This window comes from Pseudomonas sp. PvP028 (assembly GCF_017832255.1).
GTDB classification, from domain to species: Bacteria; Pseudomonadota; Gammaproteobacteria; order Pseudomonadales; family Pseudomonadaceae; genus Aquipseudomonas; species Aquipseudomonas syringae.
This window is the reverse complement of record NZ_JAFIBL010000001.1, coordinates 1,527,501-1,758,186: the sequence shown is the minus strand read 5'-3', so window position 1 is coordinate 1,758,186 and position 230,686 is coordinate 1,527,501. Positions and strand designations below refer to the sequence as shown.

The 230,686-nt window shown below is 58.2% G+C and carries 189 protein-coding genes, 2 tRNA genes, 3 rRNA genes and 2 pseudogenes (2 of these 196 only partly in view); 121 read left to right on the top strand and 75 right to left on the bottom strand.

Translation table 11 applies throughout. The features are described from left to right. The 6 genes in view from JOE34_RS07845 to JOE34_RS07820 are tightly spaced (at most 53 nt apart) and all read left to right on the top strand, a layout consistent with a single transcriptional unit that may run on beyond the window. Positions 1–979 carry the 3' portion of a glycosyltransferase gene (locus JOE34_RS07845; RefSeq protein WP_209996841.1) on the top strand. Its footprint begins 83 nt before the window's first position, so the window shows 979 of its 1,062 coding nt (coding positions 84–1,062); its start codon lies off the left edge, out of view; its stop codon occupies positions 977–979. Between the two features lie 53 nt (positions 980–1,032). Beyond that, the gene (locus tag JOE34_RS07840) at positions 1,033–2,025 is read left to right on the top strand and encodes a hypothetical protein (protein WP_122578909.1); all 993 of its coding nucleotides are present in this window, start codon (positions 1,033–1,035) and stop codon (positions 2,023–2,025) included. Beyond that, positions 2,022–2,765, top strand: coding sequence for a hypothetical protein (locus JOE34_RS07835; RefSeq protein WP_209995453.1), 744 nt, complete (start codon positions 2,022–2,024; stop codon positions 2,763–2,765). The genes JOE34_RS07840 and JOE34_RS07835 overlap by 4 nt, the downstream gene beginning before the upstream one ends. Continuing rightward, positions 2,762–3,856 (top strand): hypothetical protein, encoded by a 1,095-nt coding sequence (locus tag JOE34_RS07830; protein ID WP_209995451.1) that lies wholly within the window; start codon positions 2,762–2,764, stop codon positions 3,854–3,856. Before JOE34_RS07835 ends, JOE34_RS07830 begins: the two co-directional genes overlap by 4 nt. A gap of 34 nt (positions 3,857–3,890) precedes the next feature. Continuing rightward, the gene (locus tag JOE34_RS07825) at positions 3,891–4,508 is read left to right on the top strand and encodes a phosphatase PAP2 family protein (RefSeq protein WP_209995449.1); all 618 of its coding nucleotides are present in this window, start codon (positions 3,891–3,893) and stop codon (positions 4,506–4,508) included. Continuing rightward, positions 4,495–5,457: a fatty acid desaturase family protein gene (locus tag JOE34_RS07820; protein ID WP_209995447.1), complete on the top strand. Its 963-nt coding sequence runs from the start codon at positions 4,495–4,497 to the stop codon at positions 5,455–5,457. Before JOE34_RS07825 ends, JOE34_RS07820 begins: the two co-directional genes overlap by 14 nt. 74 nt (positions 5,458–5,531) lie before the next feature. Here the strand turns inward: JOE34_RS07820 and JOE34_RS07815 are convergent, their stop codons facing one another. Both JOE34_RS07815 and JOE34_RS07810 read right to left on the bottom strand, forming a co-directional pair. Continuing rightward, positions 5,532–6,857, bottom strand: a complete 1,326-nt coding sequence (locus JOE34_RS07815; RefSeq protein WP_209995439.1) for an OprD family porin — start codon at positions 6,855–6,857, stop codon at positions 5,532–5,534. 471 nt (positions 6,858–7,328) lie between these two features. Then, positions 7,329–7,550 carry a hypothetical protein gene (locus JOE34_RS07810; RefSeq protein WP_003343801.1) on the bottom strand — a complete coding sequence of 74 codons (222 nt, stop codon included), beginning with the start codon at positions 7,548–7,550 and terminating at the stop codon, positions 7,329–7,331. A 218-nt stretch (positions 7,551–7,768) separates the two neighbouring features. Between JOE34_RS07810 and JOE34_RS07805 the strand changes: the two genes are divergently transcribed. Further along, entirely contained in the window at positions 7,769–8,098 is a 330-nt protein-coding gene (locus JOE34_RS07805; protein WP_003343803.1) for a DUF2790 domain-containing protein, read from the top strand. 278 nt (positions 8,099–8,376) lie between these two features. Then, the gene (locus tag JOE34_RS07800; protein WP_003396859.1) at positions 8,377–9,636 is read left to right on the top strand and encodes a sodium:proton antiporter; all 1,260 of its coding nucleotides are present in this window, start codon (positions 8,377–8,379) and stop codon (positions 9,634–9,636) included. On the opposite strand, the gene JOE34_RS07795 is transcribed toward JOE34_RS07800, so the two are convergent. Further along, positions 9,637–10,536, bottom strand: a complete 900-nt coding sequence (locus JOE34_RS07795) for an AraC family transcriptional regulator (protein WP_209995437.1) — start codon at positions 10,534–10,536, stop codon at positions 9,637–9,639. Between the two features lie 282 nt (positions 10,537–10,818). On the opposite strand from JOE34_RS07795, the gene JOE34_RS07790 reads away from it, so the two are divergent. The 3 genes from JOE34_RS07790 (at position 10,819) to JOE34_RS07780 (ending at position 13,903) form a co-directional block, all read left to right on the top strand. Continuing rightward, positions 10,819–12,135, top strand: a complete 1,317-nt coding sequence (locus JOE34_RS07790; RefSeq protein ID WP_209995436.1) for a sugar ABC transporter substrate-binding protein — start codon at positions 10,819–10,821, stop codon at positions 12,133–12,135. A 39-nt stretch (positions 12,136–12,174) separates the two neighbouring features. Further along, complete coding sequence (locus JOE34_RS07785; RefSeq protein ID WP_209995434.1) at positions 12,175–12,948, top strand: L-iditol 2-dehydrogenase; 774 nt, start codon at positions 12,175–12,177, stop codon at positions 12,946–12,948. 130 nt (positions 12,949–13,078) lie between these two features. Then, positions 13,079–13,903: a DeoR/GlpR family DNA-binding transcription regulator gene (locus JOE34_RS07780; RefSeq protein ID WP_209995432.1), complete on the top strand. Its 825-nt coding sequence runs from the start codon at positions 13,079–13,081 to the stop codon at positions 13,901–13,903. Positions 13,904–14,001: 98 nt separating this feature from the next. On the opposite strand, the gene typA is transcribed toward JOE34_RS07780, so the two are convergent. Then, positions 14,002–15,822 carry a translational GTPase TypA gene (gene typA / locus JOE34_RS07775; RefSeq protein WP_003316380.1) on the bottom strand — a complete coding sequence of 607 codons (1,821 nt, stop codon included), beginning with the start codon at positions 15,820–15,822 and terminating at the stop codon, positions 14,002–14,004. 142 nt (positions 15,823–15,964) lie between these two features. Beyond that, positions 15,965–17,419 carry a tRNA uracil 4-sulfurtransferase ThiI gene (gene thiI / locus JOE34_RS07770; protein ID WP_003426934.1) on the bottom strand — a complete coding sequence of 485 codons (1,455 nt, stop codon included), beginning with the start codon at positions 17,417–17,419 and terminating at the stop codon, positions 15,965–15,967. Positions 17,420–17,755: 336 nt separating this feature from the next. On the opposite strand from thiI, the gene glnA reads away from it, so the two are divergent. From glnA to JOE34_RS07735, 7 genes are all read left to right on the top strand, one after another. Continuing rightward, positions 17,756–19,162: a glutamate--ammonia ligase gene (gene glnA / locus JOE34_RS07765; protein WP_003343817.1), complete on the top strand. Its 1,407-nt coding sequence runs from the start codon at positions 17,756–17,758 to the stop codon at positions 19,160–19,162. A 164-nt stretch (positions 19,163–19,326) separates the two neighbouring features. Next, positions 19,327–19,884 carry a chorismate mutase gene (locus JOE34_RS07760; protein WP_003343819.1) on the top strand — a complete coding sequence of 186 codons (558 nt, stop codon included), beginning with the start codon at positions 19,327–19,329 and terminating at the stop codon, positions 19,882–19,884. A 77-nt stretch (positions 19,885–19,961) separates the two neighbouring features. Continuing rightward, positions 19,962–20,498, top strand: a complete 537-nt coding sequence (locus JOE34_RS07755) for a DUF4124 domain-containing protein (RefSeq protein ID WP_209995430.1) — start codon at positions 19,962–19,964, stop codon at positions 20,496–20,498. Next, positions 20,495–21,127 (top strand): DUF4124 domain-containing protein, encoded by a 633-nt coding sequence (locus JOE34_RS07750; RefSeq protein ID WP_080289330.1) that lies wholly within the window; start codon positions 20,495–20,497, stop codon positions 21,125–21,127. Before JOE34_RS07755 ends, JOE34_RS07750 begins: the two co-directional genes overlap by 4 nt. Positions 21,128–21,409: 282 nt before the next feature. Next, positions 21,410–22,495 carry a nitrogen regulation protein NR(II) gene (glnL, locus tag JOE34_RS07745; RefSeq protein ID WP_002555720.1) on the top strand — a complete coding sequence of 362 codons (1,086 nt, stop codon included), beginning with the start codon at positions 21,410–21,412 and terminating at the stop codon, positions 22,493–22,495. Continuing rightward, the gene (gene ntrC / locus JOE34_RS07740) at positions 22,492–23,928 is read left to right on the top strand and encodes a nitrogen regulation protein NR(I) (protein ID WP_003413458.1); all 1,437 of its coding nucleotides are present in this window, start codon (positions 22,492–22,494) and stop codon (positions 23,926–23,928) included. Before glnL ends, ntrC begins: the two co-directional genes overlap by 4 nt. A 105-nt stretch (positions 23,929–24,033) precedes the next feature. Continuing rightward, positions 24,034–25,827 carry an amidase gene (locus JOE34_RS07735; protein ID WP_209995428.1) on the top strand — a complete coding sequence of 598 codons (1,794 nt, stop codon included), beginning with the start codon at positions 24,034–24,036 and terminating at the stop codon, positions 25,825–25,827. 144 nt (positions 25,828–25,971) lie between these two features. Here JOE34_RS07735 and mgrA read toward each other — a convergent pair whose 3' ends face one another. The 4 genes from mgrA to JOE34_RS07715 form a co-directional block, all read right to left on the bottom strand. Further along, positions 25,972–27,009, bottom strand: a complete 1,038-nt coding sequence (gene mgrA / locus JOE34_RS07730; protein WP_209995426.1) for an L-glyceraldehyde 3-phosphate reductase — start codon at positions 27,007–27,009, stop codon at positions 25,972–25,974. Between the two features lie 81 nt (positions 27,010–27,090). Beyond that, positions 27,091–28,026: a sulfonate ABC transporter substrate-binding protein gene (locus JOE34_RS07725; RefSeq protein ID WP_010406116.1), complete on the bottom strand. Its 936-nt coding sequence runs from the start codon at positions 28,024–28,026 to the stop codon at positions 27,091–27,093. A 100-nt stretch (positions 28,027–28,126) separates the two neighbouring features. Continuing rightward, positions 28,127–29,452, bottom strand: a complete 1,326-nt coding sequence (locus JOE34_RS07720; RefSeq protein WP_209995424.1) for an LLM class flavin-dependent oxidoreductase — start codon at positions 29,450–29,452, stop codon at positions 28,127–28,129. 34 nt (positions 29,453–29,486) lie between these two features. Next, the gene (locus JOE34_RS07715) at positions 29,487–31,802 is read right to left on the bottom strand and encodes a TonB-dependent receptor (RefSeq protein ID WP_209995422.1); all 2,316 of its coding nucleotides are present in this window, start codon (positions 31,800–31,802) and stop codon (positions 29,487–29,489) included. 171 nt (positions 31,803–31,973) lie between these two features. Between JOE34_RS07715 and JOE34_RS07710 the strand changes: the two genes are divergently transcribed. Next, positions 31,974–33,020 carry a LacI family DNA-binding transcriptional regulator gene (locus JOE34_RS07710; protein WP_003383910.1) on the top strand — a complete coding sequence of 349 codons (1,047 nt, stop codon included), beginning with the start codon at positions 31,974–31,976 and terminating at the stop codon, positions 33,018–33,020. A 205-nt stretch (positions 33,021–33,225) separates the two neighbouring features. Here JOE34_RS07710 and betT read toward each other — a convergent pair whose 3' ends face one another. Further along, positions 33,226–35,181, bottom strand: coding sequence for a choline BCCT transporter BetT (gene betT / locus JOE34_RS07705; protein WP_205902143.1), 1,956 nt, complete (start codon positions 35,179–35,181; stop codon positions 33,226–33,228). A 650-nt stretch (positions 35,182–35,831) separates the two neighbouring features. Here betT and hutU point away from each other — a divergent pair. From hutU to hutG, 9 genes are all read left to right on the top strand, one after another. Then, entirely contained in the window at positions 35,832–37,529 is a 1,698-nt protein-coding gene (gene hutU, locus JOE34_RS07700) for a urocanate hydratase (protein WP_025167978.1), read from the top strand. Between the two features lie 113 nt (positions 37,530–37,642). Further along, positions 37,643–38,611, top strand: a complete 969-nt coding sequence (locus JOE34_RS07695) for an ABC transporter substrate-binding protein (protein ID WP_003413481.1) — start codon at positions 37,643–37,645, stop codon at positions 38,609–38,611. A 73-nt stretch (positions 38,612–38,684) separates the two neighbouring features. Further along, positions 38,685–39,536: a proline/glycine betaine ABC transporter permease gene (locus tag JOE34_RS07690; RefSeq protein WP_003343849.1), complete on the top strand. Its 852-nt coding sequence runs from the start codon at positions 38,685–38,687 to the stop codon at positions 39,534–39,536. Beyond that, positions 39,533–40,363, top strand: a complete 831-nt coding sequence (locus JOE34_RS07685) for a glycine betaine/L-proline ABC transporter ATP-binding protein (RefSeq protein WP_003396818.1) — start codon at positions 39,533–39,535, stop codon at positions 40,361–40,363. The genes JOE34_RS07690 and JOE34_RS07685 overlap by 4 nt, the downstream gene beginning before the upstream one ends. Before the next feature lie 12 nt (positions 40,364–40,375). After that, positions 40,376–41,917 (top strand): histidine ammonia-lyase, encoded by a 1,542-nt coding sequence (gene hutH / locus JOE34_RS07680; RefSeq protein WP_010406079.1) that lies wholly within the window; start codon positions 40,376–40,378, stop codon positions 41,915–41,917. A gap of 54 nt (positions 41,918–41,971) precedes the next feature. Further along, on the top strand, positions 41,972–43,519 hold the full coding sequence (gene hutH / locus JOE34_RS07675) for a histidine ammonia-lyase (protein WP_032659307.1): 1,548 nt from the start codon (positions 41,972–41,974) through the stop codon (positions 43,517–43,519). Between the two features lie 102 nt (positions 43,520–43,621). Further along, positions 43,622–44,998 carry an amino acid permease gene (locus tag JOE34_RS07670; RefSeq protein WP_010406071.1) on the top strand — a complete coding sequence of 459 codons (1,377 nt, stop codon included), beginning with the start codon at positions 43,622–43,624 and terminating at the stop codon, positions 44,996–44,998. A 15-nt stretch (positions 44,999–45,013) separates the two neighbouring features. Continuing rightward, positions 45,014–46,219 (top strand): imidazolonepropionase, encoded by a 1,206-nt coding sequence (gene hutI / locus JOE34_RS07665; protein ID WP_032659305.1) that lies wholly within the window; start codon positions 45,014–45,016, stop codon positions 46,217–46,219. 11 nt (positions 46,220–46,230) lie between these two features. Continuing rightward, positions 46,231–47,031 (top strand): N-formylglutamate deformylase, encoded by an 801-nt coding sequence (gene hutG / locus JOE34_RS07660; RefSeq protein ID WP_010406064.1) that lies wholly within the window; start codon positions 46,231–46,233, stop codon positions 47,029–47,031. 116 nt (positions 47,032–47,147) lie between these two features. Here the strand turns inward: hutG and JOE34_RS07655 are convergent, their stop codons facing one another. Then, entirely contained in the window at positions 47,148–49,406 is a 2,259-nt protein-coding gene (locus JOE34_RS07655; protein ID WP_209995419.1) for a heavy metal translocating P-type ATPase, read from the bottom strand. An 86-nt stretch (positions 49,407–49,492) separates the two neighbouring features. On the opposite strand from JOE34_RS07655, the gene cadR reads away from it, so the two are divergent. Then, on the top strand, positions 49,493–49,939 hold the full coding sequence (gene cadR, locus JOE34_RS07650; RefSeq protein ID WP_004415503.1) for a Cd(II)/Pb(II)-responsive transcriptional regulator: 447 nt from the start codon (positions 49,493–49,495) through the stop codon (positions 49,937–49,939). A gap of 21 nt (positions 49,940–49,960) precedes the next feature. Here cadR and JOE34_RS07645 read toward each other — a convergent pair whose 3' ends face one another. The 6 genes from JOE34_RS07645 to JOE34_RS07620 form a co-directional block, all read right to left on the bottom strand. Next, on the bottom strand, positions 49,961–50,857 hold the full coding sequence (locus JOE34_RS07645; protein WP_010406052.1) for a hypothetical protein: 897 nt from the start codon (positions 50,855–50,857) through the stop codon (positions 49,961–49,963). Between the two features lie 3 nt (positions 50,858–50,860). After that, positions 50,861–51,058 (bottom strand): hypothetical protein, encoded by a 198-nt coding sequence (locus JOE34_RS07640; protein WP_003343866.1) that lies wholly within the window; start codon positions 51,056–51,058, stop codon positions 50,861–50,863. Between the two features lie 76 nt (positions 51,059–51,134). Further along, entirely contained in the window at positions 51,135–52,106 is a 972-nt protein-coding gene (locus JOE34_RS07635; protein ID WP_002555742.1) for a thymidylate synthase, read from the bottom strand. 52 nt (positions 52,107–52,158) lie between these two features. Continuing rightward, positions 52,159–52,971, bottom strand: a complete 813-nt coding sequence (gene lgt / locus JOE34_RS07630) for a prolipoprotein diacylglyceryl transferase (RefSeq protein WP_003343867.1) — start codon at positions 52,969–52,971, stop codon at positions 52,159–52,161. Between the two features lie 594 nt (positions 52,972–53,565). Then, a complete protein-coding gene (gene ptsP / locus JOE34_RS07625; RefSeq protein ID WP_003427436.1) occupies positions 53,566–55,845 on the bottom strand; it encodes a phosphoenolpyruvate--protein phosphotransferase in 2,280 nt (759 codons plus the stop codon). Positions 55,846–55,866: 21 nt separating this feature from the next. After that, a complete protein-coding gene (locus tag JOE34_RS07620) occupies positions 55,867–56,346 on the bottom strand; it encodes an RNA pyrophosphohydrolase (protein ID WP_002555745.1) in 480 nt (159 codons plus the stop codon). A gap of 142 nt (positions 56,347–56,488) precedes the next feature. On the opposite strand from JOE34_RS07620, the gene JOE34_RS07615 reads away from it, so the two are divergent. Next, positions 56,489–57,145 (top strand): HAD family hydrolase, encoded by a 657-nt coding sequence (locus tag JOE34_RS07615; protein ID WP_058445901.1) that lies wholly within the window; start codon positions 56,489–56,491, stop codon positions 57,143–57,145. A gap of 13 nt (positions 57,146–57,158) precedes the next feature. Here the strand turns inward: JOE34_RS07615 and JOE34_RS07610 are convergent, their stop codons facing one another. Next, positions 57,159–57,587 (bottom strand): DUF2269 family protein, encoded by a 429-nt coding sequence (locus tag JOE34_RS07610; protein ID WP_016569245.1) that lies wholly within the window; start codon positions 57,585–57,587, stop codon positions 57,159–57,161. Between the two features lie 163 nt (positions 57,588–57,750). Continuing rightward, positions 57,751–59,265: a threonine ammonia-lyase, biosynthetic gene (gene ilvA, locus JOE34_RS07605; RefSeq protein ID WP_209995417.1), complete on the bottom strand. Its 1,515-nt coding sequence runs from the start codon at positions 59,263–59,265 to the stop codon at positions 57,751–57,753. A gap of 160 nt (positions 59,266–59,425) precedes the next feature. On the opposite strand from ilvA, the gene rpiA reads away from it, so the two are divergent. Further along, positions 59,426–60,097, top strand: coding sequence for a ribose-5-phosphate isomerase RpiA (gene rpiA, locus JOE34_RS07600; RefSeq protein ID WP_003396784.1), 672 nt, complete (start codon positions 59,426–59,428; stop codon positions 60,095–60,097). 45 nt (positions 60,098–60,142) lie between these two features. Here the strand turns inward: rpiA and JOE34_RS07595 are convergent, their stop codons facing one another. The 4 genes from JOE34_RS07595 to JOE34_RS07580 form a co-directional block, all read right to left on the bottom strand. Continuing rightward, positions 60,143–61,048, bottom strand: a complete 906-nt coding sequence (locus JOE34_RS07595; RefSeq protein ID WP_024661944.1) for an SdiA-regulated domain-containing protein — start codon at positions 61,046–61,048, stop codon at positions 60,143–60,145. A 126-nt stretch (positions 61,049–61,174) separates the two neighbouring features. Next, complete coding sequence (locus JOE34_RS07590; protein ID WP_010406618.1) at positions 61,175–62,119, bottom strand: SdiA-regulated domain-containing protein; 945 nt, start codon at positions 62,117–62,119, stop codon at positions 61,175–61,177. 181 nt (positions 62,120–62,300) lie between these two features. Continuing rightward, positions 62,301–62,966: a fumarylacetoacetate hydrolase family protein gene (locus tag JOE34_RS07585; protein WP_003316478.1), complete on the bottom strand. Its 666-nt coding sequence runs from the start codon at positions 62,964–62,966 to the stop codon at positions 62,301–62,303. A gap of 66 nt (positions 62,967–63,032) precedes the next feature. Further along, on the bottom strand, positions 63,033–64,427 hold the full coding sequence (locus tag JOE34_RS07580; RefSeq protein WP_010406612.1) for an FAD-binding oxidoreductase: 1,395 nt from the start codon (positions 64,425–64,427) through the stop codon (positions 63,033–63,035). A gap of 160 nt (positions 64,428–64,587) precedes the next feature. Here JOE34_RS07580 and serA point away from each other — a divergent pair, with 160 nt between their 5' ends. Then, a complete protein-coding gene (gene serA, locus JOE34_RS07575; RefSeq protein WP_002555754.1) occupies positions 64,588–65,817 on the top strand; it encodes a phosphoglycerate dehydrogenase in 1,230 nt (409 codons plus the stop codon). A 281-nt stretch (positions 65,818–66,098) separates the two neighbouring features. On the opposite strand, the gene JOE34_RS07570 is transcribed toward serA, so the two are convergent. Both JOE34_RS07570 and JOE34_RS07565 read right to left on the bottom strand, forming a co-directional pair. Then, positions 66,099–66,536 (bottom strand): DUF4399 domain-containing protein, encoded by a 438-nt coding sequence (locus JOE34_RS07570; RefSeq protein WP_003420188.1) that lies wholly within the window; start codon positions 66,534–66,536, stop codon positions 66,099–66,101. Between the two features lie 138 nt (positions 66,537–66,674). After that, positions 66,675–67,310, bottom strand: coding sequence for a 2OG-Fe(II) oxygenase (locus JOE34_RS07565; RefSeq protein ID WP_003316482.1), 636 nt, complete (start codon positions 67,308–67,310; stop codon positions 66,675–66,677). 141 nt (positions 67,311–67,451) lie between these two features. On the opposite strand from JOE34_RS07565, the gene JOE34_RS07560 reads away from it, so the two are divergent. Both JOE34_RS07560 and JOE34_RS07555 read left to right on the top strand, forming a co-directional pair. Continuing rightward, entirely contained in the window at positions 67,452–68,210 is a 759-nt protein-coding gene (locus JOE34_RS07560) for a DUF2059 domain-containing protein (RefSeq protein WP_003372151.1), read from the top strand. Positions 68,211–68,261: 51 nt separating this feature from the next. Next, entirely contained in the window at positions 68,262–68,453 is a 192-nt protein-coding gene (locus JOE34_RS07555; RefSeq protein ID WP_010406594.1) for a hypothetical protein, read from the top strand. On the opposite strand, the gene JOE34_RS07550 is transcribed toward JOE34_RS07555, so the two are convergent. Next, positions 68,450–69,391: an alpha/beta hydrolase gene (locus tag JOE34_RS07550; RefSeq protein ID WP_161421830.1), complete on the bottom strand. Its 942-nt coding sequence runs from the start codon at positions 69,389–69,391 to the stop codon at positions 68,450–68,452. The genes JOE34_RS07555 and JOE34_RS07550 overlap by 4 nt on opposite strands. Positions 69,392–69,661: 270 nt before the next feature. Between JOE34_RS07550 and JOE34_RS07545 the strand changes: the two genes are divergently transcribed. Next, a complete protein-coding gene (locus JOE34_RS07545) occupies positions 69,662–72,049 on the top strand; it encodes a penicillin acylase family protein (protein WP_010406588.1) in 2,388 nt (795 codons plus the stop codon). A gap of 916 nt (positions 72,050–72,965) precedes the next feature. On the opposite strand, the gene JOE34_RS07540 is transcribed toward JOE34_RS07545, so the two are convergent. The 7 genes from JOE34_RS07540 to JOE34_RS07510 form a co-directional block, all read right to left on the bottom strand. Then, positions 72,966–73,847 carry an ABC transporter permease subunit gene (locus JOE34_RS07540; protein ID WP_003318275.1) on the bottom strand — a complete coding sequence of 294 codons (882 nt, stop codon included), beginning with the start codon at positions 73,845–73,847 and terminating at the stop codon, positions 72,966–72,968. Further along, the gene (locus tag JOE34_RS07535; protein WP_003372160.1) at positions 73,844–74,764 is read right to left on the bottom strand and encodes an ABC transporter permease subunit; all 921 of its coding nucleotides are present in this window, start codon (positions 74,762–74,764) and stop codon (positions 73,844–73,846) included. The genes JOE34_RS07540 and JOE34_RS07535 overlap by 4 nt, the downstream gene beginning before the upstream one ends. Beyond that, positions 74,761–75,903, bottom strand: coding sequence for a polyamine ABC transporter ATP-binding protein (potA, locus tag JOE34_RS07530; protein ID WP_003394418.1), 1,143 nt, complete (start codon positions 75,901–75,903; stop codon positions 74,761–74,763). Before potA ends, JOE34_RS07535 begins: the two co-directional genes overlap by 4 nt. A 55-nt stretch (positions 75,904–75,958) precedes the next feature. Next, positions 75,959–77,053, bottom strand: coding sequence for a polyamine ABC transporter substrate-binding protein (locus JOE34_RS07525; RefSeq protein ID WP_003349091.1), 1,095 nt, complete (start codon positions 77,051–77,053; stop codon positions 75,959–75,961). 171 nt (positions 77,054–77,224) lie between these two features. Next, positions 77,225–78,322, bottom strand: coding sequence for a polyamine ABC transporter substrate-binding protein (locus JOE34_RS07520; RefSeq protein ID WP_010406577.1), 1,098 nt, complete (start codon positions 78,320–78,322; stop codon positions 77,225–77,227). Between the two features lie 142 nt (positions 78,323–78,464). Then, entirely contained in the window at positions 78,465–79,829 is a 1,365-nt protein-coding gene (locus JOE34_RS07515) for an aspartate aminotransferase family protein (RefSeq protein WP_209995415.1), read from the bottom strand. A 68-nt stretch (positions 79,830–79,897) separates the two neighbouring features. Then, positions 79,898–81,256 (bottom strand): glutamine synthetase family protein, encoded by a 1,359-nt coding sequence (locus JOE34_RS07510; RefSeq protein ID WP_004415470.1) that lies wholly within the window; start codon positions 81,254–81,256, stop codon positions 79,898–79,900. Between the two features lie 594 nt (positions 81,257–81,850). Between JOE34_RS07510 and JOE34_RS07505 the strand changes: the two genes are divergently transcribed. Beyond that, positions 81,851–83,227 (top strand): glutamine synthetase family protein, encoded by a 1,377-nt coding sequence (locus JOE34_RS07505; RefSeq protein ID WP_003413528.1) that lies wholly within the window; start codon positions 81,851–81,853, stop codon positions 83,225–83,227. Positions 83,228–83,410: 183 nt separating this feature from the next. Continuing rightward, a complete protein-coding gene (locus JOE34_RS07500) occupies positions 83,411–84,043 on the top strand; it encodes a TetR/AcrR family transcriptional regulator (protein ID WP_010406564.1) in 633 nt (210 codons plus the stop codon). Positions 84,044–84,723: 680 nt separating this feature from the next. Here the strand turns inward: JOE34_RS07500 and JOE34_RS07495 are convergent. The 7 genes from JOE34_RS07495 to JOE34_RS07465 form a co-directional block, all read right to left on the bottom strand. Further along, a complete protein-coding gene (locus tag JOE34_RS07495; RefSeq protein ID WP_002555770.1) occupies positions 84,724–84,939 on the bottom strand; it encodes a TOBE domain-containing protein in 216 nt (71 codons plus the stop codon). A 26-nt stretch (positions 84,940–84,965) separates the two neighbouring features. Next, entirely contained in the window at positions 84,966–85,778 is an 813-nt protein-coding gene (ssuB, locus tag JOE34_RS07490; RefSeq protein ID WP_003427335.1) for an aliphatic sulfonates ABC transporter ATP-binding protein, read from the bottom strand. Continuing rightward, entirely contained in the window at positions 85,775–86,572 is a 798-nt protein-coding gene (gene ssuC, locus JOE34_RS07485; protein ID WP_003342192.1) for an aliphatic sulfonate ABC transporter permease SsuC, read from the bottom strand. The genes ssuB and ssuC overlap by 4 nt, the downstream gene beginning before the upstream one ends. 28 nt (positions 86,573–86,600) lie before the next feature. After that, complete coding sequence (locus JOE34_RS07480; RefSeq protein WP_003342194.1) at positions 86,601–87,566, bottom strand: sulfonate ABC transporter substrate-binding protein; 966 nt, start codon at positions 87,564–87,566, stop codon at positions 86,601–86,603. A 354-nt stretch (positions 87,567–87,920) separates the two neighbouring features. Further along, positions 87,921–88,559, bottom strand: a complete 639-nt coding sequence (locus JOE34_RS07475; protein WP_003318285.1) for a peroxiredoxin — start codon at positions 88,557–88,559, stop codon at positions 87,921–87,923. A gap of 169 nt (positions 88,560–88,728) precedes the next feature. Next, positions 88,729–90,087 carry an OprD family porin gene (locus JOE34_RS07470; protein WP_209995413.1) on the bottom strand — a complete coding sequence of 453 codons (1,359 nt, stop codon included), beginning with the start codon at positions 90,085–90,087 and terminating at the stop codon, positions 88,729–88,731. Positions 90,088–91,109: 1,022 nt separating this feature from the next. Next, a complete protein-coding gene (locus tag JOE34_RS07465; protein ID WP_003427333.1) occupies positions 91,110–91,550 on the bottom strand; it encodes a hypothetical protein in 441 nt (146 codons plus the stop codon). Between JOE34_RS07465 and trmL the strand changes: the two genes are divergently transcribed. Beyond that, the gene (gene trmL, locus JOE34_RS07460) at positions 91,549–92,004 is read left to right on the top strand and encodes a tRNA (uridine(34)/cytosine(34)/5-carboxymethylaminomethyluridine(34)-2'-O)-methyltransferase TrmL (RefSeq protein ID WP_002551469.1); all 456 of its coding nucleotides are present in this window, start codon (positions 91,549–91,551) and stop codon (positions 92,002–92,004) included. The two genes, JOE34_RS07465 and trmL, sit on opposite strands and share 2 nt — an antisense overlap. A gap of 61 nt (positions 92,005–92,065) precedes the next feature. On the opposite strand, the gene secB is transcribed toward trmL, so the two are convergent. The 3 genes from secB to JOE34_RS07445 are packed head-to-tail and all read right to left on the bottom strand — an operon-like array spanning position 92,066 to position 93,262. Continuing rightward, a complete protein-coding gene (gene secB, locus JOE34_RS07455; protein WP_003372189.1) occupies positions 92,066–92,554 on the bottom strand; it encodes a protein-export chaperone SecB in 489 nt (162 codons plus the stop codon). A gap of 40 nt (positions 92,555–92,594) precedes the next feature. Then, entirely contained in the window at positions 92,595–92,846 is a 252-nt protein-coding gene (grxC, locus tag JOE34_RS07450) for a glutaredoxin 3 (protein ID WP_002551467.1), read from the bottom strand. Positions 92,847–92,848: 2 nt separating this feature from the next. Continuing rightward, complete coding sequence (locus JOE34_RS07445; protein WP_003318290.1) at positions 92,849–93,262, bottom strand: rhodanese-like domain-containing protein; 414 nt, start codon at positions 93,260–93,262, stop codon at positions 92,849–92,851. Positions 93,263–93,418: 156 nt separating this feature from the next. On the opposite strand from JOE34_RS07445, the gene gpmI reads away from it, so the two are divergent. From gpmI to JOE34_RS07420, 5 genes are all read left to right on the top strand, one after another. Further along, positions 93,419–94,951 carry a 2,3-bisphosphoglycerate-independent phosphoglycerate mutase gene (gene gpmI / locus JOE34_RS07440; RefSeq protein ID WP_003427331.1) on the top strand — a complete coding sequence of 511 codons (1,533 nt, stop codon included), beginning with the start codon at positions 93,419–93,421 and terminating at the stop codon, positions 94,949–94,951. Positions 94,952–95,104: 153 nt separating this feature from the next. Then, positions 95,105–96,430 carry a murein hydrolase activator EnvC gene (locus JOE34_RS07435; RefSeq protein ID WP_003427330.1) on the top strand — a complete coding sequence of 442 codons (1,326 nt, stop codon included), beginning with the start codon at positions 95,105–95,107 and terminating at the stop codon, positions 96,428–96,430. Between the two features lie 33 nt (positions 96,431–96,463). Then, positions 96,464–97,801 (top strand): S41 family peptidase, encoded by a 1,338-nt coding sequence (locus JOE34_RS07430; protein ID WP_003427326.1) that lies wholly within the window; start codon positions 96,464–96,466, stop codon positions 97,799–97,801. A 3-nt stretch (positions 97,802–97,804) separates the two neighbouring features. Continuing rightward, positions 97,805–98,587 (top strand): divergent polysaccharide deacetylase family protein, encoded by a 783-nt coding sequence (locus tag JOE34_RS07425; RefSeq protein ID WP_024683576.1) that lies wholly within the window; start codon positions 97,805–97,807, stop codon positions 98,585–98,587. A gap of 157 nt (positions 98,588–98,744) precedes the next feature. Beyond that, complete coding sequence (locus JOE34_RS07420) at positions 98,745–100,247, top strand: serine protease (protein WP_010406520.1); 1,503 nt, start codon at positions 98,745–98,747, stop codon at positions 100,245–100,247. Between the two features lie 4 nt (positions 100,248–100,251). On the opposite strand, the gene JOE34_RS07415 is transcribed toward JOE34_RS07420, so the two are convergent. From JOE34_RS07415 to JOE34_RS07380, 8 genes are all read right to left on the bottom strand, one after another. Beyond that, the gene (locus JOE34_RS07415) at positions 100,252–101,007 is read right to left on the bottom strand and encodes an ABC transporter substrate-binding protein (protein ID WP_003394380.1); all 756 of its coding nucleotides are present in this window, start codon (positions 101,005–101,007) and stop codon (positions 100,252–100,254) included. A 185-nt stretch (positions 101,008–101,192) separates the two neighbouring features. Continuing rightward, complete coding sequence (gene hisF, locus JOE34_RS07410; protein ID WP_010406513.1) at positions 101,193–101,963, bottom strand: imidazole glycerol phosphate synthase subunit HisF; 771 nt, start codon at positions 101,961–101,963, stop codon at positions 101,193–101,195. 19 nt (positions 101,964–101,982) lie between these two features. Next, positions 101,983–102,720 carry a 1-(5-phosphoribosyl)-5-[(5-phosphoribosylamino)methylideneamino]imidazole-4-carboxamide isomerase gene (hisA, locus tag JOE34_RS07405; protein WP_003372206.1) on the bottom strand — a complete coding sequence of 246 codons (738 nt, stop codon included), beginning with the start codon at positions 102,718–102,720 and terminating at the stop codon, positions 101,983–101,985. A gap of 106 nt (positions 102,721–102,826) precedes the next feature. Further along, positions 102,827–103,087, bottom strand: a complete 261-nt coding sequence (locus tag JOE34_RS07400; RefSeq protein ID WP_003318303.1) for a DUF2164 domain-containing protein — start codon at positions 103,085–103,087, stop codon at positions 102,827–102,829. Positions 103,088–103,091: 4 nt separating this feature from the next. Continuing rightward, the gene (gene hisH, locus JOE34_RS07395; protein WP_003318304.1) at positions 103,092–103,730 is read right to left on the bottom strand and encodes an imidazole glycerol phosphate synthase subunit HisH; all 639 of its coding nucleotides are present in this window, start codon (positions 103,728–103,730) and stop codon (positions 103,092–103,094) included. After that, positions 103,730–104,323 (bottom strand): imidazoleglycerol-phosphate dehydratase HisB, encoded by a 594-nt coding sequence (gene hisB / locus JOE34_RS07390; protein ID WP_002551454.1) that lies wholly within the window; start codon positions 104,321–104,323, stop codon positions 103,730–103,732. The genes hisH and hisB overlap by 1 nt, the downstream gene beginning before the upstream one ends. Positions 104,324–104,416: 93 nt before the next feature. Continuing rightward, positions 104,417–105,616: an amino acid aminotransferase gene (locus JOE34_RS07385; protein WP_209995411.1), complete on the bottom strand. Its 1,200-nt coding sequence runs from the start codon at positions 105,614–105,616 to the stop codon at positions 104,417–104,419. A 215-nt stretch (positions 105,617–105,831) separates the two neighbouring features. Next, positions 105,832–107,493, bottom strand: coding sequence for an OFA family MFS transporter (locus JOE34_RS07380; protein WP_209995410.1), 1,662 nt, complete (start codon positions 107,491–107,493; stop codon positions 105,832–105,834). Between the two features lie 496 nt (positions 107,494–107,989). On the opposite strand from JOE34_RS07380, the gene JOE34_RS07375 reads away from it, so the two are divergent. From JOE34_RS07375 to JOE34_RS07350, 6 genes are all read left to right on the top strand, one after another. Continuing rightward, positions 107,990–110,215: an AsmA family protein gene (locus JOE34_RS07375; protein WP_209995408.1), complete on the top strand. Its 2,226-nt coding sequence runs from the start codon at positions 107,990–107,992 to the stop codon at positions 110,213–110,215. A 93-nt stretch (positions 110,216–110,308) separates the two neighbouring features. After that, a complete protein-coding gene (mutY, locus tag JOE34_RS07370; protein WP_209995406.1) occupies positions 110,309–111,376 on the top strand; it encodes an A/G-specific adenine glycosylase in 1,068 nt (355 codons plus the stop codon). Further along, positions 111,373–111,645 (top strand): oxidative damage protection protein, encoded by a 273-nt coding sequence (locus JOE34_RS07365; RefSeq protein WP_002555777.1) that lies wholly within the window; start codon positions 111,373–111,375, stop codon positions 111,643–111,645. Before mutY ends, JOE34_RS07365 begins: the two co-directional genes overlap by 4 nt. 101 nt (positions 111,646–111,746) lie before the next feature. Continuing rightward, positions 111,747–111,822: transfer RNA gene (locus JOE34_RS07360), tRNA-Phe, on the top strand. Between the two features lie 459 nt (positions 111,823–112,281). Beyond that, positions 112,282–113,403 (top strand): hypothetical protein, encoded by a 1,122-nt coding sequence (locus JOE34_RS07355; RefSeq protein ID WP_058444513.1) that lies wholly within the window; start codon positions 112,282–112,284, stop codon positions 113,401–113,403. Next, positions 113,403–113,771: a hypothetical protein gene (locus JOE34_RS07350; protein WP_177205373.1), complete on the top strand. Its 369-nt coding sequence runs from the start codon at positions 113,403–113,405 to the stop codon at positions 113,769–113,771. The genes JOE34_RS07355 and JOE34_RS07350 overlap by 1 nt, the downstream gene beginning before the upstream one ends. 115 nt (positions 113,772–113,886) lie before the next feature. Here JOE34_RS07350 and JOE34_RS07345 read toward each other — a convergent pair whose 3' ends face one another. Further along, on the bottom strand, positions 113,887–114,105 hold the full coding sequence (locus JOE34_RS07345) for a type II toxin-antitoxin system ParD family antitoxin (protein ID WP_226488952.1): 219 nt from the start codon (positions 114,103–114,105) through the stop codon (positions 113,887–113,889). 218 nt (positions 114,106–114,323) lie between these two features. Between JOE34_RS07345 and JOE34_RS07340 the strand changes: the two genes are divergently transcribed. The 3 genes from JOE34_RS07340 (at position 114,324) to JOE34_RS07330 (ending at position 116,890) form a co-directional block, all read left to right on the top strand. Further along, entirely contained in the window at positions 114,324–114,602 is a 279-nt protein-coding gene (locus tag JOE34_RS07340; protein ID WP_003318312.1) for a lipoprotein, read from the top strand. 312 nt (positions 114,603–114,914) lie between these two features. Next, the gene (locus tag JOE34_RS26045) at positions 114,915–116,261 is read left to right on the top strand and encodes a PAS domain-containing methyl-accepting chemotaxis protein (RefSeq protein ID WP_122255537.1); all 1,347 of its coding nucleotides are present in this window, start codon (positions 114,915–114,917) and stop codon (positions 116,259–116,261) included. Positions 116,262–116,404: 143 nt separating this feature from the next. Beyond that, positions 116,405–116,890, top strand: a complete 486-nt coding sequence (locus JOE34_RS07330; RefSeq protein WP_003342242.1) for a hypothetical protein — start codon at positions 116,405–116,407, stop codon at positions 116,888–116,890. 57 nt (positions 116,891–116,947) lie between these two features. Here the strand turns inward: JOE34_RS07330 and gabP are convergent, their stop codons facing one another. Next, entirely contained in the window at positions 116,948–118,339 is a 1,392-nt protein-coding gene (gene gabP / locus JOE34_RS07325) for a GABA permease (RefSeq protein WP_010406435.1), read from the bottom strand. A gap of 525 nt (positions 118,340–118,864) precedes the next feature. On the opposite strand from gabP, the gene JOE34_RS07320 reads away from it, so the two are divergent. From JOE34_RS07320 to JOE34_RS07300, 5 genes are all read left to right on the top strand, one after another. After that, positions 118,865–119,638, top strand: a complete 774-nt coding sequence (locus JOE34_RS07320; RefSeq protein WP_003318317.1) for an ABC transporter ATP-binding protein — start codon at positions 118,865–118,867, stop codon at positions 119,636–119,638. A gap of 13 nt (positions 119,639–119,651) precedes the next feature. Further along, entirely contained in the window at positions 119,652–120,416 is a 765-nt protein-coding gene (locus tag JOE34_RS07315; RefSeq protein WP_003318318.1) for an ABC transporter substrate-binding protein, read from the top strand. 65 nt (positions 120,417–120,481) lie between these two features. After that, positions 120,482–121,177: an ABC transporter permease gene (locus JOE34_RS07310; RefSeq protein ID WP_003318319.1), complete on the top strand. Its 696-nt coding sequence runs from the start codon at positions 120,482–120,484 to the stop codon at positions 121,175–121,177. Continuing rightward, complete coding sequence (locus tag JOE34_RS07305) at positions 121,174–121,863, top strand: ABC transporter permease (RefSeq protein ID WP_003318320.1); 690 nt, start codon at positions 121,174–121,176, stop codon at positions 121,861–121,863. Before JOE34_RS07310 ends, JOE34_RS07305 begins: the two co-directional genes overlap by 4 nt. Before the next feature lies 1 nt (position 121,864). After that, a complete protein-coding gene (locus tag JOE34_RS07300; protein ID WP_209995404.1) occupies positions 121,865–123,136 on the top strand; it encodes a methyltransferase in 1,272 nt (423 codons plus the stop codon). Between the two features lie 295 nt (positions 123,137–123,431). Here the strand turns inward: JOE34_RS07300 and JOE34_RS07295 are convergent, their stop codons facing one another. Next, positions 123,432–123,758 (bottom strand): hypothetical protein, encoded by a 327-nt coding sequence (locus JOE34_RS07295; RefSeq protein ID WP_122220346.1) that lies wholly within the window; start codon positions 123,756–123,758, stop codon positions 123,432–123,434. A 436-nt stretch (positions 123,759–124,194) separates the two neighbouring features. Next, positions 124,195–125,220 carry a J domain-containing protein gene (locus JOE34_RS07290; protein WP_198700559.1) on the bottom strand — a complete coding sequence of 342 codons (1,026 nt, stop codon included), beginning with the start codon at positions 125,218–125,220 and terminating at the stop codon, positions 124,195–124,197. Positions 125,221–125,978: 758 nt separating this feature from the next. Here JOE34_RS07290 and JOE34_RS07285 point away from each other — a divergent pair. The 4 genes and pseudogenes from JOE34_RS07285 to JOE34_RS25800 form a co-directional block, all read left to right on the top strand. Beyond that, positions 125,979–126,054: transfer RNA gene (locus JOE34_RS07285), tRNA-Thr, on the top strand. A gap of 1,448 nt (positions 126,055–127,502) precedes the next feature. Then, positions 127,503–128,183, top strand: a complete 681-nt coding sequence (locus tag JOE34_RS07280) for a serine protease (protein ID WP_209995402.1) — start codon at positions 127,503–127,505, stop codon at positions 128,181–128,183. Beyond that, a complete protein-coding gene (locus tag JOE34_RS07275) occupies positions 128,176–128,619 on the top strand; it encodes a hypothetical protein (RefSeq protein WP_209995400.1) in 444 nt (147 codons plus the stop codon). The genes JOE34_RS07280 and JOE34_RS07275 overlap by 8 nt, the downstream gene beginning before the upstream one ends. 243 nt (positions 128,620–128,862) lie before the next feature. Further along, positions 128,863–129,064 (top strand): annotated as a pseudogene (locus tag JOE34_RS25800) (serine recombinase); the annotation flags it as partial. Between the two features lie 2 nt (positions 129,065–129,066). Here JOE34_RS25800 and JOE34_RS07270 read toward each other — a convergent pair. Next, positions 129,067–130,407: a hypothetical protein gene (locus JOE34_RS07270; RefSeq protein ID WP_245226992.1), complete on the bottom strand. Its 1,341-nt coding sequence runs from the start codon at positions 130,405–130,407 to the stop codon at positions 129,067–129,069. 234 nt (positions 130,408–130,641) lie between these two features. Between JOE34_RS07270 and JOE34_RS07265 the strand changes: the two genes are divergently transcribed. Continuing rightward, on the top strand, positions 130,642–131,313 hold the full coding sequence (locus JOE34_RS07265; protein ID WP_209995398.1) for a 2OG-Fe(II) oxygenase: 672 nt from the start codon (positions 130,642–130,644) through the stop codon (positions 131,311–131,313). 154 nt (positions 131,314–131,467) lie between these two features. Here JOE34_RS07265 and JOE34_RS07260 read toward each other — a convergent pair. Both JOE34_RS07260 and JOE34_RS25795 read right to left on the bottom strand, forming a co-directional pair. Next, positions 131,468–132,415 (bottom strand): annotated as a pseudogene (locus JOE34_RS07260) (hypothetical protein). Positions 132,416–132,603: 188 nt separating this feature from the next. Then, positions 132,604–132,996: a hypothetical protein gene (locus JOE34_RS25795; RefSeq protein WP_229636537.1), complete on the bottom strand. Its 393-nt coding sequence runs from the start codon at positions 132,994–132,996 to the stop codon at positions 132,604–132,606. A 320-nt stretch (positions 132,997–133,316) separates the two neighbouring features. On the opposite strand from JOE34_RS25795, the gene JOE34_RS07250 reads away from it, so the two are divergent. Both JOE34_RS07250 and JOE34_RS07245 read left to right on the top strand, forming a co-directional pair. Continuing rightward, a complete protein-coding gene (locus JOE34_RS07250; RefSeq protein WP_003342475.1) occupies positions 133,317–134,402 on the top strand; it encodes a type I restriction endonuclease in 1,086 nt (361 codons plus the stop codon). A 156-nt stretch (positions 134,403–134,558) separates the two neighbouring features. Next, positions 134,559–135,296, top strand: a complete 738-nt coding sequence (locus JOE34_RS07245; protein ID WP_209995390.1) for a hypothetical protein — start codon at positions 134,559–134,561, stop codon at positions 135,294–135,296. Between the two features lie 11 nt (positions 135,297–135,307). On the opposite strand, the gene JOE34_RS07240 is transcribed toward JOE34_RS07245, so the two are convergent. Continuing rightward, positions 135,308–135,781: a GNAT family N-acetyltransferase gene (locus tag JOE34_RS07240; protein WP_209995389.1), complete on the bottom strand. Its 474-nt coding sequence runs from the start codon at positions 135,779–135,781 to the stop codon at positions 135,308–135,310. Between the two features lie 82 nt (positions 135,782–135,863). Continuing rightward, positions 135,864–136,433, bottom strand: coding sequence for a GNAT family N-acetyltransferase (locus JOE34_RS07235; protein WP_209995387.1), 570 nt, complete (start codon positions 136,431–136,433; stop codon positions 135,864–135,866). Positions 136,434–136,593: 160 nt separating this feature from the next. Here JOE34_RS07235 and JOE34_RS07230 point away from each other — a divergent pair, with 160 nt between their 5' ends. Continuing rightward, entirely contained in the window at positions 136,594–137,088 is a 495-nt protein-coding gene (locus JOE34_RS07230) for a hypothetical protein (RefSeq protein ID WP_024959091.1), read from the top strand. Positions 137,089–137,125: 37 nt separating this feature from the next. Here JOE34_RS07230 and JOE34_RS07225 read toward each other — a convergent pair whose 3' ends face one another. From JOE34_RS07225 to JOE34_RS07205, 4 genes are all read right to left on the bottom strand, one after another. Further along, entirely contained in the window at positions 137,126–138,400 is a 1,275-nt protein-coding gene (locus JOE34_RS07225; RefSeq protein ID WP_024664281.1) for an OprD family porin, read from the bottom strand. Positions 138,401–139,046: 646 nt separating this feature from the next. After that, on the bottom strand, positions 139,047–140,153 hold the full coding sequence (aguA, locus tag JOE34_RS07215) for an agmatine deiminase (RefSeq protein WP_003394293.1): 1,107 nt from the start codon (positions 140,151–140,153) through the stop codon (positions 139,047–139,049). Positions 140,154–140,158: 5 nt separating this feature from the next. Continuing rightward, the gene (aguB, locus tag JOE34_RS07210) at positions 140,159–141,037 is read right to left on the bottom strand and encodes an N-carbamoylputrescine amidase (protein ID WP_003318264.1); all 879 of its coding nucleotides are present in this window, start codon (positions 141,035–141,037) and stop codon (positions 140,159–140,161) included. 440 nt (positions 141,038–141,477) lie between these two features. Continuing rightward, positions 141,478–144,390: an aminotransferase gene (locus JOE34_RS07205; RefSeq protein WP_122220384.1), complete on the bottom strand. Its 2,913-nt coding sequence runs from the start codon at positions 144,388–144,390 to the stop codon at positions 141,478–141,480. Between the two features lie 241 nt (positions 144,391–144,631). On the opposite strand from JOE34_RS07205, the gene rfbB reads away from it, so the two are divergent. From rfbB to JOE34_RS07180, 5 genes are all read left to right on the top strand, one after another. Beyond that, positions 144,632–145,714, top strand: coding sequence for a dTDP-glucose 4,6-dehydratase (rfbB, locus tag JOE34_RS07200; protein ID WP_003394287.1), 1,083 nt, complete (start codon positions 144,632–144,634; stop codon positions 145,712–145,714). 80 nt (positions 145,715–145,794) lie between these two features. Then, positions 145,795–146,340 carry a dTDP-4-dehydrorhamnose 3,5-epimerase gene (gene rfbC, locus JOE34_RS07195; protein ID WP_003318259.1) on the top strand — a complete coding sequence of 182 codons (546 nt, stop codon included), beginning with the start codon at positions 145,795–145,797 and terminating at the stop codon, positions 146,338–146,340. Between the two features lie 170 nt (positions 146,341–146,510). After that, the gene (locus JOE34_RS07190) at positions 146,511–148,319 is read left to right on the top strand and encodes an ATP-binding protein (RefSeq protein WP_032619693.1); all 1,809 of its coding nucleotides are present in this window, start codon (positions 146,511–146,513) and stop codon (positions 148,317–148,319) included. Next, positions 148,316–149,701 carry a sigma-54 dependent transcriptional regulator gene (locus tag JOE34_RS07185; RefSeq protein ID WP_017278323.1) on the top strand — a complete coding sequence of 462 codons (1,386 nt, stop codon included), beginning with the start codon at positions 148,316–148,318 and terminating at the stop codon, positions 149,699–149,701. The genes JOE34_RS07190 and JOE34_RS07185 overlap by 4 nt, the downstream gene beginning before the upstream one ends. Next, the gene (locus tag JOE34_RS07180; protein WP_024664476.1) at positions 149,688–150,161 is read left to right on the top strand and encodes a YiiD C-terminal domain-containing protein; all 474 of its coding nucleotides are present in this window, start codon (positions 149,688–149,690) and stop codon (positions 150,159–150,161) included. Before JOE34_RS07185 ends, JOE34_RS07180 begins: the two co-directional genes overlap by 14 nt. 1,029 nt (positions 150,162–151,190) lie before the next feature. Here the strand turns inward: JOE34_RS07180 and cysQ are convergent. Together cysQ and nudE are read right to left on the bottom strand one after the other, a co-directional pair. Beyond that, positions 151,191–152,033 carry a 3'(2'),5'-bisphosphate nucleotidase CysQ gene (gene cysQ / locus JOE34_RS07175; protein WP_003318255.1) on the bottom strand — a complete coding sequence of 281 codons (843 nt, stop codon included), beginning with the start codon at positions 152,031–152,033 and terminating at the stop codon, positions 151,191–151,193. Beyond that, positions 152,030–152,596: an ADP compounds hydrolase NudE gene (gene nudE / locus JOE34_RS07170; RefSeq protein ID WP_209995385.1), complete on the bottom strand. Its 567-nt coding sequence runs from the start codon at positions 152,594–152,596 to the stop codon at positions 152,030–152,032. The genes cysQ and nudE overlap by 4 nt, the downstream gene beginning before the upstream one ends. Positions 152,597–152,693: 97 nt before the next feature. Here nudE and yrfG point away from each other — a divergent pair, with 97 nt between their 5' ends. Next, positions 152,694–153,356 (top strand): GMP/IMP nucleotidase, encoded by a 663-nt coding sequence (gene yrfG / locus JOE34_RS07165; RefSeq protein WP_003384128.1) that lies wholly within the window; start codon positions 152,694–152,696, stop codon positions 153,354–153,356. Positions 153,357–153,400: 44 nt separating this feature from the next. Here yrfG and lysM read toward each other — a convergent pair whose 3' ends face one another. Beyond that, a complete protein-coding gene (gene lysM / locus JOE34_RS07160; RefSeq protein ID WP_096115724.1) occupies positions 153,401–153,844 on the bottom strand; it encodes a peptidoglycan-binding protein LysM in 444 nt (147 codons plus the stop codon). 150 nt (positions 153,845–153,994) lie between these two features. On the opposite strand from lysM, the gene JOE34_RS07155 reads away from it, so the two are divergent. The 4 genes from JOE34_RS07155 (at position 153,995) to JOE34_RS07140 (ending at position 158,799) form a co-directional block, all read left to right on the top strand. Beyond that, positions 153,995–154,876, top strand: coding sequence for a LysR family transcriptional regulator (locus JOE34_RS07155; protein WP_003394270.1), 882 nt, complete (start codon positions 153,995–153,997; stop codon positions 154,874–154,876). A 103-nt stretch (positions 154,877–154,979) separates the two neighbouring features. Continuing rightward, complete coding sequence (gene fdhD / locus JOE34_RS07150; RefSeq protein ID WP_003343608.1) at positions 154,980–155,816, top strand: formate dehydrogenase accessory sulfurtransferase FdhD; 837 nt, start codon at positions 154,980–154,982, stop codon at positions 155,814–155,816. Continuing rightward, positions 155,813–158,149 (top strand): FdhF/YdeP family oxidoreductase, encoded by a 2,337-nt coding sequence (locus tag JOE34_RS07145; protein WP_003413652.1) that lies wholly within the window; start codon positions 155,813–155,815, stop codon positions 158,147–158,149. Before fdhD ends, JOE34_RS07145 begins: the two co-directional genes overlap by 4 nt. Positions 158,150–158,358: 209 nt before the next feature. After that, positions 158,359–158,799 carry a glycine zipper domain-containing protein gene (locus tag JOE34_RS07140; RefSeq protein WP_003318246.1) on the top strand — a complete coding sequence of 147 codons (441 nt, stop codon included), beginning with the start codon at positions 158,359–158,361 and terminating at the stop codon, positions 158,797–158,799. Positions 158,800–158,931: 132 nt separating this feature from the next. Here JOE34_RS07140 and JOE34_RS07135 read toward each other — a convergent pair whose 3' ends face one another. Further along, positions 158,932–160,866, bottom strand: coding sequence for a RecQ family ATP-dependent DNA helicase (locus JOE34_RS07135; RefSeq protein WP_209995383.1), 1,935 nt, complete (start codon positions 160,864–160,866; stop codon positions 158,932–158,934). 146 nt (positions 160,867–161,012) lie between these two features. Between JOE34_RS07135 and JOE34_RS07130 the strand changes: the two genes are divergently transcribed. Beyond that, on the top strand, positions 161,013–161,834 hold the full coding sequence (locus JOE34_RS07130; protein ID WP_209995374.1) for a hypothetical protein: 822 nt from the start codon (positions 161,013–161,015) through the stop codon (positions 161,832–161,834). A gap of 629 nt (positions 161,835–162,463) precedes the next feature. Here JOE34_RS07130 and JOE34_RS07125 read toward each other — a convergent pair. Further along, entirely contained in the window at positions 162,464–164,635 is a 2,172-nt protein-coding gene (locus JOE34_RS07125; protein ID WP_209995371.1) for a M48 family metallopeptidase, read from the bottom strand. A 698-nt stretch (positions 164,636–165,333) separates the two neighbouring features. Between JOE34_RS07125 and JOE34_RS07120 the strand changes: the two genes are divergently transcribed. The 36 genes from JOE34_RS07120 (at position 165,334) to JOE34_RS06945 (ending at position 210,111) form a co-directional block, all read left to right on the top strand. Next, positions 165,334–166,083, top strand: coding sequence for a hypothetical protein (locus JOE34_RS07120; RefSeq protein ID WP_002551426.1), 750 nt, complete (start codon positions 165,334–165,336; stop codon positions 166,081–166,083). A gap of 69 nt (positions 166,084–166,152) precedes the next feature. Beyond that, on the top strand, positions 166,153–166,686 hold the full coding sequence (gene tssB, locus JOE34_RS07115; protein WP_046265629.1) for a type VI secretion system contractile sheath small subunit: 534 nt from the start codon (positions 166,153–166,155) through the stop codon (positions 166,684–166,686). 14 nt (positions 166,687–166,700) lie between these two features. Next, complete coding sequence (tssC, locus tag JOE34_RS07110; protein ID WP_010406272.1) at positions 166,701–168,203, top strand: type VI secretion system contractile sheath large subunit; 1,503 nt, start codon at positions 166,701–166,703, stop codon at positions 168,201–168,203. 31 nt (positions 168,204–168,234) lie between these two features. After that, complete coding sequence (gene tssE / locus JOE34_RS07105) at positions 168,235–168,717, top strand: type VI secretion system baseplate subunit TssE (protein WP_010406269.1); 483 nt, start codon at positions 168,235–168,237, stop codon at positions 168,715–168,717. Continuing rightward, positions 168,717–170,549: a type VI secretion system baseplate subunit TssF gene (tssF, locus tag JOE34_RS07100; protein WP_024684250.1), complete on the top strand. Its 1,833-nt coding sequence runs from the start codon at positions 168,717–168,719 to the stop codon at positions 170,547–170,549. Before tssE ends, tssF begins: the two co-directional genes overlap by 1 nt. After that, positions 170,513–171,583: a type VI secretion system baseplate subunit TssG gene (gene tssG / locus JOE34_RS07095; protein WP_010406263.1), complete on the top strand. Its 1,071-nt coding sequence runs from the start codon at positions 170,513–170,515 to the stop codon at positions 171,581–171,583. The genes tssF and tssG overlap by 37 nt, the downstream gene beginning before the upstream one ends. Beyond that, entirely contained in the window at positions 171,580–174,183 is a 2,604-nt protein-coding gene (tssH, locus tag JOE34_RS07090) for a type VI secretion system ATPase TssH (protein ID WP_010406261.1), read from the top strand. Before tssG ends, tssH begins: the two co-directional genes overlap by 4 nt. Before the next feature lie 79 nt (positions 174,184–174,262). Beyond that, positions 174,263–174,973: a type VI secretion system lipoprotein TssJ gene (gene tssJ / locus JOE34_RS07085; protein WP_003372332.1), complete on the top strand. Its 711-nt coding sequence runs from the start codon at positions 174,263–174,265 to the stop codon at positions 174,971–174,973. Then, positions 174,970–176,313: a type VI secretion system baseplate subunit TssK gene (gene tssK / locus JOE34_RS07080; RefSeq protein WP_003372334.1), complete on the top strand. Its 1,344-nt coding sequence runs from the start codon at positions 174,970–174,972 to the stop codon at positions 176,311–176,313. The genes tssJ and tssK overlap by 4 nt, the downstream gene beginning before the upstream one ends. Next, positions 176,310–177,023, top strand: a complete 714-nt coding sequence (icmH, locus tag JOE34_RS07075) for a type IVB secretion system protein IcmH/DotU (protein WP_010406254.1) — start codon at positions 176,310–176,312, stop codon at positions 177,021–177,023. Before tssK ends, icmH begins: the two co-directional genes overlap by 4 nt. 27 nt (positions 177,024–177,050) lie before the next feature. Then, on the top strand, positions 177,051–180,944 hold the full coding sequence (locus JOE34_RS07070; RefSeq protein WP_209995369.1) for a type VI secretion protein IcmF/TssM N-terminal domain-containing protein: 3,894 nt from the start codon (positions 177,051–177,053) through the stop codon (positions 180,942–180,944). A gap of 34 nt (positions 180,945–180,978) precedes the next feature. Continuing rightward, positions 180,979–181,899 carry a type VI secretion system-associated protein TagF gene (gene tagF, locus JOE34_RS07065; protein WP_024684252.1) on the top strand — a complete coding sequence of 307 codons (921 nt, stop codon included), beginning with the start codon at positions 180,979–180,981 and terminating at the stop codon, positions 181,897–181,899. After that, entirely contained in the window at positions 181,899–184,394 is a 2,496-nt protein-coding gene (gene tssM / locus JOE34_RS07060; protein ID WP_010406246.1) for a type VI secretion system membrane subunit TssM, read from the top strand. The genes tagF and tssM overlap by 1 nt, the downstream gene beginning before the upstream one ends. Positions 184,395–184,540: 146 nt before the next feature. Beyond that, the gene (locus JOE34_RS07055; protein WP_005730234.1) at positions 184,541–185,059 is read left to right on the top strand and encodes a type VI secretion system tube protein Hcp; all 519 of its coding nucleotides are present in this window, start codon (positions 184,541–184,543) and stop codon (positions 185,057–185,059) included. Between the two features lie 104 nt (positions 185,060–185,163). Further along, positions 185,164–186,252 carry a type VI secretion system protein TssA gene (tssA, locus tag JOE34_RS07050; protein ID WP_209995367.1) on the top strand — a complete coding sequence of 363 codons (1,089 nt, stop codon included), beginning with the start codon at positions 185,164–185,166 and terminating at the stop codon, positions 186,250–186,252. Positions 186,253–186,285: 33 nt separating this feature from the next. Next, positions 186,286–186,540 carry a PAAR domain-containing protein gene (locus tag JOE34_RS07045; protein WP_005730232.1) on the top strand — a complete coding sequence of 85 codons (255 nt, stop codon included), beginning with the start codon at positions 186,286–186,288 and terminating at the stop codon, positions 186,538–186,540. 10 nt (positions 186,541–186,550) lie between these two features. Further along, a complete protein-coding gene (locus JOE34_RS07040; protein WP_010406228.1) occupies positions 186,551–187,708 on the top strand; it encodes a hypothetical protein in 1,158 nt (385 codons plus the stop codon). Beyond that, complete coding sequence (locus JOE34_RS07035) at positions 187,705–188,697, top strand: hypothetical protein (protein ID WP_010406226.1); 993 nt, start codon at positions 187,705–187,707, stop codon at positions 188,695–188,697. The genes JOE34_RS07040 and JOE34_RS07035 overlap by 4 nt, the downstream gene beginning before the upstream one ends. After that, entirely contained in the window at positions 188,681–189,547 is an 867-nt protein-coding gene (locus JOE34_RS07030) for a hypothetical protein (RefSeq protein ID WP_010406223.1), read from the top strand. Before JOE34_RS07035 ends, JOE34_RS07030 begins: the two co-directional genes overlap by 17 nt. A gap of 47 nt (positions 189,548–189,594) precedes the next feature. Next, positions 189,595–192,486, top strand: a complete 2,892-nt coding sequence (locus tag JOE34_RS07025; RefSeq protein ID WP_209995365.1) for a type VI secretion system Vgr family protein — start codon at positions 189,595–189,597, stop codon at positions 192,484–192,486. Between the two features lie 3 nt (positions 192,487–192,489). Beyond that, the gene (locus tag JOE34_RS07020) at positions 192,490–194,457 is read left to right on the top strand and encodes a phospholipase D-like domain-containing protein (RefSeq protein ID WP_046266995.1); all 1,968 of its coding nucleotides are present in this window, start codon (positions 192,490–192,492) and stop codon (positions 194,455–194,457) included. Between the two features lie 72 nt (positions 194,458–194,529). Next, entirely contained in the window at positions 194,530–195,495 is a 966-nt protein-coding gene (locus JOE34_RS07015; RefSeq protein WP_163023621.1) for a DUF6396 domain-containing protein, read from the top strand. 113 nt (positions 195,496–195,608) lie between these two features. Next, on the top strand, positions 195,609–195,953 hold the full coding sequence (locus tag JOE34_RS07010) for a hypothetical protein (RefSeq protein WP_154292395.1): 345 nt from the start codon (positions 195,609–195,611) through the stop codon (positions 195,951–195,953). 188 nt (positions 195,954–196,141) lie between these two features. Continuing rightward, positions 196,142–198,898 carry a type VI secretion system Vgr family protein gene (locus JOE34_RS07005; RefSeq protein ID WP_209995363.1) on the top strand — a complete coding sequence of 919 codons (2,757 nt, stop codon included), beginning with the start codon at positions 196,142–196,144 and terminating at the stop codon, positions 198,896–198,898. Then, complete coding sequence (locus JOE34_RS07000; protein WP_010409401.1) at positions 198,895–199,884, top strand: hypothetical protein; 990 nt, start codon at positions 198,895–198,897, stop codon at positions 199,882–199,884. Before JOE34_RS07005 ends, JOE34_RS07000 begins: the two co-directional genes overlap by 4 nt. Positions 199,885–199,936: 52 nt before the next feature. After that, on the top strand, positions 199,937–200,743 hold the full coding sequence (locus JOE34_RS06995) for a hypothetical protein (protein WP_010409403.1): 807 nt from the start codon (positions 199,937–199,939) through the stop codon (positions 200,741–200,743). Between the two features lie 292 nt (positions 200,744–201,035). Further along, complete coding sequence (locus tag JOE34_RS06990) at positions 201,036–201,464, top strand: DUF2628 domain-containing protein (RefSeq protein WP_004404851.1); 429 nt, start codon at positions 201,036–201,038, stop codon at positions 201,462–201,464. Between the two features lie 140 nt (positions 201,465–201,604). Continuing rightward, a complete protein-coding gene (locus tag JOE34_RS06985; protein WP_209995358.1) occupies positions 201,605–202,612 on the top strand; it encodes a 3-oxoacyl-[acyl-carrier-protein] synthase III C-terminal domain-containing protein in 1,008 nt (335 codons plus the stop codon). Further along, entirely contained in the window at positions 202,609–203,625 is a 1,017-nt protein-coding gene (locus JOE34_RS06980) for an NAD(P)-dependent oxidoreductase (protein ID WP_046267010.1), read from the top strand. The genes JOE34_RS06985 and JOE34_RS06980 overlap by 4 nt, the downstream gene beginning before the upstream one ends. Continuing rightward, the gene (locus tag JOE34_RS06975) at positions 203,618–204,424 is read left to right on the top strand and encodes an MBL fold metallo-hydrolase (RefSeq protein ID WP_024649819.1); all 807 of its coding nucleotides are present in this window, start codon (positions 203,618–203,620) and stop codon (positions 204,422–204,424) included. The genes JOE34_RS06980 and JOE34_RS06975 overlap by 8 nt, the downstream gene beginning before the upstream one ends. Next, the gene (locus tag JOE34_RS06970) at positions 204,421–205,704 is read left to right on the top strand and encodes a F390 synthetase-related protein (RefSeq protein WP_046267009.1); all 1,284 of its coding nucleotides are present in this window, start codon (positions 204,421–204,423) and stop codon (positions 205,702–205,704) included. The genes JOE34_RS06975 and JOE34_RS06970 overlap by 4 nt, the downstream gene beginning before the upstream one ends. Beyond that, the gene (locus tag JOE34_RS06965) at positions 205,701–206,321 is read left to right on the top strand and encodes a phosphatase PAP2 family protein (RefSeq protein WP_046267008.1); all 621 of its coding nucleotides are present in this window, start codon (positions 205,701–205,703) and stop codon (positions 206,319–206,321) included. Before JOE34_RS06970 ends, JOE34_RS06965 begins: the two co-directional genes overlap by 4 nt. Continuing rightward, a complete protein-coding gene (locus JOE34_RS06960; RefSeq protein ID WP_046267007.1) occupies positions 206,318–207,451 on the top strand; it encodes a sterol desaturase family protein in 1,134 nt (377 codons plus the stop codon). Before JOE34_RS06965 ends, JOE34_RS06960 begins: the two co-directional genes overlap by 4 nt. Continuing rightward, complete coding sequence (locus tag JOE34_RS06955; RefSeq protein WP_004404866.1) at positions 207,444–208,538, top strand: acyl-CoA desaturase; 1,095 nt, start codon at positions 207,444–207,446, stop codon at positions 208,536–208,538. The genes JOE34_RS06960 and JOE34_RS06955 overlap by 8 nt, the downstream gene beginning before the upstream one ends. A 215-nt stretch (positions 208,539–208,753) precedes the next feature. Next, the gene (locus JOE34_RS06950) at positions 208,754–209,305 is read left to right on the top strand and encodes a hypothetical protein (protein WP_209995356.1); all 552 of its coding nucleotides are present in this window, start codon (positions 208,754–208,756) and stop codon (positions 209,303–209,305) included. 377 nt (positions 209,306–209,682) lie between these two features. After that, positions 209,683–210,111: a DUF2628 domain-containing protein gene (locus tag JOE34_RS06945; RefSeq protein WP_003424322.1), complete on the top strand. Its 429-nt coding sequence runs from the start codon at positions 209,683–209,685 to the stop codon at positions 210,109–210,111. Between the two features lie 77 nt (positions 210,112–210,188). On the opposite strand, the gene JOE34_RS06940 is transcribed toward JOE34_RS06945, so the two are convergent. Together JOE34_RS06940 and JOE34_RS06935 are read right to left on the bottom strand one after the other, a co-directional pair. Beyond that, entirely contained in the window at positions 210,189–212,636 is a 2,448-nt protein-coding gene (locus JOE34_RS06940; protein ID WP_209995354.1) for a PEP-utilizing enzyme, read from the bottom strand. Then, complete coding sequence (locus JOE34_RS06935) at positions 212,629–213,111, bottom strand: cell division protein (protein WP_134943284.1); 483 nt, start codon at positions 213,109–213,111, stop codon at positions 212,629–212,631. Before JOE34_RS06935 ends, JOE34_RS06940 begins: the two co-directional genes overlap by 8 nt. 244 nt (positions 213,112–213,355) lie before the next feature. Between JOE34_RS06935 and JOE34_RS06930 the strand changes: the two genes are divergently transcribed. Continuing rightward, on the top strand, positions 213,356–214,156 hold the full coding sequence (locus tag JOE34_RS06930) for a mechanosensitive ion channel family protein (protein WP_024664272.1): 801 nt from the start codon (positions 213,356–213,358) through the stop codon (positions 214,154–214,156). Positions 214,157–214,277: 121 nt separating this feature from the next. After that, a complete protein-coding gene (locus tag JOE34_RS06925; protein WP_209995352.1) occupies positions 214,278–216,296 on the top strand; it encodes an FIST N-terminal domain-containing protein in 2,019 nt (672 codons plus the stop codon). A 61-nt stretch (positions 216,297–216,357) separates the two neighbouring features. On the opposite strand, the gene JOE34_RS06920 is transcribed toward JOE34_RS06925, so the two are convergent. Continuing rightward, a complete protein-coding gene (locus JOE34_RS06920; RefSeq protein WP_209995350.1) occupies positions 216,358–217,839 on the bottom strand; it encodes a YdgA family protein in 1,482 nt (493 codons plus the stop codon). A 275-nt stretch (positions 217,840–218,114) separates the two neighbouring features. Here JOE34_RS06920 and JOE34_RS06915 point away from each other — a divergent pair, with 275 nt between their 5' ends. The 7 genes from JOE34_RS06915 (at position 218,115) to JOE34_RS06885 (ending at position 227,423) form a co-directional block, all read left to right on the top strand. After that, positions 218,115–218,804 carry an HAD-IA family hydrolase gene (locus JOE34_RS06915; RefSeq protein WP_016569314.1) on the top strand — a complete coding sequence of 230 codons (690 nt, stop codon included), beginning with the start codon at positions 218,115–218,117 and terminating at the stop codon, positions 218,802–218,804. Between the two features lie 20 nt (positions 218,805–218,824). Further along, positions 218,825–219,832, top strand: a complete 1,008-nt coding sequence (locus JOE34_RS06910) for an aldo/keto reductase (protein ID WP_003318993.1) — start codon at positions 218,825–218,827, stop codon at positions 219,830–219,832. A 318-nt stretch (positions 219,833–220,150) separates the two neighbouring features. Continuing rightward, positions 220,151–220,888, top strand: a complete 738-nt coding sequence (locus JOE34_RS06905) for a GntR family transcriptional regulator (RefSeq protein WP_063314583.1) — start codon at positions 220,151–220,153, stop codon at positions 220,886–220,888. A gap of 813 nt (positions 220,889–221,701) precedes the next feature. Further along, on the top strand, positions 221,702–222,478 hold the full coding sequence (locus tag JOE34_RS06900) for a DUF3050 domain-containing protein (protein WP_024682562.1): 777 nt from the start codon (positions 221,702–221,704) through the stop codon (positions 222,476–222,478). A gap of 42 nt (positions 222,479–222,520) precedes the next feature. Next, a complete protein-coding gene (locus tag JOE34_RS06895; RefSeq protein ID WP_057445186.1) occupies positions 222,521–223,468 on the top strand; it encodes a diiron oxygenase in 948 nt (315 codons plus the stop codon). Further along, the gene (locus tag JOE34_RS06890) at positions 223,465–226,911 is read left to right on the top strand and encodes a non-ribosomal peptide synthetase (RefSeq protein WP_209995348.1); all 3,447 of its coding nucleotides are present in this window, start codon (positions 223,465–223,467) and stop codon (positions 226,909–226,911) included. The genes JOE34_RS06895 and JOE34_RS06890 overlap by 4 nt, the downstream gene beginning before the upstream one ends. 32 nt (positions 226,912–226,943) lie before the next feature. Then, the gene (locus JOE34_RS06885) at positions 226,944–227,423 is read left to right on the top strand and encodes an SRPBCC family protein (RefSeq protein ID WP_024662954.1); all 480 of its coding nucleotides are present in this window, start codon (positions 226,944–226,946) and stop codon (positions 227,421–227,423) included. Positions 227,424–227,540: 117 nt separating this feature from the next. On the opposite strand, the gene rrf (JOE34_RS06880) is transcribed toward JOE34_RS06885, so the two are convergent. From rrf (JOE34_RS06880) to JOE34_RS06870, 3 genes are all read right to left on the bottom strand, one after another. Beyond that, a 5S ribosomal RNA gene (gene rrf / locus JOE34_RS06880) occupies positions 227,541–227,656 on the bottom strand. A gap of 107 nt (positions 227,657–227,763) precedes the next feature. Then, positions 227,764–227,879 (bottom strand): 5S ribosomal RNA (gene rrf / locus JOE34_RS06875). Between the two features lie 158 nt (positions 227,880–228,037). Further along, positions 228,038–230,686, bottom strand: a 23S ribosomal RNA gene (locus tag JOE34_RS06870) (it continues 244 nt past the right edge of the window).

The following is a 230,686-nucleotide window of genomic DNA, read 5'->3' as shown; positions in this document are numbered from 1 at the left end:
TAATCTGCGTGGTGGCAGTGATGCCGTGCAGGCATTGAGCAGCCTCAAGCGGCTGGTTGCCCGGTATGCGCAGCAGAGTGTTTCGCCCCTCTCGCTGGCGCAGTGGGTCATCACCCATGACGGCCTTGATCTGCAGGCGCGTCAGGCGTTGTGTGAGCTGGCAGGGCGCACGCTGGACTTTGTCGAGATCGAAGCGCTCACCGGCTACTACGATGCGAAGAATGCAGGCTTTGATTGTGTCGATCAAACGCGCTGCCAGTACGTGGTATTTGCCGACGCCGATTGCCTGCCTTGCGCCGACTGGCTGGAACAGTTGCTTGTACCCTTTGATCAGGCCGATGCGCCGGTTGCTGTCGCTGGACGTACCAGCTATGCGCCAAGTATCGCTGGCAGTGCACTGACTGCCATTGATTTCATGTATTTCCCAAGCCCGTTGCGCAGCGGTACCACGCGCAATTTCTATGCAAACAATGTGGCCTTCCGCTGTGATGCTTTCGAGCGGCACCGCTACGAGCCCCTTGACGGCGTTTACCGGGCGCATTGTCAGGTCATGGGGCTGCGCATGCAGGCTGAGGGCGTGGCGGTGGTCTACGCACCGCATGCGCACACCGAACATCGCTTGCCCGACAGCCGGGGAGAAGTCTTGAAACTGCGCTGGTTGCGAGGCGGTGACAGCGTCGACCTCACTCCGTATCTGGTGCGTGCCTATATGCCGGACTGGCTGCAGTGGCTCGGGCGCAGCGGTCCCATCGGCCCCTTGTGTGTGATGGTCGGTCGCCTTGGCTACAGCCTGCGCGCGCTTAATCACCAGCATCTGCCACCACTGCATGGATTACGACGCCTGACTGCAATGGCTTTTGTAGTGGGTCTGTCGCTGCTGGACACCGCTGGTGCCGTCATACGCGGTTGCGGCCTATCGTTCGGTCGTGCCAGCGCACGCCATAGCGAAGCGCTCTCTTATCACCGCAATCTGGATTGACCCGCGTTATACCCCATCGTCGCACGCAGGAAGCGTGCTCACAGGAAGTCAGTATGAAATCTTTATCGATCACCTCACTTGGCTGCTACATGGTTTGCCTGGCATTGCTGGGGCTGAGTATTCAGGCGCAGGCTGCGCCTTCCGATTTCAAAGGCCGCGGAGTATTTCACTTCGCTTCGGCCAGCGGTTGCGCCACAACCGTCAGCAACGCGGACAACAACTGTAACCGCATCGCCCTGGACGTGACTGATGCCCATGCCAGCGTAGACCCTCAAACCCACACCATTGTATTCAATGCCGACGCCAGCCATGACAGCAAGACCGTGATAGGCGACGTGCTGCTGCACGGCAGTGGTCTGGCCGATGATGGCCAGCGTGTACCGCTGAGCCTGCATGTATTGCTGCGCCGCTCAGGCAAAGTGTGGTCCCCTGATACCTACGTGCATGCTCCGGTGCGTGGCAGGTTTCGTGAGATAAAACTCGACCCTTACCAGATCAGCGTCCGCGAGGAGACCGGCGAGCGAGTGCTGTTCACCGCCGAGCAGGCACGCAATGTTCTGGCACAACCGTCACTTGCCGCAAGAGTGGCCAGCTATTTCATCGAGGTTCACCCAAGCGATGTGAAAAATCCAGATGCCAACGACATCACCATTGCCTTGGGCGTCGGCAAAGTATCGAAGTCTTTGCTGCGCGCCAGCTTCACCTCGGATCAACCGGGCACCATCGAGCTTGGTTCTCTGTTGGAAACCGGCACCTGGAATGTCAAATTGCAGGCCTTGAGCGGGCAGATTCCGGTATGGGTGGTTCAGCGCCAATTGTTTGTGTTTGGCCTGGAAGACAGCCCGCTTCTTGCCGACGTGCGCAAACGTGGCTTCAAAAAGCTCGACACCCTGGAAATGGGCGCGGTAAATGGCAAGGGTTATCTGCGTTACAACGGTGCTGAAGAAAGCTTCCCGACCGCTGCGGCCTCAGGCTCGGCCTTTTTGCGCGACAGCTTCATCGGCCTGATTCTGGCCTGGCACCGTAGCCCGCAGCCTGTGCAATGAGCGTGATCGAACACAGCACCAGCGAACCCGACTTCAGTTGCCTGGCCGCGCCCGAGGTGCGAGGCCTCGGTGCATTGCAAGCGCACATGGTGGACCGGATCAAACGTGCGGCACTCAAACGCCTGCACCGCAGCCTACGCGGCGAACGCATGCTGCTGCGCATGTACCTGGCCGGTGAGGACGCTACAGAGCGCGCATTGCTGGACGAGTTGATGCCGCAGTCGCCGCCTTGGCTCGAACGGCAGGTCGAACAGCACCTGGCCGATGAGCGTCGTCACGTGGTGCTGTTCACTGACGCCTTGCACGCGATGGGCGATGACGGATCAAAGCGTCTGCCACCGGACTGGCTCAGCAGACACAAAATTCGTCGCTGGCAACATCTGGCCCGGCGGCATTCAGCGAGTTTCGAGCAGGGCCTGCTGGTGCCCGCCTATGCTACCGGGCTCTGCGCAGAGCAGATGGCCCAGCGCGTGCTGGGCCGTCACTGCGCAGTCATCGGCACGGCACACAGTTTCTACCCGTTGCTGTCGAAAGTGCTGGCCGACGAGAAAGCCCACGTGCGCCTTTGCGAGAACACCTTGCGGCGTATCGTGGCACCTCATGAATGGGTGCATCTGGCGCGGTTATTGAAGGATATTCGCACTGTAGAATCCGGCTTTGGCGTGACCAGCGCTGTGGCGATGTATGTGGCTGGCTGGGTGTTTGGCGGGCTGCGCAAAGCGGGCGGCAGCGCCCAATGAGCACACGCATTCTTTATCTTGCGACTGCCGATGCACGCGGCCACCTGATGCGCGCGCAATTGCTGGTGCACGCCCTGCGCAAGACTGGAGCCGAGGTTGATGTGATGACTACCTCGGAGCAAGGGCAGCGGTTTCTGCAGAGTTTCGGAGTTGAGGCCGAGATTCTCTCGCTGCACTATGCCGTGCAGTTCGATAGCGAACAAAACATGCTACGCAAGGCCACCAACCGCAATGTCGCGCACTACCTGTTTCGCCCAAGTCGCATGCTGCGTGATATCGGCCAGCTGCAACGTCGCCTGCGCGATGTCGATCTGGTGATCAACGATTCCTTTCACCCCGCGCTGCTGTACATGGGCATGCTGCCCGGCTGGCGGCGCAAGGTGGTGCATGTGTATGGGGCAAGCCTGAAGGTCGCGCTGATCAATAATTTCGCGGGCATGTGGCCACGTCCGTTTGCGCGCCTGTTTGGCTGGATTGTTGACCGCCAGATAAACGCAGCTCGCGCCTGCATAGAGCATGATTTTGCCTACGCCGTTGACGACGCAGACGCCCCAAAGGTGTTTCGCTTGCCAACCCCGGTAGCCCTGGTTGCCGTAACGCCAGACCGGATCGGCGATGGCGCAGCGGTTTACCTCAACCCTCATTTCACCGAGCCCGCCCTGGCCGACGCCTTGAGCGCGGGCCTGTCCGCTGCAGGGCTGAGCAAGCACCTTATCGGCGAGGGTTATGCCGGACACGATGGCTGGCTTGCCATTGACCCGGACTGGGCCAGCCGCGCTGCGCAGGCACAACTTATCGTGTCGGCACCGGGCATGGCCGCGCTGTCGATCGCGCTGGTTTATCAACGGCCGATCATCCTGGTCGTCAGCGATCAGCCCGAACAAGCCACCAATGCCGCACGCGCTGCGCAGTTGCAGCTGTTGCACCGCGTGGTGACCTGGCGGGGCGATGCCGCTGAATTTCAGCATCAGGTGGCCGATGCGGCCAGGCAACTGTGTGCGGTCTCCACACCCGACCCTTCCGGCGCGGCAGGTCAGGCGCGCGCCCAGGCGCGAATCAACGCCTGGAACAGCCGTTTGCTCAACTTATGAGTTCAATGCTTATGCCATCGCCCAGAGAACAGCCATGAGCCAGCCCGCGCAGCGTCGCCAACCCGACTACCGTCAGGCGCTGATCGCGTTGCTGGGGCTACTGCTCGGCCTGGGCGTTTTCATCTGTCTGGAACGCGCCGTCACCCCTCGCTACAACTGGGTCACACCGCTGGATGAGTTGATCCCGTTCACCGCACATTCATGGTGGGTGTACGTGCTATTTTTCCCGTTCGTGCTGTTAGCAGCCGGGTACGCCAGCGTCGAGCGCTTCAAGGCGTTCAGAACGGCAACCGGGATCGCGTTTGGCGTGGCCTTGCTATGCTTTTGGCTGTTCCCCGAGTTCATACCCCGGCCTGATACCGGGTTGATCGACAATGCGTTTCTACAACAACGCTTGAGCCGGCTTTGGCAGCTGGACCTGGCGTCCAACGGCTGCCCCAGCCTGCACGTGGCCGTCACCTGCCTGGCTTGCCGAGCGCTTTGGGGTCAACCTTACAGAGCGTTGATCGGCATTACCGGGCTGCTGATCTGCTTGTCGACCCTGACGTTGAAGCAGCACACGCTGATAGATGTCGCAGGTGGTGTGATGCTCGCTCTGGCCTGTGCCCTGGCCACTCGACCACAAGGAAACAACGCCCGTGCCCAAGCCTGAATCACGCGCAGGCGATAACCTCGCGCTGAAAGCGTTTACACCTGCCGCCGAGTTGTATGTGCTCAAACCCTGGATCAGCCTGCTGGCGCTATTGGCCGACTGGGGCCTGATCGCGCTAGCGTTCACTTGCGCCGCGCTCTGGCCACACCCCGCAACCTATCTGTTTGCAGCCCTGCTCATCGCACGCAGCCAGTTGGCGCTGGCGGTGATCATGCATGAGAGCGCCCACGGCGTATTGTTGCCCCGGCAGAAACCTAATGATGTGATCGGCCAACTGGCTGCAGCAGGCCCGCTGTTTATCTCGATGCAGACCTACCGCGCCGGACACCTGAAGCATCACCTGCATCCCATGCAGCACGATGACCCGGTAGTCGCGGTGTTCGGTCTGGGGGATTACCCACAACCAAGAGGCAAGCTGGCCACTCGATTACTGGCTGATCTGTGTGGAGTGGGATATTTCATCAGCGCATTCAGATTTGCCCGTGGGGACTATCGCGCAATCATGCCCAAGGTCGATAAATCAGCTCGGCAGGCGGCTTGGGAAGTCTTTTCGATGCTGATCAGCAACGGGCTTTTGTTTGGTGTGCTCGCCTGGTCGGGGCATCCGCTGCTGTATCCGGGATTATGGTTGCTGCCTGCCGTCACCTTGCTGCCGCTGATGGGACGGATTCGAGCGATCATGGAGCACGCAGGCCTGCCGGCCTGTGATGACCAGAGCCAGAACGCGCGCAGTATAGTGCGCCCGAACTGGCAGACGTTTGTATTTGGCCCGCATGCCATTCATTACCACATAGAGCATCATCTCTACGTGCGCATGCCTTTCTATCATTTGCGTCAGGCGCATCAGCAATTGACGATGCGACGGTTACTGCCGGGCGAGAACCTATACGGCGGCTACGGTGGAGTGCTGCGCGACGTCAGCTTCCCCGCGTCCCGAAAGCGTTTGTAAGCGGATACCGTTGCCTGAATAAAAAGCGCCCCGAAGGACGCTCTGACGGATGCTGTCGGGAATGTGATGTGCGGTCAAAGCACACTCAACGGATACTCCACAATTACCCTCACCTCATCCAGATCCGACTCGAACGCCGTAGCCCGGGTCGTTGCCTGGCGCACGCGCAGTGACAGGTCTTTGAGCGATCCGGTCTGCACGATGTATTTCGCTTCGATATCGCGCTCCCAGCGTTTTTGATCGGTCAGCGGGTTGCCTTGTGCGTCGCGGCGCATGTAGGTGCTGTTGGCGTTGGAGTAGTCGGCGTCGGTGCCTTTGCCGTAGCGGGTCATGAACGACAGGCCGGGTACGCCGAAGGTGGACATGTCGAGGTTGTAGGTGACCATCCACGAGCGCTCCTTGGGTGAGTTGAAGTCGCTGTACTGGATGGAGTTGGCCAGGTAGATGGAGTCGGACTGCCTGAGGTAGTCGAAATCATCATCACCTTCGTTGCGCTGGTGCGAAAGCGACAGGGTGTGCGCGCCGTATTGCAGGGCGAGTTTTGCACTCCAGATGTCGTTGTCGAATTCGCCGAGCAGCTTTTTGCCTTCGTCGGTGGCGTTGTAATAGTTCAGGCTGCCGGTCAGTGCGAGATCATCGGAAAGTGGCAGTACGTATACCGCCGAGGCGTATTTCTGATCCCAGACATCTTTGAGTCGGCTGGTGTACAGGCCAAGGCTCAGCGCGTCGGTGGCCTGGTAGTCGCCGCCGAAGTAGGCGACCCATGGTGCGTCGACCGCGCCGCCGTAGAAGGTGGCGAAACCGTCGCGCAGGTTGCTGGAGACGGGCTGGCTCATGGAGTGCAGGCGACCGCCTTGCAGGGTCAGGCCGCTGATGCTGTTGTTGACGGCGGTAACGCCGCGGAAGCTCTCCGGCAGCAGGCGGGAGTCGCCGAAGGCAACCACCGGCGTGGACGGGAACACATCGCCGACGTTCACGACGGTGTCGAAAGCCCTGGCCTTCAGCGAGCCGCCAACTTTGCTGTACTCGTCCCGGGCGTTGCCTTGCTCATCGACCGGCAGTACATCGAACGCGCTGCGCCCACCGTTTCTGCCATCCCCCGTGTCGAGCTTGATGCCGATCATGGCAAATGCATCGACCCCGACACCGAATGAGCCTTGAGTGAAACCTGACTGGAATCGGCCGATGATGCCCTGCGCCCATGCTTCTGAATAGCCATTGCCGGTCGGACTGGACTCGCCATTGCGGTGGTCGCGGTTCATGTAGAAGTTGCGGTTGAGTACCGTCAGCGTGCTGCCTTCGATGAAGCCTTCTTTCTGTTCTTCGGCGAGTGCTGTAATCGACGTTACACCTGCCAGTGTCGAGCACAGGGCAAGGGACAATGTTCTGAGTTGGGTCATATGTGCTCCGATGGATCGGCAGATTGTTTAAACGTGTCGACCTGGCTCTTTTTATAGGTGCGAGAGCTGCCAGCGGGGCACCATCTTGAAGTGGCGAAAATAACGTCGAGGTGACGGCGGGATTACAAATATGAAAGGAAGTGAAGTACCGCCTGCGTTAGTTCGATACGGTGGAACAGGCATTGACCGGATACGTCTGTTTTTATTCTCGCCGAAGGCCGTAGGAGCAGACCGGGCGACGTTTCGCTGGTCAGCGAAGATGGTGCATTTGCAGCGAGCATGCCGGCCTCTTCGCGAACAAGTTCGCTCCTACGCCCTTTGGGCAGATGCATGAAAAACGCTTATCGCCGACGTTTTTGCCGGGAATAAAAAAAGCGCCCCGAAGGACGCTTAAAGATTCGCCCCGACCAAAGGAGCAGGGAGCTGCTACAAAGGGCGAATGGGGGGGCAGCGGGTCGGGCAGCAAAGGCATCAGCCTTCGGACTTGGTCGACCGTTCAGCCTCGGCTTTCTCGTCAGCATTGACGTACCGCTCGGCTTTGCTGCTGTTCTGTTCCTTGAAACGCATCTCTTGCGCCAGGCGCATCTTGTCGGCAGCGGGGCTTGCGTACTCGTTACCATCGTCGGCAAAGGCTGCAGTGGCGGACAAGGCAGCTACGGCGAAGACCATCGATTTGACCAGTTTCATCATCATTACCTTTCTCGGTTGAATGTCGGACCTGCGCAGCGCTCGGCGCTCGTCAGGGATGAAACAAGCTTACGGAGGGGGAGCTAACAGGAAGGTGAGCGAACAATGACAATACTGTTAGGAAGCTGACATCTCCGAGATGACCGATTTGTAATGTTTCAGCAACCTTCCGGTTAGTGCGCATTGGTTAGGGTTAAGCCACATTCAAACGGAGACAAAAGAAAATGCGCACAGCCAAATCGTTGTTACTTGCTCTGGTTATCCTTTCGCCCATCAGTGCTTTCGCCTACACCTCTGATGAGGTCAAAGCCACTACGGTGATCAAGGAACACCAGGCCAGCGTGCAGAAGTATGCCGCCCTCCATAACAAGCCGATGCCGGAGATCAAGGAGTACACCTACGGCATGAAGCTGGACGTTGCCAAGCTGGTCCGCAAGTCCCCGGATCTGCAAACCTGTAGCGTGATGCCAAAACTGATGACCTACGAAGACTCCAAGGGCAAGCTGAACACGGTTCAGTACCAGGTCCTCAGCGGGTGCAGAAACAGCCAATGATTCTGAACCTGCCAGGAAGGCCACTCAGCGTTACATCCCCCGTCAGCCCGGACAGTCATTCGGGCTGACTTTTTTGCGTCTGCAATCCCCTCCCTCCCCCATCTCAAATCCAGCTTCGTTTGGTGATTCCGGCATTTTTTGCAACATCACCGCCTCTGCGTGGTCAACGCAAACCCCACTGTGGCGTGTCGAGATGTGTCTGGACGTAGATCCGTTCCATCAAACACAGGCTCGGTTACGGTGATCGAGACACTGCACTTACGGATTTGGAATGACCGATGCTTGAACTCGCTGCTGGTTTTATCTGCCTCACTGCGCTGCTGACCTACGTGAACTACCGTTTCATCGGCCTGCCGCCCACCATCGGCGTGATGGTCACTGCGCTGATGTTCTCGTTGCTGTTGCAGGGTCTGAGCTTTCTGGGCTATCCCGGCCTGGAAGATCGCGTTCAGCAATTGATCGGCCAGATCGACTTCGGCGACCTGCTGATGAACTGGATGCTGTCCTTTCTGCTGTTCGCCGGGGCGCTGCACGTCAACCTTGGCGACTTGAGGAGCTACCGTTGGCCCATCGGCCTGCTGGCGACCTTCGGGGTGCTGATTGCAACCACGGTGATCGGCGCACTGGCTTACTGGATCTTTGCCCTGTTCGGCTGGCACGTCAGCCCGTTGTACTGCCTGCTGTTTGGTGCGCTGATCTCGCCCACCGACCCGATTGCGGTGCTCGGTGTGTTGCGTACGGCCAACGCCTCGAAACCGCTGAAGACCACGATCGTCGGCGAAAGCCTGTTCAACGACGGCACCGCGGTGGTGGTGTTCACCGTTTTGCTGGGTATCGCGCAGCTGGGCGAGACGCCGACGGTTGGCGAAACCGCTCTGCTGTTCGTCCACGAAGCGGTGGGCGGTGTGCTGTTCGGCGGCCTGATCGGTTACGCCGTGTACCTGATGATCAAGAGCATCGAGCAGTATCAGATCGAGGTCATGCTCACGCTGGCGCTGGTGATCGGCGGCTCGGCGATGGCGTCTGAACTGCATGTGTCCGGTCCTATCGCGATGGTCGTGGCCGGCCTGATCATCGGCAACCTGGGACGCAATCTGGCGATGAACGACATGACCCGTCGTTACATGGACGGTTTCTGGGAGTTGCTGGATGACATGCTCAACGCGCTGCTGTTTGCGCTGATCGGCATGGAGCTGTTGCTGTTGCCGTTCTCGTGGCAGCACCTGATTGCGGCCAGCCTGCTGGCCGTGGCGATTCTGCTGTCGCGCTTTGTCACCGTCGCCCCGGCCATCCTGCTCCTGCGTCGCTGGCGCAAGGTGCCGCACGGCACGATCCGCATCCTCACCTGGGGCGGCTTGCGCGGCGGTGTCTCGGTTGCGCTGGCGTTGGCCCTGCCGACCGGGCCGGAACGCGATCTGCTGCTGAGCATCACCTACATCGTGGTGTTGCTGTCGATCCTTCTGCAGGGCCTGACCATCGGCAAGCTGGTGAATGCCGTTACCCGCGCCCCGCAGGCGAAAGAGCCGGCAGAGCATTGATCAGACCGATGCGGCGGCGCGCCGGTATTCACTGGGCGTCTGCTGCATCTCCACGCGGAAGTGTCGGTTGAAGTTGGACAGGTTGGCATAGCCGACTTCAAAGCAGATGTCCGACACCGACATCTCGCTGTGCAGCAGCAGCCGGCAAGCCCGCTGGACCCGCAGTTTGCGCATCAGATCGATAAAACAATGGCCCGTGGTGCGCTTGAAGAAGCGTGAAAACCCCGGATCGCTCATGTCCAGTCGCTGCGCGATAACGGACAGGCGAATATCGCTGGTCAATTCGGTCAGCAGATAGTCGAACGCCTTGTTGATCCGTTCGGAACTGCGCGCATCCAGGGTTGGTGCATACCAGGTGCTGGCCAGCAGGCGAACCTCCTGCGCAGGCGCATTCATCAGCGTGTTGACCAGTTGCAGGAACAGAATCAGCCGCTCCAGCCCCTGAGCCGGGCCAATCTCTTCAAGCAAGCGTGCAGCCTGCACCGCTGTCGCACCGGTGAACTCCAGGCCGCGTCGCGCCTGCTCGAACAGACGCTGCAAGTCGCCCATTTCCGGCAGCGTACCGCGCAAGGCGAGCAGCGCGGCACCATCGAACTGCAGCACCACATCCCGCCCGGGCAGATGCTCACCGGGGGCCAGATCGCCGATCCAGTCATGCGGCAGATCCGGGCCGATCAGGGCCACATGCCCCGCCGCGAACTCACCGATGTAATCCCCGGCCACCAGCTTGCCGCTGCCCTGGCGGATCAGATGAATTTCGAATTCCGGATGATGGTTCCAGCGCGCCAGTGCGTAGGGATAGTCGTGCTCGTACCAACGAAAGCAGTGGTCGGGCTGCGGGAGGATAACCTCAAGCTCGGCAGGGCGCTGCTCGAGCAAGGCGGCTCGGCTGTCAGGCACGGGATGCCCCTTTTTATCGTTATGAATGCGCTGTGGACGCTTGAACATACGCCCTCGCGCCCAGCCAAGGCTAGCCCGCGATCAAACCGGCACTGATACTTTTTTGCTTTCGGACCGCCGGAGCGCGCTCGGTTAAAAAAGTATCAGTCGATGATCCGCGCTGCGTTTGTTCAGCCCTCTGAGGGCTGCTGTAATCGAGCCGTCCACCAGGGTGACTCAACCGTGGCCAACAACAAAAACAATGACTCCCGCCAGACAAGGCGCGGGGTGGAGAGCACTACGATGAACATTCGGAAAACGCTTTTCCTGTCCGCAGGCGTGTCCGCCGCCCTTTTCAACCTGACTGTCCAGGCCACCGAAACCGTGACCATCGCCACGGTGAACAACGGCGACATGATCCGCATGCAGCGCCTGTCGAAAACCTTTGAGCAGCAGCATCCCGACATCAAACTCAACTGGGTAGTGCTCGAAGAAAACGTCCTGCGTCAGCGCCTGACCACCGATATCGCCACGCAGGGTGGCCAGTTCGACGTGTTGACCATCGGCACCTACGAGACCCCGCTATGGGGCGCCAAACAGTGGCTGGAGCCAGTCACCGGCCTTGCGCCGGACTACGATCTGGAGGATATCTTTCCTTCGGTGCGCCAAGGCTTGTCAGTCAAGGACACGCTCTATGCCCTGCCCTTTTACGGCGAAAGCACCATCACTTATTACCGCACCGATTTGTTCAAGCAGGCTGGCTTGAGCATGCCCGAACACCCGACCTGGACGCAGCTGGGCGAATTCGCCGCGAAGCTGCATCAGCCCGACAAGGGCGTTTACGGCATGTGCCTGCGCGGCAAGGCCGGTTGGGGCGAGAACATCGCCCTGCTCAGCACCATGGCCAACGCATTCGGCGCGCGCTGGTTCGATGAGCAATGGAAACCTGAATTGACCAGCCCGGAATGGAGCAAGGCTGCGAATTTCTACGTCAACACCCTGAAAAACTATGGCCCGCCGGGCGTATCGAGCAACGGTTTCAACGAAACCCTCGCGCTGTTCAACAGCGGCAAATGCGCGGTGTGGGTGGATGCCAGCGTGGCCGGCTCGTTCACCACCGACAAGGCGCAGAGCAAGGTTGTCGACAGCGTCGGCTTTGCACCTGCGCCGGTTGAAGTGACCGACAAGGGCTCGTCATGGCTTTACGCCTGGTCGCTGGCGATACCGACTACCTCGAAACACAAGGATGCAGCCAAGGCGTTCATCACCTGGGCGACGTCCAAGGCGTATATCCAACTGGTCGCCGAGACAGACGGCATCAGCAACGTACCGCCTGGCACCCGCACCTCCACCTACAGCGAGGCTTACCTGAAAGCTGCGCCGTTCGCCAAGGTCACGCTGCAGATGATGCAACACGCCGATCCGGCGCACCCGTCGGCCAAACCCGTGCCCTACGTTGGTATCCAGTATGTGACCATTCCCGAGTTTCAGGCCATCGGCACCTCGGTCGGCAAGCTGTTTTCTGCTGCGGTGACCGGGCAAACCACCACTGAACAGGCGCTCACAGCCGCGCAGGCGGTGACCGAGCGCGAGATGAAACGTGCCGGCTACCCTAAGTAGAGCGCCAGCCCTCAACTGTATTGAACGGACGATGAACCCATGAAACGACTTGAAGGTAAAAGCGCGCTGATCACCGGATCGGCGCGAGGCATCGGCCGGGCGTTTGCGCAGGCGTACATTCACGAAGGCGCTCGTGTGGCGATTGCCGATATCGACCTGCAGCGCGCACAGGCGACAGCGACCGAACTGGGACCCAACGCTTATGCGGTGCGGATGGACGTCACGGATCAGTCGTCCATCGATCAGGCCATCGCCGCAGTGGTCGCCCAGGCCGGCAAGCTGGATATCCTGATCAACAACGCCGCGCTGTTCGACCTGGCGCCGATCGTCGACATCACCCGCGACAGCTACGAGCGGCTGTTTTCGATCAATGTCGGCGGCACGCTGTTCACCTTGCAGGCAGCAGCCAGGCAAATGATCGCCCAAGGGCACGGCGGCAAGATCATCAACATGGCCAGCCAGGCCGGGCGCCGGGGCGAGGCGCTGGTGGCGGTGTATTGCGCGACCAAGGCTGCGGTAATCAGCCTGACCCAATCGGCCGGGCTGGACCTCATCAGGCATGGCATCAATGTCAACGCCATCGCGCCGGGTGTGGTCGATGGCGAACACTGGGACGGCGTCGATGCGTTGTTCGCCCGCCACGAAAACCGGCCGTTGGGCGAAAAGAAAAAGCTGGTAGGCGAGCAAGTGCCTTTCGGGCGCATGGGCACAGCGGACGATTTGACCGGCATGGCCATTTTCCTGGCTTCAGCGGACAGCGAATACGTGGTCGCCCAGACCTATAACGTCGACGGTGGCAACTGGATGAGTTGACGTGCGACGGCGGTAAAGATGAGCCGAACCGCGCAAAAAAGCCTGCGACCGCTTCCATTGCCGAAGCGATTGGCTAAGATGCGCGGACCGTCTGCTGCCTGAGGCGGCTCATTGATGTACAGGAGTACGAATGTCCACTGAAGAGGAGATCGCCATTTCCGGCGGTACACCTATGATCCCTGATCAGCGCCGGGAGCTGATGCTGCGTCAGTTACGCAAGCATCAGGTGCTCAGCGTGCATCAGTTGATGGACATGTTCGATTGCTCGCACATGACCATCCGCCGCGACATCGCCCTGCTGGAGCAGGAAGGTCGTGCCTACTCGGTCACCGGAGGCGTGCGCATCGCCAGCCAGGTCCACAGCGAACCCAGCCACCAGTCCAAGGCGGTGGTGGAGTTGCCGCACAAGCAGGGCATGGCGCGGCTCGCAGCGGGGTTGTTGCACCCGGACATGACGATCTATCTGGACGCAGGCACCAGCACACTCGAAATCGTCCCGCACATCATCGCGCTGTCGGGCATGACTGTGGTCACCAATGATTTCGGCGTGGTCAACGCGCTGGCCGATGCTGCGCATGTGGATGTGATTCACACCGGTGGGCTGCTCGATCATCCGAACCGCTCCAGCGTTGGCGGCCTGGCAGCGGCAACCTTGCGCCAGCTGGCAACCGATGTGGCCTTCATGTCCACCAGCTCGTGGGACCTGCAACGCGGCACCACCACACCGTCGGCGCTGAAGGTCGAGGTCAAGCAGGCCGCCATGCAATCCGCCTCGCAAACCGTGCTGATCGCCACCAGTTCCAAATACGGCACCTTCGGTATGTACAAGGTCGCCGGGCTCGAGCAGTTCGATACCATCATCACCGACGCGGCCCTGGCCGAAGCGGCTGCCGACGGGATTCGCAAGCAGCGTATCGAGTTGCTGCTGGCGCCAGTGGGCGGCCGTCCGAAGTAACTTAAACCAGGCGAGCTGTGCCATAGGCCACAAATAGCGGGCATAAAAAAACCCGGTCTCGCGACCGGGTTTTTGTGTCTAGCCGACTAACCGATTACTCAGTTGCCCGACTTCTTGGCAGCACGAGTACGCTCGCTTTCGCCAAGGATTTTCTTACGCAGGCGGATCGACTTTGGAGTCACTTCGCAGAGTTCGTCTTCTTGTACGAATTCCAGCGCTTGTTCCAGAGTGAAACGGATAGGCGGAACCAGAGCGATGGTTTCGTCTTTACCGGAAGCACGCATGTTGTCGAGCTTCTTGCCTTTGGTTGGGTTTACACCCAGGTCGTTGTCGCGGCTGTTGATACCGACGATCTGACCTTCGTAAACGTCTTCGCCATGACCCAGGAACAGCTTGCCACGGGCTTGCAGTGTTTCCAGGGAGTAGGTCAGCGCCTTGCCGGTAGCAACCGAAACCAGAACGCCGTTCTGACGGCCGGACATGTCGCCAGACTTCATCACGTCGTAACGGTCGAAGATGCTGGTCAGGATGCCTGCGCCGGAAGTCAGGGTCAGGAACTCGTTACGGAAACCGATCAGGCCACGTGCCGGGATGTTGTACTCGAGGCGCACACGGCCCTTGCCATCCGGAACCATGTTGGTCAGGTCGCCTTTACGGTTACCCATTTGCTCCATGATCGCGCCCTGCGCTTCTTCAGGCAGGTCGATGGTGACGTTTTCGTACGGTTCGTGCTTGACGCCGTCAACCATGCGGATGATCACTTCAGGACGACCAACACCCATTTCGAAGCCTTCGCGACGCATGGTTTCGATCAGTACCGAGAGGTGCAGCTCACCACGGCCGGAGACCTTGAACTTGTCGGCGGTGTCGCCTTCTTCAACGCGCAGGGCAACGTTGTACAGCAGTTCCTTGTCCAGACGCTCCTTGATGTTACGGCTGGTGACGAACTTGCCTTCCTTACCGCAGAACGGCGAATCGTTAACCTGGAAGGTCATCGAAACGGTAGGTTCGTCAACGGTCAGCGGCTTCATCGCTTCGACGTTCAGTGGGTCGCACAGAGTGTCGGAGATGAACAGCTGGTCGAAGCCGCTGATGCAGACGATGTCGCCGGCAGCTGCTTCTTCAACGTCGATGCGGTGCAGACCGTGGTGACCCATCAGTTTCAGGATACGGCCGTTACGCTTCTTGCCGTTGACGTCGATGGCAACCACCGGAGTGTTCGGCTTGACGCGACCACGAGCGATACGGCCAACACCGATGACGCCCAGGAAGCTGTTGTAGTCCAGTGCGGAAATCTGCATCTGGAACGGACCGTCACGGTCAACCTTTGGCGCAGGGACGTGATCGACAATCGCCTGGTACAGCGGGGTCATGTCTTCAGCCATGTCGGTGTGTTCCAGACCGGCAATGCCGTTCAGGGCCGAGGCGTAGACGACTTTGAAGTCCAGCTGCTCTTCGGTGGCACCCAGGTTGTCGAACAGGTCGAAGATCTGGTCCAGAACCCAGTCCGGACGCGCGCCTGGACGGTCAACCTTGTTGATGACCACGATCGGACGCAGGCCGGCTTCGAAAGCCTTCTTGGTCACGAAACGGGTTTGCGGCATAGGGCCGTCCTGGGCATCGACCAGCAGCAGTACGGAGTCGACCATCGACATCACGCGCTCTACTTCACCACCGAAGTCGGCGTGGCCCGGGGTGTCCACGATGTTGATGTGGTAGCCATTCCAGTTGATCGCGGTGTTCTTCGCGAGAATGGTAATACCGCGCTCTTTTTCCTGGTCGTTGGAGTCCATCACGCGCTCATCGTTGAGCTCGCCGCGCTCCAGAGTGCCGGATTGACGCAGGAGTTTGTCTACCAGGGTGGTCTTACCATGGTCAACGTGAGCAATGATGGCGATGTTACGTAGATTTTCGATCACTTGTGTATCTCGATCAGAGGATTCGGTCTGCTGACTGGTTAAGGACAGCGATTACTATTTTGAGTCGGCAAAAGCCGTAACGGCATGACGACAGGTGTCGGGGGGCCGGTGACGCAAGCCACAGGCAAACAGCCCCGGGCACTTAGCTCGGTCGATATACGCGCACATTGGCATGTCCCTCACTGAGCAAATGGTGGGCATGCAGGCGACTCATGACGCCTTTGTCGCAATACAGCAGGTACTGGCGCGTGTCATCCAGTGCCTTGAAACGGCTGTTCAATGCGTAGAACGGCAACGTCTGTATCTCCACGCCAGGGACTTGCAGCGGCTGGTCTTCCTGGGCATCCGGGTGACGGATGTCGAGGATCACCTGACCGGCCAGCGCCTGGCTGACTTCTTCTATATCGACATTGCGGCTCAGATCGTCGATAACCCGATCGATCGAAACCAGCTTCGCGCGTTCGAGCGCCTGCTCGAGAATCGCCATGTCGAACTGTTTTTCTTCGTACTCAACGCGATTTCGCTTGGCGTTGGTCTTTGGGTTGACCGAAATCACCCCGCAATACTCAGGCATGTGCCGGGCAAAATCAGCGGTGCCGATTTCAGTCGCCAGGTCCACGATGTCCTGCTTATGGGTGGCAACCAGCGGCCGCAGGACCAGCTTGTCGGTCGCCGCGTCAATCAGCGACAGGTTGGGCAGCGTCTGGCTGGCAACCTGTGAAATCGCTTCGCCGGTGACCAGCACATCGATTTCAAGACGATCAGCCACGGCAGATGCAGCGCGTAACATCATACGCTTCAAAACTACACCCATATGACTGTTATCGACTTTCTGCAGAATTTCTCCGAGAACTTCCTCGAACGGTACGCTGACGAACAGCACGCGCTGTGAACTGCCGTACTTCTTCCAGATGAAGTGCGCGACTTCCATCACGCCCAGCTCATGGGCTCGTCCGCCCAGATTGAAGAAGCAGAAGTGCGCCATCAGGCCGCGGCGCATGATCTGGTAGGCCGCAACGGTCGAATCGAACCCGCCGGACATCAATACCAGGGTCTGCTCCAGCGCGCCCAGCGGGTAACCGCCCATGCCCTGATGTTGGTCATGAACCACAAACAACCGTTGGTCGCGAATTTCCATGCGCACGACCAGATCGGGCTTTTTCAGCTCGATTCCGGCGGCGCCGCACTGCATGCGCAGCTTGCTGCCGACGTATTTCTCGACGTCCATGGAGCTGAAGTCGTGTCGGCCGGCGCGCTTGCAACGCACTGAAAACATCTTGCCAGGCAACAGGTCGGCGTAGTGCAGTTTGCACTTGGCAACCACGTCGTCGAGATCGCCCAGCGGGTACTCGGCGACCTGCAGAAAGTTGGCGATGCCCGGCATGCAGCTGAGCCGTTCCCTGATGCCCTGCAGCACTTTGGGGTCGGTCAGGCGGGTTTCGACCTCAAGGTTGTCCCATACGCCACCCACGACAATGTCCGCGTCCAGTTCACGGAGCACGGTACGAATGTTCTTGCCCAGTTGCCGGATGAACTTCTTGCGCACCGGCGGGCTTTTAATGGTGATTTCTGGGAAAACTTTAACGATTAGTTTCATGGAAACGGAGCGTGAGGTGCCGACCAAAAAAGGGGGGCGCGGATTATAGCGGAAATTGCTCAAGGTTTAACCAGTTATCGTACACGCAATCAACGACGCACCAAAAAGAGTCGGCGCACCAAATTGCAGCGCCATAAAGGTGCGTGTTTTTCCCGTGAGGTGCGTTTTCGCCCCCTGAAAACCTGCGTTTGAGGCAAAAAACCCAACACGGGGCACTGGCATGCAAATTGCTCCCTTGTGAGGCAGGTTGCCTTGGCAGAGTATCTGCGCCGGCATCACCCAAATTCAAGGGACCATAACTCTATCAAGTCGGTCTCTAGCCACCCGGAGGACACCATGTCGAAGTCGGTTCAACTCATCAAAGATCATGACGTTAAATGGATTGATCTGCGCTTCACAGACACCAAGGGCAAGCAGCAGCACGTCACCATGCCTGCGCGCGATGCACTGGAAGACGATTTCTTCGAAGTCGGCAAAATGTTCGACGGTTCCTCCATCGCAGGCTGGAAAGGCATCGAAGCGTCCGACATGATTCTTCTGCCGGATGACGAAACCGCCCTGCTCGACCCGTTCACCGAAGAGCCGACCCTGGTTCTGGTGTGCGACGTGATCGAACCTTCGACCATGCAAGGCTACGACCGCGACCCGCGCGCCATTGCCCACCGCGCCGAGGAATACCTGAAGTCGACCGGTATCGGCGACACCGTATTCGTAGGTCCGGAGCCAGAGTTCTTCATCTTCGACGAAGTGAAGTTCAAGTCCGACATCTCCGGTTCCATGTTCAAGATCTTCTCCGAACAAGCTTCCTGGATGACCGACGGCGACGTCGATGGCGGCAACAAGGGCCACCGTCCGGGCGTCAAAGGGGGTTACTTCCCGCTGCCACCGGTCGACCACGACCACGAAATCCGTACCGCAATGTGCAACGCTCTGGAAGAAATGGGCCAGACCGTTGAAGTTCACCACCACGAAGTGGCGACTGCCGGCCAGAACGAAATCGGCGTGAAATTCAACACGCTGGTCAAGAAGGCTGACGAAGTTCAGACCCTCAAGTACTGCGTACACAACGTTGCCGACGCTTACGGCCGTACCGCTACTTTCATGCCCAAGCCACTGTACGGTGACAACGGCTCGGGTATGCACGTACACATGTCCATCTCCAAGGATGGCAAGAACACCTTCGCAGGCGAAGGCTATGCCGGTCTGTCCGATACCGCCCTGTACTTCATCGGCGGCATCATCAAGCACGGCAAGGCTCTGAACGGCTTCACCAACCCGTCGACCAACTCCTACAAGCGTCTGGTCCCAGGTTTCGAAGCTCCGGTCATGCTGGCCTACTCGGCGCGTAACCGCTCCGCATCGATCCGTATTCCTTACGTCAACAGCCCACGTGGCCGTCGTATCGAAGCACGCTTCCCGGATCCGGCAGCCAACCCGTACCTGGCATTCGCTGCTCTGTTGATGGCTGGCCTGGACGGTATCCAGAACAAGATCCACCCTGGCGACGCAGCTGACAAAAACCTGTATGACCTGCCGCCTGAAGAGGCCAAAGAGATCCCACAAGTTTGCGGCAGCCTGAAAGAAGCCCTGGAAGAACTGGACAAGGGCCGCGCGTTCCTGACCAAGGGCGGCGTCTTCAGCGACGACTTCATCGATGCCTACATCGAGCTGAAAAGCGAAGAAGAAATCAAGGTTCGCACCTTCGTACACCCACTGGAATACGAGCTGTACTACAGCTGCTGATCCAGCCACGCCAGCATTGTTGGCGTTACAGGAGACCTCCTTCGGGAGGTCTTTTTTTTGCCCGGATTTTACCGCGTGAACTTTTGTTCACCCTGCAACACTGGCTCTGCCCGGTCGCCTGGAGTTAAATCTGCACCTCCCAACCGAACCGAGATGGAACTGCCATGCGCCTTATTCTGGCCACTTCCCTGCTGACGATGACGTTCATGTCTACCTGTTTCGCCTTCACTGCCGAGCAGAAGCCTTCTGCACTTGAACCTCTGCTGCAAGCGATCAGCGAGCGCCTGACCATCGCCGATCAAGTTGCCCTGAGCAAGTGGGACAGCGGCAAGGCCGTCGAGGACCCGCCGCGCGAGCTGCAAGTGATCAGTGCCGCCCAGGCCCGTGCTGCCGAGTTCAAGCTCAACCCCGATGACGTTCAACGCCTGTTCCGCGCCCAGATCGAAGCCAATAAACAGGTGCAGAACGCCCTGCTCGCCCAGTGGCACGCGGCAGGCAAGGCGCCCGACACGGTCAGGCTCAGCCTGGTCGATGACATCCGTCCGAAACTGGATCGCCTGCAGACCCAGTTGCTCCAGGCCTACGCGGACTTCCAGCCACTGCGCAAGGCGGAAACCTGCCAGATGCAACTGGATGCGGCGCTGAAGCGTTATCAGACCGACCCGATTCACGATCAGGCGCTGGTACTGGCCACAGCCGACCTTTGCCCTGCGAAACTCTGACACATCAGGCGGATAGCGCAGCATAGGGCGATGTGTTCTATGCTGACGGCCAATCTTGCCCCGCTGTCGAGAGTCTCATGCGTCAAAGTCTGATTTGCCTGCTGCTGTTGATCAGCCTGCCCGCGCTGGCGCAGATCTATAAGTACACCGATGCGAACGGTAACACCGCGTTCAGCAACCAGCCGCCCAACGGGGCCAAGACCGAAGTGGTCGAGTTGCCGCCACTCAACAGCATCGAAACGCAGACGCCTTCAAGACCGGTCGTCAACAGTGCGCCGCAGCCGGCCCCTGCGGCGCCACAATCGCAGCCACAAACGACCTACGACGTGCTGGAACTGAAAGACCTGCCCACCGACGAAGCGTTACGCGCCAACAATGGCACGTTCATCATCGGTGTGAAGATCCAGCCACGCCTGCAACCGACTCACAGCCTGCAACTGCTGCTGGACGGCAACCTGTACGGGCAGCCCTCCAACCTGCCGCGCTTTCAGGTGGTCAACGTAGATCGCGGTGAACACAGTTTCGCGGTAGTCGTGAAAGACGCCGAGCGGATCATTCAGCAGAGTGAAACCATCACCCTGACCGTACAGCGCGTACACCTCGGCAAGCCATGAGCAGACACACGATGCGCCGTCTGCTGAGCTGCCTGTTGCTGCTCTTGACGCTGCCCGCAGTGGCCGACGTCTACACCTATATCGACGCGCAGGGTAATCGGGTGTTTACCGACCAGCCGCGCAAGAACGCTACTCGCGTCGACATCGCGCCCAGCAACAACATGACCGGCACACCGCCGACCCGCACCTTGAAGGCCCACCCTGCCAAACCGGCAGTACAACCGATGTTTCATTACCAGTTGCTGAGAATTCTGGTGCCCGAACCGGACGCCACCCTGGTCAATCCCAGTGGCGACCTGATCGTTACCGTCACCAGCGAACCGGTGTTACAGGCGGGGCACAGCTACCGGCTGCTGCTGGATGGCGTTGCCGTGGGCCAGGCCGGCCGCAGTCCGGTGTTTCCGTTGAGCAATGTGGATCGCGGCACGCATCAACTGTCGGTAGAAATTTTCGACGAGCTCGGCCGTGTTCTGGAAAAAACCCCGAACCAGCCGTTTCACGTACAGCGCATTTCCCTGGCGCAAAAGCGCGCGACTCATCCCTGCAAGGAGGATGACTACGGTGTGCGGCCGGAGTGTCCGCTCAAGGACAAGCCCGAACCAAAAAGCAGCATCCTGCCCTTCTTCTGACCTCGCCAAATCGTCAGCACCTTTTTGGTGCGCTCAATGTCTGCCTGCGCAACAATACAGCCCAATCTGGTTCAGGAAGCCTGGCCGGGTAGCGCCGTATGCGGGCACTCTTTACAAAAACGGCCCGATTTTGCAGATAAAGCGCTTCTTTTCGGAGCCTTGGTTTGTTTTTTGCAACTTCACTGACATAGCACCGTATTGGTGGCCTTGCTCCTGCTGGTGCAGACCAACCAGCACCCGCATTGCGCGACTGCAATGTGCCAAAAGAGGTCAACACGATTCATGACTATCAGCGATGCGCTGCACAGACTGTTACTGGATAACCTGACCACTGCCACCATTCTGCTCAACGCTGACCTGCGACTTGAGTACATGAACCCGGCGGCGGAAATGCTGCTGGCCATCAGCGGGCAGCGCAGCCATGGGCAATTCATCAGCGAGCTGTTCACCGAGTCGGCCGAAGCATTGAGTTCGCTGCGTCAGGCAGTCGAACAGGCTCATCCTTTTACCAAGCGCGAAGCGATGCTCACCGCACTGACCGGTCAGACCCTGACGGTCGACTATGCGGTGACGCCTATCCTCAGCAAGGGCGATACCCTGCTGTTGCTTGAAGTACACCCGCGTGACCGGCTGTTGCGCATCACCAAAGAAGAAGCTCAGTTGTCCAAGCAGGAAACCACCAAGATGCTGGTGCGTGGCCTGGCTCACGAAATCAAGAATCCGCTGGGCGGCATTCGCGGAGCCGCACAACTGCTGGCCCGCGAGCTGCCTGAAGAAAGCCTCAAGGACTACACCAACGTCATCATCGAAGAGGCCGACCGCCTGCGTAATCTGGTCGACCGCATGCTCGGCTCCAACAAGCTGCCATCGCTGGCGATGACCAATGTGCACGAAGTGCTTGAGCGCGTGTGCAGCCTGGTCGAGGCCGAAAGCCAGGGCTGCATCACCTTGGTGCGCGACTACGACCCGAGCATTCCCGACGTGTTGATCGACCGCGAGCAAATGATCCAGGCCGTGCTCAATATCGTGCGCAATGCCATGCAGGCCATCAGCGGCCAGAACGAATTGCGCCTTGGCCGGATCACCCTGCGTACCCGCGCCATGCGCCAGTTCACCATCGGCCACGTTCGCCATCGACTGGTGAGCAAGATCGAAATCATCGACAACGGCCCCGGTATTCCGGCAGAGCTTCAGGAAACCATTTTCTACCCCATGGTCAGTGGCCGCCCGGACGGTACGGGATTAGGTCTTGCCATTACCCAGAACATCATCAGCCAGCACCAGGGTCTGATCGAGTGTGACAGCCATCCCGGCCACACCACGTTCTCGATCTTCCTGCCGCTGGAACAAGGAGCAGCTTCGACATGAGCCGTAGTGAAACTGTCTGGATCGTAGACGACGATCGTTCTATCCGCTGGGTACTGGAAAAAGCCTTGCAACAGGAAGGCATGACCACGCAAAGCTTCGACAGCGCCGACGGGGTGATGAGCCGTCTGGCCCGTCAGCAACCGGACGTGATCATTTCCGACATCCGCATGCCGGGTGCCAGCGGTCTGGACCTGCTGGCGCGGATTCGCGAGCAGCATCCGCGTCTGCCGGTGATCATCATGACCGCCCACTCGGACCTGGACAGCGCCGTGGCGTCCTATCAGGGCGGCGCGTTCGAGTACCTGCCAAAGCCGTTCGACGTCGATGAAGCCGTGTCGCTGGTCAAGCGCGCCAATCAGCACGCTCAGGAACAACAGGGCCTGGACGTTGCACCGACGCTGACCCGCACCCCTGAAATCATTGGCGAAGCGCCAGCGATGCAGGAAGTGTTTCGCGCCATCGGCCGTCTGAGTCACTCCAACATCACGGTGTTGATCAACGGTGAGTCGGGTACCGGTAAGGAACTGGTCGCTCACGCATTGCATCGCCACAGCCCGCGTTCGGCCTCGCCGTTCATTGCGCTGAACATGGCGGCGATCCCCAAGGACCTGATGGAGTCCGAACTGTTCGGGCATGAAAAAGGCGCCTTCACCGGCGCGGCCAACCTGCGCCGCGGACGTTTCGAACAGGCCGACGGCGGCACGCTGTTTCTCGATGAAATCGGTGACATGCCCGCCGACACCCAGACCCGTCTGTTGCGTGTCCTGGCGGATGGTGAATTCTACCGGGTCGGCGGTCACACACCGGTCAAGGTCGACGTGCGCATCATTGCCGCCACCCACCAGAATCTGGAAACCCTGGTGCAGGCCGGCAAGTTCCGCGAGGACTTGTTCCACCGCCTGAACGTGATCCGCATCCACATTCCGCGCATGTCGGACCGTCGCGAAGACATCCCGACCCTGGCCAAGCACTTCCTCAGCCGCGCGGCTCAGGAACTGGCGGTCGAACCCAAGCTGCTCAAGGCCGAGACCGAGGAATACCTCAAGCATCTGCCGTGGCCTGGCAACGTGCGTCAGCTGGAAAACACCTGCCGCTGGATCACGGTCATGGCGTCGGGTCGTGAAGTGCACATCAGCGACCTGCCGCCGGAGCTGCTGAGCCTGCCGCAGGACGCCGCGCCGGTCACCAACTGGGAACAGGCGCTGCGCCAGTGGGCCGATCAGGCCTTGTCTCGCGGTCAGTCCAGCCTGCTGGACAGCGCCGTGCCGACCTTCGAGCGGATCATGATCGAAACCGCCCTCAAGCACACCGCCGGCCGCCGCCGCGATGCCGCCGTGCTGCTGGGCTGGGGCCGCAATACCCTGACCCGCAAGATCAAGGAACTGGGCATGAAGATCGATGGCGGGGATGACGACGAGGCTGACGAAGGCTGAGCCGTCCTCAAGACATTCACTGCCATTTCTGACAGTTACCCGCAACGCCCGTTAATGATTAGCTTCTTTTGACTCCACTCGAGGAGTCATAAGGAGCTGATCAATATGGAAAGTGCATTACTCGGCGAACCTGACGCCCGACAGCACGCCAACAATTTACGTTTGCTTGCGGCACTGCCGCGTGGTGCAGGCATTGAACGACGCGAGCGGATTGTTGACTACGAAATCGTCGAACTCGCCGCACTGCTGCGCGAAGGCAACCCGCAAAGACTGACCGCCGAGCAGGTGCTAGTCGAATACTGGAGCCGCATCACCCGGTTCAACGGCCCGCAAGAAACCTACGGCGATAACGGTAAATACAACGCTTTTGTGCGGCTGGAAGATTTCTCGACACTGTTGGAGCAGGCAAGACTCGCCGATCAATGGCTGACGACTCCAGACGATCAACGCGGCCCGGCGCCTCCGTTGTGCGGAATTCCCTTCGGTATAAAAGACTCTTTCGCCATTCAGGGCCTTGAAAGCAAAAACGGCACTCAGGCCTTTTCCGGCAACCTGGCATTACGTGATGCGACATGCGTAGCCCGGCTGAGGGCTCAGGGCGCTCTTATTATCGGTCATACCATCTGCTCCGAACTCTCGACCTACACGGTCGGCCAGTTTGCCGGGAACGCGTGGGATCCGATACGTACGCCGGGCGGGTCCAGTCAGGGCTCGGGGGTCGCCCCGATTGCACGGCTGTGCGCCGCAGCGCTGGGCGAAGAGACGGCCGGCTCGATTATCATTCCTGCGGCTGCGAATGGCGCCAGCGCAATAAAACCATCGCTGGGACTGGTGTCTGGCGCCGGCGTGATGCCCCTGCGAAGCGGCTGGGACGTGGTCGGCCCCATGGCCCGTTCGATCCGCGATGCGTCGCTGATACTGTCCATAATTGCCGGCCCTGATGGAGAAAACGACCCGCAAAGTCTGTCGGCCCCATCGATAGGCGAGCAGCTTTCCATTACCCCGACCCCCGGTTCTCTTCCTCTGGCAGGGCTGACCATAGGCATTCCGCAGACGGACTGGATGTCGTCGTCCGGTCACCCCCCTGCGCAGTCTTACGACGAGGACTACAGCGCAGCGTTTATCAGGTTCAAGGATCAGCTTGAGACGCTGGGTGCAAGGGTCATCGACTTTCCTTGGCTGGATGCTGAAATTCTTGAAAACATTCCTTACTCCTCGCCAGACCCCATTCATGACGTGCTGGACAGTGACGGCAGCATTCTGATGAGAGTCAACGCCCAAGCCGTGACCAGTTACGCCAACCAACTGGAAACCCGGCACTGGTCGGCCGTACGTGACTTTGCAGACGTGTTGGAGAATCAAGACGACAGAGACTATTTGCTACGAAGATATCCGGAGTTATTCGATCAGGTTGCCTCACTCATTCCAGTGGGGATCAGACTCGAAGCAGAGAACAGACGCCGTCTACAGCAGGGGCATTTTGAAAAGGCCCTGAATGACTATCAGATTGACTTCATGATGGTGCTGCCGCTCGGTGCTCACGTCGGCGAGCGGGCAGGCGCACTGGTGAGGACACTACCGGTACAGCGCATGTACTTCGATATGCCCAACGCGCTGGCCTGGCCCATGCTGACACTGCCCATCGGCCATGGCGCGACCGGCGTCCCAAAGCAATTACCCGTTACGGCGGCGTTCTGGGGCAGGCGCTTCAGTGAACCACTGCTCGTGCAGGCCGCCATCGACTTTCAGACGCACTATTCCGAGTATCACACCAAAGCGCCGCCAGACCCGGATTTCGCCGCGCCCGTAGCGTTTCATCTCTGGACGCTGGACGAAATCCCTTGGCAGTACTCAGCCGATCCGCTGGTCATTGCCGAGGGCAGAAGGAAAAAATCATGAGGACCTCTTTCTTTGTTATCCAGTGGAAGCCACTAAATAACCCGGCGTTGCTGCCCGTGCAGGCGAGTGAGCCGCCAGATGCATTTTTCAACGTCCGATGGCGGCCCACGCAAGGTCTGAGTTATTACCCGGAAACGGCTGTGCTTACTCAGCCAGAGAAGGTTTTTCCCACAGGTTGATCCCGCCTTCTACCGCAAAGCTGTCGATCTCGGTCAGTTCTTCGGGGCTGAACGCGAGGTTCTTCAGCGCGCCGACGTTTTCAATGATCTGCTCGGGACGGCTCGCACCGATCAACGCTGAGGTCACGCGCGGATCGCGCAACGTCCAGGCCAGGGCCATTTGTGCCAGGCTCTGACCGCGACGCTGGGCGATTTCGTTGAGCGCGCACACGTGGGCGATGTTCTGCTCGGACAGGTGCGAAGCCTGCAGCGAGCCGCCCCCCGGACGATTGACCCGCGCATCCTTGGGCACGCCGTTCAGGTATTTGTCCGACAGCAGCCCTTGGGCCAACGCAGTAAACGCGATTACGCCAGCGCCCAGCTCCTCGGTAGCGTCGAGCAAGTCTTTCTCGACCCAGCGGTTAAGCAGATTGTAAGCCGGCTGATGAATCAGCAGCGGTACTTTCCACTCTTTGAGCAACGCGGCTATTTCGCGGGTCTTGGCCCCGGAATACGACGAAATACCGATGTACAACGCCTTGCCCTGCTGAACCGCGGTAGCCAACGCGCTGGCGGTTTCTTCCAGCGGAGTGTCCGGGTCGAAACGGTGGGAATAGAAGATGTCGACGTAATCGAGGCCCATGCGTTGCAGGCTCTGATCAAGGCTGGCGAGCACGTATTTACGTGAACCACCGCCCTGCCCGTACGGCCCTGGCCACATGTCCCAGCCGGCTTTGCTGGAGATGATCAATTCATCACGGTAGTGCTTGAAGTCTTCGCGCAGCAGACGGCCGAAGTTGATCTCGGCGCTGCCGTACGGCGGGCCATAGTTGTTGGCCAGGTCGAAATGATTGATGCCCAGATCGAACGCCGTGCGCAGCATGGCGCGCTGGGTGTCGATCGGCGTGCTGTCACCGAAGTTGTGCCACAAGCCCAAAGACAGTGCCGGAAGCACCAGCCCGCTGCGGCCGGTACGGCGATAAGGCATGTCTTCGTAACGATTTTCGGCAGCGATGTAGGTCATTGAATCCTCTCTTGTCTGGGGGATATTCGAGGCGTCTTGATTGCGTTTGCGAACAGGTGAGGCCTGTTCGCAACGCCGGAATCATGGCTTTTGCCAGACAACCTGCTGAATGTCGACCCGCTTGGGTATCAAGTGGTTGTCGTAAAACAGATCAGCGGTCGCCTGCTGCGCGCGTATGATCTCCGGCGTGATCGGCAGGCTGGGTGATACAGGCCGATGGTCAAGATACTGAGTCATGACCGCTTCGGACAAGCCCATGCTGCGCGCCAGTATCTGAATACTCTCGGCACGCTGCGAGCGCGACAGCCCATCGGCAACTGTCAGTTCGTCGAGCACCTGCTGCACGAGCGCTGCATTTTCCTCGGCAAACGCCCGCCGTGCGGTATAGAACGGCCCGGACAATCCAAGCCCCTCGCCGTTGGCCAGCAGACGAGTGTGGCCTTCGCTCATGGCGATGGAGTAGTAAGGGTCCCAGATAGCCCAGGCATCGACACTGCCGTTTTCAAAGGCAGCGCGGGCATCGGCAGGGGTCAGGTAGATTGGCTGAATATCCTTGAACGTCAGGCCTGCTTTGTTGAGCAAACGCAGCACCACGTTATGCGAGCTGGAGCCTTTCTGCAGAGCGACCTTGCGGCCTTTCAATTCTGCGACGCTGTGCACCGGGCTTTCGTTGCGCACCAACAGGGTTTCCACCTGCGGCTTGGGTGGCTCGGCACCGATGTAGACCAGGTCGGCACCTGCGACCTGGGCGAAAATCGGCGGGATGTCGCCGGTGGAGGCGATGTCCAGGCTGCCAATGTTCAGCGCCTCCAGCATCTGCGGCCCGGCCGGAAACTCGACCCATTTGATTTTCTTCTGGGGAAAACGCTTTTCCAGCAGGCCATGTTCCTTAGCCAGCACCAGCGTGATCGAACCCTTCTGATAGCCGATGCGAAGGGTGTCAGGCTCGTCGGCAGCAGCTGTACCGAACAGGCCGCTAAAGGCCAGAATGGCGGCGATAAACGTAAATGATTTCATGGGTAATCCCTTAATTCTGTATAAAAATCTGCCTTTGATTCTGGCCGAAGGCCGTGGGAGCCCGCTTTCTGCGCTCATCAGGACTTGCATGCGGCAACGATCAAAATCTATAAGCAGGCCGTTGCAAGCCCAGGTTTTCACGCAAGGTCGTACCCTCATACTCGGTGCGAAACAGCCCGCGCCGCTGCAGCTCCGGCACCAGCAGCCTCGCGACATCTTCGAGACCGCCCGGCAGGTGCGGCACCAGCACATTGAAGCCATCCGCCGCGCCTTGCTCGAACCAGCGTTGCAACTCATCGGCTATCTGCTCCGGCGTGCCGATCAGGCTGTAGTGCCCTCGCCCACCGGCAATCCGTCGCCCCAGTTGCGCCAGGGTCAGGTTTTCCTGATCGGCCAGCTCGGTGAGCAGTTTCTGCCGGCTGCGCTGGCCGCTGTCGGTCAATGGCAATTCCGGCAGCGGGCCGTCCAGCGGGTAGCCCGACAGGTCGAAATTGCCCAGCATGCGGCCCAGCAGAGCGACCCCGACCCGAGGCTCGACCAGCTCCTGAAACGACTCGAATTTAGCTTTCGCCAAGGCTTCGGTTTCGGCCACGACGATGAACACGCCGGGCATGATTTTCAGAGAATCGACGGCCCGCCCGTAAGCACTCAGACGGTCCTTGAGGTCAGCGTAGAAAGCTTGCGCACTGGCCAGCGAGGTCTGCGCGGTGAATACCACTTCCGCCGTCTGCGCCGCCAGATCACGTCCGACTTCCGAGGAACCGGCCTGCACCACAACCGGCTGACCCTGCGGCGAACGCGCGACGTTCAGCGGACCCTTGACGCTGAAGTGCTCGCCCTGATGATTAAGCACATGCAGTCTGCCCGGATCGTAGTACTCGCCACTGGCCTTATCGCGGGTGAAAGCGTCGTCTGCCCAACTGTCCCACAGGCCGGTCACCACCTGATGAAACTCTCGTGCGCGGCTATAGCGCTCGGCGTGCCCCACATGCTCGGCGCGACCGAAGTTCTGCGCTTCGGCGGCGGCATCCGACGTCACCAGATTCCAGCCCGCTCGCCCACCGGAGAGATGATCCAGCGAGGCGAACTTGCGGGCTACGTGGTACGGCTCGTTGTAGGTGGTGGTCGCTGTCGCGATCAGACCGATATGCTCGGTCACCGCGCTGAGTGCTGAGAGCAGGGTCAGTGGTTCGAAATGATCGGAGCGCGCCATGCGGCTGGCGATATCACCCGTCGCGGCAGCCAGGCTGTCGGCGACGAACAGTGCATCGAATTTTGCCGCCTCCGCGACCCTGGCCACGTGCCGGTAATGCTTGAAATCCAGCCCTGCATCCGCAGGCACCTCCGGGTGCCGCCAGGCAGCGACATGGTGCCCGGTGGCCATCAGGAAAGCGCCCAGTTTCATCTGTCGAGCAGTCGTGCTCATACCTCACTCCTTACGTGTTGCCTGGGGTCTCGGCTCAAAAATCCTTGCGTAACTGCACGCCGAAATAACGCTCGTCATCACGCGGTACGGATCGGTAAACGTAATTCCCGCCGGTGGCGAGCATTGGCGAATAGGACTTGTCGGCCAGGTTCTTGCCCAGCAGTGCAACGCGCCAGCCGCTGTTGTAATCCGCCAGTGCCACGCTGGCGTTCCAGATGCCGTAAGCGCCCTGTTTGGTGTCCGGGTTCTGGCTGATGTCGTACTGCACTTCGCTCTGCCAGCTGTAATCGGTGCCCAGTTCGATATCCAGGCCATTGTCCAGCGGGATGGTGTAGTCGGCGCGAACGTAGCTTTTCCAGTCTGGGCTGTATGGCAGGGTCTTGCCGTCGACGTTGCAGGACGCCGCCGCACCGGCCGGGCAGGCAAAGCTGTCGATGCGTGCTCTGGTGTAGGACAGCGCCCCGGAGAATTTCAGGTTTCGGGTGGCTTGCAGGGCGTAATCCAGCTCGACCCCTTCGGTACTGACGCTGCCGGCGTTGATCAGGCGCGTCACGACCTGTCCAGCAACACTGTCGAAGAAGTTCGCCTGATAGTTGTCGTACTCGCTGTGGAACACCGCCAGGTTGGTGGTCAGGCGATTGTTCCAGGTGGTGGCCTTGAGGCCGACCTCCCAGGTGTTCGAGGTTTCCGGCTTGAGCGCCTCGGTGTCACGCGGCTGCATGTTGAAGAACACGTTGTAAGCCGGGCCTTTATAGCCGCGCGAGTAGGTGATGTAGGTCATCACACTGTCGCTCAGGTCGTACTGCAAACCGAGACGCCCGGACTTGCCGTCTTCATCCACCGAGCCGGAACTGCTGGTCGCTGGCTGAATGCCGCTGACGGTCGTAGCCGATGTCGATACGCGGCGATGATCGTATTCCAGATCGTCATGGGTCCAGCGTGCCCCGGCAATCGCTCGCAAGTCCGGTGTGAAGTTGAACGTGGTTTCACCGAACACCGAATAACTGTCGGTGGTGGTGCTGTAGTCGGCGACGCCGCGATCCTGAGTCGTCGGCGTGATGAGCGTGCGCTGATAGGTCTCGTCGCTCTTGCCGTGCATGTAAAACAGACCGCCGACGTATTCGACAAACTGGCCTTTCGGCGACGCCAGACGCAGCTCCTGGGAATACTGGTTGAACGCCAGATCGCCCTTGTCTTCGGTGCCGGGGAACGCCGCAGTGACAGTGCCAAGCCGGTCGCCGTCCTGATACTGCGTGTTGTCCCAGCCCCGCCAGGCTGTAATGGAAGTCAGGGTATAGTCGCCCAGTTGCCAGTCGAGCTGACCGGACAGGCCTTTGTTGACGTCCTCGACATGGCTACGGTAATCGCTGACGACATTGCGGTTATCGCTGTCGGCACGTAGCGGCGCCAGGGCACTGGCGAAGGACGGGGTCAACGCCTTGGTTACCACCCCGTTGGGCGCGTCGTCATGGGACTGCATGTAGTCCGCTGCGAGGGTGAAGGTGATGTCGTCATTGGGCGTGAATTCCAGCTTGCCGCGTGCGCCCTTGCGGTTGTAGCCGTTGACTTCCTGACCATTGAGCTTGTTATCGACATTGCCGTTATAGCTGCCGAACAACGTCGTGATCGAGCCTTTGAGGGTCTGCGGAATCAGGCTGCCGCCAATGCCGAAACGGGTGCGGCTTTCATTGCCGCTGTAATAGGACTGATCGATGTAACCGTGAGTCTCTTCGGTCGGTGCCTTGGTGGTGACGTTGAGCACGCCCGCCGAAGCGTTCTTGCCGAACAGCGTGCCTTGCGGGCCGCGCAGCACTTCGATGCGTTCCAGGTCGAGCAAGTCCAGCGTGGCCTGACCCGGACGCGCATACACCACACCATCGATCACCGTGGCCACCGTCGGTTCGACGCCTGGCGAGGTGGAAATGGTGCCGACACCGCGAACGAACAGCGAAGTGTCCTTGTTGGAAGCACCGGTGCGGAAATTCAACGATGGCACCTGCTGCACGATGCTGGCCACGCCGTTACGGTTATCGCGCTCCAGTTGTTCACCCTCGATCACGGACACGGCGACCGGTACTTTTTGCAGCGATTCTTCGCGGCGTGTGGCGGTCACGGTCACCGATTCCAGCGCTACTGTTTCTGTGTTCTGCCCTGCCGCTGTCTCTGCCATGGCCGGAACACACGGCAATGCCGTCAGCCCCATCAGCAACCACCCACAACGGCGCCCCCGCGCCGTATGAGCCTGATCGATCGCCTGCGCCAGAAGCGTGTGTCTGACGCCATCCCCACCTGTTGTGTGCATCTGCGTGCCTACCTGAAATATGCCCTGATCCGACAGTGCGATGCGCACTGGCGCCTATGCGTGCTGACTAAACCGGGTCCGGGCATTCGCGGTGGCGAGTAGCAGACAAACCATCTTTGTTAGCGCTAACATCGTCAGTATCAGGAAACGACTGATAGATCGTCCAATACTGAAAAATTAGTTTTATATTCTTTTTACTTTTATGCGAAGTGATCGACCATGGCCGACGAGAAGCCTCTGATACGCAAACGCCGAGGCGCAGGCCGGGTGACGATCACCGCCGTGGCGCGTCAGGCAGGGGTGTCGGCCATTACCGTGTCGCGCTATTTCAATCAACCGGAACAGGTTTCGTCCGAACTGCGCGAGCGGATTGCGAGCACAGTCAGTGCACTGGGCTACGTGCCCAATCTGGTTGCAGGCGGCCTGGCATCGGCACGTAGCCGGGTGGTAGCGATGGTAATTCCCAACATCTCCGGGCCGATCTTTGCCAATACCATTCAGGGCTTCAGCGACACACTGAGCCGGCACGGTTTCCAGTTGCTGCTGGCGTCCAGCTACTTTTCCGCAGAGCAGGAGGAAAGCGCAGTGCGGGCGTTCCTGGGCTGGTCACCGGCGGCACTGGTGCTGACCAGCCGCTTTCACAGCCCTGCTACCGAGAACATGATCGAGCAGACCGATGTTCCGGTGATCGAAACCTGGGACCATCAACCCGACCGCAGCCCGATCCAGATCGGCTTTTCGCACTACGACGTCGGCGTGATGGCAGCCCGTTATCTGCATGACAAAGGCTACCGGCGCATCGCATTCGTACAGAACAGCATCGCGGGCGACTTCAGCGCACTGGAGCGTCGCGACGGCTATGCCGCAACCGTGGAAGGGCTAGGTATCACGCCGTGGGTTTTCGTCCCGGACGCGGATCGAGCGCCCTTCGAGGCTGGCAAACAGGCGATGGACACCCTGATGAACCAAGCGCCCCGTCCTGACGCGATCTTCTTCGCCAACGACAACCTGGCAGCCGGCGCCCTGCTCGCCAGCCAGCGCGCAGGCCTGAGCATTCCACAGGATTGTGCCGTGATGGGCTTTGGCGATTACGCCTTCGCAGAAATGATGCTGCCCAGCCTGACCACCATCAAACCACCCGCCCTGCAGATCGGCGTAATGGCTGCCACGCGGGTGCTTGAAAGCCTCGGTGTATTACCGGTAGAGGGAGAAATACAACGGCTGAACCTGCTGGAGTGCAGCCTGGTGGAACGGGAGAGTACCTGAGCCCGGCGCAATTTCGAGCCTGCGCTGGAGCGTGAGGAACGATAGTCGCCCGTAAGAACACCATCGTGCCCATGCGTGGGTATGCCGTTCTGGACGCTCCGCGTCCTATTCTGAACATAGGGCGCGGCGCAGATGTGTGACGCGGCGCGTCAAGCACGGCATTCCCACTGTGGCGTGAGGAACGATAGATGTCCTCAAACCCCGATCAACGCACCAGATGCAGGAACTGCATATGCCGTTCGTACTGATCGAGCACGTCGTTGATGACTTGTTCCTTGGTGTAACCCACCAGGTCGTAGTCCTGACTGCCCTCGCTCAAGTGCACCTCGGCGCGGTAGTAGCGGCGGTTGTTCAATTGCTTGGAGCCCATGCCGCCACGGGCGAACGACGGGGTGAAGAAGCCTTTCATCTGCACCTGGTAAATGAACGGACGTTCTTCACCATGACCGATTTCCAGGGTCACCGAGTCGTTGGACGGGTCAGGTACGTTGACCACATTCAAGCCCTTCTCGACGAACACCGCCGTCACTTCTTCAATCGCCGGACGCACGGTCTGATCGAGGAAACGGTACACCTCGTCTCGCGACGGGTAATGCACCGCCTGGCTCAGACGCTGACGCCAGCCGCCGCGTCGTGAACCGGACACTGGCGCCAGCGAGTACAACTGGGCGATCTTGCGCTGCGACTCCATGACGAACGCCTTGTGCAGCCCCCACATCATCAGCAACAGAATCAACGAGAATGGCAACGACGTCAGCACCACGGCCGATTTCAGCGCATCGATGCTGCCCGAGAACAACAGGCCACTGGTGATCAGCGCCGTGGCCACACCCCAGAACACCCGCAGCCATTTCGGACCGTCTTCGTCAGGGTTGCCGCCTTTGGCTGACAGTGTCGACAGCACCACCGTGCCCGAATCGGCCGAGGTGACGAAGAACACGAAGCTGATGAACACCGTGACCGCAATGACTGTCTTGCTCCACGGATAGGTTTCCAGCAGCAGGTACAGGGTCATCGACGGATCGTCGATAGCCGACTGACCCAGCGCAGTCATGCCATGGTTGAGCACTTGATCGATGGCGCTGTTGCCGAAGATCGACATCCACGCCAGGGTGAAACCCAGCGGGATCAGCAACACACCGAAGACGAACTCGCGGATGGTACGGCCACGGGAGATGCGCGCAATGAACAGGCCTACGAACGGCGCCCAGGCAATCCACCAAGCCCAATAGAACACCGTCCAGCCGCCCAGCCAGTCACTCGGCTCGTTGTAGGCATACACGTCGAAACTCTTGCTCGGCAGTGCGCCCAGGTAGTCACCGATGTTCTGCACCAGCGTGTTGAGCAAATGCTGAGTCGGGCCGGCAAACAGTACGAACAGCAGCAGCGCACAGGCCAGCAGCATGTTGATGTCGGACATGACGCGTACGCCCTTGTCGACCCCGGCGATCGCTACCAGAATCGCCGCGCCCATCATCAGGGTGATCAGGCCGACCTGAATCCAGTGGGTGTGCGCCACGCCGAACAGGTAGTCCAGACCGGAATTGAGGTGCAGCACCCCGAAGCCCATGTCTGCGCCGAGCCCGAAGATGGTCGCAATGATGCCGAAGCCATCGACGGCATAGCCGATAGGGCCATTGATGCGTTTGCCGATCAGCGGATACAGCGCCGAGCGCAGGGCCAGCGGCAGGTTATGGCGATAAGCGAAATAGGCCAGCGCCATACCGACGAACGCGAACACGCCCCAGCCATGCAGACCCCAGTGCAGAAACAGCAACTGCATGCCCTGGCGTGCTGCTTCAGCGGTACCGCCCTCGCCCTGCGGTGGCTGCAGCAGGTGCGTCAGGGGTTCTGAAACGCAGAAAAAGAACAGCGTGATGCTGATGCCGGCGGCAAACAGCATGCCGGCCCATGACAGGTAACTGAACTCGGGTTCGTCGTGGTCGGCACCGAGCTTGATCTTGCCGAAGCCCGACAAGGCGGTGACCACCACGAAGACCAGGTACAGGGTCATGACCATCATGTAGTACCAGCCTACCGTGTTGGCCGCCCAGTTTTGCGCCGCCAGCAGCCATTCGCCGCTGGCTTGCGGGAACGCGATCACGACGATGCCGAAAATCAGAATAAAACTCGCGGCGAAATAGAACACTGGAGCATTCATGCGAACCATGCCGCTTGAAGAGGAACTCGAAGAACTCATCGGTTGAGTGCCTCCGGACTGATAAAACCAATTGCAAAAAGCGGATACGGCAAGGGTAAGCCTCCTGTTGTGAGCGGGCAGCGAACCACCGGTTTAACTTGAACGAGCGTTCAATTTAAACATGAAAACACCCGCGAGACCTAATCGCAGGCCGGTGAATGCTGGCTCAGGCCTGGGTATGACGCGTGCTCGAGCGGGTTCGTTCCCACGCTAAAGAGGCCATTTTCAGCCCCCCAAACGCGCTGTTTGCAAACATCCGCAGCACTTTGATTCCGGTCTTAACGCGATGCACACCCTCCTCGCACCAATCTGTTACCTGCCGCCCCAAAACTGCGCAAAAAGTCATTCAGGTAACAGAACAGCGCTCCTCTCGGGCCAATGCTTGCGCGCTGACCAAAACCCGCAAGGCTCCGGAAATAAAGCCTTGCAGGCCAATTCGGCGGCTTAAAAACAACAGCAGCGAAAAGTTGGTCTTTTGATTGCATATGCTTGTATGTACAAGTAGAGACAGGCTAAACACTCTGCCTTCTACCCAACTGAATCGGCCTGCTTCGCCAGGCGCTGTTCGCCCTTCATCGGGGTGGTTCGAATTGATCGCCGAGGATTTTTTTGTGACCGAGAATAATCAAGACCTGAAGCAGGACTGGACCCGCCATCGCGAAGGCGTCGTACGGGCTGCACGCGGTACTCAATTGACCGCCAAGAGCTGGCTGACCGAAGCGCCGCTGCGCATGTTGATGAACAACCTCGACCCGGAAGTTGCCGAAAACCCCAATGAGCTGGTGGTTTACGGTGGCATCGGTCGCGCTGCGCGCAATTGGGAGTGCTACGACAAGATCGTCGAAAGCCTCACTCAGCTCAACGATGATGAAACCTTGCTGGTGCAGTCCGGCAAGCCGGTCGGCGTATTCAAGACCCACAGCAATGCCCCGCGCGTGCTGATCGCCAACTCCAACCTGGTGCCGCACTGGGCCAGTTGGGAGCACTTCAACGAACTGGATGCCAAGGGCCTGGCCATGTATGGTCAGATGACCGCCGGCAGCTGGATCTACATCGGTAGCCAGGGCATCGTGCAAGGCACTTACGAAACCTTCGTCGAAGCCGGTCGCCAGCACTATGACGGCAACCTTAAGGGTCGCTGGGTGCTGACCGCAGGCCTGGGCGGCATGGGTGGCGCGCAGCCGCTGGCCGCGACATTGGCCGGGGCCTGCTCGCTGAACATCGAATGTCAGCAGAGCCGCATCGATTTCCGCATCAAGACCCGCTACGTCGACGAACAGGCCGCTGATCTCGATGACGCACTGGCGCGTATCGCCAAATACACGGCCGAAGGCAAAGCCATCTCCATCGCCCTGTGTGGCAACGCGGCGGATATCCTGCCGGAAATGGTCCGTCGCGGTGTGCGCCCGGACATGGTCACCGACCAGACCAGCGCCCACGACCCGCTCAATGGCTACCTGCCCAAAGGCTGGACCTGGGACGAGTACCGTGCCCGTTCGGTGAGCGAGCCGGCCAGTGTGGTCAAGGCGGCCAAACAGTCGATGGCCGAGCACGTCGAAGCCATGCTCGCCTTCCAGCAAGCAGGCATTCCGACCTTTGACTATGGCAACAATATTCGCCAGATGGCCAAGGAAGTCGGCGTCACCAACGCCTTCGATTTCCCGGGCTTCGTCCCCGCCTACATCCGTCCGCTGTTCTGCCGTGGCATCGGGCCGTTCCGCTGGGCCGCGCTGTCAGGTGACCCGCAGGACATCTACAAGACCGACGCCAAGGTCAAAGAACTGATTCCGGATGACGAGCACCTGCACAACTGGCTGGACATGGCCCGCGAACGCATCAGCTTCCAGGGCCTGCCGGCGCGTATCTGCTGGGTCGGCCTGGGTCAACGCGCCAAACTGGGCCTGGCCTTCAACGAAATGGTCCGCAGTGGCGAGTTGTCGGCACCGGTAGTGATCGGTCGTGATCACCTGGACTCCGGCTCGGTCGCCAGCCCCAACCGCGAAACCGAATCCATGCGTGATGGCTCTGATGCCGTCTCCGACTGGCCGCTGCTCAATGCCCTGCTCAATACCGCCAGCGGTGCGACCTGGGTCTCGCTGCACCACGGTGGCGGCGTGGGCATGGGCTTTTCGCAGCATTCCGGCATGGTGATCGTCTGCGACGGCACCGATGAGGCCGCCGAGCGTATCGCCCGCGTATTGCACAACGACCCGGCTACCGGGGTGATGCGTCATGCCGATGCCGGCTACGAAATCGCTATCGACTGTGCCAAAGAGCAGGGCTTGAACCTGCCAATGATCGGACGTTGAAAACGTTGTCGGTCATCGGGCCGACATACGTCGGGGACGGGCATGAGCATGCCCACGGGCCGGATGCCTACTTGAAGCTGCCGTCATCCATTTCAGGCTTAGGAGCATCGACAATGAATATGAAAAAGGCCCTGCTGACCACATTGGTATCCGCTGGCCTGCTCGCCAGCGCGGGCGCAAGTCAGGCGGCCGGCTGGTGCGAATCAGGCAAGCCGGTGAAATTCGCCGGCCTCAACTGGGAAAGCGCGATGCTGCTGACCGACATTCTGCAGGTGGTTCTGGACAAGGGTTACGGCTGCACCGTTGACGCCCTGCCCGGCAATTCCATCGCCATGGAAAACGCCTTGGGCACCAACGACATCCAGATCTTTGCCGAAGAATGGGTCGGCCGCAGCGAGGTCTGGAACAAGGCCGCCGCTGCCGGCAAGGTGGTCGGTGTCGGCGCGCCGATCGTCGGCGCAGTGGAAGGCTGGTACGTGCCCCGCTACGTGATCGAAGGCGATGCCAAACGCAAGCTGGAGGCAAAGGCACCCAACCTGAAATCCATCAGCGACCTGGCCCAGTATTCAGCCGTGTTCAAGGATCAGGAAGAGCCTGGCAAGGGGCGCTTCTACAACTGCCCGGCCGGCTGGACCTGTGAGCTGGAAAACAGCGAAATGCTCAAGAGCTACGGCCTGGAAAGCAAATACACCAACTTCCGCCCAGGCACCGGCCCGGCGCTGGATGCGGCGATTCTGTCCAGCTACAAACGTGGCGAGCCGATCCTGACCTACTATTGGTCACCCACGCCGCTCATGGGTCAGGTAGACCTGGTGCGTCTGGAAGAGAAAGCCGGGGTCAACAAGACGATCGATATCAAGGTCGGCGTGTCCAAAGTGTTCCACGATGAGGCCCCTGAATTGGTCGCCATCCTGGAAAAGGTCAACCTGCCGATCGACCTGCTCAACCAGAACCTGGGGCGCATGGCCAAGGAACGCATCGAATCGCCGAAGCTGGCGAAGATTTTCCTGAAAGAGCACCCCGAAGTCTGGCACAAATGGGTCAGCGAAGACGCCGCGAAGAAGGTGGACGCTTCGTTGTAAACGACCGGGCTGTCGGACCGAACGGTTCGACAGCCCTGTCGTTGACCCGACACACCTCATTTGAGAGCCGCTTATGTTTCCTGAAAGCTTCACTTTCTCGATCGCCAACTGGGTCAACGATGGCGTCGACTCACTGGTCACGCAGTACGGCGATGTGTTCCGGCACATCTCCGACACCCTGCTATGGGCCATCGTCAACCTCGAAGGCCTGCTGCGCATGGCGCCGTGGTGGCTGATGCTGATGATCGTCGGCGGCATTGCCTGGCACGCGACACGCAAGATCGTCACGACGCTGGTCATCGTCGGCCTGCTGTTTCTGGTCGGTGCGGTCGGGTTGTGGGACAAGCTGATGCAAACCCTGGCGCTGATGCTGGTCGCCACGATCATCGCGGTGCTGATCGGCATTCCGCTGGGCATCCTTTCGGCACGCAGCAATCGTCTGCGCTCGGTGCTGATGCCGCTGCTCGACATCATGCAGACCATGCCCAGCTTCGTGTACCTGATCCCGGTGCTGATGCTGTTCGGTCTGGGCAAGGTTCCGGCGATCTTCGCCACGGTGATTTACGCCGCGCCGCCGCTGATTCGTCTGACCGATCTGGGCATTCGTCAGGTGGATGGTGAAGTGATGGAAGCCATCAACGCGTTCGGCGCCAATCGCTGGCAGCAACTGTTCGGTGTGCAACTGCCGTTGGCGATGCCGAGCATCATGGCCGGGATCAACCAGACCACCATGATGGCGCTGTCGATGGTGGTGATTGCCTCGATGATCGGTGCACGCGGGCTTGGTGAGGACGTTCTGGTGGGCATTCAGACCCTCAACGTCGGGCGCGGGCTGGAAGCGGGCCTGGCCATTGTCATTCTGGCGGTCGTCATCGACCGTATCACGCAGGCCTATGGCCGCCCACGGCATGAGGCGCACAAATGAGCAGCGTGGAACCGAACAAAATCGTCGTCAAAAACGTATTCAAGATCTTCGGCAACCGCTCCAAGGAAGCACTGCAACTGATCAAGCAAAACCAGAGCAAGGACCAGGTGCTGGCCCAGACCGGCTGCGTGGTCGGGGTCAACGACCTGTCGCTGTCGATCGGCAGCGGCGAAATCTTCGTCATCATGGGCCTGTCCGGCTCGGGAAAATCGACGCTGGTGCGTCACTTCAACCGGCTCATCGACCCCACCAGCGGCGAGATTCTGGTCGATGGCGAAGACATCCTGCGTTACGACATGGAGGCCTTGCGCCAATTCCGCCGGCACAAGATCAGCATGGTGTTCCAGAGCTTCGGCCTGCTGCCGCACAAAACCGTGCTGGCCAACGTGGCCTACGGCCTGACCGTGCGTGGCGAAAGCAAGGCGCTGTGTCAGGAACGCGCGCAGCACTGGATCACCACCGTAGGCCTCAAGGGCTATGAAAACAAATACCCGCACCAGCTTTCCGGCGGCATGCGTCAGCGTGTAGGTCTGGCCCGCGCACTGGCGGCCGACACCGACATCATTCTGATGGACGAAGCATTCAGCGCCCTCGACCCGCTGATCCGCGCCGAGATGCAGGACCAGTTGCTGGAGCTGCAAGCCAGTCTGCACAAGACCATCGTGTTCATTACCCACGATCTGGACGAGGCCGTGCGCATCGGCAATCGCATTGCGATCCTCAAGGACGGGCGATTGATTCAGGTCGGTACGCCGAAAGAAATCCTCCACTCGCCCGCCGACGATTACGTGGATCGTTTCGTTCAGCGCCGCGTAGCCACCCTTTAAGGACCGTTGCAGATGTCGCGAGCAGAACAGATCGTCATCGGTGAAGCACCTGCGGGATGGCAGGACGTGGTCGCGGTGGCCCGACATGGCGCAAAACTGGCCCTGTCGGATGCTGCCTGGGCACGGATCGACAACGCTCAGGCCATCGTGCAGCGCATCGTCGTCAGTGGCGAGCGTGCCTATGGCGTGAACACCGGGCTCGGCGCGCTGTGCAATGTGTCACTGCAAGGCGACCAGCTCAGTCGCCTGTCGCGCAATACCCTGCTCAGCCACGCCTGCGGCGTCGGTGCGCCACTGGCCGACGAGCAGACCCGTGCAATCATCTGCGCCGCGATTCTCAACTACAGCCAGGGCAAGTCGGGCATTCACCGGCAAGTGGTCGAAGCGCTGCTGGCCCTGCTCAACCGGGGCATCACGCCGCAAGTACCGGCGCAGGGCTCGGTGGGTTACCTGACGCACATGGCGCACGTCGGTGCTGCGTTGCTGGGCATCGGCCAGGTCAGCTATCGCGGGCAGATCGTCCCGGCCGAGCAGGCCCTGAATGAAGAAGGTCTGGCTCCGGTTATTCTCGGCGCCAAGGACGGATTGTGCCTGGTCAACGGCACACCGTGCATGACCGGCCTGAGCTGTCTGGCCATTGCCGATGCCGAGCGCCTGAGCCAATGGGCCGACGTAATCGGCGCGATGAGCTTCGAAGCCCTGCGCGGCCAGCTGGACGCGTTCGATGCAAGCATCCTCGCCCTCAAGCCGCATCCGGGCATGCAACAGGTGGGCAAGAACCTGCGCGCGTTGCTGGCCGGCAGCGACGTGCTCGCCAGCAGCGAAGGCATTCGTACTCAGGATGCGCTGAGTATTCGCTCGATTCCCCAGGTGCATGGCGCCACGCGCGACCAACTGGCTCACGCCACTCGCCAGGTCGAGATCGAGCTCAATTCAGTCACCGATAATCCGCTGCTGCTCGGCACGCCCGAGGCTTTCCGGGTGGTGTCCCAGGCCAATCCACACGGCCAGTCGGTGGCCATGGCGGCAGACCTGCTGTGCATGGCGATGGCCGAGCTGGGCTCGATCGCCGAACGACGCCTGGACCGCCTGATCAACCCGATGGTCAGCGGCCTGCCTGCGTTTTTGGTTACCCAGCCGGGGGTCAACTCGGGAATGATGATCGTCCAGTACGTCGCCGCTTCGCTGTGCGCGGAAAACCGCCAAATGGCGCAACCGGCAGTGGTCGACAACTACGTGACTTCCGGTCTGCAGGAGGATCACCTGAGCCTGGGCACCAGCGCTGCGCTCAAGCTGCACAAGGTACTGGGCAATACCACGCAGATTCTGGCCATCGAGTATTTGCTCGCGGCCCAGGCATTCGAATTTCTCAAGACACAGGGTTTTGGCGTGGGCACCGGTGCCGCGTGGCGACTGCTGCGCGAGCGCATCCCGGCCTATGACGAAGACCGCTGGCTGGCTCCGGACATCGCCAGCAGCGCGGCCCTGATCAAAGACGAAGCGTCGCTGGAAAGGGTTTTCCAGCACTGCCGTAACAACGCGGCAGGCCTATAAAAACAGCGTATGGCCACAAGCCGTCGCTGACATTCATCAAGGAGTAGCAGCATCGTGACCACCTTATCTGCCAAGACGCTGAACCTGATCCCCGGCCAACTGACCCTGGCGCAACTGCGCGATATTTATCTGCAGCCGGTCAGCCTGACGCTGGACAGCAGCGCAGACCAGCAGATCGACGACAGCGTCGCCTGTGTCGAGCGCATTCTGGCCGAGAACCGCACCGCCTACGGCATCAACACCGGCTTCGGCCTGCTGGCTTCGACGCGGATTGCCAGCGAAGACCTGGAAAACCTGCAGCGTTCGCTGGTGCTGTCGCATGCGGCCGGTGTCGGTCAGCCAATCAGCGATGAGCTGGTGCGTCTGATCATGGTGCTCAAGGTCAACAGCCTGAGCCGCGGCTTCTCGGGCATTCGGCGCGTGGTCATCGACGCTCTGATTGCGCTGATCAATGCCGAGGTCTACCCGCATATTCCGCTCAAGGGCTCGGTCGGTGCTTCCGGCGACCTGGCGCCGCTGGCGCACATGTCGCTGGTGCTGCTGGGCGAAGGCAAGGCGCGCTACCAGGGCGAATGGCTGAACGGCGTCGATGCGCTGGCGGCTGCCGGGCTGCAACCGCTGACCCTGGCGGCCAAGGAAGGGCTGGCACTGCTCAACGGCACGCAAGTGTCTAGCGCCTACGCATTGCGCGGCCTGTTCGAAGGCGAAGACCTGTTCGCGGCAGCCCTGACCTGCGGCTCGCTGACGGTTGAAGCGGTGCTCGGCTCGCGCTCGCCCTTCGACGCGCGCATTCATGCCGCACGCGGTCAGCGCGGGCAGATCGATGCAGCGGCCTGCTACCGCGACCTGCTGGGCGAAAGCAGCGGCGTGTCCGAGTCGCACCGCAACTGCGACAAGGTTCAGGACCCTTACTCGTTGCGCTGCCAGCCACAGGTCATGGGCGCGTGTCTGACCCAGCTGCGTCAGGCCGCCGAGGTGCTGGAAATCGAAGCCAACGCGGTGTCCGACAACCCGCTGGTGTTCGCCGCCGAGAACGACGTCATATCCGGTGGCAATTTTCACGCCGAGCCGGTCGCCATGGCGGCGGACAACCTCGCGCTGGCCATCGCCGAGATCGGCTCGCTCAGCGAACGGCGCATTTCGCTGATGATGGACAAGCACATGTCGCAGCTGCCGCCCTTCCTGGTGGCCAACGGCGGCGTCAATTCCGGGTTCATGATCGCGCAGGTAACCGCCGCCGCACTGGCCAGTGAAAACAAGGCATTGGCCCACCCGCACAGTGTCGACAGCCTGCCGACCTCGGCCAATCAGGAAGACCATGTGTCGATGGCCCCGGCCGCCGGCAAGCGCTTATGGGAAATGGCAGAAAACGTTCGCGGGATTCTTGCCGTAGAATGGTTGGCTGCCTGCCAGGGTCTGGACTTGCGTGAGGGCCTGAAAACCTCTCCGAAGCTGGAGCAAGCCCGCAGCCTGTTGCGCAGCAAGGTCCCGTTCTATGAAAAGGACCGCTTTTTTGCACCGGACATCGAAGCTGCCAGTCAGCTGTTGTCCTCCACTTGCCTGAACCCGTTGGTTCCTGCACGTCTGCTACCCAGTCTGTGATGCACCGCGAGCCTGGCAGGGCTCGCTTTGGTCATCGCTGCGGGAGGCCGGATGCAGGCGTTCTCGCAGCTATTGCCATACCTGTAATGAAATGGACCTGAAATGACGTCACAAGATGGTTTGAAACGCGGGTTATCCGCCCGCCACATCCGCTTCATGGCCCTGGGCTCTGCCATCGGTACAGGGTTGTTCTACGGCTCGGCCTCGGCGATTCAACAGGCCGGGCCTGCTGTACTGCTGGCTTACCTGATCGGCGGCGCGGCGGTGTACATGGTGATGCGCGCGCTCGGCGAAATGGCGGTCCACGACCCGGTGTCCGGTTCGTTCAGCCATTACGCCACGCGCTATATGGGCCCGCTGGCCGGCTTCGTGCTCGGCTGGACCTACGCGTTCGAGATGATCATCGTCTGCCTGGCCGACGTGACCGCATTCGGCATCTACATGGGCTTCTGGTTTCCGGAAGTACCCCGCTGGATCTGGGTGCTGGGTATCGTCTTTCTGATCGGCGCGCTCAACCTGTGCAACGTGAAAGTCTTTGGTGAAACCGAGTTCTGGCTGTCGATCCTCAAGGTCAGCGCCATCGTGGCGATGATCGTCGCAGGCTTCGGCATCATGATCTTCGGTATCGGCAGCTCGGCCAGCGGCAGCGAAATCGGCATCAGCAACCTGTGGGAGCATGGCGGCTTCATGCCCAACGGCGTCACCGGTCTGATCGCCTCGTTCGCAGTGGTGATGTTTGCCTTCGGCGGCATCGAAATCATCGGCATTACCGCAGGCGAAGCGAAGGACCCGCAGCGCAGCCTGCCGCAGGCGATCAATGCCGTGCCGCTGCGCATTCTGCTGTTCTACGTGCTGACACTGTTTGTGCTGATGTGCATCTACCCGTGGCCGCAGATCGGCACGCAGGGCAGTCCGTTCGTGCAGATTTTCGATAACCTGGGCATCGCTTCGGCGGCGACCATCCTCAACATCGTGGTGATCTCGGCGGCCGTGTCGGCGATCAACAGCGACATCTTCGGCGCAGGCCGCATGATGTATGGCCTGGCCCGTGAAGGTCAGGCGCCCGCCAGTTTTGCCCGCGTGTCGCGCCATGGCGTGCCGTGGATGACCGTGCTGGTCATGGGCATCGCGTTGCTGGGCGGCGTGCTGCTCAACTACCTGATCCCCAAGGATGTGTTTCTGCTGATCGCTTCGCTGGCCACCTTCGCCACCGTGTGGGTCTGGCTGATGATTCTGCTGACGCAGGTCGCCATGCGCCGCTCGATGAACCGCGAGGAAGCGGCACAGCTGAAATTCGCCGTGCCGTTCTGGCCTTACGGGCCTGCGGCCGCCATCGCCTTCATGCTGTTCATCTTCGGCGTGCTGGGCTACTTCCCGGACAACCGTGCAGCCTTGATCGTCGGCGCAATCTGGATCGTGCTGCTGCTCATCGCCTACGCTGTGTGGGTCAAGCCCAAGGCGCTCAACAACACTCATTGATCAACGAGGCCTGGAATGAAAACGCTCTGGAAAAACTGTCACATCGCAAGCATGGCGCACGGCAAATACTCGATCATCGAGCATGCCGCCATCGTGACCTCCGGAGCGCTCATCGAGTGGATCGGGCCTCAGGCCGAGCTGGCCGAGCCGGAACATGACAACTGCATCGATCTGGGCGGTGCATGGGTCACGCCCGGCCTGATCGATTGTCACACCCATACGGTGTTCGGCGGCAACCGCAGCGGCGAGTTCGAACAGCGTTTACAGGGCGTGAGCTACTCCGAGATCGCCGCAGCGGGCGGCGGTATTGCCAGCACGGTGCGTGCGACGCGCGACGCCAGCGAGGATGAGCTGTACGCCAGTGCCGAGCGCCGTCTGCGGCATCTGCTGAAAGACGGCGTCACGACCGTCGAGATGAAGTCGGGCTACGGGCTGGACCTGGAAAACGAGCGCAAGATCCTGCGGGTGATCCGGCGTCTGGGCAACACCCAGCCAGTCACCATTCGCGCCACGTGCCTGGCCGCCCATGCGCTGCCACCGGAGTACGCCGACCGCGCCGACGATTACATCAATCACATCTGCAACGACATGCTCCCTGCGCTGGCAGCCGAAGGGCTGGTCGATGCGGTGGATGCTTTCTGTGAATACCTGGCGTTTTCGCCTGCGCAGGTCGAGCAGGTGTTCATTACCGCGGGGCAGTTGGCGCTGCCGGTCAAACTGCATGCCGAGCAGCTGTCGTCATTGGGCGGATCGAGCCTGGCTGCGCGCTACAAGGCGCTGTCGGCGGATCATCTGGAGTTCATGACCGAAGACGACGCCATCGCCATGGCCGCTGCCGGAACCGTCGCGGTGCTGCTGCCGGGGGCGTTTTACTTCCTGCGCGAAACACAATTGCCGCCGATGGACGCGCTGCGCAAGCACGGCGTGCCTATCGCGATTTCCACCGACCTCAACCCTGGCACCTCGCCAGGCCTGTCATTGCGCCTGATGCTGAACATGGCCTGCACGCTGTTTCGCATGACGCCCGAAGAAGCACTGGCGGGGGTGACGTTCAATGCCGCCAAAGCGTTGGGCATGAGCGCGACGCATGGCTCGCTGGAGGTTGGCAAGGTCGCGGATTTCGTCGCCTGGAACATCGAACGACCGGCTGATCTGGCCTACTGGCTGGGCGGCGATCTGGACAAACGTATCGTGCGCCACGGCGTCGAATCATCGATCTGAAGGAGAGCCCTGTGGATAACGTTCTGACATTCAAGCGTGGCCGCATTCCGCTGCTGATCAGCATGCCGCATGCCGGTCTGAAACTGACCCCGGTGGTCGAAGCCGCGCTGGTGGACGAAGCCTTGAGCCTGCCGGACACCGACTGGCACATTCCGCGTCTGTATGACTTCGCCGCCGAATTGGGCGCCAGCACGCTGGCTGCCGAATACTCGCGCTTTGTCATCGACCTCAACCGGCCCGCTGACGACAAGCCCATGTACGCAGGCGCAACCACCGGGCTGTTTCCGTCGATCCTGTTCGATGGCGTGCCACTGTTCAAGGACGGCCAGACACCCAGTGCCGAGGAGCGGGCGCGCTATCTGCAACAGATCTGGATGCCCTATCACCAGACGCTGGAGCAGGAACTGCAGCGCATGCGTGACGAGTTCGGTTATGCGCTGCTGTTCGACGCCCACTCGATTCGCGGCCACATCCCGCACCTGTTCGATGGCCGCCTGCCGGACTTCAACCTGGGCACCTTCAATGGCGCAAGTTGCGACCCGGAGCTGGCCAGCCGAATGGAGCAGGTCTGCGCAGCGGCCAAGGACTACAGCCATGTGTTGAACGGACGCTTCAAGGGCGGCCACATCACCCGCTACTATGGCGACCCGGCCAACAACATCCACGCCGTACAGCTGGAGCTGGCACAAAGCACCTACATGGACGAATTCGTGCCCTTCCACTACCGCCCGGACCTGGCCGAGCCGACCCGCGCCGTGCTCAAGCCACTGCTGGAAACCTTCATTGCCTGGGGACAAGAGCGCTTCGGCTGACAACGTCGGACGCAGAGCGTGGAGCGATAGCCGGTGGCCACGATTATCGTTCCCATGCTCCGCGTGGGAATGCCGTTCCGGACGCTCCGCGTCCGCCCTTCAAAGTTCCCGCCTGATCACTTCTTGAGCAAGCGCAAGCCGTTGAACACCACCAGCAAGCTCACGCCCATGTCGGCAAACACTGCCATCCACATGGTCGCCAGGCCCGCAAAGGTGATGCCGATGAACAGCACCTTGGTCACAATGGCCAACACAATGTTCTGTTTCAGCACGGCCGATGTCCGGCGTGAAAGCGCAATGAACGTTGGTATCTTGCGCAGATCATCGTCCATCAGGGCGACATCTGCCGTCTCGATAGCCGTATCGGTGCCTGCAGCGGCCATCGCGAAACCAATCTCCGCACGGGCCAGCGCAGGGGCATCATTGATACCGTCGCCCACCATACCTACCCGGTGATTGCGGCTGTAAAGCGCTTCGATCGCACTGAGCTTGTCGGCAGGCAGCAGATTGCCCTGCGCTTCATCAATGCCAACCTGATCGGCAATCGCCTTGGCCGTGTGCGGGTTATCACCCGTCAGCATGACCGTCTTGATGCCCAACTCGTGCAACTGGGCGATGGCTTCACGGCTGGTCTCCTTCACCGTATCGGCGACGGCAAACAGCGCAATCGGGCCAGAGGCATCGAGCAACAGCACCACGGTCTTGCCCTGCATTTCCAGCGCATCGAGCCTGGCTTCCAGCTCCGGCGAACACAGGCCCAGTTCTTCCACCAGGCGATGGTTGCCCAAGTGATACATCTGGCCATTGATCTCGCCTTTCACACCGCGCCCACCCAATGCCTCGAACGCACTGACTTCATACAGCGTCAGGCTGCCATCGGCGGCCTTGGCAATCGCTTGGGAAACCGGGTGATCCGAACGCCCGGCGAGGCTTGCGGCAATCCCCGGCGCGCTATCGGAGACAGCAGGGTTCAAAGGCACATAATCAGTCTGCACCGGCTTGCCGTGGGTCAGCGTGCCGGTTTTATCAAGCGCCAGGTAATCGAGCTTTTCGCCCATTTCCAGATAAACGCCACCCTTGATCAAGATACCTTTGCGCGCCGCCGCAGCCAGACCGCTGACGATGGTCACCGGCGTGGAAATCACCAGCGCACATGGGCAGGCCACCACCAGCAGCACCAGCGCCCGGTAGATCCAGTCATACCATTCGCCACCGAAGAACAGCGGCGCGACCAACGCCAATGCCAACGCAACGACGAACACCACTGGTGTATAGATACGGGAAAAGCTGTCGACAAAGCGCTGGGTCGGCGCACGCGAACCCTGCGCCGCTTCCACCGCATGAATGATGCGCGCCAGCGTCGAGTTGTTCGCAGCGGCGGTGACGCGGTATTCCAGCGAACCGGCCTGGTTGATGGTGCCCGCGAAAACCTTGTCGCCGACAGTCTTCTCCACTGGCAGGCTTTCACCGGTAATCGATGCCTGATCAATCGTCGAGCTGCCAGACACCACCTCACCGTCAAGCCCGACACGCTCGCCGGGCTTTATCCGGACGATAGCCTCCAGTTCGACGCTTTTGGCTTCGACTTCCTGCCAACTGCCATCCGCCTGCTTGACGGTGGCAAGCTCAGGCGTCAGTTGCATCAGGCCACTGATCGCATTGCGCGCACGGTCCAGGGACTTGGCTTCGATCAACTCAGCAATGGTAAACAGGAACATCACCATCGCCGCTTCCGGCCACTGACCGATCAAAATGGCGCCGGTCACCGCGATGCTCATCAGTGCATTGATGTTCAGGTTGAAGTTCTTGAGTGCGATCCAGCCCTTCTTATAGGTCGTCAGCCCGCAACTGAAGATCGACAGCAGTGCCAGCAAGGCAACCACCCAGGTCGGGCCGAGCGATGCAAAATGGACCACCTCTGCACCCAGCGCCGCAACGCCGGACAACGCCAGCGGCCACCAGTGTTTCTTCACCACCGGCGCCGATTCGGTAGACGCTGCACCCGCCTCGACCGGCTCGGCCTGCATGCCTAGCGAACTGATGGCCTCACGAATCGGGTCGGTGGACGGCAGGTCATGCCAGACGCCCAACATGCGGTTGATCAGGTTGAATTCCAGCTTCTGCACACCGGCCAGCTTGCCCAGCTTGTTCTGGATCAGCGTCTGCTCGGTGGGGCAATCCATCGCCTCGATACGGAAGCTGCTCAGACGACCACCCGCTGCAGACGCTTCGCCAAAGGTCACTACAGCGGGCTGTGCATCGCTGGAGCAGCACGAATGGGCATGCTCCACGGGCTTTTGCTCGTGCGCGTGCTCGTCGTGATCATGGTCATGATCGTGGTCATTTGCGGGGGAATTCTTGATCGTCGTGCCCATTCGTTGTGGCTCCAGGATTCTGCTTGTTGCCAAGTGAACACCCTGTAGCCACTATAGGGTCAAGCACTCAAACGAGATGAGTCGAAATGAAAATCGGCGAACTGGCAAAACTGACCGACACCCAGGTCGAAACCATCCGCTATTACGAACGCGAAGGCCTGCTGCCCGCCCCTGCCCGCAGTGACGGCAATTACCGGCTGTATACCCAGGTGCACATGGAGCGCCTGTCGTTCATCCGCAATTGCCGCAGCCTGGACATGACCCTCGAAGAAATCCGCAACCTGCTCAACCTGCGCGACAGTCCGCAGGATCAGTGCGAAAACGTCAACGCCCTGATCGACGAGCACATCGAACACGTCAATGCCCGCGTCGCGAGCCTACAGGCGCTCCAGGAACAACTGCTCGACCTGCGCCGCCGCTGCAGTGATGGCACGACAGAACATTGCGCGATACTGGAAAGGCTGGAAGTGACGGGGGCTGTGGCAGCGCCAGAGGGCGAGCCTTCACATGTGGGGAGGAGTCATGGGCATTGAGACGGGTTTGAGACCTCTGGTTCAGCGCTGCGCGGCCTGCACCACCGCCACAAGCTCAGTGATCGCCTTGACGAGCTGATCCTTGGCAGCTTTCTCTTTCGCTGACTCTTCACCCGCCCGCTCAGAATCAACGCGCTTGAACGCTTCGCGTACCTCCTCGCTGAAGATGCTGATCGAGACGATATTTTCCTGCCGAAAACCAATAGGCCTGAGCGGTGTATCACTTGGGTAATCGGTCGTGTACACCACTTTCAGGGTGTCCTTGTCCCGATAGCCACTGACGGTCGGGATAAGCAGAATCTCCTGATTCACACCCGTCACTTCGGTAGGGGCTCCGACGTCCATGATGTAACCGACGTAGACCTTTCGATCCGCCATCGTGATCATCACTTCTTCCTTGTCGACAAATGCATCGAAAAGCGTCGAGCAGATAGGGCTGTGATCTACAGACTGACCCAGCAGATAGACCGCAATTTCTTCTTTTTTACCCGCGCCCAGTTGCCACTTGAGAATCCTGACAGTAAGAAAAGCTCCGAGGCTTGGCATCGCCAAGGTCAGTAAACCCGACAGGGCAAGGAACACGCCCACCTGGCTAAAATTCCTGCCAGTGATGTCGAAGTCCTGCCCCATTTGACCTAAAGCGCCCATGAAATCGGTGTTCACGGCAAAACAGACTGGCGAGGTCGCGTCCGTCGTTTGGGCCCATTTTGGGCAAAACACACCCCAATCATGCGAGAACAGGCCTGCAAGGGCTGCGGTAACAAACATGGCCGCTAAAAAACAGTAGATACCATACCGCCCCACCAGGAAGTAAAGCATCTGGCCTTCATAGCGATGCAGCCTGCAATAAACGGTGGGATCCTTCAGGCACACCAAAAAGCCGCTGACGAGTAGTGGCAGCAGAAGTAAAAAAGCCATTTATCAGGATTCGGCTTGCGGAGTGACCAGTTTTTTAGCCTTATCGCGGGAGGAGCGAACCAAACCTTCGATTTCTTTGGCGTCCATGGACATGCGACCACCCCTTACCACAAGAGTGTCGATGCTCTTGATTGCCTGCATGAGGGCCGCGTCTTCAGCCTTCTTCGTATCACTACGATGTCCAATCCGATTGAAAAACATAGTCGATTCCATTGAACAGGGTCAGGGGACTTACGCCAAAACTATAGCACAACGCTCAATTCGCTCTCGTACGGACTCAAACCGCCATCGGCGCCGTCATTGCCGGGTGGTGCTGGTAGCCTTCCAGGGTGAAGTCCGAAGGCTCGATCAACTCCAGCCACTCAGGCTGGTACACGCCGGTCTTGGCAAACTCGGGCACGCGGTCGGAGATCACCAGTTTCGGCATCGGGTACGGCTCGCGGGTCATCTGTTCGTTGAGCATGTCCAGGTGGTTTTCGTACACGTGGGCGTCGCCGATGAAGTAGGTGAACCAGCGCGGCGTGTAGCCGGTCAGGCGGCCGATCAGGCTGAGCAGCGCGGCGCCTTCGGTCAGGTTGAACGGCGTACCGAGGCCCAGATCGTTGGAGCGGATGTACAGCGTCAGCGAGATTTCGCGGGTTTGCGGGTTCGGGTGCAGCTGGTACAGCAGGTGGCACGGCGGCAGGGCCATTTCATCGAGCTGTGCGCAGTTCCAGCCGTGGAACAGGATCCGCCGGCTGCCTGGGTCGTTGATGATGGTGTCGACGCACTGGCGAATCTGGTCGATGGCCTTGTACAGGACCACGAAAGACTGGCCGTCTTCTTCGGACTCGGCAATCTGACGATACCCCTGGCCCAGCGCCAGTTCGATGGCTGCGACATTGCCGGCATCGATACGCTTGTAGGCTGGCCACTTGCGCCATTGCACGCCATAGATTTCACCCAGATCGTCCTCGCCCTTGCGGAACGGGTTGTTCAGCCACTGAGCGTTTTCGTTGGCGTTCTGATCCCAGACCTTGCAGCCCAGTTCGCGGAATTCGGCGGCGTTGTTTACGCCACGCAAAAAGCCGACCATCTCGCCGATGGCCGATTTGAAGGCCATGCGCCGTGTGGTGATCGCCGGAAAACCTTCCTGCAAGTCATAACGCAGCATCGCACCCGGAAAGCTGATGGTGTTCACGCCGGTACGGTTGGCTTGCAAGGTCCCGTGCTTGATCACATGAGCGACCAGTTCCAGATATTGCTTCATAAATCACCTGCATTGTTGAACGCGCCGGGCGCTGTCACCCGGCGTTTCGGTGTTAGACCGCTGCTTTGCTGGCGGACGGGTCGCGCTTGTAGGCCAGCCAGATCAGGAACAGGCCGGCGATGATCATCGGCAGGCTGAGGATCTGCCCCATGGTCACCCAGCCCCACGCCAGGTAACCCAACTGGGCGTCAGGGACGCGGACGAACTCGACCACAAAGCGGAAGATCCCGTAGAACAGCGCGAACATGCCGGAAACGGCCATGGTCGGACGCGGCTTGCGGGCGTAGAGATTGAGGATGATGAACAGCGCAACGCCTTCCAGCGCGAACTGATACAGCTGCGAGGGATGACGCGCCAGTTGCGCCGGGTCGCTAAACGGCGGGAAGACCATGGCCCACGGCACATCGGTCGGCTTGCCCCACAACTCGGCATTGATGAAGTTGCCGATACGCCCGGCACCCAGGCCGATCGGCACCAGCGGGGCGACGAAGTCCATCAGCTGGAAGAAGCTTTTGCCGTTGCGCTTGCCAAACCACCAGGCCGCGATCATTACGCCGACAAAGCCGCCGTGGAACGCCATGCCACCCTTCCAGACCTCGAAGATCAGCAGCGGATTGGCGATGTAGGCCGACAGGTCATAGAACAGCACGTAGCCCAGCCGCCCACCGACAATCACGCCCATGGCCAGCCAGAAAATCAGGTCGGAGAGTTTTTCCTTGGTCCAGGTCGGGTCGAACTTGTTCAGACGACGCGACGCAAGCAGCCAGGCGCCGCCGATACCGACCAGGTACATCAACCCGTACCAGTGAATTTGCAGCGGGCCGATAGCGACGGCTACCGGGTCAATCTGCGGGTAAGGCAGCATTGCGACTCCTCAATTGGAACGCCCTTGCGAGCGACTGAATCAGGCGCGCATGTTACCGGAGCCCGGCAGGATGCTCTAGCGGCGACCGATGGAAGCCGCCTGAACGAAGTGAAAAAAGATGCGATTGATGTGTCCAGCCGTAAGGCCTGGGTATGGTTATCGTTCCCACGCTCCGCGTGGTAGCGCCGTTCTGGACGCTCTGCGTCCGGTCTTGAAACAGGCGTGTGTGTAAGCTTGCTCACGAAGAGGTAGGTGCAGCAGCTGAATATTTACTAAGCAGTCAGTCTGCCTTCGCGAGCAAGCTCGCTCCCACCGGGGGGGGCAATGTGTACTCCCTGTGGGAGTGAGCTTGCTCACGAAGGCAATAGCCCAAACGGCCCATTTCCCGAAGCCTGTACCGGCCTCTTCGCGAACAAGTTCGCTCCTACGGGGGCATGTGTACTCCCTGTGGGAGTGAGCTTGCTCACGAAGGCAATAGCCCAAACGGCCCATTTCCCGGAGTCTGTACCGGCCTCTTCGCGAACAAGTTCGCTCCTACGAGGACAATGTGTACCACTGTGGGAGTGAGCTTGCTCACGAAAGCATTAGTAGCGCTTAGTGCCCTTTGACCGAGCTCGGGTTGATCATCCGCGACAGGCCGAGGTTTTTCAGTGCCAGTTGCAGGGAGCTGCTGATGACTTGCGGGTTGTCGTTGGTCATCAGTTGCGCAAGCAGTTCCTTGGCCTTGCTGAGGTTGATCTGGCGCAGCATCCACTTCACTTTCGGCAGGTTGGTGGCGTTCATAGACAGGCTGTCGAAGCCCATCGCCATCAACAGCACCGCTGCTGCCGGGTCACCCGCCATTTCGCCGCAGATGCTTACCGGCTTGCCCTCGGCATGCGCGTCACGCACAACGCTTTGCAGCGCCTGAAGCACTGCCGGGTGCAGGTAATCATAGAGATCGGCCACACGCGGGTTGTTGCGGTCGACCGCGAGCAGGTACTGGGTCAGGTCGTTGGAGCCGACCGAGAGGAAGTCCACCTGACGCGCCAGGTCGCGGGTCTGGTAGACCGCCGCCGGCACTTCGATCATGACGCCCACCGGCGGCATCGGTACGTCAGTGCCTTCGTCGCGCACCTCGCCCCAGGCGCGGTGGATCAGGTGCAGCGCTTCTTCCACTTCGTGGGTGCTGGAGATCATCGGCAACAGAATGCGCAGGTTGTTCAGGCCCTCGCTGGCCTTGAGCATGGCGCGGGTCTGGACCAGGAAGATTTCCGGGTGGTCGAGGGTGACGCGAATACCGCGCCAGCCGAGGAACGGGTTGTCTTCCTTGATCGGGAAGTAGGACAGCGACTTGTCGCCACCGATGTCCAGGCTGCGCATGGTCACCGGCAGTGGGTGGAAGGCGGCCAGTTGCTCGCGGTAGATCGCCAGCTGTTCCTTTTCACTCGGGAAGCGCTGGTTGATCATGAACGGCACTTCGGTGCGGTACAGGCCCACCCCTTCGGCGCCACGCTGTTGCGCCCGCGCCACGTCGGCCAGCAGGCCGGTGTTGACCCACAGCGGCATGCGATGCCCGTCGAGGGTGACGCAAGGCAATTCGCGCAGGGCATCCAGGCCCTGAGAGAGCTGACGCTCCTCCTCCACCACCTTGCCGAACTGCTTGCGCATGATTTCGCTAGGGTTGGTAAAGACTTCGCCATGATAGCCGTCGACCACCAGATTGATGCCATCGACCTTGGAGTATGGGAAGTCCACCAGGCCCATGACCGTGGGAATGCCCATGGCCCGCGCCAGAATTGCAACGTGGGAGTTGCCGGAACCCTGAACCGATACAAGGCCGACCAGTTTGCCTTCCGGCACCTCGCCGAGCATGGCCGGGGTCAGCTCTTCACTCACCAGAATCGTGTTGTCGGGATAGACCAGCGCCTGTTGCCGCGCTTCCTGGAGATAGGCCAGCAGACGGCGGCCCAGGTCCTTGACGTCCGACGCCCGCTCGCGCAGGTAGGCATCGTCCATCAGTTCGAAACGTTTGACGTGCTCACTGACCACCGAGCGCAAGGCGCCCTGTGCCCATTGGCCGGTCTTGATGACGTCGGTCACTTCGCTGCCCAGCGAGGCGTCGTCGAGCATCATCAGGTAGACATCGAACAGCGCCCGCTCTTCGGGACGCAACTGGGTGGCCAGCTTGGCTGACAGGGTGCGCATGTCACCGCGTACGCCTTCCAGCGCGTTCTGGAACAACGCCAGTTCGGCGGCGATGTCAGTGACGGTCTTGTCGGGGACCACTTCCAGATCGGCAGGCGGCAGCATGACCACGGCGACACCGACCGCAGCACCCGGCGAACCGGCGACACCGACGAACTTGGCTTCCTGAATGCCCTTGCCCTGACGACCCAGACCGCGGATCGAGCCGGTCGCTTCGGCATGCGCGATAACGCCCGCCAGTTGCGCGCTCATGGTGACCAGGAAGGCTTCTTCGCCCTCGTCGAACTGACGGCGCTCCTTTTGCTGGATGACCAATACGCCGACCACGCGCCGGTGGTGAATGATCGGCGCGCCCAGGAACGAGGCGTAGCGTTCTTCACCGGTTTCGGCGAAATAGCGATAACGAGGGTGATCTGCGGCGTTTTCGAGATTCAGTGGTTCTTCGCGCGTACCGACCAGACCGACCAGGCCTTCATTCGGCGCCATGCTGACTTTGCCGATGGAGCGTTTGTTGAGGCCTTCGGAGGCCATCAGGACAAAGCGGTTGACCTCGGCATCGAGCAGGTAGACCGAGCAGACCTGGCTGCCCATGGCCTCCTTGACGCGCAACACAATAATGCCCAACGCCGCCTTGAGATCCTTGGCGGAGTTAACTTCCTGGACGATCTTGCGCAGCGTATTGAGCATGGCTCGGGGTCGAACTCCGTGTCAGTCGCGCGATAAGAGGCGCGGGGCAAGCTCTTTGAGTGCGCGTCGATACACCTCGCGCTTGAATGTCACCACCTGGCCTAACGGATACCAATAGCTGACCCAGCGCCAGCCATCGAACTCCGGTTTACCGGTCAAATCCATCCGCACCCGCTGCTCGTTGGAGATCAGGCGCAGGAGAAACCATTTTTGCTTCTGACCGATACACAGCGGCTGGCTGTGAGTACGGACCAGTCTTTGCGGCAGACGATAGCGCAACCAGCCCCGAGTGCAGGCAAGTATTTGCACATCATGTCGTTCCAGACCGACTTCTTCATTCAATTCGCGATAAAGCGCGTCTTCCGGCGTCTCCTGCGGGTTGATACCCCCTTGAGGAAACTGCCAGGCATCCTGGTTAATACGCCGAGCCCATAGGACCTGACCAGCATCGTTTGTCAGAATAATCCCGACATTAGGACGGAAACCATCGGGGTCGATCACGGCAACAACCTCGCAAACGCATGTCGCCGCATTGTTCCACAAAGGCGATCAAACCAGCAACGAGGCTTATCACCTTATGTGAAGACTTGTGAAAACCTCGTATTCTGGGGCTCTTTTTTCAACTATTTCAGCGAGTAACCCTATGCGCCTGGCTTTATTCGACCTCGACAACACCCTTCTGGGCGGCGACAGCGATCACGCCTGGGGCGATTACCTGTGCCGGCGCGGGATCCTTGATGCCGCGACCTACAAAACCCGCAACGACGAGTTCTATCAGGATTACCTGGCCGGCACGCTGAACATGACCGACTACCTGAATTTTACTCTGGAGATTCTGGGCAACACTGACATGGCGCAGCTTGCGCAGTGGCATCGCGAGTTCATGCGTGACTGCATCGAACCGATGATGCTGCCCAAGGCGCTGGAATTGATCGCCAAACACCGCGAGGCCGGTGACAAGCTGGTGGTGATCACCGCCACTAACCGCTTTGTGACGGCACCTATCGTGGCGCAACTGGGGATCGATACCCTGCTGGCGACCGAATGCGAGATGGCTGACGGCCGCTATACCGGCCGCACCACAGGTGTGCCCTGCTTCCGTGAAGGCAAGGTGACACGCCTCAATCAGTGGCTGGAAGACAACGCGTTCAGCCTCGAAGACAGCTATTTCTACAGTGACTCGATGAACGACCTGCCTCTGCTGGAGCAGGTGGCCAATCCGGTTGCGGTCGATCCGGACGATAAATTACGTGCCGAAGCCGAGCGCCGCGGCTGGCCGGTGATTACCCTGCGTCACTGAGTGCTGGCAATACTCAGGCCGGTTTGAAGCCCGTCAGACCGGCCATCGCCACGAAACACACGACGCTGATCACCGTCAGCGCCAGGGTAAAGCCGCGCTTGCCACCTTTGGCACCAAGACGCAACCGATTGAGCCTGGCCACCAGCCAGACCCAACTGCACAGCCCCAGGGTGTAAAGCACGCTGCTGCCCAGCACCCAGGTCTGGCCCAGTGACAGGCCTTTCAAATGCACCAGCCACCAGCCACTGAACGGCAGCGTCGCCAGACACACGGCCATCAACACCCAGAAAAACAGCAACGGCCGCTTGAGCAGGCGATTCTGCACGGTCGTGTCGCCTTCAAGACGCACCTTGACCACCCCGCTGGCCAACACCAGCGCGCTGATCAACAACAACGCGGTGGCGACGATGTGCAAGGTATTGAGGGTGGTGATGGGTTCCATGACGCGGTGTTCCTCTGGAATCGGGCTTGGGTGAGTTTAGCAGTGTGAACACCAGGTTCGCGCCTTAAGCGCTATGGTGCCCATGCTCCGGTGGGGATGCCGGTCTGGACGCTCTGCGTCCTCTTGTGACGCGGAGCGTGAGGAACGAGAGATATCCACGGCCTTAGCCCAGAAACAGCCTGTACGCCGGGTTCTCGCTTTCGTCCCAATACCGGTAACCGATCTCATCCAGTGCAGCGCCGACCAGATGCCGCTCATCCTCCGGCACTACCAGCCCGGCAACCACCCGGCCATCGGCTGCGCCGTGGTTGCGGTAGTGGAACATCGAGATGGTCCAGCGACCGCCCAGGCGGTTGAGGAAGTTGAACAGCGCGCCCGGTCGTTCCGGGAACTCGAAGCGCAGCACCACTTCATCATTGACCCGCTCGGCATGCCCGCCAACCATGTGGCGGATGTGCAGTTTGGCCAGTTCGTTGTCGGTCAGGTCCAGCACCGGGAAGCCCTGTTCGGTCAGGCTGGCGATCAGGGCGCTGCGCGGGTCGTTCTCGGGATGGGTCTGCACGCCGACGAAGATGTGCGCCTCGCGGTCGGTGTGGTAGCGGTAGTTGAATTCGGTGATCTGCCGCTTGCCGATAGCCTCGCAGAATGCCTTGAAGCTGCCCGGTTGCTCGGGGATGGTCACGGCAATGATCGCCTCGCGACCTTCGCCCAGCTCTGCACGTTCGGCCACGTGGCGCAAACGGTCGAAGTTGACGTTGGCCCCTGAATCGATCGCCACCAGCGTCTGGCCGCTGACGCCGCGTTGCTCGACATACTTCTTGATCCCGGCCACGCCCAGCGCGCCGGACGGCTCGGTGATCGAACGGGTGTCGTCGTAGATGTCCTTGATCGCCGCGCAGATTTCGTCGGTGCTGACGGTGATCACTTCATCGACATAATAGCGGCACACTTCAAAGGTGTGATGGCCGATCTGCGCGACCGCCACGCCATCGGCAAACAGCCCGACCTGGCTCAGCACCACGCGCTCACCAGCAGCCATCGCCGCCTGCAGGCAGTTGGAATCGTCCGGCTCGACGCCAATGATCTTGATCTCCGGGCGCAGGTATTTCACATAGGCCGCGATACCGGCAATCAGACCGCCACCCCCGACCGGGACGAAGATCGCATCCAGCTGGCCCGGCTGCTGACGAAGGATCTCCATCGCCACCGTGCCTTGCCCGGCGATGGTGTCGGGGTCGTCATATGGATGGATGTAGACGAAGCCTTGTTCGTCGACCAGCTTCAGCGAGTAGGCCAGCGCTTCCGGGAAGGAATCGCCGTGCAGCACCACGGTGGCACCCCGCGAGCGCACACCCTCGACCTTGATCTCCGGCGTGGTGCGCGGCATGACGATGGTCGCCTTGATCCCAAGCTCACGTGCCGCCAGCGCCAGGCCCTGGGCATGATTGCCCGCCGAGGCCGTCACCACGCCCCGTGCGGTCTGCTCTGCGGGCAATTGCGCGAGCTTGTTGTACGCGCCACGAATCTTGAACGAGAACACCGGCTGCAGATCTTCGCGCTTGAGCAGCACCTGATTGCCCAGCCGTTCGGACAGCTGGCGAGCGCCTTGCAGCGGCGTTTCGATGGCAACGTCGTAGACGCGCGAGGTGAGGATTTTCTTGACGTACTGTTCAAGCATCGGGGTGGCATCACTGACGAAGCGGGCAAGGTCGGGAAGTCTACTCTGCGCACCGAAAGACGACCATACGAATGACAGGGCTTTGCGGCGCAGTCGCCGCTATAATGCGGGCCTTTTTGCATCCCCCTCTTCTACCTACATCAGGCACCGTGGAGCCCGCATGACCCAAGATCAACTCAAACAGGCAGTCGCTCAGGCAGCTGTCGACTTCATCCTTCCGAAGCTCGATGACAAAAGCATTGTGGGCGTCGGCACCGGCTCCACGGCCAACTGCTTCATCGACGCGTTGGCCAAGCACAAGGCCGCGTTTGACGGCGCTGTCGCCAGCTCGCAAGCCACTGCGGCGCGCCTGAAGGCGCATGGCATTCCGGTCTATGAGCTGAACACGGTCAGCGATCTGGAGTTCTATGTCGACGGCGCCGACGAAAGCGACGAGCACCTGAACCTGATCAAGGGCGGCGGCGCGGCACTGACTCGCGAGAAAATCGTCGCGGCGGTGGCCAAGACTTTCATCTGCATCGCCGACGGCAGCAAGCTGGTACCAGTGCTGGGCGCGTTCCCGCTGCCGGTCGAAGTCATTCCGATGGCCCGCAGCCACGTTGCGCGACAACTGGTGAAACTGGGCGGCGACCCGGTTTATCGCGAAGGTGTTCTGACCGACAACGGCAACATCATCATTGATGTGCACAACATGAGCATTACCAACCCGGTGGAGCTGGAAGCGCAGATCAACGCTATCGTCGGCGTGGTTACCAACGGCCTGTTCGCCGCCCGGCCGGCCGACCTGTTGCTGCTGGGCACCAACGACGGCGTGAAAACCCTGACGCGCTGATAAAACCGGTCGTGCCCACGCAAGGTGGGCATGACCCTCACAGGCTCAAGGCTTGCGGAACACGTAAAACAGGTTCGGCTCGCTCACCAGATACAACGCCCCTTCAGCATCCATGGCCATCCCTTCAGCCTGCGGCACGTCCTTGCTCAGCCCCATCGCCCCTTTTGCCAGCGAGCCGCTGCCAATCGGATGACCACTGGTGTCGAGTTCGAGAATGCGCTTCGACTCATCGGACAACGCCAGCAAATGGCCGCTGGTCTCATCGAATTGCAGGCTGGAGAGGTCACGAACCGACAGTCGGCCATCGCGCTTGCTGTTGGAGATGACCTGCAGATTGCCGGGAGCCTCGGTGTTGGTCTTGGGAAAGCCGCGCACCTCGATGATCTGCACCGGATCACGCTCCCGGGCGACAAACAGGCGCTTGCCCACCGAATCATAGGCCAGCCCTTCATAGCCCTTGTTGCCGCTGGCGGTGATGCCCAGCGTCAATTGTTCTGCCTGGGCGGCGTCCAGACTTTTGGTGTTGTCATCGACGTGAATCTGAATCAGCCGGAGCCGACGCTCATCGCTGATCACGTAAGTGCCCGGGCTGATGTATTCGACGGCCTCTGCATCACCGAAACCCACCAGCGGAATGCGCCGCAGCACACGACCGTCCAGGCTCAGCTCGACCAGTTCGGGGTTCTGATTGGTCACCGTAAACAGGCTCTTGCGGTCCGGGTCGTAGCTCAGGCCCGAGACATCATCCTGCAGCCCGTCGATCACCTGTGCTTCGGTGACGACGCGGTACTGATCCAGACCAATGGACTGAAGCGAGTCGGACTGCCAGAACACCTGCCAGTCGAACAGGGCGCTTTCAACATAGCGGTATCGCTGATTGGCGATCACGAACACGACGATCAGGGGTACAAGGGCCAGAAGCAGAACTAAAGAGCGAGTAGAGCGACGCATGAAGGGTGACTCGGACAGATTGAGCGGACGGGATTGATACCATGCCATCCTGAAAGCAAGCTTAATGGCATGGTGCTATATGTTTGCCGAATGTGTATCGGCGACCTGTGTAGCGGCCGTCCTGGCTCAGTGCTTGTGAAGCGCCCTGTGAAACGAATAGAACAGGTTCGGTTCGCTGACCATGTACAGCGTACCGGCCTCATCGAGGGCCACGCCTTCTGCGCGCGGAATTGTATCCTTCAAACCGTTCATGCCGCCCAACAATGTCATGAAGCTCACCTGCTCGCCTTGCTCGTCGACTTCCAGCAACATGTGCGAATCGGCAGACAGCGCGAGCATGTGGCCCGTGCGCGGGTCGATGCTCAGCGAGGACAGATTGCGCATGTCCAGCGAGCGACTTGATAGCGGCTGCTTGTCGCCTGTCAGCACGTCACTGCCATCACTTTTCCACGTATACAGCGCGGGAGGTCGCTCCTCGCCCAGTATCAGCTGCTGACGCTGTGGGTCCCACGCGATGCCTTCGTAGCCCTTGTTCTGGTTGGCGGACTTGCCGAGTTCATACTGGGGGAAATCCGCGATGTTCAGGGTGGTGGTGTCGGCATTCACTTTAACGATGGTCAGCTTGTGCTGGCGCTCGTCAGTGATCGCAATCAGGCCATCGTTCATGACGGCAACGCCTTCCGGATTGCTCCAGCCCACCAACGGGATCTTGCGCAGTACATCGCCCGTGAGCGTCAGCTCCACCAGAAACGCATTTTTGCCCATGACCGCAAACAGCGTTTTGGTCACCGGGTTATAGGACAGGTCCGACGCCTCGTCCTTTTCCATGCCGGGCAGCACCTTGGCGTCGATATCCACGTGGTAGTCCGGCAGCCAGATGCTGGCGTGACGGCCTGCCTTGCTCTCGAACCGCTCCTGAAACCAGAGCAGCGCGCGGTCATCCCAATGCATGATGAACGCCAGCCCATAGCCCAGCAAAGCAACCACTAACAACCACGAATACCAACGCATGTTGCGCAGATAAGCGAAGCGTTTTTTGGTACGAGGCGGCGTTGCGGCAGTACTGGCCATTCATGTGTTCCTGAGCAAATGAGACTTCATGACGACGTGGTGCCCTTGCAGGGACGGCCGGATTATCCAGAACAGGTGTGAAAAAAACGCAAAACCGACTGGACTATCAGTCACCCCACAAACAAAAGCCACCCGAGAGTGATCCCGTGTGGCTTTGGGCGCTGCCTGAAAGACTGTCGGCTTACCTGACGACGCTCTCGAAAGGCGTCTGCCCGACCAGTTCCAGCGCGATCTGGTCGCCGGCTTCAAACGGCCCGACACCGGCAGGCGTGCCGGTCATGATCAGGTCGCCGGCCTGCAGCGAGAAGTTGGCTGCCATGTGCTGGATCATCGGCACGATCGGGTTGAGCATCATGTTGCTGTTGCCGTCCTGAACCACCTTGCCATTGAGGGTCAGGCGGATACCGATGTCCTCCAGATCCGGGAAGGTCTCGGCGGGCACGAACGGCGGGATCACCGCAGCGCCGTCGAAACACTTGGCCAGCTCCCACGGCAGGCCTTTCTCACGCAGACGAGACTGGACGTCACGCAGCGTCAGGTCCAGACCAGGTGCAAAGCCGCTGATCGCGTCGAGCACCTCTTCACGCGACGGGCTCTTGCTCAGGGGCTTGCCGATCAACACCACGATCTCGGCTTCGTAATGCACCGAACCGCGGTCTGCCGGGATGGTGAAGCCACCCTCCAGCGCAACCACCGCGCTGCCGGGTTTCATGAACAGCAGCGGCTCGGTAGGCACCGCGTTGCCCAGTTCCTTGGCGTGTTCGGCGTAGTTACGCCCGATGCAGACCACTTTACCCAGCGGGAAGTGAATGTTGGTGCCATCGACATATTTGTGCTGGTAGCTCATGACGTCTCCTGAGGCTGTAAGAGGTAGCCTGCTTATTGTTGCGACGGATCAAATGGTTGCGACGGATCAAATGGCGAAGATTTTGCCGGGATTCATGATCCAGTTGGGATCGAACACCGCTTTCAATGCCTTCATGTATTCGATTTCGACCGGCGAGCGACTGTACGTCAAATAGTCACGCTTGGTCATCCCGACGCCGTGCTCGGCCGAAATCGAGCCGTTGTACTTTTCAACAGTCTCGAACACCCACTTGTTGACCCGGGCGCATTTGACGAAGAACTCGTCCTTGTCGAGGCCCTCGGGCTTGAGGATGTTCAGGTGCAGGTTGCCGTCGCCAATATGGCCGTACCACAGCACTTCGAAGTCCGGGTAGTGTTCGGCAACGATGGCATCGATTTCAGCCAGAAACTCCGGCACTTTCGAGACAGTGACCGAGATATCGTTTTTGTACGGCGTGAAATGCGAGATGGTTTCGGAGATGTACTCGCGCAGCTTCCACAGGTTGCGTAATTGCTGTTCGCTCTGGCTCATCACGCCGTCCAGCACCCAACCCTGCTCGACGCAGTGCTCGAAAGTCGCCAGGGCCTGATCGGCGAGGTCTTCGGTGGTCGCTTCGAACTCCAGTAACACGTAGAACGGGCACGGCGTGTCGAAAGGCGACGGCACATCACCGCGCGCCATGACGCGGGCGAAGGATTTGTCCGAGAAGAATTCGAAGGCGGTCAGGTCGAGCTTGCCGTGAAAGGCATGCAGCACCGGCATGATCGAGTTGAAGTCGGAAGTGCCCAGCACCATCGCGGTGAGGTTCTTCGGCGCACGGTCGAGGCGCATGGTCGCTTCGACGACAAAGCCCAGCGTACCTTCGGCACCGATGAACAACTGGCGCAAATCGTAGCCGGTGGCGTTCTTGATCAGGTCCTTGTTCAGCTCCAGCAGGTCGCCCTTGCCGGTGACCACTTTGAGGCCAGCGACCCAATTGCGCGTCATGCCGTAGCGAATGACCTTGATGCCGCCTGCATTGGTGCCGATATTGCCGCCGATCTGGCTGGAGCCCGAAGAAGCGAAGTCGACCGGGTAATAAAGACCGTTTTCTTCAGCCAGCGCCTGCAATTGCCGGGTGATCACGCCAGGCTGACAAACCGCCGTGCGGTCGGTGAGGTTCAGATCCAGCACCTGGTTCATGTAATCGAACGAGACGACCACTTCACCGTTGGCGGCCACCGCAGCTGCCGAAAGCCCGGTGCGTCCACCCGAGGGCACCAGCGCGACGAGCCGCTCATTGGCCCAGCGTACGATGGCCTGCACCTGTTCGGTGGTCTTGGGGAATACGATGGCCAGTGGCGCAGGGGTGAACTGCTTGGTCCAGTCCTTGCCGTAAGTCTCCAGAGAACCGGCATCAGTGAGTACCTTGCCAGGGTCAACCAGGGTCTGCAGCTCATCAATCAAAACGCGATCGGTCATTGAATCAACTCTCGAACGATTCATGGGCATCCTGAGAACGGTTCACGTTCGGGATGAGGTTTCGCGGGGCTCATATGCTAGCATACGCCCCCCGCGAGTCGTGCCCAGAGCCGATCCGGCCACCCCCTGCCAATTTTCTTCGGGACACAGGTTTACGCAGATGAGCAAGACTTCCCTCGACAAGAGCAAGATCAAGTTCCTTCTTCTCGAAGGCGTCCACCAATCCGCTGTCGACGTCCTCAAGGCAGCCGGTTACACCAGCATCGAGTACCACACCAAGTCTCTGCCGGAAGCCGAACTGAAAGAAAAGATCGCCGACGCCCATTTCATCGGTATCCGCTCCCGTACTCAGCTGACCGAAGAGCTGTTCGATTGCGCCAAGAAACTGGTTGCGGTCGGCTGCTTCTGCATCGGCACCAACCAGGTTGACCTGAACGCGGCGCGCGAGCGCGGTATCGCAGTGTTCAATGCGCCCTACTCCAATACCCGTTCGGTCGCCGAACTGGTGCTGGCCGAAGCCATCCTGCTGCTGCGCGGTATCCCCGAGAAGAACGCATCCTGCCACCGTGGCGGCTGGATCAAAAGCGCGGCCAATTCCTTCGAGATCCGTGGCAAGAAGCTGGGCATCATCGGTTACGGTTCGATCGGTACGCAGCTGTCGGTGCTGGCCGAAGGTCTGGGCATGCAGGTGTACTTCTACGACACGCTGACCAAACTGCCGCTGGGCAACGCCACTCAGGTGTCGAGCCTGAACGAGCTGCTGGGCATGTCCGATATCGTCACCCTGCACGTTCCGGAAACCTCGGAAACCCAGTGGATGATCGGCGAAAAAGAAATCCGCGCGATGAAAAAGGGCAGCATCCTGATCAACGCCGCGCGCGGCACCGTGGTCGAGCTGGACGCACTGGCTGACGCCATCAAAGACAAGCACCTGATCGGCGCAGCCATCGACGTGTTCCCGGTCGAGCCGCGTTCGAACGACGACATCTTCGAAAGCCCGCTGCGCGGTCTGGACAACGTGATCCTGACGCCGCACATCGGTGGCTCGACTGCCGAAGCGCAGGCCAACATCGGTCTGGAAGTGGCGGAAAAACTGGTCAAATACAGCGACAACGGTACGTCGGTGTCCTCGGTCAACTTCCCGGAAGTGGCGCTGCCTGCGCACCCTGGCAAGCATCGCCTGCTGCACATCCACGAAAACATCCCGGGCGTGCTCAGCGAGATCAACAAGGTCTTCGCCGAAAACGGTATCAACATCTCCGGTCAGTTCCTGCAGACCAACGAGAAAGTCGGCTACGTGGTCATCGACGTCGACGCCGAATACTCCGACCTCGCCCAGGCCAAGCTGCAACAGATCAAAGGCACCATCCGCAGCCGCGTGTTGTTCTGATCAGAGCGCAGCTCATCGTCACACACAAGTCCTGAAGAGCTCGTAAAACGTGGCTCTCAGGCTTTTGTAGGAGCGAACTTGTTCGCGAAGACGGTGCGTCAAACGATGCATCTTCTTCGACTACATGGGCCCCTTCGCGAACAATGCGGATCGCCGCCCCGGTCGCTCCCACGGCCTTCGGCCAGAATCAAAAGCGGACTTGTGTATAACGATGAGCGCTCCAGCGTGGGAATGCCGTTCGTGACGCTCTGCGCCAAACCCCGGCACGTGAAATCAAATACCTACTTCACATTGATGGTGATCTTCTTCGACTCGACCGAAGGGTTCAGCGGCATGTGGCCTTTGTCGCCCATCAGCAATTGCAGGGTGTGCTGGCCCGGCGGCAGGTTGATTTCGGTTTCGGTCTGGCCCTTGCCGAAGTGGCGGATGTTGTCGCTGACCGGCAGCGGTGCATTCATCGACGGCTGGTCCTTCACGTCGATCAGCAGGTGATGGTGACCGGTCTCGGGAACATCGACACCCGCAGGCGCGACGCCCATGCCCTTGAGGCCGAATTGCACCTTGAACGGTGAAGTGACCGTTTCACCGTCCTTGGGCGAGATGATGTACACCTCGGCGCCTTCAGGGGCTGCGGTGCGTGGTATATCGGCGGCGCTGGCCAGCATGGATGCGCTGAGCAACAGGCCGGCGACCATCGTTCCAGAAAATAAGGATTTCATGATTGCTCCGGCTGCAGTTGGCGTAAGTCGACCCTCACACGACGAATCCGTCGGTTCAGGAGTGCTCACGATAGACCGCAGTCCGGCTCAATGGCTCATTACGTTGATGAAACTGTTTTCATGAACGCAGCCCGCAGGTTACTGGAACAGCTCGTTGCCCCGGCGTCTGAACCACCCCGTCAGTGACAGGCGATCACGACTGGCGGGCATGACTTCATGGGGAATTTCGCCGGACAGAAAGACCACCAGGCAGCCGCCCGTAGGCTGAACGTCGTAAGCCACCTCGTCCTTGAGGTACATGCGCAACTGACCGCCGTGCTCGGGCAGCCAGGCGTTATTGAGGTAGAGCACCGCCGACACCATGCGCCTGTCGTCATCGCGGAATCGGTCCACATGCCTGAGGTAGCGGGCACCCGGCGGATACAGCGCGAAATGGCTTTCGTAATCTTCCAGCCCAAGGAAAAGGCCGCGATTGAGCGCCTGACGCAAACTGTCCATCAGCTCGAGATAGCGGTCGCAGCACTGCACCTGCCCCGGCTCGAGCCACTGAATGCGGTCGCCACGAATCCCCTCGCGTATTTCCAGCGCGGTTCCCTTGCCAATCGCGGCAGGCTCGAGCTCGCCTTCGGCCGCACGTTTGCGGCACTCTTGCTCAAGTTCCAGAGTCAGAGCTTCGGGCAGGAAAATATTCTGCTGCGACCAGCCGTTGGCGGCCAGATCGTCGACGATTCGTAACAGCAGTGGGTGGTCAGAGGGTATGCGCATGGCGTGCATAGTATCCATAAGCCCTGAAATCGGACAGAGGCTTATACAGGCGGCATCACACGCATGAGATTTCATTCACCGAAGCCACTCATAACTCGACAAATCCACGCCAACACCGGGAGAATAGCGGCCTGCCGACAGGAGTCCCCAATGCGTCGTTTGTTTGTTTTGCTGTTGATGTTCTGCACCTCACCTGCCTGGGCAGACAGCTACGATCAGTTGTACAAGTCTGCAGGCTGGCCGGAACAGCGCGCGCATTTCAACGATGCCCTCAAGGCTGCCCAACAGCGTTACAGCAACAACCTGCCGCCCGCGGTTTATCAAGCGCTGGTCAACAACAGCAATCAGCGTTTCGCCCCCCAGGCCATGGACCAGCGCGCCTCGAAGCGCCTGCGTGAAAGCCTCAAGGACCCGGCCCCGTCGCTGCAGTTTTTCCAGTCACCGCTGGGCCGCAAGATCGTCAATGCCGAGCTGACCGCCACCCGCGCCGATCAGCTGGCCAAACATGCCCAGGGGCTGCCGCATATCGAAGCGGACGCGACGCGTCAGTTGTTGATCGGCCATCTGGCCCAGGCGCTGCCTGCCAGAGAGGCCGGCGCGGAAGTCAGCCTTGCCATCGCAGGCGTTGCCGCAGACAGCCTGAGCCAGATGATTCCCGGCCTGCTCGGTGGAGGCCAGGCGCAGGGCATGCTCGAAGGCCAGCGCGAGCGCCTGATGGCGCAGATGAGTGCTGATCTGAACAACACGCTGCTGTACGTCTATCGCGACCTGTCGGACCCTGAGCTCGAAGAATTCTCGACCTTCGCCGAGTCGCCGGAAGGCAAAGCCTATTACCAGGCCGCTCTGGCCGCGATTCGTGCCGGGCTGGCCGTCGGACAGAGTGCGTCGAGCCTCAATCCCGGACAGTAAAAACCGTTCAGGCCTTCAAGCGCCTGAGGTCAAAGGAATGGACACCATCGTATGAAAGACTCATTGGCTTTGCTCGCCACCGGTATCGTAATGGCCTTTTTCGCCTGGCTGTTCTGGAGTTCTCTGGGGCAGGATGCCTTTGCCGTGTTTGGGGCACTGATGCTCGTCGTACTGGCCCTTGAAAACTATCGCCTGCGCCGACAGGTAAAAGCGCTGCAGGCCGGCAAGGCTGAAAAAGTCTAACGAAGTCGCCCTTTCAGAAAATCAAAGTACCGAGCCCGCAGCTCTGGCGTTTCGTTGGCCAGATGATGCCGGGCATGCCCGAGCATCAGAATCTGCGGCTGGCTGAACTTGTCTTTCAGGATCGCCAGATTGTGCGACCAGTCGACCGTCATGTCCGCCTCACCCTGAATGATCAGCGGGCTGCGCAGACTGCGCGGCGCGCTTTCAACACGCACGATCCATTGCGCCAGCGCGCCGACCCAGGCCGTGGGCAGTCGCAGCGGCTGTAACGGATCGGCCATCAGAAAAGGCAGGAACGCGGGCGCATTGGAGTTTTCGGTGAAACGGCGGGCAATGCCGTTCACAAACGGTCTGAGCAGGTGATAACTCAGACGCGACCAGCCCCAAGCGCGCGGCCGGACCAGCGGCGCCAGCAGGATCACCTCCCCCTGCGCCGGCGAGTCTGCCCCCTGATGAAGCAGGTGATCCGTCACGATGGCACCACCCATGCTCTGTCCGCACAGGTGCCAGGGGTGCGGCAGCCCAAGGCCTTCAGCTTCGAGCAGCAGGCGTTGCAACACCAGTTGGTATTCGGCGAAGTCATTGATACAGGCGCGACTGCCGCTCGACAGCCCATGCCCCGGCAGGTCGCAGGCGATCACGGCAAAGCCCTGCTCCAGAGCCCACTCGATCACATGCCGGTACAGGCCCATGTGGTCATAGAAGCCGTGAAACAGAAACAGCGTGGCGACCGGATTGTCTGGCAGCCAGACCTGCCCGACCACCTCATAGCCCGCCACATCGAGGCGCCCCAGCCAGCTGCGTATGACGTTTTCGCCACACAGTCCGGCAAGACCGTAGAAGCGCTGATAGGCCAGTCCCTCCATGGAAAGCGGATCAATAACGCTCAGCGGCAGCAGGCTGGCACGCAGGTTATCGGGGTCGAACGTGACGGACATGTGGTTTCCAGATTTCAACAAATGACTCGTAAAGTTGTGTAACGATATTCTTCTGTCTGCCCCGGCATGGCAAGCTAAGCGGCTGTAATCGCAGACATCTGTCATTGAACGTGCACATTGCTGTCTGCACACTGGGCGATGCTCGCGAGCTCACCTGCCCGAATTCGCCCTGAAGCCGTTTCGAACGGGCTCTTGTATCGGGTTTCATCGAATCAACTGCGTCACAACGATAGTCTTAATTCCCGCCTACGCCATTTACAGAGAAACCGGATGAAACGCAGCCTCTTCATTCTAGCCATCATCTTCGCCCTGCTTGCGGGTGGCGCGGGCTGGTACGTAAATAGCAAACTGCCGGTACGTGACGGCGAGATCGCCATGAGCCGTCTTCAGGCCCCCGTCACCCTGCGCTACGACGAGCGTGGCGTGCCGCACATCCGCGCCGAGAACGAAGCCGACCTTTACCGCGCGCTCGGCTATGCCCATGCTCAGGACCGGCTGTTCCAGATGGAAATGCTGCGTCGCCTGGCACGCGGTGAGCTGGCAGAGGTACTGGGGCCGAATCTGCTCGAGACCGACAAGCTGTTTCGCAGCCTGCGCATTCGTGAACATGCGGATGCGTATGTCGCACACCAGGACAAGAACACCCTCACCTGGAAAGCGCTGGAAGCCTACATCGACGGCATCAACCAGTATCAGGATACCCACGCAAGGCCCATGGAGTTCGACGCGCTGGGCATTCCCAGACGGCGCTTCACCACAGAGGATACGGTCAGCATCGCCGGCTATCTGGCTTACAGTTTTGCCGCGGCGTTCAGAACCGAGCCGCTGCTGACCTATGTGCGCGATCAGCTTGGGCCGGAGTACTTAAAAGTTTTCGACCTGGACTGGCACCCAGACGGCATGCTCGACTCGAAACCGGCGCTGGCCGACGCTGACTGGAAGGGCCTGAATCAGCTAGCGCAGTTGAGTCACAAGGCGCTTGAAGACGCTGGCCTGCCGCAATTCGAAGGCAGCAACGCCTGGGTGATTTCCGGCAGCCGCACGCAAAGCGGCAAGCCGATCCTGGCGGGTGACCCGCACATACGCTTCTCGGTGCCTTCGATATGGTACGAAGCGCAGCTGTCTGCGCCGGGCTTCGAGCTGTACGGGCACTTTCCTGCACTCAACCCGTTCGCGTTGCTGGGCCACAACATGGATTTCGGCTGGAGCCTGACCATGTTCCAGAACGATGACGTGGACCTGATTGCCGAGAAGACCAATCCGCAGAACCCGAATCAGGTTTGGTACCACGGGCAATGGACGGACATGAAACGCTCCGAGCAGCAGATCGCCGTCAAAGGCCAGGCCCCGGTCACACTGACGCTGCTGGAGTCGCCGCACGGCCCTATCGTCAATAACGTGATGGGCAAGAACGCCGGCAAGACACCTATCGCGATGTGGTGGTCGTTTCTGGCGTCTGCCAACCCGGTGCTGGACGGTTTCTACGAGGCCAACCGCGCCGATACACTGGACAAGATGCGTAGCGCAGCCGAGAAGATTCAGTCGCCGGGCCTCAACATTGTCTGGGCCAACGCCAAAGGCGATATCGGCTGGTGGGCTGCGGCGCAATTGCCGATCAGGCCGGAAGGCGTCGACCCTGCCTTCATTCTGGATGGCAGCACGGCGCAGGCCGATAAGCTCGGCTTTTACCCGTTCAGCGCCAACCCACACGAAGAAAACCCGGAGCGTGGCTACATCGTGTCAGCCAACTTCCAGCCGCTGTCGCCGACCGGCATGCAGATTCCCGGTTACTACAACCCGGCCGAACGTGGCCAGGAGCTGAACCGGCAACTGAGTGACTCCAGCATCAAGTGGGACTTGGCCGCCAGCAAAGCGCTGCAACTGGGCACGCAGACCGACTATGCACCGAGCATTCTCAGGCCATTGATTCCGGTACTGCGCAGCGTTGTCAGCGACCCGGACGAACGGGCACTCGTGGAGCGACTGGCCAGCTGGAAAGGTGATTATCCCGTCGATTCGGTGGGTGCCACGCTGTTCAATCAGTTCCTGTTCGACCTGACCGAAGAGACCTTTCACGACGAATTGGGCGACGCGATGTTTGAAACCCTGCTGTCGACCCGCGTGCTGGACGCCGCCCTGCCGCGCCTGACCGCCGATGCTGATTCGCCGTGGTGGAACAATCGCAATTCACCCCACGAAGAAAGCCGTGCCAACACCGTCAAGGTGGCCTGGCGCGCAACTGTTTCGCATTTGAGGTCGCTGTACGGCACCAACCCGGATGAATGGGTGTGGGGCAAGGCGCATACCCTGACTCAAGGCCATCCGCTGGGTTCGCAAAAGCCGCTGGACATGATTTTCAACGTCGGCCCTTACGCAGCGCCGGGTACGCACGAAGTGCCGAACAACCTGTCGTCGAGCATCCGCCCCGCCCCGTGGCCAGTCGGCTACGGCCCCTCGACCCGCCGCCTGATCGACTTCGCCGACCCGGCGCACAGCCTGGGGATAAACCCGGTAGGACAAAGCGGCGTGCCCTTCGACAAGCACTACTCCGATCAGGCCAAGGCATTCGTGAACGGCGAATACCTGCCACAGCGCTTCAGCGAGAAGGACATTGCCGAGCATACGGAAGGGGTTTTACGGTTGGTGCCGGGGGCGTAGCGATACTCTCTGCGCGGGCCCGGAAATGGCGCTTCTGCCCGGAGGGCGTGGGAGCGAACAGAGTATCTACGCCCTACGGGCAGAATCAAGAGCGGGCTTGTGTATCGCGCATGATCAGGCTGCTTCCAGGCGTTTTGCGGCTGGCGCCGGGGGCGTAGCGATACTCTCTGCGCGGGCCCGGAAATGGCGCTTCTGCCCGGAGGGCGTGGGAGCGAGCTTGCTCGCGAACTGTCGGGAACCGACAGTGAAACCGTCACGTACGGTACATCAGGCACAACCGAGGTCGCTGGTTTGGCTGCCGGTCCCCGGCAGTTCGCGAGCAAGCTCGCTCCTACGCCCTACGGGCAGAATCAAGAGCGGGCTTGTGTATCGCGCACGATCAGGCTGCTTCCAAGGGTTTTACGGCTGGTGCCGGGGGCGTAGCGATACTCTCTGTGCCGAGCCCGGAAATGCGGCTTCTGCCCGGAGGGCGTGGGAGCGAGCTTGTTCGCGAACTGTCGGGAACCGATAGTGAAACCGTTACTTACGGTACATCAGGCACAACCGAGGTCGCTGGTTTGGCTGCCGGTCCCCGGCAGTTCGCGAACAAGTTCGCTCCTACGCCCTACGGGCAGAATCAAGAGCGGGCTTGTGTATCGCGCATGATCAGGCTGCTTCCAAGGGTTTTACAGCTGGTGCCGGGGGCGTAGCGATACTCTCTGCGCCGAGCCCGGAAATGGCGCTTCTGCCCGGAGGGCGTGGGAGCGAGCTTGCTCGCGAACTGTCGGGAACCGACAGTGAAACCGTCACGTACGGTACATCAGGCACAACCGAGGTCGCTGGTTTGGCTGCCGGTCCCCGGCAGTTCGCGAGCAAGCTCGCTCCTACGCCCTACGGGCAGAATCAAGAGCGGGCTTGTGTATCCACGATCAGGTCTTCACGCCGCCGGAGCACGCCTCGGATCAGGCTGTTTCCAGGCGTCTGCCGCGCTTTCCTCGATAGCCTGCTGGATCGCACGCTTGCGGTTGTTTTCGGCGCGGCGGGTGAAGAACCAGACCAGGAAGGTCGCCAGTGACACGGCCAGCAGGATCAGGCTCGCCACGGCATTGATTTCAGGCTTCACACCCAAGCGCACGGCAGAGAACACTTCCATCGGCAAGGTCGTCGAGCCGGGCCCGGAGACGAAGCTGGCGAGTACCAGGTCGTCCAGCGACAGCGCGAAGGACATCATGCCCCCGGCTGCCAGCGATGGCGCGATCATCGGGATGGTGATCAGCAAGAACACCTTCCACGGACGGGCGCCCAGGTCCATTGCGGCTTCTTCGATCGACAGGTCCAGCTCACGCAGGCGCGCCGACACCACCACCGCCACGTAGGCCGCACAGAACGTCGTGTGCGCGATCCAGATGGTCATGATGCCGCGTTCCTGCGGCCAGCCGATCAATTGCGCCATGGCCACGAACAGCAGCAACAGCGACAGACCGGTGATCACTTCCGGCATGACCAAAGGAGCCGTGACCAGCCCGCCAAAGAACGTGCGGCCTTTGAAGCGGCTGATGCGGGTCAGCACAAACGCCGCCATGGTCCCCAGCGCCACCGCAGCAACGGCGGTGTAGCAGGCGATTTCCAATGAGCGCATCACCGAGCCCATCAGTTGCGAGTTGTCCAGCAGGCCGACGTACCACTTCACCGACCAGCCGCCCCAGACCGTCACCAGTTGCGAAGCGTTGAACGAGTAGATGACCAGAATCACCATCGGCGCATAGATGAACAGCAAACCCAGCACCAGCATCAGGTTCGAGAATCGAAAGCGGTTCATGCCTTGCCCTCCAGTTCTTTGGCCTGACTGCGGTTGAACAGGATAATGGGCACGATCAGCACCAGCAGCATGATGACCGCCAGCGCCGAAGCCACCGGCCAGTCACGGTTGTTGAAGAATTCCTGCCATAGCACGCGGCCGATCATCAGGGTTTCCGGACCGCCGAGCAGCTCGGGAATCACGAACTCGCCCACCACCGGAATGAATACCAGCATGCAGCCGGCGATCACGCCGTTCTTGGACAGCGGTACGGTGATTTTCCAGAAGCTGTTGAAGGTGCTCGAGCCCAGATCGGAGGCGGCTTCCAGCAGGCTGGTGTCGTGCTTCACAAGGTTGGCGTACAGCGGCAGGATCATGAACGGCAGGTAGGAATAGACCACGCCGATGTACACCGCCAGGTTGGTATTGAGGATCTGCAGCGGTGCGTCGATCAGCCCCAGCCACATCAGGAATGCATTGAGCAGCCCGTTGTTGCTGAGGATGCCCATCCAGGCGTAGACGCGGATCAGGATCGCTGTCCAGGTCGGCATCATGATCAGCAGCAACAGCACGGTTTGCAGGTCCTTGCGCGCGCTGGCGATGGCGTAGGCCATCGGATAGCCGATCAGCAGGCACAGCAAGGTGCTGATGAAGGCCATCTTCAGCGAGCCCAGATAGGCCGAAACGTACAGGTCATCGCCACTGAGCAAGGTGTAGTTGGCGAAGTTGAGGACCATCTGCAGCTTTTCGTCGGCGTAGCTGAAGATTTCGGTGTACGGCGGGATCGCGACGTCGGCCTCGGCGAAGCTGATCTTGAGCACGATCAGAAACGGCAGAGCAAAGAACAGGAACAGCCAGAGGAACGGCACGCCGATGACCATCTGCCGCCCGTTGGGCTTTATGCGCTCGAACGCGCGCTTGATCTTGCGGATTTTCATGAGCGCAGTACCACGCCGCTGTCGTCTTCCCACCAGACGTAGACTTCATCGCCCCAGGTAGGCCGTGCGCCCTGACGCTCGGCGTTGGCGACGAACGACTGAACCAGCTTGCCGCCCGGCAGCTCGACATAGAACACCGAATGACCGCCCAGATAGGCGATGTCGTGGACCTTGCCGCGCGACCAGTTGTATTCGAAGCCGGGCTGCTCGGTGGTGATCAGCAGTTTCTCCGGACGCAGTGCATAGGTGATGTGCTTGTCTTCGACCGACGTACTGACGCCGTGGCCGACATAGATATTGCGCTCCAGCTCGGGGCTGCGGATCAGCGCATGGGCTTCCATGTCTTCGATCACGTCACCTTCGAACAGGTTGACGCTGCCGATGAATTCGCAGACCAGACGGCTGGTCGGGGTCTCGTAGATGTCGATCGGGCTGCCGATCTGCGCGATCCAGCCCAGGTGCATGATCGCGATGCGCTCGGCCATGGTCATGGCCTCTTCCTGATCGTGAGTCACCATCACGCAGGTCACGCCGACGCGCTCGATGATCTCCACCAGCTCCAGCTGCATCTGCGAACGCAGTTTCTTGTCCAGCGCGCCCATCGGCTCGTCGAGCAGCAACAGCTTGGGCTTTTTGGCCAGTGACCGGGCCAGAGCAACGCGTTGACGCTGACCGCCGGAGAGCTGATGCGGCTTGCGCTTGGCGTACTGGGTCATCTGTACCAGCTTGAGCATTTCTGCCACACGGGCTTCGATTTCCGGCTTGCCCAGCTTGTCCTGCTTCAGGCCGAAGGCGATGTTGTCCGCCACGGTCATGTGCGGGAACAGCGCATAAGACTGGAACATCATGTTGATAGGACGCTCGTACGGCGGCATGTCGGTGATGTCGACACCGTCGAGGTAGATGCGCCCTTCGGTCGGCCGTTCGAACCCGGCCAGCATGCGCAGCAGTGTCGATTTGCCGGAGCCAGAGCCGCCAAGCAGGGCGAAGATCTCGCCCTTGTTAATCTGCAGGGACACATCGTCCACAGCGATCGTCTCGTCGAACTTTTTCGTGACCCGATCAATCTTGACCAGCACCTCTTTGGGTTGCTGACCGCCTTCGATGGCTTTCTTGTAGGCGCCGGAGGCAACTGCCATGGGTGAAACTCCCAACAGGTAGGCAACCCGGCCCATATGGCCGGGTGCTGGATTTTTATTTGCCCGACTTGACCTTGGTCCAGCTGCGGGTCATCAGACGTTGCACCTTGGGTGGCAACTCGCTGTTCACGAACAGGCGGTCCAGCACTTCCTGAGGCGGATAGACCGCTTCATCGGTACGGATGCTCTGGTCCATGAACTCGCCGGAGGCGGGATTGGGGTTGGCGTATCCGACTTCATCGCTGACCTTGGCGATCACCTTGGGGTCGAGCATGTAGTTGATGAAGGCACTGGCCGCCTTGATGTTCTTCGAGTCCGCCGGGATCGCCAGCATGTCGAACCACAGGTTACCGCCCTCTTTCGGAATGCTGTACGCGAGCTTCACGCCCTTGCCCGCCTCTTCTGCACGAGCCTTGGCCTGGAACACATCGCCCGAGAAACCTGCGGCAACGCAAATGTCGCCATTGGCCAGGTCTGTGATGTATTTGGACGAGTGGAAATAGGTCACGTAAGGACGAATCGCCAGCAGCTTGGCCTCGGCCTTCTTGTAATCGGCTTCCTTGGTGCTGTTGGGGTCCAGCCCCATGTAGTTGAGCACCGCTGGCAACATTTCATCGGCAGAGTCGAGAAACGCTACGCCGCAGCTGGAGAGCTTCTTGATGTTCTCCGGCTCGAACAGCACGGCCCAGGAGTCAATCTTGTCGACGCCCAGTGCCGCCTTGACCTTCTCGACGTTGTAACCGATGCCGTTGGTACCCCACAGGTACGGCACGGCGTACTGGTTACCCGGATCGTTCTTCTCCAGACGCTTGAGCAGCGCCGGGTCGAGATTCTTGTAGTTGGGCAACAGCGACTTGTCGAGTTTCTGGAACGCACCGGCCTTGATCTGCTTGCCGAGGAAGTGATTGGACGGCACCACCACGTCATAGCCTGTGCGTCCGGCCAGCAGCTTGGCTTCCAGGGTCTCGTTGGAGTCGAACACGTCGTACATCGGCTTGATGCCGGTAGCGGCTTCGAAGTCGGCCAGGGTGGTCTTGCCGATGTAATCGGACCAGTTATAAATATGCACGGTGGACTCAGCCTGGGCACTGATCGACAGTGTCAGCCCGGCAGCCGCCAGCAAGGCTTTGGAAAGAATAGAAATAGACAAAGAATGAGTCCTTTTAACAGAGGGGCCTGAGCGCCGGAGGGCGTCCCGAAAACCAAACCGGCGCGCAACTTACCGTCTATGCGTCCAACCAGCAAAGGTTTAGGCGATATTCCTGTCTACTGGATGTTGCGCGGCCGAGGCTACGCAGCATCCACAGGTTTGATGACAGGCTTATTTACCCGATTTTATCTTGGTCCAGCTGCGGGTCATGATCCGCTGCGTGGCAGCAGGCAGGTCAGCGATTGCATACAGTTTGGCCTGGATGTCGGCAGGTGGATAAACGCCAGGGTCACTGGTGATTTCCTTGTCGACCAGCGCCGTAGCCGCGGCGTTACCGTTCGGGAAACGTACAGCGTTGGTGATCTCGGCCATGATTTCCGGCTTCATCAGGAAGGTCATGAACTTGTAGGCACCCTCGACGTTCTCGGCATCCTTGGGAATGGCGACCATGTCGTAGAAGCTGCCGGCGCCTTCTTTCGGAATGTTGTAAGCAACTTTGACCTTGCCACCGGCTTCGGCAGCGCGGGACTTGGCCTGATAGATATCACCCGAGTAGCCGACCGCTACACAGATGTTGCCGTTGGCCAGATCCGAGATGTACTTGGACGAGTGAAAATAGCCAATCGACGGACGAATCTTCAGGAACAACGCTTCAGCTTCGGCGAGCTGCTTCTTGTCCTGAGAGTCGGTCGGGTAGCCCAGGTAATGCAGGGCGATCGGCAGCATTTCGGTCGGCGAGTCGAGGAAGCTGATGCCGCACGACTTCAGCTTGGCAGCGTTCTCCGGCTTGAACAGCAGGTCCCAGGAATTGACTGGCGCGTCAGCACCCAGAGCGGCCTTGACCTTGTCCGGGTTGATGCCGATACCGATCGAACCCCACATGTACGGGAATGCGTGCTTGTTATCCGGGTCGCTGACCGACACGGCCTTGAGCAGCGACTCGTTGAGGTTCTTCCAGTTTGGCAGCTTGGACTTGTCCAGCTCCTGATAAACGCCGGCCTTGATCTGCTTGGCCAGGAAGTTGTTGGACGGCACGACGATGTCATAGCCGGATTTGCCCGCGAGCAATTTGGCTTCGAGCGTCTCGTTGCTGTCGAAAACGTCGTAGACCACCTTGATGCCCGATTCTTTCTCGAATTTGGCAACGGTGTCCGGCGCGATGTAATCGGACCAGTTATAGACGTGCAGCACTTTGTCATCGGCCTGCGCAACAGTGGCCACAACGCCCATCAGTGACAGCGCGAGAAGGGTCTTGCCAAATTTTTTCATGCGTAGCTCCAATGTATTTTTATCACTGACCGTCAGTTAGCGGCGTGTAGCCATTAGTCTGGCAACTTCCTGGGCAGGCTTTCAAGCCGAAGCCCCTCAAACAATGCACATTGCGCTTGAATCGACGCTTTTTTTGGCATTTTCAGCCCTGCAACACCGCCAGCGTCAGATCCAGGCATTTGCGCGCCTTCTCTACCAGCTCATCGACTTGCGCAAAACTGATCACCAGCGGTGGAGCAATGATCATGGTATCGCCCACAGCCCGCATGATCAGGCCATTGTCGAAGCAGAAGGTTCGACAGATCATTCCCGCGCCCTTGTCGGTATAGCGCTCGCGGGTGGCCTTGTCCTTCACCAGTTCGATGGCCCCGAGCAGCCCGACACCGCGGACTTCGCCCACCAGCGGATGATCGCTCAACTCACGCAAACGCTTTTGCAAATACGGTGCCGTTTCCGACCTGACCCGTTCGACGATCTTCTCTTCGCGCAGGATCCGGATGTTCTCCAGCGCCACCGCGGCAGCCACCGGGTGCCCGGAGTAGGTAAAGCCATGATTGAAATCGCCGCCCTCATTGAGCACCGCGACGATTTCATCGCGCACGATCAGGCCGCCCATCGGTACGTAACCGGAGGTCAGTCCTTTGGCGATGGTCATCATGTCCGGCTTGAGGCCATAGAAATCGCTACCGAACCACTCACTGGTACGCCCGAAGCCACAAATCACCTCATCGGCGGCGAACAGGATGTCGTAGCGGGAGAGGATTTCCTTGATCTTCGGCCAGTAGGAATCAGGCGGGACGATCACACCGCCTGCGCCCTGGATCGGCTCGGCAATGAACGCACCGACGTTCTCGACGCCCAGCTCGAGAATTTTCTTCTCCAGTTGCTCGGCAGCCCAGATGCCGAACTCGTCCGGCGTCATGTCGCCGCCTTCGCCGAACCAGTAAGGCTGGGGAATGTGCACCACCCCTGGAATCGGCAGATCGCCTTGCTCGTGCATGTACGTCATGCCACCCAGACTGGCACCGGCGACGGTGGAGCCGTGGTAGCCATTGACGCGGCTGATGATGGTTTTCTTGTTCGGCTGGCCTTTCAGCGCCCAGTAATGACGAACCATGCGCAGCATCGTGTCATTGCCTTCAGAGCCTGAACCGGTGAAGAACACATGTTTCATGCCCTGCGGTGCAATCTCAGAAATGGCCTTGGCCAGTTCCAGCACCGGCGGGTGGGCGGTCTGGAAAAACAGGTTGTAGTAAGGCAGCTCGCGCATCTGTTTGCTGGCTGCGTCGGCCAGTTCTTCGCGGCCATAACCGATGGCCACGCACCACAGCCCGGACATGCCATCGAGGATCTTGTTGCCCTCGCTGTCCCACAGATAAACGCCCTCGGCACGGATGATGATGCGCGGGCCTTTCTCTTTCAATTGTTTGTAGTCGCTGAACGGTGCCAGGTGATGCTCGCTGCTCAGGGCCTGCCATTCGAGGGTTTGCGGGTTGTTGGCACTCATGCAGCACTTCCTTTGATCAGGTCAGTTGGCAGAGCGCCGCGCTTCAACCGCGGCGGCGCTCTGAGTGATCAGACGGCGAAAAGCAGGAATTCCCGCTCCCACGAACTGATCACGCGCTTGAAGTTTTCATGCTCGGCGCGCTTGACCGCGACGTAACCGATGATGAATTTCTTGCCCAGGTATTTTTCGATGGTCTTGCTGTTTTCCATACGCTCCAGCGCGTCTTCGATGGTCAACGGCAGACGCAGATTGCGTCGCTCGTAACCCCGTCCGACCACTGGTGCGCTCGGGTTGATACCTTCGACCATGCCGATGAAGCCGCACAGCAGACTGGCGGCGATGGCCAGATAAGGGTTGGCATCGGCACCGGGCAGACGGTTTTCCACGCGACGGTTCTGCGGCACGGCATCCGGCACACGCAGGCCGACGGTGCGATTTTCTTCGCCCCACTCGACATTCACTGGCGCCGAGGTGTCGGGCAGAAAGCGGCGGAACGAGTTGACGTTGGGCGCGAACAGCGGCAACAGCTCGGGGATGAACTTCTGCAGGCCACCGACGTGGTTCAGGAACAGCTCGCTCATGGTCCCGTCTTCGTTGGAGAAGATATTCTTGCCGGTCTCGATGTCGATGATGCTCTGGTGCAAGTGCATGGCGCTGCCTGGCTCGCCGGTCATCGGCTTGGCCATGAAGGTCGCCGCGACATTGTGCTTGAGGGCGGCTTCGCGCATGGTGCGCTTGAACACCAGAATCTGATCGGCCAGCGACAGGGCATCACCGTGCCGGAAGTTGATCTCCATCTGCGCCGTGCCGTCCTCGTGGATCAGCGTGTCCAGGTCCAGGTTCTGCAGTTCGCACCAGTCATAGACGTCTTCGAACAGCGGATCGAACTCGTTGGCCGCTTCGATCGAAAACGACTGACGGCCGGTTTCAGGACGCCCGGAGCGCCCGATCGGCGGCTGTAGCGGGTAGTCAGGGTCGTCGCTACGCTTGGTCAGGTAAAACTCCATCTCCGGCGCCACGATGGGCTGCCAGCCCTGATCGGCATAGAGCTTGAGAACCTTCTTCAGCACGTTGCGCGGCGACAGCTCGATGGGGTTGCCTTGCTTGTCGTAGGTGTCGTGGATCACCTGTGCAGTGGGCTCGACCGCCCAGGGCACCAGATACACCGCGTTCTGGTCGGGGCGGCAGATCATGTCGATGTCTGCCGGGTCCAGCAGCTCGTAGTAGATATCGTCCTCTACGTAGTCACCGGTCACCGTCTGCAACAGCACGCTCTCAGGCAGACGCATGCCTTTTTCAGCGATGAACTTGTTGGTCGGCGAGATCTTGCCGCGCGTGATCCCGGTGAGGTCGGACATCATGCATTCGACTTCGGTAATCTTGTGTTCTTTCAACCAATCGGTGAGCTGGTCGAGGTTGGTACTCATAAATACCTCAGGGTTTTATTGTCCTGATCGTGATCAGGCGTTCCAGACGCATCGGCGTCATGATGTACAACTCGTTTCGGCAGACGCCGAATAGGGGTAAGGTGACAGCTGCGGGGCCGGATTTCCAGACGGCCGCGGTCACACTGACGATGCCGTTATAGTGGTAATGTCCAGCGTTGAGCGTAGAGCAGACTGGCTTCGATAGCCGTTCAGGGATGTCGCAAAGTGTGGCAGCCCACCACGAGCACCGAGATCACAGGCATGATGGGCGCCGTACGGACTTGATAGTCGCGTGTCGACCAGGGAAAGGTGAAGCATGGGACCCCCGCTAGTGTTGCTCTACTGGGTTGCGATCGAGCTTAGCCTCGTTCATTTTTTTATACAACAAGCCGTTAAGAATAGAAGACAGGCCGCTCTAGCTCGTATTTAACAACGGTCAAAAACGGAATTAAACGCCCTAAATAGCAGCAAAAAAGGCCATTTGGCGCAGTTTTAGGGCAAAAAAAGGCTCTATTGACTTCATCATGGCTTTCGGATTGACTGAGATCCGCAATCATTGATGATTGATATTTTTAACAACAAAGGTGTTGCATCATGTCGGTACCCCCGCGTGCCGTTCAGCTTAACGAAGCGAACGCGTTCCTTAAGGAACATCCTGAGGTTCTGTACGTTGACCTTCTGATTGCAGATATGAATGGTGTGGTGCGTGGCAAACGCATCGAACGCACCAGCCTCCATAAGGTTTACGAGAAGGGCATCAACCTGCCTGCCTCTTTATTTGCTCTGGATATCAATGGCTCCACGGTGGAAAGCACCGGCCTGGGCCTGGACATCGGTGATGCTGACCGAATCTGTTATCCCATCCCCGACACCCTGTGCAACGAGCCATGGCAAAAGCGCCCTACTGCGCAATTGCTGATGACCATGCACGAACTCGAAGGCGATCCGTTTTTCGCCGACCCACGTGAAGTATTGCGCCAGGTCGTCGCCAAATTCGACGAAATGGGCCTGACTATCTGCGCAGCGTTCGAGCTGGAGTTCTACCTGATCGATCAGGAGAACGTGAACGGTCGCCCACAACCGCCGCGCTCGCCGATCTCCGGCAAACGCCCGCATTCGACACAGGTCTACCTGATCGACGACCTCGACGAATACGTCGATTGCCTTCAGGACATCCTCGAAGGTGCGAAGGAACAAGGCATTCCTGCCGACGCCATCGTCAAGGAAAGCGCCCCGGCCCAGTTCGAAGTCAACCTGCATCACGTCGCCGATGCGATCAAGGCGTGCGATTACGCCGTATTGCTCAAGCGTCTGATCAAGAACATCGCCTACGATCACGAGATGGACACGACCTTCATGGCCAAGCCCTATCCGGGTCAGGCGGGTAATGGTCTGCACGTTCACATTTCGATTCTGGATCGCGACGGTAAGAACATCTTCACCAGCGAGGATCCCGAGCAGAACGCCGCATTGCGTCACGCAATCGGCGGTGTGCTCGAGACCCTGCCGGCACAAATGGCTTTCCTGTGCCCGAACGTCAATTCGTATCGACGGTTTGGTGCGCAGTTCTATGTGCCCAACTCGCCGACCTGGGGTCTGGATAACCGTACGGTCGCCGTTCGCGTACCGACCGGCACCGCCGATGCGGTACGTATCGAACACCGCGTTGCTGGTGCCGATGCCAACCCGTACCTGGTGATGGCTTCGGTCCTGGCGGGCGTGCACCACGGCCTGGTCAACAAGGTCGAGCCTGGCGCCCCGGTAGAAGGCAACTCGTACGAACAGCACGAACAAAGCCTGCCGAACAACCTGCGCGATGCATTGCGCGAGCTGGACGACAACCCGGTGATGGCCAAGTACATCGACCCGAAATACATCGACATCTTTGTGGCGTGTAAAGAGAGCGAGCTGGAAGAGTTCGAACACTCCATCTCCGACCTCGAGTACAACTGGTATCTGCATACGGTCTGATTGAGGCTGAGCAACACAAAACGCCGCAAAGCCTTTAGCTGTGCGGCGTTTTTGTTTGGTGTGTATCCCGACGCTTATCGATCCTCACGCTCCAGCGTGGGAGCGATAATCGTTTGGCAACGACAGCGATTCATCCCGTTGTAATCCCTTACAATGCCCGCAGCCCAACCAAGAGCCACGCCCATGACCCGCGCCGCCACGCCTCGCAAACCTCAAGCACGCAGCCAGGCCAGAATCGATTCGATTCTCGACGCCGCGCGCACGCTGCTTGCCGAACAAGGCGTGGCCAGTCTGTCGATCTACAGCGTTGCCGAGCGAGCCGGCATTCCGCCCTCGTCGGTGTACCACTTCTTCGCCAGCGTCCCTGCGCTGCTTGAAGCACTGACCGCCGACATCCACGCCGCCTTTCGCGCGTCGCTGCAGGCCCCCATCGATCACGACCAGCTCACCACCTGGCGCGACCTGTCACGCATCGTCGAGCTGCGCATGCTGGCCATCTACAACGCCGACGCCGCCGCTCGCCAATTGATCCTCGCCCAGCACGGCCTGACTGAAATCAACCAGGCCGACCGCCAGCACGACATTGAGCTGGGGCAGCTGATGCTTGAGGTATTTGATCGCCACTTCCAGTTGCCCGCACTGCCGGACGATGTCGACGTGTTTGCGCTGGCGATGGAACTGGGGGATCGGGTGTATGCGCGGTCGGTGCAGTTGCATGACGAGATCACACCGCGCATGGCTGAGGAAGGGATGCGGGTGTTTGATGCTTATTTGGGGTTGTATTTGCCGGTGTTTTTGGTGAAGAGAGCCGATTGAGAATTACGACCGAGTGGATTTATTTTTTTCTCTCGGGTTCTGTAGACACTTAGCCTGGTCCCTTTTTTCTCGCTTCAATGCTGTGACCTGATTGGCATAGGTGGTTGGATTATAATTATCAGTACCTTTAATACTGGACATATAATTCATCTTCTCTTGAAAATAGTTAATTCTTGTAGCAAACGCTTCAGTTTCCAGCTTGCCATCAATATAGACAGGACTATCAGGCTTAGGCTTTTTAATACCAGCGGTTTTAAGTGCAGCATAATATTTTTGGCGTGCACTCCTCACGGCAGGATCTCTGCTGGCAAAGCCTGTTTGATAGCCTCCTCGTCTTCTACTCGGCCTCGATGAAGATGCTTTACTACCATTGGATGGGGCCAACGAATTTAATTTTGTAGTTGAGCCCGCTGAAATGACATCGCCAATACCACCCGATGAAGTTGCCGCGCTTGACGAAGCAATCGGCGAAGGGCTGGATAAAGTAGCGGGGAGCCAGCGGGTCGTAGCGATTCGTGCACAGCACTGTCTGGTCGGGGGAGGTCATGGCAGTTGTTTCACATAGAACCAGCCGTCAGCATCCAGCAAAACCGATACGTCGCCTACCTCGCATAACTGCTAGGTAAAAAGCAAAAAAACCCGGAGGGTCAGGACCGTCCGGGGTGTTTTTTGCCCATCGTTTACAGCTTGGCGATGGAGACTTCAGTGGACTTCACGAAGGCGATGACTTCGCTGCCGACGACCAGCTCCAGCTCCTTGACCGAGCGGGTGGTGATGACCGAGGTCACGACGCCCGATGCGGTCTGTACGTCGATTTCCGACAGTACGTCGCCGTGGACGATTTCCTTGATGGTGCCTTTGAACTGGTTGCGAACGTTAATGGCTTTGATAGTCATGGCATGTCTTCCTTTGGGGATCAGGGTTAATTTGCCCAGCGCAATTGCGTGGGCAGTGGCGAAAACGGTTCCGGGTCAGGTGGCGAACCCGGCAGGGCCAGCACGCGGTTGAGCACTTCGGCCTCCAGCGCTGCGAGGCGATGCGAACCACGAACACGCGGGCGTGGCAGGTCGACCAGCAGATCGAGACCGATCTGCCCTTCTTCGATCAGGATCACCCGGTCGGCAATGGCCACGGCCTCGCTGACGTCGTGGGTTACCAGCAACACCGTGAAACCATACTGGCCCCACAGTTTTTCGATCAGTTGCTGCATTTCGATCCGGGTCAGGGCATCCAGCGCGCCCAACGGCTCATCGAGCAACAGCAGGCGCGGCTTGTGAATCAGCGCGCGAGCCAGGGCAACGCGCTGCTTCTGGCCACCGGACAATGCGGCAGGCCATTCATTGGCGCGCTCGGCAAGGCCGACGGCCTCAAGCGCTTCAAGGGCCTGCGCCCGCCAGTCGCCGCTCAGGCCAAGGCCGACGTTGTCGATGATCTTTTTCCAAGGCAGCAAGCGCGCTTCCTGAAACATCAATCGCGTGTCTTCGCGGGCATCGTCCAATGGCGCAGAGCCTGCAAGTAGCTGGCCCTGCGTCGGTTTGTCGAGGCCGGCGAGCAGGCGCAACAGGGTGCTTTTGCCGCAACCGCTGCGGCCGACGATGGCGACGAACTGACCCGCAGGGATGTGCAGGTCGATGTCCTTGAGCACTTCGCGGGCGCCGAACGCTTTTTTCAGCTTGCGTACCGCCAGCGGGATGCCACGCAGCAAGTGTGGAGGTTGCTGTTTCAGACTGGTCATGCGGCACCGCCTTTGCTCGTTTGATAGGCCGGGTGCCAGCGCAGGCAGACACGTTCCAGGCCCCGCGCCGCCAGATCGGCCAGCTTGCCGAGTACGGCGTACAACACAATGGCCAGCACCACGACGTCGGTCTGCAGAAATTCCCGTGCATTCATCGCCAGGTAGCCGATACCGGAGCTGGCGGAAATGGTTTCCGCGACGATCAGCGTCAGCCACATGAAGCCCAGCGCAAAGCGCACGCCGACCAGAATCGAAGGCATGGCGCCCGGCAGGATCACATGACGGAACAGGCTGAAACCTGACAGGCCGTAGCTGCGGGACATTTCTACCAGCGCCGGATCGATGTTGCGGATGCCGTGGTAGGTGTTCAGGTAAATCGGGAACAGAGTGCCCAGTGCGACCAGGAATATCTTGGCGGTCTCGTCGATGCCGAACCACAGGATGACCAGCGGAATCAGCGCCAGATGCGGCACGTTGCGAATCATCTGCACCGAGCTGTCCAGCAGACGCTCACCCCATTTGCTCAGGCCGGTGATGAAGCCCAGCGCCAGACCGATGCCGCCGCCAATGGCAAACCCGATCCCGGCGCGCCAGCCGCTGATCGCCAGATGCGTCCAGATTTCGCCGCTGGCGACCAGGTTTATCCCCGCTTCGATGACCGCGCTGGGCGCGGGCAGAATGCGTGTGGATAACCAGCCAGCGCTGACTGACAGCTGCCAGACTGCCAACAACAGGACTGGAAGTGCCCAGGGCGCCAGTCGGTGAATGATGCGTTGCGAAGCACTGAGGCTCATGGAGTTGTCTCCTCGAAGGGCCTGACGATCACTGTGCTTGAGCAACAGCAGCAGGAGGTGTCCAGACCACATCAGCAATGCTGAGCGGCTTCGGAATCAGCTTGAGCTGGTAGAAGGTGTCAGCGATTTTCTGCTGTGCTGCCACCACCGGCGGGGTAAGGAACTGCGCGCCGTAGCCCTGCCGCTTCACTGAAGTCAGGGTGATGTCGGCCGGCAGCCCCAGCAACGGCGCGACCTGTTGGGTCACTTCATCGGGGTTGGCCTTGGACCACTCGCCCACCGCACGAACCTCTTCGACCAGCGCCTGAATCACCTTGGGGTTTTTCTGCGCGTACGGCTTGGTGGCGAGATAGAACTGATGGTTGTCGACAATGCCGGTGCCGTCTTTCAGGGTTCGCGCCTGCAATTGCTTTTCAGCAGCGGCCTGGTACGGGTCCCAGATGACCCAGGCATCCACGCTGCCGCGCTCGAAAGCGGCACGCGCATCGGCCGGAGGCAGGAAGACGGTCTGGATATCGGTGTATTTCAGACCCGCATCTTCCAGCGCCTTGACCAGCAGGTAATGGACGTTCGAGCCCTTATTGAGGACGACTTTCTTGCCCTTCAGGTCTTTGACCGAAGTAATCGGGGAGTCTTTGGGAACCAGGATGGCTTCACTGGTCGGTGCTGGCGGCTCGTAGGCCACATACAGCAGGTCCGCGCCCGCGGCCTGAGCGAAGACCGGCGGCGTTTCGCCTGTTACGCCGAAGTCGATAGAACCGACGTTCAGGCCTTCAAGCAACTGAGGGCCACCGGGGAACTCGGTCCACTGGACTTTCACGCCCTGCTCGGCCAGGCGTTTTTCCAGCGAGCCCTTGGCCTTGAGCAGCACCAGCGTGCCGTACTTCTGGTAACCGATGCGCAGATCTTCCGCCTGAGCCTGAGTGACCGCACCAAGAGCGACCGCAGCAGCAAACAGCGCGACAAGGCTTCGACGCAAAATGACAGTGCGCATATGCGCTCCTTTACCTATTTGGGGTGGTCCCCTGCTCGACCGCTGAGGAACGAGCAAGGTGGGAATAGGCACGACATTAACAGCCCTTTTTTATATCTATAAATCTTATTTATTCATTTAGTTATTCCATAAATGAATATAAAGAAAATGCCGTTGCCTGCACCCTCCGGACCTGTGACGCAAAGCGTCACGACATGCATTCCCACGCTGGAGCGTGCGGAACGATAATCTCGACTATCGTGCCCATGCTCCGCGTCCGCGATTGATGAAGCGACGCAGCAGGCGGCTGTGAGGAAGGAATAAAAAAGGGCCGATAGATCGGCCCGAATAACCCCACGCTTGGTAGATCGGAAATCAGCGGTTTGGCTGTGGTGTCAGGCGCAGATAAGGCGTGACCGCTTTATAGCCCTTGGGAAAGCGTTGTTTGATCTCGGCTTCATCCTTGATCGACGGCACGATCACTACGTCATCGCCGTCCACCCAGTTGGCGGGCGTGGCAACCTTGTAGTTGTCGGTCAATTGCAGGGAGTCGATGACGCGCAGAATCTCGTGGAAGTTACGCCCGGTGCTGGCCGGATAGGTAATCGTCAGACGCACCTTCTTGTTCGGATCGATCACGAACAGCGAGCGCACAGTCAGCGTGTCGTTGGCATTAGGATGAATCAGGTCGTACAAGTCAGAAACCTTGCGGTCAGCGTCGGCAAGAATCGGGAAGTTGACCAGGGTGTTTTGCGTGGTGTTGATGTCGTCGATCCACTTGATGTGCGAATCAACCGGGTCCACCGACAGCGCAATGGCTTTCACGCCGCGCTTGGCGAACTCGTCTTTCAATTTAGCAGTGAAGCCCAGCTCTGTGGTGCACACCGGCGTGAAGTCAGCCGGATGAGAAAACAACACACCCCAGCTGTCACCGAGCCATTCATGAAAACGTATACGCCCCTCACTGGATTCCTGTTCGAAATCAGGGGCGATGTCGCCAAGTCGCAGTGTCATGGTGTTGCTCCTTGTCTGTATCGGGTAGGCCTTGGTATAGCACTACTGTGCGCCCTGTCGAGAGAAGTTAAAAAGAATAAATAATGCGCCCAATAGACCTGTCAGGAATATCAAAAAACAGGCAAAAGAAACCCCGCACGGGGCGGGGTTCCTTTAAGCCTCAATACACTTACATGAAGTTGTAGGTGTAGTTGAAGATCAGACGGGTTTGGTCGGTGTTGGTCGAGTTGTTCAGGTCGCCATCGGCACGGTAAGTACCGTGACGCAGGGTGGTGCCGAAACCTTTCATCGGACCGCTCTGGATCACGTAGTCAACACGCATGTCGGTTTCCCACTCGGAGTATTCTTCTTTACCGGTAGTGCGATCACGAATGTCGTCTGCGTGCAGGTAAGCGATGGCTGCTTTCAGGCCTGGAACACCCACCTTGGCGAAGTCATACGAGTACTGACCGAACGTGGTGTTTTCACCCGCGCGGTTGAAGCCGTTGATCATCGAGTCAGTGAACAGGTAGAAGCTCGAACCGCCGTTGCCTTCAAGACTCGAAGTGCTGGTGCCGTTCTTGGTGACGTTGCCCTGGTTCAGGAAAACCATGCCGCCGTCATCGCCAATCTGCTGATGGCCAACCATGAACGCATGGCCGCCCAGGGCGTAGGTGAACATGGCGGACCAGGTGGAGTTATCCACTTCGCCAGCGTTCTTGGCATAACCGTTGTTGTTGTTGAAACGGTAGCCGGTTGCTGCGTCGCTGTTTTTGCCGTCAGAGCTGCTGTTGAAATAACGCAGGTCAGTCTTGAAGGACTGGTTGGCGTCGATTTGGTAAACGTGTACCAAACCGAGGAAGTGTTGCTTGTAGAAGTCTTCCAGATTTGCGTAGTAGTACTGCAGGGTCAGGTCTTTGGTGACTTTCCAGTCAGCACCGGCGAAGCGGAACTGATCGGCAGTCTCGGAAGCGCCGGCAATGGACAGGTCAGTCCAGTTGCTCGAGGCACGGCCGATGGATTTGTTCAGCTGACCGGCAGTGAAGGTGACGTTGTCCAGATCCTTGGAAGTCAGGATGCCGCCCTGGAAAGCCTGAGGCAGAAGACGACCGTCGTTGCTAACCAGAATTGGCAGATTAGGTGCCAATGCGTTACCGACTTTCAGCTCGGTTTTCGAGAAGCGTACCTTGCCGTTGGCGCCCAGACGGCTCCACTCGTTGACAGCAGAACCGTCGCTGTCGGTAGGCAGAATGCCGCCGTTCGCTGCAGGAGCGTGGTTGCCACGGCCACCATCAAGGTGAACACCTACAAGGCCTTGAAGGTCCAGACCAAAACCGACAGTACCCTGAGTGAAGCCCGACAGGTAGTCGAATTTCAGGCCAGTGGCCGTCTCACGGTTGTTGTGAGTAGTGCCTTCGCGGAAATCGTTGTCAAAATACAGGGTACGAGAACTGACGGACGCTTTACTGTCTTCCAGGAAACCAGCTGCGCTGGCCTGCTGAGCCAATACACCAACGGTGACGGCCAAAGCCAGGGTGGACTTCTTCATTACTACGCTCCTCGTGAATCTAATTTTTTATATCCATGGTGCCGGGCTTGGCCCTGACCCACGGATTAGCGATAGGCGACAGTCCCGATCCGAGATCAATGGATTCTGTTCGCCCTGACTTTTGACTAGACCGCTTTGGTCGATGCCAACACGTCGGTGCAATGCTTTTATGCGCTGAAGAAACCGTTGCTGGAATCTTGAGAACATCCAGTCATTTGTCACAACTCGTGTCAGCAAAGACGTCACGGAGTGTATCGACCTGACTACCCATTTCCCAAAACTTATTTTGGTACCGTTCGTCAGATCTATCGTTTTCGTGCCCCCGACCGGAAAAATGCCCCTTCACCGGTCTCGATCTCCGCCAGCAGAGTGCTGATGCAAAACTGGCGAAAGCCTTGTATTACGGGAACTTCGGGGAGATTAGTCAGTTAATGTGACAGTTGTCATCACTTTGACGGCGCGCCTTGTTCAAGCACAAAAAATTTTTTTCACTTTGCTTTTTTGGGCCATTTTCAAGCGATTTTCGGCCTTCAGAGCCGTCCTTCACTGTAGTCCATGTGAACAAAAAGGCAATTCTGGTGTCGGGCACCATGGCAGCCAGCCGATTGGCCAATGCGCAAACGGCTCATTTGTGCACGTGAGGGGCACCGATCCATCATCGAGTTCGGATGGACGAGTGCATCAGTATGGGTTTCTGCACGCTAGTGGTGCGCAAATTGAGTGCGCTTCTGGAAAACCGGAAGGCTGGAACGTGTACTGCGTTATCAAGGATGAACGACGCGGCACTACAACTCCGCTCTATAGCCAAATCACTTCCGGCACACGAGCAACATGTATAAATATTTATAATTCAAAGAGTTATGAGTTTCAGGAATAAAGCATGGCCTCACGCAGTGAGGATCCGCTTCTCACGCGAATACGTTTTTTCTGAAACGATTTGAAAACTGGCACGCCCCCTGCAACAGGTATTACATCACCAGTTTTGGGGACCTTGGTACAGGCAGGCCGGGGATTCCCCTCTTTTATTCCTCCCGGAGACTGACCTCCAGTCTCCAGCGCCCGTCCACCTTCTCAGTGCGCCAGTCGCCGTGAAGCGGACGGGCTGCCAGGAGCGTCAGCACCAACCCCTTCTCTCCTCGTTCCACCTTCCAGCGCGCAACCCGATTGTCGAACCTCAGTTGGCCCGTCCACGGCTGTCCTGACGCATCGACGTTGACTACCACTGCACCATCGACTGTCGCGCCGCGATACTTCGGTTCTTCGTTGAACCAGAGCGCCAGACCGGCAGGCAATTCTTCGATCTGCTCCAGCTCGACCGGATCAGGCTGCTGCAGGCGGCCGATAATGGTGCCCACGGTAAACCCGACAATCGCCATGGAACCAAGAACACGCGGCCATAGCTTCGGCCTCGGGTCCTCTTCAAGGGTAGAATGCATCCCGTCCTTTCGTTCGGAGCCGTGCATGTTTCACGTCATCCTTTTTCAACCAGAAATTCCGCCGAATACCGGCAATGTCATCAGGCTATGCGCCAACAGTGGCTGCACCCTGCATTTGATCGAACCCTTGGGTTTCGAGCTGGACGACAAGCGCTTGCGCCGTGCCGGGCTCGATTATCACGAGTATGCCACGCTGCAGACACATGCTGACCTGGCAAGCTGTCTGGAGAAGATAGGCAACCCGAGGTTGTTTGCCTTCACCACCAAAGGCTCTCGGCCTTTTCATGATGCGAGCTTTGAGCCAGGCGATGCCTTTCTGTTCGGTCCGGAGAGCCGTGGCCTGCCCGCCGATATTCTCGACTCGCTGAGCAGCGAGCATCGCCTGCGGCTGCCCATGCGTGAAGGCTGCCGCAGCTTGAACCTGTCCAACACGGTGGCCGTGGCTGTCTATGAAGCATGGCGTCAGCACGGTTTTGCCTAGACCGAGCGGCCAAGCACAAAAAAGCGCCCCGAAAGGCGCTTTTTGTTTGCAGCGGTAACGCTTACTGAACAGTCGGCGTTTCGCCAGCTTCCTGCATGCGCTGCAGTTCTTGCGCGTACAGGGCGTCGAAGTTCACCGGAGCCAGCATCAGCGCAGGGAACGAGCCACGTACGACCAGGTTGTCGATGGCTTCACGAGCGTAAGGGAACAGGATGTTCGGGCAGAACGCACCGAGGGTGTGGCTCATTGCGCCGTCGTCCAGGCCCTTGATCAGGAAGATACCGGCTTGTTGCACTTCAACGATGAAGGCAACTTCGTCGCCATTGTTGACGGTCACGGACAGGGTCAGTACGACTTCGTAGAAATCGCCTTCCAGCTGCTTCTGACGGGTATTGAGGTCCAGGCTGACGGTCGGCGTCCACTCCTGGCGGAAGATCGCCGGGCTTTTTGGCGCTTCGAACGACAGGTCGCGAACGTAGATACGCTGCAGGGAGAATTGTGGGCCGTTTTCTTCGTTGGCAACGGCGTCGTTGTTCGGTTGATCGGTCATCTCGGATCCTTGTCAGATTAGGCTGAAAGATTAAGGGGTATCAGGCCAGCAGCGCATCGAGCTTGCCGGCACGCTCCAGAGCAAACAGGTCATCGCAGCCGCCCACGTGGGTCGAGCCGATCCAGATTTGCGGTACGGAAGTACGACCGGCCTTCTTGGTCATTTCGGCACGCAGCTGCGGCTTGCCGTCGACCCGGATTTCCTCGAAGGCCACGCTCTTGCTCTGCAGAAGCTGTTTGGCACGTATGCAATACGGGCAGTAGTCGCTGGAATAGACTATGACTTGAGCCATGTTCACTTCACCAGAGGAAGGTTATCGCCGCGCCAGCTGGAAATGCCGCCGGACAGCTTGGCCGCCTTGAAGCCGGACTTGAGCAGCTCGCGGGCGGTGGTGCCAGCATGCTGCCCCATTGCATCGACTATGATCAACGTCTTGTCCTTGTATTTCTCCAGTTCGGCGGTACGGGTCAGTACCTTGTCCTGCGGGAAATTCAGAGAGCCGACGATGTGCCCTGCGGTGTAATCCTTTTTCGAGCGCACGTCGATGACCACACCCTGATCGCTGTTGACCAGCGCGGTCAGCTCGCGAGTGCTCAGGCTGGCGCCGCCCTTGCTCATTTCGTAAGCAATCAGCAGTCCCAGCAAAATGACGAAGGCACCGGTGATCAAATAGTGGTTAGTGGCGAATTCAAGCAGGTGAGCAACCATCAGTAGGTTCCAGGGCGTTAAAATGTCGGCCAGTATACACAGCAGCCAAGGTCGGCCAAAGTCCGTACGGCGGTGACGCCGTTTGAACTTGTCCTTAAAATGCCGTTCCCTTGTACTTTGTTCATCTCTTTATCCAATCAGCATCGAGTGGGTTCTATGACTGCCACGCCAAAACCTCTGGTTCTTATCATCCTGGATGGCTTCGGACACAGCGAAAGCCACAAGGGCAATGCCATTCTGGCCGCGAAGATGCCGGTCATGGATCGCCTCTACCAAACCATGCCCAATGGCCTGATTTCCGGGTCGGGCATGGATGTTGGTCTGCCGGACGGGCAGATGGGCAACTCCGAGGTCGGGCACATGAACCTGGGTGCCGGGCGCGTGGTGTATCAGGACTTTACTCGGGTGACCAAAGCGATTCGCGATGGCGAGTTCTTCGAGAACCCGACCATCTGCGCCGCTGTGGATAAAGCTGTCAGCGCCGGCAAGGCCGTGCACATCATGGGCCTGCTCTCCGATGGCGGCGTGCACAGCCACCAGGACCATCTGGTGGCGATGGCGGAACTGGCGGTCAAACGCGGCGCAGAAAAAATCTACCTGCACGCCTTTCTCGACGGCCGCGACACGCCACCGCGCAGCGCGAAGAAATCCCTTGAGCTGATGGACGCAACCTTCGCCCGCCTGGGCAAAGGCCGCACCGCCACGATCGTCGGCCGTTACTTCGCCATGGACCGTGACAACCGCTGGGACCGGGTTTCGTCTGCCTATAACCTGATCGTCGACAGCACCGCCGATTTCCACGCAGACAGCGCCGTTGCCGGGCTCGAAGCCGCCTACGCACGCGACGAGAACGACGAGTTCGTCAAAGCCACCCGCATCGGCGAAGCCGCCCGCGTGGAAGATGGCGACGCGGTGGTGTTCATGAACTTCCGCGCCGACCGCGCCCGTGAACTGACCCGTGTGTTCGTCGAAGACGATTTCAAGGACTTCGAGCGCGCCCGTCAGCCGAAGGTCAACTACGTGATGCTGACCCAGTACGCGGCCAGCATTCCTGCGCCGTCCGCTTTTGCTGCGGGCAGCCTGAAAAACGTGCTGGGCGAGTATCTGGCGGACAACGGCAAAACCCAGCTGCGCATCGCCGAAACCGAGAAATACGCCCACGTCACGTTCTTTTTCTCCGGCGGGCGTGAAGAACCGTTCCCGGGTGAAGAGCGCATTCTGATCCCGTCGCCGAAAGTCGCCACCTACGACCTGCAGCCGGAAATGAGCGCACCGGAAGTGACCGACAAGATTGTCGATGCCATCGAACATCAGCGTTATGACGTGATCGTCGTCAACTACGCCAACGGTGACATGGTTGGCCACAGCGGCATCATGGAAGCCGCGATCAAGGCTGTGGAATGCCTGGACGTGTGTGTCGGGCGCATCACCGAGGCGCTGGAGAAAGTCGGCGGTGAGGCGCTGATTACCGCGGATCACGGCAACGTCGAACAGATGACCGACGACGCCACCGGACAGGCGCATACTGCGCACACCTCCGAGCCGGTGCCGTTCGTTTATGTTGGCAAACGTCAGCTGAAAGTTCGCCAAGGCGGCGTTCTGGCCGATGTCGCGCCGACCATGCTGCATCTGCTGGGCATGGAGAAACCGCAGGAAATGACCGGCCACTCGATCCTCGTGACCGAGTAACCCGGTAAAAACCGGCCTTTAGCCATCAGGCAAGGCCGGTTTTTTATGTTTCAGGCCTCAAAGCAGTGGCTGCGAGGCGTTTTTTTTGCAGCGCATGGCGGGCATACTAGGCCTGACATTTTTTCTCACAATTCCTCGGTATCGCCCACCCACATGCTTCGCGCCTTGATTGCCCTTGCTCTGATCTGCCTGCTCAATCCGGCGTTTGCCGAAGACGAGCGTGTGCAAACCCAAAAACAGATAGATGCTGCGCGTCAGGATGTGGCGGAGCTGCAAAAAGTCCTGGGCAAGCTTCAGGAAGAACGTGCAGGCGTCCAGAAGGACCTGCGCACCACTGAAACCGAAATGGGCAAGTTGGAAAAGCAGGTCGAGGTCCTGCAAAAGGAACTAAAAAAGACCGAAACCGAGCTGCAAAAGCTCGACAGTGAAAAAAAGAAACTGAACAGCGCCCGCGTTGAACAGCAACGCCTGATCGCCATCCAGGCCCGCGCCGCTTACCAGAGTGGCCGCCAGGAGTACCTCAAGCTATTGCTCAACCAGCAACACCCCGAGAAGTTCGCCCGAACCCTCACGTATTACGATTACCTGAGCCAGGCGCGCCTGGAGCAGCTACGCAACTTCAATGAAACCCTGCGCCAGCTGGCCAATGTCGAAAAAGACATCGACCTGCAACAGGCACAACTACTGGTGCAGAAAAGCAGTCTGGACAGCCAGAGCGAAGAGCTGGCCAAGGTTCGCCAGGAACGTCAGCAGGCGCTGGCCAAGCTGAATCAGGACTACAAGGCCCGCGATCAGAAAATGCAGGCCCGTCAGCAGGATCAGGCCGATCTGGCCAAAGTCCTCAAGACCATCGAAGAAACCCTGGCCCGCCAGGCACGGGAAGCCGAAGAAGCTCGCCAGAAGGCGCTGGTTGCCGCCCGCGAGGCGGAAGAGAAGCGTCAGCGCGAAGCTGAAGCCGTCGCCCGCAATAACAGCAGCAACAGCAGTAGCAAAAGCGATGATGAACCGGCACCGCGTCGCCCGGTCAAAGCCCCCGGCGCAGTCGTTTCCAGTGCCGGTGTTTCCTATGGCGGACCTTTTGCACAGGCCAAGGGAAAACTTCCATGGCCTATCGATGGTCGACTGCTTGCGCGTTTCGGTGAAGCCCGCGGTGATGACGAACGTACCAAATGGGACGGCGTCATGATCAGCGCCGCAGCCGGAAGCCAGGTACGTGCCGTGCATGGCGGACGAGTGGTGTTCGCCGACTGGTTGCGCGGTGCCGGGCTTCTGGTCATTCTCGACCATGGCAACGGCTATCTGACCCTTTACGGGCATAACCAGAGCCTGCTCAAGTCGGCAGGTGACATTGTAAAAGCCGGTGAAGCGATTTCCACGGTCGGCAATAGTGGCGGTCAGGACACGGCAGCGTTGTACTTTGCTATTCGTCAGCAGGGTCGCCCCAGCGATCCGGCCCAATGGTGCCGCACTCAAGGATAAGTCGGCGTCAATATTTGTAGGAGTTCGTTAGACATGCTGCATTTGTCCCGCCTCACCTCGCTGGCCCTGGCAATTGCCATCGTTATCGGCGCGCCTCTGGCGCAAGCTGCCGAAAAGACCGCGCCAGCCACGCCTGCAGCAGTCTCGCCCGCCAAAACCAATGCCACCGCAAAGCCACCGCTGCCGCTCGACGAATTGCGCACCTTTGCCGAGGTCATGGACCGGGTCAAGGCGGCCTACGTGGAGCCGGTCGACGACAAGACCCTGCTGGAGAACGCCATCAAAGGCATGCTCAGCAACCTTGATCCGCACTCTGCCTACCTCGGACCGGAAGATTTCCAGGAGCTGCAGGAAAGCACCAGCGGCGAGTTCGGTGGGCTGGGCATCGAAGTCGGCGTCGAGGACGGTTTGGTCAAGGTGGTCTCGCCCATCGACGACACACCGGCGTCCAAGGCTGGCATCGAGGCAGGCGACCTGATCGTAAAGATCAACGGCACGCCGACCCAGGGCCAGAACATGCAGGAAGCGGTCGACAAGATGCGCGGCAAGATCGGCGAAAAGATCACCCTGACGCTGGTTCGCGATGGCGGCACCCCGTTTGACGTGACCCTGGCGCGGGCAACCATTCAGGTCAAGAGCGTCAAGGCGCAGATGCTGGAAAATGGCTACGGCTATATCCGCATCACCCAGTTCCAGGTCAAGACCGGTGACGAAGTCGGCAAGGCGCTGGCCAAATTCCGCAAGGACAACGGCAAGAAGATGAGTGGCCTGATTCTCGACCTGCGCAACAACCCGGGCGGCGTGCTGCAATCGGCGGTGCAGGTGGCGGATCACTTCCTCACCAAGGGTCTGATCGTCTACACCAAAGGCCGCATCGCCAACTCCGAACTGCGTTTCTCGGCAGACCCGGCGGACGCTAGCGAAGGCGTGCCACTGGTAGTGCTGATCAACGGCGGCAGCGCCTCGGCATCGGAAATCGTTGCCGGCGCCCTGCAAGACCAGAAGCGCGGCATCCTGATGGGCACTGACACCTTCGGCAAAGGCTCGGTGCAGACTGTCCTGCCGCTGAACAACGATCGCGCCCTGAAGATCACCACCGCGTTGTATTACACGCCGAACGGCCGCTCGATCCAGGCCCAAGGCATCAACCCGGACATCGTGGTACGCCGGGCCAAGGTCACCAACGAAGCGGACGGCGAGAACTACAAGGAAGCCGACCTGATGGGTCACCTGGGCAATGGCAACGGCGGCGCAGACAAACCGACCGTCAAGAGTGGCGCAGCCGCCAAGGCGCGTCCGCAGGATGACGACTTCCAGCTCAGCCAGGCACTCAGCCTGCTCAAAGGGCTGAGCATCACCCGCGGCAACTGACGGATGCGCTTTCTGGCTCTGCTACTGCTGACCCTCTCGATCACTGGCGTTGCTCATGCAGCGCCAGCCGAGAACAGCGGCAAACCGCCCAAGGCTTACCTGAGCCTGATCATCGACGACCTGGGCCAGAACCAGGATCGCGACAGCCGCACACTGGCGCTTCCCGGCCCGGTCACCCTGGCGATCATGCCCGACACCCCGCATGCCACCGAGTTTGCCCGCCAAGCTCATCGCGCAGGCAAAACGGTCATGCTGCACATGCCCATGGACCCCGCGACTGGTCCTTACGCCTGGCACCCCGAACTGCCACTGCCCGAGCTGGAAAGCCGTCTCAATGCTGCCCTGCTGAAAGTGCCGTATGCAGCCGGTATCAACAACCACATGGGCAGCCGGATGACCGCCGAGCCGGTCGCCATGACCTGGCTGATGGCCGAGCTACAGCGTCGTCACCTGTTTTTCGTCGACAGCCGCACCAGTGCGAAAACCGTGGCGGCCGCCGAGGCGCAGCGTATCGGGCTGGCCAGCGTCTCGCGTGACGTGTTCCTGGACGACGAACGCACTGCAGAAGCCATCACCCGCCAATTACAGACCGCGATAAAAATCGCCCGCAAATATGGCTCGGCCGTGGTTATCGGCCACCCCTACCCTGTCACGCTGGACGTCCTGGAACGCGAACTGCCCAACCTCAAAGCGCAAGGCGTCGAATGGATCGACCTGCGCAGCATGATCAGCGAACGCGGCAATCAGGCGAGTGCGGCGCATGGCAAGAATGGGGTATATCGCTGATCGCGCCTCTTGCGCGTCAGCACTTTCCATACGCTAAGTCCGACAAATCTACTTTCCGTGTCCACCACCGTTTCTGCCTTGATAGACGTGTCAATTCCGGCTTAAAGGAAGGTGCCCCCAATGACGGGGGCCCAGACACATTTATCAGGGATTGATGATGAAACCGACCATGATGACGGGGGCGTGCTGCGTCGCCGCACTGCTGCCTTTTTCCATCCACGCCACACCTGCAGACCTGGGCGAAGGGCTGATGGCTCTCGCACCTTCGACAGCCCTGCTCAACGCCGACGGCTCGCGCGACCACTGGAACGGCATTGGCCGTATCAACAGCAGGTCAGGGTCAAACTGTACGGCGACGCTGATCGATAGCCGAAGCGTCGACAGCCCGTCTGACGCGCCCGCCTACGTAATCACCAGCGGCCACTGTATCAATCGTCAGAATGGCGTGATCATCACCGATGGCGAAGTCGAAGGCAGCGTGCAGTTCAATTTCTTCACTGACAGCAAGGCCCGCAGCTATCCATTGAAGCGCGTCAGCTGGAGCAGCATGCAGGGTGTCGACCTGGCGGTCGTCGAGTTGCAGCCCACGCTTGAAACGCTCGTCAACGACGGTATTCAGCCGATCAGGCTCGCCAGGGAGATGCCCGAACAGGGTCGCGATATCTTGTGGGTGGGCGCACCGCTCGACAAGGATACCGGGCATCTGCGCATGGCGGCCTGTGTTCACCAGACGTCGGAGGTGATCATGGAGCCGCCTTGGGTCTGGCGTCACACCGTACGCAATCAGTGCCGGGATGTCGGTACGGGCGCGTCCGGCAGTCCGCTGCTGACCCGTGACAACGGCGAGCTCTATGCGGTCATGAACCTCACCAACCAAGCATCTTCAGATACCCCGATCGAAGACCTCAGTGATGAAATACCCGGCTTTCCGCCGATGGTCGCCGACAGCAACTATGGCAACCCGGTCACGCTGTTGAAGAAGTGTTTCGTCAGCGGCACGCTGAGTACGGACCCGGCAGTCTGCGATCTGTTTCCAGCCTTCTCGGTCGATTTCGAAACGCTGGGCCGGCAGCCCGCACAGCATGCCAGGGTGCAACTGGATGCCGAGGGCAGGAATGTCTATCCATCCTGGGACTTGCGCTTCATGGTCGCCACGCCCTTGTATCGCTACAAGAAGGTCGATTCGGCCATGCAGTGCGAAGACCCGGTGGGTTACAGCCATACGATCAGCTCGCAGGACGCGGCCATCGATGACCCTGTGGACAAACAGATCGGCATCAACTGGCTGTGCATGGTCGGTGTTTCTTCGGCCGAACAACGCTCCAGCATCGGTCTGATGCGCAATGCACTGACGCTTGGCATAGAGCTGCAACCGGCAGGCCCCACCCCGGCACCGCAAATGGAGATCGGCAAAAACCGATCTGGCGCGACATCGGTCGTCTGGTCGCACGAGCACCGGCTGATCGACTACTACACGGTCAAAATGGGCAAGCCGGACACCACCGACTGCTCCGCCCCTGAAGGTTTCAAGCCGCAATTTCGCAATCTGGTATTACGCGCGCAGTCGTTGCCGTTGAAGATCTGCACTTACGCCCACGACATCAACGGTCAGCCATCAGCCTTGCGCGAAGACATCATCCCGTCGCCCGCAGCAGGTTGAGTGGTTACTGATAGCGCGCCTTGGCGGCATCGACCCAGCCTTCGACGCGCATCTGATCGAGGGCTTTTTGCAGGCGTCTGACGACCTCGTCAGGCGTGCTCTTGTTGACTGCCAGGTAAAGTTCGGCGCTGTTGAACCGCAGCGCCGTCTTGAGGCCCGTCACGCCTTCCAGTTTCGCCAGATAGCGGCCCACTGGATCGCCTACTGCCCACAGGTCGATCTGGCCGTTGGCGAGTTTTTTCACGTTATCGCGGTCACGCAACATCAGAATCGGGTTCAAGCCCATGGCTTTCAGACGCTCGCCAATGGCATCGCCCTTGTAGGCGCCGATCCGGTAATCCCTGGCCTGTCCCAGCGACGTCAAGGTGATCGGGCTGTCGCCGCGCGCCAACATGATCCAGTCGTAGGAACCTATCGGGCCGACCCATTTGAAGAGGTTTTCACGTTCGGGCAGGCGGGTCGTGGAAAACACGCCGTAACCGGGCTTTTCCAGGGCCAGTTTGTAGACCCGGTCCCACGGAAAGCGCAGCGTCATGCTGTAGCCGATATTCGCGCGCTTGAACATCTCGCGCACCACCTCGGCGGCGCTACCGTCGATGTTGTTTTCCTGGGCGAAATTCTTGCCGTCGACCGCCATGTTGAACGGCGGGAAGTTCTCGGTCAGCAACACCATGGAATAAGGCGTCGACTCGCTGGCCCGGACACCCTCACTCGACAAGACACCGACCCCGATCAGTGCAAGCAATAGGCGTTTGAACATGTTCCGGCACTCGATCGTGAACGACGCATGCAGAGTGCCGTGAACCCGGCGCACTGTCTAGCAAGCTGTCCGGCGATGTCGCTTAGAGGCAATAGTCAAATGCCACAGGGCTGAAACAAAGCGAGCGCCGGCTGTTTCAAACCCTTGGCCTGTAACAAGCGGCGCCCGCCTTTATGCGCAGTGACTTAGCGCACGACAATCCCACGGCTGGCCATGTAAGCCTTGGCCTCGGGGACCGTGTATTCGCCAAAGTGGAAAATACTCGCCGCCAGCACAGCGCTGGCGTGGCCCTCGATGACGCCGGCAGCCAGGTGCTCGAGGTTACCGACGCCACCCGAAGCAATCACCGGAATACCCAGCGCATCGCTGATGGCGCGCGTGACGCCCAGGTCGAAGCCGTTCTTCATGCCGTCCTGGTCCATGCTGGTCAGCAGGATCTCGCCAGCGCCCAGGTCTTCCATCTTTTTCGCCCAGACCACCGCGTCCAGCCCGGTGGGTTTACGCCCGCCGTGGGTGAAGATTTCCCAGCGCGGGGTTTCGCCCGGACCGGAGACCTTCTTGGCGTCGATGGCGACCACGATGCACTGCGACCCAAAGCGCGCGGCGGCTTCACCGACGAACTCGGGGTTGAACACCGCAGCCGTGTTGATCGAGACTTTGTCGGCACCGGCATTGAGCAGGTTGCGGATGTCCTGCACGGTACGCACGCCGCCGCCAACGGTCAGCGGGATGAACACCTGACTGGCCATGCGCTCGACGGTATGCAGCGTGGTGTCACGGCCATCGACACTGGCGGTGATGTCGAGGAATGTAATTTCGTCGGCACCCTGCTCATCGTAACGACGAGCGATTTCCACCGGATCGCCTGCGTCGCGGATGTTTTCGAACTTGACGCCCTTTACCACTCGACCGTTGTCGACGTCCAGGCAAGGGATAATGCGTTTGGCTAGGGCCACAGGGTCAATCTCCAGCTGTTCAGCGTTGTTCGCGGTCGCAAAGCGCCTGAGCTTCGGCCACATCCAGCGTGCCTTCGTAAATCGCACGGCCGGTGATCGCGCCGATGATGCCCGGAGCCTTCGCATTCAGCAGCGCCTGGATGTCGCCCAGGTTATGGATGCCACCCGAAGCGATCACCGGGATCCGCGTGGCAGCCGCCAATGCCGCGGTGAACGGGATGTTGCAGCCCTGCATCATGCCGTCCTTGGCGATGTCGGTGTAGACAATGGCCGATACGCCATCGGCCTCGAAACGCTTGGCCAGATCGATGACCTGCACCGAGCTGACTTCAGCCCAGCCGTCGGTGGCGACGAAACCGTCCTTGGCATCCAGACCGACAATCACCTTGCCGGGGAACGCACGGCAGGCTTCGGCCACGAACTCGGGCTCCTTGACGGCCTTGGTGCCGATGATGACGTAGCTCACGCCCGCCTTGACGTAATGCTCGATGGTTTCCAGCGAACGGATGCCGCCGCCGATCTGGATCGGCAGGTTCGGGTAGCGTCGGGCGATGGCCGTGACCACATCACCGTTGACCGGCTGACCTTCGAACGCACCGTTCAGATCGACCAGATGCAGACGACGGCAGCCACCCTCGACCCACTTGGCGGCCATGGCCACCGGATCATCGGAGAACACCGTGGAATCTTCCATCCGGCCCTGACGCAGACGCACGCAAGCGCCGTCCTTGAGATCGATAGCGGGGATAATCAGCATGCTTATTCCTTGGTCTGAAAGAGCGGCAAGCTGCAAGCGGTTAGCTGCAAGTATGCGTACTCACTGATTCTTGCGGCTTGAAGCTCAACGCTTGAAGCTGCTTTATCTAATTCTTTTCGAGTGCCCACAAGTCACTTTCGATGCTCTCGAAGCGCTCCTTGAGCTGCTGCTGAACATCGAAAATGGCGCGATTGTAGTAATGCGGGGCAATCTCGCGCGTGAACAGCTCGAGGACTTCAGCCACTTCGAACGAGCCCAGATCCAGCTCGAAGCGCTCTGCGAACAGGCGCTTGAGCTTGTCGATCGCCTGTTGCTCATGCTCGGGCGAGAGGGTCAGGATCGGCGGCTTGCCCTTGGCTTTGTTCATGCGCTTACCAGCGACCATCCCAGGCGGCGAAGTTCTGCAGCAACTGCAGGCCGTGGGTGTGGCTCTTTTCAGGGTGAAATTGCACGGCAAAACGCGAACCGTCGGCCAGCGCGGCGGCGAAATCTAGGCCGTAATGGCCACGCCCGACCACCTGACGCTGATTGGCAGCGTCGATATAGAAACTGTGCACGAAGTAGAAACGCGCCTGGTCCGGAATGTCATGCCACAGCGGGTGATCCACCGCCTGAGCGACCTGGTTCCAGCCCATGTGCGGCACTTTCAGGTGCTCGCCTTCCTCATGCAGGTCCTTGCCGAAGAACTTTACCTGGCCGGGAAACATGCCGATGCAGTCCACGCCGCCGTTCTCTTCGCTGCTGTCGAGCAACGCCTGCATGCCGACGCAGATCCCCAGAAACGGGCGATCCTGGCTCACTTCCTGAACCAGCGAATCAAAGCCCAGACGGCGAATCTCGGCCATGCAGTCGCGAATCGCGCCCACACCCGGAAAGACGATGCGGTCGGCTTCGCGAATCACCTTGGCGTCACTGGTAATCAGCACACGGCCTGCGCCCACATGCTCCAGCGCCTTGGCGACAGAGTGCAGGTTGCCCATGCCGTAATCGATGACCGCAACTGTCTGCATCAGAGCACACCCTTGGTGGATGGCATCTGCCCGGCCATACGCTCATCCAGCTCGACCGCCATGCGCAGCGCGCGACCGAAAGCCTTGAACACGGTCTCGATCTGGTGGTGAGTGTTGGTGCCACGCAGGTTGTCGATGTGCAGCGTCACGTTCGCGTGGTTGACGAAGCCCTGGAAGAACTCCTGAAACAGGTCCACATCGAAGCCGCCTACAGTGGCGCGGGTATACGGCACATGCATCTGCAGGCCCGGACGCCCGGAGAAGTCGATGACCACGCGCGACAGCGCTTCGTCGAGCGGCACGTAGGCGTGGCCGTAACGACGAATGCCCTTCTTGTCGCCGATCGCCTGGCTGAACGCCTGGCCCACGGTGATACCGACGTCTTCCACCGTGTGGTGATCGTCGATTGCCAGGTCGCCCTTGCATTCGATGTCCAGATCGATCAGCCCGTGCCGGGCGATCTGGTCGAGCATGTGCTCAAGGAAAGGCACGCCGATATCGAATCGGGCCTTTCCGGTACCATCCAGGTTGATCGAGGCTTTGATCTGGGTTTCCAGAGTATTGCGCTCGACGTACGCCTTACGTTCGGCCATCACCAGCTCCGCAAAATCATTGGGCGAAAAAAAGGCGAGCATTATAGGCCCAGAAGCGCCCGCCATGAAGCAAACAGACGACCAGCAGGGTATTTAACGGGCGAAGAGGCTCGCGATTGCGTCACATACCTTGTCGATATTCCCTTCATTCAAACCTGCCATACACACTCGGCCACTGCGCAGCATGTAAATGCCGTGAACATCTTTCAGTTCGTCGACCTGCTGCGGGGTCAGACCGGTGTAGCTGAACATCCCGTTCTGCCTGAGGATAAAGCTGAAATCGTGGCCGGAGACCTTCTGCGCCAGCACCTCGACCAGACGCGTGCGCATGTCGATGATACGCAGGCGCATGGCCTCGACTTCACCCAGCCACTGCTCACGCAAGTGCCGCGTGTTGAGCACTTTCGAGACCAGGAAGGCACCATGCGCAGGCGGGCTGGAGTAGTTGCGGCGCACAGTCGCCTTGAGCTGGCCGAACACGTTGGCCGCGGACGCCGCGTCTTCACAGACCACCGACAGCCCACCTACCCGCTCGCCATACAGCGAGAAGATTTTCGAGAACGAGTTGCTGACCAGCGTTGTGATACCTGCGTTGGCCATCGCCCGGATGGCATAGACGTCTTCGTCAATGCCTTTGCCGAAGCCCTGATAGGCGATATCCAGGAAGGCGATGAGCTGACGATCCTTGATCACGTCGATCAGGCGGTCCCATTGCGCCACCGTCAGATCGGCACCGGTCGGGTTATGGCAGCACGGGTGCAGCAGGAGAATGCTCTGCGCAGGCAGCCCCTTTACCGTGTCGAGCATGGCCTCGAACCTGACGCCGCCGGTCTGGGCATCGAAGTACGGGTACGCGTTGACCTTGAAGCCCGCCCCGCCGAATAGCGCGTTGTGGTTTTCCCAGGTCGGATCACTGACCCAGACCTGTGAGTCCGGAAACGCATACTTGAGGAAGTCGGCACCTATCTTCAGCGCGCCCGAGCCACCCACGGTTTGAATGGTGGCGACGCGGCCTGCCTGAACCAGCGGGTGATCGGCACCGAACAACAGGGTTTGCACCGCCTGCCGATACGCTGCCAGGCCTTCCATCGGCAGGTACACGGACGCTGCCTGTTCGCCTTCGGCCAGTTGCTGTTGCGCCGTTGCTACGCATGCCAACTGCGGGATGCGGCCCTGTGCGTCGTAATACAGGCCGATGCTCAGATTGACCTTGTCCGCACGCGAGTCCTTGCCAAAGGTCTCCATCAGCGAAAGGATCGGATCACCGGCGTATGACTCCACGTGGGCTAGCATGCAAACAACTCCTTCGGGCAATAAAATCAGGGCTGACTAATGTAGCAGCGTATGCACCGGAACGGGCAGTGCATCGAGTACATAGGGTCAACTGAATATGACTATCGCGACGAATAAAATCCGGACGCGATGATCAAAAGCGCAGCGCACCAAAACCCAGGCAAAAAAAAGCGCCTGCACCGAGGTGCAAGCGCTTTTCTGTTACCGGCAGGCTTTTAGTGGAACAGCACTGCGGTTTTTTGCAGGGTAATCCAGACGCCCCATGCCAGCGGGATGCCTACGGCCAGCCAGGCGGCGATGACCAATGGCTTGCTGCCTGCGGATGCTTTCCACTCCAGCGAAGTCGTGGCGTTGGCACCCTTGTCGTGACCGATGGCTTGTTCAGCCGCCAGTTCGGCGTCGGTCATGAAGTACTTGTCGGCAACCGGACGAATCAGCAGGTTGCAGATAAAGCCCAGCACCAGCAGACCCGACAGGATGTACAGGGTGATGTCGTAGGCGTCGGCACGTGCAACACCGTGGGCGAGTTGATACTCACGCAGGTAGTTGACCAATACCGGACCCAGCACACCGGCCGCAGCCCAGGCAGTCAGCAGACGACCGTGGATCGCGCCGACCATCTGCGTACCGAACAGGTCAGCCAGATAAGCCGGAACCGTCGCAAAACCGCCACCGTACATCGACAGCACGATACAGAAAGCGGCTACGAACAGCGCGATGCTACCCATATGGCTCAGGGTCGGAACCGACGCATACAGCAGGAAGCCCAGTGCGAAGAATACGAAGTAAGTTGCCTTGCGACCGATGAAGTCCGAGCACGAAGCCCAGAAGAAACGACCGCCGATGTTGAACAGACTCAACAGACCGGTGAAGCCGGCTGCAATCGCAGCAATGGCTTTCAGCTGGTCGGCATTGAGCTGGCTGAAGGTCAGGTCGAGGCCCAGCAGTTTACCGGCGAAGACTTCCTGCAGCAGCGGCGAAGCCATGCCCAGGATACCGATACCGGCCGATACGTTCAGGCACAGCACCAGCCAGACCAGACGGAACTGCGGTGTTTTCCAGGCCACGCTGACGTGCACGTGACGGTTGGTGATTATCGAGTTCTTGGCCTTGGCAGCCGGAGCGGTCCAGCCTTCAGGTTTCCAGCCGGTTGGCGGAACGCGGTAGCCCAGTGCACCGCCGATCATGAAGATGAAGTAAATCACCGCCATCACCACGAAGCTCTGCCATACGCCAACGCTTTCAGCCGAAGCGAAGTGCCCCATCAGAGCCGTAGCCAGCGGTGCACCCACCATCGCGCCGCCGCCAAAGCCCATGATCGCCATGCCGGTCGCCATGCCGCGCTTGTCCGGGAACCACTTGATCAGGGTCGATACCGGAGAGATATAGCCCAACCCCAGACCAATACCGCCGATCACGCCCGAGCCCAGCCACATCAGCCAGATCTGGTGCGTATAAATGCCCAGTGCGGAAATCAGCAAGCCACCACACCAGCAGAGGGCCGAAACCACACCCGCCTTGCGTGGACCTGCGTGCTCCAGCCAGCCACCCCAAATGGCAGCCGAGCAACCCAGGAAAATGAAAAACAGTGTGTAGATCCAGCCCAGCATGGAGATCTGCCAGTCACAGGTCGACGCGAACATCTGCGCGAAAAAACCCATGTCCGGTGTGCAAGCGACAGGTGCCGTAACACCGATAGCCTTCGACAGCGGCAACCAGAATACCGAGAAGCCGTAAGCCATACCGATACAAAGATGGATGGCCAATGCTGCAGGTGGAACAAGCCAACGGTTGAAACCTGGCTTGGCGATAATGCGCTCTTTGGACAAGAACGCAGGCTGAACGGCTTCGCCGCCCAAGGCTGTGCTTGTGCTCATTATAATTACCCCAATGTGTGAAGCTCGCAGATGGTCCGCTGGTCCGCCACAGACTCAGTGCCGAGCGGCCATGTCTGTTTTATCGGCAGGTTATTCAGATACGTGACAAAAAGACGCACCCGACCCAGCAAAAACGGAGACTATCACTCTCTGATGGCAAATAAGCATCTCGTCATATGCTTTTTATTGTCTATTTTCGCAAGTTAATCCACGTGCTCTATCGAGCCATAGATACAACCAATTAAGCACTCACGAAAACCTGTCTTGAGCTTAGTTGGACCGGCACCTGCGTGGTGTTCGGCCGGCTTGCGAAGATTCGGAAGATATATCGCGACAAGACCACTCGCACTTTTCATCGGCTCCCAAACGTAGCGGCGCACGGTGCCAGCGTCCCGAACCGGAGGCTAGATAGCAATAACGGTATCCGCAGCCCGGTCGGCTCGTCAGAGCGGTATACTCGTGGGCTATTTTTGAACATCGACACAAGGACTCGCCCATGAAAGCGTTCGGCAAAATCCTGGGGCTGTTTATTCTCGGGTTGTTGCTGATCATCGTGGCTCTCGGCTTTGCCCTGACCCACCTGTTTGATCCCAACGACTACAAAGACGAGATTCGCCAGCTGGCACGCGACAAGGCCAACGTCGAGCTGACGCTCAATGGCGATATCGGCTGGAGCCTGTTTCCGTGGCTCGGCCTGGAATTGCACGACGCCCATGTCGCCACCCTGACCGCTCCCGATCAGCCGTTCGCTGATGTGCAGATGCTCGGCCTGTCCGTACGTGTCCTGCCATTGCTTCGTCGCCAGGTACAGATGAGCGACATTCGCGTCGAAGGCCTGAACCTGACCCTGCACCGCGATGAAAACGGTCATGGCAACTGGGAAGACATCGGCAAGCCTGCCGTGGCAAGCACTGAAGCACCTGGCGAGACAACGCCAGCCCCGGCTCCGGACGCGCCCAAAGCGGATCGCCCTTCCCAGCCAATTCGCCTGGATATCGACAGCCTGACCGTCAACAACGCCCGCGTGGATTACAGCGATGCCCGAAAAGGCCGGACCTTCATGGCCGAGAGCATTCAGCTGAGTACCGGGCCGATTCGTGAGGCGTCCGATATCCCGATCAAACTGACGGCGTTCCTGAGCACCAACCAGCCCGTCGTGCGCGCCAAGACCGAGCTGGTCGGCGCATTGCGCATGGATCGCGTGCTCAAGCGTTATCAATTCGAAGACATGCGCCTGTCCGGTGAAGTCGCCGGCGAGCCGCTGCAAGGCAAGACCGTGACCTTCTCGGCGCAGGGCCAGTTGCTGGTCGACCTGGCCGCCAACATCGCTGAATGGAACAGCCTCAAAGTCTCGGCCAACCAGTTGCGTGCACTCGGCGAACTGCGTGCCCGCGATCTGGACAAAACGCCTCAGATCAGCGGCGGCCTGTCCATTGCCCAGCTCGATCTGCGCGCGTTTTTCGAAAACATCGGTCAGCCGTTGCCAGCCATGTCCGAGGGCGCGCTGAGCAAGGTTGAAATGGTCACGCGTCTGGCAGGCACGCCTACCAGCCTTGTGCTGGAAAACCTCAACCTGAAAGTCGACGACAGCACCTTCACGGGTCGCATCGCGGTGGACGACTTCGCCAAACAGGCGCTGCGTGTGCAGCTCAAGGGCGATACCTTCGACGCCGACCGCTACCGTCCGGCTGAAAGCGAAGAAAGCAAAGGTGCCAAGGCCGCGCGCAAATCCGAGGTGCAGTCCGGTGAAGCCGCCGCCGCTGCAGGCGACTCGCCGCTGCCCGAACAACCGACCAAGGCCGCCTGGAGCACTGCCAGGCTGCTGCCGCTGGAGCGCTTGCGCACGCTGGATGTCGAGGCTGACCTGAGCTTCGGCAAACTGACCCTGAACAAACTGCCTATCGACAACGCAGCGCTCAAGACCCAGGCCAATGCTGGTCTTATCAAGGTCGATACGCTGAGTGGCGATCTGTACAACGGCAACTTCGAGGTCAAGGGCACTCTGGACGCGCGTCCGGACACGCCTGTGGCCACGGTGCAGACGCGCATTGCCAAAGTACCGGTCGAACGCATTCTGGAAAGCCAGGGCCAGACACCTCCGGTGCGCGGCATGCTGAACCTCGACAGCAACCTGACCGGCACAGGCAACAGCGAAAAAGCCCTGATCGACAGCCTGAACGGCACCGCCAGCTTTGCGCTCAATAACGGCGTACTGGTCAATGCCAACCTGGAGCAGCAGCTGTGCAAGGGGATTTCGATCCTCAACCGCAAGACGCTCAGCGGCGAACCGCGTGCCAAGGACACTCCTTTCCAACAGCTCAACGGCAATCTGGTGATACGCAATGGCGTCGCCAGCAACCCGGACCTCAAGGTCCGTACGCCGGGCATGGCCGTCAACGGTAACGGCGACGTCGACCTGCGCGTGCTGGGCATGAACTACCGCGTCGGCATCATCGTCGAAGGCGACAAGAGCGACATGCCGGACCCGGCCTGCGAGATCAACCCGCGCTTTGTCGGCATCGAGTGGCCGGTGCAGTGCCGTGGCCCGCTGGAACTGGGCGCCAAGGCCTGCCGTCTGGACAAGGAAGGCGTCGGCCAGATCGCTGCGAAACTGGCGGGCGACCGGATCAGCGAGAAGCTTGAGGACAAGCTGAACGACAAACTCGGTGACAAGGTCAGCCCCGAGCTCAAGGACGCCCTCAAGGGACTGTTCAAACGCTAGGGCAACGTGAACTGCTCAGGAGCGCCCTCGCGGCGCTCCACTGACGCAACCTTTCATATCCCGACTCACATCTCGACGAGAGCCCTCCAGGCCATGCAACCCGAACAATTCTCCAGCGCCGTGCTGGACTGGTACGACCGTCATGGCCGACATGACCTGCCCTGGCAACAAGACATCACGCCGTACCGGGTCTGGGTATCGGAAATCATGCTGCAGCAGACCCAGGTCAGCACCGTTCTGAGCTACTTCGACCGCTTCATGGAGGCCCTGCCGAGCATGCAGGCGCTGGCCGAAGCGCCCGAGGACGAAGTGTTGCACCTGTGGACCGGGCTGGGTTACTACACTCGCGCTCGCAACCTGCAGAAGACGGCAAAAATCGTCGTCGCCGATCATGGCGGCGAGTTTCCCCGCGATGTCGAAAAACTCATCCTGCTGCCCGGCATCGGTCTGTCCACCGCAGGCGCGATTGCCAGCCTGAGCATGGGCATTCGCGCGCCGATCCTCGATGGTAACGTCAAACGCGTGCTGGCGCGCTTCACCGCGCAAGAGGGCTACCCTGGCGAACCGAAGGTGGCCAAACAGCTGTGGGCCACCGCCGAACGCTTCACGCCGCACAGCCGGGTCAACAACTACACCCAGGCGATGATGGACCTGGGGGCCACACTCTGCACCCGCAGCAAACCCAGCTGCCTGCTCTGCCCGCTGGAGCGCAGTTGTGAGGCGCACATGCTGGGCCTGGAAACGCGCTACCCGATCCCCAAGCCGCGCAAGACCGTGCCGCAGAAACGCACGCTCATGCCGATGCTCGCCAACGAAGACGGCGCGATCCTGCTTTATCGCCGCCCTTCCAGCGGCTTGTGGGGCGGCCTGTGGAGCCTGCCGGAACTGGATGACTTCGATGACCTTCAGCACTTGGCCACGCAACACGCGCTGCAACTGGGCGAGCACCATGAACTGCCGGGACTTATCCACACCTTCAGCCACTTCCAGTTGAGCATCGAACCCTGGCTGGTCAAGGTCCGCGAGTCCGCCGATCACGTGGCCGAGGCCGACTGGCTCTGGTATAACCTCGCCACCCCGCCACGCCTGGGCCTTGCTGCCCCGGTGAAAAAGCTGCTCAAACGCGCAGCCGACGTATTGAACGCAGGAGAGTCGTCATGACCCGCACCGTAATGTGCCGCAAATACAAAGAAGAACTGCCCGGCCTGGAACGCGCCCCGTATCCAGGTGCCAAGGGCGAGGACATCTTCAACCACGTCTCGCAGAAAGCCTGGGCCGACTGGCAGAAACACCAGACCCTGCTGATCAACGAGCGTCGCCTGAACATGATGAACGCCGAAGACCGCAAATTCCTCCAGACCGAGATGGACAAGTTTCTCTCGGGCGAGGAATACGCCCAGGCCGAAGGCTACGTTCCCCCCGAAAAATAAAGCGTTTCACGCAGTGAAGGTCGTAAGCGTCGGTAATAATTCAAATTTTTTAAAAAACACGCTTGACGACCTCCTGAAAAACACGTCTAATGCGCCCCGTTGCCCAGATAGCTCAGTCGGTAGAGCAGGGGATTGAAAATCCCCGTGTCGGCGGTTCGATTCCGTCTCTGGGCACCACCTTCCGTTTTCAGGTGATGCCAAGCACACCTGAAAGCACACAAAAAGCCCGCCTCGTGCGGGCTTTTTGTTGTCTGGGGTTTGCGGATGCTCCCCGGCAGGCCACAAAGATCGAGGGCGGACCCAGCTCGGTCTGGAAATCTAGTCAAAACAAGCCAGCAAAGCGCTCACCTCACCAAGGTCAGATACCACAAAAACGAAGTGAAGCTTATACCTTGGACGGGAGGATGCCAGCTCATGACACAAGACGCATCTACCGCTTCGTGGCAACCCGGTTTGACTTCATCACTGCTAATCGCGCGCATGAAATCGTTGGCACCATATTTTCGCTTGCTCGAATTTCTTAGCACATGACAGAGTAACCAGCTGCCACCGAAATGGAGGCTGTGTCGTAGGGCGCGGCGGGATTTTCAACCTGCGCCACTATAAAACAGTCATGACTTAAGAAAAGGACGTCGCATGAAAAGGCCATTTGTCGCACCGCGGCTTGTCGGCGCACGGTTTGATGACCATACGATTCCATTGGAGCTGCTCAAGGATTTGGCAGCCCTCGAAGAATTCGTGGTGGCCGTAGCCAAGTGGAAGTTCGTACAGCAACACGGCAGAGTCCGAGCGCCTAAAGGGTTTACGGATCACTTATCCATAAACCTGTCTTCTGTCGGCGAGGGAAGCGCTGTCCCCAGCATCGTGATTGAATACAATGACCCCACCGCCGGGCTATTCGCTGCTGCTAATGAGGGCTATTTCTTTCAAGCGGCGCAGTCGATCGGCAATGCAATCGACGCTGCCGAACAGGGTTTTTCGATTACAGAGCACATACCCGCTACGCTGCTTGGCTATTTCGACAGATTCGGCAGAGGTTTGCGTGATGGGGAGGTATTGGAATTTAGACCAGGTACTGATCGGCCTGCCAGGCTTTCAAAGGTAACCCGGCGTAGGCTTCTGCTAGCATCACAGAATCAGGTTCTTACGGATGAAGTCACTGTCCGAGGGTTAGTACCTGAGATTGATCAAGCGAAAATGAGCTTTGAGCTGCTGTTACCCGATAGCAAAAAAATTACTGCAAAAATGGATGCAATACATCTCGACACCATCCTTGAGGCTACGCGAGGATTTCGTGAAGGCCTTAAAATCTCAGTGTCGGGTGTTGGCAGATTCGACCGGATGGAAAAGCTCCACTCTCTGGACCTTATTGAGGACGCAGTCATTATTGAATCTAATGACCCGCTAGCACGACTGGATGAGCTCAGACTTTTGAGAGTCGGATGGCTTGACGGTCGCGGCGTGGTTCCCAGCCCTCAAGAGTTTGATTGGATAGAGTCATTCTTTAGGGACCAGTACCCAGCTACGCTGCCAACACCATTTATCTACCCTACTGCCGAAGGTGGCTTCCAGCTGGAGTGGAGGACAGGCAACCAAGACGTCAGCCTTGAAATCTTTCCAAAAGAAAAAACAGCTGAGCTACATGGGCTTAACATCCAGGATGGAGCAGACACCTTTATGGAGCTGAATCTCGAAGCCAAAGCTGACGTTGATTCGCTAATAGATTTCATTTCCAAGGCGGCAAAGGGTGAAGTGTGATGGATGATCAAACTCAGTTGCTGCGCCAGGTTCACCCTAGTTTTGTTCAAGACGGGAAAATCACCTCTCAAGTGTTTCGCCCAACCCCCAAGGACGACAAAAAGCTTTCTTCGTATGACGGTGACTTGATTACGCCAGACGCTTCGTACGCTCACTTCACCGCAAGGGAGGACTGCCGTTCTGCCGGCGTTGTTTCTATCACCGCGGGAGAGTGCCTAGCACTTGGACTGCCAACCGTGGCCGACCCAGAAGAGTTTCCCGAGCACGTCCTGATCGATTTCAGTGATTACGAAAAGAAAGAGATCGAGAAAAAAGCAAAGATCCTTAGGGCTAATGCCGAGTCTCGCGACTGGCTCTATAAGCCATAGCGTAGAGCCCGGCTTGGCGTCGGGTTTCTCATTGCGCACATTTGCGCCTCTGATTCAGCTAAGCGGTAGAGATACATTCCTAATCAGGGTTGGTGATAGCAAATGAGCTAGATAGTCAGCCATTCGCTTTCAACATTCTCTGCTTGAACTCATCGGCGCTGAATGGACGAGGTTCCCCGCTGGACTCGCCTTCGATCAGCGCAAGCCGGATGGCTTCGATGTCTGCGCTCCGGGCCTGTTTGCGAAGAATCAAGTCGCGAATATGTTCGCTGTCGCGGGTGTACGTGTCCACGTCAGTCTGCGCGCTTATCGAGGCGACTTGTTGATCGGTCATCCGTACGGTCTCCATAATTGAACTCAAGAATCGGTTATCGACTGCGAGAGGCCTTCGCGTGGAGGAGGCATGCTCACACATGCGTTATGCAGCGCGGAAGCCCGATGCTTCGACCGCCTCAAGACCAGCCATCCAGAGCTCTGCCACCTCCATCCCATTGAACTAACTCCCGCCGTCCACCCTCGAAGCCATACATTTGCTTCCACAAGGAAAATTCCGTGCTCAAGTTAACCGCCTCCGCCCTCATCCTCGCCGCTACTCTGGGTCTGGCTGCCTGCGACAGCAAATCCGAACAGAAGGCACAGGACGCTCAGGCGCATCAGGAGAAATCCCAGGAGAAGATGGAGTCTGCTCAGGACAAAGTGAACGAAGCGGCCAAAGAGAACACCGAAGCGGCCAAGGATAAAGCCGAGTCCAAGGAAGCGGCTGCCGAAGAGTCGAAGACCTTCGTGCCGACGTCCGAAGTGACCAATACCATTCAGCCTGAAAAAAAGTAAAACAGTGAAAACTCTTCACAAAGTTTTCACAGCGGCCACGTCATTGTAGAGCTGCTCCCAAGTGTGAATCCTTAAGCCCGCTCCCCCATCGCGGGCTTTTCTTTGTCCGGAATCTGGCGGGCAAATCACCTCCGCATTAGCCCCGAACTCATTGCCGAATGCTTTTCCTGGCAAATCAGACCTGCGCGTCTTCTGGCGTCAAAAAAAATACTTGATTTATTTTTTCGATTGTAGCAATGCACATTCATGCTGCAGCCTTTCGAGTCGATAGCCTCATCACAGTAAGTCCGCAAATACACCAAGGGGCACGTTATGTTCGGAAATAAGAACAAAGCTGAGCTGACGGCCATGAAGGCCCAGGTAGATGGACTCAACGGACTGACAAGCGCGCTGGAAAAATCGATGGCGGTGATCGAGCTGAGTCTCGATGGAAAAATACTTCGCGCCAACGATAACTTCCTCGCGGCGATGGGCTATCGGGCCGAAGAACTGACAAGCAAGACGCATCGCGACTTCTGCGAACCGGAAATGCTCCGCAGCCGCGAGTACGCTGATCTCTGGGCGTCCTTGAAGGCCGGGAAATTCATCTCGGGCACCTTCAAGCGCGTCGGCAAGAATGGCCACAGCGTCTGGCTCGAAGCCAGCTACAACCCGGTAATCGATGCGCAGGGCAACGTAGTCAAGGTGGTCAAGTACGCCCTGGACGTCACCACACGCGTGATGCTGGAGAACGAAACCAACAGCAAGCTCGCCGCTGTCGACCGGGCGATGGCTATCTGCGAATTCGAACCCAACGGCAATGTGATCACCGCCAACAACAACTTCCTGAACGTCATGGGTTATGCGCTGACCGAGATCAAGGGTAAGCACCATCGATCGTTCTGTGAACCGACACTGGTCAACAGCCCGGAATACGCCGAGTTCTGGCGCAAACTGAACCACGGCGAGTTCATCGGTGACCAGTTCAAACGTATCGGCAAACATGGACGGGTCGTCTGGCTGGAAGCAACCTATAACCCGGTTTTTGATGTCGATGGCAAACTCTACAAAATCGTCAAGTTCGCCAGCGACATTACCCAGCGCGTCGAAAAACAGGAAGCGGACGCGCATGGTGCGTCGCGCGCTTACCATATCTCCGCAGAAACCGAGAAAGTGGCCGAACAGGGAACCCTGGTCATTCAGGACACGGCGCGGGAGATGCGTCAGATCTCCGAAAACATCGGTGCATCGGCGAAGCTGGTGAGTCAGTTGGGCGATCGCTCCGAGCAGATCACCGCCATCGTCAACACCATTCGTGGCATTGCCGATCAGACCAACCTGCTGGCGCTCAACGCAGCCATCGAAGCGGCACGGGCGGGCGATCAGGGCCGCGGGTTTGCCGTGGTGGCCGACGAAGTCAGGCAACTGGCGGGACGTACCAGCGGCTCGACCACCGAAATTGCCGAAATGATTGGCAAGATCCTCGCCGAAACACGTGAGGCGGTGGCGAGCATGGACGCCACGCAGGAAGGTGCCATTCGCGGTGTGACACTGGCAGACCAGGCCGGGCAGGTCATCGTGCAGATCCGCGACGGCGCTAGCGATGCGGTCGAGGCGGTCAGCATGTTCGCCAACCGCATGGATGAAGCCGAAGCGTTCGCAAAGCCGGGTAAGCGGTGACGCGTCGGTAACACCCCGCAAATCAAAAACCCGCATGTTGCGGGTTTTTTATCGACCGCTGATTACTGCACAAACCTTGGTTATCAGGCCCGTCTGCGCTTCAATAGCGCCCATCGCACCCCACGCCAGCCAAAGGACCGCTCATGGCCTCGCCAGACAAGCAGCAAAAACGTGCCAAGCGCGCAAAGATCAAGGCCAAGCAGAACCGCTCGGGCAAGGCTGCAACCAGCCTGGTTCATCCGGTGTTTGCCTCGGCGCTGGTCAACCAGCCGTTCGACGACGTCGAGCTCGACCTCAATACCTTCGACTTCAGCGACATTGTCGAGAACGGTTTTGACCCGGCCGACTACGACGACCTGTTCACGGCCATGAAGCAAGCGGAGGCCATCAGCCAGCTCGCGCTGTGCGTCGTCTTCCTGCAGTACCCGGTGCTGGCACTGGTGATTTCCGAAGAGGACGAAGACCCGGCCACGGACTTCATGATGGGCCTGCTCATCGTGTACCGCGCCATGTACCACGATGAAGACGAAGACAGCGCAATCGAGTGGATCGAAAGCCCTGCCTTCCAGAAGGATTACACGCTGGCGTCCGACCTGCTGATGAAGAGAGACACCAGAGCCGCACGCTGATGCAAGCTCGTGCCAATGCGTGGCATTGGCACGAACGTCGCCCGCCCAAGGGCGCGATCAACTCAGCGCAGCAGCGCCTACGCGACCGGCCTTGCGGCGACGCGATACGATCAGGCCAGCGCTGATCACCAACAGGCTGAGCACGCCGGTGGCGATGATTTCGAGGCGATGCTCTTCCTGCAGCAGCATGATGGTCAGCACCGCGACGATGAACGCGATCACGGCCCAGGTCAGCCATGGGAACAACCACATCTTGAAGTCGATGGCCTCGCGCGCAGCAATGCGCTTCTGGCGCATACGCAGTTGCGACACCGCGATCACCAGGTACACCAGCAGTGCGATGGCACCGGAGCTGGCGAGCAGGAAATCAAACACAGCCGCAGGCGCAATGTAGTTGGCGAACACGGTCAGGAATGCCGCCGCAGTCGACATGATCACCGCCCAGTGAGGCGTACCGCCCTTGCTGGTGCGTTTGGACAGCGCCGGAGCATCGCCGCGCTTGCCCAGCGAGAACAACATGCGCGAAGCGGTGTACAGGGCCGAGTTCAGGCAACTGGTCACAGCGACCAGGACCACCAGGTCGACGATCAGCTTGGCGTTCGGAATGCCCATTGCATCGAGCACGGTCTGATACGAGCCCACTTCGGCCAGGCGCGGGTCGTTCCACGGCACCAGCGACACAACGATGAAGATCGAAACCAGATAGAACAGGAAGATCCGCCAGATTACCGAGTTGGTGGCCTTGGTGATCTGCTTGCCGGGGTTCTTGGACTCGGCCGCTGCGATGGTCACGATCTCGGTGCCCATGAACGAGAACATGGTGGTCAGCATTGCTGCCAGCACCGCGCCCATACCGTTTGGCAGGAAGCCGCCGGAGTCGAACAGATGGCTGACACCGCTGACGTTACTGGTGGGCAGCAGACCGAAGATCGCCGCAACACCCAGCACCACGAAGGCGATAATCGCCACGACCTTGATCAGCGCGAACCAGAACTCGAATTCACCGTAGTTCTTTACGCTGAACAGGTTGGTCGCCGTCAGCAGCAAAGTGATGACCAGCGTGAACATCCAGATCGCGATGTCGGGGAACCAGGCGTGGAGGATGGTTGCAGCAGCGTTGGCCTCCAGCGGGATGACCAGCACCCAGAACCACCAGTACAACCAGCCGATGGTGAACCCGGCCCAGTGACCGATAGCGCGATCGGCATAGGTTGAAAACGAACCGGTGTCAGGCGAGGCAACGGCCATTTCGGCCAGCATACGCATCACCAGCACCACCAGCGTACCCGCAGCGGCATACGCCAGCAGCACGGCAGGCCCGGCTTCGGCAATCGCGTGGCCGGAGCCGACAAACAACCCGGCGCCAATCACGCCAGCAATCGACAGCATCGTAATGTGTCGAGGTTTCAGCCCTTGTTCGAGCTCGGAAGAGTTAGCGGTACTGCTCATAAAACCACCTGTGCAAGACGAGCGAGGCACACCGGAGCGTTACGTAAAAAGAAACCTACGGTGCCGTTCTTTATATTTGACGCAAGAATTGCGCCAAAATATTTCGAAAACGACGTCGCTTAGAGAATACGAGGCCTGTGGCTTAACCCGTGAAGCATGCAAGACGATGGCTTTTATACGCAGTCTGTAGGATTTGTTACCAAACGCCTCAGATTCGTCTCTATGCACGCACCAAAAATGCCCCAAACCTTCTTCTAAGCGCGAACATGGTGCAGAAATCAGACCGCCGCTCAGCAAATGCTACTTCCAACACCCGGCCAAAGCTGGCAACATCGCGCCTTTTTCGCGCACGTCCCCGTTTTACAGGGCACCGTGCTTGCCTTCTTGCGACCGTCCGCTGCCCGGATGAGACAACCCGTCGAGCGCCTCCACGCTGGACACAATACGTCGATGGTTGTCCTTTAAACGCTGTGCTAGCTTGGCGTTCGCTGGCAGCCAGCGCGCACACTTCAATGAGGACCCCACATGGCCGAGGCCACGCCCGCCCTGGAAATCCGCAACCTGCACAAGCGCTACGATCAGCTGGAGGTGCTCAAAGGCATCTCGCTGACGGCTCGTGACGGCGACGTCATATCGATCCTCGGCTCCTCCGGTTCCGGCAAGTCCACTCTGCTGCGCTGCATCAACCTGCTGGAGAACCCGCATCAGGGCCAGATCCTGGTGGCCGGCGAAGAGTTAAAGCTCAAGGCTGCGCGCAACGGCGACCTGATTGCCGCCGATAACCGGCAGATCAATCGCCTGCGCAGCCAGATCGGCTTCGTGTTCCAGAATTTCAACCTGTGGCCGCACATGAGCGTGCTCGATAACATCATCGAAGCCCCGCGTCGCGTCCTCGGTCAGAGCAAGGCCGAAGCCATCGCGGTGGCTGAAGAGCTGCTGGCCAAGGTAGGTATCGCCGACAAGCGCCATGCCTACCCCGCACAACTTTCCGGCGGACAGCAGCAACGCGCCGCCATTGCGCGTACGCTGGCCATGCAACCAAAGGTTATCCTGTTCGACGAGCCGACCTCGGCCCTCGACCCGGAGATGGTTCAGGAAGTACTCGGCGTCATCCGCGCACTGGCTGAAGAAGGCCGGACCATGCTGCTGGTGACCCACGAAATGAATTTTGCACGTCAGGTATCAAGTGAAGTGGTGTTTTTGCATCAGGGAATGGTCGAAGAACAGGGCACACCGCAGCAAGTATTCGAAAACCCGCTGTCGGCAAGGTGCAAACAATTCATGTCGAGTCACCGCTAACGGAGCAACACCCATGCAGTCGTACAAAAAGATCTTGCTGATCGCAGCGGCCACCCTTGCCTTCAGCGGCAGTGCCTTTGCTGAAAAAATGAAAATGGGCATCGAAGGTGCCTACCCGCCGTTCAACAACAAGGACGCAAGTGGCCAGGTGGTGGGCTTCGACTATGAAATCGGCCAGGCCCTGTGCGCCAAGATGAAGGTCGAGTGCGAAGCGGTGACGTCCGACTGGGACGGCATCATCCCGGCGTTGATGGCCAGCAAGTTCGACTTCCTGATCTCGTCGCTGTCGATCACCGAAGAGCGCCAGCAGGTGGTCGATTTCACCAACCCGTATTACTCGAACAAGCTGCAATTCATCGCGCCGAAAACCTCCTCGATCGACGTATCGAGCATTGAAAAGGCCAAAGAGAGCCTTGCCGGCAAGTCAGTGGGTGCACAGCGCTCGACGCTGGCTGCCACCTGGCTGGAAGACAAGCTCGGGATCATGGACCCCAAACTCTATGACACTCAGGAAAACGCCTTCCTCGACCTGTCCTCCGGTCGCGTCGACGCCATGCTGGCCGACAAATACGTCAGCTTCGAGTGGCTGAAAAGCGAAGCGGGTCAGAACTTCGAGTTCAAGGGCGAGCCTGTCGTGGAAAACGACAAGATCGGCATCGCCGTGCGCAAGGGTGACGATGCCTTGCGCGAACGCCTGAACGTTGCCCTGAAAGAAATCATCGCTGACGGCACCTACAAGAAGATCAACGACAAGTATTTCCCTTTCAGCATCCTCTGATTCACCGACCGCGTCGCCGCTGCTTCCTGTTGAAGCGCGGCGACCGGCCCTGACAAAGCCTGCCCATGAACATTGATCTCCACGGATTCGGCCCGGCCCTTGCGGCTGGCGCGCTGATGACGGTCCAGCTTGCACTCTCGGCCCTGTGCCTGGGGCTGATACTCGGACTGCTCGGTGCCTTGGCCAAGACCTCGCCCTACAAGCCGCTGCAATGGCTGGGCAGTACCTACTCGACCCTGGTGCGCGGCATTCCCGAACTGCTTTGGGTGCTGCTGATTTACTTCGGCACCGTCAACGGCATGCGTGCCCTGGGCAAACTGTTCGACATTCCCGACCTGGCCCTGAGCGCCTTCGCTGCCGGGGTCATCGCCCTGGGCATTTGCTTTGGCGCCTACGCGACCGAAGTGTTTCGCGGCGCGATTCTGGCCATCCCCAAAGGCCACCGCGAAGCCGGGCTGGCGCTGGGCATGTCACGCTCGCGCATCCTCTTCAAACTGGTCCTGCCGCAGATGTGGCGCATCGCCCTGCCCGGCCTGGGCAACCTGTTCATGATTCTGATGAAAGACACCGCGCTGGTCTCGGTGATCGGCCTGGAAGAAATCATGCGCCACGCGCAGATCGCCGTGGGCTTCACCAAGCAAGCGTTCACCTTCTACATGGTCGCGGCCTTCATGTACTTGGGCCTGACCGTGCTGGCCATGGCCGGCATGTACTTCCTTGAAAAACGCGCCAGTCGCGGCTTTCTGAGGAGCGCGTCATGAACTGGGAAGTCATCATCAAGTGGCTGCCCCGCCTGGCGCAGGGCGCGACCCTGACCCTGGAACTGGTGGCGATTGCTGTCATCGCCGGGCTGATCCTTGCCATCCCGATGGGCATCGCCCGCGCATCGCGTCACTGGCCGGTGCGCGCCCTGCCCTACGCCTACATCTTTTTCTTTCGCGGCACACCGCTGCTGGTGCAACTGTTTCTGGTCTATTACGGGCTGGCGCAGTTCGAGTCGGTGCGCCAGAGTGCGCTGTGGCCGTACCTGCGCGACCCGTTCTGGTGTGCCGTGGTGACCATGACTCTGCACACCGCCGCCTACATCGCCGAGATCCTGCGTGGCGCCATGCAGGCGGTGCCGCCAGGCGAGGTCGAAGCGGCACGGGCGCTGGGCATGTCGAAATGGAAGGCGCTGTTCTACATCGTCCTGCCACGCGCAGCACGCATCGGTCTGCCGGCCTACAGCAACGAAGTCATCCTGATGCTCAAGGCCAGTGCGCTGGCCAGCACCGTCACCCTGCTGGAACTGACCGGCATGGCGCGCACGATTATCGCCCGCACCTACCTGCCGGTGGAAATCTTCTTCGCCGCCGGCATGTTCTACCTGGTCATGACCTTCGTGCTGGTGCAGGGCTTCCGGCTGCTGGAAAAACTATTGCGTGTAGACGCAAGCCAGGGTCGCTGATATGAAAGGTGCTGGCGTCGATCCAGCCAGCACCTTGCCCCACGAGGCCGCCACCATGCCCTCTGAACCTCCCTTGCAGGATGAACACCTCGACAGCCACTTCGGTGCGCTGGACAGCTTCCTGTTCGCGCATCAGGCCTTGTGGCGGCCCAAGCCGTTCACGCACCTGGCCCTGCCGTGGGAAGACAAATACCCGGACCTCGCGCACTGGCTGCGACAACGCACGCTGGAACAGGCCGAGGCCGCGCACAACCACCCGGAACACCTCGACGCGCCCTTCCCGTTCAAGCAACTGGCCGCCGAAGCCGTCGCGCTGAGCCACGTTGCCGAACTGCCCGTGCACGCTCTGCAGCCGGTTGAAGCGCGCATGAGCGTCGATGTGCCAGGGCGCAAATGGCAGCAGATCGAAGCCTTCGCCAGCCATCTGGACATGCGTGACAGCACAACTCACTGGCTGGACTGGTGCGCAGGCAAAGGCCATCTGGGGCGCCGCCTGACAAGGCCCGGCCAGCGTCTGACCTGTCTGGAGCACGACCCGGCGCTGATCGAAGCAGGCCTGGCCCTGAGCACGCGGCAAGGCATCGACGCCAGACATGTGCAGCAGGATGTCATGGCCGACGACACGTGGCGCTACCTGCAACCCGAACATACGCCTGTGGCGCTGCATGCCTGCGGTGACCTGCACATTCAGTTGATGGAGCTGGCCAGCCAGGCCGGCTGTCGGCGTATGGCGATTGCGCCGTGCTGCTACAACCGTACCCGGCACGAGCTTTATCAGGCGCTGTCCAGCGAGGGCAAGGCGTCCGGCCTGAAGCTGTCGCGTGACGAGCTGGGTCTGCCGCTCAGTGAAACCGTGACGGCTGGCGCACGCGTACGCCGTCAACGCGACATCTCGATGGCCCGCCGCCTGGGCTTCGACCTGCTGCAGCGCCGCGTGCGCGGCATCGATGACTACTTGCCTACACCTTCGCTGCCGACATCCTGGCTGGATGCGTCCTACGCGGACTACTGCAGCCATCTGGCAAAACTCAAGCATCTGCCTGCACCGGGTCAGCAGGACTGGGCCGCCCTGGAGGCCGCCGGCTGGAAGAGACTCGCCGAAGTGCGCAATCTGGAACTGGTCCGCGATCTGTTTCGGCGTCCGCTGGAGATGTGGCTGGTGCTGGACAGGGCGATGTATGTGCGTGAGCAGGGTTACAGCGTGAGCGTTGGCACTTTCTGTGACAGCCGAATTACACCGCGCAACCTGCTGATTCTGGCTCGAAAATCGTGACCTAAATCGATTGAGCAACCTGTGGATAAGTCTGTTGATGAAAATGTGGATGAGTGCGTTAAAGCTTGGCGCGCCAGTTACTGAAGCCCCTTATTTTTTTCCGCAATCCTTCCCGTAACCCGCAAAAACAATGCCTTGCGGCTCAATGAGCCCGACTGCACATAATTACCCGGCTGCGCAAATCTTTATCAGCAAATTGTGCATAAAGATTTGGTAAAGGCTCTGGCGCAAGCGTTTTGCGCGGCCCAATCGTGCACACGCAGACGCCTGTGCACGAGCTGTCCGGCGTGAGATTTCAGGCCTCTTCGACACACTCCAGCGAACGCTCGACCATGACTTTGGCCATTTCCAGCATGTGCATGGAAGCGAACGCCAGATCGCGTTGCGAACCGGTCAGTTCATCGCCGAGTTCGTGGGCGGTGGCCGATGCGCAGCGCAGGAAATCCAGCGCGTGCACCAGGGTGGCTTCCAGGCTGATGAAGTCGAACTTGCTGTCGTGGGGTTCCTTGGCCGGTCGGGAGATTGGCAGGTAACACTCCATGGCGCGCTTGACCACAGCCTTGTCGAAGACCGGTGCGCTGCTGGATTGTTTGTTGGGCGGATCGGGGGTTACTTTGACCATGCTTAGCTCCTTCTATTGAAGTCGCTGCCTTTTCGCTACTAAACGAAAAGGCGGCAACTGTACGCGAGTTAGTAGACCGGTGAGCTAAGAACCGGCGCACCCGAAGGTGCCAAGCGCACAGTCGCCATAGCATCAGGACGAAGCCTAATGAAACGCGGCTGTGTTACGCCTTAACTCACTGCGGGCTACTAAACCCGATCGCTGATGGGCAGCGACGGGGCGGAGAGTAGAAGCCCAGACAGAGGGGCGCAAGCGGTCGGGGATTCTCTCGGAAATGTCCTTCAAAAGAAAGAGACGGTGCCTGCAAAAACGCGCCTGAAAGCGTTGCAAAAGGTGAGTTCACAGTACGACGCTTTGATTCTGGCCGAAGGCCGTAGGAGCGAACTTGTTCGCGAAGACTGAATACGCAGCGCCGCATTCCTGTCATGACTCACTACTAAAACTGATCATCCTTCAACCGCGCAAACGGCACACTGCGGTTCTGCAGCTTGCGCAACGTCAGCTTGTAGGCACTGGACTTGATCTGACTGCCCATCGGCGTCTCCTCCAGCAAAATCCGACCCGACGCAAAGGCGCAGCCCGTACTCATCATCTTGTACTTGAGCAGGTACAGCCCCGGGTCCATCTTGGCGAACGTAAACACCGCCCCGGCCGGCACAAACGCATGCCGAAACGCCCTGCGCCCCACCGCATCCGTGACCTTGGCATACACCGCCGACTCGCCCGCCGAGTTATCCACAGTGATCTGCGACCAACCGTTGTCCTTGAGCACCGGCATGTCCTTCACATAGCCCGCCTTGTCCGGCCACGGCGCGCCCATCGGATCAAGCGCCGGCACGCCACACTCAGACGCCGCCGCATCCACCGGCTTGGCCGGGCTCGCTACAGGCTCCTCAACCGGCGCGGCAGGCGTGGCAGGTGCGGGCTTGACCCACGTCTGCGCAACCGGCGCAGGCTCGGACGGCACAAACGACTTGCCTGCACCAGGGTCGTAACCCATCCACGCGCCACCCGCGCAGAACACCACAAACAGCAGCGCCCAACGCCACGCACTGCGACGACGCTTGTCACGGGAAGGGGATGCAGAAGCATAGGAAGAAGACTTGGGCGCCGGCCCCGAACGAGCCGCCTGAGACGGCGCGGCAGCAGTGGCTGCAGAAGTGGCCGCATACACATGCACCGCCTGCCCACGCGCTGCATGCGCCTGCTTGCGGCGCGCAGCGTCCATACGCGCCTTGTGCTCATTGGCAGCGAGCTGCGCATCATAAGCCGCACGCCGCGAAGGGTCAGCCAACACATCGTGAGACGCGTTGACGACGCCCATCATCTCCGAGGCGTAAGGATCTGGATTCCTGTCCGGGTGCAGCTTCTGCGCCAGCTTGCGATAAGCCTTCTTGATCTGCTCAGGAGAGGCATCGCGAGCGACACTCAGCAGCTCGTAATGCGTAGGCGTTCTCTGCATTGCACTTGCTGTCCATGGCTGACTGCCATTTTCGATACAGCTGTATCGGCCAAAAAGCCGGTAGCTCCAGTGCAAATCCGACGCAACAGCAACCAGCCCACAAGAAAATGCCCGAATCCAGAGGATCCGGGCATTTCTTGAAACATCGATGAAGCCTTCGTCGGCATCCAGACGCACATTCATGCGATTCAGACAGCCATCCTCAGCCTCACCCTGCGCAAAGCCAACAGGCCAGGCGCACCTGCAAATATCCTTCAACAACTCTTCAGCGAATGACCAGCCTGCGGCAAACAAAACCCCAAACCCGGTTACGATCCATCGCATCACTCATCAGATAGTCCTTTATCTGCATGGCTGAAAAGCTAACGACCCGTGCTGCTGACTCAGTAGCCTGGGCCGTTGAGAACAAGCCTATGCAAAGCCCTCCTGCCCCGCAACTGCCCAAAAATGGCGGGGTCGGATGGGTGCCTGTTCCTACGCCAAATCGCCATCAACGCTGGACGCATGGGTTTGCGCGACCAGGTTAAAAATCCAGCGTTCTGTCAGGCACAAGCTGTGCGCACCAAAGGCAAAATCAACCCCCGAATTCAACGCCATCCGCCCTGCCGCACAGACCAATCCGTCCAAACCAACAGAAACGTCCTGCACCACCACCCGCCCGCATCCCACCCGGAGCGCCAATGGTCGATTTTTTTCAACTGAATCAGACAGCTAGGCTTTACAAGCGCATCAGACTCTATATACTCGCAGCCCATTACGCCGGTATAGCTCAGTTGGTAGAGCAACTGACTTGTAATCAGTAGGTCCCGGGTTCGACTCCTGGTGCCGGCACCATACAAAAGAAGGGCTTGCAGCGATGCAGGCGCTTTTTTTTCCCCAGACGTAATAAGCCACGTAACAAGGCCACCGATCGGGCCTGTCTTACGCGCTCCACGTCGAGCTCCAACCGCAGCTACAGACGCTCATGAGCAGTAGCGCGAGACCCTGGCCAACCGCTCGGTACAGGGTTCCCCGCTCAAAATCTGAGGGGGGTCAGAAAAAAGGTAATATTAGTAATACGGCTCGGGAAAAATGGCTGCAGCCCTTGTAGGCCGTGGCTTTCAGCGTTTCCGGGCAAAGGTAATATTGAAGCGATACAAAGGCGATAATATTACCTTTTACTAAAGCTATATTTTCATTTCCTAAAACCCAATGAATCCGGGGGTTTCAGGAAAATATTACCTTTCATATCGCTTCATATTACCTTTCGATGTAATACGCGCAGCCCAGTAAAACCGTGGCCTCCAGCCTAGGTTCGTGGGTCATATAGCTAATATCGCTCTTTTTGAAAACACCCTCCCATACCTGAGATTCGATCTCATTTAAAACGCCCTTTTTCGAAAACCTGACTGCAAGGCATGAAGGCCTGTAGATCGTCACCAGCGCGTGCAATCGTGTGCAATCTCCAAAGGCCCCTGAATGCGGCTACAGCTCCCGGTCTGCTTGAGTTATAGAGGTTGGATCTGATCTGGCCGCCGATGCCCTGGTGCGCAGCTTTGAGACCGGTGTCGATTTGGAAAACCACCCCATTCCTCGGTTTTCCAATTTTTCGCCCAAGCAGGCCGGGCTTCCGAGGATTGCCCCCGCCTGCACCGCCCTGTCGCTCGCTGTGCAAGGCGCTGACATTTTCCTGCACAAGCTTGCACGTTGTGCAATTGCAGCCCCCCTACGCAACCCCACGGCTGGCTTGAACTGGAGTATTGCTTTCATCGCATCTGGGTTTGCACAAAAAACGGACGCGGAGCCCGTCGGCGGGAGGGGGATAAGTGCTTTTTCTTAAGATTTTTTTGTTGCTATTCCAATTCTGCAATCTGAACAGATCCATCAATAGCGACCCATCACACCACTAGCCAGCTTAGCTTCGTTACCTAAAATGTCAGCACTTGCAAACTTTGCCCTGACAAGCGTAAAGAATATCCGAATTTCAACACCATTCTGAGCCATGACTAGGCTTCCCGCTTTACCACACAAAACCCTCGCATAACTCCTACTTAACTCGCCTGCCGCATAACTCACGACGAATGGACTACAAGCGCCATATTCTATTAAAGCCAATCTACATATAAATCAATAGCTTGCACCAGACAATCGACTTAATCTATCCATTTGACAAAAATACACGCTATGAACTCTCATGTCATTCTCAGCCGCAAGCTTAAATTGTCTCAAACCAAAGGCTCACACTTGCAGTTACGAGAACAGTAGTATATAAAACCCCAAACATCTTTAGAAAAGGAGATAGCATGCTTAGGGATGTAGTAAAAGCCCACCTACCCGGTTGCGTAATGATTGCTACTTATGGAAAGCCAAACTTCACCCTTCTTGGATCAGGGTTTCTTTGTAGTGATAAAGGATATTTTTTGACCTGCGCACATACATTAGATATAACCAAACCTTTATATATCACAACGCCACCCGACCCCAATAGTTTCCCAACCATTCAAGGTAACAAGTTTCCGTTTACTGAAGTAGACGTCGTTCAATACGACCCATTAAACGACATAGCCTTATTAAAGTTAAAGCTAGCCCCGTCAACAATAGTAGCTTGCCCACCACCTAGCGTTATCTTTGGAGATGAACGAAGTATTGATATAGGCACTACTATATGTTACTTCGGCTTTCCTTTTGCTTTCAACATACCAAAAGTATCCCAATCCGTTGTCAGCGCTAAGATATCAACAGAACAAGGAACAAGAAACCTGATGCTTGATACAGCTGCCAACGATAAAAACAGCGGTGGTCAACTCGTAGATGTCAGTACAAATAAAATTATAGGAATAGTTTCAGGTAGATTCTCGCCCTCCGGCACCCAGCCTGCTGCTTGGATAGGCGGAACAGCGATGGGACAGGATAGCAATGTCTCGTTTGCTGTAGGCATAAGCTATGCGTTGGACTTGTTGAAGGCGGAAGGTATTTATGAATAATATCAGTGACGAAGAAGTTCTAGGTTTAATTTCCGAGTTGACACCCAAGTACATGCATGACTTTTTAAACAGAGCATGGTTAGAAAAAGATTTCGATCTAGATAGGGCAGGAATGACCCTTACCGGTGAGATCAACTCAAGCACCACGATAGTTAAAACGTCACAAATAAATCGTCAAGACAGCTTATGGCTCATGGTGCAGGGAGAAGTTTACGACTTTCTGTGCACTAAATCAGCTATTTACAAGACAGAAAGGGCTGAAGCAGGAATGAGCGCTAAAAACATAATATCTATAGTTGCCGCAGCGCTCGCAGGCAAGCTTCATCTTGCATTGGGAGTGGTAATTGGTATTGTAACACTAGCAGTTATCGGAGTATTCAAGCTGACCAAGAACGCCTGGTGCAAGCTACAAACAGAAAGTCGATTAAGTAGCTAGACATCTCGAAAGATTATTACTAAGAACTTATGCAAATATAGATTTGAAAAAACCTAAAGTCATTCTGCTAGATTAATTATCGCGATGATTCAAATCCCGTGCGCAACCCCACGGCTGGCCTGGGCTGGAGTATTGCTTTCATCGCATCTGGGTTTGCACAAAAAACGGACGCAAAGCCCGTCGGCGGGAGGGGGATAAGTGTTTTTTTGGTGATGATTTTTTTCGTAGACGATTTTTTACGTCCGTTAGGATTAAGAGCCGCGCCGCGAGCGGCAAGCGCAAGGCATTCAGAATGCGAAGGCCAAAGGCAAGATCAGGCCTATTCGACGCCGAGCCGCACGGACGCGTGAAGGAGTTGCTGAAAGCCGGGCGAGGTATCATTACCACTGCCCGGCATGCTAACTGCTCGAACACAACCGTCCTAAGAATTAGCAAGAGGGTTTAATGCTAGGCTTTTTCTTCGCCCGGAGGAATAACGGGGGTTGCGGAGTTAGCCGCAGTAAATTCTTTCTTTGGCTTCAACTTGGCTAGTGCGTCGCCCGCAAAGCCGGTTAGTTGAGAAGCAAAATTGGGAACCGATTTCATTGCATCTTTCATCACATCCGACGCGAGCACCTCATGCCATGGACTCCCATAGCTAGCAGGCTCGACTAGGCGAAGAGGCTGCTCATCAAGCCTAGAAAGAGCTGATTGTAGCAACTGAGACTCAAAATCAGGATTCACTCGACTAGCTTCTCGACGGTATCCCTCGTAAGCCTTCGAAACCGAAGCCTTAAAAGCGTAGTCCTCTGATAGTCTAAAACGCTGACCAATTTGTTTAGTTGAAAGCCATGCAAACCAAATGGGCGCGCCCACGGAAATCACGGAAAGCATTAAGTTTAGTAAAATCGCAGCCTCTGAGGCACCCGGCACTTTTAAGAGATCAGCAAGCGCCTGGAACTGACTTCTACCCAGAATGCTCCCCAAGCCTAGCGATAAGACTAGACCCGCTACCCAGGCCCACATCGACCATCCAAGCTTGCTAGATCGCTCTGCAAACGCTGCCGCCAAGCCCTGGCTTGTGTTTGCCGAATAAGCGTGCTCAGCCTTCTGTAATACGCTTTGCGCCTCAACAGCAATTTTTGTGAGCTCTTTTTGGGCCATCTCTGCTGCCTCGCGAGCCGCGAGAACATGCACTCGATCCTTTTCGGCATCAGCCAATAGAGCTTTAACTTGTTCTCTAGCGTCGTTGAGCGACTCCAGGTCCTCAGGAAGCTGCTCGGCCGCCTCATGCGCGGACTCAATACGAGTCATCATTCCTTGAATGTTCTGGGATCGTACACCCATATTTTTCATTTGGAGTTCTATACTCCGTAGCTGCTTGGCAGACGCCCGCCTAGCGGAGATTTCGTCGACTCTAGAGACATGGGGAATGGCACGTTTGAGCACGTCAAGCGTCATGAACAGTGCTGAAATAGCAGCCTGAGCGTTCCCCCAAATTTGGGGAAGAGTATTAACCCGCATAAACTGAAGACGAGCCAAAAAACTTTCAAAATACTTTGCATGCGTCCCTAAATCTTCAGCGACATCATTAAGCTGTTGCTTAACGTCTTCTATCACAACGACTATGTCAGCCCCAGTGATAGAAGGGAAACTCCAGTTTGAATGCGTAACAGAAAATACGGCGTCCTGCGGAAACGGAACGGCTCGCAAAAAATCTTGGCAAGCAGTCAGCTCGGACACCAAAGCGGTAATTGCCGGATGCATTCTCATATCCTTATAGAAAAAGACTACCAATTCTTGCTCCATGAAAAAAACAATTTCAAAAGGAGCAAGACAAGCGGTGGTTTTATGGTGTCCCAGGCGGGGTTCGAACCTGCAACCTTCCCCTTAGGAGGGGCCAGAGCAACCAAGATTTTGCATTGACAGAATAACCTAATGCATCAGCATCGATACAAACACACTGATGCCTGACAGTAAATATTTTATACTGTGTTATACGCTTACCATGGAAGAAATATAGACGTTACAAAAATAGCTGAAATGCTGGTCAATCGACTTGACAGCCTGCAGCACGATATCCGGCACCAATGGAATAACCCGCAAGGCACACATACCCGCCATTTCATCGTAGACGGGCTTTTGAGCGATGATATGGCACAGGCTATCTACGACACTTTTCCAAAGGCAGCTGACGGTTTCTTCGATCGCAAGTCATTCCGCGAGAAGAAAAAGACGATGACGGATCTGAGTGACTTCCCTGAGATCCTGAGCAACATCACCTACGCGATTCAGCATCCGAATGTGGTGGCCAAGGTTTCCGAGTTGGTAGGCTTCGAGAAAATCACTCCAGATCCCTCATTGTATGCGGGCGGACTGTCGATGACATTCAAGGGGGATTTCCTCAATCCGCATATCGACAACAGCCATGACGGCACACGGAACCTCTACCGCCGGCTTAACCTCCTGTATTACGTCACGCCCAATTGGTCGCTCGACAACGGCGGAAATTTTGAGCTGTGGGACCACCAGGTCAAGACGCAGAAGACCGTGGTTTCCGAATTCAACCGCCAGGTAGTGATGGAGACGAATAAGGATTCTTGGCACTCGGTCAGTGGCGTTCGCGTCGACACCGCTCGCTGCTGTGTCTCGAATTACTACTTTTCTGAGGTGTCGCCGGATGATCACGGTTACTTCCATGTGACCTCATTGTGACCTCATTCAGTGGACGTCCCGAGGAAACAGGGCGGCGACTGCTCGGGATTATCGATAACGGCCTTCGCAACATCGTATCCAAAGTGCTTGGCAAGGGTCGGGGCCGCAACCTGGTTAACAAGACCGGGGACAATGCATAGGGACGATGCCTCGATCATAGCGTTACTGTCTTGAGCTTCACCGACAGTACCGCTGCCTTCGTTGCATCCGCAGTAAACGCCGCCGCGTTGACAGGCACCGGCGTCGGGCCATGGGTGTGTGCAGCAAGCTGGGTGTTCATATCCTTAACCAGATCGAGCAGGTCACAAACCACCTGAAAGATGTTCACACAGTTCGACCCAACCCAGTTTTTAGGAGCCTGCAGCCGCTGGCTTTCGCTGGTGATGCTCTCACGCAGACCCTGAATACGTTCGTGCATGTCACCACCCACCGTGGCGTCGTGCTTCTGGCCGACCACCAGGTTCAGGTCCCGACCGGTTGCCTGGTGCAGATCGTTGACAGCGGCCAGGCTCGCCGATCCCCCGGACAGCAGCTTGAGCGCGCCCAAGACCTCGATCTTCTTCACGCCACCCACTGACTCGGTTGAATGGTCGTCCACTGTCCTGTTGTGGCTCTGGAAGCTTTCAGTGTTCGTCATAGCGTCGACCTCGCGCTCGATCGCCTGGTCCTGGATCTTGCCGTCAGTCTTGCGCAGCCAGTTACCGTCCGCGTCGACGCGCTGCTGCACGGCGTCACTGTGCTGCCACACCTGGTCGCCTTTTGGAACCTTCGGCAGTGTCAGGCCGTGCGGCAGGATGGTCTGGATGTAGGGTTTGTGTGGCAAGCCATAAGCGAAGCACACCACCACGCTGGTGCCCTCCTCCGGAAAGGCAAAGAACCCCATTTCATCACCACCCACCGGCATGGGCAGCGGCACGCCGGCCAGTACCGGCAATGCTGTATCGATCTCGCCGTCCGGCCCCATCACCTGCAGGTCGACCGAGAAGCGCGGTCGGAAGTCGTCACACAGCCCAGCGCTGGCCGGCGCATCCGCTACGGCCACGACCTTGGCGAAGCGCGGCAAGTGATAGCCGCCGGTGAGTTAAGAGAATTGTTGCTCCAATCAGCCATAATCTCAGCCTCGCTAACTATTCCATCAAAGTGGGTAACGATAGGCCAGCCTTGGAGACTCAGACGTTCAGTAGATAACAAAATACGGTCAAGGCGGTTTTTTTCCGTGGGGCTGATTGAACGTAGCGTCGGTTATTAGCCCCCATCCCTCAACACGACGAGAAACTGGTCATCAGGCTCTCATGTCTGCAAATTAAATGGCATACGCACTATGGTTGGTGGCTCGTAGGCAATTACATCCAAAACGTCATTGTTGAAGGCTATAAAATAGTGCGTTAGATCGTCTTTTAAACGAATTCCGCCCCCCTCTTCCAAGAACCACGTTAAAAATGTCGACCGCTGAACCGTTCCAATGAAGAACTGCTTCCAGCCTTCAATCTCGCGCCAAGGAATGGTCAGGGCATCACTTTCATCCCTCTGCCTGAGTGCGATGGATTTGAAATTTATAGTGACCTCTTCGTCAGCCCCAGCAGCCTTCATTGTCAACCCGTGACGATCCAAGATCATGCACATCAGCTCAAAGCGTGTGCCAGCCCAGTCAGGGCTCCCGCCCAAGATATAGGTGTCTTCCATAATTCTCTCGCTCATGTCACAAATCAGAGTAGGCAGGTGTACTGATACGGGGGCGACTCTTGGTGCCGCACTATACAAAGGAAAATGCTTTCAGCGGCGCGAACCCTTTTTTCGTCTTAGATTTCGCAAGGCATGTATAGACCTTCATTACGCTCACCCCGCTATACCCCGCCACGCGTAAGACGTTTCCGATTTCCTCAGATATCTCCGCTCACGCCTCAAAATCCTATAGCTATTTCGCAGCCCATCGTAGTAGCGTTGCGCCTCTATCGATTATCGATAGGACTGAGGGCTCATGAGCCCGGCACGGAGCAATAAAAATGGATTTTCTTGAAGCACTCAATTCCCTTTCCGCAAAAGTCCGCCAGCAAGCTGCTTCCATCCGCACCGAAGAGGCTACCAAAACGGCTCTGGTCATGCCGTTTATCCATACCGTGCTGGGCTACGATGTATTCGATCCTTCTGAGGTTGTGCCGGAATACACCTGCGATGTAGGCACCAAGAAAGGCGAGAAGATCGACTATGCCATCGTTAAAGAGGGCAATATTCAGATCCTCATCGAGACCAAGAAAATCGGCGAGCCGCTGAACATCAATCATGCCAGCCAGCTTTTCCGTTACTTCCATGTGACCACTGCAAGGATTTCGATCCTCACCAATGGCCGGGTCTACAAGTTTTTTACAGACCTGGACGCGCCTAACAAGATGGATGAAAAACCATTTCTTGAACTGGACCTGCTGGCGATTGATGACCATGCCATTCCGGAATTGCAGAAGCTGACCAAGTCGTCCTTCGACGTTGAGTCAATTCTCAATGCCGCTGGCGAGTTGAAGTACGTAGGTCAGATCAAGCGTGTAATTGCGGCCCAGTTCAGTCAGCCGGACGACGATTTCGTCCGGTACTTCGCGTCACGCATTTATGAGGGCGCTATTACTCAGAAGGTACGTGAGCAGTTCACGATTCTGACCAAAAAGGCCACCTCGCAATTTCTGAACGATCAGGTCAACGACCGGTTGAAGCTGGCAATGAGCGGAGTTCAGGCGCCCACGGTGGCCGAAACCATCATCGAAAATAACACTCAGCCTGAAAAGGAAGAGCCGATAGACGACCGGATCGTGACGACTGTGGAGGAAATGGAAGGCTTCCATATCGTCAAGTCGATCATCCGCACTGTGGTTGAAGCGAAACGTATTGCTCATCGTGATACACAAAGCTATTTCGGCATTCTTTTGGATGACAACAACCGTAAACCCATCACCCGCCTGCATTTCAATCGCGCTCAGAAATACATCGGCATTTTTGAAAAGGACAAGGGCGAAACCCGCCATCCAATCGCTTCCCTGGATGATATTTACGGTTTTGCCGATGCCCTCAAGGACACCGTATTGAGCTACGCAGAGTCTTGAAAAAGCATCAATTCCGTTAACAAATATTTGCAGGGCGTGTGGCAATGCGCGCCCTGCAAGTACGTCGGAATATTTTCCGTCCCCCGACCTCCCCTTCAAGCTCCCCCCCACCCCGTCGATACCCTCCATACAACCCCGCAATCATGGATCGATGAAATGGTTATCTCACTAACCCCCGGCAACAACACGTCTCCCACCATCACCCTGCCCAATTCCGGTATCACGCTCACTCCAACGCCGCTCACCGATGCGCAGAAAGAAGCGTTTAAGAACGCTGCTGCCAGTACGCCCGCTGTCGTTTATCACCCGAGTACCGAAGTGCCTACGACCACTGAGCCGATGGAAGCGGTTGATACCTGGATAGGCCGCTCGCAGTCGCCTGACTTCCCAAAGATGGCGGCGCAGCACAGTAACTCGACGGAGGCGCTGAAGACGTCTTATGAAGCGTTCACGTCGACGCTGGCGTCGGTGTATCCGGATCTGGCCAGCAAGAAGTTCGGCTTCACGATCGAGGCGGACGGTAATCTGAAGGCGATCAACAGTTCCGGCGAGTTGAGCGAGGCGGATACCAAGCAACTCAATACATTGTTGAATGCGTCCAGTGGGCTGAAAGCCGCAGCGGCTACCTATCGGGAGACGGCCATTGATCTGGTCGACGCCGATTCGCCCTGGAGCGGCAGTTATCTGGGTCGCTACAACCTGAACAAGGAGAACTTCGCCAATTCTCTGGACCTGGGCGCGCTGTTTATTCCCAAGACGTCGACGCCATCGAAAGATCAGATCGACGGCATGTTCTTCAATCAACTGGCGTACAAAGGTGAGCTGCACACCCAGGAATCGGAGGCGGCCATGCTCGCTGCACGTGCGGCGGAGAAAGCTGCCTCGGCGGGTTGATCCCAAACCCGTCAGCACATCGGCAGACGTTGCGAGCGGAGGTAGTAGTTGTCGAACTCGCCGCTCTCAACGAGCTGAAACCCGTGGCGGACGTAGAAACGGTTGGAGTCGCTTTCTTTCAGGGCGCCCACTCGTACTGTGGATGCGGTTGCGTCCGCGTGTGCGAGCACTTGCCGAAGCACGGCAGCACCAATGCCCTGCCCTTGAACAGCCGGCTTGATGTACAGGTGATCCAGCAACAGGCCATCGCTGGTTGGTTTAACGACCACGAAGCCGACCTTGCTGCCGGCAACCTGAATGTAGTGTGTGCATGATGCAGAAAACCCTTCACGAAAACGCTCTCGGGCGCGCACCGGATCGAACCGGCCAACGCGCTCGAGGCTTTCGCGCATGGCTTCGATACGTATGGCTACCAAGGTTTCGAAGTCTTCGGGCTGGACCGTTACCAAGGTGATGTCGGGCTCGGTGTTGCGGGTCAACGGCATTCGGGTCGCTCCCTGTTTATCGGGCAATATCACTTGGGCTGGTGGTGATGGGCAACAGGTTAATGCCGGGTCGGCCTCTACGTCAGACGTTCGAAGTGCCTGCTTGCAGCGCTCGCGCCAACCACTCCTCCCGCGTCATCTCCCAGACTTCCACCTCGAACCGTCCGCCGACGAACTCCCCTTCCTGCGTGCTCACCTTGCGCATGCCTTCGCTGATCGAGATGCGCCGCGAGGCTTCATTGGGGGCGGCTTTGGGCACTTGCATCAGGGGCTTGCCCATCACGTCGAACCACTGTCGATTGATCGCGCGGCAGGCCTCTTTCATGTAGCCGCGGCCTTGCCAGTCCGGGTGCAGCCAGAAGCCGCGGTTGTTGCCGGGGTGGGTCATCAGGGTGATGCTGCCGATGATGTCGTGGGGCGCGCTCTGCAGGCGGATCATCCAGTGCCATTCGGTGCCGTTTGCTATAGCGGGCAGTGCGACGTCCTGGATGTAGCGCAGCGCACCGTCCTGTGGATAAGGCCACGGGACGCGGTTGTTCAGGTAGCGCACGATGTCCCATAGCGGAAAGCGTTGCTGAACCGCAGGCGCATCCTCGAGCTGCAGTGGCGTCAGCAGCAGACGTTCGGTGTGCAGCGTGGGGGGAATGGTCATGACGATGTCCCTGTTCGTCGAAACGTGCTCACTGGATGAACGGTCCCGTATGCCGGGGATTTAAGTCGAACTGCCGGCGGCAGGCGTGGGTCTATCCAGCACCTTTTATACATCGGTAACACCAGTGCCCAGAATCATAACGGATGAAACACCCGCGAAAGTGGTGGATGAGCAGCAGGTCAAATTGTTTGGCTCGCCCAAGGAACGGCTGGACTTTTATCGACGCGAAATTCATTACGAAACCACCAACCTTTCCAACCGCACCAACGCCTATTTGTCTGCGCAGTCATTTCTGGTGATTGCTTACGCGTCTTCGATGGCCAACATGAACACGGCCTGGGGCGCGATGTTCACGCTGGTGGTGCCGCCGATGCTGGCTTTGCTGGGGCTGCTCAGTACGCTGTTCGCCTGGCCGGGTATTCGGGCGGCGTGCGACATCATCCAGCACTGGCATCACAAACAGGCGCAACTGCTGCTCAGCGAGCCGGTCATCGGGCTGACCTATGACGATTCGCCATTGTTCAGCGATTGGGAATCCAGCGAAACCGGGCCGAAAAAGTCCTTGCTGTTCTCCAAGCGCAGTCCTTGGCTGTTCAGCTTTTTCTGGGTATTCCTCGGCGGGTTCGCAGTGTTTGTTCAGTTGGTCGCGGACTGAGTCGGGCGACGGCCTTTGCCTGGCCGTCGCCTTCAGATCAGAAAACGTTGATCGGGTAGTCCACGAAGATGCGTGTCTCGTTGCCTTCGCTGTTGTAGGCCTGTGCATCGTCCGAGACCCGCAGGAAAGAGTTGCGCAGGCGGATCGAGAGGTCTTTGGCCGGCCCACTCTGGACCACGTAGGTCAGTTGGCTGAATATCTCGCGCTCAGTGCCGTCGCCACTGCCTGCGGTGCCATCGTCGATGTTGTCGCCGCGTACGTAGGCAGCCTTGTAGCTCAGGCCGGGCAGGACCAGCCCGGACAGGTCCACGCCATAAGCCGCCTGCCACGAGCGTTCGTCCTTGCCGTTGAAGTCGGACCAGTAGGAGTTGGCGAGGTAGATGGTGTTACCGCCATCACCAAAACCGCCATCGTTGCGATAGCCTCCGTAGGCGTAACCCATGTCACCGGTGCTGCGCTGATGCGCCAGGGTGAAGGAGTGGATGCCCACGGCCCAGGTTGCGGCCAGGCTCCAGATCTTGTTGTCACGCGCATCGCTGGCAGTGAAGTCTTTATCCAGTCGGGTCTTGTAGCCGTTGAAGTCGAAGGTCAGCGACTGGTCTTGCGGCAGGGCGAAGACGTAGTTCAGGTTCAGGTACTGCTTCTTGAACACGTCTTCGTTGTCGGAGGCGTAGAAAGCGGCGCTGAACTCATCGGTGAATTTGTAGCTGGCGCCGTAGACGTTGATGCTCTTCAGGTCACCACTGTCGCGACCTTCGGCGCTCTTGCGCGCTTCCTGAGTGAAACGCCCGGCGACCACTTCCAGCCCATCGATCTCTTTGGAGGTGATCAGGGTGCCGGTGTAGCTTTCCGGCAACAGACGGGAGTTGTCGTAGTTCAGCACCGGCAATTGCGGCATCTGATCGCCGTACTTGATGACGGTATTCGAGAAGCGTGCTTTTACCGCAGCGCCGGCACGAGACAGGTCATCGGCAGCCGCGCCGCTGTCGCCCTGCTTGAAGAAGTCAATGCCGCCGTTGCCACTGCGGCCCTTTCCGCCATCGAGGCGAATGCCGTACAGCGCAAAGGCATCGACGCCCACGCCAACCGTGCCTTGAGTGAAGCCGGACGCGAAGGTGCCCATGAAGGCCTGGCCCCATTCGGATTTGTCTTCACGGTCGTTCTTGTAGTCGCGATTGATGTACGCGTTACGCAGGTTGACGTTCAGGCTACTGCCTTCAACGAAGCCCTTCGAATCGGCCTGCCCCTGGGCCATGGCCTGACTGGCGCTGATGATGCCCAAAGCGAGCATGCCCATACGTGTGTTAAGCATTTTGTCTTCCTTGTTCTGCAAAATGACATGCGCTGTGGCGGTCAATGGCCGTCTGACTTCCCGCCTCTGGTCAGGCGGTGGAGAGCCGCACGAGGTCATCGCAGCGGACTACGAAGCACGTACAGGGAGTGGAGCCACAGGCAGTGGGGCGCGAATCCTAGTTCGGGTGCCTGGGGGTGTCAAACGTGTGGATGGCCGGGGCCAGGTCTGGTGTATTACCTAATCTGTCAGCACGCGTGCCAACGCTTCGAATTCGGCATCGTTGAACAGACCTGCCGGATAGCGCTTCAAGAGCATGGCCCGTACGTCCGGTCTGGCTTTCACGGGCCTGGTCGTCCTCAACCAATCCGCCACTCGCTGGCGTGCCTCATTACTGAGCGAAGCAGAAAAACCACGAACTCGCTGTTGGTTCATACCTGCATTCATAACCAAAACCTCTTGATTCGTGAGGGGCTAAATCTACTGGTGCCATGTGACAGTCAAGCTAAGGAAACGGAGTTTCGCCAGTGGAATTTAGGAAAACTGCCGATAAATCTGATGAACTTAGTTATAAAGTAACGCATAAAAAAGCCCATCTGATGATGGGCTTAATACAGCAAAAACGGGACCAACTATCCAGTCGTTAGATACAACTAGTTACTAAGCGCTAGCGGTTGTGAGGCGCTGGCTGTTGCTGAGTCAGGCAGTGGATATTGCCCCCACCCAGCAGCAGTTCACGGCCCGGTGCCATCACGACCTCATGCTCCGGAAACAGCTTTTGCAGGATCTCGCGGGCCTTTCCGTCCATCGGATCGTCGAAACTCGGCGCAATGATGCCGCCGTTGACGATCAGAAAGTTCACATACGACCCGGCCAGACGCACCGAAGGATTGCGCTCCTGGCTGCCATGCACCTGATCGACGCCTGCGCATTCTTCTTCTGTTGCGAACAATGGGCCCGGAATCGGCATTTTATGCACGATAAACGCACGACCCTTGGCATCCAGGGTGTTTTCCAAAATACTCAATGCCGCGTGGCAGCGTGAGTAGTTGGGGTCTTCGGGATCATCGGTCCAGGCCAGTAACACCTCGCCCGGACGGATGTAGCAGCAGAAGTTATCCACATGCCCGTCGGTTTCGTCGTTGAACAGGCCGTCCGGCAACCAGATGACTTTATCCACAGCCAGGTAATCGCCGAGGATCGTTTCGATCTGTTCGCGGGTCAGGTGCGGATTGCGGTTGCGATTGAGCAGGCACTCTTCGGTGGTGATCAGCGTGCCCTCGCCATCCACATGGATCGAGCCGCCTTCGAGCACGAAGCCTTCGGTGACATAACGCGGGCAGCGCTCGATTTCGAGTACCTTGCTGCCAAGCTGGGAATCGAGGTTCCACGGCGCATACAGGCCGCCATCGAAGCCGCCCCAGGCATTGAATTCCCAGTTCACGCCACGCACTTCGCCACGGTCGTTGATGACGAAGGTCGGGCCGCTGTCGCGCACCCAGGCGTCGTTGCTGCTCATTTCCACAACGCGGATGTTCGGCATGTCCAGCCGCGCACGGGCGTTGTCGTATTGTGCAGCCGACACAGCCACCGTGACCGGCTCAAAGCGGGCGATGGCCTTGGCGATGGCGACGTGGGCAGCCTGGGCGGGCTTGCCACCCAGGCGCCAGTTATCCGGGCGCTCGGGCCAGACCATCCAGACCTGGGTTTGCGGTGCCCATTCGGCCGGCATATGAAAACCGTCGGCGCGTGGCGTGCTATTGAGCGTAGTCATGGCGATCAGGACTCCAGCGAACCGTCGAGGGTCTTCACCGCGCCGTACAGGTTAGGACGGCGATCACGGAACGTGCCCCAGGCACTGCGGGTGTGCTCCAGCTCGTCCAGATCGAAGCTGTGGACCAGCACGCCTTCTTCGGTTTCGTTGAGCTCGGCGACTTTTTCACCGAACTGGTTGGCGATGAACGACGAGCCGTAGAAGGTGATGTCGTAGCCGTCCTGCTCTTCGTTGCCGATGCGGTTGCTGGCGATCAGCGGCATCAGGTTCGCACCGGCGTGACCTTGCTGCACGCGCTGCCAATGGTCGCGCGAGCTGATGGTCTTGTCGTGCGGCTCGCTGCCGATGGCAGTCGGGTAGAACAGAATTTCCGCGCCCTGCAACGCCATGCTGCGCGCGCACTCCGGGAACCACTGATCCCAGCAGATACCGACGCCGATTTTCGCGTAACGGGTCTGCCAGACCTTGAAGCCGGTATCGCCCGGGTTGAAGTAGTACTTTTCGTGGTAGCCAGGGCCGTCCGGGATGTGGCTCTTGCGGTAGATGCCCAGGTTGCTGCCGTCTGCGTCGATGATCGCGATGCTGTTGAAACGCGCACGCCCTGCCAGCTCGAAGAAGCTGATCGGCAAGACGACCTGCAGTTCTTTGGCGATTTTCTGGAAGTGCTTGATCGCGACGTTGGATTCGAGGGAAGTCGCCAACTGCAGATAGTCCGGGTTCGGCTTCTGGCAGAAGTACGGGGTTTCGAACAGTTCCTGGATCAGAATGATCTGGGCGCCCTTGGCGGCAGCTTCACGTACCAGCTTTTCAGCGGTCTCGATGTTGGCTTCCAGATCCCAGGAGCAGGCCATCTGGGTAGCAGCGACAGAAACGATACGGCTCATGAAAATATCTCCAGGGGCGGTTGCAAAGGACTTATCACCATAGCAGACGAGCGATGACGATTATGAACGCCTTTATAACGGATATAAATCGGCATTAAAAGCTAAAAAAATGTTTCCATCGCATTAAATTTTGAATTTTGCCGATATTAATCTGCTTAAGGCTCATGACGGCGCTCGTTGCTACGAGCTGGGTGTGACGCGGAGGCCCCTTTCGCGAACAAGTTCGCTCCTACGGCCTTCGGCCAGAATCAAAAACAGATCCGGGTATGACGGTAGTGTCCGGCGGCGGCGCCTTCGCGAACAAGCGAAGCGTCGCCCGATTCGCTCCTACGGCCTTCGGCCAGAATCAAAAGCAGATCCGGGTATGACGATAATGTCCGGCCAACCCCCATCGTACTCATGCTCCGCGTGGGTATGCCGTTCTGGACGCTCTGCGTCCTCTATTCCAGTTCGCGCAAAACCTTCGATACGTTGTCGACGAAAAAGTCCACGCTTCGCCGGGTGGTGCACATCGGGGGTTTGATTTTCAGGATGTTCAGGTAGTCGCCGGTCGGCTGCATGAAGATGCCCAGTTCACGCAGGCGCTCGCACAGGCGGGCGGTTTCTTCTGTAGCGGGTTCCAGGGTGTGGCGGTCGCGGACCAGCTCCATGCCCAGATAAAACCCCATGCCGTGCACCGCGCCCACCAGCGGATGCTTGTCGGCCAGGGCCTGCAGCCGCGCCTTGAAGTGGTCACCCACAATTCGCGCGTTGTCCCAGAGCTTTTCTTCCTCCATGACATCCAGCACCGCCATGCCGATTCGGCAACTGACCGGGCTGCCACCGGATGACGAGAAGAAATAACCCTCGGCCTCCAGCGCTTCGGCGATCTCGCGGCGGGTGATCACCGCGCCCAGCGGATGGCCGTTGCCCATGCCTTTAGCCATGCTGATGATGTCCGGCACCACGCCCTGCTCTTCGAAGCCCCAAAAGTAATGACCCAGCCGGCCATAACCCACCTGCACCTCATCGGCAATGCACACGCCACCCACAGCGCGGACCTTCTGATACACCTGTTGCAGATACCCCGGCGGCAAGGAAATCCCGCCCGCATTGCCATACACCGGCTCGCAGATGAAGCCCGCCACCTGCCGTTGCTGCTCAGCCAGCGTGGCAAGGGCCTGATCGACACTGCGCAGGTACTGCGGCGCACTGTCCGCGCCCCTGAACGGCCCGCGATAGGTGTTGGGCGCGGTGACCGGATGCACCCAGTCCGGGCGGGTGCTGAGCGCCTGCGGGTTGTCGGCGATCGAGGTTGAGATGGCATCGGTCGCCACTGACCATCCGTGATACGCCTCCAGCACACTGAGCATGTCGCGGCCACCGCTGTAAGCCCACGCCAGCCTGATCGCGAGGTCGTTGGCCTCGGTGCCGCTGTTGACCAGAAACACGCGATCCATGCCCTCGGGGGCCAGCTTGAGCAGGCGTTCGGAAAACTCGGCGATCGCTGCATAGTGAAAGCGCGAGTTGGTGTTGAGCAGCGACCACTGCCGCGCCGCCTCGTGGGCCATGCGCGGATGGCCATGACCGAGAACGGCGACGTTATTGAGCATGTCCAGATAGGAGCGGCCCTGCATGTCGATCAGGTGATTGCGCCAGCCGCGCTCTATCTGCGGCGGGGCCTGGTAGTAGTGCTTTTGCGAGCGGGCAAAGCTGGCATCACGGCGCGCCAGTAATTGCGCGGCGTCTTGCAAGGCTGGCGCGTCACAATCAAAACCCAGCAGCGCCGACGGCGACGGGCACACTGCGCGCCAGACATCTGCCCAGGCCGGTGTAGTGAACAGCGGCGGGCTGAGGTCTGGCTCGGTGCACAATTGCAGCAACAGCGAACCACCGCCCTGCCCGATCAACGTGCTCGCCGCCACCTGACCCGCTAGCGAAGCCTCCGGCAACACACCCCACAGCTTCAAACTGATGCGCTCGCCGACCAACAGCACCGCAGCATCGGCCGTCAGCCGCAAGGTGCCATCGAACGGCGCATGCAGCGGCGTCGCTGCGGGCACGTGTAATTCGACGTGCAGCGCAAAGGTCTCCGGCTCGCTGGCGCAATCAGGCAAGGTGCGTGACAGACGGTATTCACCGAACCGACTGGCCGCCAGCCCATTGTCCCCGGCCGCTTGCGACAGCAGATATTCATCGATGCCGCTCTGCTCCCAGTTGCCTGCCACGAAGTGTTCGCTGAGCACGCCCAGATCCACCAGCACCGGCTGAAGCCCCGAAAGGCTAGGCAACAACGGCGAATAGGCAGGTTGTCCGGCAGGCGGCAGGTCCAGATCCACCGCGCGCAGAATCGCAGCTTCCATCAGCGCCATCGGCACCGAAGTGGCGACATCGAAGATGTTCCATTCGCCGGCAAGGTTGGCCTGGATATACGCATTGCCAGGCTCGACGCTGGCCTGTTGTTCGCTGCTGAGCACAAGCACTGCGGATCGAGCGACGATCAGCGGCCAGAGCGCCTGCAATTCCTCGATCTTCAGCGGATTGAGGGCGTGATAGGCGGCAATGGCCGGGAGGATGTACAGCGGATCGCCCTCGGCATGGTGCAGCAGCGCCGCGCAGGTCACCGACAGGTCAGCCACTCGCCAGGTACTGAGCAGATCGCCGAAATCAATTAGCCCCTGCAAGTGCCACGGGTGCCCCGCCTCGCGCCGCCAGACTGCATTGTGCTCGGAGATGTCCAGATGCACCGCCTGTATCGGCAGTGCCGCAATCAATGGCAACAGACGACGATGAGCCTGCTCGCCCGCTTCGATCAGACAAGCGCGGGCGTCGGCATCCTTGATCACCGGCAGCAGGTGCTTGATCAATGCGTGGGCGTGGCGCGGGTCCCACTGCAGTATGCGCTGCAGACCGGGGTGGTCGAAATCGGCCAGCGCGATATCCACATGGGCACACAGCTCGCCCAACTCGACCACGATGTCACGCCCCAGATGCTCGACATGCCCCAGCGATTGCCCGTCGATGAACTCCAGCAGGCGCACATGCACCGCCTGCCCGTCGATGTCGACCGACAGTAACTGTTCGGTGTCATTGGCGCGGATCACGCCCGGCACCTTGAATGCACTGTGGCCGGCCAGATGATGCAGCGCAGCGTGTTGAGCGTTCAGCTCGGTGGTCGAATACGCCCCGTGGCAGATTTTCAGCACATAACGCCGCGTGCCGGTATCCAGCAGAAAGTTGCGATCCTGCTGGCTGCCCAACGCTTTCAGCGTGCCGCTCAGCCCGTAGTGCTCAGAGAGCAATTGCAAAGCCTGGTCCACGCTGACCTCGGGGCAAGGCAGACTGGATCGGCGGATAAGCGTGGCAAGCGGCATGGAGAACCTCGTTCTTGTTGTAAGGCCCAGGCTCGTCGAGCAAGGCGTGATGGGCAGTCGCGCAACTATAGGGGCATTGACTATAGGGGGATTGTGCTGCGCGACCAATCCGCACCTGCACCCGGCGCGTAAACTACCCGGAGTTTTATTCGACCTGCTGCTCGGGTTTAATGGTCTGATCATGCCATACGCGCTCAAGCGCTATGCTGCATTACTCCAGAACACACAAGAAGGTCAGTTCATGCGAATACTCGTTACCGGAGGCGCAGGTTTCATCGGCTCTGCACTGATCCGCCACCTGATAAACAACACCGAACACGAAGTGCTGAACTTCGACAAATTGACCTACGCGGGCAACCTTGAATCGCTGCAGTCGATTGCGACCGACACGCGCTATGAGTTCGTGCAGGCGGATATCTGCGATCAGGCCCGCGTCAGTGCGGTGCTTGAGCGCTTTGCGCCTCAGGCGATCATGCACCTGGCGGCTGAATCCCACGTCGACCGCTCCATCGATGGCCCGGCCGAGTTCATCCAGACCAACATCGTCGGCACTTACAGCCTGCTGGAAGCCACACGCGCCTGGTGGCTGAAACTGCCGGAAGCGCAGCGCCAGGCGTTCCGTTTTCACCATATTTCCACTGATGAAGTGTATGGCGACTTGCACGGTGTCGATGATCTGTTCACCGAAACCACGCCCTATGCGCCCAGCTCACCCTACTCGGCGAGCAAGGCTGCGTCCGACCATCTGGTGCGCGCCTGGCACCGCACCTATGGCCTGCCGGTGGTGGTGACCAACTGCTCCAACAACTACGGGCCGTTCCACTTCCCGGAAAAGCTCATCCCGCTGGTGATTCTCAACGCCCTGGCGGGCAAGCCGCTGCCGGTATATGGCAATGGCCTGCAGGTGCGCGACTGGCTGTACGTCGAGGATCACGCGCGGGCCCTGCTCAAGGTGGTGACCGAAGGTGAGGTCGGCGAGACCTACAACATCGGTGGCCACAACGAGCAGAAAAACATCGACGTTGTGCGCGGTATCTGCGCGCTGCTCGATGAGCTCGCCCCGCAGCACCCGGCAGGCGTCGCTCAGTACAGCGACCTGATCACCTACGTGGTCGACCGTCCGGGCCACGATCAGCGTTACGCCATCGACGCCAGCAAGATCGACAAGGAGCTCGACTGGACGCCCGAAGAAACCTTCGAGTCCGGGCTGCGCAAGACTGTGCAGTGGTACCTGGATAACCTGGACTGGTGCCGCAGGGTTCAGGACGGCAGTTATCAGGGCGAACGACTGGGCTTTACCGAGCCTAAAGACCTGATTGCCTGATCAGCACCCTTCTCGGCAGGCGCGCCTCAGGGCAGACTGTCGAGTCGCCACGACTTATTCAACATTGCAGGGGAAGCCACGTGAACGTAGTCGCAACAAAATTGCCGGAAGTCCTGATTCTCGAACCCAAGGTATTCGGTGATGAGCGAGGCTTTTTCTATGAAAGTTTCAACGCCAAGGCTTTTCAGGCGGCCACCGGTCTGACCCGTGAATTCGTGCAGGACAACCACTCCCGCTCGCAGCGCGGCGTCCTGCGCGGGCTGCATTATCAGATCGAAAATGCCCAGGGCAAACTGGTACGCGTCACGGTCGGCAAGGTGCTGGATGTGGCCGTGGACATTCGCCGCAGCTCGCCGAACTTCGGCCAGTGGGTCGGCGTCGAGCTGTCCGCTGAAAACGCCCGTCAGCTGTGGGTTCCGGAAGGCTTTGCCCATGGTTTCGTGGTACTCAGCGAACACGCCGAGTTCCTGTACAAGACCACCGACTACTACACGCCTTCGGCCGAACGCTGCATCGCCTGGGACGATGCGGATCTGGCCATCGACTGGCAGTTCGACGGCCAGCCCAACCTGTCGGCCAAGGATCAGCAAGGCAAGCGCCTGAAAGAAGCCGACCTGTTTCCCTGAGCCCGCGCCCCAAGGCCGCCCGGCGCAATGTCCGGGTGCCTGACAAGCCGGCGGCGGGCATAATACGCGCCTGATGCCCACGTCAGGATCGACCGGGTGTTTCTGTTGCCTGCGACGGCGTGATCGCCAGCAGGCATCGCCAACCCTTCGGCGACGGCCAATCGATGACCATGACTCCCGCACTGCCGCGCCGCCCTCGCTGGCGCAGCCTCGCCCTTCTGGCACTCTGCCTCGCGCCGTTGCTGTGGCCGCTGGAACACCTGGCCGAACGTTATTACCGCAACGTGCTGGCCAACCAGAACCGTCAGACCCTGGACCTGTACGTCGCCAACCTGCTCGGCACCCTGCACCGTTACGAAACCCTGCCGCAGATCCTCGGCGACCTGCCGGCCTTGCGCGCCGCACTGGCGGCACCGGGCGACACACCGACCCTGGTAAACGCCAACCGTCTGCTCAGCGAAATCACGCGTCAGACCGGTGCCGATGTCATGTATCTGATGGACGCAAATGGCCTGACCCTGGCGGCTTCGAACTCGGAGCAGAAGGACAGCTTCATTGGCCGCAACTTCTCTTTCAGGCCCTATTTTATCGATGCGCGGGCGGGCAGAACCGGGCGGTTCTTCGGCCTCGGCACGACCTCTGCCAAACGTGGCTACTTTTTCGCCGGCCCGGTGCGTGACGGTGAGCGGATCATCGGCGTGCTGGTGGTCAAGGTCGATCTGGACCACACCGAAACCCTGTGGGGCAAGACGCCCGAACAACTGCTGCTGACCGACCAGAACGGCGTGGTGATTCTGACTTCCAACCCCGAATGGCGCTTTCGGGCGACCCGCGACCTGACCGATGACGAGAAAAAAGCCATCGTCGCGATCCAGTCCTACCCGACCCGCGATCCGCGTCCGTTGAGGATCGATGAACACGCCTGGCTGACTCAGACCCAGGCCATCGAAGAAACCGGCTGGAACGTCAACATCCTCGCGCCTCGCGCCCTTGTCGACCGTCAGGTGCGCACAGTGGTAGCGATTGGCGGCGCAGCGCTGCTGGTGCTGATGTTGCTGCTGGGGCTGATGATGCAGCGTCGTCGTCATTATCTGGACCGCATCGCTTTCGAGGCCAAGGCGCGCCGCGAGCTGGAGATGCGGGTTATCGAGCGGACCAGCGATCTAGAGGGGCTCAACAGCCGTCTGCGTCAGGAAGTGCTGGAGCGCGAACAGGCGCAACAGGAGCTGGTGCAGGCTCAGGATGAACTGGTGCAGACCAGCAAACTGACGGCGCTGGGCACCATGTCGGCGAGTATCAGCCATGAGCTGAATCAGCCGTTGGCCGCCATCCGCAGTTACGCCGAAAACGCCGAAGTGCTGCTCGATCATCAGCGCACCGAGGATGCACGCGGCAACCTCAAGCTGATCAGCGAACTGACCGGGCGCATGGCCTCGATCATCGCGCACTTGCGCGCCTTCGCTCGTCGCGACCGCCACGCCCCTGAAAGCGTGGCACTGCAACCGGCGCTGGAAGATGCGCTGGCGCTGCTGGCCAAGCGGCGGCGCGCCATGGAAGTCGAGCTGATCCGTGACCTGCCGGACGCCACGATCTGGGTGCAGGCCGGTGAAACCCGTCTGCGTCAGGTGCTCGGCAATCTGATCGCCAACGCGCTGGACGCCCTCACTGAAAAAGGCCCGCCGCGCAGGCTGTGGATAAGTGTCGAGCAGACCGCCGAGGGCGTTAACCTGTACATTCGTGACAACGGCCCCGGCTTTTCCCAGGAAGCACTGGCGCGGGCCCGCGAGCCCTTCTTTACGACCAAGACCCGCACCCAGGGCCTTGGCCTCGGTCTGGCCATCTGCGATACGCTGATGCGCGCGCTGGGCGGCGAATTGCTGTTCGCCAACCATCCCAGCGGCGGTGCGCTGCTGACCCTGCGCCTGCGGGCCGGTGCTTCCGGAGCCAATCTTCAACCGCCAGAGGACCTTTCTGCATGAGTTCGGACACAGCCATCGACAGCCAGATTCAGGTGGTGCTGATCGACGACGATTCGCACCTGCGTCAGGCCCTGCGCCAGACGCTGGACCTGGCTGGCCTGAACGTTCTGTCGCTGCCCGAAGCGACCGGGCTGGCCGAACGCATCGGCCGCGACTGGCCGGGCGTGGTGGTCAGCGATATTCGCATGCAGGGCATGGACGGCCTGGAACTGCTCGACCAGCTTCACGCGCAGGACCCCGACCTGCCGGTGCTGCTGATCACCGGGCATGGCGATGTACCGTTGGCGGTAAAGGCCATGCGCGCCGGGGCCTACGACTTTCTGGAAAAGCCCTTCGCCAGCGACGCCATGCTCGACAGCGTGCGCCGCGCTCTGGCGGTGCGCCGTCTGGTGCTGGATAACCGCAGCCTGCGCCTGGCCCTGAGTGATCGCCAACAACTGAGCACACGCCTGATCGGTCAGTCGCCGCCGATCCTGCGTCTGCGCGAACAAATCGGCGCATTGGCCGGGACGCGAGCCGACGTGCTGATCCTCGGCGAAACCGGCGCAGGCAAAGAAGTGGTCGCCCGCGCGCTGCACGATCTGTCCAACCGCCGCAGCGGCCCGTTCGTGGCGATCAACGCCGGCGCGCTGGCTGAATCGGTGGTGGAAAGCGAGCTGTTCGGCCACGAGCCAGGGGCCTTTACCGGCGCGCAGAAGCGGCGTATCGGCAAGTTCGAGTTTGCCAACGGCGGCACGCTGTTCCTCGATGAAATCGAAAGCATGAGCCTGGACGTGCAGGTCAAGCTGCTGCGCCTGCTGCAGGAACGCGTGGTCGAGCGAATGGGCAGCAACCAGCAGATCCCGCTGGACATCCGCATCATCGCCGCGACCAAGGAAGACCTGCGTCACGCGGCCGATCAGGGCCGCTTCCGGGCAGACTTGTATTATCGACTGAACGTGGCCTCGCTGCGCATCCCGCCGTTGCGCGAACGGGGTGAAGATGCGCTGATGCTGTTCGAACATTATGCCGATGCCGCGAGCATGCGCCACGGCATCCCCAAGCACGAACTCAAGCCGGGCCAGCGCGCGCTGCTGTTGCGGCATAACTGGCCGGGCAATGTCCGGGAACTGCAAAACGCTGCCGAGCGTTTTGCGTTGGGTCTGGAACTGGAGCTGGAAGGCGCTGATGCAGAGCAGGCGCCACCGCCGGGCGGCGGGCTGAGCGATCAGGTGGAAAGCTTCGAGCGCGCGTTGATCGCCGCCGAACTGGCGCGCCCGCACAGCTCGGTGCGCAGCCTGGCGGAAGCGCTGGGTGTGCCGCGCAAGACCCTGCACGACAAACTGCGCAAGCACGGCCTGACGTTTGGCGACAGCAGCGGAGCTTCCGATGACAACGATTGAGCCTGAACATGACGCCGCCCACGCGCTGGAGCAGGTGCTGCACCACGACATCCCGCTGACCCGCGAGATGGGCATGCGCGTGATCGACTGGCACAACCAGACACTGCGTCTGCACCTGCCGCTGGCACCCAACGTCAACCACAAGAGCACGCTGTTCGGCGGCAGCCTGTATTGCGGCGCAGTACTGGCGGGCTGGGGCTGGCTGCACCTGCGACTGCGTGAGGCCGGGATCACCGATGGGCATATCGTGATTCAGGACGGACAGATCAGTTATCCACTGCCGGTACGCAGCGACGCCATCGCCCGCTGCGACGCGCCCGAGCTGGCGCAGTGGGAAAAATTCATCGCCACCTACCAACGCCGAGGCCGCGCCCGCCTGACCCTGCACACCTGCATCAGCGAGCAGGACAGCGAAGAACACGCCGTGCGCTTTGTCGGGCAGTTTGTGTTGCACCGGTGAGGCTGCGCGTAGTTGATGCACTGGACGCAGACCTGTGGGAGCGAGCCGGGCGACGCTTCGCTTGCTCGCAAAGAGGCCGGTGCAATCGGCAAATATTCATCGCCTGAACAATCGCCTTCGCGAGCAAGCTCGCTCCCACAAGAACGCGCCTGACCCTGCATACCTGTATCAAGCGAAGAACACGCCGTGCGCTTTGTCGGGCAGTTCGTGTTGCGCCAGTGAGGCTGCGCGTAGTGGATGAACTGGACGCAGACCTGTGGGAGCGAGCCGGGCGACGCTTCGCTTGCTCGCGAAGAGGCCAGTGTAATCCGCAAAAACTCATCGCTTGAACAATCGCCTTCGCGAGCAAGCTCGCTCCCACAAGAACGCGCCTGACCCTGCATACCTGTATCAAGCGAAGAACACGCCGTGCGCTTTGTCGGGCAGTCCGTGTTGCGCCAGTGAGGCTGCGCGTAGTGGATGCACTGGACGCAGACCTGTGGGAGCGAGCCGGGCGACGCTTCGCTTGCTCGCGAAGAGGCCGGTGCAATCGGCAAAAATTCATCGCCTGAACAATCGCCTTCGCGAGCAAGCTCGCTCCCACAAGAACGCGTCTGACCCTGCATACTTGTATCAAGCGAAGAACACGCCGTGTGCTTTGTCGGGCAGTTCGTGTTGCGCCAGTGAGGCTGCGCGTAGTGGATGAACTGGACGCAGACCTGTGGGAGCGAGCCGGGCGACGCTTCGCTTGCTCGCAAAGAGGCCGGTGCAATCGGCAAAAACTCATCGCCTGAACAATCGCCTTCGCGAGCAAGCTCGCTCCCACAAGAACGCGGCCGCCCCTGCATCAGCGAAGAACAGGCCATGCGCTTTTGCACTGGTGAAGCTGTCTCAGCCAAGCGTCTCAGCGCTTTTGTAGGAGCGAACTTGTTCGCGAAGGCGTCGTTTCAAACACTGGATTTGCTGTGGATGCCCCGGCCCTTTCGCGAGCAAGCGAAGCGTCGCCCGGTTCGCTCCTACGCCCGCCGGGCAGAGGCCTTGAAGCCGGCCTCAGGACTGCGCCAGCACCAGCAGTTTGTCGCGCCATTCGGCGTTGGCGGGCAGGGCCAGGAAGAACGGGTTGAGCAGCGATTCGCGGGCCGGGTAGCTGAACGGCTGGCCGTCCAGTTGCAACACTTCGCCTCCTGCACCTTCAAGCACGCCCTGCGCCGCTGCGGTGTCCCACTGCGAAGTCGGGGCCAGGCGTGGGTAGCAGTCGGCGGCGCCTTCGGCCAGCAGGCAGAATTTCAGTGAGCTGCCGATGTTGGTCAGTTGCAAATGACCCAGCCCGTTCGACAGGCCGGCGAGCAAATGCTCCTGCTCCGGGCTGGAATGGCGGCGGCTGGCGACCACGGTAAAGGTCTGCCCTTCGCCAAGCTGGTTGCGCACTGCGATCGGCTGGATGTGGTCGACGCTATCACTGCGCCAGGCACCCAGCCCCGCGCCGCCGAAGTAGCAGCGGTTATTGGTGGGCATCGAGACCACGCCGAATACCACGCGGCCACGCTCGATCAGCGCGACATTGACGGTGAACTCTTCACTGCCGGAGATGAACTCCTTGGTGCCGTCCAGCGGATCGACCAGCCACCAGCGCTCCCAGCCTGCCCGCTCGCTGAGGGGGATATCCGCGTCCTCTTCGGAGAGCACGTGAATGTCCGGGTCAAGCGCCTGCAGGCCCTCGACCAGCACCTGATGGGCGGCCAGATCAGCGGCGGTCACCGGCGAGTCGTCAGTCTTGGTGGTCACGGTGACGTTGGCGCGCCAGAACGGCAGGATCACTTCGCCCGCCAGTCGCGTCAGTTCAATCACCGGGGCGAGCAGCGGATGTGGCAGGTTGTGCAGAGAATCGGTCATGGCTGGAACAATCCACGCTGGTTCAGCAGGTCACGTGTGAGGTACAGCGCGGCCAGCGCGCGGCCTTCGCTGAACTGGGCATTCTGGGCAAGGCTCGACAGCTCGCGCAGGTTGATCCGGTCGACCCGGATCGGCTCGGGCTCGTCGCCTTCCAGCCGCTCTTCGTAAAGGTCGGTGGCCAGCACCACCTGAATTTTCTGGCTCATGTAGCCCGGGGACAGCGACAGCTCGGTCAACAGTTCCAGCTCCCGCGCACCGAAACCGGCCTCCTCCTTGAGTTCACGGTTGGCAGCCGCCAGCACGTCTTCGCCCGGCTCGATCAGGCCCTTGGGCAGGGACAGCTCGTAGGCATCGGTGCCGCCACAATATTCTTCGATCAGCACAGCGTGATCGGCATCGAGCATGGCCACGATCATCACCGCCCCGGGGCCCGTGCCTTTGCTGGCCAGACGCTCATAGGTCCGCTCGACGCCATTGGCAAAGCGCAATTGCAGCTCTTCAACGCGGAACAGACGACTACTGGCGACGATTGCGCGGGCAAGTACGGTAGGTTTCTGACGCATGACAGGCTCCTTTACATGAACGAGGTACTATACCGAGCTTTTCCCGATGTCTGTGTCGGATATGCTTACCCGCTATCAACCCCTTGACGAGGCCAGAATGCTTTCCATGCCCTGGAGCGAAATCGATACCGTCCTGCTGGATATGGACGGCACGTTGCTCGACCTGCATTACGACGAACACTTCTGGATGCAGCACCTGCCGCAGCGCTACGCCGAACTGCATGGCGTCAGTTTCGCCATGGCCTGGCTGGAGTTGAAACCGCTGTTCGAAAACAACGCGGGCACGCTCAACTGGTACTGCCTGGATTTCTGGAGCACCGAGCTTAACCTGTCGGTCCGCGACCTGAAACGCGAAATCGCTCACATGATTGCGCTGCGCCCGGACGCCGAGACGTTTCTCGCGGCCCTGCAAAAAGCCGGCAAGCGGGTGATCATGATCACCAATGCGCACCGTGATTCGTTGTCGCTGAAGATGGAGCGAATCGAGCTGGCGCCTTATTTCGAACGCCTTATCAGCTCTCACGATTACGGCTTTCCCAAAGAAAGCCAGCATTTCTGGGACGCTTTGAAGGCCGAAACAGCGTTCGACCCGGCACGCAGCCTGTTTATCGACGATACCCTGCCAATACTGCGCAGCGCTCGACACTTCGGTGTAGCTCATTTGCTGGCAGTCAGCCAGCCCAACAGCCAGAAAGGCCCGAAAGACACCGAAGAGTTCGCCGCAGTGGACGACTATCGGGAGCTGAGCAAGGGATTGTAAGTAACGCCATGTGCCCGCCTGAAAAGGCGGGCAGCGTCTTCAGATCACTTCGGAATGCGCAGCTTCTGACCCGGATAGATCTTGTCCGCGCTCTTGAGCATCGGCTTATTGGCTTCAAAGATTTTCTGGTACTGGTTGGCATCGCCATAAACGCGCTTGGAAATCGCGCTAAGCGTGTCGCCCGACTTTACTTCCACGTATTCGGACTCTGCGCCTGCGCTGCCCTCGACGGTCATCTGGTCGTCGACTTTTTCCACGCCGTGGATATTTCCCAGGATCAGAACGATCTTTTCCCGCTCCTCCTGGCTGGAGACTTTGCCTTCGACGATGACCGTGCCGCCATCGATCCGGGTCCGCACATTAGGGTTGCCCAGACCGACTTCGGAGATATGCTTTTTCAGCAACTCATCGGCGTTGGCTTTATCATCTCGCAGAAGTGCATCCAGAATTTTCTCGCCTGCTTCTTTGATGAAACTGATAAGACTCATTTTCTGGTTATCCGTGAGTAGGTTTGAGGAATAGCGTGATGAGTGTAGTCCTTGTAAATCAAGGGCTACAGGCTTCCGACCAATGTAGCCCGACCATCGTTCAGCCTGAACGCGTAGAATCGGCTGTCTGGACGGCTTAGCGGAGTGAACATGGACATCAAGCAACTTAAATTTCTGATCGCCCTCGACGAGACGAGGCACTTCGGCCAGGCGGCTGCGCGCTGCAACATCACCCAGCCGACGCTGTCGATGCGCCTGCGCAATCTGGAAGAAGAGCTTGGCTTGCCACTGGTCAATCGCGGCCAGCGCTTCGAAGGTTTCACCGCACCAGGCGAACGCGTATTGGCCTGGGCACGCACGGTACTGGCTGCCTACGACGGTCTGCAGGCTGAAGCGGCCGCCTGCCGCGGTCATCTGGTCGGGACGTTGCGCCTGGGCGTAGTGCCGCTGTCGAGCTTCGATCCGCTGCCATTACTGCACCGATTGCACCAACTGCACCCCAATCTGCGCTTCGAGCTGTCGTCACTCAGCTCCGAGCAAGTGCTGGAACAACTGGCGAGCAATCGTATCGACCTGGGCGTCTCGTACCTGGAGCGGCTGGACAACGAGCGTTTCGATTCGCTGCCCCTGGACGACACGCGCATGGGCCTGCTGTACGACCGTCGGCACTTTTCGTTTGGCGACGATCCCTTGAGCTGGGCCGATCTGGTCGAGCTGCCACTGGGCATGCTGACCAGCGGCATGCATTTTCGCCAGTCGATCGATCACAACTTCCATAGCCGCGGCCTGCAACCCAACCCGCTGATACAAACCGATGCCGTTCATCAGTTGCTGCAAGCCGTACATGGCGGTTTTTGCTGCGCGATCATGCCGCTGGATGGCGGACTGGAAACGCTCACCGAACATTTGCGCCTGCATCCGATTGCCGACTCCCGGACTTTGGCCCGGCTGGGGTTGATCATGCGCCGCAGTGCGCCGCGCTCGGCACTGGCCGAAGCCTGTTTTGCGCTGGTAGCCGAAATACCGCGCTAGGGCGTTGATCGACGTCATCTATCGGGGCATCAGCACTAGCGATTAGACGATTTCACATAACGGGCCTAGTCTTGCAGATGTCATTCTGCCGGTATTTCAGCCCATGCCCGTTACGCGCAAGGTCAGCTCGGCGTCCTTTGCTACGCCAGCCCCCGAAGCAAGCCAGTCCTACAGCTACTCGAATCTCGAGGGCACGGCCTCTGCACGCAACGAACTTGCCGAAGAAGTGGCACTGGCGATTGCCTACAACGGCATCAGCCAGGCGGTCATGCTGGTCAGCCCGACCGATCTGGAAGACTTTATCGTCGGCTTCAGCCTGGGCAGCGGCATCATTGCCTCGCATGACGAAATCTACGACTTCAAACTCAGCGGTCGCGGCTCGGCGATGCAGGCCGAGGTCGAGATCGCCAGCCGCGCGTTCTGGGAACTCAAGCAGCAGCGCCGACAGTTAGCTGGCACCAGCGGCTGCGGACTGTGTGGCGTTGAAGCCGTCGAGCAAGCATTGCCTGACCTGAAAGCGCTGCCCGGCGCGCCCCTGCCCCCGATCGAATGGCTGGAAGGCCTGCGTCAGCGCATCGGCGAGTTCCAGCCGCTTGGCCGCCATTGCGGCGCTGTGCACGCGGCGGTGTTCATGGACGGCAACGGCCAGTTGCTGCTGGGCCGTGAAGACATCGGCCGCCACAACGCGCTGGACAAACTGATCGGCGCCTTGATCCGCCAGGACATCCCCTTGGCCGGCGGCGTCGCCATCGTGACCAGTCGCTGCAGCCTGGAACTGATTCAGAAAGTATTGCGCGCCGGCATCCAGACGCTGGTCAGCCTGTCGTCGCCCACCGGCCTGGCCCTGCAATGGGCCCGCCGTCATAACCTCAATTTAATTCACCTGCCGCAGCACAGTGCGCCGCGGGTCTATAGCCCTGCGATGGAGATTCAAGCGTGAGCACTCATCATCAAGCCGACAAGACACCAACCCCCCGCTACAAGCCGTACAAAGGTGCGGCAGGCGGATGGGGCGCACTGATCAGCGTGACGCAACACTGGCTGGGCAGTGACAACGCGCTGAAGAACCTGCGCATGATGCTCAAGACCAACCAGAACGGCGGTTTCGACTGCCCGGGCTGCGCCTGGGGTGATTCGCCGGAAAGCGGCATGGTCAAGTTCTGCGAGAACGGCGCCAAGGCGGTGAACTGGGAAGCGACCAAGCGCCGTGTCGACCCGGCCTTCTTCGCCCGCTACAGCGTCAGCTCGTTGATGGAGCAGAGTGATTACTGGCTCGAGTATCAGGGCCGTCTGACCGAGCCGATGACTTATGACGCGGAAACCGACCGTTACAAGCCGATCAGCTGGGACAACGCGTTTGCGCTGATCGCCAAGCACCTGAAGAACCTGCCCAGCCCGAACATGGCCGAGTTCTACACCTCGGGTCGCGCCAGCAACGAAGCGGCGTACCTGTATCAGCTGTTCGTGCGCGCCTACGGCACTAACAACTTCCCGGACTGCTCGAACATGTGCCACGAGGCCAGCGGCGTAGCACTGTCGCAAAGCGTCGGCGTCGGCAAGGGCACCGTCACGTTCGAGGATTTCGAACACGCCGATGCCATCTTCGTCCTCGGTCAGAACCCCGGCACCAACCACCCGCGCATGCTCGAGCCTTTGCGTGAAGCAGTACAGCGCGGCGCTCAGGTGGTTTGCGTCAACCCGCTCAAAGAGCGTGGCCTGGAGCGTTTCCAGCATCCGCAACACCCGGTCGAGATGCTCACCAACGGCGACCGCCCGACCAACACCGCCTACTTCCGCCCTGCCCTGGGTGGCGACATGGCGCTGTTGCGCGGCATGGCCAAGTTCCTGCTGCAATGGGAGCGCGAGGCGCAGGCCAACAACGCACCTTCGGTGTTCGATCACGCGTTCCTCAACGAACACACCGAAGGCGTACTCGAATACCTGGCCGCCATCGATGACACGTCCTGGGACGCCATCGTCGAGCAGTCCGGCCTGCCGCTGAGCGACATCGAACAATCGGCACGCATGTACGCCAAAGGCAAGAACGTGATCATGTGCTGGGCGATGGGGATTACCCAGCACCGTCACTCGGTACCGACCATCCAGGAAATCGCCAACCTGATGCTGCTGCGCGGCAACATCGGTCGTCCGGGTGCCGGCCTGTGCCCGGTGCGCGGTCACAGTAACGTGCAGGGTGACCGCACCATGGGCATCAACGAGCGCCCACCGGTGTTCCTGCTCGATGCTCTGGAAAAACGCTTCCAGTTCAAAGTACCCCGCGAAAATGGTCACAACGTCGTCGAAGCCATTCACGCCATGGCCGAAGGTCGCGCCAAGGTGTTCATCGCGCTGGGCGGCAACTTCGCTCAGGCCACCCCGGACAGCCATCGCACTGCCGAAGCCCTGAGCAATTGCGACCTGACCGTACAGATCAGCACCAAGCTGAACCGCAGCCACCTGTTCCACGGCAAGGACGCGCTGATCCTGCCGTGCTTCGGCCGTACCGACATCGATATCCAGGCCAACGGCCCACAAGCCGTCACCGTGGAAGATTCGTTCAGCATGGTTCACGCTTCCAATGGCCAGTTGAAGCCGTCCTCGAAGCAAATGCGCTCCGAGCCGGCGATCATCGCCGGTATCGCCAACGCTACGCTGGGCAAGGCGCCTGTGGACTGGTTGTGGCTGGTCGAGGACTACAACCGTATTCGTGACCTGATCGCCGACACCATCCCCGGCTTCAAGGATTTCAACGAGCGCGTCAAGCACCCGGGCGGCTTCTACCTGGGTAACGCTGCTGGCGCACGTCGCTGGAACACTGCGTCGACCCGCGCCAACTTCAAGTCCAACGCGCTGCCGTTGACTCTGATCAATGAACACGTCAGCTCGACCGGGCAGATCCCGGACCTGATCATGCAGTCGATGCGCTCGCACGATCAGTACAACACCACCATCTATGGCCTGGACGACCGTTATCGCGGCGTTAAAGGTCAGCGTGACGTGCTGTTCGTCAACGAAGCCGACATCATCCGTCTGGGCTTCCAGCCGGGGCAGAAGGCGGACCTGATTTCGATCTGGAGTGATAACCGCGAGCGCCGCGTCAAAGGCTTCACATTGCTGCCGTTCGATATTCCGGCCGGTCAGGCTGCCGCCTACTACCCAGAGGTCAACCCGCTGGTGCCGCTGGAAAGCGTGGGCGATGGCAGCAGCACGCCGACATCGAAGTTCGTTGCCATCCGCCTCGAGCGCTCGGCAGAGTCGGCACGCATCCTCTGACGTCCCTGAAAGACGCCCACAAAAAAGGCCCGCTTCACTGGAAGCGGGCCTTTTGCAAGTAACCTCAGACTCTCTTTTTCGACTTAAGTTCCTTAGCCAAAACAGTAACTTAGCAGTTTGTGTGGCAATCGTGTTACTCGTCGGAATTGCATTGCTACATTCTTCACTTGACACCAAGATCGCGGCGTCATCCCTATGAGATTCCATACATGAAGTATTCCTCGATACTGTTGTTGTCTCTTACCTTGATCGGCGGTGCAGCGTCTGCAGGCAACCTCGAGTCAGGCGTAGGCGGAGCATTGGGTGGGGTACTCGGTTCGGTCGTCGGCCAGCAGGTCGGCGGCAGCACTGGTTCAGCAATTGGCGCGGGTGTCGGCGGCGCAGCCGGTGGCGCTGTAGGCGCAGATCGTCGCAACCGCACAGAAGCAGCCATTGGCGGCGGTCTGGGCGCAGCGGGCGGTAACGTGCTGGGTCGCAGCGTCGGCGGCAACACCGGCAGCCTGGTAGGCTCGGCGGTAGGTGGCGGCGGCGGTGCTGCACTCGGCAACTACATGGGCAACGAAAGCCGCAGCGACGATCGTCGTTATCGTGGTGGCCGTGACCATGGCCATCGCCCGAAGCACCACGGCCATCGCCGTCATCGTGACTGATACCACCGTCAGTTGCTGAAGCACAAAAACCGGCCGCTCTTGAGCGGCCGGTTTTCATTTGTCTGTCGCAGCGCAGGCTCTGGACTGGATGCAGAGCATCGCCACCCTGGTCAGATCACTTTGTGCGCGTAGTCAGTTACCAGCCATGGCCTGCACCCACGTCCTGACCTGTGCGTACGGATAATCCTCCAACACGGCAAACCCGGCAGTGGCGCGGGCTTTGAGCTTGGTGAACAGCGGCACGCTGATGCCGCACAGAAAACGCGTCAGGCAATCAGCGCTGGGCCGCTGGCCGGTGTAGTCCTGGTGCTTGTGGATAAACTCGCTGCACAGTTGCTGGAAGTTTCGATTCGCCAGAGGCTCCAGCGCGGGTGGTTCGGGCAGGTAGGCGACTTCGCCGAGGCAGACCGAGCAATGCCCGCAACGCTCAGGCGCATTGTGATCACCGAAGTACCGCGCCAGCCGATGGGTCAGGCACTGGTCACTGGCGAACACGTCCAGCATGGTGTGAATGCGCGCAACTTCAGTGGCTTCGTGATGAGCGAAATAATCGTGCAATTCGACGCTTAGGGCCTGTGCATCAAAGTCGCTGCGCAACAGGCTGTAGACCTCGGTCATCTGTTTGCTTTCAAGCTCGATCCAGCCTTTTTCCTGAAAGTAATCCAGCGCCTTGACCACTCGCCCGCGCTCGGCGCCGTATTGCTGGTACATCGCCTCGAAATCGACGGTGGCCCAGGTGCGTGCCCGGTTTGAGGTGTCGGTCAGGGCCTGAACGAACTCGCGTCGCTCCCCTTCGAAACGCGCCATCAGGTCTTGCGGCTGAAGCAGAAACTTGAAGCGGTACTCGGCAAAATATGCGTAACGCGGCGCAATGATCCCGCGCAGCTCCAGTTGCACCAGCAGGGTCTTCAACGGCAATTGACGAATGTTGCTGAGGTCGGCGAGCGGCCCCAACAGGAACTCCCACTGCCCGTCATGACGCGCCCCGAGCAAATCCTCCAGCACACGGGCAATCCCCTCGCGCTCCGGCGTATCGCCGTACACGAAGTTCTCCAGCACGTTGAGGCTGTCGCGGTTGGCCAGCACCAGACAATCCGAAGCAGCACCATCGCGCCCTGCCCGGCCGATTTCCTGGCTGTAGTTCTCGATGGATTTGGGCAGGTCGAAATGCACCACGTTGCGAATGTCGCTTTTGTCGATGCCCATCCCGAACGCGATGGTTGCCACGATGCAGTTCAAATGGCCGCCCATGAACTGCTTCTGGATCGACTCGCGCTGATCGTTGGGCAGCCCGGCATGGTAGGCGCTGGCGGGCAGGCCATTCTGTTCCAGATGCGCGGCGATATGTTCGGCGGTCTTTTGCAGGGTCACGTAAACGATGGTCGGTTGCCCGCGACGCTCGTTGAGCCACTCCACCAGCCGGCGTCGCTTGTCTCGTCCGCTGACCGGCTTGACCCACAGGTGCAGGTTGGCGCGGTAGAAACCGGTGGTGATGACATCCTCGGGGGCGATGGCGAATTTGTCCTGCATGTCGGTGATGACTTGCGGGGTCGCCGTGGCGGTCAGCAGCAATGTCTGGGGAATATTGAATTCGCGCTGGTAGTCCGGCAGTTTCAGGTAGTCGGGGCGGAAGTTATGCCCCCACTCCGAGATGCAGTGCGCTTCGTCGACCACCAGCAGGGAAATCGGTACTTGAGCGATGAAATTGCGGAAGCGCTCGTTCTTCAGGCGCTCGACCGAGATCATCAGAATCTTCAACTCGCCGGAGCGTGCGCGCGCCATCACGTCAGCGATCTCGTCGCGGCTCTGCGCCGAATCAATGCTCGCCGCCGAAATGCCATGGCGGTGCAGGAAGGCAAGCTGATCCTGAATCAGCGCCAGCAACGGCGACACCACCAGCGTCAAATGCGGCAACATCAAGGCAGGCAATTGGTAACATAGCGACTTGCCCGAGCCAGTCGGAAAGATCGCCGCAGCCGAGCGTCCGGCCAGCACCGCACTGATGGCAGCCTCCTGCCCCGGCCGGAACTGTGTGTAGCCGAATACCTGTTCGAGACGCTGGTGCATTCGCGGTCCATCCATCAGTCAAAAAACGGCCTCAACCTTAACGCGCCAGGCCGGATGCACATAGCACCAAAGCGTTGCAGAAACTCTACCCACCGGCCGATATCATTGTAATATCACACCAGAACATCGCTTGATCAGGAGCAGGAATGGATTCCCTACAGCAACCCGAGGACGACGGGATCATCCGCATTCAGCGCCTCGTGCCCGGTCAGGTCGATGTGGTGCTGGGCTCGCATCCACGCCGCAAGCGCGTCGATGCGCCTCGCCGCTCACGCCCTTATGGCCTGTGGCTGGCGTGCCTTATTGCTGCAGCCTGCGTGGCCGGACTGATCACCTCACACGCGAGAGGCCCCAAAGCGCTGGCAGTACCGCCTGTTGTGCAGTCCATACCTGAAACCCGGACAGTCGAGGCCGAGGCGCAGCCCGTAGCCGCCGCCGATCCTGCGCCCACACACATTCGAAAAACCGCAGAGCTTGTGCCGATCGCGGCCACTGTGGCGCCGCCCGCCCCTGTGCAGCCCTTGGATGACTGCATGAAAAACGGCAACGTCATCGATGAGGCGGTGGCGAACTGTCGATTCGGCCAGCTTCATCGCCCCGCTCAGGCAGAACCGGCAACAGGCATGGTGTCTGCCGACTACATGGCCGATTTCAAGGCCAATGCTTCACGCAACTCCACGCGTTCTTCCAGGCCTTACAGCTTAGCGACGGCCTCCATCCGCGAAGCGGACGGCAGAAACCGCTACCGCGCGCAGTGGCGGGTGTACGGCAACACGATCGATGGCGACAGCGTCTGCGAAAACTTCGCTATTCGTTCATTCGAACGGCGCGAGTGTCGCAAGGCAGCGGAGGTCAATTTCAGAGAAGAGTGCCGAGAGTGGACCAAACGCACGGCGAGAAACCGCGACGAGGACAGTAAAAACGCCCAACAACGCTATTGTGAAGTGACCGCAAATTTCTCACCCTGAAAACGAGCCTGCAACCCTCTGGCACAGTAGTTTCACCAATGTTTTCTATTTTCTTGGTGCACGACCAGCATCTGAGAATGCGCAAAAACGGACACCTGTGTAGCCAAAGGCTTACACGCAATGAAGCGAATGGCTATTTTGCACCTGCCATTAGAGCCGTAAGATTGGATCCAACAACTGGCGAACAAGGAGTTCGCCAGGATCAGGGACGATCGACCATCGCCGGGAAGGCAGCCGACAGGGAGTTGGAATGGTCTTGGTACAAACCCGCTTCGGCGGGTTTTTTATTGCCTGCGATTTTTGCCGTCAGCAGCCATATCACCTTAAGATTTTTCCTGACGCCAGATTTCCCGCTCTTCAAAGGGCCGTTCGAAGCTGACCCTGCGAGGTATAGCGAAAGGCTTACACGCGCTGGAGGAACTTGGCTATTTCCGACCTGGCTCGCGCTCCGTAGTATTGGATCCATCAAGGGGTGAACAGGAGTTCACCCGGATCAAGGATGATCGACCATCGCCTCGGAGGCGTCCGACAGGAAGTCGGGATGGTCTTGGAAAAACCCGCTTCGGCGGGTTTTTTGTTGCCTGCAGGAAAGCTGCGCGCCTTACGCTGCCTCGTTCACAGCCATCCGCTTAACGCTTGCCCTGCTCGAAGCGCTCTTGCAGCAAGTGTCGTGCAGTACCCGCATTGACGTAATCCGCAATCAACTCACCAAGCTCGTCTGGCTTGAGCTTTTTGCCGTCCCGGCTGAACCGCGCGAGCGCCAGGAGTACCCGGCGTTTTTTCCTGAACACTTTTGCGTTCGGTGCAGAGAACGAACGTGAGACTCGCTCGGGTAAAGGCGCATCGTCTTGCAGATGCAGGGTCAGAAACGTGCCATAGGCTACATTCAGCTCAAAATCAGCGATGTGCTGGATCGGGACGGGGGACTTCAGGTTTGCGAAGACAAAGTGATCGGGCGTGAGCAGCAGAGCGGTCTTGTCAGCACGCAGACACATGCGCAGCGCAAATGGCAGCAGCATCAGCATGAACGCCGTCAAGATACCGCCCGCTATCAGCATAGAGTTGCGCTTCTCGGCCAGCCCTTGGGGAAATGACAGCGCTTCGGCTATCAGATAAATACCCAGCCCCAGCAGAGGGGCGAGGAATAGCGTTAGCAACAGCCCCCGCAGGCGAGCGCCCTCATGCAGAACGACATCACCGCTTACCGTTTTCGCGCGGGCACGCAGTTCGGTCACCACCTCAGCATCATTTGCGACATGATGCTTGATGAAGTCCTCGGTCAGACGAATGCGCAGTGCCTGGGGATTGCTGAAGTAATGGTCCATCGCCGCGCGGGCCTGGGCCGCCACTACCGGCCGGGTGCCGCTGCGGATCGCCTCGTCGGCAGCAACCTGCAGCGCGGCGATACGTTCGCCGTTTGAAGGGTGCGTATCCGAGGGGTGCGGCAGCTGGACGGCCATTTCTTCGTCAGGCAGCGTGAATGTCTTGCCGGCCAGTTCGTGCAGCACGCTGTTCGGCAGATCCTTGGTGAACACCTCCCCGCGCCTTGGGTTGGTGGCCCGCGTGATGTGCGTGTAGATCCGCTCCTGCAAAAGCGGATCAATGGCCGAGATGCGCACCAGCGCCGAGGCCGCCGACGCGTTGCCAGCCAGGCTCGCCCCCGCGGCGTCGGCGGCCAGCTCGCGCACGCGGCTCCAGTGATTGACCGCTTGATCGAAGCTTTCCATGAAATACACGCCCAGCATGAAAGCCGGACGCAGAATGGTGCGCTGCAACCACCCGCTGACCACCATGTTTTCAGCGATCACCCCAAGGCTGCGACCGATGCCGTCGTAGATCGGCAGAAAGCGCAGGCTGTACTCGGTGTCCTCACCGGCAAAATGCGACAGTTCATGACCAATCACTGCGCTGGTTTCAGCCGCATCGATCAGCCCCAGGTACAGGATGGGCACATGCAGAGTTCGACCCTTGAGCACGGCGTCGGACGGCAGAAGGGAAACGTCGCTCGAGGTGACGTAGAAGCCTTCGGTCATGCCCAGCACGATGTGATCAGGTGACAGCGCGCCGAGCCGTTCGGCCAGATCGCGCACATAGGCCCAGAGCACCGGGGTCTCTTCAGGCGTGACCTGCTGCCCCAGAACCTCCATCGCGGTGGGCTCGAACATGTGCAGCATGACGCCCAACTGCTTGCCCATCCGCCAGATCGAATACAGGCATGCAGCGACCAGCATCAGCACGACGATGATCAACTTGAGCTCGCCCGCGGACATGCGCCCCACATGCCACAGGCCCAGGGCTTCGAAACAGAGGATTGCCGACACCGCCGCGCCCATGGCAACGATGTGCCCCACCAGGACGAAGGGCAGAATCCGCCTGACCCTGCTGAAAGTGTGCAGCAATCGCTCGCGGGATTGACGTGCACGCGCGGCGGCCCAGTTGAGCCCTGCCAGCCCGGCGCCGCCGACCAGAGCCGCCAGCAGGCACAGCGCGATGACGGCGCGTGCCAGCCAAGTGGTGACACTGCCCAGCACCATTACGAAGTCGAGACCCTGTTCTGCCTCATGAAGACGCGACAGAGCCTCCTTGAGGGTGATGTTTTCTCCGTCTATATCCATCGTTCGCGTGAGGGCGTCGGGCGACCTGGCGAGCCTTTCGAAATAGGGACGTGCGTGCGCAAGGTCGGCCTGGATCTCGACCAGGCGCTCAGTGTTTTCGACACTGCGCTGCAACTGCCAGGCACCGATGAGGTTCAGGCCCAAAGGGAGCAGGATGAGTACAGCAATGAGCTTGTAGATTTTCATGAGGCAAGGCTCATAGAGGTGCGTCGCCGCCGGCTGTCCTTAGCGCGCACAAGGTCCGTCAGGCAAAACGCCTCTGGCGTCTGCGTGCATGCGCCCTACCGTTGCTCAAGTACAAGCGTGAGGGCGCTGGCGGCGTTATACCCTGATTTGCAAACTGATGTAACAAAGCTGCCCGCCTGACCTGCGTCGACCCACCTGAATCCGTCTGCCTGAGCGCTCGCAGTGCCATCACTCCTCATCAAAGAAAAATCGCCTGATAAGGCGAGTCTGTACATTTACCCGCTTCAGAAACCTGAAAACCTGCAAATAAGTTCATCTTTCTAAGCTTAATTTACGCCCATTATCGGATCCAAATACACCCCTAAAGCCCTTTAAAATCAATACTTACAGCTATATTAAGGGTACAATCAAATACAGTGATGGCTCATAGGCATCATTGCTTACTGTAACGAAACCGAGAAAATATCTACCGTCTGTAGGAACTTTCCTACTAAAAATAGTGCCATAGACCACACTGCTGGCTAGACGACATCTATATGCCAGCACGAACTCCTCCCTCATTGTGGCGGTGTGTCTCGCAGTGACACACATGGCAAAACCACTTCATGAGCAGGTGTGCAGTCGAGAAATTCGCAACTTTTCCCCGTCCCCGGCCTGATCCGGGAAACGGTCGTGAAGGGTTCAAGGACGATGTACCGATGACTCAGACGTTCGATATAGAAGCATTGATCAAGCTGCGCAAGCAGACGCGCGCTATCTCCGACGCGCTCAAGGTGCAGGCGTCCGACTATCTGTCGACCCTCGCGCTGTTGATACGCCCGCAGACATTCTTCGGTGAATACCTGCAGGGCGCGCAGCGCAGCAGCGGCCGCGAGACTCAGCACCATTTCAAAGAGCTCAAGGAGCTCTATGACCGCATTGCTTCGGCAGAGCCGTTCAAGCTGGTCAATGAACTGGAAGTGCCCCTGAACCTGATCAGCACGACACCCGAGCTGTTCCCGCTCGAATACGACATGGTGTTGTCACAAAGCGGGCAGACCATTCGCATCACCAGTCCGGTGCGTTGGGTGGTGGGCTTCAACTCGTTCGATCTGGCGCAGTTTCGCAAGGTCATCAAAGACCCGAATCGCAGCAGCGCCGAGTTGTATCGTTATGTAGTGCATTATCTGGTGCTGTTCTACTGCCTGAGCAAGTCGCCGGGCATGAGCCGCCTGTTCGAAGGGCTGCGCTTCCCGGTCAGTTTCGAGCGATTGAAAGACTTCGGCGACCTGCCGTTCTGTGTGATCAGCTCGCCAGTACGCTCAGAATTGCCGGATGAATCGGTGATTCGCAACAGCACGCAGATCGCAGGCAATACCAGTTTCGAAGAATTGGTCGGACACGAAAACATTCTGGAAATGAACGATGAAATCCGTCAGCGTCTGCTGCTGACGATTGAAGGACTCTAATCGCGCCCGGCCCGCCACAGGCCCGGTACGCAAACGACTTGCAGCGAGTTGCTCGCACAGGAGATGACGATGGCGAAGAAGGAAAGTACCCAGCACAAACTTGACCGCGTTCGCGCGCCTCGGGTCCACATCACTTACGACGTGGAGATTGGCGATGCTCAGGAAAAGAAAGAGCTGCCATTCGTTGTGGGCGTTATGGGCGATTTCTCCGGCAACCCGCTGGAGCCGCTGCCCAAGCTCAAGGATCGCAAGTTCATCTTCATCGACCGCGACAATTTCAACGGCGTCCTGAAAGGCATCAAACCGCGCCTGGCGTATCGCGTCGACAACACCCTGGCAAAAGACGGCACCCAACTCGGTGTCGAGCTGAACTTCAATGCGCTGGAAGACTTCGAGCCGCAGAACGTCGTGCGTCAGGTCGAACCGCTGCGCAAGCTGCTGGAAGTGCGCAACAAGCTGGCTGACCTGCGTAACAAGATGGGTGGCAACGACAAGCTTGAAGAACTGCTGATGGATGTGTTGCAGAACACTGAAAAGCTGAAAACCCTGGGCAAGGAATTCGGCCGTGAAGCCGCCGTTCCCGCCACCAACAACAAAGAGTAAGGAGGAGCCTGACGATGACCGATAAGCAACCCGTGACTCAGCAGGACAGCGCTCTGGTTGAAGTTGAAAACTTCGCCCCGCAATCTTCCTTGCTCGACAGCATCATTTCCGAAAGCCGCGTTGCACGCTCCGAAACCGAGCGCACCCGTACCCGCGATCTGATCGGCGAACTGGTGGCCCAGGTACTTGAAGGCGAGATGACGCCGAGCAAGGACCTGATTGCCGTGCTCGACGCGCGCATCGCCGAGATCGATTCGATGCTCTCCGAGCAAATGAACGAAATCATGCACGCTCGTGAATTCCAGCAACTGGAAGCGTCCTGGCGCGGCCTGAAATATCAGGTTGACCAGACCGAGACCAGCACCACGCTGAAGATTCACCTGCTCAACGCGTCGAAAAAAGACCTCGTGCGTGACCTCAAGGCCTCGTCCGAATTCGACCAGAGCGCACTGTTCAAGAAGATCTACGAAGAAGAGTACGGCACCTTCGGTGGCGCGCCGTTCGGCATGCTGCTGGGTGACTACGAGTTCAACCGCAGCCCGGAAGACATGTACCTGCTGGAAGAGATCTCCCACGTGGCAGCCGCCGCCCACGCGCCGTTCATTTCGGCTGCATCGGCCGAGCTGTTCGGCTGGGACTCGTTCACCGACATGGCCGGCCCTCGCGACCTGGCGAAGATCTTCGACACCGTCGAATACGCCAAGTGGAAGTCGTTCCGCGCCTCTGAAGACTCCCGCTACGTCGGCCTGACTCTGCCGCACGTGCTGGGTCGTCTGCCGTATGGCCCGGATACCACGCCTGTCGAAGAATTCAACTTCGTCGAAAGCGTCGATGGCCGTGACCACAACAAATACCTGTGGATGAACGCTGCCTACGCGCTGGGCACCCGCGTGACCGATGCATTCTCCCGCTATGGCTGGTGCGTGGCGATCCGTGGTGTGGAAGGCGGTGGTCTGGTCGAAGGCTTGCCGACGCACACCTTCAAGACCGATGACGGTGAAATCGCGCTCAAATGCCCGACTGAAATCGCCATCACCGACCGTCGCGAAAAAGAGCTCTCGGACCTCGGCTTCATTCCGCTGGTGCACTGCAAAGGCACCGACTACGCCGCGTTCTTCGGCACCCAGTCGACCCAGAAGCAGAAGCAGTACAACACCGACATTGCCAACGCCAACGCGCGTCTGTCGGCGCAACTGCAATACATCTTCGCGACCTCGCGTATCGCTCACTACATGAAAGCGATCATGCGCGACAAGATCGGCAGTTTTGCATCGCGTAAGGATGTTGAGTCGTTCCTCAACGAATGGCTGTCCGACTATGTCCTGCTTGATGACACCGCGAGCCAGGAAGCCAAAGCCAAGTTTCCCCTTCGTGAGGCAAGCGTAGAGGTTGTTGAAGTGCCAGGTAAACCAGGCGCTTATAAAGCGGTTGCTTTCCTGCGCCCGCACTATCAGCTGGATGAACTGACAGCATCCCTACGCCTCGTGGCAGAGCTGCCTCAGTCGACGCGCAGCTGACCTACTTCATCAGCCAGGGAGGCATAGTTGAATGAGTCGTTCTCCTCAATTAGTACCTACGCTACTTGATCGCCTGCTTGATGATGCTCCTCATCAAGCGAGCGAGGCGGTTTCCAAACGCCTCTGCTCGTTAGGCGAATACAAGGCCAGCCTGATCAGAGATCTCGAGACACTGGTTAATACACGTCAGTGCCTCGTTGCATCGAGACTCGATGACTATCCGGAGTTGGCGGGAACGATTCTTGAATATGGCATGCCCGACTTTACCAGCAAAGGCGTGCTCAACCCTGAAGACCGACGCCTTATACAGGCTCAACTGGAGCGCGCTATCACAGTCGGTGACCCACGTTTTCGCGCTGTAAAAGTGCAATTGCTTAACCAGCAGATTGGTCACCGCATGCTTACTTTTCGGGTTGACGCCGTGCTGCATCTTCAGGATGCGACGCGTCAGGTTTCCTTCGACGCGGTGTTGCAAGTCAATACCCAGGAATACAAAGTGCAGAACCTCAATTGATTCTCGACGATCTGCTGCCTTATTACGAAAAGGAGCTCTCGCACCTGCGCTTTCTTGGGCAGGAGTTTGCGCGTGAGTACCCGAAAATTGCGTCGCGGTTACTCATCGAAGGTGACAACTGCGAGGATCCCCATGCCGAGCGCTTGATTGAGGGCTTCTCGTTTCTGGCGGCTCGCATACACAAGAAGCTTGATGACGAGTTTCCCGAAATTGTCGAAGCCTTTCTTGAAGTACTTTACCCACACTACCTACGCCCGACGCCCGCGTTATCCATCGCGGAATTCAGTAGTGGGACAACCTCTACGCTGACTGCCTGCTACACCATCGAGCGGCATACGGAGATAAGTTCCAAGACCGTAGAGGGCGTGGCTTGCAAGTTCAGAACCTGCTACCCGGTTGACCTGTGGCCTATCGCGGTGCGCGATGCATCGTTTGTCGAACTGGAACGCTCTGCTTTCAATGGGCACAGTGCGGATCTGGTGGCCTGCCTGAAAATTGGCCTGACCGCCACTACCCATCTCCATTTCGGCCAACTGGACATTGAGACCCTGCGCTTTTTCCTCGACGGCGAAAGCACGCTGATGCTGCAATTGTACGAGCTGCTATTCAACAATTTGGCCAAGGCCACTGTGAGTTTTACAGAACAGGGAAAACGCCGGGAAATCGGTTTGCCACAAGGTGCGTTGAAAGCGGTTGGTTTTGAGCGCGATGAAGGCCTGGTGGATTACTCGGAGCGCTCGTTTCTCGGGTACAGGCTGCTGCACGACTACTTTACGTTTCCGGACAAATTCATGTTCGTCGATATTGGAGGGCTCAAGAGAAGCCTGGCTGATCGAGACCTCAAAGATATCGAGATCAACTTCTATTTTGCCCATTACGAAATGGGCGATCGGCTTGCGCGGCTTGCACAAAATCTGGGGCGCAATAATTTCAAACTCGGCTGCACCCCGATTATCAACCTGTTCAAACAACAGGCCGAGCCGGTCAAGCTTACTCATACACGGCACGAATACGCCGTTACCCCCGATGTCAGGCTGCAGGGACATGCAGAAGTAGTCTCCATCGACCGCGTACAGCGGGTCAAAAAAATAGCCGGTACTGACACCGTCAGCGAGTGCAACCCGTTTTTCGAGCCTAGAGGTGACCTGGGGCCAGACGCCTGCTATTGGATCGGCCGGCGACGCCCCTCCAGACACGGCAAGCAGGGCGGCACAGAAATGGTTATACGAGTCGTGGATCGCGAACTCGATCTGATCGACGCAGGTAGTGATTCGTTGAGCATATCCCTGACTTGCAGTAACCGGGACTTACCGCAGTTGCTCAGTTACGGAGGCAGCCAGAGCGACTTCATATTTGAAAATGATGGTGTGGTCGACGGTATCCGGCTATTGCGCAAACCTACAGTGACAGCGCGCGTGCCCCTGGGCGACGGCTTGATCTGGCGGCTGATTTCTCACTTGTCCCTGAACCATATGTCGCTGGTGTCACAGGGCAAGGAAGTGCTTCAGGAAATGCTGAGCCTCTACAACTATCGACGCGGACTGGCAGTTAGAAAGCAAATCAGCGGAATCCTGTCGATCAAGAGTGAGGCTGTTGTCGTGCGTATCGGCCACCCCCGTCCTAACTTCGTGCGTGGGGTAGGCATCACCCTGGAACTAGACGAAAGCCAATACATCGGCAGCGGCGTATTTCTGTTCGGCAAAGTCCTTGATCACTTTTTCGGACAGTACTGCACCGTCAACAGTTTTACCCAACTTACCCTTCGTACCCGCCAGCGGGAAAAGAGAATTGTGCAATGGCCACCCAGAACGGGCGATCAACCTCTGGTCTGATCGATCAGGCACGCGCAGAGCCTTACCGGTTTGAGTTTTTCCAACTGGTCAGGTTGCTGCGTCTGCATTACAGCAGAGCAGGACGTATTGATCCCGAAGCGCGCCCGCATGAGGACCCGCTGCGTTTTCGTACTCAGCTGTCGCTGAACTTTCCCGTGAGCGAAGTCAGCGATCTCAAATTCGAGCGCTTCGAGGATTCGACTGCTGCTGAACAGGCATTGACCGAAGTGCAGGTAACGTTTATGGGGTTGATAGGGCCCTCAGGAGTACTGCCCCGTCCTTACACTGAAATGCTCATGAACCGGCATATTCAGCAGAGGGACGATGGTGCCCATGCGTTTCTGGATGTGTTCTCTCATCGCATGATCGCTCTCTTCTATCAGTCATGGCAGAAATACAAGTTTCACATCGAACATGAGCGCAAGGGTTCATCGGATTTTGAGCGCTATATGCTCAATCTGGTGGGTTTTGGCAAGCAAAGTCAGAAGCGAAAATTTGACGCGAGCGGCTCACCTGTTCGACAGGAGTTATTCACCTACTTCTCGGGATTGTTCACCCAGCGGCCTCGTAATCCGCACAACCTGGAAGTGATGTTGAGCTTCTACTTCGGTCAACCCTTTTCACTACGCCCCTTTGCCGGACGCTGGCTGAAACTTGAACCGGAGCAGTGCTCGCAACTGGGACGTACCAATGCAACGCTCGGTGAAAGCGCGGTGGCTGGCAATCGCGTATGGGACTACCAATCCTGCGTGCGTATCGACATTGGTCCGTTGGACCTCGCTGAATACAAGCGTTTTCAACCAGGTAATGACGACTATAGAAAACTGGTTGATGTGGTGCGTTTCTATCTCGGTCCCACCCTTGACTTTGAACTTGCTCCGCAGCTCAAGCCTGAAGCGATCCCTCTGGCGCGTCTAGGCCGTAACACAAACACAGCGCTGGGCTGGCTTGGCTGGCTAAAACGGCCTGGCGAGAAAGTAAATCCGTCACGTTGCGCTGTTTTCCGTATTCCTTTTGATGGGGTCGCCCTGTGAACCTTAAGTCACTCTTTGCCAAGCTCAATGACACCTGCCGCAATGCGACCGAAAGCGCTGCTGCGCTATGCCTCGCGGAACGTCACTACGAAGTCGATATCGAGCATGTATTGCTGCAGCTTCTCGAAGGCGACGATAACGACCTGCTGCCGATCTTGCGTCATTACGATGTAGTGATGGAGCGTTTGCAGTCGCAGTTGGCGAGTGCCATGAGTGACTTCAAGACCGGAAATACTCGCACCCCCGCCCTGTCCCCGCACATAACCCAACTGATCGAGCGGGCCTGGGTATTGGCTTCGATCGAATATGGCCAAAGCCTTATCCGAAGCGGCTTTTTGCTACAGGCCTTGCTCGACGATAAAGAACTGCGTCGGGTCATAGCCGCGTCAGCTCCTGAACTGGAAAAGATCAATGTTGACGATTTGAAAGCCAATCTCGAGGACTTCATTTCAGCCAGCAGCGAGTCACAGCAAAGCGCTTCTTTGCCAGCCGGAAACGATACTCAACGACCGGCAACCAAGGGCAACGGCAAGACTCCTGCCCTGGATCAATATACTGTGGACCTTACCCGCAGCGCGCGGGAAGGACGTATTGATCCGGTACTGGGACGCGAATTCGAAGTGCGCCAGATGGTCGATATCCTCACCCGTCGGCGGCAGAACAATCCGATTTTGACGGGAGAAGCAGGTGTCGGTAAAACCGCAGTAGTTGAGGGCCTGGCATTGCGTATTGCTCTGGGCGATGTGCCAACGCCACTCAAGGATGTCGCTATTCATACACTCGATCTGGGCCTGCTGCAGGCAGGAGCCGGGATTAAGGGCGAATTCGAGAACCGTCTCAAATCGGTGATTGAAGAAACAAAGCGCAGCGTGCATCCCATCATTCTTTTTATCGATGAAGCCCACACGCTGATTGGCTCAGGTGGCCAGGCAGGACAGAACGATGCGGCCAACCTCCTCAAACCAGCCTTGGCGCGCGGCGAACTGCGGACTATTGCCGCCACTACGTGGGCCGAGTACAAAAAATACTTCGAGAAGGATGCTGCCCTCGCCCGCCGCTTTCAGGTCGTAAAAGTAGAGGAGCCGGAAGAAGATCAGGCAATCTACATGTTGCGTGGCCTCTTGGAAAAAATGCAGGAGCACCATCGGGTAGCGGTCATGGACGAAGCGCTCGTCATGGCTGTCCGCCTGTCCAATCGCTACATCACAGGCAGGCAATTGCCGGACAAGGCCGTCAGCGTACTGGATACCGCCTGCGCGCGTGTCGCGCTAGGCCAGACATCACAGCCCGGCATGCTCGAAGATTGCCGGCGCATGATTGACAACCTGCGCACCGAAATATCTCTGCTGGAAAAGGAACAGATCAAAGGCAGCGACCATCAGCGCCGACTTGCTCAACTCAGTGCAGAACTGACCGACGCCGAGAAACGCGAACAGAAACTGGTCACACAGTGGCAACGCGAATTGGAACTGGTCAAACAGTTGCACGAACTTAGCGAACAGACCACAGGGCAGGACCACCGCACCGAGCTTGCCGACCTACGGGCCGAGCTTGCAAAAGTTCAGGGTGAGCAGCCATTGGTGCATGCGCTGGTAGACGGGGCCACCATTGGTGAAGTGATCTCCGGCTGGACGGGTATCCCACTGGGCAAAATGCTGCGCGACGAGATTGATACCGTCCAGCGCTTACCTGCACTGCTGGCCGAACGCGTTCTTGGTCAGGACCATGCTCTGCATGAAATAGGCAAACGCATCAAGATTTCCCGTGCGCGCATGGAAGACCCTAATAAGCCAATCGGCGTATTTCTATTGCTTGGCCCAAGCGGTGTTGGCAAAACGGAAACCGCGCTGGCATTGGCCGATACGCTGTACGGCGGTGAACGCAATGTCATCACGATCAATATGTCCGAGTATCAGGAAGCCCACACTGTCTCCAGTCTCAAGGGCTCACCGCCGGGCTACGTCGGATACGGCGAAGGCGGCGTACTGACTGAAGCTGTGCGTCGCAAACCCTACAGCGTCGTATTACTGGATGAAGTCGAAAAGGCCCATCCGGACGTGCTCGAACTGTTTTTCCAAGTATTCGACAAAGGCGTACTGGATGACGGCGAAGGACGCGAAATCAACTTCCGTAACACGGTGATTATCCTCACGTCCAATGTCGGCACCGAACACATCATGCAGACGTGCCTCGGAGTCAGCGAGCTACCCGCCCCCGCCCAGATCGTCGAAGACCTGCGCGACCAGCTCAACAACGTTTTCAAACCTGCATTTCTCGGGCGCTTGAGTATTGTTCCGTATTACCCGGTACAGGACGCCGTGCTCGAGCGCATTGTCGGTCTGAAGCTAGCGCGTATCCGTGCGCGTTTCGAACGAAATCATCAGGCCTCTTTAGAGTTCAGCCCGGAGCTGGTGCCCACGATTGCCGCGCGCTGCACGGAAGTCGACAGCGGAGCCCGGAACATCGACAACATCCTGTCCGGCACATTGATGCCTGAATTGGCAGAGCACGTGTTGGCACGTATGGCAGAAGACAAACCCGTCAATAGCATGAGCATCGGCCTTGATGAGGCCGGAGGCTTTTCGTACACCGTGGCGTAGACGACAACCGGGATCCGGATGAGATTCAGCGTCGCCCGAATTGCCGGGCGTCGATATGAAGTGTTTCAGGAGCAGCAAAATGGGCAGGTATTTGGGTGTTTTGATTATGTTGCTAGGGCTGACCGCCTGCGGCATCACTGACCGTGTAGGCAAGCGAGTCGATGACACATGGGCAGGCGACATGCTGTTCAGCAGCGATGAAAAGATCGTTCTGACCGTGGACGGCGGCAACCAGTTGAACCCCAATACCTCCGGCATGCCTTTGTCCGTCGTGACCAGGGTTTATCAGCTGACCTCACTGGACAAGTTCAACAGCGCGGACTCAAACACGCTGCTGGACCACCCCGAACAAGTGCTCGGCAACACCGTGCTCGATACCCGCGAACTCGTGGTTTTGCCCGGGATGGGTCAGGTCCAGACCTGGCCACTCGCCAAGGAAGCACGGTACATCGCAGTAGCGGCCTTCTTTCGTGATGACAGCGGCGGCCGCTGGAAAATGGCATTCAATGCAGACGCGTTTCGCAAGGACGGGATTCTGTTTTCATCCGAGGGCGGCCGCGTGCTTTTGGACGTGAACCGCATCAGTGCCGAGCGAGGGCAAGATGTGCTGCAGATGCCCGAAGAACAAATCATCGCGCCATTACAGCCAGCCCAGCCAGAGCATACGGAGCCTGGGCTTATGGAGCGCATGCAGTCAAAGGCCGCCGAATCTGCAGAAGACGCTGCCAACAATTCTATTAAGAAGTCGCTGAGCAATACATTTGACTCAGCTCTGGAAGGTGCTAAATGAGTAAAAAGAGCCGTGTGATGTGGTCAGAGGGCATGTTCCTTCTGCCACAGCACTTCCAGTATCAGGATGAGTTCCACCAGAACCAGCTGGCTCAGGCGACACTGCGCTCGTCACCATTTCATTGGGGCGTGCAGCTTCTGGAAGTGGATGAGCAAGCCTTGGTCAACGGAGTGCTGCAACTCAAGCGGCTACAGATGGTTTTCCCGGACGGCTCGCTCTTTGACGCACCGCAGCATGACCCGCTGCCTGCTGCGCGCGATTTGAAAGATGTGCAGCACGGTTCGGAGCTGAAAGTGTATGCGGCGTTGAAATTGGCTGAACCGTACAGTGCCAATTACCTGGACGAAGGTGAAGAGCGCAAAGGCGCACGTCGCTACCGTAAAGCATTTGATATGTTGCCTGATATCAATGAAGGCGAGCTGGAAAACGAAATTACCAGCCTGCGACTTAATGTGGTGCTGCTGATCGATGGTGATTCACTCGATGGCTACAGCTATTGCCCGCTGACCCTGCTTCAGCGCAACAACATTAATGGATTTAGCCTGGACACTCAGTTCATTCATCCTGCCCTGCACATCGGGTCGCATGAAACGTTGCTGAAAATTGCCCAGCGCCTGCTCGCACTTCTGCAGAGCAAGAGCGAAACACTGTCTGGCCGCCGCCGGGAAAGAGCTGACCAGATCGCTGAATTCGGGTCTAGCGATGTCAGCCTGTTCTGGCTGCTTTATACCGTCAATCGCGCGTATCCAGGTCTTGCTCACCTGCTTCAGCATCCGAGGCTGCACCCAGAGCAGTTGTATCGCTTTCTGGCTGAGCTGGCGGGCAGTCTGCTGACTTTTTCCCTGAGCGCACAGCTCAATGATATCCCTGCCTACGATCATCATGATCCCGCCACTTCGATGATAAAGCTCGACAGGCTGGTTCGCGAACTGCTCAACAGTGTTGTGCCCAACCAATATATTCCGATCAGCCTGGAACAGACTCGTACGTCCTATTTTGTGGGCCGCCTGAACGATCCACGCTTGAGTGAGGCTGACTTTTACATTGCGGTTCATGCAGACATGCCAGGTGCTCAGGTTCTTGAACTGGTACCACGTGCCTTCAAGGTCGGCTCGCCGGAAGACATTGAGGTAGTGGTTAATACGGCAATGCCGGGGGCGGCGCTCAGTCACTGTGTGCGAACCCCAAATGCCATTCCCGTTCGTCTGGACAACCAATACTTCTCGATCGAACCCCATGGCCGGGTCTACGAACGCATGATGAAAGCTAACGCCATCGCGTTCTATGTGCCCAGCGCATTTAAAAATCTCAAGCTTGAACTGATGGCGGTGCTCAAATGAATGATGCCGTGATGCAAGGCGGCGTTACTGCCCCAGCGCAAACACTGACACTCAAGGATATGGTCAAGGACTTCATGACCATGGCGCTGATGATTCGTCGCGGAAGCAAGGTGCGCGACGTCTCAAGGCTGCGTGCCAGCGTCGACGAATTCTTTCCCGCGCTTGAGCGGGATGCGCGTCGTGCCAACTACAGCGTCGAACAAGTCAGGGATGCGCAATACGCGCTATGTGCGTTTCTGGATGAAAGCGTCTTGAATGCCGGGCAGAGTGAAATACGTAATCAGATTGAAGTTAATCCACTGCAATTTCAGTATTTTGGCGTGCATTTGGCTGGTCAGGGTTTCTTCGAGAAACTCGAAGCATTGCGTACTGACGTGAAACGCAACCTTGATGTCCTTGAGGTTTATCACCTGTGCCTGGCACTGGGCTTTGAAGGCAAATACAGCCTCGAGAAGAAAGATCAACTTCGTTACATCGCCAATACCCTGGGGCAGGACATCGCTCGTTACCGAACCCCGCGCAAAGCGCTTTCCCCAGATTGGGCACTGCCCGATCAAGTGTCTCAGATGTTCCGTTATGAAGTCCCCTTGTGGCTCTACCTGGTACTCATCGCACTGATATGCGGTGCCGTTTACCTGACCCTGGACTGGCTTCTGGGCAAAGAGGTGGCAGCACTGGCCGAACAGGTCCGTCAGCTGTTCGGCGTTTAATTCAGTTACGGATCCGGTCAGGAAGACATGAAAGCATTATTGCGTTGTTTAAAAAATTTCTGGTTTGCACTGGCACTCCTGTGGACAGTCGGTTTGCTCGCCTGCTGGCTGGCACTCCCGCGCTGGAATTTCACGCGGGAAAACATTTACGTGGCCATGGCGCTGATCAGTGCCTTCTGCCTGCTGCTTATTGTGCTGCGTCAGTACCGCAGAATTCGCGCCGAACAGAACATCGAAAGCCTGGTGCAACTGGAGGTAGACCGGTCGTTAGGGGCCGAGGGCGAGTTTCGTGACCAACACGTACTGCGCGAGCGCCTCAAACACGCTATATCGATGCTGCGCTCATCGCGCTCTGCGGGCGGCGGCGGAGCATCTGCGCTTTCTGATCTGCCATGGTATCTGGTCGTCGGCATGTCAGCATCGGGCAAGACCTCGCTACTGACACGCTCAGGTCTGTCAGCGACCATTGCCGGAGCCCAGGCGAGCGGCATGGACAGCGGGACTCAGCACTGCGACTGGTATTTCAGTCCCGACGCAGTCTTGATTGATACTGCGGGCCGCTACTTGCGCGATGACCAGTCAGCCAGCGAGTTCGCCTCGTTCCTAAAGCTACTGCGCAAGCAACGCGCCAAACCCGCCGTTAACGGGTTGATTCTGGTGGTGAGCCTGCCAGAGATTGTCTCTGCTACCTTGGCCGAACGCGAAGCCCTGGCTGCCCGTCTGGTTTCTCGTATTGATGAATACAGCGAATGCCTGGGTGTTAACCCTCCGCTTTATCTGATGCTCAGCAAGACAGATCTGCTGCCAGGCTTCAACCAAGCCTTCGACGGCATGGACACTGCACAACGCCAGCAGCCTCTGGGCATGACGTTCGCCTTGTCGGATGTGCGCGCCAAAGGCCTGCGCGCCGTCATGGAAACCAAGTTTGCCCATTTGCTGGAGAGCGTGCGACACCACGTGGATACTCAGCTGATTATCGGGGGCAAAACCGCCAGCGCCGAGCTGCTGCAATTTCCCAATTACTTTGCCGAACTGTCGACCGTTATCTCTGGTTTTCTTGACCAGTTTGAACGCTCAGCGCAAGGGCATACGCCTCCTATCGTGCGAGGCGTCTATTTCACCAGCGCCCTGCAGACAGATGAGCAGTTGCCACCTGTCTATGAGGATGCTCTTGGAGATTACTACGCGCTTGAGCCCAAAGAGCATCCGATACACAGCGATATACGTAGAAAGATAGGCGACAAGAGCTACTTTATTACTGAGACATTTCGTCAGGTAGTGTTCCCGGATCGCAATCTGAGCCTTTACTACTCACGCCTGGGCCGCACACGATCCTTGACCCCTGCATTGATCGCGTTAGCGGCTTTGGCAGGTATAGGCTTGATCGCGTGGGAGGCGGTTTCTTATAACAAAAACCGTGAAATGCTGGCGGGCATCGCAAACGAATTGACACAGCTTGAGACTGCAGCCGATCGGTCAGATCGGCTGCGCTCGGGACAGGCGATGGAAACATTGCGTGTTTACCTTAGCGAGTTCGAAGGATACGGCAATCACGGCGTACCCTTCGCGTTGGGCGCAGGCCTGTACAGCGGCGATGATCTGCTGATCCCGCTGCGTGAGGCGTACCTGCAGCAGCTACGTACCCAAGCGCTGGAGCCCATCGGCAAGTACTTGCAGGTGCAACTGCGCGAGCTTAACCAGTTTGCTCAGACGGTGGATCGGAGCCCACTGGCGCCTACCGATAAACGTCGCTCGGCCAAGTCCCCGTTAAAAAAACCGGCAAAAACACCGAGCATCAGCGCGTTGAAAGCGACTGTCAGCCTTCCGCGTAACAGCGCAGATCTGACCGGACAGTTACGCTCGGGCGTCAACGAGGCAGGTGAAGCCGGGCGTCGCAGAACGCTGGATGCTCTTCGCGATAACGCCAAGTCCGAATCAACTACGGATCTTGCCGAAGACACCGCACTGACTGCCGGGTTGTCACTGTCGGAAGACAGCCTCAGCCGGCTGACAGAGCAACAAGTGTCTTCAGTGATCAAGGCTTACAGCGCACTTAAGCTGTACTTGATTCTGTCGCGTCCGGATGAACACCGCGATGCCGAATTCGTTGCTGATGAACTTCCTCAAGCCTGGGCACTGGCGGCGCAGGCAGAGGGCCAGGAGATCAGTCCAGCACTGATTGAAGCCAATACCGCGATGTACGTGCGCTACCTGCAACAAGGTACCGCGCCAGCGCTGCGACGTAATGAGCAACTGGTCAACGACACACGGCAGAGCCTGCGTTCCTTCATGATCGCCAGTTCTCTGGTTGATCGTGAGTATCTGCGCCTTCAGCTGGAGTCGAGCCGTCAGTTCCCGTCGCTTACGCTATCGGACATGGTGCCCACAGCCGGACGTGATCAGTTATTTTCGGCGGAAGCAGTACCTGCCATTTACACCCGACAAGGTTGGGAAGAGTTTCTGCAGCCCGAACTGATCAAGTTGCTGTCAGGCAACCTGCGCAACGACAGTGACTGGGTACTCGATAGCGAAGGCAGCAATGGCATGGTTCAGAAAGCCAACTTCGTGCGTGAGCTGATGGCTCGCTACAAAGCCGACTACGCAGATGCCTGGTTCAGGATGCTCAGAGGCGTAGGTGTGCGTCATTTCACCGACATGGCCAATGCTACCGAGCGTTTATCAGTGCTTAGCGACGTGCAGAACTCTCCCGTCAAGAGTCTATTGCACGCCGTGAACCAGAACACGTCGTGGGACTTGCCCAAAGTCAACTCTGCGGCGTCTCCGAATAAAGCGGACGACGGGTTCTGGAGCGGCATCAAAGGCACCTTCAGTACCCAGAGCGAGCAATCCGAAAGCCTGGTAGTGACATTGCCACGTGTCGACGATGGGAGTCTGGCAAAACGCTTCGAACCCGTCGCACGCCTGTTCGCAACGCAAAATGCAGAGGGCGCGGACAGCACGGTGATGGATCGATATCTGGCAGCGTTACGCAAGCTCAAAGTGCGTTTGACCAATATTCAGCGATCGCAGGATGTCGGCAAGAACAGCAAGCTATTGATCAGCGAAACACTGGAAGGACAGCCGTCCGAAGTTACACAGGTACGCAACTACATCGAGACCAGCGTCGATACCAGCGAAGGAGGCCTGTCGAACTCCTTGCAACGCCTGTTCAACTCGCCACTGCAGTTTGCCTGGGAAACACTTCGCGACCCGGCTGGCCAACAGATCGCAAAAGCATGGTCGCAGGATGTCGCCCGCCCCTGGAAACAGGTCATGGCTTACCGGTACCCCATTGTGGCTGGCAGTGAAAACGAGGCATCAGTCAAGGATTTGCAGCGTTTCGTCGATCCTGAAACAGGTTTGCTGCCCGCGTTCAAACGCAACGAAATCGGCAACCTCGCCGGCGGCGAAGGATTGGGCATGGGTACAGGCGGCAACGCTGCGCCTCTGGTCAATACACGCATGATTGACAGCATCGACAAGGCCAGCTCGGTAGGACAGGTCATCGCCAGTTTGTCTGATCGTGAAAACGGCTTCGAAATCATGCTGGAGCCATCGGCTCGTTACACGGACATCATTTTCACGCTCGACGGACAGGAACAGCATTATCGAAACGGTCGTACCAGTTGGAACCGGTTCTCCTGGCCGGGTACCTCCAACGCACCGGGGGCACGTCTGGATGTAGTGACTCTGGAAGGCCAACGCATCACTGTTTTCGACTACCCGGGCCGTTGGGGCTTGCTGAAGATGAACGACAGTGCTCGCGTCACCGATCTGGACACGGTTCAGCAACGTTTCAGCTGGCAGTCGGCCGCCGGGCCGGTAAGCCTGGTCGTTCGTAACTATGGCGGCGTCAAAATGACTGACCTGGCACAGGTCAAATCATTGAGCGTGCTTAACGACCCTGGGCAGAAAAACTGATTATGGCAAGCCATCACAGAGGGGGCACAGGCTGATGATCGGATGTTTTGGCAAAGTGCCCGCGAGTGCCGACTTCGTCAGTTTGAACGGAGCCATGCCTGAGGTATGTGAGTTCGATCTGTGGCTACAAAACAGTCTGGGACGCATGCAGACGCGTGAGGATTGGCGGGAATTGTTTGATGAGTTGCCCGTGTGTTTTTTCTCATACCGCAGTCGCAATGGACAGTGGCTGCTGGGTGGATTCATAAGCTCGCGGGACGCCAGCGGCAGACGTTATCCATTTATGGTATTTCAAAGCATAAAGGTGGATCCCAGCGACCCGTTCATCAATCCGCACACGTTGTGCGAGTTGTTCGCCGGGCAGATAAAACCGCTTCTCATGCAGGCCGCGCAGGGAACGGACATAGAACAGATTTTTGCTCGACTCAGAACCATGCGTTTGTGGACCGCCAAGGATCTGGATCTCTATCGACGTGTGCATGACAAGTTTCTTATGGACTTTAACCTGCGTGATGTGTCGCGGCCACTGCGACACAGCTATCCGGAGTTCGGTACCCAGTCGGGGCTGGCCAGCCTTTACAAATTGCGCAAGGCCATGAGGAACAATGAGCCGCCCGCAATAAGCCTGCCTCTGCCAGCAGAAAGCGGCCTGAAGCGCCCCATGGCTGACTTATGGTGCACATTGCTGTCACGTCTGCGCGGCAAAACGGGCATGCCGGATGTCAGCGTGCTGGTAGACAGCTTTATGCGACCGGGACTGCTGTGCTTTCCGTCGCGTGGAAACAGTGAAATGTATCGGATGTTGACCGGTATCGCTGCACCCGAGGACCGCTACAACCTGCTGGATCCTTTACCGGAGCCCGCGTCTGCCGCCTCGCTTGTGTTGCCTGCCGATCACCTTGCATTGAACGACTTTATTGAGCGCTTTACAGACGCTCGGGATGAACAGTATTGATGAACAGGCTCAAATATTACTTTCTCAAGTACCAGCCATATGTTCTGGGGATTGCGTTCTTCCTGGCCATCTTCCTGGTGTGGTCGCTCGGTGTAGCGATGGGGTTTTCCTCCCTTCACAGCCTGCTGGCCGGGATAGGAGTGTTTCTGTTGCTATCGGCTGGTTATGTCCTTTTCATGGGACGAAGCCACGCACCGCGCCACGACCTTGAAGCGCTTCTACGTGATGACGCCGATCAGGCCGTGTTGAATTCCAGCCCGCAGGATCGCGAGGAAGTCAGCCTGCTACGCGAGCGCCTGCTGCAAAGCATCGAGCGCCTGCAGGGCAATTCAGGGAAGAACGCATCCAGTAAGGACGCACTCTATGCCCTGCCCTGGTACCTGGTAATCGGCCAGCCCGCGTCCGGCAAAAGCACCATGCTGTATCAGTCCGGATTGAATTTTCCCTATGCGGAGCGCGAAGGCGCACGCGTCGCAGGACTAGGCGGCACTCGCAACTGTGACTGGTTTTTCAGTTCTGAAGCAGTGTTACTGGACACTGCCGGCCGCTATATGGATAACCAGGAAGAGGCTGGCAAATGGCGTGCGTTTTTAAGTCTGCTTCGACAACACAGGCAACGACGCCCGCTGAACGGCCTGATCGTCGCAGTGAGTGTAGAGGATGTTCTGAAGTCAACGCCCGACAGCCTCGAACGTCTTGCCAAGCGCCTGCGCGAACGCATTCAGGAAGCGCACGATCTGCTTGAGCTGCGCCTGCCTATCTATCTGGTGTTCACCAAATGCGACCTGATACCAGGCTTCACTCACTTCTATCGCCAGCTCGATAACCAGACTCGTGGCGAAGTAATGGGCAAGACATTTGCTCACGAAGGTTTCAGGCAGTCCGATTGGGGTAAGCGCTTCACTGCGGCAATGGGCGAATTGGTAGACCATTGGCAGCAAATTGCCGATCAGCAATTGGTGCAACAGGACATTCAGCTGACCAGACAGGACCCGGCGGCGTATCGCTTCCCTCTGGAACTGACAGCGCTCAAACCATTGCTTGAGACTTTTGTTACCGACTTGCTCAGAGCGAACCCGTATCAGAGTGCCGAGCTGCTCCGCGGCTTCTATTTCACCAGTGCACTCGACGCTGATAAAGCTACGCAGGGATTGTATGCACAGCATGTCACCGAGCGCTTTGCGCTGGCTGACTCGTCAGCCGAACTACCGGTTACCGGGCAGACGCAGCCGATGTTTATCAATAGCCTTTTTCAGAAGGTCATTATCCCTGATCAACATCTTGTGGCGCTGTACACCAGCAATCGCAGCGAAACCCGGCGCAAAAATATATGGATCGGCACAGCCGCATTGGCAGGCTTGCTGCTTTGTGTAGGCTGGGCCGTTTCGTACAGCAATAACAAAGCAGCCATCCAGGCAATTTCCGGCGGGCTGGCCGTAGCACAGCAAAAAGACGAACACACCAGCGGCCAATACACCCAATGGCAGACTCTGGATCAACTGCGGCAGACTTCAGCAGATCTTTATACTCGTCACCACGGTGGCGGCGTACCGCTGAGCATGCGTCTGGGGTTGTACAAGGGTTATGACGTGGAGCCCTATGTACGTCAGCGCTATTTCGCACGTCTTGAAAGCGTAATGCTCAAACCGACTGCCGATAACCTGACCCGCTCGTTGTACCTGTTGAGCAGTATCAAGATATACCAGCGCAATGCGCCGACGCTTACAACCGTGACAGGAATCGACAGCGTCGAGCCGCGCGCGCTCCCTGTGGATAACCGCGCGCAGTCAGTTGCGACCTTTGGCAAGACCACGCTGGACACCTACTTGATGCTGTCCAAGGCGCAACGTGAGCAAGCCGATCCTGCGGTATTAAAGGCTCGCATTCCTGATTATTGGTATCCGGCGATCTACAAGCAGGTTCAACGCGATACAAACGTGTCAGCTCAAGCTGCTGGCGAGGTCGATGACTATCAGTTTGCCGGGCGTCAGATAGCATTCTATAGCGATCAGATCCGTGAACTTGACGTACCACGCATTCTCAACAATGCATTCTTGATCTCCAGCTCGCGCAATTACATAAATAGCCTGCTCTCACAGTCGTTGCGCGCTATCGAAACCATCACGCTGGAGTCCGACACCCTGTTTGCGTTTGGCCGCGCGGACTTTCAAAGCCTTGAGCTTGCCGGACAACGCCAGTTAAGCGCCATCGCCGGGAAACTGCTGAACACACCGAACGTGGGCAAGATCGTGATCACTGGCCACGCAGACCAGATTGGCGATGCGCAGAGCAACCTGCAGGTATCCAGACAGCGCGCGCAAACCATCAAAACCTACCTGGTAGGTAAAGGCTTGCCGAGCGAACTGGTCGACGCGGTCGGCGAAGGCAGCAATAAACCACTGGTGCATTGCGACATGCAGATGCCACGCGCCGAGCTCATCCACTGCCTCGAGCCCAACAGACGAGTCGAAATCGAGGTGCGTGCGCTTAACTGAGCCGCCCCCGAGGTAAAACGATCGCCATGTGTGTGCCTGCTTCGGCATGCATGGCTTTAGAACGGCCCAGCCATTATGTGGCAGGGTCAAACACAGGGCGATCCAACTTGTGGATCAATGAAAGCCCTTTTAAGGAGAAATGAAAAATGGCATTTGACGCATTCCTCAAAATTGACGGTATCCCGGGTGAAAGTCTGGACGACAAGTTCAAGGACTGGATCGAAATCCTGAGCTACACGCACGGCGCTACACAGGCGACTTCGGCGACTGCCAGTTCGTCTGGGGGCGCATCTTCCGAGCGCGTTAACCTGAGCGACTTCACGGTTATCAAGTATGTCGACAAGGCTTCTCCCAAAGCCTTCGAGTCATGCTGCAAAGGCCAGCACATCAAGGAAGTTGTCCTCAACCTTAACCGTGCCGGCGGCGACAAGCTGACCTACATGACCATCACACTGGAAGAAGTGGTCATCTCTTCTGTCACCTTCCTGGGCAACATGCCTGTGGCTGGCGAAACCAAGGCGGAGAGCGATCTGCCATTGGAAGAGATCAAGTTCAACTTCTCCCGCATCAAGATCGCCTACACCCAGCAGAAGCGTTCCGATGGCGCAGGCGGCGGTAAAGTTGCAGGCGGCTGGGACCGCTCGTTGAACAAGGTCTACTCCTGAGTAAGGCCTCGGGCGACTGAAGTTGTTCGGCCGCTCAATCGAGGGTCCCGCGCCTGCAAGGGCGCGGTGGCCTTCTCTTTTCACCTTTGAATGCAGAGCCGTCCATGTCTGACATCCTCGAAGACCTTTCGCTGGCCACATTGCGTACACCCATTCAGGGTGGCGCGGGCGAAGACCTGAGTTTTTCCAGCCTGTTCGATCAGATCAAGGAGGCACGCCGCGCCGATGTCGACTATCTGACTCAGGGCGACTGGCAAACCGATCTGAAACAGGCCGACTGGGAACAGGTTGTGCAACTGGCCAGCGCCGGGATTGCAGAACAGAGCAAAGACTTGATGCTGGTCGCATGGCTAGGTGAAGGTCTGGCGCACAAATATCATTTCCGCGGTATCCGTTTCGCGCTGGCAGTGGCTCAAGCCATGCTGGAAGATTTCTGGGACACCCTGTTCCCTTCTCTGGAAGCCGGCACCGAAGAGCGTTCTGCTCGCTTGGGGTGGTTGAATACAACCTTGGCCGAAGTGGTCCGTACGTTACCGATTACCCAGGGACAGGGCTACAGCCTGTTCAAATATGATGAATCTCGACAAGTTGAAAACCTGGCTCGACAGAACTCGTCGGCAATGAACCAGGCTCTCGAAGAAGGCAAGATCAACGCTGAATTGTTCCAGCGCTCGGTAGTACTCACCGACACCGATCACCTGAACCGCAAATACGCGGAAATGAGTGAATGCCTGGTTGCATGCAAACAGCTGCAGTCAACCATCGATAGCGTCTTCGAACGCGATATACCCAGTTTTCTTGCCCTCAACGATGTACTCACTCACGCTCGACAGCTTGTTGAGCGACTGCTCAAGGAGCGCGGTGTCGAACTCGTGACACCGGCAAGCCAGTCAAAAGAAGACGTTGCAGATGAGCCCGTCAAAGAACGACCAGCGGCACGCGACGACATTCCTGCAGCCAACGCCCCTATGCGCACCGTGCCACTGACCCGTGACGAAGCGTTTGCCTTGTTGCAAGGCGTCGCACAATTCTTCAAACAGACAGAACCCCACAGCCCGGTGCCCTACCTGGTAGAGCGAGCAATCAAATGGGGAAATATGCCGCTGGAAAGCTGGCTGAGCGATGTGATCAAGGACGGTAGCGTCGTCGATGGCATTCGCGATCTGCTGGGCACTCTGCCGCAGCGCGATTAAAAGCTCTGACAGCCAACCACAAGGAGTATCAACATGCGCCCGATCATTTTGCTGAACGATCCGACCGACAGGGCCGGGGTTGTTGTCGAAGGATCTCCGACCACTCTGGTCAATGGTCGACTGGTGGCCAGAGTCGGCGATAAAGTCATGTGCCCGCATGGGGTCTGTGCAATCGCGACAGGTGACACGTCAACGTTGGTAGATGGCCGGCCGGTTGCCCGCCATGGCGACAAGACTGCGTGTGGCTCCAGTCTCATCGCCACCAACAGTGACTGTGGCATATTTTAAGGACGACAGCATGTTGAAGCCCTATGGCCAAGGTCATCGCTCTTTATGGGATGTCATTGGTGAGCGACGCGAACAGGAACAACGTCAGGCTACTCCGGCACGTCAGCCAGCAGACTATGACCTCACACGCGTCAAAATTGACAACGCCTGGCTGTGGCTGCCGAACCTCGAACCTGCTCAAGCTGCGTCAGGGACATGGCTTGGAGCCGTTAACGGAGATTTTGAACACGATCCCAGATTGGTCAGTCCATCGGGCCACCGTTATAACCTGCGTCGCATTCGCCTGCCCCAGCACAAACCGGAAATCGATACGTTGCCACGTACGCTTCAACTGCTTGAGGCCATGCTCGCACAATGGGCTGATTTCGCAGCCAGCGTCGATTGGGAAAACACGAAGGTAGTACTGTTTGCGCCGTCGGGCATCGCCCCATCAGCATGGGAGAATCATGCTTTGCCGATCTGGCCGTTTGATTACCTCCCCGGCGAGGGCTTCGACACTCCTTCGCTGAACTTTGATGAATGGTTGCCCTGGGCGCTTCAAAACGATACGGAAGCGTCTTGCCTGCTGTGCGTCAGCATAGACACCTGGGCAACAAAAGACCGGGCTGGCGCTCTGCCCAGCGACGCCATGGTCGGTGAAAGCATCTCGATCGTGCACCTGCGGCGTGTAGACCACGCCAACCCCGACGAGGAAAATACCTGGCAACTCTATCCAGCCATGACCCGCGAACACTCTCCGCGTGCATCGCAGCCAAGGCAAAGCAGCGCCGATCTGCAACAGCTGGCAGAGGCCCTTTGCGAGCAGAGGGGTATTCAACCGAACGACATCCAGGCACTCGTCATCGACGGTCATCTTCATGACAGACGTCTAGAGCAGCTCTCTCATTACGCAAGTACCCAACTGCCAAACCTGGTGGTAGCGGAGCATGTCGCTGGGCAGGCATTACTGGCAGGCGAGCGAGGAAGGAGCGCGACTCAACTAACGTCACTCGCACTTGCTTTTCACGCAGGCAGGGCGAGGCAGGGATCGGTGCTGATATTTGATAGACACGCCTCTACTCAGACTCAAGCCTGGTTGCTGAGTACCGGCAAGACGATTGCGCAAGCTGGCGATGAGGTAGCCGAACACCGCGGGCTTGAACACGACGGACAGAGCAAAGACTCATGAAGGAAAATTTTGATTTCAATCCAAAATCCTGCTCGATCAATGATCTGAATCCGGGCTGTGTCGAAATGTGGACACTTGGCCAGCAAGTGGCTATCAGGCGCTTGTGCGTGAAGACCCGCGCCGAATACAAGCAACCGGCCAGGTATGAGCTGCTCAAGGACTTCAGTACGCGGGCTGCGCGTATCGCAGGCAATTACGCACGTATTTACCTGGAGCAAGAGCACAACGGCCAGCCCGAACAAAAAGGACGGTTTTACTGGACAGGGTTAGCGGCGTTTGCAAGCAAACAGGTCATGTGTGCATTGGATTATTCCAGTAACACAAAGATGCGCTATTTGCCACCCGCCGTACCGCCCTTGGAGATTACCAAGATATTTTTGGGCAAGGGAAACTTCTGGTTATTCCAGGACATCTTCGTCTGGCACTGGTTTTATATTAATTATCCACAGCAGTTCAATGAGTGCATAAAGACTCGGGACTTCAGTACGTATGACCCACGATTCAAGCAAAGCTTTGCGCAACTGCCATGGATTGATGATGCACTGCCCAAAATAAACAACCTGAAGGTAACTGATTATCTGGTAAGCGGCTTCAAGTTGATATCGGCTGTAGAGAAGGAGCCGGCAGGTACACTGCGTGAAAAATACAAATTTCAGTCCCTCCTGGCAATTGCCAAACATGAACAACTGATGATATTGCAACCGTTGATATACGAGGATAAAAGCTTCAGGGCACTGTTGTACATGCAAACGTGGGTTGAGGGGTACGGGGATGTTCCGCGCCGACTGGCGTCCCTGAGTGTTGAATGCGATACAGGCGACCCGGAGCAGGATGTCATCATGTCCGATGGCGAGCTGTACGACGCCGAGGACAGAATGATCTTTATTACAACAATTGCCTCTACGTATCATCGGAGAATGCAAAGAAAAAATGTTGAGATGGAAAAGGCAATTGTGACGATAGGGACGTGGAATGAACGCACTACTTAAATATATGATAGCGGCTTTCATACTGCTGACCGGTTGTGAGGATTCGGATATGAATACAAAAAATCGTGAGATCGAACTCTCTCTTGGAGTATCAATTGATACTGTCTTGGCTTCAACATCTGTAAAGCTGCGAAAAGACTGCGATGATACGATGTGTCTCTACCAATTTATAGTGCCGTCAAAATCCTCTGAACTGATCACTGTAAAGGTACGCTCAGCATCCACCATATTAGCGATTGAGAACGTTAGTTCAACCACTATCGTCACCAATCCCCTAGGGCTTATTACAGATATAGACGTGTATGTAGCAGGAGTATCAGCCCATGCGAAACATGAAGACGCAATGGCGTACTTTTATCAACAAGTACAGAATCTAGACGCTGCGGGATGGCAGCGTTACATTTTCCCTAATGAAGCGAGAATACCCGGTACAGAAGCCGGCAAATTTACCGACTTAAATGAAGTACTAGGTAAAAATGTTGGTACAGGTCCCTGGATGGACCCAAATCTCAAGCTTACGAAGCAGGTATGGGTCTCATTGCCTATGATCAACACGTGGATGTTCTACAGCGGTCACGAGTATCTTGATCTGATGGTACAGCGCGAGAACAGCAAAGACGACCCGCAGAACCGTGGATCTTACTTGTTTACATGGACGTTCAAATCAGAAAGTGAGTTCTACGCCGAATTCGTGAGAGGCGAAGATCGCGCACGCTGGAGAGAACTTCTGCCTGCCGAATTAACCCGAATGGGGAAAGAGCGGCAGAAGACAGAGGCGCAACTGAAAAAAATGGGCATAAAGATCGATGAAAACTATAAAGATGCCAAACCTCCCGTAGAAGCGGGTTAAACCAAAGATACGTCGCAAACCGATTCAAGCGGTAAAGGAGTTACACCATGGATCTGACATTCGGTACCGCCCTCAGCCAGAGCGGACGCCTGCTGCAACTCACCACGCCGCTGGGCGAGCATCAGCTTCAGGCCCTGCGCATGCACGGGGTCGAGCGCATCGGCCGCGTGCCACGTTACACCCTCGACGTGGTGGTGCAGGACACCGAATACGATCCTGAAAAACTCATCGGCCAACCCGTCAGCCTGGCCATCCTCTGCGATGACGGTTCTCCCGCACAGCGCCACGGGCTTGTAGAGAGTGTGCGCTACTTGGGCAATGACGGCGGTCTGCATGACTGGCAACTGGTCTTCGCGCCCTGGTTCAGCCTGCTCGAATACCGCCTCGACTGCCGCATCTGGCAGGACAAAAACCTGCCGGCGATCCTTGAAGCCGTTTTCTCGATGTACGAGCAGGCCAAAGGCAATTACCGCCTGGACCTGCGTCGTGAATACGCACCGCTGTCCTATGTCACTCAGTTCAACGAGAGCGACGCCAACTTCGTGCAGCGCTGGTGCGAGCAGGAAGGTCTTTTCTGGTACGTCGAACACACCGCTGACAAGCACTGCATCGTGTTTACCGATACCGTCGATACCCTCCCCGCGTTGGCACCGCAGAGCATTCGCTTTCACACCCAAAACGCCACCGAGAAACAGGACGGCATTACCCAGTGGAGCAGCGGTTCGCAGTTGCTCAGCGGCAAGCTGCATTGGCGCAGTGTCGATTACCTGGCCCACGGCCAGCCACGCGAAACCGTGATGCCTGCCCTACAGGCCGCTTCGGCCCCGCAGGCGCTGGAGCGTTACGAGTATCAGGGCCAGTACGGCTGGCAGAAGCAGGACCGCGGCGAGTGGCTGAGCCGCGTACAGATCGAACAGCGTGAATCCCAGGCACGTCGTGTGCAAGGTCAAAGCGGCGTGCGGCAGATGGAAGCCGGGCGCTGGTTTGAGCTGACCCAGCATCCGCTGTACGAGCGCAAGGCAGCCGAGGAGCGTCAGTTTTTGCTGATCGAAGTCGAGATGTTCGCCGAGAGCAATTTGCCACTGGCCAAGGAGAGACGCGAAGTGCCGGGGAGCCTGGCGGCGCTGTTCAGATCTGTTCGTCCTGAGCCATCAGCGCTGACCGGTGTGGCCGATTCACTGGGCGTGGGCAGCCACGGTTTCTTCCTCAATCGCTTTGAAGGCCAGTTGCACAGTGTGCCGTTCCGCAGCCCGGCCGAGCATTTCAAGCCTAATAATCCCGGCCCGCAGACCGCCGTGGTGGTCACGCCCAACGGTCATGAGGTGTTTACCGACACTCTGAACCGGGTATGCGTACGCTTCCACTGGGACCGGCTTTCCCAAGAGGGCGAACTGGGTTCCTGCTGGCTGCGCATGATGCAACCGAGCAGCGGACCGGACTGGGGCAGTGTGCACGTGCCGCGTGCCGGTGAAGAGGTGGTCATCACTTTTCTGGACAATGATATTGATCGGCCACTGGTGATGGGGCAAGTCTACGGCGGCCACAAACCCGCCTGGCACTCCAGCGGCTTGATGGCCGGTTACAAGAGCAAGGAAGTCGGCGGAGGTGGTTTCAACCAGTGGGTGATGGACGACTCGACCGGCCAGGTCCGCACCCAGATCCACAGCAGCCACGGGCATACCCAGCTTAACCTTGGTTACCTGATCGACCAGCGCGGCAACAACCGCGGCGGTCTGCGTGGTACCGGGTTCGAACTGCGCACCGATGCTTACGGTGCCCTGCGCGCCCAGCAGGGTCTTTACCTCAGCACCTGGAAACGCAGCGGTGCCCAAGGCGCACAGATCGATGCCAGCGAAGCGCAGCAGCAACTGAAAAATAGCGAGCAACGCGTCAAGACCTTGTCCGACACGGCGCAACAGCACAACGCCCTGCCCATGCAGGAAGGCCTGGACAGCCTCACCCAGCTCAATAGCGATGCCGACGTGACCTACGGCAGTGACGACGGCAGCCCGAGCCAAGGCCCCGGTGAACAGCAACGCAACGGCGGCGATACCGCCTGGGCGATCCGCAGCGGCGGACGCGGCAAGACACCGGGTTACCAGCAACCTCTGCTGATCGCCTCCTCCCCTGCCGACATCGCCACCGCCACGCCGAAAAGCACCCACCTGCACAGCGGCAAGCACCTGACCCTGAGCACCGGCGAAGACGTCAGCATTGCTAGCGGCAAATCCCTGCTGGCCAGCGTCGCGCAAAGCATCAGCCTGTTTGCCCAGAATGCGGGAGCGAAGCTGTTTGCTGCAAAGGGCAAGATTGAGCTGCAGGCGCAAAGTGATGCGATGGAACTGACGGCGCAACAGAAGGTGATGATTACCTCAACCGCCGCAGGAATAGAAATCGCCGCACAGGAAGGCATCCTGCTTACCAGCGGTGGCGGCTACATCCGCATCAAGGACGGCAACATCGAGATCCATGCGCCGGGGACTATTGATGTCAAAGGGGCGAAGAAGACGTTTAGCGGGCCAGCACAGCTAAACCGTGACAATCCTGCATGGCCTGAATCCGCTGTAACCCAGCCTCTTTCGCTTTACGCTGGGCAAACCAATGCTGGAAGTTCAAGTGCATGGGTGGGCATGCCTTACAAACTGGTCGCTGGAGGAGCGGTAGTCAAGCAGGGGGTGATGGATAATACCGGGATTATAGATATTGATCACAATCCAACAATCACTGACTACCTTGTTGAGTTAGCAAATGGAATCACCTATAAAATACCTGTTGGAGGTCAATACAAGGGGAAAGGGAGCAACGCTGAACTTGCAAATAACGGGTTTCATCGTCATGAAAGCAATTCTCACCCAGACATCACTCAACCAGGTACTCGAAGCGACTTCAGGGAAAACTACGCCTCACTTAACAATCCGAAATCCGAACCGGAGGTTTAACAAATGACTTCATCTGACGCTATTACATCTCCGGTGGCGATGACTAAAAAATCATCTGCAAACTTAAACTTACCTTGGTTCTTACAGGATACTGAATATCACCCCGTTCCAGCTACATTTGAGCCTTTAGTAAATGGCGAGCGTGCATTTGGCGCACTCTATGATGCTATTATGCTGGCCACTGTAAGTATTGATTATATTTGCTGGGGATTTCAGCCTTCAATGTACTTCAAAAGAAATGGGAACACGGAAGACTTGTGCATAGGAGACTTGTTAATAAAAAAAGGAAATGAAGGCGTAAAAATCAGAATACTTTGCTGGTATGATAGCCTTCACTTGGCACAAACTCAAGAAAATCCGACACCCGGGAACAATGTAATTAGTAACTTAAAGAAAGGCAAACAGAATCGAAATGACGCTCAGGAAGAATATGATAAGCTCTGGTACGCCCAAGTCAAACAGCTTAACCAAAAGAGCAAGTCCCAAAATTTTCAAAAATTTGGGCCATTGGGATTACTAATACCTACTAAAAACGAAGATTCCTACTTAAAGAATATAGAATTTGCTACGCGTGACTTTAACACCAAAGATAGAGTGGAAATAATTTGGCAACTTGCAATGCATGGCACCGATAAAAACAGCACGACGAAAAACAAACTCCAAAGTACGACACTCATGACAGCGTGGCCCACACACCATCAAAAAATGGTATTAGTCGATTACGAAAAACCAAGCAGCGCAAAAGGTTTCGTAATGGGGCACAATACTCTTGATGCTTATTGGGACAATGATCATCATAGCTATGCTAGAATGCACGCACGTTTTGGCAGAAACGGCGCAACTCCAAGACAAGATATTTCAAGCAAAGTAACCGGCCCGATACTGGAGCACTTGAACCATAATTTTTGTGAGGCATGGCAAAGCCAAACAGATATTGATTTGCTGGCAAATAGAAAGGCATTGGCCAGCCAGCTATCAGTTGACCTTTCTGTAAAGCCGCCAATAATGGCACAGATCCTTCGAACTCAGAATCAGCACGGTGTCCATGACATAAAGAAGCTTTATCTGAAAGCATCTAATAATGTCACCAATTATATATATCTAGAAAATCAGTACTTTCGATGGGAGCCGCTTGCGAAAGCGATAAAAACGGCCGTGCAAAATCAAATAAAAGGAGGACGAAATCCGGACAAACACGGCTCGATTCATCTTTTCGTCGTAACAAACTCCAACGACGAAGGAATAGGGCCTGGTACTATGAATACCTACAGAATGCTTGATAGTCTGGGGCGTAAAGAATTGTTGCCCGCCGTCTCCAAACTCGAAAGAGATGAGGCGTTGGATCGTGAGCTAGAAACTGCAAAAGCCGAAGCAGCAAATGAGCGTCAATTGCTGACAGGACTAGATGACCCTAGAATAAAATCAAATATAAATCCGCAGCTTCTTGAAAAGTTAAAAAGAGAACGACGCGCTAAAGTTGACGCGGCACAAGAACGTCAAAAAGCGCTCGAATCTAAAATACCACTTGAAAAAAATAAAACTATACTTCCAATAGAAATACCGGGACTCAAGATTCATATTTGCACATTAGTAGCTCCTGACTCACCGCCAGAAAACTGGATGCCCGTATATATTCACAGCAAATTAGCAATAATTGATGACGTATTTACCACAATAGGCTCTGCAAATATAAATATTCGCAGTATGGAGGTGGATAGCGAATTGAATATTTGCCACGAGCACCCGGCCCTTTCCAAACAGCTAAGACAACAACTTTGGAACATCCATACAAATGGCATTGGCGCGCAAGACAACGCATCTGAAGCGTTTGAGAAATGGATGGACATAATTAGTGAAAACAGCAGTCGACTAAAGGCAAATAAACGTCCTTCGATAGAGAAAAAACAACAACCTTACACTTCACTGGTTGAATTTTATCGAGAAAGCCCCGCGCGCACCAATATGGATTGAACCATGTATAAACTAATCACCCACATCGCATATATAACTATACTCTATGTCATCACTACCGGACTGAATGCCATGCCTAGCAACTCAGAAAAAGAAACTATAGAAAAAAACCTTGCCTTCGAGTGCCATAAGGAAACAGACACTCTAGCAGTTGTCGACCCAGAGATAGATACTGTTTATAAGTATGGCTTACACCTTCAACTAAAAGAAGGTCCAAAAGACTTCAATGAGATTGCACGGTATTATCGAATAGCGGCTGCAAACGGGCACTACAAAGCAGCGACTAATCTGCAAGTGCTAATCTCGCAAGGGTTAACGCACTCTCCTAATGCGCAAAAAGAGACAATTGACTTAGTAGAAAAATTCATGGCCTTAGGTGCGCCTGGAGCCTACTACGACATGGCCCATTACCTTGAGGCGGGTTATGGCGTGGAGCAAGATTATGACAAAGCAAATGCGTACTTTCGTAAGGCAGCTGATTTAGGCAATCCCGACGCTCAGTTCTATGTGGCAAGTCTGCTTGGTCGAATTGAGGGAGGGCAAGATGTGATGGAACAAATGCAGCGATGCGCTGCATATCAAGGACATGCAAATGCAGCTCGAGAGCTGGCTGGTTACCTTCGTGTAGTAGGTAAGTATGACGAAGCAGTGCATTTTTACCAACTAGGTGTCAAATCAGGTGACTTAGCATCAGCTAGAAGGTTAGCAGAAGCATTTAAAGGGCCAACCTCAACAGAAAGCCTTTACTACATGCAGCTAACTAAAGATGAAGAACGCTCAAAGCGCTACTTGTCCATTGCTACTTTTCTAAGAAATAATGAATCATTAAACCCTAAGGTTCAAGATATCGATTCTATTGTGCCGCTTCCACAGGCTAAGCTTCCCGCATGGGATGGTACGTTCCAGTGGCAAAAAGAGCTTAATACAAAGGCAGCACCTGAGAAACCTCAAGATGCGCTATTGAAAAAATTAAGTAAGGATAAAAACTTAGACTTCACCACAGGCCTGCCTTTCACAACAACCGAAAATAAATTATGATCTGGCGCGGGGAAAAGCAATTGCGAGCCTCAGCAACTAAATACTTCAATCGATACAACATATTATGACTAGCGCGAAATAGCATTTAACAATTATTATACAGAGAAAATACAATGATAACACTTATTCTTTTTGCAATTGCTTTACTTGGAATAGCTTACGTGGCCATCGTAGTTTTTCGTATCATTAATGCTGATAACAGAGGAGGCATTTCGAACGTTCTAACCTATTCTACTTTATTTAAAATGTCGCTATCATTCTTGGCTGTCTGTATAACATCAGGGGCTATTTTTTTAGGTGGGTCAGCCAGTGGTATAAGCGGGTCAGGAGGTAGCGCAGAGAATCAACAATTTCTTGAGGCAGCATCACATATTAGTGAGTTCTGCCTCTATGCAAGTTTAACCTTAGCCGTGGCTGCACTGATCAGTTATGCCTATAATAAAAAAATCTGTAGATGAGACTATTAGGGCGGTTAGGTTACTCGCTCAATGCATGGTCATTACACATTTATCTTGCTATTGATAGCGCCTTTTTTATCCACGATATTTGGCCGCTAAGACAGACTTCCCTCTTAGAAGGAAGCACATGGACGACAATCCGTGTTAAATCAAGGATACGAGGCCACTCCAGATAAGGGAGCCACACCATGGATCTGACATTCGGTACCGCCCTCAGCCAGAGCGGACGCTTGCTGCAACTCACCACGCCGCTGGGCGAGCATCAGCTCCAGGCCCTGCGCATGCATGGGGTCGAGCGCATCGGCCGCGTGCCCCGCTACACCCTCGACGTGGTGGTGCAGGACACCGAATACGATCCTGAAAAACTCATCGGTCAGCCGGTCAGCCTGGCAATCCTCTGCGATGACGGTTCTCCCGCGCAGCGTCATGGCCTGGTCGAGAGCGTGCGCTACTTGGGCAATGACGGCGGCCTGCATGACTGGCAACTGGTCTTCGCGCCTTGGTTCAGCCTGCTCGAATACCGCCTCGATTGCCGCATCTGGCAGGACAAGAATCTGCCGGCAATTCTGGAAGCCGTTTTCTCACTGTACGAACAGGCCAAGGGCAACTACCGCCTGGACCTGCGTCGTGAATACGCACCGCTTTCCTACGTTACCCAGTTCAATGAAAGTGATGCCAACTTCGTGCAGCGCTGGTGCGAGCAGGAAGGTCTTTTCTGGTACGTCGAACATACCGCTGACAAGCACTGCATTGTCTTCACTGACACCGTCGACACCCTGCCCACGCTGGCACCGCAGAGCATTCGCTTTCACACCCAGAACGCCACCGAAAAGCAGGATGGCATTACCCAGTGGAGCAGCGGTTCGCAGTTGCTCAGTGGCAAGCTGCATTGGCGCAGTGTCGATTACCTGGCCCACGGCCAGCCACGCGAAACCGTGATGCCGGCCTTGCAGGCCGCTTCGGCCCCGCAGGCGCTGGAGCGTTACGAGTATCAGGGCCAATACGGCTGGCAGAAACAGGACCGTGGCGAATGGCTGAGCCGCGTGCAGATTGAACAGCGCGAATCCCAAGCGCGTCGCGTGCAGGGTCAAAGTGGTGTGCGGCAAATGGAAGCCGGACGCTGGTTTGAACTGACCCAGCATCCGCTGTACGAGCGCAAGGCGGCTGAAGAGCGCCAGTTTCTGCTGATCGAAGTCGAGATGTTCGCCGAAAGCAACCTGCCGCTGGCCAAGGAACGTCGCGAAGTGCCGGGCAGTCTGGCGGCGTTGTTCAGATCGGTGCGCCCTGAGCCGTCAGCGCTCGCCGGTGTGGCCGATACGCTGGGCGTGGGTCGCCACGGCTTCTTCCTCAATCGCTTCGAAGGCCAGTTGCACAGTGTGCCGTTCCGCAGCCCGGCCGAGCATTTCAAGCCGAATAATCCCGGCCCGCAGACCGCCGTGGTCGTCACACCCAGCGGCCATGAAGTGTTTACCGACACCTTGAACCGGATTTGCGTACGCTTTCACTGGGATCGCCTGTCTCAGGACGGAGAACTGGGTTCCTGCTGGCTGCGCATGATGCAACCGAGCAGCGGCCCGGACTGGGGCAGTGTGCACGTGCCGCGTGCCGGTGAAGAGGTGGTCATCACCTTCCTGGATAACGACATCGACCGGCCGCTGGTCATGGGCCAGGTCTACGGCGGTCACAAACCTGCCTGGCACTCCAGCGGTTTGATGGCCGGCTACAAGAGCAAGGAAGTCGGCGGCGGTGGTTTCAACCAGTGGGTGATGGACGATTCCACTGGCCAGGTTCGCACCCAGATCCACAGCAGCCACGGGCATACCCAGCTCAACTTAGGTTATTTGATCGACCAGCGCGGTAACAATCGCGGTGGCCTGCGCGGCACGGGTTTCGAGTTACGCACCGACGCCTACGGTGCTTTGCGCGCCCAGCAGGGTTTGTACCTCAGCACCTGGAAACGCAGCGGCGCACAGGGCGCACAGATCGATGCCAGCGAAGCGCAGCAACAACTGAAAAACAGCGAGCAACGCGTCAAGACCCTGTCCGATACCGCCCAACAGCACAACGCCCTGCCCATGCAGGAAGGCCTGGACAGCCTGACCCAGCTCAACAGCGATGCCGAAGTCACTTACGGCAGCGACGACGGTGCTCCGAGCCAAGGCCCCGGTGAACAGCAACGTAACGGCGGTGATACCGCCTGGGCAATCCGCAGCGGCGGACGCGGTAAAACGCCGGGTTACCAGCAACCTCTGCTGATCGCCTCCTCCCCTGCCGACATCGCCACCGCCACGCCGAAAAGCACCCACCTGCACAGTGGCAAGCACCTGACGTTAAGCACCGGCGAAGACGTCAGCATCGCCAGCGGCAAATCCCTGCTGGCCAGCGTCGCGCAAAGCATCAGCCTGTTTGCCCAAAACGCCGGGGCCAAACTGTTTGCTGCAAAGGGCAAGATCGAGTTGCAGGCGCAAAGTGATGCGATGGAGCTGACCGCGCAGCAGGGCATGAAAATCACCTCTCTTGCACAGTTAGTGGAAATGTCTGCACAGAAGGAAATTTTGCTCACCAGTGGCGGCGCTTATATCAGGATCATACGCGGCAATATCGAGGTGCATGCGCCAGGCACAATAGACATCAAAGGTGCCAAAAAGACCCTCAGCGGTCCCGCAAGCATGGACTATGCAAATAAGGAGCTTCCCATCGCAGTACCCGCAGGGCTGTATGACGAGCAAAATCGCCTCATGACCACCCACGGTGTACCGCTTGAGGATGTCGCGGTCGAGGTTGATATTCCTGACGAAGGCAAGAAAATATTTTTTACCGACCAAGACGGTAATATTCCAAGGATTTTTAGCGACAAGCCTGGTAATGGCAAGGTTACGCTGGTACCTGACGAGTTGATCGTGCCCGCGGGGTCGGACGAATACTCTCCGAGTAAAAAATCATGAAAGATGACTTTAACTTTAACCCTCATGCTTGCTCGATCAATGACCTGAATCCTGGATGCAAAGCGCTATGGTCGATCGGCCAGCAAGTTGCCGTTCGCCGATTGAGTGTACAGTCTCGCGTACCCTGCCTGAAACCAGCACAATATAAGTTAATAAGCGACTTTAGTGCACGTGCCGCGCGCATTGCAGGCAACTACGCCAGAATTTATCTAGAACAAGAGCTCAACGGGAAGCCCGCATTGAAGGGGCGATTTTACTGGACCGGTTTAGCGGCGTTTGCGAGCAAGCAGGTAATGTGTGCGCTAGACTATTCCAGCACTTCAAACTGGCGCTATGCATTTCCATCATTGGCTGCGTTTGAAGCAACAAAAAATTACTTAGGCAAAGGAAATTTCTGGCTATTCCAAGACATCTTCGTTTGGCACTGGTTTTATATAAATCTTCCAGAGCAATTCACTGAATGTATTGAAAAGCGCGACTTCAACAAGTACAACGAAGAATTCAAAGCGTCATTTAAAAAGCTGCCTTGGGCAGAAGACGCGCTACTGAAAATAGACAATCTCAAAGTCACTGATTATCTGAGACTGGGATTTTCCTTGATAGCTAAAATTGAAACCATCCGTGGCAGGGACGCCCAAAGACAACAGCAGCTAGCCTCTTTAATAGCCATCGCAAACCATGAGCAAAGGAAAATATTACAACCTTTAATCTATGAGAGCTTCGGATTCAAAACTCTTTTATACGGTCAATCTAAACTGGAGGGTCATTTCGGCGTGCCTCGTCGGCTTGCTGCCTTTAGCACTGCTTGTGAGTCAGATAATCCTAAGCTCAATGTAACAATGACCGAAGGTCAACTGTACGACCCTACCGAAAGAATGAAGTTTATCACTAAAATCGCAGACAAATTTCACACACTTATGGACATAAATAAAAAATATATGGAAAACACCATTATAGAAATATCGTCCTGGCACGACCATGCATAAAAAATTTTTTTTGACGCTACTTTTGTTTCTTACAGCCTGTGGAAACCCTGATATGAAACAGAAACCGCTACTGATAAAATTTAAACTGGATGAGCCTGTTGAAACCTTGCTTTCAGCGTCAACTGTGAATTTTGACAGGGACTGTAATGACAAAATTTGCTTTTACGATTTTGACATTCCTCTACAAAGCTCAAGCAAGGCGACGGCTGTCATCGAGTCAAGCCAGCAGCCTCTGATATTTGACGATGTTGTCAGCGCTGTATTCAGCACGGTTGAAGACAGTAACATTACTAATGCCAAAATTATATTAGGTGGAGTACCCTCAAACTCGGAACACACCAAGGCCATCGACTATTTTTACCAGCAACTCGGAAATCTGAAAGCAACAGGCTGGAGGCGCTACATTTACCCCAACGAAGCAAGAATACCGGGATCCGAGGCTAGAAAATTTAAAGACTTTGACACTGTGCTTGAAAAGCCTGCTGTTACAGGGCCCTGGAAGGATCCAGCCTTAATCCTCTCCAAGGAAGAGTGGCTGTCTTCACCGATGCTCAGCGACTGGTATTTTTATAAGGATGGTGTATACCTTACCTTTAGTGTTCAGCGTGAAAATACACCTGACTCCAAGCAGGAACGTGGTTCTTATTTATTTACCCTCAGCTTCAGGTCGGAAACTGAGTTCTATAAAAGCTTTATAGACAGCGACGATCGTGAACACTGGAAAACTCTAGTGCCCGCCGAACTAAGAAAAATGGCAAAAGAGCGAGCAGCGGCAGAGTCATTATTAAAAAAATCGGGTATTTTGATAGATGAAAACTATCAAGAACCAACGATCAGTACCCTGGAAGCAGAGCATTGAACCTGATGCGCTTCGTAAAAATGATTGATGCACGTCCGGTCATGGGGACGGGTCAGCCGCGACAACCGATAATCTGGCAGCAACCTGACCAGAAAAACGAGCGACTCCAGTCAATGGCTGCCTATCAGACTGAGCAGATGAAGAATTGTGGCGATTTAGCGCCCAGGTTACGTGGTTGCGTAGTACACCACCCGAAAACTCCATACACTCAGCAACCTGATCATAAAAACGCCAGAACACAGGGTTTCCCGGAAGAAAGACGTCACCCCAATGGAACATCAGGAGCAGCACCATGAGCACAGCAGATCAGACGCGCAGCACTGGCACGTACAGCGCCAAGTGGCAGGAGCGCTTCAATTTCTTCGAGACGTATGGTGCGCCGAACGACCCGCGGTTCAAGGCCGGCCTCAAATCACTTCCTGGCTTCAGGAAGAAAATGCGGATCAATTTCAACGTCATCGCGTATTTCTTTGGCCCCATTTATTTCTTCGTGCTGGGCCTGTGGAAAAAAGGCATTGCGTTGATTGGCATAATGCTCGCGACCAACGCCTTGATCCTTCTGGTATGTACGCTTTTGGGAACCGAGGTTCCTTACGCGCTGGGGGGAGGTTTGAATGTGGCCTTCTCGCTGATGTATGCCTTGACCGTCAATTATTCGTACTACCTCAAAGAAGTAAAAGGCGAGCAAGGCTGGAACCCGTTCAAAGGCATGCGTCTTTAACCCGAAAAGATAACCGATGACACCCTACCCTTGCCGAGCATGAGGGTTCGCGGTTCATCGACCCATGCCATGGTCAGCCAGCGTTATATTTGAATCAGTCATTCAGGTAATTGCCACATGGATGCGAAGCCAGGACTCCAATGACAGCGCCCTCCTCCCCCGCAGCCTTGCTGCCACTGAAAATTATTGCGACTGGCGTAGCGGTGCCCGCAAATCGAGTGGACTCGTCTGCGCTGGACACGTTATTGAACAAGCCTGCGGGTTATGTAGAAAAGCGCTCGGGCGTGCATTGCCGTTTTCACGCAACACTCGATGCCAGCCAGGCCGAACTTGCAGCACAAGCACTTCAGGATGCCTTGAGAAGAGAGCAGATCCCGGCGAGTTCGATCGATCTGTTGATCTCGGCCTCGGCAGTACCCATGCAGGCCTTACCCTGCACGGCAGCATTGATTCTCAAAGCGGCCCACCTGCCATCGGGTACGCCCGGCTTTGATATCAACAGCAGTTGCGTCGGCTTCATTACGGCGCTACAGGTCGCTGCCGGCTTGCTCAATGCCGGGATCTACAAGCGCATTGCTGTCGTGTCGGCAGATCTCGTTTCGCGCGGTATCGACTGGAATGACGAAGAAAGCTCGCTGATCCTCGGCGACGGAGCAGCCTGCGCCATTGTCGAACGCGGTGACGGCAGCAGCGGCATTCTGAGCAGCCTGTCCGAGACTTATCCACAGGGCAGCGACCTGTGCGAGATTCAAGCAGGCGGTACACGCCGCAATCCACGTGCCGGCATGACTGACAGCGACTTTCTGTTCCATATGAAGGGCAAGCAGCTGTTTCGTCAGGCTGCCGCGTTGATCGAGGGCTACCTCGCACGCCTGTTGGAAAGGAGCGGATTGACGCTTGCCGAGATCGCCACCGTGGTCCCCCATCAGGCCAGCCATCTTTCGCTTGAGCACATGCGAAAAAGGCTTGGAGTACGGCCTGAGGTACTGGTGGATATTTATCGCTATCACGGTAACCAGGTCTCGGCATCGATTCCGACGGCGCTGCATACTGCGTTTACCACCGGCCGCTTTACACCCGGCAAACCCGTGATGCTGATCGGTACTGCTGCCGGTCTGACATTGGCGGGCATGGTGCTGCTGCCATGAAGGTTCTGCTGACCGGCGCCACCAGTGGCCTCGGACGCAATGCGGCAGAGTGGCTGTTGAACGCAGGCCATAGGGTACATGCCACCGGACGTGACTCGGCAGTGGGGAATCTGCTGCGAGAACAAGGAGCGGCGTTCACCGCCCTGGATCTGACCCGGGCTACAGCACAGCAATGTGAGCAATTGATGCTCGGCAATGACGTGGTCTGGCACTGCGCGGCAAAGTCTTCTCCCTGGGGTAGCGAGGCCGAGTTTCATGAGGCCAATGTAGTCGTCACAGAAAAGCTGGCCGAGGCAGCGGGCCGCTGCGGCGTTTCGCGCTTCGTGCACATATCCACGCCTGCGATCTATTTCGACTTTCAAGACCATGAGTGTATTGACGAGCAATACCGTGCTCGACGATTCGCCAATCACTACGCCAGCAGCAAGTACCAGGCAGAACAATCCATACAGGCGCTGGTACCGCTTTATCCACAGACCACGTTTATTATCCTGCGGCCCCGTGGCTTGTTCGGCCCGTATGACCGGGTGATTCTGCCCCGGATTCTGGGCCAGATAGAACGCGACCGCGGCGTGCTGCGTTTGCCCGGTGGTGGTCAGGCGGTACTGGACCTGACGTTTGTACTGAACGTTGTGCACGCCATGGATCTGGCCAGCCATAACAATTCTTTGTCTTCAGGTGCCGCCTACAACGTCACCAATCATCAGCCCATGCGACTGGTGGATACCTTACAGTTGTTACTGCACGAACAACTCGGCATTCGATATCGTGTGCAGCGCGTGCCTTACCGATTGCTGCACTCGCTGGCGACGGCACTCGAGCTGCTGGCCTGTATAACGCGCAACGAGCCCGTGCTGACTCGATACAGTGTGGCGGCGGTGAACTTCGATATGACCCTGAGCCAGACGCGAGCCATTGAAGAACTGGGCTACCGGCCGCGATACTCGATGGAAGAAGGCGTTCAGATCACGGGAGAGTGGCTTAAGTCTCACGCGGTGAAGCCCCATGGCTAGCATTACCACCTTTGAAGTGGGTTACTGCACGCATATCGGTTGTATGGCGTTGCAGGGTGCCGGCCTGCGGGTCTGCAAATTTCCGTCCAGAGCGTATCTGCTGGAGGTCGGCGATCGCCGATGGTTGTGGGATACCGGCTACGCCAACCATTTTCAGGAGCATACCCGGTCGGGGGTGTTCCGCATCTACAGCCAGGTTACCCCGGTATACCTGGATGCGGGTGAAACGCTGCTGGATCAGCTGCGTAATGCGGGTTACGCGGCCAACGATATTCAGGCGCTGATCATTTCCCACTTTCATGCCGATCACATCGCCGGCCTTCGGGACTTCAGTCATCTCGACTTTATCTGCTCGGGCGAAGGCTGGCAGAAAACCCGCTCATTACGTGGCATCGCCGCGCTCAAGCGCGCCTTCGTACCGGGACTGATTCCGGAAGGTTTCGAGGCAGCGTTGCAGTTCGTCGAGGGCTTTGAGCAGGTCAGCCTGACCGAGCAACTGGCACCGTTTACACATGGCTACGAACTGCCGGGCAGTGACGGGCAGATTGTTCTGGTGCCGCTACCAGGTCATGCCGCCGGACACCTGGGTGCATTTATTCTCACCGACGATGGCTGGACATTGCTGGCCAGTGATTCCGCATGGTCGCCGCTGAGCTATCAAGAATTGCGCGGGCCTTCTGTGCTTGCCAACGTGCTGATGGACGACAGCAAGGCCTACTACCAGACGCTGAACCGTCTGAACCTGTTGTGGGCAGCAGGCCATGTGGATATTCGTTTGTGCCACGAGGGCGATTTATGATCCCGGTGATGACGCTCTGGCACTATTGGCGAGCGCGTCGCCTGCGCTTTTCCAATCGCCAGGCACTGGAGCATTTTCAGAACAGGCAACTGAAACGCTTTGCCCATAGGGTGCTGGCCAAAAGTCCCTATTTTCGGGCTTACAGCGCTCTGCCATTCAACGAATGGCCGCTGATGGACAAAGCGCTGATGATGACGCAGTTCGACCAGATGAACACGGCAGGTCTGCAACGTGATCAGTTGCTGGCCTGCGCAAGGCGCGGCGAAGCCGAACGCGACTTCACGCCACGCATAGGCCGCTTCAGCGTCGGGCTGTCCTCGGGCACGTCAGGGCAGCGCGGTGTTTTCGTCGTGAGCCCGCAGGAACAGCAGATCTGGGCGGGCGGGATGCTTGCCAAGATGCTGCCAGACGGTATTTTCGCGGGTGAGCGAGTCGCGCTGTTTTTACGTGCGGACAATAACCTGTACCACAGCGTCGACAATCGCTGGCTGAGCCTGGCCTTCTATGACCTCTTCGCGCCGTTCACTGAGCAGTTGCCTCGCTTACAAGCACAGGCGCCGACCATTATCGTTGCACCAGCACAGGTACTGCGCGCCCTGGCCCTGGCCGTTCTGGGCGGGCAGATCCAACTCGAAGTAAAGAAAGTGATCTCCGTCGCCGAAGTCCTGGATGCGCAGGATCGCCAGTTGCTTAACACAGTGTTCCGCGAGGTCGGCGAGGTCTATCAGGCAACCGAAGGTTTTCTGGCGGCCACGTGCTCTCATGGCACACTGCATTTGAACGAAGAGTTCGTGCATATCGAGCCCCAATGGCTTGATGAGCAGCGCTTCACGCCGTTGATCACCGACTTCACTCGCAGCACCCAGCCTATCGTACGCTACCGGCTGGATGATGTACTGGTCAGGCAATCCGAGCCCTGCCCGTGTGGTCAGCATTCGATGGCAATTTCCCGAATAGAAGGTCGCCGCGACGATCAGCTTTCGCTGCCCGACCAGCACGGTGAGATGCAGATTATCTTTGCCGACCTGTGCAGTCGGGCAATTGCCAATGCACTGCCACTGACCAGTGACTACCGCTTGATTCAGCTTTCGAAAACCCGGCTGCAGCTGATTGCAGACTGTACGCAAACCGAACTGGAGCACAGCCGCAGACAACTTGTCGCCCTGTTCACACAACAGGGTATTGCCACTGACAAACTTGAATGGCAACTGACGGTGCAGAACGTGATGCCGAACTTCGATCGAAAACGACGCCGTATTGTCCGGCAGGCAGAAGCATGAACAACCCCATGATGTTTCGGTTGTGGCACATGCTGCTTGGCTGGGGTTCGGTCGGTCTGATCTATACGCTGACCGACCATTTGCAGAGCACCGGCCAGGTCATGACACCCTCGCCGCTCGACCGAATGATCGCATTCACGCCCCACGCAATCTGGCTGTACCTGTCGTTCTTCGTGGTTGTTCCACTGGGCTATCTGATGACCCCGCTTGATCGGGTGCGCTGGCTGTCTCGCGCCATGCGTCTTACCGCACTGGGTGCCGGAACGGTCTATCTACTGTGGCCGACAACGATGGTGTACCCGGTCGATGCGGGCACAACGTTAAGCTCTACACTGCTGGCAGCACTGACTTATGTGGACTCGACCCAGAATTGCCTGCCATCCCTGCACATGGCCCTGATGGTGCTGGCAGTCTGGGGGATCAGTGCAGCAAGGCGTAGCGTGCGCACTGCAGTGTTTGTCTTATGGGTGGCCGCCATTGCCTATTCGATCCTGCAATTGCGCCGTCATCTGTTCATCGACGTGGTCAGTGGCGCCGTGCTCGCACTGGTGGCGGGTATGCTGGTCGATGCGCTCGGCCGAAGCAGGCCAGTCGCACTTAAAGGGAATATGCAATGAGCGATCTGGCCATTCCGATCATCATCATGCTGCTGGCCGTAACAGGCGAGGCCATCATTCTGCAGTGGATGCAGCGCAAGCCGGTTGACTGGCATGACGTGGTGTTCAATCTGAATTCCGGCCACCTCATGCTATGGCTGTTCCGTGGACTGGAAGTCATCTGTTACGGACTTGTCGCCACGTACTTGAGCCTTGGCCTGCTGGATACATGGCCGCCACTATGGGTCTGGGCGTTCGCATTGCTGGCCTGGGATTTCTGTTTCTACTGGTTGCACCGCCTGCATCACCACGTTGGCGTGCTCTGGGCCGTGCATGTGGTGCATCATCAGGGCGAGCACTTCAACCTGTCCCTGGGCGTGCGTAACTCTTGGTATTCGTCACTCACCTCGATTCCGTTCTTCATTCCGCTGGCCGTGCTGGGGGTGCCCCTGCATGTGTTTGTCGCAGTGTCGATCCTGCATTACTCGATGCAGTTCTTTAACCATAATGCGCTGACACCCAGGCTGGGCGTGCTGGAGAAGATTTTCGTTACTCCGGCCCATCATCGCGTGCATCACGTCAAAAACCGGGCCTACTCAGACAAGAACTTCGGCGGTACTTTCATTTTCTGGGACAAGCTGTTCGGCACATTTTCCAGGCTGCCCGATGTGCCTTATACGTTTGGAATCGGAGGGCCTCGCTCTTCCGCGAACCCGTTCTGGGCCAGCAACGTACCTTTTCTGCATTACCTGCGACTGTCGATAAAATCGAACGAACCGACCCGCTCGCGCGTTTCTGGTTTGAGCATTTTCAGTGGCGCGTTGCTGCTCTTCGCGCTGGTGGTGGGCTATATCTATCAATACGGCTATGGCTACAGCGACATCACCTGGCCGCAGGTCGTCCTGTTCGTTTTTCTCGTGGCGGGCTCGGTGGCGCTGGGAGGAATGACCGAAGCGAGGACCTGGAGTGTTCCTGTCTGGCTGATAGTCAGCCTGGGGCTGGCGTCGCTGTTTCTGGGTTATTACGGCTGGTCGCAGGTTTACTGGCAATTGCCGATGGTCGCCCTCGCCCTGCACGGCGCATGGGTGGCCGTGTCTTCTCGCGGCTACAACCTTTCAGCCGCAAATCCGGTGGAAAAACATCATGGCTGAGTCACTTGCCCCCCTGTCATTTCCTGCCGATGGCGAACAGGCATTTCATCACGCTCTCAAGCAGGCGGCCCACGCCTACCTGGCAGACGACCATCGCTACGCAAGCATTCGGCAAAAGGTGACGGCATTGCTCCTCATCGTGCTGTGCGGCGGTTTTTATGCCTCGAGCCTTATGCAACACAATGCGTGGGCATTCGTGGGCTGCTATTTCCTGTTTGTCCTGACAGGCATGCTACTCAACGTAATGGTGTTTCACGACGCCACCCACAATGCTTTTTTCCGGGCGACCTGGGCAAACCGGCTGGTGGGCAGGTTGATGACCTTGCCGCTCGGGATTGATCCGGATTACTGGCGAGTCAGGCATGTGCAGTTTCATCATGCCTATGCCAACGTTGAACATTACGATCTGGACACCGAGGAAAATGGCGTCCTGCGACAGACGCCCTTCCAGGGCTGGCGGAAGCACATGCGTTATCAACATCTTTACTGGCCCATGGTCGCGGCGTTGTCGCTGCCCTACATCTCATGGATATTCGACTGGTCGGACCGCCTTGGGAAGACGCCGCTCAAAGCCAAAAGCATTCTTCCGGGAAACAAAGGCTGGGCGGTATTTCTGGCCAGCAAGGCATGCCATCTGCTGCTGGTACTGATAGTGCCGCTGGTGATATTCGAGGGCAGCTGGACGACGGTGCTGATCGCGTACTTTGTGAGCCAGATGCTCGCCTCTCTCTGGGTGGTATTTCTGCTGCTCGGTACGCACTGGGCAGAAGCGGAGTTCTATCAGCCATCAGACAGCCCGTTGATGCCACACGGCTGGTATCGACATAACTTCGCGACAACCTGCGACTGGCAAACCTCTCCACGCTGGCTGCACCATGCCGTGGGCGGGCTGAACTTTCATCTGACTCATCACCTGTTCCCTGGCTGGAGTCATCGACACTACCCGGCGCTGGCAAACATCATCGCCGACCTGGCACCCCGCCACGGTCTGCACTATCGCTGCATCGACTACCGTGAGTTGCTCAGGCAGCAGCGAAAGTTCTTGCGCAGTATGGGGCGGGACACGCAGGTGACGAACATCACCTGACTAACTCAGAGCCAGAAGCTTTGTGACTTCTGGCATGACCGCACTGATGTTGTTTGTCTGCGTACTTTCAAGTATTCCGGCATTCATATAGCCATCCAGCACAATCGGTTTCGTCGAATCCGACACTCTGGCATTTCGATATGTCCCTATTGAAGCCAGAGTAGTAAGTCCATCAGCAAAGACAACTGACCACCGAACCCAACCAAGGAAGAAAAATGGGTAAACAATCTCGCAGCAAGCGGGCCTCGCCGGAGCCCATGGTGACTTACCGCAGTCACGTTGCCGCTTTCCGCTCGCGTTATCTGCTGTCCTTTCTGACTCCGATCTTCATGGGCATATTTTCTCTCGCCATTACCGCAGGCGCGATGGTCGATGCGTACTTTCCAAATGAGCCGGAGAGAACGGGCCAGTCAATGATGCTCATGATGGGCGTATCACTGGTCTTGAGTTTCGGCGGCATCATGATGAGTCGTGGGCATGCCTGCGGAATGTGGATATTGGCGGCCATTCTGGTGAGCTGCTTTTTTGCCGTGTTGCCCACTGCCCCTGCGCACTGGCGGCGTTTTGAGTTGATGCTTTACGTGCTGGGGCTGCTTTTCCCGTTGCTGGGCCTTTTATCGCTCAGCAGCGAGCGCGGCCGGGAGTTGCGCATGCAATGGAGGATTATTCGATCCGAACGCAAGGAGATCCGTCAGGAGATGCGGCGGCGCAAGGATCTCGAGGTGCATCGTGAAAACCTGCGCAAGAGAAAGGCGCTACGCAAATAGCCCGGGCTCAACGAGGACTTTATCGCCCCCAACAAAAAACCCGCCGAAGCGGGTTTTTCCAAGACCATCCCGACTCCCTGTCGGCTGCCTCCGAGGCGATGGTCGATCATCCTTGATCCTGGTGAACTCCTGTTCACCACTTGATGGATCCAATGCTACGGAGGAAGGACCAGATCGGAAATGGCCAAATCCCTCCACCGCGTGTAAGCGTTTGGCTATACCTTGTCGAGGCGGGCATGGAGAGCTGGGGGCGGAATTGCGTAGTACGCCACCTGGAAACTTCATACAATCGCTCGCTGATTACAAAAGCAGCAACGTCAGAGACACAGGATTTCCCGGAAGAAAACGTCACCCCACGGAGCACAAGGAGTAGAACCATGAGCACGACAGATCAGACCCAAAGCACTGGCCAGCACAGCGCCAAGTGGCAAGAGCGTTTCAATTTTTTCGAGACGTATGGTGCGCCGAACGATCCACGCTTCAAGCCGGCAGTGAACGCGCTGCCTGACTTCAAGAAGAAGTTGCTTGTCTGCGCCAACATCATCGCGTTTTTCTTCGGTCCGATTTACTTCTTCGTGCTGGGTCTGTGGAAGAAAAATCTGGCGCTGATCGGCGTCATTATCGCGGTCAACATCGTTATAGCGCTGCTTTTCGGGATCCTTGGAATGGAGGTTCCGGCAGCATTGGGCACCGGCTTGAACGTCGTGTTTTCTCTGATGTACGCCCTGACGGCCAACTACTCCTACTACCTCAAGGAAGTGAAAGGCGAGCAAGGCTGGAACCCGTTCAAAGGCATGCGCCTCTGACCTGCAGACGTAGCCAGCTGAGCACCCGCACCGCTCAATGAGCGTGCGGGTTGGCTGTGGATAACTCCCCTCGGGCTTTATGCCTGCCCTTCCACCAGCCGCAACTCCCCATCCACATACAGCACTTCACGCCCCACCCACGCCAGATCAACCTGCGGCAGCACGGCCGAGGGTTTGCGCAGTTCACGCAGCAATGTCGAGCCATGCGAGAGACGTCCGCCCATGCGCGCGATCACCGCGCGGGCGTTCTGGTAGTGCGCGTGGCGTCCGGGGTCGAGGGTGTCTTCCAGCAGGATGTCGTCACCCAGAATGCCCTGGACCTGGCCAGGATAAATCATGAAGCCGGTGGCCTGCTCGGTGCCTTCGCGGCCGTCCTGCCAGAAGCTGCCGGCACGGCTGCGAATGTCTGGATGGGGCGCAAACCAGTGTTCCCGGTCGGCGCCGGGCATGGCGTGATGCAGGCGGAAGAACAGGCGCATCAGGTTGTCGCGATACCACTCGCGCACTTGCAGGTAGTAGCCGCGCATGCCCGGCAGGCCTGCGCGGTGGGCGATGCGAATGAAACACGGCCAGGTCGGGAAGGCCTGTAAAGGCAGGTCAGTGGCGGCAGGGCGCGGGGTCGCGGGATCGGTTTCCCAAGGCAGCCGGTGCGGGCAGTGCTCCAGATCGTCGTAAGCGGTCGGCGGACGTCCCAGCAGGTCTCCGCCGCTGCTGGCCAGCGAGGTGGCGATGCACAGGTTGCCTTGCACGACGAATACGTAGAAACGGGTGAACCAGTCAGCCAATTGCTGGCCGTCAGCACCTTGGGCCGTAAGGGCATGCAGCTCTCGGTCGAAGCGGTGCAGTTGCTTTTCAAGGGTCAACAAGTGGCCGCGCGCGACACGCTGCATCCGCAGAAACACGGGTAACGAGCGCAGCAGACGCAGCGGGCGCCACGGCAGATGCGGGGTCGCGCCGCCGACCTCATCGGCGTAGCTGCTGGAGGCGATGCCCCAGTCAGCCAGACGCGCGAGAAACAGGTCGTTGTTGATGTAGGAAGCTGCGCCAAACAGTGCGGTAAATGGCTCGTTGTCCTGCAATACGCGTGAATCCCAACGCGCCATGATCGCCGGGATGCTGCCTGCGGCACGCCGCTGTGCGTACTCGACCAGCCTGCTGGGCTGTGGCGGCAGGATCTCAGCAATATTGGCGGCGGTCAGGTGACGGCGCCAGCCGTAGTCACTGATCGGGCGGTACTGCAGCAGCCACAGCTGGCGGCCATCCCAGGCCCATTCGACGTCGCCCGGCACGTAGTGGAATACGCGCAGAACGCCCTGCAGGAAGTCCCAGAGCGCTTCCTCAGTCAAACCGTGGGATGGCTTGAAGTCGCCGCTGCTCCAGGCCGCGCCGAGGCGGGAAATGATTGCTCGCTCAGGGCTTGCCTGACCGTCGGCCAGCGACTCCAGGTGCCCTTCCACCCACTCCAGCTCGACCGACAGGTGACGCACGAAGGCGATGCCGGAAAGCACCGGCGTGATGAAGCGCTGCACCACAACCTCTTCGACGCCAGCGTTGTGCAGCTCTGCGACGCGCGCGGGCACGTTGTGGTCAGGCTCGCGAAGAAAAGTGGTACTCAGACCGGCATTGGCCGCATCGGCCTGATCCTCACCGAAACTGGATGAGCGCACGGCCCAGATAGCGTCAGGCTGACGGGCCAGAAACGCGGGCAAGGCCGAGTCATCGCCCTGCACCAGAGACAGTGCCTCGGGCACCGGTTGCCCGGCGATGGCCGCCAGACGCAGACGCCCGCCTTTGGTGTGCGCAACGAAGCCGCGCTCGCCCGACTCCAGCCAATGCGCAAACTCTGCCGGTGCGTCGATCCACGGGTAGTGACCCCAGCCCGGTTTCAGGCTGATGGTCAGGTCGGCACGCGCCAGAATGGCCGACCACGCCGCTGCCTGCTCGATGCCCAAAACCTTGTCCTGATCGCCCCAGACCAGCTCTATCGGATCCTGCACCCACTCCAGCAGCGGCAGCGCGGTGTCGGCCCGCAACAGGTCCCAATACGGCACGAAAGCACGGCAGCGAGCGTAACCGGAACCCATGCGCTGGTAGTGCGCGGCAGGCCAGCTCTGCCTGGAAAACTTGTGCGCAAACAGTGTGGGCTTGTTGGCCAGCAGCCAGTGAATGGTCTTGCGAATGGGCAGCGGCGACATCAGCGCAGGCAAGCGCCGCTGCCACAGAAAAGCCCCCACCGGGGCCAGCAGCACGCTTCTGCAGAAGTGTCCGGGCTGGCGCTGCAAAGCATGCATGACCAGCAAGGCATTGACCCCCACAGCGACGATGGCGCTGCCCTTCACGGTCGCCGCCAACAGCGCATCGGCGTAGGCGGCGAGGTCTTCGCAGGGTGGCTGAGGATTGTTGCCGAAGCCTGGCAGCTCCAGCGGCACGACCTGATGCTGCTGAAAATGCGGCAGCGCGTCGTCCCACCATTCGGCACTGCTGCCGTTGCCCGCCAGCAGATACAGCAGCGGCAGGTCAGACATGACGAGGCTCCTTCGACGAGTGGACAGCCGAAGTGCGACGATCATAGCGATACAGCCAGATCAGCGGCGGCAACAAGGCCAGCAGCGCTGCCAGATCGAGCCACACATGCGACCAGACGCCCCCACGTACGGAAATCAGGATGTCCTGAGGCGCCCACAGCAGCAGGCCCGCAATCAGCCAACCCCAGGGCATGGCGCTTTTCAGGCGATTGCCCAAGTGCACCAGCGCCAGCATGTACACGGAGTACGTTTGCAAGGTTGCGCCAAACAGCGCCATCCACCAGACCTGTTGCGCGCGGGCAGCGGCGGGAACCGCCTCGGTCCAGAACGCCTGCTCGAGGCTAGTCAGATAGCCATCGAGCAAGCCGGAAAAGCCTGCCCAGGTGAACACCAGACTGCCCAGCACATGCGCAACTGCGACGGCATACAGCCAGGTCACCAGCGTACGGCGCAGGGTGTCAGAAGAGAGCGGCATACCAGGTCCTTGAGTCGTCCTTGTGAGGTGGCGAGTTTAGCGATAACTCATCAGGCTTAATACCGCCGCCCTTGCCTCCCGCTCGATTCACTGTGGATGCTGGCCGCTGCTGCGCGTGACACCGTAAAGGCCCTTTGCCTCCAGTCATAACTACCAGTAGCCACCAACCCGCTTTGCCCTTCAATGTACGGCTCCGCTCGTCAGGCCATCTGCCGGGCGAGCCCTGCAGTCGGGAGTAGCGGTGATGGATGCGCTGAATGTCATCAATATCGACACTGACGGAATCAACTCGCTGTTCACTATCGTTCTGCAATACGGAGCGACTGTTGTTTTGAGACTGGTGATCGCAGCGTTGCTGTGGATTGTCGGTCGCTGGCTGATCGGTGTGCTGGTCAGGATGGCGCAGCGCTCGCTGACGCGGCAGCGGTTTGATCCGACGGTCCTGCGCTATGTCGGCTCGTTCATCACGGTGACGCTGAATATCATTCTGGTGATCGCCATTCTGAGCTATTGCGGCATCGAGACCACCAGCTTCGCAGCACTGCTGGCGGCCGTGGCGCTGGCGATCGGCATGGCCTGGTCGGGTTTGCTGGCCAATCTGGCCGCGGGTGGTTTCATCATCGTGCTGCGGCCCTTCAAGGTCGGCGATCTGATATCGGCGGCGGGCGTGACCGGAACTGTGGTCGAAATCGGTTTGTTCGTTACGTCGATCAACACTCCGGAAAACGTGCTGAATCTGGTGGGCAACAACAAGATCTTCTCTGACACGATCGTCAATTTTTCCAGCAATGCCTTTCGCAGTGTCGAACTGACCGCGATATTGCCCGGCAGCGCCGACGAGCAGAAGATCATCCCGCGTCTCAAGGATCAGATAGCCCGCCTCCCCAACGTACTGAGCAGCCCTGCGGTCGATGTGCACCTGTCCTCTGCGACAGCCGACTCCATCACCTTGTCAGTACAGCCCTATTGCCACAATGATCACTATGATTCAGTGCATCGCCAGACGCTTGCCCTCATCAGAGCGTTGATGCTGCACCTGTCCTGAGCGGCACGCATAGGCAAAATTCATCGCCCTTCAAGCTCACCCGAACCTGTTGGCAGCCGATCAATAAGGATCGGTCCATATTCCGCGTGGCCTCTGCTTTTTTATCTTTACGGGTTTAACCATGAGCCTTTTATCTCGTTTTCGGGCCGGCACATCGCGGACCGAAGGCGCCATCAGTGTCATTACGTCCGCCCGAGAATTGAACGCCAAGCTGTCTGCGCTGAGCTTCGATCCGGTCTATCTGACCGGTTTCGTTTCGCCGCACGTCGACTTCGATCAGGTGGCCAAGTCTGTCGCTGCGCGCTTTCCCAACGCGAAGATCAGCCTGTGCACAACGTCAGGCGAACTGTGCTCGGGCAATGATTCGCTGTACTGCGCGGCGGATAACCAGTGGGACCGGATCGTCCTCGCGCTGTTCGACTCAAGCGTCATCAAGAGTGCGGAGGTGGTGCACATTCCGCTGCACAGCGAAGACATTCGCGGCGCGGGCAAGCGACTGTCGATGCGTGAGCGCATTGCGCGCCTGACCGATTCGATCAAGCGCACGCAGATCAACACCCCCATCGACCACCGCGATACGCTGGCCTACGTCACGTTCGACGGGCTGTCGGCGTCGGAGTCGTTCTTCATGGAAGCGCTGTATGAGTCCGGGCGCTTTCAGTGCCTGTTCGTCGGCGGTTCTGCGGGTGGCAAAGGCGACTTCAAGAAGACCTTGATTCACGACGGCAAACGCAGCTACGAAAATCATGCCCAGGTGGTGTTTCTCAAGAGCGCGAAAAACGTGCGCTTCGGCGTCTTCAAGAGCCAGAACTTCGAGCCGACGCCATTGAGCCTGAGCGTGCTGACGGCCTCCCTGGAGGAGCGTTACATCAGCCAGGTGGTCAACGCCCGAGGCGAGATCACCACGATGGTTGCGGCGCTGTGTGACGCGCTAAAATGCGAGCGGCATGAGCTGGAGGGCAAGCTGGCGCAGTACTCGTTCGCCATCCGGGTGGGCGAAGAGCTGTTCGTGCGTTCGATTGCGCGCATTGATTATGAAAGCGAGCGGGTTCACCTGTTCTGCGACGTGGCGCCCGGCGAAGAGCTGGTGATGGTCAAACGAACATCCATGATCGACACCACGCGCAAAGACTTCGCGCGCTTTCTGCAGGGTAAGTCCGGAAAGCCGCTGCTCGGCCTGTTGAGCGACTGCATCCTGCGGCGCCTGAACAACGGCAGTGAACTGGGCCGGATGAATGACGTGTTCGGTGCAACGCCGGTGGTGGGCTTCTCGACCTTTGGCGAGATTCTGGGGTTGAACCTCAACCAGACGCTCACCGCCGTGTTCTTCTTCAAAGTGCCCGAAGGGCAGCCGTTCCGCGACGACTACATCGATAACTTCATCGCCTATTACGGCGAGTTCAAGGCCTTCTTTCTGCGTCGGCAGATCAAGAAGCTGGCCGGTCTGAGCCATGTGGTGGTCAAGCAGATCGATCAGTTTAAGCAGCGCAACTTCGTGCAAACCATTGACCCGAGCGGTCTGGACGAGCAGATCCGCCCGGTGTTCGGTGGCCTGAGCGACCTGGGCGATGTGCTGGTCAAGGCCCATCATGATCAGGAAGAAATCGCCGCTCAGTTGCGCCACTACTCTGGCGAGCTGCATGTTTCGATGGACGAGCTGTCGCAAACCATCACCCAGCAGGAAACGGTTATCGACAAAGCGGGCAATACCGTCAAAAGCCTGGTCAGTCAGGCGGACGAGGTGGTGCTGGGCTCGCGGGAGCTGGCCAAATCCAGCCTGCGCATTCAGTCGGTGGTGCAGATGATCCAGCAGATCGCCGGGCAGACCAACCTGCTGGCGCTCAACGCCGCCATCGAGGCTGCACGGGCGGGCGAAATGGGACGTGGCTTTGCAGTGGTGGCCGATGAAGTGCGCCAGCTTGCGCAGAAGACGTCGCAGAACGCCAACGACATCGGCACCGATATCGAGCGTCTGGCCGAGGAAATTCGCAAGGTGGCGCAGCACATCGAGGAACAGTCCCTTGAGGTCGGAACGCTGACGGGGCTGTTGTCGGAACTGGAAGGCTCCAGCGACATGACGGCGGGCACCTCGCAGCGTACCCGGCAGCTGGCGGACACCCTGCGCGGCCTGACCCAGTAGCAGCGCCTGCTGTCAGGACGGCAAATGGCCCGTCCTGACAGCAGACCGTGTTACAAGCGGCTTACTGGTTACCCAGCACGCCGACCTTGCCCATGACGTTGCTCATGAACTGCTGCACGGTCATTTTCTGGCCATTGAAGTCGACCATCTGGTTGGCGTAATGCAGGTCGGAGACGATGTTGTCGCCGTCGACCTTGGCCAGTTGCATCATCTCGGCCATGGCACTGGCCATGTCGCCAGCGGCCTTGGCCTGATCGGCGATGACCTTGAGGTCGGTCTGGCCTTCACGCATGGCTTGCTGGGTCGCGAGATCGCGAATCATCGGTTTGGACAGGACGACCTTGGCGTTGACTTCGCCCAGGCTCTTCATGAGCAGCGCATCGGAAGGCTGATCGAGCGGGCCTGGATCGGCCAGGTCCACGGCGATACGCATGTGGCTTTCACCGTTGCTGGTCTTGAGCGAGAGTTTTTCCAGCTCGATGTGCGGTTTGGCTGCCAGCAGCGTTTTCATCTGGGTGTTCATCAGCTCCTGATCAGCCGGGCTCAGCTCCAGACGGAACGGACGTTTCTCCTGCGCGGCCTCTTGCTGTTGAGGCAGGATTTTATCCTGATACAACTGATACAGCGCCTGAGTCGCCAACACATCGAAATTGGCGATCTTGAAGCCCATGTGCGCAGAACCGACGTCCTTGCCCGCGTAGGCAATCATGCCGGCATCGTAGTTGATCTGGGCTGCCAGGTTACCGGCATCTTCCTGCACCAGGTTGGTGTTGGTGAGATCGCGGATCTGTACCTGTGGCTTGCCCACCACCTGGAAACCCGCGTTCTGGATTTTCATGTTGGTGTGGCCCAGATAGAAACCGGACTTGCCTTTGGTACCACCCGTGTCGAAGGTCATGCCTTTGATTTCGATACTGACCGGGCCGTCAGGCGACGCGACATTGAGTTGCAGATTGTCCATGTTGCCCGCAAGGGTGAATTTTTCCGCATTGGCCGAGGACTCGGCATTCAGGTCCAGACCTGAAAAACGGAACGTGCCGTCGACGTCGGTCATTTCCAGCGGGGCCATCTGCAGCGTGCCTTTGGTGGCGCGGTCATAGCCGATGCTGGCCTGGCCCGTGAGCGGTGGCACATCCTTGCTCATGGCGAACCATTTCTCGGCGCTGGGGCTTTTTTCCATCTGGAAATTGCTCAGGGCCATGACCGGCAGCAGGTTCAGGGTCTTCAGATGCGACAGCGGAATGGGGCCGTGCTCGATATGGTCGACGAACAGAAACTGGCCGCCCTGGGTGCTATCGGACAGGTTCTGGATGTCGACGCGGTAGTGCGCCGTGCTGCTGAAGAAATGCTTGTCGAGCGAGAGCATTTCCAGCTTGACGCTGGTGTCCGTGCCTTTGAACGACTTGGCCAGTTCCTGATTGGTCTTGCTGATCGAGTCGTTCAGCGCGCCTTCCAGTTGATTGCCGGTGTACCAGGCACCGGCCGTAGCCAGTGCGCCCGCTACGACGATGACGCCAATCGCTATACCTGCTGATTTATTCATAGTGACGTGAAGATATCCGTTCTGATGATGGGAAAGTCGTACCGGGACCGGCAGCGCCGATTGAAAGCCGCGAGAGACTATCATCGGCGGATCCCGAGAGCCCAGCCTTCATGGCCATTTCTGTGGGCGCGTCGCCGTTCCGTAGGCGCGTTGGACATGGCCTTGTGCCTTTTGTTGCGCACGCCAATCCTGTGGAAAGGTTTTGAAACAGACCCTAGCCACAGCCTTCCCGGAAACGTTAGGCTGAAACGAATTTGCGAACAGGACGTGATCACATGAGCGAGCAGCAAAAACAACGAGGTCCGATCAAGGCCGTCATTTTCGACATGGATGGCCTGTTGCTGGACACCGAGGGGGTTTACACCGAAGTCACCCACTTGATTGCCAGTCGCCACGGTCGCACCTTCGACTGGTCGGTCAAGCAGCACACCATTGGCCGCGGTGCCCGGGACTTTTCGGACTACGTGATCAAGGCGCTGGAACTGCCAATGTCGATCGACGAGTTTCTCGAAGTCAGGGAGCCCATGCTTGAAGAGCGTTTCCCGCGCGCAGCAGCCATGCCCGGTGCCGAAGCCCTGGTCCGTCATCTGGCTGCGCATAATATTCCGATCGCCGTGGGCACCAGCTCGTCGGTGCATTACTTCAAGGCCAAGACCACCTTGCACCGCGCATGGTTCGAACTGTTCGACACCGTCGTCACCGCCGACGACCCGGAAGTCGGCGCTGCCAAGCCAGCCCCGGACATCTTTCTGGTCGCCGCCCGCCGTCTTGGCGTCTCGCCAGCCGATTGCCTGGTCTTTGAAGACTCACCATTCGGTGTGACCGCCGCCAAGGCTGCCGGGATGTACGCCGTGGCCGTGCCGGACTCGCACATGCCGGTCGAGCAGTACGAGCATGCGGACCTGCTGCTGGGCTCGCTGGCCGACTTCCCGCTCACGGCGTGGGGGTTGCCTGAGCTCGCCTGAATGACAAGGAGATGCTGAGCATGAATTATCGAACTCTTGGCCAGTCCGGCCTAAAGGTTTCCACACTGACACTCGGCTCGATGATGTTCGGTGAGCAGACCGGCGCCGAAGAGTCGCTGCGTATCATCGACAAGGCCAGGGATCAGGGCATCAATTTCATCGACACGGCGGATGTCTACAACGCCGGGCGCTCGGAGGAAATCGTCGGTCGGGCCATCGCGGCACAGCGCAGTGACTGGGTGCTGGCCACCAAGGTCGCCATCGGCCCGGCCGACGGCGTGCCCAACCGGGCCGGCCTGAATCGCAAGCACATGTTCAATGCCATCGAGAACAGCCTGCGGCGACTGGATACCGACTATGTGGATATCTATTACTTGCACAAGGAAGATCACGACACGCCGCTGGAAGTGACGGTATCGGCGATTGGCGATCTGATCCGGCAGGGCAAGATCCGCTACTGGGGTGTGTCGAACTTCCGCGGCTGGCGAATTGCCGAAATCGTCAACGTCGCGCAACGCCTGGGCGTCGACAAGCCGGTCATCAGCCAGCCGCTGTACAACATCGTCAACCGCCAGGCTGAGGTCGAGCAGATCACCGCTGCCGCACACCATGGCCTGGGCGTCGTGCCCTACAGCCCGCTCGCCCGCGGTGTGCTCAGCGGTAAGTACGCCCCGGACATCGCTCCCGACAGCGAGAGCCGTGCCGGACGTCAGGACAAGCGGCTGCTGGAAACCGAATGGCGCACGGAGTCGTTGCGTATCGCGCAGCGAATTCAGGCGTATGTGCAGGACAAAGGCGTCGGCATTGTCGAGTTCGCCATTGCCTGGGTGCTCAACAACCAGGCCGTGACCTCAGCCATCGTCGGACCAAGGACCGAGCAGCAGTGGGACGGTTATACCAAGGCTCTGACGGTGGAGATCACCGCTGAAGATGAAGCGTTCATCGATTCGCTGGTGACACCCGGCCATGCATCGACACCAGGCTTCAATGACGTTCAGCACTTCGTCTCCGGCCGCCTGACGCGCTGAGACGATCACGCCTGCGGCCTTATGCCGCGAGCGCATCACTGTTGCGCTCTGGAACGGTCGTTTCAGAGCGCGCTGTCATAAAAACAACACGTGAAACTCCTGTTACCTATGAATGCGAACTCGGTACGTGGGGTCGATGAGCGCTAAGATAGACGCATATTTTGTCGAGCTCGCCGGGCTGCAGCGCGGTCCGGCGCTCGCCGTTAAACATAATGATGTTTGTATTTTCGCGACGGACTGCCAAGTCTTGGCTAGTCTGTCGGCAACAAAGCGATTAATTGGACGTTGTCCAGCCAGGGTTGATGAAGAAGTAGGTCAATGCGCAAATCAGATAGAGAAGCCTTTCTGGGCTCCGTACTGGGCAATGAGCAGCCTCCGGCGCACCTTGCCAGAACCGTGATTGAAGAAAAGCTGCGAAACGCCATTATCGATGGCAGCCTGCCAAGCGGCACGGCATTGCGCCAACAGGAACTGGCGACGCTGTTTGGCGTCAGCCGCATGCCTGTGCGCGAAGCACTGCGCCAGCTCGAGGCGCAGTCGCTGCTGCGTGTCGAGACGCACAAGGGCGCGGTGGTCGCACCGTTGATCACCGAAGACGCGGTGGATGCCTATGCCTTGCGCATTCTCCTGGAGTCCGAGGCGTTGCGCCTTTCTATCCCATTGCTGGACGCCGATGATCTGGCGACGGCGAAGGGCTATATCGAGCAGCTTGAGGTCGAGACGGATTTCGGCCAGATCGGCAGACTCAATCGGATGTTCCACCTCTCGCTGTATGCCAAGACCCACAACAAGCGTCTCATGCGTCTGGTTGAAGAAGGCCTGAACGAAGAAGAACGCTTCCTGCGTTTCAATCTTTCCGACATGGGCCTGGGCAAGCTCTCTCAGGATGACCATTGGCAGCTGTTGCGGCTCGCCGAGCAGAAAGCGATCGAACCCTGTGTCGAAGCACTGCAGCATCACCTCAACCGTGGTGTTCAAGCCGTCACTCAATACCTGACCAGCAAAAAGGGCACCAAGGCCAAGCCGACCCGCACAGCGAAGAAAAACCCCGCCTGAATCATCAAGGCGGTCTATCCAGCAGGCGATGACTCAACGTCTGCGGATTGACCGCTTGCACCTCCCGCCCTCCTCTTCACACCTCCTCGATACATTGCCAGGCTCAACCTCGGCATGGCGTTTTTATCGCTATTTTCCTGATCTGCCGGATGGCCCAACGTCGGAATAAGGCAAACTCGACCGTGGCGCTGAGGAAACCAACCGGAGGATGTTCCCTGGCTACGGCTGAACGGCTCGCGCAGGATCGGAGCGGTTCTCTGTTCATCTGAACTCAATGGATAAGGAGTTGTTGAACGGGGCACACAGACATTGGAAGTCATTTCCAACTTCGCCCATTAAAAAAACCAGAACCCTGATTATTCAGCACATCGGCAACGCTGGGCGAGGCATTCGCTCATTATTAACAATTCCGGCTTAATCAGTCGGGAGGGTTGTCTGCACGCCTGTAAAACGTATTCACCACGTTTTATATGGCAACTTACACGCTTAAAAAACGGCTCATTAAATATTATTAAAAAAATGATTGCAGCCCTTGATAAGTTTGTTTTAAGTTTTCTTCGTCGTCAGTGATGTCGCGGCTTACCGGGCTAGACCTCTTGATATACAAGGGCCAGCGCTCGGAAAGCCAACGCGGCAGGGTGTCTCGAATTGAAATAACCGATGCGTGTTTGCGGCGAACAGGCCCCTCACACTCAGGCTTGAGTTCGCCTCTAACCCGGCATTTCATTGCGTTTTATCGCGGCACTGTCGACACGTTTATATCGTAGAAAACTGCAGCGCTACTTACCGCCCTCTTTCAATAGGAACGTCACTATGCCTTGTGAAAAAACACGACTCGCACATAAGAAAGTTGAACTTGGTCGTCATCCGATCTTTGCAGAAATCACGACATTGGATGTACTCCGGCGCTTTATGGAGACCCATGTATTCGCCGTCTGGGATTTCATGTCGCTGACCAAGCGCCTGCAACAGGAACTGACCTGCACCCAGTTGCCGTGGCTGCCGCCGACAGACGCTTCCTCTGCCCGCCTGATCAATGAGATCGTACTGGGTGAGGAGTCCGATGACCGACTGGGCGCGGGTCATTACAGCCACTTCGAGCTGTACCTGGATGCGATGCGCGAGATTGGCGCGAGCACGGTACAGATCGAGCGCTTCATCGAACTGCAGAGACAGGGCATGCGTTACACAACCGCACTGCAACACGTCGACGCGGGGCAGGCGGCGACGGCATTCGTGACACACACGCTCGATATCGCCCTGCATGCGCCGGCACACAGCGTTGCTGCGGCCTTTCTGCATGGACGCGAGAGCGTCATCCCGCAGATGTTCCAGACCATCCTCAATGACTGGGGCATCACCGCCCACCAGGCACCCACCTTCCGCTACTACCTGGAACGCCACATCGAAGTGGACGCCGAGGACCACGGTCCGGCAGCAGAGCAGTTGCTGGCTCGTCTGGTTGCCGACGACGCGCAGCGCGAGCGAGAGGTTTATCAGACAGCCATCGCCGCTGTGGAAAGCAGGGTCCAGCTATGGGACACGCTGCGCCTGAGCATGCGAACGCCGCTCGTGCAGGCCAGCGCGTAAGACCCGCCCGCAACACCCTGAAGCCTTTACAAGGAAGCCATCATGAAAGCAGAAGACTACATGTCGTTCATCGATGCGTGGGAAGGTCGCGCCACCATTCGGACTCGCCCACGCAGGATGGTCGAGAACGATGACAAACTGATCTACCCCCTCAGCCGCCAACCGCTGGTGCTCAGCGACACGTTCACCCGCGAGTGTGCGCATTTGCGCGATTACGCGCTGGTGCAGAGCCTCTACAAGTTCATCAATGATGTGGTGATCTTCGAGACCGAGATCGTTGACAGGACCGCGCGCAGTATCGCCAAGGACCACTTCACGATTCGCTTCCCGTTTGCCTGTCGCTATGACGCGATGACGGTGGTGGTCGATGAGGACTATCACGCACTGGTCGCGATGGACTTCATGCAACAGACCATCGCCCTGACGGGCATAGAACCTATCCAGTTGCCGGACGAGATTGAACTCAGCCGGGCCATTCCCGCCGCACTGGCTCTGGCCCCCGAGCATCTACGCAGCGCAGTGGAGCTGATCTGTGTCGCCATCGCGGAGAACACCGTGACCAATGACGTGGCGGCGTTCGCCAAGGACGAATCGGTCAAGCAATCGGTCAAGGGGCTGATGGCCGACCACTTGCTGGACGAGGGGCGTCACTCGGGCTTCTGGGCGCGGCTGGTACGCATCTACTGGCACACCGCTCCCCAACAGGACCGGGAATCCATCGCCCGCATCATGCCGGTTTTCATCGCTCAATACCTGACCAACGATATTCAGAATGGCTTCGACTTCACCCTGATCGACCATCTGCAGGTGCCGGACACCATCAAGCACGCGCTCAGGGAAGAGACCAGGGCAGTGAGTTTTCCAGTCAACCGCCATCACCCACTGGTGGCCAACATCGTGCGTTTCTTCAAGAACAGCTCGATGCTGGACGATCCTTGTGTACAGCGTGCGCTGGCGGACTATCTGCCTGCGCAGGGGACGCTGCAATGAAGCGCCTGGAGATTGTGCTCATCGGTCACAGCCTGACCTTGAGTGAACTGAATGCCGAGCTGCTGGACCACGGGCATGGCGTGCGGCATCTGTCTGATCAGCAGGCGCTGGACGCGGTGACGATGCCTGATGGCGGCGTGCTGATCGAAGACGGCAGCCTGTACCTGTCCCAGGAACACCTGAGTGCGTTCGGCCACTGCACGCATCTGCGCCTTCGGGTCGGTTTCGGCAATGCGCTGGAGTACGGGTTACCTCGGCTGGAGCTGCTGTGCTGGCATGGCGCTGCCCAGGCTCGACGCTTGATCGTTCGTGAGTGGCTGCCGGTCGAGGAATCAGGCAACGGGCGCGTACTGCGGGATGCCACTGTCGCAGCCATGGTGGATCTGGCGACATTGCAGATCAGCCGGTTATCCAGAGAAGACGACTATTTCAACGGTCTGACAAGCGTCACATCGGCCCAGAGTGATCGACAGCATGGCTTGCAGGCGATTGATCAATTGCTGTTCGAGCATCGCCTGAATCAGACGGATCAACCGCACCTGCTGAAACTGGCCGAAACACCCATCACCGAGCGGCTGGAGCAGGCGTTGCTGAAGTTTGCCGAGCGCCCGGCACTGTCCGTTCGCAACCAGACGCTCAGCTATCGGCAACTGCACGCGCACAGCCTGGCTATCCAGCGCTTGCTGCGGCCATTGCTGGCGCACGCGAAAGCCGACGCACCTCCGGTGATTGGTATCTGCCTGCGCAAGTCAGCCGAGCTGTATGCCGGCATCCTCGCGATTCTGGGTTGCGGTGCGGTGTACCTGCCGCTTGATCCCGGCCAGCCTGTTCAGCGTCAGCAGTACATTCTGGAAAACTCGGGGGCGATGCTGTTGCTGCACGATGGCGCGCACCCGCTGGCGGCTGCGGAGTTTCCGGCACTGAATATTGCTGCGCCGCCTGTAGAGGACGGAGCTTCAGCACATGCATACGTTACTGCCGATCAGGATGCGCCCTGCATGGCGCTGTACACGTCGGGCACCACCGGGCAGCCGAAAGGCGTATTGCTCAGCCAGCGCAATCTCAGCCACTTCACCGCCTGGTATGCCGAGCATGTGAGCCTGAACGAACACAGCCGGGTGCTGCAATTCTCTACGCTGAGTTTCGACTCGTCGATCATCGACATTTTCCCCACCTGGCTCAGTGGCGCCGAACTGGTGGTCCCCGATGAAGACCAGCGGCGTGATCCGTTGCAGTTGGTCCGCGTGCTGCAACAAGGCATCACCCATGCATTCCTGCCGCCGGCGCTGTTGAGCATCCTGCCGCTGCATCAGCCGCTGGGGCTTGAGCATGTCATGACCGGAGGCGACGTCTGTGAGCCGCATGTGATTGCGCAACTCACCGGCCAATGTCATTTCCACAACCTGTACGGCCCCACCGAAGCCACGGTGTTGGTTACCGCCTGCGAGTTCGCTTCGTCCAGCAGCAACCGCCATCTGGGCCGACCGATCGCTAACAGCCAGGCGTGGATTCTGGACGAGCAACTGCAGCCCGTGGCCGAGCAGACTCAAGGGGAGCTGTACATCGTCGGACCCGGTGTGTGCCTGGGCTATGTAAACAACCCCGAGCTTACCGCCGAGCGTTATGTGTGGCTGACGAAACCGGATGGGCAACTGATGCGTGCCTACCGTACCGGCGACATGGCCAAGTGGACGGCTGACGGCATCGTCCTCAGCGGACGCCGTGATAATCAGGTGAAGATTCGCGGTTTTCGGGTCGAGCCGGAAGAGATCGAGCATTGCCTGCGCGACAGCGGGCTGTATCGACAGGTCGCCGTGGTGATCGACAGGCAGCGGCGAATTCTGGCGTTTCTCGCTCAACCGTATCTTGAGCATGACGAACAGGCGTTAAAGGCGCATGTACAACGCCTGTTGCCTGATTACATGCATCCCGCCGTCTACACGATGTTGCCCGGCATGCCGTTCGCCAGCAACGGCAAGGTCGATCGCAAAGCGCTTCTGGAAATACCACTGAGCTTTATCGGGCAGCACACTCGTCGCCAACCCGAGACTGAGCAGGAACGGGCGCTGCTGGAGCTATGGGGCGAGCTGTTGGAGCTGCCGCCAGACGGCATCTCGACTGATGAAAGCTTTTTCAATCTCGGAGGCCACTCGATCCTGCTGTCGCGCCTGTTGCTGGGCGTTCGTGAACGCTTTGGCCGCAGCATTCCCATCAATCGTTTTATCGAAGCACCGACCGTGCTGACACTCGCCAGCCTGATCGACAGTGACGGCACTTCTGCCGGAGCCCTCAGTGCTCAGGCCCTGCGGGATGCGAACCCGGACTTTCAGCTGGCTACATTGCCGGTCAGCAGAATGGGTGATGTTCATAAGGTGATTGTCACGGGTGCCAACGGCTTCCTGGGTGTGCATATCGTCGAAGCGCTGTTCGACTGGGGGGCAACCGAGATCGCCTGCCTGGTGCGCGAGACTTCTGGACAAAGCGCGCAGCAGCGCTTCGAACATGCCCTGCGGGAAAACCGCCTGGATCACCTTGACCTGAGTCGCGTGAAGGTCTATCCCGCAGACCTGACCAAGCCCCGGTTGGGGCTCAGTGAAGCAGTGTATGAGCGACTGGATATCGAGTTTGGTGCTTTGGTGCACAACGCTGCCAATGTGAACCATGTTCAGGATTACGAAACCCTGGTCAAAGACAATGTGGCCCCGGTCTTTGAATGCTTGAAGCTGTGTGAGGGGCGCAGTAAGAAGGTCTTCAATTTCGTTTCGACGCTGTCGGCCTGCAGTGCCATCGATGCCGCCGGCAATGTGCTTGAACAACCCGCTGCCGCGACCCCGCCGATCTATATCAAGAACGGCTACAACCTCTCCAAGTGGGTGGCTGAGCGCATCCTGCAATGTGCCCGCGACCAAGGTGCCTGGGTGAACATCTATCGCCCCGGCAACATCGCCTTCAACAGTGTTACCGGTGTGTGTCAGCCACAGAAAAACCGCTTGATGCTGATGCTCAAGGGCTCGCTGCAATTGGGTCAGGTTCCGGCATTCGCCATCAACTTCGACCTGATGCCGGTGGACTTTCTGGCGCGCTTTATCGGCTTCCATGCCAGCCGTTATCAGCCAGAACACGCGGTGTTCAATCTGCATAATCCCGAGCCCTTGAGCTGGAGCGACTACGTGTACGCCTTCCGCGAGGCAGGGCGTCAGTTCGAGCTGGTCAGCGTCGAGCAATGGCAGGCGCAACTCCGGCGCGTCGACAGCCAGAACGCGCTGTTTGGCGTGCTGGGGTTCTACCTCGACGGGTTTGAAGAAGACATCGGCGACATCTCGATGATCGAGCACCGCAACACCCTGAACGGCATTCATCGCATGGGCGAACAGTACCCGCAAAAAACTCCGGCGTTGCTGCGCAGGGGCTGCGATTACCTGAAAGAAATCGACTTCATCTGAGCTACTACCCACTGAGATAAATGGAGAACGACATGAACACACTTCACAGCAATCTGAAACCCGACACCCTTATCAAGAACCCGGTGGCGTGCCGAGTGGTGTCCGCCGTGGACGTCTCCGGTGACGCGGCCAGCGTGTGGGCTGTCGTCGGCAACTTCGGCGGCTTCCAGGCATTCATACCGGCGCTGGAGAGCATTGAGGTCACTGGCGAAGGTCCGGGCTCGGTTCGCAACAAGCTGTTCAAGGATGGCAATGTGGCCATCGAACAACTGAACTCCAGGGACGATCAGGCGCTTTATATGACCTGGTCACTGATCCACACCAGCTTGCCAGTCAGCAATCTATGGGCGGCAATGACAGTGGAAGCCAGCGGTGATGGCGATACCTGCATCGCCAGCTGGACGATTGTTGCTGACCCTGTTGAGGAAGGGCCTGAAGGGGATGCATTCGAGGCGTTTCTTCAGGGGTTTGCAGATGGCGCAATGAGTAACGTGCGCAGCCTGTTTGGCTGATTGACGCTGCATCACAGCAGCCCGCTCGGAGCAAATGCCTGAGCGGGCTTTTTTATTTGATGACTCATAACGACAAAACCCCTCATCGCGTAAGCGATGAGGGGTTTCGGAATTCAATCTTGACGATGACCTACTCTCACATGGGGAAACCCCACACTACCATCGGCGATACATCGTTTCACTGCTGAGTTCGGGATGGGATCAGGTGGTTCCAATGCTCTATGGTCGTCAAGAAATTCTGTTGCCGATCCGTTAGCAGGTAACGTTCCAGCGAATTTTGGTGACTTCTACTTAAACAAAAACCCTCAACGCGTAAGCGATGAGGGTTTCTGGAATTCAATCTTGACGATGACCTACTCTCACATGGGGAAACCCCACACTACCATCGGCGATACATCGTTTCACTACTGAGTTCGGGATGGGATCAGGTGGTTCCAATGCTCTATGGTCGTCAAGAAATTCGGGTACCGAATCGTGCCCTGCGGCGCGCTTCAGCAAATCGGGTATGTGATAGCAAGCTGTTTCAGGTGTCATTCGTGACGCAAACTTTCGGTTCGTGTCATCTTCACAGTCACCGCAATCTGCTCATTCGACGCAAATTGCTTGGGTGTTATATGGTCAAGCCTCATGGGCAATTAGTATTGGTTAGCTCAACGCCTCACAGCGCTTACACACCCAACCTATCAACGTCGTAGTCTTCGACGGCCCTTTAGGGAACTCAAGGTTCCAGTGAGATCTCATCTTGAGGCAAGTTTCCCGCTTAGATGCTTTCAGCGGTTATCTTTTCCGAACATAGCTACCCGGCAATGCCACTGGCGTGACAACCGGAACACCAGAGGTTCGTCCACTCCGGTCCTCTCGTACTAGGAGCAGCCCCTCTCAAATCTCAAACGTCCACGGCAGATAGGGACCGAACTGTCTCACGACGTTCTAAACCCAGCTCGCGTACCACTTTAAATGGCGAACAGCCATACCCTTGGGACCGGCTTCAGCCCCAGGATGTGATGAGCCGACATCGAGGTGCCAAACACCGCCGTCGATATGAACTCTTGGGCGGTATCAGCCTGTTATCCCCGGAGTACCTTTTATCCGTTGAGCGATGGCCCTTCCATACAGAACCACCGGATCACTAAGACCTACTTTCGTACCTGCTCGACGTGTCTGTCTCGCAGTCAAGCGCGCTTTTGCCTTTATACTCTACGACCGATTTCCGACCGGTCTGAGCGCACCTTCGTACTCCTCCGTTACTCTTTAGGAGGAGACCGCCCCAGTCAAACTACCCACCATACACTGTCCTCGATCCGGATAACGGACCTGAGTTAGAACCTCAAAGTTGCCAGGGTGGTATTTCAAGGTTGGCTCCACGCAGACTGGCGTCCACGCTTCAAAGCCTCCCACCTATCCTACACAAGCAAATTCAAAGTCCAGTGCAAAGCTATAGTAAAGGTTCACGGGGTCTTTCCGTCTAGCCGCGGATACACTGCATCTTCACAGCGATTTCAATTTCACTGAGTCTCGGGTGGAGACAGCGCCGCCATCGTTACGCCATTCGTGCAGGTCGGAACTTACCCGACAAGGAATTTCGCTACCTTAGGACCGTTATAGTTACGGCCGCCGTTTACCGGGGCTTCGATCAAGAGCTTCGCTTGCGCTAACCCCATCAATTAACCTTCCGGCACCGGGCAGGCGTCACACCCTATACGTCCACTTTCGTGTTTGCAGAGTGCTGTGTTTTTAATAAACAGTCGCAGCGGCCTGGTATCTTCGACCGGCAGGGGCTTACGCAGTAAATGCTTCACCTCCACCGGCGCACCTTCTCCCGAAGTTACGGTGCCATTTTGCCTAGTTCCTTCACCCGAGTTCTCTCAAGCGCCTTGGTATTCTCTACCCAACCACCTGTGTCGGTTTGGGGTACGGTTCCTGGTTACCTGAAGCTTAGAAGCTTTTCTTGGAAGCATGGCATCAACCACTTCGTGTTCTAAAAGAACACTCGTCATCAGCTCTCGGCCTTAAGATCCCGGCTTTACCTAAGATCTCAGCCTACCACCTTAAACCTGGACAACCAACGCCAGGCTGGCCTAGCCTTCTCCGTCCCTCCATCGCAATAACCAGAAGTACAGGAATATTAACCTGTTTTCCATCGACTACGCTTTTCAGCCTCGCCTTAGGGACCGACTAACCCTGCGTCGATTAACGTTGCGCAGGAAACCTTGGTCTTTCGGCGTGGGTGTTTTTCACACCCATTGTCGTTACTCATGTCAGCATTCGCACTTCTGATACCTCCAGCAAGCTTCTCAACTCACCTTCACAGGCTTACAGAACGCTCCTCTACCGCATCATCAAAAGATGATACCCGTAGCTTCGGTGCATGGTTTGAGCCCCGTTACATCTTCCGCGCAGGCCGACTCGACTAGTGAGCTATTACGCTTTCTTTAAAGGGTGGCTGCTTCTAAGCCAACCTCCTAGCTGTCTAAGCCTTCCCACATCGTTTCCCACTTAACCATGACTTTGGGACCTTAGCTGACGGTCTGGGTTGTTTCCCTTTTCACGACGGACGTTAGCACCCGCCGTGTGTCTCCCATGCTCGGCACTTGTAGGTATTCGGAGTTTGCATCGGTTTGGTAAGTCGGGATGACCCCCTAGCCGAAACAGTGCTCTACCCCCTACAGTGATACATGAGGCGCTACCTAAATAGCTTTCGAGGAGAACCAGCTATCTCCGAGCTTGATTAGCCTTTCACTCCGATCCACAGGTCATCCGCTAACTTTTCAACGGTAGTCGGTTCGGTCCTCCAGTTAGTGTTACCCAACCTTCAACCTGCCCATGGATAGATCGCCCGGTTTCGGGTCTATTCCCAGCGACTAGACGCCCTATTAAGACTCGCTTTCGCTACGCCTCCCCTATTCGGTTAAGCTCGCCACTGAAAATAAGTCGCTGACCCATTATACAAAAGGTACGCAGTCACCCAACAAGTGGGCTCCCACTGCTTGTACGCATACGGTTTCAGGATCTATTTCACTCCGCTCTCCGCGGTTCTTTTCGCCTTTCCCTCACGGTACTGGTTCACTATCGGTCAGTCAGTAGTATTTAGCCTTGGAGGATGGTCCCCCCATATTCAGACAAGGTTTCTCGTGCCCCGTCCTACTCGATTTCATTGCAAAGGGATTTTCGCGTACAGGGCTATCACCCACTATGGCCGTCCTTTCCAGAACGTTCCGCTAATCTCAATACAACTTAAGGGCTGGTCCCCGTTCGCTCGCCAC

Coding starts and splice junctions, on each gene's coding strand:
- JOE34_RS07670 (WP_010406071.1), top strand. CDS start 43,622: ATGACGTCACAAGATGGTTTGAAACGCGGGTTATCCGCCCGCCACATC.
- JOE34_RS07180 (WP_024664476.1), top strand. CDS start 149,688: ATGACAACGATTGAGCCTGAACATGACGCCGCCCACGCGCTGGAGCAG.
- JOE34_RS07365 (WP_002555777.1), top strand. CDS start 111,373: ATGACCCGCACCGTAATGTGCCGCAAATACAAAGAAGAACTGCCCGGC.
- JOE34_RS07280 (WP_209995402.1), top strand. CDS start 127,503: ATGCTTAGGGATGTAGTAAAAGCCCACCTACCCGGTTGCGTAATGATT.
- thiI (WP_003426934.1), bottom strand. CDS start 17,419: ATGAAACTAATCGTTAAAGTTTTCCCAGAAATCACCATTAAAAGCCCG.
- JOE34_RS07610 (WP_016569245.1), bottom strand. CDS start 57,587: ATGGAACCCATCACCACCCTCAATACCTTGCACATCGTCGCCACCGCG.
- JOE34_RS07265 (WP_209995398.1), top strand. CDS start 130,642: ATGCTGGTCAATCGACTTGACAGCCTGCAGCACGATATCCGGCACCAA.
- JOE34_RS06965 (WP_046267008.1), top strand. CDS start 205,701: ATGAACAACCCCATGATGTTTCGGTTGTGGCACATGCTGCTTGGCTGG.
- JOE34_RS07520 (WP_010406577.1), bottom strand. CDS start 78,322: ATGAAAAAATTTGGCAAGACCCTTCTCGCGCTGTCACTGATGGGCGTT.
- serA (WP_002555754.1), top strand. CDS start 64,588: ATGAGCAAGACTTCCCTCGACAAGAGCAAGATCAAGTTCCTTCTTCTC.
- JOE34_RS06890 (WP_209995348.1), top strand. CDS start 223,465: ATGAAGCGCCTGGAGATTGTGCTCATCGGTCACAGCCTGACCTTGAGT.
- JOE34_RS07055 (WP_005730234.1), top strand. CDS start 184,541: ATGGCATTTGACGCATTCCTCAAAATTGACGGTATCCCGGGTGAAAGT.
- gabP (WP_010406435.1), bottom strand. CDS start 118,339: ATGAGCAGTACCGCTAACTCTTCCGAGCTCGAACAAGGGCTGAAACCT.
- JOE34_RS07565 (WP_003316482.1), bottom strand. CDS start 67,310: ATGCACGCCATGCGCATACCCTCTGACCACCCACTGCTGTTACGAATC.
- aguA (WP_003394293.1), bottom strand. CDS start 140,153: ATGACTACGCTCAATAGCACGCCACGCGCCGACGGTTTTCATATGCCG.
- tssG (WP_010406263.1), top strand. CDS start 170,513: ATGGCCACCCAGAACGGGCGATCAACCTCTGGTCTGATCGATCAGGCA.
- JOE34_RS06885 (WP_024662954.1), top strand. CDS start 226,944: ATGAACACACTTCACAGCAATCTGAAACCCGACACCCTTATCAAGAAC.
- JOE34_RS07570 (WP_003420188.1), bottom strand. CDS start 66,536: ATGAAATCCTTATTTTCTGGAACGATGGTCGCCGGCCTGTTGCTCAGC.
- tssB (WP_046265629.1), top strand. CDS start 166,153: ATGGCGAAGAAGGAAAGTACCCAGCACAAACTTGACCGCGTTCGCGCG.
- JOE34_RS07190 (WP_032619693.1), top strand. CDS start 146,511: ATGACTCCCGCACTGCCGCGCCGCCCTCGCTGGCGCAGCCTCGCCCTT.
- tssM (WP_010406246.1), top strand. CDS start 181,899: ATGAACAGGCTCAAATATTACTTTCTCAAGTACCAGCCATATGTTCTG.
- JOE34_RS07445 (WP_003318290.1), bottom strand. CDS start 93,262: ATGGTTGCTCACCTGCTTGAATTCGCCACTAACCACTATTTGATCACC.
- JOE34_RS07505 (WP_003413528.1), top strand. CDS start 81,851: ATGTCGGTACCCCCGCGTGCCGTTCAGCTTAACGAAGCGAACGCGTTC.
- JOE34_RS07430 (WP_003427326.1), top strand. CDS start 96,464: ATGCTGCATTTGTCCCGCCTCACCTCGCTGGCCCTGGCAATTGCCATC.
- JOE34_RS07400 (WP_003318303.1), bottom strand. CDS start 103,087: ATGAACAAAGCCAAGGGCAAGCCGCCGATCCTGACCCTCTCGCCCGAG.
- JOE34_RS07780 (WP_209995432.1), top strand. CDS start 13,079: ATGTCCACTGAAGAGGAGATCGCCATTTCCGGCGGTACACCTATGATC.
- JOE34_RS07760 (WP_003343819.1), top strand. CDS start 19,327: ATGCGCCTTATTCTGGCCACTTCCCTGCTGACGATGACGTTCATGTCT.
- tssE (WP_010406269.1), top strand. CDS start 168,235: ATGAGTCGTTCTCCTCAATTAGTACCTACGCTACTTGATCGCCTGCTT.
- JOE34_RS07305 (WP_003318320.1), top strand. CDS start 121,174: ATGAACTGGGAAGTCATCATCAAGTGGCTGCCCCGCCTGGCGCAGGGC.
- tssC (WP_010406272.1), top strand. CDS start 166,701: ATGACCGATAAGCAACCCGTGACTCAGCAGGACAGCGCTCTGGTTGAA.
- JOE34_RS06980 (WP_046267010.1), top strand. CDS start 202,609: ATGAAGGTTCTGCTGACCGGCGCCACCAGTGGCCTCGGACGCAATGCG.
- JOE34_RS07300 (WP_209995404.1), top strand. CDS start 121,865: ATGAAAGGTGCTGGCGTCGATCCAGCCAGCACCTTGCCCCACGAGGCC.
- JOE34_RS07635 (WP_002555742.1), bottom strand. CDS start 52,106: ATGAAGCAATATCTGGAACTGGTCGCTCATGTGATCAAGCACGGGACC.
- JOE34_RS07270 (WP_245226992.1), bottom strand. CDS start 130,407: ATGGAGCAAGAATTGGTAGTCTTTTTCTATAAGGATATGAGAATGCAT.
- tagF (WP_024684252.1), top strand. CDS start 180,979: ATGATCGGATGTTTTGGCAAAGTGCCCGCGAGTGCCGACTTCGTCAGT.
- JOE34_RS26045 (WP_122255537.1), top strand. CDS start 114,915: ATGTTCGGAAATAAGAACAAAGCTGAGCTGACGGCCATGAAGGCCCAG.
- JOE34_RS07120 (WP_002551426.1), top strand. CDS start 165,334: ATGACTCAGACGTTCGATATAGAAGCATTGATCAAGCTGCGCAAGCAG.
- JOE34_RS07030 (WP_010406223.1), top strand. CDS start 188,681: ATGAACGCACTACTTAAATATATGATAGCGGCTTTCATACTGCTGACC.
- JOE34_RS07590 (WP_010406618.1), bottom strand. CDS start 62,119: ATGGCCAGTACTGCCGCAACGCCGCCTCGTACCAAAAAACGCTTCGCT.
- JOE34_RS07125 (WP_209995371.1), bottom strand. CDS start 164,635: ATGAAAATCTACAAGCTCATTGCTGTACTCATCCTGCTCCCTTTGGGC.
- JOE34_RS06905 (WP_063314583.1), top strand. CDS start 220,151: ATGCGCAAATCAGATAGAGAAGCCTTTCTGGGCTCCGTACTGGGCAAT.
- hisA (WP_003372206.1), bottom strand. CDS start 102,720: ATGCTGATTATCCCCGCTATCGATCTCAAGGACGGCGCTTGCGTGCGT.
- JOE34_RS06935 (WP_134943284.1), bottom strand. CDS start 213,111: ATGCCGCTCTCTTCTGACACCCTGCGCCGTACGCTGGTGACCTGGCTG.
- JOE34_RS07235 (WP_209995387.1), bottom strand. CDS start 136,433: ATGACCATTCCCCCCACGCTGCACACCGAACGTCTGCTGCTGACGCCA.
- JOE34_RS07465 (WP_003427333.1), bottom strand. CDS start 91,550: ATGCACGGCTCCGAACGAAAGGACGGGATGCATTCTACCCTTGAAGAG.
- JOE34_RS07045 (WP_005730232.1), top strand. CDS start 186,286: ATGCGCCCGATCATTTTGCTGAACGATCCGACCGACAGGGCCGGGGTT.
- glnA (WP_003343817.1), top strand. CDS start 17,756: ATGTCGAAGTCGGTTCAACTCATCAAAGATCATGACGTTAAATGGATT.
- JOE34_RS06920 (WP_209995350.1), bottom strand. CDS start 217,839: ATGAATAAATCAGCAGGTATAGCGATTGGCGTCATCGTCGTAGCGGGC.
- JOE34_RS07010 (WP_154292395.1), top strand. CDS start 195,609: ATGATAACACTTATTCTTTTTGCAATTGCTTTACTTGGAATAGCTTAC.
- JOE34_RS06985 (WP_209995358.1), top strand. CDS start 201,605: ATGACAGCGCCCTCCTCCCCCGCAGCCTTGCTGCCACTGAAAATTATT.
- JOE34_RS07840 (WP_122578909.1), top strand. CDS start 1,033: ATGAAATCTTTATCGATCACCTCACTTGGCTGCTACATGGTTTGCCTG.
- JOE34_RS07725 (WP_010406116.1), bottom strand. CDS start 28,026: ATGAAATCATTTACGTTTATCGCCGCCATTCTGGCCTTTAGCGGCCTG.
- JOE34_RS07825 (WP_209995449.1), top strand. CDS start 3,891: ATGAGCCAGCCCGCGCAGCGTCGCCAACCCGACTACCGTCAGGCGCTG.
- JOE34_RS07375 (WP_209995408.1), top strand. CDS start 107,990: ATGAAAGCGTTCGGCAAAATCCTGGGGCTGTTTATTCTCGGGTTGTTG.
- betT (WP_205902143.1), bottom strand. CDS start 35,181: ATGAATGCTCCAGTGTTCTATTTCGCCGCGAGTTTTATTCTGATTTTC.
- ilvA (WP_209995417.1), bottom strand. CDS start 59,265: ATGCTTGAACAGTACGTCAAGAAAATCCTCACCTCGCGCGTCTACGAC.
- JOE34_RS07495 (WP_002555770.1), bottom strand. CDS start 84,939: ATGACTATCAAAGCCATTAACGTTCGCAACCAGTTCAAAGGCACCATC.
- JOE34_RS07580 (WP_010406612.1), bottom strand. CDS start 64,427: ATGACCGATCGCGTTTTGATTGATGAGCTGCAGACCCTGGTTGACCCT.
- JOE34_RS07560 (WP_003372151.1), top strand. CDS start 67,452: ATGCGTCGTTTGTTTGTTTTGCTGTTGATGTTCTGCACCTCACCTGCC.
- JOE34_RS07240 (WP_209995389.1), bottom strand. CDS start 135,781: ATGCCGTTGACCCGCAACACCGAGCCCGACATCACCTTGGTAACGGTC.
- JOE34_RS07720 (WP_209995424.1), bottom strand. CDS start 29,452: ATGAGCACGACTGCTCGACAGATGAAACTGGGCGCTTTCCTGATGGCC.
- gpmI (WP_003427331.1), top strand. CDS start 93,419: ATGACTGCCACGCCAAAACCTCTGGTTCTTATCATCCTGGATGGCTTC.
- tssK (WP_003372334.1), top strand. CDS start 174,970: ATGAGTAAAAAGAGCCGTGTGATGTGGTCAGAGGGCATGTTCCTTCTG.
- JOE34_RS07830 (WP_209995451.1), top strand. CDS start 2,762: ATGAGCACACGCATTCTTTATCTTGCGACTGCCGATGCACGCGGCCAC.
- JOE34_RS06960 (WP_046267007.1), top strand. CDS start 206,318: ATGAGCGATCTGGCCATTCCGATCATCATCATGCTGCTGGCCGTAACA.
- JOE34_RS25795 (WP_229636537.1), bottom strand. CDS start 132,996: ATGGAAGACACCTATATCTTGGGCGGGAGCCCTGACTGGGCTGGCACA.
- JOE34_RS07000 (WP_010409401.1), top strand. CDS start 198,895: ATGAAAGATGACTTTAACTTTAACCCTCATGCTTGCTCGATCAATGAC.
- JOE34_RS07690 (WP_003343849.1), top strand. CDS start 38,685: ATGTTTCCTGAAAGCTTCACTTTCTCGATCGCCAACTGGGTCAACGAT.
- JOE34_RS07810 (WP_003343801.1), bottom strand. CDS start 7,550: ATGATGATGAAACTGGTCAAATCGATGGTCTTCGCCGTAGCTGCCTTG.
- JOE34_RS07815 (WP_209995439.1), bottom strand. CDS start 6,857: ATGACCCAACTCAGAACATTGTCCCTTGCCCTGTGCTCGACACTGGCA.
- JOE34_RS07275 (WP_209995400.1), top strand. CDS start 128,176: ATGAATAATATCAGTGACGAAGAAGTTCTAGGTTTAATTTCCGAGTTG.
- rfbB (WP_003394287.1), top strand. CDS start 144,632: ATGCGAATACTCGTTACCGGAGGCGCAGGTTTCATCGGCTCTGCACTG.
- nudE (WP_209995385.1), bottom strand. CDS start 152,596: ATGCGTCAGAAACCTACCGTACTTGCCCGCGCAATCGTCGCCAGTAGT.
- JOE34_RS07225 (WP_024664281.1), bottom strand. CDS start 138,400: ATGCTTAACACACGTATGGGCATGCTCGCTTTGGGCATCATCAGCGCC.
- JOE34_RS07330 (WP_003342242.1), top strand. CDS start 116,405: ATGGCCTCGCCAGACAAGCAGCAAAAACGTGCCAAGCGCGCAAAGATC.
- hutI (WP_032659305.1), top strand. CDS start 45,014: ATGAAAACGCTCTGGAAAAACTGTCACATCGCAAGCATGGCGCACGGC.
- JOE34_RS07130 (WP_209995374.1), top strand. CDS start 161,013: ATGGATTCCCTACAGCAACCCGAGGACGACGGGATCATCCGCATTCAG.
- JOE34_RS07785 (WP_209995434.1), top strand. CDS start 12,175: ATGAAACGACTTGAAGGTAAAAGCGCGCTGATCACCGGATCGGCGCGA.
- JOE34_RS07070 (WP_209995369.1), top strand. CDS start 177,051: ATGAAAGCATTATTGCGTTGTTTAAAAAATTTCTGGTTTGCACTGGCA.
- JOE34_RS07750 (WP_080289330.1), top strand. CDS start 20,495: ATGAGCAGACACACGATGCGCCGTCTGCTGAGCTGCCTGTTGCTGCTC.
- ntrC (WP_003413458.1), top strand. CDS start 22,492: ATGAGCCGTAGTGAAACTGTCTGGATCGTAGACGACGATCGTTCTATC.
- JOE34_RS07155 (WP_003394270.1), top strand. CDS start 153,995: ATGGACATCAAGCAACTTAAATTTCTGATCGCCCTCGACGAGACGAGG.
- hisH (WP_003318304.1), bottom strand. CDS start 103,730: ATGCAGACAGTTGCGGTCATCGATTACGGCATGGGCAACCTGCACTCT.
- JOE34_RS06995 (WP_010409403.1), top strand. CDS start 199,937: ATGAAACAGAAACCGCTACTGATAAAATTTAAACTGGATGAGCCTGTT.
- JOE34_RS07645 (WP_010406052.1), bottom strand. CDS start 50,857: ATGGCTTTTTTACTTCTGCTGCCACTACTCGTCAGCGGCTTTTTGGTG.
- rpiA (WP_003396784.1), top strand. CDS start 59,426: ATGACCCAAGATCAACTCAAACAGGCAGTCGCTCAGGCAGCTGTCGAC.
- JOE34_RS07475 (WP_003318285.1), bottom strand. CDS start 88,559: ATGACACTGCGACTTGGCGACATCGCCCCTGATTTCGAACAGGAATCC.
- tssA (WP_209995367.1), top strand. CDS start 185,164: ATGTCTGACATCCTCGAAGACCTTTCGCTGGCCACATTGCGTACACCC.
- JOE34_RS07420 (WP_010406520.1), top strand. CDS start 98,745: ATGAAACCGACCATGATGACGGGGGCGTGCTGCGTCGCCGCACTGCTG.
- grxC (WP_002551467.1), bottom strand. CDS start 92,846: ATGGCTCAAGTCATAGTCTATTCCAGCGACTACTGCCCGTATTGCATA.
- ptsP (WP_003427436.1), bottom strand. CDS start 55,845: ATGCTCAATACGCTGCGCAAGATCGTCCAGGAAGTTAACTCCGCCAAG.
- JOE34_RS07380 (WP_209995410.1), bottom strand. CDS start 107,493: ATGAGCACAAGCACAGCCTTGGGCGGCGAAGCCGTTCAGCCTGCGTTC.
- JOE34_RS07510 (WP_004415470.1), bottom strand. CDS start 81,256: ATGAGTACCAACCTCGACCAGCTCACCGATTGGTTGAAAGAACACAAG.
- yrfG (WP_003384128.1), top strand. CDS start 152,694: ATGCTTTCCATGCCCTGGAGCGAAATCGATACCGTCCTGCTGGATATG.
- JOE34_RS07245 (WP_209995390.1), top strand. CDS start 134,559: ATGGTTATCTCACTAACCCCCGGCAACAACACGTCTCCCACCATCACC.
- JOE34_RS06950 (WP_209995356.1), top strand. CDS start 208,754: ATGGGTAAACAATCTCGCAGCAAGCGGGCCTCGCCGGAGCCCATGGTG.
- lgt (WP_003343867.1), bottom strand. CDS start 52,971: ATGCTGCCTTACCCGCAGATTGACCCGGTAGCCGTCGCTATCGGCCCG.
- JOE34_RS07205 (WP_122220384.1), bottom strand. CDS start 144,390: ATGCCGCTTGCCACGCTTATCCGCCGATCCAGTCTGCCTTGCCCCGAG.
- JOE34_RS07585 (WP_003316478.1), bottom strand. CDS start 62,966: ATGAGCTACCAGCACAAATATGTCGATGGCACCAACATTCACTTCCCG.
- JOE34_RS07435 (WP_003427330.1), top strand. CDS start 95,105: ATGCTTCGCGCCTTGATTGCCCTTGCTCTGATCTGCCTGCTCAATCCG.
- hutH (WP_010406079.1), top strand. CDS start 40,376: ATGTCGCGAGCAGAACAGATCGTCATCGGTGAAGCACCTGCGGGATGG.
- JOE34_RS07735 (WP_209995428.1), top strand. CDS start 24,034: ATGGAAAGTGCATTACTCGGCGAACCTGACGCCCGACAGCACGCCAAC.
- fdhD (WP_003343608.1), top strand. CDS start 154,980: ATGCCCGTTACGCGCAAGGTCAGCTCGGCGTCCTTTGCTACGCCAGCC.
- JOE34_RS07695 (WP_003413481.1), top strand. CDS start 37,643: ATGAATATGAAAAAGGCCCTGCTGACCACATTGGTATCCGCTGGCCTG.
- glnL (WP_002555720.1), top strand. CDS start 21,410: ATGACTATCAGCGATGCGCTGCACAGACTGTTACTGGATAACCTGACC.
- ssuC (WP_003342192.1), bottom strand. CDS start 86,572: ATGAGCCTCAGTGCTTCGCAACGCATCATTCACCGACTGGCGCCCTGG.
- JOE34_RS07345 (WP_226488952.1), bottom strand. CDS start 114,105: ATGACCGATCAACAAGTCGCCTCGATAAGCGCGCAGACTGACGTGGAC.
- JOE34_RS07755 (WP_209995430.1), top strand. CDS start 19,962: ATGCGTCAAAGTCTGATTTGCCTGCTGCTGTTGATCAGCCTGCCCGCG.
- JOE34_RS06990 (WP_004404851.1), top strand. CDS start 201,036: ATGAGCACAGCAGATCAGACGCGCAGCACTGGCACGTACAGCGCCAAG.
- JOE34_RS07800 (WP_003396859.1), top strand. CDS start 8,377: ATGCTTGAACTCGCTGCTGGTTTTATCTGCCTCACTGCGCTGCTGACC.
- trmL (WP_002551469.1), top strand. CDS start 91,549: ATGTTTCACGTCATCCTTTTTCAACCAGAAATTCCGCCGAATACCGGC.
- JOE34_RS07835 (WP_209995453.1), top strand. CDS start 2,022: ATGAGCGTGATCGAACACAGCACCAGCGAACCCGACTTCAGTTGCCTG.
- JOE34_RS07480 (WP_003342194.1), bottom strand. CDS start 87,566: ATGCGCACTGTCATTTTGCGTCGAAGCCTTGTCGCGCTGTTTGCTGCT.
- JOE34_RS07470 (WP_209995413.1), bottom strand. CDS start 90,087: ATGAAGAAGTCCACCCTGGCTTTGGCCGTCACCGTTGGTGTATTGGCT.
- JOE34_RS07545 (WP_010406588.1), top strand. CDS start 69,662: ATGAAACGCAGCCTCTTCATTCTAGCCATCATCTTCGCCCTGCTTGCG.
- JOE34_RS06895 (WP_057445186.1), top strand. CDS start 222,521: ATGAAAGCAGAAGACTACATGTCGTTCATCGATGCGTGGGAAGGTCGC.
- JOE34_RS07805 (WP_003343803.1), top strand. CDS start 7,769: ATGCGCACAGCCAAATCGTTGTTACTTGCTCTGGTTATCCTTTCGCCC.
- JOE34_RS07290 (WP_198700559.1), bottom strand. CDS start 125,220: ATGCAGAGAACGCCTACGCATTACGAGCTGCTGAGTGTCGCTCGCGAT.
- JOE34_RS07185 (WP_017278323.1), top strand. CDS start 148,316: ATGAGTTCGGACACAGCCATCGACAGCCAGATTCAGGTGGTGCTGATC.
- JOE34_RS07135 (WP_209995383.1), bottom strand. CDS start 160,866: ATGCACCAGCGTCTCGAACAGGTATTCGGCTACACACAGTTCCGGCCG.
- JOE34_RS07350 (WP_177205373.1), top strand. CDS start 113,403: ATGGATGATCAAACTCAGTTGCTGCGCCAGGTTCACCCTAGTTTTGTT.
- JOE34_RS06955 (WP_004404866.1), top strand. CDS start 207,444: ATGGCTGAGTCACTTGCCCCCCTGTCATTTCCTGCCGATGGCGAACAG.
- JOE34_RS07555 (WP_010406594.1), top strand. CDS start 68,262: ATGAAAGACTCATTGGCTTTGCTCGCCACCGGTATCGTAATGGCCTTT.
- JOE34_RS06915 (WP_016569314.1), top strand. CDS start 218,115: ATGAGCGAGCAGCAAAAACAACGAGGTCCGATCAAGGCCGTCATTTTC.
- JOE34_RS07015 (WP_163023621.1), top strand. CDS start 194,530: ATGCCTAGCAACTCAGAAAAAGAAACTATAGAAAAAAACCTTGCCTTC.
- JOE34_RS07550 (WP_161421830.1), bottom strand. CDS start 69,391: ATGTCCGTCACGTTCGACCCCGATAACCTGCGTGCCAGCCTGCTGCCG.
- JOE34_RS07535 (WP_003372160.1), bottom strand. CDS start 74,764: ATGAAAATCCGCAAGATCAAGCGCGCGTTCGAGCGCATAAAGCCCAAC.
- JOE34_RS07250 (WP_003342475.1), top strand. CDS start 133,317: ATGGATTTTCTTGAAGCACTCAATTCCCTTTCCGCAAAAGTCCGCCAG.
- JOE34_RS07615 (WP_058445901.1), top strand. CDS start 56,489: ATGCGCCTGGCTTTATTCGACCTCGACAACACCCTTCTGGGCGGCGAC.
- JOE34_RS06925 (WP_209995352.1), top strand. CDS start 214,278: ATGAGCCTTTTATCTCGTTTTCGGGCCGGCACATCGCGGACCGAAGGC.
- tssJ (WP_003372332.1), top strand. CDS start 174,263: ATGGGCAGGTATTTGGGTGTTTTGATTATGTTGCTAGGGCTGACCGCC.
- JOE34_RS07685 (WP_003396818.1), top strand. CDS start 39,533: ATGAGCAGCGTGGAACCGAACAAAATCGTCGTCAAAAACGTATTCAAG.
- JOE34_RS06945 (WP_003424322.1), top strand. CDS start 209,683: ATGAGCACGACAGATCAGACCCAAAGCACTGGCCAGCACAGCGCCAAG.
- JOE34_RS07515 (WP_209995415.1), bottom strand. CDS start 79,829: ATGAGTGCCAACAACCCGCAAACCCTCGAATGGCAGGCCCTGAGCAGC.
- JOE34_RS06930 (WP_024664272.1), top strand. CDS start 213,356: ATGGATGCGCTGAATGTCATCAATATCGACACTGACGGAATCAACTCG.
- JOE34_RS07025 (WP_209995365.1), top strand. CDS start 189,595: ATGGATCTGACATTCGGTACCGCCCTCAGCCAGAGCGGACGCCTGCTG.
- secB (WP_003372189.1), bottom strand. CDS start 92,554: ATGACCGATCAACCGAACAACGACGCCGTTGCCAACGAAGAAAACGGC.
- JOE34_RS07040 (WP_010406228.1), top strand. CDS start 186,551: ATGTTGAAGCCCTATGGCCAAGGTCATCGCTCTTTATGGGATGTCATT.
- JOE34_RS07140 (WP_003318246.1), top strand. CDS start 158,359: ATGAAGTATTCCTCGATACTGTTGTTGTCTCTTACCTTGATCGGCGGT.
- cysQ (WP_003318255.1), bottom strand. CDS start 152,033: ATGACCGATTCTCTGCACAACCTGCCACATCCGCTGCTCGCCCCGGTG.
- aguB (WP_003318264.1), bottom strand. CDS start 141,037: ATGAGCCGTATCGTTTCTGTCGCTGCTACCCAGATGGCCTGCTCCTGG.
- JOE34_RS06910 (WP_003318993.1), top strand. CDS start 218,825: ATGAATTATCGAACTCTTGGCCAGTCCGGCCTAAAGGTTTCCACACTG.
- JOE34_RS07500 (WP_010406564.1), top strand. CDS start 83,411: ATGACCCGCGCCGCCACGCCTCGCAAACCTCAAGCACGCAGCCAGGCC.
- JOE34_RS07790 (WP_209995436.1), top strand. CDS start 10,819: ATGAACATTCGGAAAACGCTTTTCCTGTCCGCAGGCGTGTCCGCCGCC.
- icmH (WP_010406254.1), top strand. CDS start 176,310: ATGAATGATGCCGTGATGCAAGGCGGCGTTACTGCCCCAGCGCAAACA.
- JOE34_RS07655 (WP_209995419.1), bottom strand. CDS start 49,406: ATGGGCACGACGATCAAGAATTCCCCCGCAAATGACCACGATCATGAC.
- JOE34_RS07425 (WP_024683576.1), top strand. CDS start 97,805: ATGCGCTTTCTGGCTCTGCTACTGCTGACCCTCTCGATCACTGGCGTT.
- JOE34_RS06900 (WP_024682562.1), top strand. CDS start 221,702: ATGCCTTGTGAAAAAACACGACTCGCACATAAGAAAGTTGAACTTGGT.
- JOE34_RS07310 (WP_003318319.1), top strand. CDS start 120,482: ATGAACATTGATCTCCACGGATTCGGCCCGGCCCTTGCGGCTGGCGCG.
- mutY (WP_209995406.1), top strand. CDS start 110,309: ATGCAACCCGAACAATTCTCCAGCGCCGTGCTGGACTGGTACGACCGT.
- JOE34_RS07035 (WP_010406226.1), top strand. CDS start 187,705: ATGAAGGAAAATTTTGATTTCAATCCAAAATCCTGCTCGATCAATGAT.
- ssuB (WP_003427335.1), bottom strand. CDS start 85,778: ATGACCAGTCTGAAACAGCAACCTCCACACTTGCTGCGTGGCATCCCG.
- hisB (WP_002551454.1), bottom strand. CDS start 104,323: ATGGCCGAACGTAAGGCGTACGTCGAGCGCAATACTCTGGAAACCCAG.
- JOE34_RS07315 (WP_003318318.1), top strand. CDS start 119,652: ATGCAGTCGTACAAAAAGATCTTGCTGATCGCAGCGGCCACCCTTGCC.
- lysM (WP_096115724.1), bottom strand. CDS start 153,844: ATGAGTCTTATCAGTTTCATCAAAGAAGCAGGCGAGAAAATTCTGGAT.
- JOE34_RS07320 (WP_003318317.1), top strand. CDS start 118,865: ATGGCCGAGGCCACGCCCGCCCTGGAAATCCGCAACCTGCACAAGCGC.
- JOE34_RS07540 (WP_003318275.1), bottom strand. CDS start 73,847: ATGAACCGCTTTCGATTCTCGAACCTGATGCTGGTGCTGGGTTTGCTG.
- JOE34_RS07355 (WP_058444513.1), top strand. CDS start 112,282: ATGAAAAGGCCATTTGTCGCACCGCGGCTTGTCGGCGCACGGTTTGAT.
- JOE34_RS07415 (WP_003394380.1), bottom strand. CDS start 101,007: ATGTTCAAACGCCTATTGCTTGCACTGATCGGGGTCGGTGTCTTGTCG.
- JOE34_RS07295 (WP_122220346.1), bottom strand. CDS start 123,758: ATGGTCAAAGTAACCCCCGATCCGCCCAACAAACAATCCAGCAGCGCA.
- JOE34_RS07640 (WP_003343866.1), bottom strand. CDS start 51,058: ATGTTTTTCAATCGGATTGGACATCGTAGTGATACGAAGAAGGCTGAA.
- JOE34_RS06975 (WP_024649819.1), top strand. CDS start 203,618: ATGGCTAGCATTACCACCTTTGAAGTGGGTTACTGCACGCATATCGGT.
- JOE34_RS07710 (WP_003383910.1), top strand. CDS start 31,974: ATGGCCGACGAGAAGCCTCTGATACGCAAACGCCGAGGCGCAGGCCGG.
- JOE34_RS06970 (WP_046267009.1), top strand. CDS start 204,421: ATGATCCCGGTGATGACGCTCTGGCACTATTGGCGAGCGCGTCGCCTG.
- JOE34_RS07595 (WP_024661944.1), bottom strand. CDS start 61,048: ATGCGTCGCTCTACTCGCTCTTTAGTTCTGCTTCTGGCCCTTGTACCC.
- JOE34_RS07020 (WP_046266995.1), top strand. CDS start 192,490: ATGACTTCATCTGACGCTATTACATCTCCGGTGGCGATGACTAAAAAA.
- JOE34_RS07005 (WP_209995363.1), top strand. CDS start 196,142: ATGGATCTGACATTCGGTACCGCCCTCAGCCAGAGCGGACGCTTGCTG.
- JOE34_RS06940 (WP_209995354.1), bottom strand. CDS start 212,636: ATGTCTGACCTGCCGCTGCTGTATCTGCTGGCGGGCAACGGCAGCAGT.
- cadR (WP_004415503.1), top strand. CDS start 49,493: ATGAAAATCGGCGAACTGGCAAAACTGACCGACACCCAGGTCGAAACC.
- mgrA (WP_209995426.1), bottom strand. CDS start 27,009: ATGACCTACATCGCTGCCGAAAATCGTTACGAAGACATGCCTTATCGC.
- JOE34_RS07385 (WP_209995411.1), bottom strand. CDS start 105,616: ATGCTAGCCCACGTGGAGTCATACGCCGGTGATCCGATCCTTTCGCTG.
- potA (WP_003394418.1), bottom strand. CDS start 75,903: ATGGCAGTTGCCTCCGGCGCCTACAAGAAAGCCATCGAAGGCGGTCAG.